At 34.9% G+C, this 208,484-nt stretch carries 146 protein-coding genes (1 of these 146 cut by a window edge); 44 read left to right on the top strand and 102 right to left on the bottom strand.

Going from position 1 to position 208,484, the window contains the following annotated elements:
- Positions 1 to 181: 181 nt before the first annotated feature.
- Positions 182 to 877 carry a DUF4294 domain-containing protein gene (locus AC6CH4_RS12475; protein WP_498103401.1) on the bottom strand — a complete coding sequence of 232 codons (696 nt, stop codon included), beginning with the start codon at positions 875 to 877 and terminating at the stop codon, positions 182 to 184.
- Positions 878 to 958: 81 nt separating this feature from the next.
- On the opposite strand from AC6CH4_RS12475, the gene AC6CH4_RS12470 reads away from it, so the two are divergent.
- The 7 genes from AC6CH4_RS12470 to AC6CH4_RS12440 all read left to right on the top strand — a co-directional run bounded on the left by AC6CH4_RS12470 (position 959) and on the right by AC6CH4_RS12440 (position 10,437).
- On the top strand, positions 959 to 2,047 hold the full coding sequence (locus AC6CH4_RS12470) for a M42 family metallopeptidase (RefSeq protein WP_498103400.1): 1,089 nt from the start codon (positions 959 to 961) through the stop codon (positions 2,045 to 2,047).
- A 62-nt stretch (positions 2,048 to 2,109) separates the two neighbouring features.
- Entirely contained in the window at positions 2,110 to 2,790 is a 681-nt protein-coding gene (locus AC6CH4_RS12465; RefSeq protein WP_498103399.1) for a response regulator transcription factor, read from the top strand.
- Complete coding sequence (locus AC6CH4_RS12460) at positions 2,787 to 4,145, top strand: sensor histidine kinase (protein ID WP_498103398.1); 1,359 nt, start codon at positions 2,787 to 2,789, stop codon at positions 4,143 to 4,145. Before AC6CH4_RS12465 ends, AC6CH4_RS12460 begins: the two co-directional genes overlap by 4 nt.
- A gap of 108 nt (positions 4,146 to 4,253) precedes the next feature.
- A complete protein-coding gene (locus tag AC6CH4_RS12455; protein ID WP_498103397.1) occupies positions 4,254 to 5,501 on the top strand; it encodes a TolC family protein in 1,248 nt (415 codons plus the stop codon).
- A gap of 12 nt (positions 5,502 to 5,513) precedes the next feature.
- Positions 5,514 to 6,599 (top strand): efflux RND transporter periplasmic adaptor subunit, encoded by a 1,086-nt coding sequence (locus AC6CH4_RS12450; protein WP_498103396.1) that lies wholly within the window; start codon positions 5,514 to 5,516, stop codon positions 6,597 to 6,599.
- A gap of 3 nt (positions 6,600 to 6,602) precedes the next feature.
- Positions 6,603 to 9,701 (top strand): efflux RND transporter permease subunit, encoded by a 3,099-nt coding sequence (locus AC6CH4_RS12445; RefSeq protein WP_498103395.1) that lies wholly within the window; start codon positions 6,603 to 6,605, stop codon positions 9,699 to 9,701.
- Between the two features lie 133 nt (positions 9,702 to 9,834).
- Entirely contained in the window at positions 9,835 to 10,437 is a 603-nt protein-coding gene (locus AC6CH4_RS12440) for a DUF2238 domain-containing protein (RefSeq protein ID WP_498103394.1), read from the top strand.
- 83 nt (positions 10,438 to 10,520) lie between these two features.
- Here AC6CH4_RS12440 and AC6CH4_RS12435 read toward each other — a convergent pair whose 3' ends face one another.
- Complete coding sequence (locus AC6CH4_RS12435) at positions 10,521 to 10,904, bottom strand: ankyrin repeat domain-containing protein (RefSeq protein WP_498103393.1); 384 nt, start codon at positions 10,902 to 10,904, stop codon at positions 10,521 to 10,523.
- Between the two features lie 328 nt (positions 10,905 to 11,232).
- On the opposite strand from AC6CH4_RS12435, the gene AC6CH4_RS12430 reads away from it, so the two are divergent.
- On the top strand, positions 11,233 to 11,772 hold the full coding sequence (locus AC6CH4_RS12430; RefSeq protein ID WP_498103392.1) for an SRPBCC family protein: 540 nt from the start codon (positions 11,233 to 11,235) through the stop codon (positions 11,770 to 11,772).
- Positions 11,773 to 11,836: 64 nt separating this feature from the next.
- On the opposite strand, the gene AC6CH4_RS12425 is transcribed toward AC6CH4_RS12430, so the two are convergent.
- The 6 genes from AC6CH4_RS12425 to AC6CH4_RS12400 all read right to left on the bottom strand — a co-directional run bounded on the left by AC6CH4_RS12425 (position 11,837) and on the right by AC6CH4_RS12400 (position 18,806).
- Positions 11,837 to 12,793, bottom strand: a complete 957-nt coding sequence (locus tag AC6CH4_RS12425) for a phosphoribosylaminoimidazolesuccinocarboxamide synthase (protein WP_498103391.1) — start codon at positions 12,791 to 12,793, stop codon at positions 11,837 to 11,839.
- Between the two features lie 129 nt (positions 12,794 to 12,922).
- A complete protein-coding gene (locus AC6CH4_RS12420; protein WP_498103390.1) occupies positions 12,923 to 15,271 on the bottom strand; it encodes a S9 family peptidase in 2,349 nt (782 codons plus the stop codon).
- Between the two features lie 171 nt (positions 15,272 to 15,442).
- On the bottom strand, positions 15,443 to 16,273 hold the full coding sequence (locus AC6CH4_RS12415) for a Cof-type HAD-IIB family hydrolase (protein ID WP_498103389.1): 831 nt from the start codon (positions 16,271 to 16,273) through the stop codon (positions 15,443 to 15,445).
- 139 nt (positions 16,274 to 16,412) lie between these two features.
- The gene (locus tag AC6CH4_RS12410; RefSeq protein ID WP_498103388.1) at positions 16,413 to 16,775 is read right to left on the bottom strand and encodes a DUF1801 domain-containing protein; all 363 of its coding nucleotides are present in this window, start codon (positions 16,773 to 16,775) and stop codon (positions 16,413 to 16,415) included.
- 33 nt (positions 16,776 to 16,808) lie between these two features.
- Positions 16,809 to 17,729: a DUF4393 domain-containing protein gene (locus AC6CH4_RS12405; protein WP_498103387.1), complete on the bottom strand. Its 921-nt coding sequence runs from the start codon at positions 17,727 to 17,729 to the stop codon at positions 16,809 to 16,811.
- Positions 17,730 to 17,855: 126 nt separating this feature from the next.
- On the bottom strand, positions 17,856 to 18,806 hold the full coding sequence (locus AC6CH4_RS12400) for a PhoH family protein (protein ID WP_026984005.1): 951 nt from the start codon (positions 18,804 to 18,806) through the stop codon (positions 17,856 to 17,858).
- A 239-nt stretch (positions 18,807 to 19,045) separates the two neighbouring features.
- Between AC6CH4_RS12400 and AC6CH4_RS12395 the strand changes: the two genes are divergently transcribed.
- The 5 genes from AC6CH4_RS12395 to dnaN all read left to right on the top strand — a co-directional run bounded on the left by AC6CH4_RS12395 (position 19,046) and on the right by dnaN (position 24,270).
- Positions 19,046 to 19,873: an SAM hydrolase/SAM-dependent halogenase family protein gene (locus AC6CH4_RS12395; protein ID WP_498103386.1), complete on the top strand. Its 828-nt coding sequence runs from the start codon at positions 19,046 to 19,048 to the stop codon at positions 19,871 to 19,873.
- A gap of 326 nt (positions 19,874 to 20,199) precedes the next feature.
- The gene (locus tag AC6CH4_RS12390) at positions 20,200 to 20,496 is read left to right on the top strand and encodes a putative quinol monooxygenase (RefSeq protein WP_498103385.1); all 297 of its coding nucleotides are present in this window, start codon (positions 20,200 to 20,202) and stop codon (positions 20,494 to 20,496) included.
- Positions 20,497 to 20,634: 138 nt separating this feature from the next.
- Positions 20,635 to 21,360: a gliding motility-associated ABC transporter permease subunit GldF gene (gldF, locus tag AC6CH4_RS12385; RefSeq protein WP_498103384.1), complete on the top strand. Its 726-nt coding sequence runs from the start codon at positions 20,635 to 20,637 to the stop codon at positions 21,358 to 21,360.
- Positions 21,360 to 23,045, top strand: a complete 1,686-nt coding sequence (gene gldG / locus AC6CH4_RS12380; RefSeq protein ID WP_498103383.1) for a gliding motility-associated ABC transporter substrate-binding protein GldG — start codon at positions 21,360 to 21,362, stop codon at positions 23,043 to 23,045. The genes gldF and gldG overlap by 1 nt, the downstream gene beginning before the upstream one ends.
- Before the next feature lie 106 nt (positions 23,046 to 23,151).
- Positions 23,152 to 24,270: a DNA polymerase III subunit beta gene (gene dnaN, locus AC6CH4_RS12375; RefSeq protein ID WP_026984000.1), complete on the top strand. Its 1,119-nt coding sequence runs from the start codon at positions 23,152 to 23,154 to the stop codon at positions 24,268 to 24,270.
- Between the two features lie 166 nt (positions 24,271 to 24,436).
- On the opposite strand, the gene AC6CH4_RS12370 is transcribed toward dnaN, so the two are convergent.
- Positions 24,437 to 25,093: a hypothetical protein gene (locus AC6CH4_RS12370; protein WP_498103382.1), complete on the bottom strand. Its 657-nt coding sequence runs from the start codon at positions 25,091 to 25,093 to the stop codon at positions 24,437 to 24,439.
- Between the two features lie 291 nt (positions 25,094 to 25,384).
- Here AC6CH4_RS12370 and AC6CH4_RS12365 point away from each other — a divergent pair, with 291 nt between their 5' ends.
- Positions 25,385 to 26,014, top strand: coding sequence for a DsbA family oxidoreductase (locus tag AC6CH4_RS12365; RefSeq protein ID WP_498103381.1), 630 nt, complete (start codon positions 25,385 to 25,387; stop codon positions 26,012 to 26,014).
- Between the two features lie 177 nt (positions 26,015 to 26,191).
- Here the strand turns inward: AC6CH4_RS12365 and AC6CH4_RS12360 are convergent, their stop codons facing one another.
- Together AC6CH4_RS12360 and AC6CH4_RS12355 are read right to left on the bottom strand one after the other, a co-directional pair.
- Positions 26,192 to 27,964 carry a MutS-related protein gene (locus AC6CH4_RS12360; RefSeq protein ID WP_498103380.1) on the bottom strand — a complete coding sequence of 591 codons (1,773 nt, stop codon included), beginning with the start codon at positions 27,962 to 27,964 and terminating at the stop codon, positions 26,192 to 26,194.
- Positions 27,965 to 28,034: 70 nt separating this feature from the next.
- Positions 28,035 to 28,871 (bottom strand): universal stress protein, encoded by an 837-nt coding sequence (locus tag AC6CH4_RS12355; protein ID WP_498103379.1) that lies wholly within the window; start codon positions 28,869 to 28,871, stop codon positions 28,035 to 28,037.
- Positions 28,872 to 29,054: 183 nt separating this feature from the next.
- On the opposite strand from AC6CH4_RS12355, the gene mnmE reads away from it, so the two are divergent.
- Both mnmE and AC6CH4_RS12345 read left to right on the top strand, forming a co-directional pair.
- The gene (mnmE, locus tag AC6CH4_RS12350) at positions 29,055 to 30,443 is read left to right on the top strand and encodes a tRNA uridine-5-carboxymethylaminomethyl(34) synthesis GTPase MnmE (RefSeq protein WP_375032332.1); all 1,389 of its coding nucleotides are present in this window, start codon (positions 29,055 to 29,057) and stop codon (positions 30,441 to 30,443) included.
- Positions 30,444 to 30,803, top strand: coding sequence for a hypothetical protein (locus tag AC6CH4_RS12345; protein WP_498103378.1), 360 nt, complete (start codon positions 30,444 to 30,446; stop codon positions 30,801 to 30,803). It abuts the gene before it with no gap.
- 66 nt (positions 30,804 to 30,869) lie between these two features.
- Here AC6CH4_RS12345 and AC6CH4_RS12340 read toward each other — a convergent pair whose 3' ends face one another.
- The 10 genes from AC6CH4_RS12340 to AC6CH4_RS12295 form a co-directional block, all read right to left on the bottom strand.
- Entirely contained in the window at positions 30,870 to 31,328 is a 459-nt protein-coding gene (locus AC6CH4_RS12340) for an RNA methyltransferase (RefSeq protein WP_498103404.1), read from the bottom strand.
- 265 nt (positions 31,329 to 31,593) lie between these two features.
- Positions 31,594 to 33,777 (bottom strand): TonB-dependent receptor family protein, encoded by a 2,184-nt coding sequence (locus AC6CH4_RS12335; protein WP_498103377.1) that lies wholly within the window; start codon positions 33,775 to 33,777, stop codon positions 31,594 to 31,596.
- Positions 33,778 to 33,840: 63 nt separating this feature from the next.
- Positions 33,841 to 35,007 carry an alpha/beta hydrolase-fold protein gene (locus tag AC6CH4_RS12330; protein WP_498103376.1) on the bottom strand — a complete coding sequence of 389 codons (1,167 nt, stop codon included), beginning with the start codon at positions 35,005 to 35,007 and terminating at the stop codon, positions 33,841 to 33,843.
- A 190-nt stretch (positions 35,008 to 35,197) separates the two neighbouring features.
- Positions 35,198 to 37,771 carry a glycoside hydrolase family 9 protein gene (locus tag AC6CH4_RS12325; RefSeq protein WP_498103375.1) on the bottom strand — a complete coding sequence of 858 codons (2,574 nt, stop codon included), beginning with the start codon at positions 37,769 to 37,771 and terminating at the stop codon, positions 35,198 to 35,200.
- A 132-nt stretch (positions 37,772 to 37,903) separates the two neighbouring features.
- Positions 37,904 to 39,025, bottom strand: coding sequence for an alpha/beta hydrolase-fold protein (locus AC6CH4_RS12320; RefSeq protein WP_498103374.1), 1,122 nt, complete (start codon positions 39,023 to 39,025; stop codon positions 37,904 to 37,906).
- 24 nt (positions 39,026 to 39,049) lie between these two features.
- Positions 39,050 to 40,348 (bottom strand): family 8 glycosyl hydrolase, encoded by a 1,299-nt coding sequence (locus tag AC6CH4_RS12315; protein ID WP_498103373.1) that lies wholly within the window; start codon positions 40,346 to 40,348, stop codon positions 39,050 to 39,052.
- A gap of 48 nt (positions 40,349 to 40,396) precedes the next feature.
- On the bottom strand, positions 40,397 to 41,359 hold the full coding sequence (locus AC6CH4_RS12310; RefSeq protein ID WP_498103372.1) for a glycoside hydrolase family 43 protein: 963 nt from the start codon (positions 41,357 to 41,359) through the stop codon (positions 40,397 to 40,399).
- A gap of 60 nt (positions 41,360 to 41,419) precedes the next feature.
- Positions 41,420 to 44,029, bottom strand: a complete 2,610-nt coding sequence (locus AC6CH4_RS12305; RefSeq protein WP_498103371.1) for a glycoside hydrolase family 31 protein — start codon at positions 44,027 to 44,029, stop codon at positions 41,420 to 41,422.
- 7 nt (positions 44,030 to 44,036) lie between these two features.
- A complete protein-coding gene (locus AC6CH4_RS12300; protein ID WP_498103370.1) occupies positions 44,037 to 45,974 on the bottom strand; it encodes a glycoside hydrolase family 97 protein in 1,938 nt (645 codons plus the stop codon).
- Positions 45,975 to 46,654: 680 nt separating this feature from the next.
- Entirely contained in the window at positions 46,655 to 48,769 is a 2,115-nt protein-coding gene (locus tag AC6CH4_RS12295; RefSeq protein WP_498103369.1) for a thioredoxin domain-containing protein, read from the bottom strand.
- A gap of 294 nt (positions 48,770 to 49,063) precedes the next feature.
- On the opposite strand from AC6CH4_RS12295, the gene AC6CH4_RS12290 reads away from it, so the two are divergent.
- Positions 49,064 to 50,530, top strand: a complete 1,467-nt coding sequence (locus tag AC6CH4_RS12290) for an MFS transporter (RefSeq protein ID WP_498103368.1) — start codon at positions 49,064 to 49,066, stop codon at positions 50,528 to 50,530.
- A gap of 248 nt (positions 50,531 to 50,778) precedes the next feature.
- On the opposite strand, the gene AC6CH4_RS12285 is transcribed toward AC6CH4_RS12290, so the two are convergent.
- The 23 genes from AC6CH4_RS12285 to AC6CH4_RS12175 all read right to left on the bottom strand — a co-directional run bounded on the left by AC6CH4_RS12285 (position 50,779) and on the right by AC6CH4_RS12175 (position 99,822).
- On the bottom strand, positions 50,779 to 52,944 hold the full coding sequence (locus AC6CH4_RS12285; protein WP_498103367.1) for a beta-glucosidase family protein: 2,166 nt from the start codon (positions 52,942 to 52,944) through the stop codon (positions 50,779 to 50,781).
- A 322-nt stretch (positions 52,945 to 53,266) separates the two neighbouring features.
- Entirely contained in the window at positions 53,267 to 54,826 is a 1,560-nt protein-coding gene (locus AC6CH4_RS12280) for a vanadium-dependent haloperoxidase (RefSeq protein WP_498103366.1), read from the bottom strand.
- 1 nt (position 54,827) lies between these two features.
- The gene (locus AC6CH4_RS12275) at positions 54,828 to 55,739 is read right to left on the bottom strand and encodes a hypothetical protein (protein WP_498103365.1); all 912 of its coding nucleotides are present in this window, start codon (positions 55,737 to 55,739) and stop codon (positions 54,828 to 54,830) included.
- A gap of 213 nt (positions 55,740 to 55,952) precedes the next feature.
- Positions 55,953 to 59,246: a VCBS repeat-containing protein gene (locus AC6CH4_RS12270; protein ID WP_498103364.1), complete on the bottom strand. Its 3,294-nt coding sequence runs from the start codon at positions 59,244 to 59,246 to the stop codon at positions 55,953 to 55,955.
- A 20-nt stretch (positions 59,247 to 59,266) separates the two neighbouring features.
- Positions 59,267 to 61,474, bottom strand: a complete 2,208-nt coding sequence (locus tag AC6CH4_RS12265) for a CRTAC1 family protein (protein WP_498103363.1) — start codon at positions 61,472 to 61,474, stop codon at positions 59,267 to 59,269.
- A gap of 34 nt (positions 61,475 to 61,508) precedes the next feature.
- Positions 61,509 to 62,993: a vanadium-dependent haloperoxidase gene (locus AC6CH4_RS12260; protein WP_498103362.1), complete on the bottom strand. Its 1,485-nt coding sequence runs from the start codon at positions 62,991 to 62,993 to the stop codon at positions 61,509 to 61,511.
- A 162-nt stretch (positions 62,994 to 63,155) separates the two neighbouring features.
- Complete coding sequence (locus tag AC6CH4_RS12255) at positions 63,156 to 63,698, bottom strand: hypothetical protein (RefSeq protein ID WP_498103361.1); 543 nt, start codon at positions 63,696 to 63,698, stop codon at positions 63,156 to 63,158.
- A 175-nt stretch (positions 63,699 to 63,873) separates the two neighbouring features.
- Complete coding sequence (locus tag AC6CH4_RS12250) at positions 63,874 to 65,361, bottom strand: RagB/SusD family nutrient uptake outer membrane protein (protein WP_498103360.1); 1,488 nt, start codon at positions 65,359 to 65,361, stop codon at positions 63,874 to 63,876.
- 9 nt (positions 65,362 to 65,370) lie between these two features.
- A complete protein-coding gene (locus tag AC6CH4_RS12245; protein ID WP_498103359.1) occupies positions 65,371 to 68,379 on the bottom strand; it encodes a SusC/RagA family TonB-linked outer membrane protein in 3,009 nt (1,002 codons plus the stop codon).
- A 659-nt stretch (positions 68,380 to 69,038) separates the two neighbouring features.
- Positions 69,039 to 73,160 carry a hybrid sensor histidine kinase/response regulator gene (locus AC6CH4_RS12240; RefSeq protein WP_498103358.1) on the bottom strand — a complete coding sequence of 1,374 codons (4,122 nt, stop codon included), beginning with the start codon at positions 73,158 to 73,160 and terminating at the stop codon, positions 69,039 to 69,041.
- Between the two features lie 244 nt (positions 73,161 to 73,404).
- Positions 73,405 to 75,348 (bottom strand): glycoside hydrolase family 97 protein, encoded by a 1,944-nt coding sequence (locus AC6CH4_RS12235; RefSeq protein ID WP_498103357.1) that lies wholly within the window; start codon positions 75,346 to 75,348, stop codon positions 73,405 to 73,407.
- Between the two features lie 48 nt (positions 75,349 to 75,396).
- On the bottom strand, positions 75,397 to 77,991 hold the full coding sequence (xyl3A, locus tag AC6CH4_RS12230; RefSeq protein ID WP_498103356.1) for a xylan 1,4-beta-xylosidase: 2,595 nt from the start codon (positions 77,989 to 77,991) through the stop codon (positions 75,397 to 75,399).
- 46 nt (positions 77,992 to 78,037) lie between these two features.
- The gene (locus tag AC6CH4_RS12225) at positions 78,038 to 79,621 is read right to left on the bottom strand and encodes a glycoside hydrolase family 43 protein (protein ID WP_498103355.1); all 1,584 of its coding nucleotides are present in this window, start codon (positions 79,619 to 79,621) and stop codon (positions 78,038 to 78,040) included.
- A gap of 3 nt (positions 79,622 to 79,624) precedes the next feature.
- Complete coding sequence (locus tag AC6CH4_RS12220; RefSeq protein ID WP_498103354.1) at positions 79,625 to 81,922, bottom strand: glycoside hydrolase family 127 protein; 2,298 nt, start codon at positions 81,920 to 81,922, stop codon at positions 79,625 to 79,627.
- Positions 81,923 to 81,926: 4 nt separating this feature from the next.
- On the bottom strand, positions 81,927 to 84,389 hold the full coding sequence (locus AC6CH4_RS12215; RefSeq protein WP_498103353.1) for a glycoside hydrolase family 95 protein: 2,463 nt from the start codon (positions 84,387 to 84,389) through the stop codon (positions 81,927 to 81,929).
- A gap of 39 nt (positions 84,390 to 84,428) precedes the next feature.
- Complete coding sequence (locus tag AC6CH4_RS12210; protein WP_498103352.1) at positions 84,429 to 87,146, bottom strand: alpha/beta hydrolase-fold protein; 2,718 nt, start codon at positions 87,144 to 87,146, stop codon at positions 84,429 to 84,431.
- A gap of 23 nt (positions 87,147 to 87,169) precedes the next feature.
- On the bottom strand, positions 87,170 to 88,909 hold the full coding sequence (locus AC6CH4_RS12205; RefSeq protein WP_498103351.1) for a glycoside hydrolase family 43 protein: 1,740 nt from the start codon (positions 88,907 to 88,909) through the stop codon (positions 87,170 to 87,172).
- 446 nt (positions 88,910 to 89,355) lie between these two features.
- Entirely contained in the window at positions 89,356 to 89,604 is a 249-nt protein-coding gene (locus tag AC6CH4_RS12200) for a hypothetical protein (RefSeq protein WP_498103350.1), read from the bottom strand.
- Between the two features lie 266 nt (positions 89,605 to 89,870).
- Positions 89,871 to 92,018, bottom strand: coding sequence for an alpha-N-acetylglucosaminidase (locus AC6CH4_RS12195; protein WP_498103349.1), 2,148 nt, complete (start codon positions 92,016 to 92,018; stop codon positions 89,871 to 89,873).
- A 132-nt stretch (positions 92,019 to 92,150) separates the two neighbouring features.
- The gene (locus AC6CH4_RS12190) at positions 92,151 to 93,638 is read right to left on the bottom strand and encodes a RagB/SusD family nutrient uptake outer membrane protein (RefSeq protein ID WP_498103348.1); all 1,488 of its coding nucleotides are present in this window, start codon (positions 93,636 to 93,638) and stop codon (positions 92,151 to 92,153) included.
- Between the two features lie 20 nt (positions 93,639 to 93,658).
- Positions 93,659 to 97,033: a TonB-dependent receptor gene (locus AC6CH4_RS12185; RefSeq protein ID WP_498103347.1), complete on the bottom strand. Its 3,375-nt coding sequence runs from the start codon at positions 97,031 to 97,033 to the stop codon at positions 93,659 to 93,661.
- A gap of 782 nt (positions 97,034 to 97,815) precedes the next feature.
- Positions 97,816 to 98,982 carry a FecR family protein gene (locus tag AC6CH4_RS12180; RefSeq protein WP_498103346.1) on the bottom strand — a complete coding sequence of 389 codons (1,167 nt, stop codon included), beginning with the start codon at positions 98,980 to 98,982 and terminating at the stop codon, positions 97,816 to 97,818.
- Between the two features lie 228 nt (positions 98,983 to 99,210).
- Positions 99,211 to 99,822 (bottom strand): RNA polymerase sigma factor, encoded by a 612-nt coding sequence (locus tag AC6CH4_RS12175; protein WP_498103345.1) that lies wholly within the window; start codon positions 99,820 to 99,822, stop codon positions 99,211 to 99,213.
- A 410-nt stretch (positions 99,823 to 100,232) separates the two neighbouring features.
- On the opposite strand from AC6CH4_RS12175, the gene AC6CH4_RS12170 reads away from it, so the two are divergent.
- Genes AC6CH4_RS12170 through AC6CH4_RS12155 form a run of 4 tightly spaced genes read left to right on the top strand, consistent with a single transcriptional unit; the run spans position 100,233 to position 110,055 of the window.
- Positions 100,233 to 100,811: a phage tail protein gene (locus tag AC6CH4_RS12170; RefSeq protein ID WP_498103344.1), complete on the top strand. Its 579-nt coding sequence runs from the start codon at positions 100,233 to 100,235 to the stop codon at positions 100,809 to 100,811.
- A gap of 55 nt (positions 100,812 to 100,866) precedes the next feature.
- On the top strand, positions 100,867 to 102,003 hold the full coding sequence (locus tag AC6CH4_RS12165) for an ABC transporter substrate-binding protein (RefSeq protein WP_498103343.1): 1,137 nt from the start codon (positions 100,867 to 100,869) through the stop codon (positions 102,001 to 102,003).
- Between the two features lie 15 nt (positions 102,004 to 102,018).
- A complete protein-coding gene (locus AC6CH4_RS12160) occupies positions 102,019 to 109,155 on the top strand; it encodes a T9SS type A sorting domain-containing protein (protein WP_498103342.1) in 7,137 nt (2,378 codons plus the stop codon).
- Between the two features lie 51 nt (positions 109,156 to 109,206).
- Positions 109,207 to 110,055 (top strand): outer membrane beta-barrel protein, encoded by an 849-nt coding sequence (locus tag AC6CH4_RS12155; RefSeq protein ID WP_498103341.1) that lies wholly within the window; start codon positions 109,207 to 109,209, stop codon positions 110,053 to 110,055.
- A 111-nt stretch (positions 110,056 to 110,166) separates the two neighbouring features.
- On the opposite strand, the gene AC6CH4_RS12150 is transcribed toward AC6CH4_RS12155, so the two are convergent.
- From AC6CH4_RS12150 to AC6CH4_RS12120, 7 genes are all read right to left on the bottom strand, one after another.
- Positions 110,167 to 111,798, bottom strand: a complete 1,632-nt coding sequence (locus tag AC6CH4_RS12150; RefSeq protein WP_498103340.1) for a beta-N-acetylhexosaminidase — start codon at positions 111,796 to 111,798, stop codon at positions 110,167 to 110,169.
- Between the two features lie 252 nt (positions 111,799 to 112,050).
- Complete coding sequence (locus AC6CH4_RS12145; RefSeq protein ID WP_498103338.1) at positions 112,051 to 112,905, bottom strand: fumarylacetoacetate hydrolase family protein; 855 nt, start codon at positions 112,903 to 112,905, stop codon at positions 112,051 to 112,053.
- A gap of 156 nt (positions 112,906 to 113,061) precedes the next feature.
- Positions 113,062 to 113,826 (bottom strand): SDR family NAD(P)-dependent oxidoreductase, encoded by a 765-nt coding sequence (locus AC6CH4_RS12140; RefSeq protein ID WP_498103336.1) that lies wholly within the window; start codon positions 113,824 to 113,826, stop codon positions 113,062 to 113,064.
- A gap of 24 nt (positions 113,827 to 113,850) precedes the next feature.
- The gene (locus tag AC6CH4_RS12135; protein ID WP_498103334.1) at positions 113,851 to 115,470 is read right to left on the bottom strand and encodes a UxaA family hydrolase; all 1,620 of its coding nucleotides are present in this window, start codon (positions 115,468 to 115,470) and stop codon (positions 113,851 to 113,853) included.
- A 53-nt stretch (positions 115,471 to 115,523) separates the two neighbouring features.
- Positions 115,524 to 116,813 (bottom strand): L-fucose:H+ symporter permease, encoded by a 1,290-nt coding sequence (fucP, locus tag AC6CH4_RS12130; RefSeq protein WP_498103332.1) that lies wholly within the window; start codon positions 116,811 to 116,813, stop codon positions 115,524 to 115,526.
- 209 nt (positions 116,814 to 117,022) lie between these two features.
- Positions 117,023 to 119,281, bottom strand: a complete 2,259-nt coding sequence (locus AC6CH4_RS12125) for a GH92 family glycosyl hydrolase (RefSeq protein ID WP_498103330.1) — start codon at positions 119,279 to 119,281, stop codon at positions 117,023 to 117,025.
- An 83-nt stretch (positions 119,282 to 119,364) separates the two neighbouring features.
- Complete coding sequence (locus AC6CH4_RS12120; RefSeq protein WP_498103328.1) at positions 119,365 to 121,548, bottom strand: glycoside hydrolase family 3 N-terminal domain-containing protein; 2,184 nt, start codon at positions 121,546 to 121,548, stop codon at positions 119,365 to 119,367.
- A gap of 428 nt (positions 121,549 to 121,976) precedes the next feature.
- Here AC6CH4_RS12120 and AC6CH4_RS12115 point away from each other — a divergent pair, with 428 nt between their 5' ends.
- The 3 genes from AC6CH4_RS12115 (at position 121,977) to AC6CH4_RS12105 (ending at position 126,168) form a co-directional block, all read left to right on the top strand.
- On the top strand, positions 121,977 to 123,650 hold the full coding sequence (locus AC6CH4_RS12115) for a GLPGLI family protein (protein WP_498103326.1): 1,674 nt from the start codon (positions 121,977 to 121,979) through the stop codon (positions 123,648 to 123,650).
- 197 nt (positions 123,651 to 123,847) lie between these two features.
- A complete protein-coding gene (locus tag AC6CH4_RS12110) occupies positions 123,848 to 125,179 on the top strand; it encodes an alpha-L-fucosidase (RefSeq protein ID WP_498103324.1) in 1,332 nt (443 codons plus the stop codon).
- Positions 125,180 to 125,199: 20 nt separating this feature from the next.
- A complete protein-coding gene (locus AC6CH4_RS12105; RefSeq protein ID WP_498103323.1) occupies positions 125,200 to 126,168 on the top strand; it encodes a M20/M25/M40 family metallo-hydrolase in 969 nt (322 codons plus the stop codon).
- A gap of 166 nt (positions 126,169 to 126,334) precedes the next feature.
- On the opposite strand, the gene AC6CH4_RS12100 is transcribed toward AC6CH4_RS12105, so the two are convergent.
- The 9 genes from AC6CH4_RS12100 to AC6CH4_RS12060 all read right to left on the bottom strand — a co-directional run bounded on the left by AC6CH4_RS12100 (position 126,335) and on the right by AC6CH4_RS12060 (position 140,491).
- The gene (locus AC6CH4_RS12100) at positions 126,335 to 126,499 is read right to left on the bottom strand and encodes a hypothetical protein (protein WP_498103321.1); all 165 of its coding nucleotides are present in this window, start codon (positions 126,497 to 126,499) and stop codon (positions 126,335 to 126,337) included.
- A 21-nt stretch (positions 126,500 to 126,520) separates the two neighbouring features.
- Positions 126,521 to 128,086, bottom strand: coding sequence for a SusD/RagB family nutrient-binding outer membrane lipoprotein (locus AC6CH4_RS12095; protein ID WP_498103319.1), 1,566 nt, complete (start codon positions 128,084 to 128,086; stop codon positions 126,521 to 126,523).
- Positions 128,087 to 128,117: 31 nt separating this feature from the next.
- Complete coding sequence (locus AC6CH4_RS12090; protein ID WP_498103317.1) at positions 128,118 to 131,444, bottom strand: SusC/RagA family TonB-linked outer membrane protein; 3,327 nt, start codon at positions 131,442 to 131,444, stop codon at positions 128,118 to 128,120.
- 277 nt (positions 131,445 to 131,721) lie between these two features.
- Complete coding sequence (locus AC6CH4_RS12085; protein WP_498103315.1) at positions 131,722 to 132,738, bottom strand: LacI family DNA-binding transcriptional regulator; 1,017 nt, start codon at positions 132,736 to 132,738, stop codon at positions 131,722 to 131,724.
- A 542-nt stretch (positions 132,739 to 133,280) separates the two neighbouring features.
- A complete protein-coding gene (locus tag AC6CH4_RS12080) occupies positions 133,281 to 135,950 on the bottom strand; it encodes a glycoside hydrolase family 3 C-terminal domain-containing protein (RefSeq protein WP_498103313.1) in 2,670 nt (889 codons plus the stop codon).
- A 45-nt stretch (positions 135,951 to 135,995) separates the two neighbouring features.
- Entirely contained in the window at positions 135,996 to 137,333 is a 1,338-nt protein-coding gene (locus AC6CH4_RS12075) for an alpha-L-fucosidase (RefSeq protein WP_498103311.1), read from the bottom strand.
- 675 nt (positions 137,334 to 138,008) lie between these two features.
- Positions 138,009 to 138,788, bottom strand: a complete 780-nt coding sequence (locus AC6CH4_RS12070) for an L-fucose dehydrogenase (RefSeq protein WP_498103309.1) — start codon at positions 138,786 to 138,788, stop codon at positions 138,009 to 138,011.
- A 67-nt stretch (positions 138,789 to 138,855) separates the two neighbouring features.
- Positions 138,856 to 139,203 (bottom strand): L-rhamnose mutarotase, encoded by a 348-nt coding sequence (locus AC6CH4_RS12065; RefSeq protein ID WP_498103307.1) that lies wholly within the window; start codon positions 139,201 to 139,203, stop codon positions 138,856 to 138,858.
- A 421-nt stretch (positions 139,204 to 139,624) separates the two neighbouring features.
- On the bottom strand, positions 139,625 to 140,491 hold the full coding sequence (locus AC6CH4_RS12060; RefSeq protein WP_498103305.1) for an AraC family transcriptional regulator: 867 nt from the start codon (positions 140,489 to 140,491) through the stop codon (positions 139,625 to 139,627).
- Between the two features lie 267 nt (positions 140,492 to 140,758).
- Here AC6CH4_RS12060 and AC6CH4_RS12055 point away from each other — a divergent pair, with 267 nt between their 5' ends.
- The 4 genes from AC6CH4_RS12055 to AC6CH4_RS12040 all read left to right on the top strand — a co-directional run bounded on the left by AC6CH4_RS12055 (position 140,759) and on the right by AC6CH4_RS12040 (position 148,007).
- A complete protein-coding gene (locus AC6CH4_RS12055) occupies positions 140,759 to 143,212 on the top strand; it encodes a carboxylesterase family protein (protein WP_498103303.1) in 2,454 nt (817 codons plus the stop codon).
- 170 nt (positions 143,213 to 143,382) lie between these two features.
- Entirely contained in the window at positions 143,383 to 144,387 is a 1,005-nt protein-coding gene (locus tag AC6CH4_RS12050; protein WP_498103301.1) for an isoaspartyl peptidase/L-asparaginase family protein, read from the top strand.
- A 32-nt stretch (positions 144,388 to 144,419) separates the two neighbouring features.
- A complete protein-coding gene (locus AC6CH4_RS12045; RefSeq protein WP_498103299.1) occupies positions 144,420 to 145,868 on the top strand; it encodes an alpha-L-fucosidase in 1,449 nt (482 codons plus the stop codon).
- Positions 145,869 to 145,883: 15 nt separating this feature from the next.
- On the top strand, positions 145,884 to 148,007 hold the full coding sequence (locus AC6CH4_RS12040; RefSeq protein WP_498103297.1) for an alpha-L-fucosidase: 2,124 nt from the start codon (positions 145,884 to 145,886) through the stop codon (positions 148,005 to 148,007).
- Positions 148,008 to 148,313: 306 nt separating this feature from the next.
- Here the strand turns inward: AC6CH4_RS12040 and AC6CH4_RS12035 are convergent, their stop codons facing one another.
- The 8 genes from AC6CH4_RS12035 to AC6CH4_RS12000 form a co-directional block, all read right to left on the bottom strand.
- Positions 148,314 to 149,255: a hypothetical protein gene (locus AC6CH4_RS12035; protein ID WP_498103295.1), complete on the bottom strand. Its 942-nt coding sequence runs from the start codon at positions 149,253 to 149,255 to the stop codon at positions 148,314 to 148,316.
- Between the two features lie 39 nt (positions 149,256 to 149,294).
- Positions 149,295 to 151,529, bottom strand: a complete 2,235-nt coding sequence (locus AC6CH4_RS12030) for a GH92 family glycosyl hydrolase (RefSeq protein WP_498103293.1) — start codon at positions 151,527 to 151,529, stop codon at positions 149,295 to 149,297.
- A 31-nt stretch (positions 151,530 to 151,560) separates the two neighbouring features.
- Entirely contained in the window at positions 151,561 to 153,882 is a 2,322-nt protein-coding gene (locus tag AC6CH4_RS12025; protein WP_498103291.1) for a beta-N-acetylhexosaminidase, read from the bottom strand.
- Positions 153,883 to 153,886: 4 nt separating this feature from the next.
- Positions 153,887 to 157,027: a beta-galactosidase, LacZ type gene (gene lacZ / locus AC6CH4_RS12020; protein ID WP_498103289.1), complete on the bottom strand. Its 3,141-nt coding sequence runs from the start codon at positions 157,025 to 157,027 to the stop codon at positions 153,887 to 153,889.
- A gap of 223 nt (positions 157,028 to 157,250) precedes the next feature.
- Positions 157,251 to 158,333: a putative glycoside hydrolase gene (locus AC6CH4_RS12015; RefSeq protein ID WP_498103287.1), complete on the bottom strand. Its 1,083-nt coding sequence runs from the start codon at positions 158,331 to 158,333 to the stop codon at positions 157,251 to 157,253.
- Positions 158,334 to 158,339: 6 nt separating this feature from the next.
- The gene (locus AC6CH4_RS12010; protein WP_498103285.1) at positions 158,340 to 159,407 is read right to left on the bottom strand and encodes a carbohydrate-binding family 9-like protein; all 1,068 of its coding nucleotides are present in this window, start codon (positions 159,405 to 159,407) and stop codon (positions 158,340 to 158,342) included.
- A gap of 7 nt (positions 159,408 to 159,414) precedes the next feature.
- Positions 159,415 to 160,380, bottom strand: a complete 966-nt coding sequence (locus tag AC6CH4_RS12005) for a glycoside hydrolase family 130 protein (protein ID WP_498103283.1) — start codon at positions 160,378 to 160,380, stop codon at positions 159,415 to 159,417.
- Positions 160,381 to 160,634: 254 nt separating this feature from the next.
- Complete coding sequence (locus AC6CH4_RS12000; RefSeq protein ID WP_498103281.1) at positions 160,635 to 162,512, bottom strand: sodium:solute symporter family protein; 1,878 nt, start codon at positions 162,510 to 162,512, stop codon at positions 160,635 to 160,637.
- 427 nt (positions 162,513 to 162,939) lie between these two features.
- On the opposite strand from AC6CH4_RS12000, the gene AC6CH4_RS11995 reads away from it, so the two are divergent.
- A complete protein-coding gene (locus AC6CH4_RS11995) occupies positions 162,940 to 163,998 on the top strand; it encodes a sensor histidine kinase (protein WP_498103279.1) in 1,059 nt (352 codons plus the stop codon).
- A 61-nt stretch (positions 163,999 to 164,059) separates the two neighbouring features.
- Positions 164,060 to 164,773 (top strand): LytR/AlgR family response regulator transcription factor, encoded by a 714-nt coding sequence (locus AC6CH4_RS11990; protein ID WP_498103277.1) that lies wholly within the window; start codon positions 164,060 to 164,062, stop codon positions 164,771 to 164,773.
- Between the two features lie 267 nt (positions 164,774 to 165,040).
- Here the strand turns inward: AC6CH4_RS11990 and nagB are convergent, their stop codons facing one another.
- The 12 genes from nagB to AC6CH4_RS11930 form a co-directional block, all read right to left on the bottom strand.
- A complete protein-coding gene (nagB, locus tag AC6CH4_RS11985; protein WP_498103275.1) occupies positions 165,041 to 166,954 on the bottom strand; it encodes a glucosamine-6-phosphate deaminase in 1,914 nt (637 codons plus the stop codon).
- A 218-nt stretch (positions 166,955 to 167,172) separates the two neighbouring features.
- Positions 167,173 to 169,587, bottom strand: coding sequence for a TonB-dependent siderophore receptor (locus AC6CH4_RS11980; RefSeq protein WP_498103273.1), 2,415 nt, complete (start codon positions 169,585 to 169,587; stop codon positions 167,173 to 167,175).
- A 192-nt stretch (positions 169,588 to 169,779) separates the two neighbouring features.
- Positions 169,780 to 170,994, bottom strand: coding sequence for an MFS transporter (locus AC6CH4_RS11975; RefSeq protein ID WP_498103271.1), 1,215 nt, complete (start codon positions 170,992 to 170,994; stop codon positions 169,780 to 169,782).
- A 63-nt stretch (positions 170,995 to 171,057) separates the two neighbouring features.
- Entirely contained in the window at positions 171,058 to 171,639 is a 582-nt protein-coding gene (locus tag AC6CH4_RS11970; protein ID WP_498103269.1) for a TetR/AcrR family transcriptional regulator, read from the bottom strand.
- Between the two features lie 84 nt (positions 171,640 to 171,723).
- A complete protein-coding gene (locus AC6CH4_RS11965) occupies positions 171,724 to 172,809 on the bottom strand; it encodes an NAD(P)H-dependent flavin oxidoreductase (RefSeq protein ID WP_498103267.1) in 1,086 nt (361 codons plus the stop codon).
- A 16-nt stretch (positions 172,810 to 172,825) separates the two neighbouring features.
- Entirely contained in the window at positions 172,826 to 173,308 is a 483-nt protein-coding gene (locus AC6CH4_RS11960) for a nuclear transport factor 2 family protein (protein ID WP_498103265.1), read from the bottom strand.
- Positions 173,309 to 173,388: 80 nt separating this feature from the next.
- Positions 173,389 to 173,874, bottom strand: coding sequence for a cupin domain-containing protein (locus AC6CH4_RS11955; RefSeq protein ID WP_498103263.1), 486 nt, complete (start codon positions 173,872 to 173,874; stop codon positions 173,389 to 173,391).
- Positions 173,875 to 173,942: 68 nt separating this feature from the next.
- Complete coding sequence (locus AC6CH4_RS11950; RefSeq protein ID WP_498103261.1) at positions 173,943 to 174,701, bottom strand: type 1 glutamine amidotransferase domain-containing protein; 759 nt, start codon at positions 174,699 to 174,701, stop codon at positions 173,943 to 173,945.
- Positions 174,702 to 174,773: 72 nt separating this feature from the next.
- Positions 174,774 to 175,508 carry an SDR family NAD(P)-dependent oxidoreductase gene (locus AC6CH4_RS11945; RefSeq protein ID WP_498103259.1) on the bottom strand — a complete coding sequence of 245 codons (735 nt, stop codon included), beginning with the start codon at positions 175,506 to 175,508 and terminating at the stop codon, positions 174,774 to 174,776.
- Positions 175,509 to 175,513: 5 nt separating this feature from the next.
- Complete coding sequence (locus AC6CH4_RS11940; RefSeq protein WP_140506601.1) at positions 175,514 to 175,732, bottom strand: tautomerase family protein; 219 nt, start codon at positions 175,730 to 175,732, stop codon at positions 175,514 to 175,516.
- Positions 175,733 to 175,736: 4 nt separating this feature from the next.
- Positions 175,737 to 176,291, bottom strand: a complete 555-nt coding sequence (locus AC6CH4_RS11935; RefSeq protein WP_498103257.1) for a YceI family protein — start codon at positions 176,289 to 176,291, stop codon at positions 175,737 to 175,739.
- A 339-nt stretch (positions 176,292 to 176,630) separates the two neighbouring features.
- Positions 176,631 to 177,203, bottom strand: coding sequence for a Crp/Fnr family transcriptional regulator (locus AC6CH4_RS11930; RefSeq protein WP_498103255.1), 573 nt, complete (start codon positions 177,201 to 177,203; stop codon positions 176,631 to 176,633).
- 160 nt (positions 177,204 to 177,363) lie between these two features.
- Here AC6CH4_RS11930 and AC6CH4_RS11925 point away from each other — a divergent pair, with 160 nt between their 5' ends.
- The 4 genes from AC6CH4_RS11925 (at position 177,364) to AC6CH4_RS11910 (ending at position 180,751) form a co-directional block, all read left to right on the top strand.
- Positions 177,364 to 177,759: a DoxX family protein gene (locus AC6CH4_RS11925; protein WP_498103253.1), complete on the top strand. Its 396-nt coding sequence runs from the start codon at positions 177,364 to 177,366 to the stop codon at positions 177,757 to 177,759.
- A gap of 155 nt (positions 177,760 to 177,914) precedes the next feature.
- Entirely contained in the window at positions 177,915 to 178,802 is an 888-nt protein-coding gene (locus tag AC6CH4_RS11920; protein ID WP_498103251.1) for an oxidoreductase, read from the top strand.
- Between the two features lie 65 nt (positions 178,803 to 178,867).
- On the top strand, positions 178,868 to 179,680 hold the full coding sequence (locus AC6CH4_RS11915; protein WP_498103249.1) for a helix-turn-helix domain-containing protein: 813 nt from the start codon (positions 178,868 to 178,870) through the stop codon (positions 179,678 to 179,680).
- A gap of 276 nt (positions 179,681 to 179,956) precedes the next feature.
- Positions 179,957 to 180,751, top strand: coding sequence for a DUF1223 domain-containing protein (locus tag AC6CH4_RS11910; protein WP_498103247.1), 795 nt, complete (start codon positions 179,957 to 179,959; stop codon positions 180,749 to 180,751).
- A gap of 128 nt (positions 180,752 to 180,879) precedes the next feature.
- On the opposite strand, the gene AC6CH4_RS11905 is transcribed toward AC6CH4_RS11910, so the two are convergent.
- From AC6CH4_RS11905 to AC6CH4_RS11850, 12 genes are all read right to left on the bottom strand, one after another.
- Positions 180,880 to 181,647 carry a LytR/AlgR family response regulator transcription factor gene (locus tag AC6CH4_RS11905; protein ID WP_498103245.1) on the bottom strand — a complete coding sequence of 256 codons (768 nt, stop codon included), beginning with the start codon at positions 181,645 to 181,647 and terminating at the stop codon, positions 180,880 to 180,882.
- Positions 181,628 to 182,644, bottom strand: coding sequence for a sensor histidine kinase (locus AC6CH4_RS11900; RefSeq protein ID WP_498103243.1), 1,017 nt, complete (start codon positions 182,642 to 182,644; stop codon positions 181,628 to 181,630). The genes AC6CH4_RS11905 and AC6CH4_RS11900 overlap by 20 nt, the downstream gene beginning before the upstream one ends.
- A gap of 122 nt (positions 182,645 to 182,766) precedes the next feature.
- Positions 182,767 to 182,913 carry a hypothetical protein gene (locus AC6CH4_RS11895; RefSeq protein WP_498103241.1) on the bottom strand — a complete coding sequence of 49 codons (147 nt, stop codon included), beginning with the start codon at positions 182,911 to 182,913 and terminating at the stop codon, positions 182,767 to 182,769.
- Complete coding sequence (locus AC6CH4_RS11890; protein WP_498103239.1) at positions 182,910 to 183,683, bottom strand: DUF1223 domain-containing protein; 774 nt, start codon at positions 183,681 to 183,683, stop codon at positions 182,910 to 182,912. The genes AC6CH4_RS11895 and AC6CH4_RS11890 overlap by 4 nt, the downstream gene beginning before the upstream one ends.
- Positions 183,684 to 183,818: 135 nt before the next feature.
- Positions 183,819 to 184,229, bottom strand: coding sequence for an organic hydroperoxide resistance protein (locus AC6CH4_RS11885; protein WP_498103237.1), 411 nt, complete (start codon positions 184,227 to 184,229; stop codon positions 183,819 to 183,821).
- Positions 184,230 to 184,323: 94 nt separating this feature from the next.
- Complete coding sequence (locus tag AC6CH4_RS11880) at positions 184,324 to 185,364, bottom strand: alpha/beta fold hydrolase (protein ID WP_498103235.1); 1,041 nt, start codon at positions 185,362 to 185,364, stop codon at positions 184,324 to 184,326.
- A gap of 261 nt (positions 185,365 to 185,625) precedes the next feature.
- Positions 185,626 to 186,045, bottom strand: a complete 420-nt coding sequence (locus AC6CH4_RS11875; RefSeq protein ID WP_498103233.1) for an organic hydroperoxide resistance protein — start codon at positions 186,043 to 186,045, stop codon at positions 185,626 to 185,628.
- 187 nt (positions 186,046 to 186,232) lie between these two features.
- On the bottom strand, positions 186,233 to 187,528 hold the full coding sequence (locus AC6CH4_RS11870) for an epoxide hydrolase family protein (RefSeq protein ID WP_498103231.1): 1,296 nt from the start codon (positions 187,526 to 187,528) through the stop codon (positions 186,233 to 186,235).
- 48 nt (positions 187,529 to 187,576) lie between these two features.
- Positions 187,577 to 188,554, bottom strand: a complete 978-nt coding sequence (locus AC6CH4_RS11865; RefSeq protein WP_498103229.1) for a nitrilase-related carbon-nitrogen hydrolase — start codon at positions 188,552 to 188,554, stop codon at positions 187,577 to 187,579.
- Between the two features lie 165 nt (positions 188,555 to 188,719).
- Positions 188,720 to 189,133, bottom strand: coding sequence for a cupin domain-containing protein (locus tag AC6CH4_RS11860; RefSeq protein WP_498103227.1), 414 nt, complete (start codon positions 189,131 to 189,133; stop codon positions 188,720 to 188,722).
- Positions 189,134 to 189,203: 70 nt separating this feature from the next.
- A complete protein-coding gene (locus AC6CH4_RS11855) occupies positions 189,204 to 190,505 on the bottom strand; it encodes an epoxide hydrolase family protein (protein ID WP_498103225.1) in 1,302 nt (433 codons plus the stop codon).
- A 277-nt stretch (positions 190,506 to 190,782) separates the two neighbouring features.
- The gene (locus AC6CH4_RS11850) at positions 190,783 to 191,526 is read right to left on the bottom strand and encodes an SDR family oxidoreductase (RefSeq protein ID WP_498103223.1); all 744 of its coding nucleotides are present in this window, start codon (positions 191,524 to 191,526) and stop codon (positions 190,783 to 190,785) included.
- 398 nt (positions 191,527 to 191,924) lie between these two features.
- On the opposite strand from AC6CH4_RS11850, the gene AC6CH4_RS11845 reads away from it, so the two are divergent.
- On the top strand, positions 191,925 to 192,281 hold the full coding sequence (locus AC6CH4_RS11845) for a winged helix-turn-helix transcriptional regulator (protein ID WP_498103221.1): 357 nt from the start codon (positions 191,925 to 191,927) through the stop codon (positions 192,279 to 192,281).
- Between the two features lie 26 nt (positions 192,282 to 192,307).
- On the opposite strand, the gene AC6CH4_RS11840 is transcribed toward AC6CH4_RS11845, so the two are convergent.
- From AC6CH4_RS11840 to AC6CH4_RS11825, 4 genes are all read right to left on the bottom strand, one after another.
- Complete coding sequence (locus AC6CH4_RS11840; protein ID WP_498103218.1) at positions 192,308 to 192,859, bottom strand: hypothetical protein; 552 nt, start codon at positions 192,857 to 192,859, stop codon at positions 192,308 to 192,310.
- 390 nt (positions 192,860 to 193,249) lie between these two features.
- Complete coding sequence (locus tag AC6CH4_RS11835; RefSeq protein ID WP_498103216.1) at positions 193,250 to 195,412, bottom strand: xanthine dehydrogenase family protein molybdopterin-binding subunit; 2,163 nt, start codon at positions 195,410 to 195,412, stop codon at positions 193,250 to 193,252.
- Positions 195,413 to 195,439: 27 nt separating this feature from the next.
- Positions 195,440 to 196,054, bottom strand: a complete 615-nt coding sequence (locus AC6CH4_RS11830; RefSeq protein WP_498103214.1) for a hypothetical protein — start codon at positions 196,052 to 196,054, stop codon at positions 195,440 to 195,442.
- Positions 196,055 to 196,077: 23 nt separating this feature from the next.
- Entirely contained in the window at positions 196,078 to 196,545 is a 468-nt protein-coding gene (locus AC6CH4_RS11825) for a (2Fe-2S)-binding protein (protein ID WP_498103212.1), read from the bottom strand.
- A gap of 85 nt (positions 196,546 to 196,630) precedes the next feature.
- On the opposite strand from AC6CH4_RS11825, the gene AC6CH4_RS11820 reads away from it, so the two are divergent.
- Positions 196,631 to 196,801 carry a helix-turn-helix domain-containing protein gene (locus AC6CH4_RS11820; RefSeq protein ID WP_498103210.1) on the top strand — a complete coding sequence of 57 codons (171 nt, stop codon included), beginning with the start codon at positions 196,631 to 196,633 and terminating at the stop codon, positions 196,799 to 196,801.
- A gap of 177 nt (positions 196,802 to 196,978) precedes the next feature.
- Here the strand turns inward: AC6CH4_RS11820 and AC6CH4_RS11815 are convergent, their stop codons facing one another.
- Complete coding sequence (locus AC6CH4_RS11815; protein ID WP_498103208.1) at positions 196,979 to 198,148, bottom strand: zinc-dependent alcohol dehydrogenase; 1,170 nt, start codon at positions 198,146 to 198,148, stop codon at positions 196,979 to 196,981.
- Positions 198,149 to 198,371: 223 nt separating this feature from the next.
- On the opposite strand from AC6CH4_RS11815, the gene AC6CH4_RS11810 reads away from it, so the two are divergent.
- The 4 genes from AC6CH4_RS11810 (at position 198,372) to AC6CH4_RS11795 (ending at position 202,273) form a co-directional block, all read left to right on the top strand.
- On the top strand, positions 198,372 to 200,015 hold the full coding sequence (locus tag AC6CH4_RS11810; protein WP_498103206.1) for an FAD-dependent oxidoreductase: 1,644 nt from the start codon (positions 198,372 to 198,374) through the stop codon (positions 200,013 to 200,015).
- Complete coding sequence (locus tag AC6CH4_RS11805) at positions 199,966 to 200,544, top strand: flavodoxin family protein (RefSeq protein WP_498103204.1); 579 nt, start codon at positions 199,966 to 199,968, stop codon at positions 200,542 to 200,544. Before AC6CH4_RS11810 ends, AC6CH4_RS11805 begins: the two co-directional genes overlap by 50 nt.
- 282 nt (positions 200,545 to 200,826) lie before the next feature.
- A complete protein-coding gene (locus tag AC6CH4_RS11800) occupies positions 200,827 to 201,273 on the top strand; it encodes a hypothetical protein (RefSeq protein WP_498103202.1) in 447 nt (148 codons plus the stop codon).
- Positions 201,274 to 201,592: 319 nt separating this feature from the next.
- Complete coding sequence (locus AC6CH4_RS11795) at positions 201,593 to 202,273, top strand: SRPBCC family protein (RefSeq protein WP_498103200.1); 681 nt, start codon at positions 201,593 to 201,595, stop codon at positions 202,271 to 202,273.
- A gap of 85 nt (positions 202,274 to 202,358) precedes the next feature.
- Here AC6CH4_RS11795 and AC6CH4_RS11790 read toward each other — a convergent pair whose 3' ends face one another.
- Positions 202,359 to 202,655: a hypothetical protein gene (locus tag AC6CH4_RS11790; protein WP_498103198.1), complete on the bottom strand. Its 297-nt coding sequence runs from the start codon at positions 202,653 to 202,655 to the stop codon at positions 202,359 to 202,361.
- A 200-nt stretch (positions 202,656 to 202,855) separates the two neighbouring features.
- On the opposite strand from AC6CH4_RS11790, the gene AC6CH4_RS11785 reads away from it, so the two are divergent.
- Positions 202,856 to 203,296 carry an adenylyltransferase/cytidyltransferase family protein gene (locus tag AC6CH4_RS11785; RefSeq protein ID WP_498103196.1) on the top strand — a complete coding sequence of 147 codons (441 nt, stop codon included), beginning with the start codon at positions 202,856 to 202,858 and terminating at the stop codon, positions 203,294 to 203,296.
- 177 nt (positions 203,297 to 203,473) lie between these two features.
- Here AC6CH4_RS11785 and AC6CH4_RS11780 read toward each other — a convergent pair whose 3' ends face one another.
- Entirely contained in the window at positions 203,474 to 204,079 is a 606-nt protein-coding gene (locus AC6CH4_RS11780) for a YciE/YciF ferroxidase family protein (protein WP_498103194.1), read from the bottom strand.
- Positions 204,080 to 204,303: 224 nt separating this feature from the next.
- Between AC6CH4_RS11780 and AC6CH4_RS11775 the strand changes: the two genes are divergently transcribed.
- Together AC6CH4_RS11775 and AC6CH4_RS11770 are read left to right on the top strand one after the other, a co-directional pair.
- Complete coding sequence (locus AC6CH4_RS11775; protein WP_498103192.1) at positions 204,304 to 204,693, top strand: YidH family protein; 390 nt, start codon at positions 204,304 to 204,306, stop codon at positions 204,691 to 204,693.
- 137 nt (positions 204,694 to 204,830) lie between these two features.
- The gene (locus AC6CH4_RS11770; RefSeq protein WP_498103190.1) at positions 204,831 to 205,265 is read left to right on the top strand and encodes a hypothetical protein; all 435 of its coding nucleotides are present in this window, start codon (positions 204,831 to 204,833) and stop codon (positions 205,263 to 205,265) included.
- A gap of 99 nt (positions 205,266 to 205,364) precedes the next feature.
- Here AC6CH4_RS11770 and AC6CH4_RS11765 read toward each other — a convergent pair whose 3' ends face one another.
- The gene (locus tag AC6CH4_RS11765) at positions 205,365 to 205,802 is read right to left on the bottom strand and encodes a hypothetical protein (protein ID WP_498103188.1); all 438 of its coding nucleotides are present in this window, start codon (positions 205,800 to 205,802) and stop codon (positions 205,365 to 205,367) included.
- Positions 205,803 to 206,036: 234 nt separating this feature from the next.
- Here AC6CH4_RS11765 and AC6CH4_RS11760 point away from each other — a divergent pair, with 234 nt between their 5' ends.
- A complete protein-coding gene (locus AC6CH4_RS11760) occupies positions 206,037 to 206,342 on the top strand; it encodes a hypothetical protein (RefSeq protein WP_498103186.1) in 306 nt (101 codons plus the stop codon).
- Between the two features lie 87 nt (positions 206,343 to 206,429).
- Here AC6CH4_RS11760 and AC6CH4_RS11755 read toward each other — a convergent pair whose 3' ends face one another.
- Positions 206,430 to 208,232 (bottom strand): glycoside hydrolase family 2 protein, encoded by a 1,803-nt coding sequence (locus AC6CH4_RS11755; protein WP_498103184.1) that lies wholly within the window; start codon positions 208,230 to 208,232, stop codon positions 206,430 to 206,432.
- A gap of 34 nt (positions 208,233 to 208,266) precedes the next feature.
- Positions 208,267 to 208,484 carry the 3' portion of a hypothetical protein gene (locus AC6CH4_RS11750; RefSeq protein ID WP_498103182.1) on the bottom strand. 1,195 nt of this gene lie beyond the right edge of the window, so only the last 218 of its 1,413 coding nucleotides appear in the window; its start codon lies off the right edge, out of view; its stop codon occupies positions 208,267 to 208,269.

The raw sequence follows: 208,484 nt of genomic DNA, 5'->3' as shown, positions 1-208,484 counted from the left end.
GCTTCGCCTGTTCCCTAGCGCTCGGGTCCAAATTCCAAAATTCATTGGCTCTTCTCTGTTTGATAAAACTCTCTTATATATTAAAGTACATTTTACTTCCTTATATATACATATATATGTATAAAAAACAAACCCGACAGCTTTTGGAAAACTGTCGGGTCGTAATACTATATAAGGAATGCTATTTATCTTTGGCCTCTTCAGTTTTGGCTTGTTTTGCTTTTGCTTCCCATTGATTCATTAGAACACTATAATTTATTGGTTTAGCAGGTTTCTGATTTACCAATCGGCCGGACTCGAATGCTCTTTGGAGAATAGTTTCTATTAAATAGTCTTCATTGACTTCGTATGGATTGTATTCTTTCTTTAAACTGATATCGAATAAATTGGCGGTCGTGTTTGAGACAAAGGCTTTGAAACCACTCTTTAAGGTTCTGATTAATTCATATGTTGTGATTCCAGTTTGTCTGTGAACCAGCTTTACTAGAATTTGGCCCTGTTTACGCGAAAGTTTTTTTAGTCTTGCTTCGAATTCATTATTAAGGTAGTCTTCTACAATTTTAAAATACTTCTTTTTTTCACGATTGGTTTTCAAACGTGCCATTCCCTGATTTAGAGCCGTCAATCGATCTGCAGCTAATTTAGCATACGGATACACTTTATAAACTCTATTCTGTAGAATCATGAATTGCTTTTGCGCTTCGGGATCGAGCTTTTCTTTGGTAATGATAATCTCAGGCAATTCAATAGTATCGCCCAAAATCGAATCCTGTTCGGTTAGAATATAGCCCATTTGCTCGTTTTCTTTTGGCGTAACCTGAGCCTGGCTTGTAAACGAAATCAACATAAAGAATAATAGAATGTAGGTAAATCTCATTGAGTCATAATTTAAATGTAAAATTATATATTTATATACAACTCTAATACCAAATTTATAATTTAGCAAAAAAATATTTTTATGAGTACTGAATCTATCTTAAAAGATACCTCAATTGCTTTCCTGGAAAGCTACCTAAATAACGCCTCACCTACGGGATATGAAAGTGAAGGGCAAAAACTTTGGATGAATTATTTAAAACCATATGTTGACACTTTTATTACGGATACTTATGGAACGGCTGTTGGAATTATAAATCCTGATGCTCCTTTTAAAGTTGTAATCGAAGGTCATGCTGATGAAATTTCGTGGTATGTTAATTATATTACTGATGATGGTCTATTATATGTAATACGTAATGGTGGTTCTGATCACCAGATTGCGCCGTCAAAAAGAGTCAATATTCATACTAAAAAAGGAATTGTAAAAGGTGTTTTTGGATGGCCAGCTATTCATACTCGTTTACGGGACAAGGAAGAGATTCCGAAATTGAGTAACATTTTTATCGATTTAGGATGCGAAACTAAAGAACAAGTTCTTGAAATGGGTGTTCATGTGGGTTGCGTGATTACTTACCCTGATGAATTCATAATTTTGAACGAGAACAAATTTGTTTGTCGTGCTATCGACAACAGAATGGGCGGTTTTATGATTGCCGAAGTTGCTCGTTTATTACATGAAAATAAAAAAATACTTCCGTTTGGATTGTATATTGTAAACTCGGTTCAGGAAGAGATAGGTTTACGTGGTGCTGAAATGATTGCACAAACCATTAAACCAAATGTAGCCATTATTACTGATGTTTGTCACGATACGACTACCCCAATGATTGACAAAAAAGTAGAAGGCGATCTTAAAATGGGCAAAGGTCCCGTAATTGCTTATGCTCCGGCAGTTCAAAATAAATTACGCGATTTAATTGTGGATACGGCTGAGGAAAATGAAATTCCGTTTCAACGTAGCGCAATTTCCAGAGCGACCGGAACAGATACCGATGCTTTTGCTTATAGCAACGGTGGTGTAGCATCTGCATTGATTTCATTACCTTTACGTTATATGCATACCACGGTCGAAATGGTTCATAGAGAAGATGTTGAAAATGTGATTCAATTGATTTATGAGTCATTATTGAAGATTAAAAACAATGAGACTTTCTCTTACTTCAAATAACAATAAAATTTAAAACGTCAATTCGGTTAATCATTTAGCCGAATTGACTAATAAAAAATAGCATGAAAATACTACTACTCGAAGACGATTTTACTTTATCTAAAGAAATCTCCGCATTCTTTACCTCAAAAGAATTCGAGTGTGTACCTTATTATGATGGATCCTTATTATTGAAAAAGTATTTCCCCAACGAATATGATTTAATCATTCTTGATATTAATGTTCCAGGGACAAACGGAATTGACGTTTGCAAGGGAATTCGTGAAGTTGATAAAAAGACACCTATTATAATGTTAACGGCTTTTAGCGAAATTGAAGATAAACTGGCTTCTTTTGATAATGGTGCTGATGATTATTTGGTAAAACCTTTTCATTTTGAGGAATTGTATGCACGAAGTTCTTCCTTATTAAGACGAAAAGAGGTTCCGCAACAATCAGAGAAAAAAATTATAATTCAGGATTTAGAAATTCTGGAAGATGATATGAAAGTATTCCGCTTAGGCGAAGAAATAAAATTGACTCCAAAAGAATTTAAATTGATTTTGATTCTGGCTCATGCCAAAGGAAAAGTATTATCTAAACAATTTATTGCCGAGAAACTTTGGGATTATCATATTGAAACCAATCAGAATACGATTGAAGTTTATATCAATTTTTTAAGAAAGAAAATTGATAAAGACCACGAAACAAAACTGATTCGGACCAAAATTGGTTACGGATATTATTTAAGCGCTCAGGAATGACATTAAAAAACCGGATATCACTTTTAGTCAGTTTGCTTTTTACAATCCTATTTGGATTGGCATCTACCGTGATATTTGTTTTATATTCTAATTTCAGAAAAGAAGAATTTCGTGATCGTCTTGAAATAAAGGCACTTTCGAACATTAAACTTTTGGTTAATGTTAAAGAAGTTGATGATCAGCTTTTAAAAATGATTGATCAAAACTCCATCAATAAACTATATGACGAAAAAACATTAGTATTTGACTCTCATTACAAGCTTATATACAGCAGTATTGACGATGCCAAAATTAATTGGTCTATTGAAGATTTAAAATACCTTAAAAAACATAAAACTTTTTTTAAACAACAAGGCGATTATGAAGTTTATGGTGTTTTCTATGATACAAAAGACAAGGATTTTTATGCTTTGATATCTGCAACTGATGATTATGGTAAACGAAAACTGCTTTTTCTTAGATATACTTTAATTGTATCGTATATATTTTTTACCTGTATTTGCTGGATTCTGACATCCTTTATGGTAAAAAAAGCCATGAGTCCGTTGCGTATTTTCCATCAAAAAATAAAAAACATAAATGAGAACAATCTTGACACCCGTATAGAATCAAAAAGTACTAAAAATGAAATCGATTTGATTGCCAATGAATTTAATTTCATGATGGATCGAATTGAAATTTTTTATCAAAAACAAAAAGAATTTACAGCGCATGCCTCGCACGAGCTCAGAACTCCGTTGTCCAGAATAACGTCGCAGATTGAAAATACAATTACTGATTCTGCAACTTCTGATAAAGGAAAATCTTTTCTAAAAACTATTTTATCTGATGTCAATCAATTAACTGAATTGATTAATTCATTATTGGTTCTTTCTAAAATAGACAATAAGAATCATGAAAATTATGAAGTGCATCGAATGGATGAAATTCTGTTTTCGGCAATTGAAAACTTGAATAAAAGCTTTCCCGATTTCGTTATTCTTTTTGAAATGGAAGAAAACGACAATTTAGATAATGCTTTGGAAATTAAAGGAAACAAAAACTTACTAGAAATTGCTTTAAACAATGTCTTAAAAAATGCTTGCGTTTACTCTGATAACAAACAAGCCAAAGTGAAAATTAGTGCTGAAAAGGAACATCTTATTATTTCGATTTCAAATACTGGAAATACATTAAACGAAAACGAGCAAAAAAATCTTTTTCAACCATTTATGCGTGGTGTCAATTCTAAAGGCACAACTGGTTTTGGACTTGGATTACGAATTGTCAATCGTATTTTAATACTTCATAAAGCCGAAATCAAATACCGTGTTCCTGATAAAAATACTAATCTCTTTCAATTGATTTTTTATTAAAATCTTTTTCACTTCCATCTAAATACATTTTTAAGGTCTTTTTAAGGTTGTTCTTAAGGCGTCTTAAAGTCTAGCGATAGCATCTTTGTATCAAATAAAACCGATATAATGAAAAAGTTAATTGCACTCCTATTTCTGATTTTAGCAAGTCAGGCAGGCTTTGCTCAAAAAACAGTCACGCTGGAAGATTGTGAAAGCCAATTTTTAAAAAACAATCTTTTTTTACTGGCCTCTCAATATAATATTGATGCTTCAAAAGCATTAACTATTCAAGCCCGTATTTGGGATAATCCGATGATTACGGCAGAATTAAATGCATATAATCCCGAAAGAAATAAATATTTTGATATTGGAAAAGATGGTCAGAAAGCATTTGGTATTGAACAGCTTATTTATTTAGGAGGAAAAAAACGCAACGAAGTAAAACTGGCTCAAACCAATGAACAATTGGCCGAATTGCAATTTAATGATTTGCTAAGAACTTTAAAACTGCAATTACGTAAAAGCTTTTACACCGTTTATTACAACACCAAAAGTCTTGAAACTACTGATAAACAACTGGCTCATATTGAAGATTTGATCAACTCCTACTCCATTCAGGCGCAAAAAGGAAATATTCCTTTAAAAGATGTTGTCCGTTTACAATCACTTTATCTGAACTTCAAAAATGAAAGAATGGAAGTTGTCAATAACAATATTGAAGAACAAGCGAATTTGAAATTGTTATTGAACTCTATTGAAACTGTTGTTCCAATTGTTTCGGATACAGAATTCAATAAATATCTTAAAACTATAAACTTTGATTTAAAATCATTTGAAGATCAGGCTATCGCCAATCGTCCTGATTATTTAGCCAAGCAAAAAGAAATTGATGCCAACGAAATCAATGTAAAATGGCAAAAATCACTTTCGGTACCTGATATTACTGTTGGTGCAAACTACGATCAACGAAGTGGTGCTTTTAATAAGGAAGCTAATTTGACCCTTGGAATCCCTCTTCCTCTTTGGAATAAAAACAAAGGAAATATAAAGTATGCTCAAACCATTTTAGATCAATCTAAAGTCGAAAAACAAAATTTTGATTTGCAACTGCAAACTGAAATTACATCAGCCTGGAATAAATGGGATGAATCACGTAAAAACTATGCTGTTATAAAACCAACCGTTAACGCAGACTTTGATGCAGTCTACAACGGAATGTTGACCAATTTTCAAAAACGAAATGTGAGTTTATTAGAATTTACAGATTTTATGGAGAGCTACAATCAGGCAACAGTTCAGGTTAATGAATTGAAGAAAAAACTAGCCCTTTCCGGAGAAGAATTAAACAGTACCATAAACAAAGACTTATTTTAAAACTAATTAAAGATGAAACATAAACTAATAATAGGAATTGCAATTGTGAGTCTGGCATTCGCAAGCTGTAAAAAGGAAGTTGAGAATCCGCAGACCAATACTTCTTTTGCATTAAGTGATTCAATGCTAAAAACAACTACAACAGCTGTAGCACAAACACAACCTGTAAAAAACGAATTAAGTTTTTACGGGAAAATTACAGCTGATAACAATAAAATGATTGATGTTTATCCGCTTGTGGGTGGAAATGTAATTAAAGTAAATGTTGAACTTGGAGATTACGTACACAAAGGACAAGTTTTGGCAACAATAAAAAGTACTGATATTGCCGATTTTGAAAAACAATCTCTCGATGCAAAAAGTGATTTATTAGTGGCTAAAAACAATTTGAAAGTGGCTCAGGAATTATTTGATGGAAAATTAAATTCGGAAAGTGATGTATTACAAGCAAAATCTGAAGTAACTAAAGCACAATCTCAATTAGGCAAAATTCAAGAAACTTACAAGATCTATAATATTAAGGCCGGTTCTATTTATGAAGTTACGGCTCCAATTAGCGGATTTATTATTCAAAAAAGTATTAATCAGGACATGCTTTTGAGAAGTGACCGTTCTGAAAACATCTTTGACATTGCTGAAATCAGTGAGGTTTGGGCAATGGCAAATATCAATGAAACCGATATTGATAAAGTAAAATTAGGAATTGATGCTGATGTAACCACTTTGAGTTATCCTGATAAAGTTTTTAAAGGAAAAGTAGATAAAATTTTCAACGTAATTGATCCGGAAACCAAAGCGATGCAGGCACGTGTAAAACTGCAAAATCCTGGTTATTTATTAAAACCAGATATGAATGCCAACATCAAATTATCTTTTAAAGAAGATAAATCTTTGATTGCTATTCCGAGTGATGCCATTGTTTTTGATAAAAGCAAAAACTTCGTCATGGTTTTTAAAGATCGTCACAATATCGAGACAAGACAAGTTGAAGTTTACAGTGTTGTGGGAGATACTACCTACATTAAAAGTGGCCTGAAAGAAAATGAAAAGGTCATTACTAACAATCAGTTATTTATTTATCGCGCCTTAAACGAATAAATCATGAACAAATTCATTAGAAATATTATTGCTTTTTCACTTAAGAATAAAGCATTCACTTTTTTTTGGGTGGGATTATTGGCGGTTGCCGGATTTATTTCCTTTAAAAATATGCCAATTGACGCCTTTCCGGATGTAACGAATACTCAGATTATTATCATTACACAATGGAATGGAAAAAGTGCTGAAGAAGTGGAACGTTTTGTGACTTCTCCAATTGAAATCTCCATGAACTCGGTACAGAAAAAGACCAGTGTTCGTAGTATTACCATGTTTGGATTATCTGTAATCAAAATTATTTTTGATGATGGAGTCGATGATACTTTTGCACGTCAGCAGGTTAATAATTTATTGAAAAATGTTTCGCTTCCAGAAGATGTTGAGCCAGATGTTCAACCTCCGTACGGGCCAACCGGAGAAATATTCAGATACATAGTAAAAAGTAACAGCAGAGACAGTAGAGAATTATTGACTTATCAAAACTGGGTTATCGACAAACAACTTCGTTCTGTTCCTGGTGTTGCCGATTTAAATGTTTTTGGAGGTCAAACCAAAACTTATGAAGTTGGTGTTGATCCTATCAAATTAGCAAAATACAACATTACGCCATTACAAGTTTATAATGCTGTAAACGCAGGAAACTTAAATGTTGGTGGAGATATTATTGAGAAAAATGGACAAGCTTTTGTAGTTCGTGGTGTTGGACTTTTAAAATCTATTCCGGATATTGAAAATATAATTGTTGATGATGCCGGAGGAAATCCAATTCTGGTAAAAAATGTTGCTTCAGTTTATGAAAGTTCAATGCCGAGAGTGGGCCAAACCGGAATTGGAAAAAACGATGACGCTGTTGAAGGAATTGTTGTGATGCGAAAAGGTGAAAACGCTCAGGAAACGTTAGCTCTGATCAAAGATAAAATCAAATATTTAAATGATAATGTTCTTCCGAAAGACATTAAAATAGAAACGTTTTACGATCGCGATAATTTGATGAATTTCACGACCGAAACCGTAATGCACAATTTATTTGAAGGAATCATTCTGGTTACTTGTGTCGTATTTCTTTTTATGGCCGATTGGCGAACTACTTTCACAGTTTCGATTGTTATTCCGCTGTCCTTATTATTTGCCTTTTTATGTCTAAAAATGATGGGGATGAGCGCTAACTTACTGAGTTTGGGTGCAGTCGATTTCGGAATTATTATTGATGGCGCGGTGGTTATGGTCGAGGGATTGTTTGTGGTGTTAGACCACCGAGCGCATCAATTGGGAATGACGGCTTACAATAAAATTGCCAAAGGAAGTTTGATTAAAAAAACAGGAACTGAAATGGGTAAAGCTATTTTCTTTTCTAAATTAATCATCATTACTGCTTTATTGCCAATTTTCTCATTCCAGAAAGTAGAAGGAAAAATGTTCTCGCCCCTTGCCTATACTTTAGGTTTTGCGTTAATGGGAGCTTTACTTTTTACTTTGACATTAGTTCCGGTTTTATCACATATTCTATTAAATAAAAATGTAAAAGAGAAAAATAATCCGTTCGTGAATTTCTGGGATAGAATTGTAAGCAAAGGATTTGCATGGACTTTTAAACATAAAGTAAAAACGCTGATCGCTTCAATAACTATTTTGGTTGCAGTTTTTTTCTCTGCTACTTTTTTAGGAACTGAATTCCTGCCACAATTAAATGAAGGCGCATTATGGGTAACGGCAGAATTGCCCATGAGTACATCACTTCCTGAAAGCGTACAAACGGCTTCAATGATTCGAAAAGATCTCGAAAGTTTTCCGGAAGTCAAAAATGTATTGTCGCAAACGGGCCGAAGCAACGACGGAACAGATCCAAACGGATTTGGATTTATTCAGCTTCAGGTTGACTTGAAACCAAAATCAGAATGGAAACGAAATATTAATATGGATGAATTGATTAATGAAATGGATAATAAACTGAAAGTTCATCAGGGAATTACCTATAATTATTCTCAACCCGTTATTGATAATGTAGCCGAATCTGTAGCTGGTTTTAAAGCATCAAATGCTGTGAAAATTTATGGTGATGATTTGGATAAACTAGATGAATTATCAAACGAAGTTCTGGCAAAAATTAAAGATATTCCTGGTATAAAAGATGCAGGGATTCTGAGAAATGTTGGTCAACCAGAAATCAGTGTGATTCTGGACAGAGAAAAAATGGCTGCTTACGGCGTTACATTAAGTGATGCTCAAGCCGTTTTAGAATTAGCTTTTGGTGGAAAAACGGCTACTCAAAAATATGAAGATGAGAAAAAATTTGATGTCAGAGTTCGTTTTTCTAAAGAATACCGTAAAGATGAAGAAGATTTGGCCGAGCTTAAAGTTCCAACCATTAGCGGTGTTAAAATTCCGTTGAAAGAGATCTGCGATATCAAAACTGTAACGGGCCCGGCTTTCATCTACAGAGATAATACAAACCGTTTTATTGGTGTAAAATTCTCTGTTCGTGATCGTGATTTAGGAAGCACTATTGCGGAAGCACAGAAAAAAGTAGCTGAATTAAAAATGCCAAATGGTTACACAACAGGCTGGACAGGGGAATTTGAAAATCAGGTTCGTGCCAGTGCGCGTTTAGCTCAGGTTGTACCAATCAGTTTAATTGGAATATTTGTATTGTTATTTATTTTATTCGGCAATATTAAAGACTCATTACTTGTTTTGGCGAATGTTCCGTTTGCAATTATAGGTGGAATTATGGCTTTACACATTACAGGAATGAATTTTGGAATCTCGGCAGGTGTAGGTTTTATTGCCTTACTTGGAATTTGTATTCAAAATGGTGTTATTTTGATATCCGAATTTCATCATAATCTGAAAGCCAAATTCACACTGGAAGAATCCATTTTTATGGGAGTAAAAGCCAGAACAAGAGCTGTAGTTATGACAGCGTTAATGGCATCGATAGGTTTAATGCCTGCTGCAATTTCAACAGGAATTGGTTCTGAATCACAAAAACCATTGGCTATTGTAATTATTGGGGGTTTAATAACAGCAACTATTTTAACGCTATTGGTTTTCCCGATAATCTTTTGGATTTTCAATCGCAAAAAACATGCTCCTATTGAGTAAGAGTTTAAAAATAAATTAATTGGTTAAATTGATTTGGCTTTGTTAGAGAAAAGCATCATTATTTTTTAATGGTGCTTTTTTGTTTCCGTTACATTTTAGTTTAATATCTTGCATCTCATCAATTAAACTATTTATGAAATATATCTACTTTTTAATTACGCTGTTTTCAATTTCATTATTAGCCTCAGTTATAAATCCGAAAGAAGGTTTTACTTGTTTTCTTGAAGTCATTCCGGCTATTATTGGTTTTTTGATTTTAACTTTCACTTTCAAAAAATTTCGTTTTACCAATTTCACTTATACTTTGATATTGATACATTGTATCATTTTATTTATTGGCGGTCATTATACCTATGCCGAAGTTCCGTTTTTTGATTATATCAAAGAAGTATTCCATCAAAGCAGAAATAATTATGATAAGGTGGGACATTTTGCCCAGGGATTTGTTCCTGCAATGATTATCAGGGAATTGTTTATCCGAAAAGAAGTAATCAATAATAAAAGCTTTTTCAACTTTATTATTGTCAGCATTTGTTTGGCGATTAGTGCCGCCTATGAATTTATCGAATGGTTTGTTTCGATTGCAACGGGCGAAGGCGGAGATTCTTTTTTAGGAACGCAGGGTTATATTTGGGACACCCAATCTGATATGTTATATGCAACGATTGGTGCAATTACTGCTTTGATTTTGTTTTCGAAAATTCAGGACAAGCAAATACACAAAATAGATTTTTAATTAACCTGTAGCATATAAATAAAAAACGACCTTCTGCTCAATGAAGGTCGTTTTGTATACTAACTCAAACTCGATTTAAACTGTTATTTTAAATCTTTCAATAGTGCTATAGCATCAGTTGCATTAGACAATTGTGCATATTTCAATGCAGTGAAACCTTGTTCATTTTTATCTCCAGGACGAGCTCCATTTTCTAACAAAACTTTAATTATTTCAACTTTGTTATAACGCGCTGCGATCATTAATGGTGTCATGTCTTCTGATTTCTCATTTACATCAGCACCGTAAGCGATAAATTTTTTAACTACTTCTACATCTCCTTTACTCACTGCTACGTGTAACGGAGCTGAGAAATTGTGCGAAACTTCAATTTTTGGATTCACTACTGATGATGTGTGATTCGCTGCCATTGAAACATTGGCAAAAGCTACTAAAGCTACTCCTAAAATAATTACTGAATTTTTCATGTTGATTGATTGTTAAATTGATTGATTATTGATGATTTTTAAATTCTATGTAAATGTAATTCTATTTTTTGTATTATGTATTACCAAGTACCTTGTTTTAACTAATTCTTAACATTCATTTAATAAAAACCTAATAAATTCTTTTGAATGTTAAATTACCGTTTCATATATAGACGCTCGTTTATTCAATATGTTACAGTTTAAATTAAAAAAATATAAAAAATCTTATGAAAATTTTTAAATACTGTAAAATCAATCTTTAACTTTTTTAAATTTACCTATTGATTATTAGCAAAATAAACCAGTACTAACCTTAAAATCACAGCTTATGCTTATCCTTAAAAGAATTTTACTAATCCTGATATTAATTGTATCAGTTGTATTAATTGCTGCTTATTTTATGCCTAAAGATTATGCAGTACAAAGAGAAATTACCATCAATAAACCTGTTGATAGTGTTTTTAATTATGTGAGACATTTAAAAAATCAAAATGATTTTAGCGTTTGGGCTAATATCGATCCTAAAATGAAATCAACTTATAAAGGAACTGACGGAACTGTTGGTGCCATTGCGGCCTGGGAAAGTGATGTAAAAGATGTTGGCGTTGGAGAACAGGAAATTACCAAAATAACGGAAAGAAAACGTATTGATTTTGCACTACGTTTTAAAGAGCCAATGAATGACACCGCTGTTGGTTTTATGTCTACAGAAGCTGTTGCAGGAAATCAAACAAAAGTAAAATGGGGAATCAACGGTGTTTTTCCTTATCCGATGAATATCATGATGCCCATGATGAAAATGGATGCAATGCTTGGAAAAGATTTACAAAAAGGACTTGAAAATTTAAAGGCCAAAATGGAGCAATAAAAAAATAGCCACAGATTAAATTCCTTTATAATCTGTGGCTACTATAATAAATGTAAATATAAAATTATGCTTTATTAGAAAGATATTCTACTACATTATTATTAATGCGCTGATCAATATTAGCAATATCGGCCTTAACGAATTTTTCTCCTAAAATATTCTCATATAATTCAATATATCTTTCAGAAACAGATTCTATATATTCATCTGACATATCCGGAATTTGTTGTCCTTCCTGACCCTGAAATCCATTTTCAATCAACCAACGACGTACAAACTCTTTTGACAATTGTTTTTGCTCCTCGCCTTTTTCCTGTCTTTCCTGATATCCATCAGAATAAAAATAACGTGAAGAATCTGGTGTATGAATTTCATCAATCAAAACAATAACACCCTCTTTTGTTTTTCCGAATTCGTATTTAGTATCTACTAGAATCAAACCACGACTTGCAGCGATTTCAGTTCCTCTTTGAAATAAATCGCGAGTATATTTTTCTAAAACAATATAATCTTCTTCAGTAACAATTCCTTTTGCCAATATATCCTCACGAGAAATATCTTCATCATGAGAACCATTATCTGCTTTTGTAGTTGGCGTAATGATTGGCTCGGGAAATTTATCATTTTCCTTTAACCCTTCAGCCATTGTAACACCACAAATTTGCCTTTTTCCTGCAGCATATTCACGAGCAGCATGTCCTGAAACATAACCACGAATTACCATTTCTACTTTAAATGGATCACATAAATGCCCAACAGCAACATTTGGATCTGGCGTAGCAATCAACCAATTTGGAACAATATCTTCTGTTAATTCCATAAATCTCGTTGCAATCTGATTCAGAATTTGTCCTTTATACGGAATCCCTTTTGGTAAAACCACATCAAAAGCAGAAAGTCTATCGGTTGCCACCATTACCAAAAGTTCGTCATTGATATTATAAACTTCTCTAACTTTTCCACGGTAAACTGATTTCTGATTCGGAAAATTAAAATTTGTTGTTGTAATTGTATTGCTCATTATCCTAAGTTGTGTTGTTGTTTTTACGATTGCAAATTTAAAACTAATTAAAAGAGCAAACAAGAAAGTATTCAGTTTTCAGTCGCAGTTTTCAGTTTTGATACTGTGACTGAAAACTGTGACTGTAAACTATTTTTTCAGAAGCGTAGAATTAAATAAGTTTAAAATTCTGCTGTATTCGTCAATCCATGAATAAGTTTCTTTAAATCCGTGCGATTCTACAGGGAAAGAAGCCAAACTCCAGTTCTTCTTCTCCAATTCAATAAAACGTTGAGACAAACGTACAATATCCTTATACTCTACATTATCATCAACCATTCCATGAAGCATCACTAAGTTTCCTTTTAAATTATCTGCAAAATAAATTGGAGAACTTTTTTTGTAGGCGTCCGGATCTGTTTCCGGGAAATTCAAAATGTTTCCTGTGTATCCTTGGTTGTAATGTGCCCAATCTGTTACTGAACGTAATCCCGCTCCTGAAGCAAATTCTCCCGGAGTTGTCAACATTCCCATTAAAGTAATAAAACCACCGTATGAACCTCCATAAATACCTACTCTATTAGCATCTATACCATATTTTTCAACTAGTACTTTTTTACCATCAATATGATCAGATAAATCTTTTCCTCCCATAAAACGATAAATTCCGGTCCTAAAATCTCTTCCGTAACCGTCACTTCCTCTATAATCAATATCCAAAACAGTATAACCTAAATCAGTCAATAAATTATGAAACATGTATTCTCTGTAATAATTGCTCCAAAAATTATGAGCATTTTGAAGATATCCTGCTCCGTGTACAAAAATTACAGCAGCTTTATTGGCAATTTCTGCTTTTGGCGTATAAATTCTAGCATTTACAGGTGTTCCATCTTGCGCTTTGAATGTAATTACTTCAGGAGTTCTCCATTGATATTGTTTGAAAGCTTCTGTCGTTGAAGATGAAATTTGTTGTAAAGTTGTATTCTTTTTATTGTCAGCTACATAAAAATCCCAAGGAATGTTTTTATACGAATAACGAACTAATAATGATTTTTCGTCTGGCGAAAGCACCACTTCATGCGCTCCGTCTTTCGTTAAAATGGGTTGTAAAACACCATCAGCAAGAGCTAATTTGTAGAAATTTCTATTTCCCGGATGCGTTGTGTTTGTACTTAAGTAAAACACTTTTTTATCTTTCGATAAAGTAACATCACGAACTTCCCAATTACCTTGTGTTAATTGTGTTTTCTTCTTTGTCTTTACATTATAAGTATACAAATGAGAATATCCTGTCTCTTCAGATTGAAAATAAATGGTTTCATTATCAGCAAGGAAATCCAGAATTCCAGAAGAAAATGAATAACCCGGAATTCCAGGTCCGCCAATCCAGGCTTCGTCGTGTTGGTGTTCTATTTCTTCAAAAGTTCCTTTATCCAAATTTAGACTCACCAACCATCTGTCTTTATTATCCTGACTTCTGATTTCAACAATTGCTAATGAACCGTCTTCATTATAAACTGGCGCCTGAGGAACAATCAATTTGTCTTCTTTAGGCCTACTTTTTAAATTATCGTATTGCTCGAAATACTTCGGCGTATCCTGAATATGACTTAAAGTCGAAAAATTCACATAATAAACAGAATCTTTTGCAACAGAATAGATTCCGAATTTTGCTTTCACGAAATTGTTTACTGAAACTTTTTCCTTTGTATCCGGAGTTTGGTTATAACCATCAGCAGTTATAAAAACTTCCATTTTCTCTTTTTTTGTTTCCGTATCTTCTATCAGTCTAAAAGTGGCAAAATTTCCGTTTGGATTTACTTTTAGGTTATTGAAATTATCTTTTCCATAAAAATATTCTTTAGCAAAATCAGATTTTACTTCTTTGCTTTTGGCAAGGTTCCATTTTTTTCTGGCATCTTTATCTTTTATGAATTGAAATAATTCTTTTTGTTGGGTATTTAAAAAAGTTTCTTTCTCAGGTTTTGTTTCTTTTTTAACTCCTTTGCTAAAATTGGTGATTTGCAAAATCGTTCCTTCTTTAGTATTGTATTTAAAGATGTTATCGTTTTGTGCAAAAAAAAGTATTCCGGCTTGAGATCCTATTTGTAAATTAGAAATTGCTGTAGATTGCTGAATTAATTTTTTTGAAGTTTTAGATTGAATTGAATAGGAATACAAACTTCCTTTATCCAAATAATAAACAACATCAGATCCGGGTTTACTTTTAAAATCCATTTGAGAAAAAACAGCTTCTTTTGGCAAGACAACTTCTGGTTTTGTCATTCCTTTTTGCCAGAAATAAGTACTTGTTCCTAATTCATCTTTCGGATTCCATTCAAAATAAACTTTCTTTCCGTCTAAAGACCAGCGTCCGTTTGTGGGTTGATTTCCAATAAAAGATTCGCCTTTCATTATTTCTTCTAATTTCAAATTCTGGCTTTTGCCAGTAATCGAAAGAAATAAAAAGGCAAGGAGAAAAATGTTTTTTGTCATGGTATTAGTTTTTGAGAAAACAAAAATACACTTTGAAAATTATTAAAAAAATGTTTTTGTCAATTGCCTGCGAAATCCTTTATGAATCGTGTATTTAAAATGAAAAATCCTTGAAGAATTACCTTCAAGGATTATATTTTTATTGAAAACCTAAAAAATTAGAGTTGCTAATTAATTTGTTGCATATTCCTTATTCAAAATTTTAGAAGAAATGTATTTGGCAACTCCGTCTTCAGCATTGGTTTTAATTACTTCTAGATCTGGCAATGTTTCTTTTAATAAAGCTGGTGCATTACCCATAATTAAACCTTTTCCCGAAGCTGATAACATTTGCACATCGTTGAAGCCATCTCCAAAAGAAACTGCTTCTTCTAAAGTAAATCCTTCTTTTTCTAAAACTCTTTCGATTGCAACTGCTTTATCTATAGCTTTATCCATAAATTCTAAACAAGTTGGCAAACTGAAAGCATGGTGTAAATGTTCTGAAGAATTGGCTAAAATCGCATCTTTTAACTTTACTAATTTTTCATGATCATCACACGAAAAGAAAATCTTGATAGCGCCAAAATCTTCCAAAGTTTTATAATCAACCAATTCTGGTTTATATTTTAATTCTGATTGAAAAGCATTTAATTTTTCATTTATTCTATTCGTTTGCCAAACATTTTCTTTAAATAAAACCACTGTTATTTCAGGGTCAATATCAACGTTTAAAGCATTTTTTACAACTTCACTATCTAAATTGAATGAAAAAAGTTCTTCTTTATTTGGTGAATGAATTCTAGCTCCATTTGAACTCACCAGATAAACCGGAACTTCAAGTGTTTCAATAATAGCCATAGCATCAAGATGATGACGGCCTGTAGCAACAACAATAAGATAATTTTGATTGTGAAGTTCCTGAAAAATGGATTTGGTATAATCTGAAATTTTGTGTTGAGGGTTGAGTAAAGTTCCGTCAAGGTCACTTACTACAACTTTTATATTTTTAAGCTTAGTCATATTAAAGATTAAATATTTATGAAGTGCAAATTTACGGCTTTACGCTCAGAAGAGCAAAGATTACAAGCCGTAAAAGCCCGAAATAAGATAAGTTTATTATTTATTTAACTATTTCATTAAATATTGAAGTATAAACAATTTAAACTTTTATAATTCCGGATTTGTATAGATTTAGTGCTTTCTGGATAATGGTTTCAATTTGTTCCAATGGCAAATCTTCATCAGCATTAAACAACATTATTTTCATTCTGGAACGTGCTTGCTGAAATAAAAACGGTTCCTCAAAATGTTTTCCTTCTACGATTCCGATGTAAGGCTGTTTGTATTTTTTATGAATCCATAAATAGCAGAACATTTTTCCTTTGTAACAGAAAAAGGGCATTCCGTATTTTAGGACGTGTGTAATTTCTGGATCTTGTTTTAGGATAATCTCTTTTAATGCAAGAAACACGCCTTTTATAGGTTCTTCTTGTTTTAAATAGAAATCATCTAGTTGTTTCATTAATTTTTAAAATATAAAAAGACAAAATATCGTTTAGTTTTCAATTTCTTTTACACAAGCATCCAAAAATCCTTTTCCTAAATCTGTAAATTCTATATAGCCTTTCCTAATATCTAATTCCAATTCCATTTCATCACCTTTCTCTTTGCTGATTTTTTTTATATTATTCTCACATTCTTCGTATTTACTTTTATAATCTTTTTTAATAAACTCTTCATATCTAATTAAATAATCTTTGCTATGAAGTATACGTTCAAACTTAATTAAACCATTTAATGCTAAATTTTCGATATATAATTGAATATTTTCAGGAAATAATAATTTAACTTCATTTTCAATTCCAGAAAGGTTTTCATATAACTTTATATAAATACTATTCCTATCTTGGGTTGAATACGCAATTATATTTTTTAACTGTTCCGCTGTTTTAGGTTCTTGACTATCAAAATAATCAGTTTTTTTTATTTTCTCAATATATTTATGCACATATATATCGATAAACGGAATATAAGATTGATTTTTATAATGAAATAAAATCTTTGCTTCGTCAACAGAAAGTCTTTCTAAAATTGACAAATAAGCTGGATGAACAAATTTTAATGTTTCTTCAAATGAAGCCTTTGTCAATAAATTAATGAATGTTTCTGAAAGTTCATTTTCATCTAAATAAATTAATTTATCTAAAATTGGCAATCCGACATATGGCGGAACTTGAGATAAAGTATGATCAGAATTTGAATTAATTTTGTCTGAATATTTTTTTAAATTATTATCAAAGTAAATTCTAGACTTTGAATTTACGAGTTTTAAAGGAAGTAAAATTAAATTCGCATCATCAATAACTGTTGAAAGAGCTTCACCTGCTTTTTTCATTCCTGGTCCAAACAAATCTTTATAAAATTCATTCAAAGGAATGTTATTTAGCAATTTTTCAACTATTTTAATTTCTCCCATAATATATATTTTTATTAATTTAAAAAAATATTCGTTTTCCACATTCCTAATTAAAGATGATGTAGAAAACGAATATTAGTAAATGTCAAAACACATTTCACGATTTACATTTGACATTTTATAAAATTAATCGTGATTTTCTATTTGTTTATAGGCATCAATTACCTTTTTCACTAATCTGTGACGTACGATATCTTTATCATCCAGATAAATAATTCCTATTCCGTCAACATCTTTCAGAACCAAAATGGCTTCTTTAAGACCCGAAATAGTTCGGCGTGGTAAATCGACCTGTCCAGGATCTCCCGTAATCATAAATTTAGCGTTTTTTCCCATACGGGTCAAAAACATTTTCATTTGTGAGTGCGTTGTATTCTGAGCTTCATCGAGAATTACAAAGGCGTTATCTAGTGTGCGCCCACGCATAAATGCCAGTGGCGCAATCTGAATAATTCCTTTTAAAATGTAATCTTCGAGTTTTTCGTTCGGGAGCATGTCGCGCAAAGCATCATAAAGAGGTTGCATGTACGGATCTAGTTTTTCTTTCATATCGCCGGGTAAAAAACCAAGATTTTCTCCTGCTTCTACCGCTGGTCTGGTTAAGATGATCCTTTTTACTTCTTTGTCCTTAAGCGCTTTTACTGCCATTGCTACACCGGTATAAGTTTTACCGGTTCCTGCAGGACCAACAGCAAATACCATATCATTTTTTTTGATGGTATCTACCAGTAGTTGCTGGTTAGGCGTCATGGCCTTAATTATTTTACCTCCAACACCATGAACTAATATTTTGTCATGATCGTATGATTTTTTTTCATCCTGACCATCACTCATAATTACGCGTTCAATTACATTGTCATCAATGTTGTTGTATCGGGTAAAATGGAGCATTAACCTTTGAAATCTTTTTTCGAATTCATCTAAAACTTCTTTTTCGCCAAATGCTTTTAAAGTTGTCCCTCTCGCTACTATTTTAAGCTTTGGGTAATACTTTTTAATTATTTCAAGATGAGAGTCTTGAGCGCCCCAAAAGTCTTTTGGAGCGATGTCTATTAGCTCGATAATTCTTTCGTTCAAATGAAGTAGTTTTAAATTAAAAATAAATCAGTTTTATAAATCGGTGGTTGTCGGGTATCTTTTTTTTAGTCTCAGTCTCAGTCTCAGTTTTCAGTTATTACGACTGAGGCTGAAAACTTAGCGCAATATTATAATTTGTCTTTTCTTTCTTTCAATTTGCAATTACTATTATTAGATTTGCATTTCTCAAATTTAATGAAAATTAGATTTAAATACTACCAATAGTTATAAACAAAATTATGTCAATAATTACCCTTACTACTGATTACGGCTTAAAAGACCACTTTGTTGGTTCGCTAAAGGGTAAAATTCTTTCTGAATATTCAGAGGTTCAAATTATTGATATTTCACACGACATAGATCCGTTTAATACAGCCGAAGCAAGTTATGTTATTGGCGCCTCTTATTTGAGTTTTCCTAAAGGAACCGTACATCTTATTGGTGTTGATATTGAACGTAATAAAGAAAATCAGCATATTGCCATGCAATGGAACGATCATTACTTTATTTGTGCCGATAACGGAATTTTAAGTATGCTTACACAGAAAATAGTTCCGCAGAAAATTGTCGAAATCAATATTCACGACCGTTTTCCGATTGAATACAGCGATTTGGATATTTTTATACAAGTAGCCTGCCATATTGCAAAAGGCGGTTTATTGAATGTTATTGGTAAAGAAGTTCAAGGAATTAAACAGATTACCGAATTACAAGCGGTGGTCGCTAATGACGGAAATTCATTAAAAGGATATGTTATTTATATTGACCATTTTGGAAATATTGTGACCAATATCTCAAAACAGCAATTTATAGAAGTTGCCAAAGGTCGTCCATACGAAATTGTAATGAAGCCCAAAAGCATCAAAACCATTCTGCCAAATTATTCCGCGATTGCAACATCCGACAAATATCCAATCAAAACTTACGAAGGAGAAAAATTAGCCATTTTTAATGAAGCAGGTTTTCTTGAAATTGCCATTTTTAGGAGTAATCCATCAAAAGTAGGTTCTGCAAATAGCTTGTTGGGATTGAATTATCGTGATGTGATTACCATTCAGTTCCTTTAATAATTTTAGATTTTAGGCTGTAGATTTTAGATCTTTGATATGCTGAATTCGTCTTTTTGTCATTTCGAGGCACGAAACTTGAGCGATAGCAACTGGCGAAGCAAATCCTCGTAAGTAACTCTACAAAGATTGGCGATTTTCTATACGGAGCTGCTTGCGAGGATTTCTCCTTCGTCGAAATGACAATATTATGGGTAAAGCATTATAAAATAAGCTTTTTAGAATATTTTATTTTTTAATAAAAAGAACAATCAATTTTGGTACTTTTGCCCGCGTATTGCAGATTTTCATTCTAAAATCTACAATCTAAAATCTAAAATTATAATATGTTTGTTCGAATAGTAAAAATGAGTTTTCACGAAGAAAAAATTTCGGATTTTCTGGAGAATTTTGAAAGTGTGAAAGATAAAATACGAAAAGCAGATGGAAATCGTTTTTTAGAATTGTATCAGGATAAAAATAACAAATGCATCTTTTTTACTTATAGCTATTGGGAAACTGAGGCCGATTTAGAAAATTACAGACAGTCTGAACTATTTAATTCTGTTTGGGATTTCACTAAAAAACTATTCAATGCAAAACCAGAAGCCTGGAGCGTAGATAAAATAGTTAGTTTAAATTAGTTTCAAATTCAAAACGGACTTAACCGCAAGGTTCGCAAAGATTTACGCAAAGTTCGCAACCTGAAACCTGAAATCTGAAACTTGACACGAGGCTTTAGCCGAATTGGCGAAGCAAACAATAAAAACAAAAAAACACAAATGAAATCAATCATTTTACGAGAAATAAAATCCTTTTTTGGATCTCCTATTGGCTATTTGGTCATTGCTATTTTCTTAATTAGCAACGGACTCTTTTTATGGGTTTTTGAAGGAGATTACAATATCTTAAATACCGGTTATGCCGATTTGACTCCGTTTTTCACTTTAGCTCCGTGGATTCTGATTTTTCTGATTCCGGCGGTTACAATGAGAAGTTTCTCAGATGAAAAAAAGCAAGGAACATTAGAATTGCTTTTGACTAAACCATTATCGATTTGGGAAATTGTAAACGGTAAATTTTTGGGTTCTTTATTCCTGATTGTTTTAGCAATTATACCGACTTTTATTTATGTGAGAGTAATTTCGAATTTAGGTTTACCCGAAGGAAATATTGATATGGGAAGTACGATTGGTTCTTACTTCGGACTATTATTCTTAATCGCTTCGTATTCCGCAATTGGGATCTTTACTTCTACCCTTTCAGAAAATCAAATCGTCGCTTTTATCATTGCTGTTTTTCTTTGTTTTTTCTTCTATTTTGGTTTTCAGGGGCTGTCTTCGTTAATTCCTGGAGATTCTAATATTGTTTCTGCATTGGGTATGCAGGATCACTTTAAAAGTATGAGTCGGGGCGTGATCGATACGCGTGATGTAATTTATTTTTTAAGCATCACAGTATTATTTCTGTCTTTTACTGTTTATCAATTAAAATCTTTTAAAGCATAATGAAAGCATCTACTCAACAAAATATCAAAATTTTAGGTATTACCGTTTTTGTTTTAATTGTTTTAAATGTGTTGGGAACTTTGTTTTTCCACCGATTCGATTTAACCAAAGACAAACGCTATACTTTATCTAAAACTTCTTTGCAAATTGTAAAACAAGTTAAGAATCCACTTTCGATTAAAATTTATATGCAAGGCGATTTGCCGGCAGATTTCAGACGTTTACAACTTGAAACCAAACAATTATTAGAAGAATTCCAAGCTTACAATAGCAATATTGTTTTCGAATTTGTAAATCCGATGGAAAACGAGGACGAAAGCATAGAAATGGTAAAATCGCTTTATCAAAAAGGATTAACACCAATAAACATTACTGTTGACGATAAAGGAAAACAATCTCAGGCTATGGTTTTTCCGTGGGCAATTGCGGTTTATGACAATAAAGAAGTCAATATTCCATTGTTGAAAAATATCATGGGTGCTTCGACTACAGAGAAAGTAATTGGATCAATTCAGCATTTAGAATATTCGATTGCTGATGCTATTAATAAAATTACCAAAGCCAAGCAAAAGAAAGTTGCTTTTATAAAAGGAAATGGCGAAATGAACGAGGTTCATGTTGCCAAAATGCTGAGACAAATTAAAGAAAGCTATTATATTGGACCCTTCACTTTAGATTCTGTTGCCAAAAATCCAACGGGAACTTTAGAAGCGCTTAACAAATACGATTTAGCTATTATCTCAAAACCAACTCAAACTTTTTCAGACGAAGAAAAACAGGTTTTGGATCAGTTTATCATGAACGGCGGAAAAACGTTGTGGTTGATTGATCAGGTTTCTGCTGATATGGATAGTTTGTATAATCAATCTGGCGCTACCCTAGCCTATCCAAGAGATTTGAATTTGAATGATATGTTCTTCAAATATGGATTCAGAATTAATCCTGATTTAGTAAAAGACGAATACGGAAGCCCAATCAAACTGGCTACCGGAGAGCAAGGAAGTGCTACTCAATATCAGGAATTTAAATGGAAATATGCTCCAATTGTAATTCCTTCGGGCAAACATCCAATCGTTAAAAATTTAGGCCAGATTAAATTTGATTTTGCCAGCCCGATTGACACTTTGAAAAATGGAATCAAGAAAACGGTTTTATTGCAATCGTCTCAATATTCTAAGAAGATTGGAACTCCAACCGAAATCAATTTGAATATTGTAACCGAGCAGACTACTCCGCAAGAATATTTGAATAAAGGAAACTCAGCCTTAGCTGTTTTATTTGAAGGAGATTTTCATTCGGCTTTTGAAAATCGCGTTTTACCTTTCAAAGAAAATGCATTTCAGACAAAAGGAAAACCAAATAAAATGATTGTAATTGCTGATGGAGATTTGGCGAGAAATCAATTGGATAAAAATATGATGCCAGTTGAATTAGGTTATGATCAGCGTACCGGAAATTTATACGACAACAAAGATTTTATGATGAATTGCATCAATTATTTGTTAGACGATACCGGACTTATTAACATTAGAAGCAAAGATGTCGATTTGCCATTATTGGATAAGGATAAAGTTTATGAAAACTATACGATGACACAATTCATAACTATCGGACTTCCAATTCTAATTTTATTGGTTTTTGGACTTGCATTTACTTACATCCGAAAAAGAAAATATAGCAAATAGATGTTAATAAAAAAATTGCGAAAGTAAGATTGTTTACGATATATTTGTAATCCGTATATTTAGCCCCTAATTGCTAAAAAACACATCAAAAAATAAAACAAAACAGATGAAATTTATAGTATCGAGTTCGTACTTATTAAAACAATTACAAGTTTTAGGAAGTGTAATTAACAGTAACAATACGTTGCCAATTTTAGACAACTTTTTATTTGAACTAGACAATGATGCGTTGACAGTTTCGGCTTCAGATCTTGAAACTACAATGTCGGCTACATTATCAATCGATTCTAAGAGTAAAGGAAGTGTAGCTGTACCTGCAAAACTTTTGCTTGAAATTTTAAAAACGTTTCCGGAACAACCTTTAACTTTTACTGTTGAAGATAACAATACAGTTGAAATTAGTTCTAATTCAGGAAAATATGCATTGGCATATGCAGCCGGAGAAGAATTTCCAAAATCTGTAAATCTTGAAGATCCATCTGTAACTTTAGTTCCTGCTGATGTTTTGGCAACTGCAGTAAGCAAAACTATTTTCGCTGCCGGAAATGATGATTTACGTCCGGTAATGTCTGGAGTTTTCTTCCAGTTTTCACCAGAAGGATTGACGTTTGTTGCTACTGATGCTCATAAATTAGTAAAATATGCCCGTACAGATGTAAAAGCATCTCAGGTTGCTGATTTTATTATGCCAAAAAAACCTTTGAATATCTTAAAAAGTATTTTAGGTAGTTCTGACGCTGAAGTAAAAATTGAATACAACGATTCAAATGCGACTTTTTCGTTTGACAATTACATTTTAATGTGTCGTTTGATTGATGGAAAATACCCTAATTATGAAGCGGTAATTCCAAAAGAGAATCCAAACAAATTAATGATTGACCGTTCTTTATTTTTAAGTTCAGTTAAGCGTGTGGCTATTTTTTCAAACAAAACAACACACCAAATTCGTTTAAAAATTGCCGGAGCTGAATTAAATGTTTCTGCAGAAGATATTGATTACTCAAACAAAGCAGAAGAAAGACTGACTTGTGATTACCAGGGAGATGATCTTCAAATTGGTTTCAACTCCCGTTTTTTAACTGAAATGTTGACCAATTTACAATCAGATATGATTATGTTAGAGATGTCATTGCCTAACAGAGCAGGGATTCTTACACCAGTAGATGGTTTAGAAGAAGGAGAAACTGTTACCATGTTGGTAATGCCTGTAATGTTAAATAGTTAACATCAAAACTTCTTTTTGTTACAGGGATTTTTTTTAGTTTCGAATTAAAGACATATCATTGTAAAAAAAAATATCGCTATTAACCAACCATTTTTTATACCTAGGAACCGCAATTCTTTTTAAAAGATTTGCGGTTTTTTATTTTTATTTTTTTTTTTAGAAAGAGCTATACTTTTTTCTTTTTAAAACCAAAATAGTAATTTACTCCAAGACCTAGTGTTGTGCTGTCATAATTGGTATTAGACTTTTTTACATCCGTCAAAGCTTCACCCATATCGACACCAGTATAATATAAGTTAATTGCCAAAGAATCATAATTTTTATCAGATAGTATAATATCCAGACCAAGTCCTATTCCTAATGAATGTTGCCATTCTGTTACAATATCTTTTTGAGTTTTAGATTGAGAAGGATTACTCTGATTGATTAGCGTGTAATTTTGTTGCGCTTCAATTCGTGAGATATTATAGCGTGGAAAGATTTGCAAAATTGCATCTCCAGCGCTAAATTCACCCCACGAAAAACATATTTTAGGCGTAAAACCAAAATTTAGAGCACTTGCATTTGCTTTTGATATACTTATAATATTTCCCGCCTGATCTACTTTATTATAATCTTCTAATCTTCCAAAATAATAACTTAGGGAAGCTTCAGGTTTAAAAAACTTATAGACTTTAACATCAACTCCTGACGTTACTTCTAAATAACCCGATTCCTGAAAATCAGTATGCCGATAATAAGTTCCCCCTGCAAAAGCTCTTACCTGAGCATTCAAACTAACTGAAAATAAAATAACCAGAAAATAAAAAGTAGTTTTCTTCATAAATGAATTTATATTTTATTACATATCAGCGCATTATTGCGTCTCTATTTTTTGTACTAAAATACTTTATTTTATTTACCTAATAAATCATTTTCCTAAATGATTTATCAATTGTATTTGTGAAATACCTTGTCGAGCTACTTGCGAGGATTTCTCCTTCGTCGAAATGACAAACTGGCGCAAAAACGAAACCAAAAATCTAAAAAAAGCCTAAAAACCTGAAACTTGAAAGTTAAAACCTAAAACCTCAAACAAATAAAAACCTGAAACATTTTTTTTAACTTTGCATTTATGAAAATAGAAATTTGGTCGGACATCATGTGTCCGTTTTGTTATATCGGAAAAAGACAATTGGAATCGGCGTTAGATGAATTTCCAAATGATGATTTTGAAATCGAGTGGAAAAGCTTTCAACTTGATCCAACTATTACCCCACAATCCGGAAAAGACGTTTATACGTTTCTTGCTGAACGAAAAGGCATTTCAGTTGAACAATCTATTGAAATGCATAAAGGTGTCGCAGAACGCGCAAAAAGCGTTGGTTTGGATTATCATTTTGACAAAGCTATTATTTCAAACTCATTAACATCTCATCGTATTATTCATTTAGCTAAAGCTAAAAAACTAGGCGATGAAATGGAAGAAATTTTCTTTAAAGCATATTTTACTGAAGGAAAAGATTTAAACGATCCCTCAACCTTAATTAAATTAGGAGTTCAGGCTGGTTTAGATTATGATGAAGTAAAAGAAGTCGTAGAAAATGAAAACCTTTATTTAAACGACGTGAAATCGGATATTAAAGAAGCACAGGAAATTGGAGTGCAAGGAGTTCCTTTTTTTGTTTTTGATCGAAAATATGCTGTTTCCGGGGCACAGCCGGTGGAGGCTTTTGTGAATACGATTAAGGAAGCGCAGAAGTAAACGTATTTTTTGTCATTCCGAGGAACGAGGAATCCCCGCAAGTAACTCCGTCCAGAGAATCGCCAATCTTTGTAGAGCTTCTTGCGGGGATTCCTCGTTCCTCGGAATGACATACTATAGGCGTAGAAAAACCTATAATCTAAAATCTAAAATCTGAACTCTAAAATCTAAAATTCTTTATATTACTCCCATTTTCTGCATCAAAAAAGTTGCGCTTTTATTTTTGCAAATCCCACTGCGGAGTTTATAATCAAAATGGAGTTCGTTGTTTTGAATTTCGACTTCAAAACATTGATTCGTTAGAATATCCGGATATTCATTTGTTGTCAGGCAAACTTCAATATCATGAGTTGCTATTGCTCCAATGGCATTTTTAGCAATAATCTTTTTTACTACTTCTATTGTTCCGTTTCGTTTATCATCAGAGTTTGTTCCTCTTAAAATTTCATCTAATAAAACAAAAGCTGGTTTCTCTTCTAGAGCATCCATAATTTGTTTTAAACGTTTAATTTCAGCAAAAAAATAGGATTCACTATCTGCCAAAGAATCGGATAATCGCATTGAAACCAAAACTGGAAGTGGATGAATGTTAGCTTTTGAAGCACAAACAACTGAACCGATTCCGCATAGAACCATATTCACACCCAAACTTCTTAAAAAAGTACTTTTCCCGGACATGTTAGAGCCAGTCAAAATCACAAATGATTCGGGATAAAAATGCGTATCATTCCCTACTCTGGTTAATGGATTTAAAAGAGGATGACCCAAATCTGAAAACCCAATTTTATATTCCGAATTAATTTCAGGAAAAACAAAATCAGGATTATTATAGGCCAAATTTGCCAGGCTGTTTAAAGTCTCAAATTCACCAATGACAGTAATCCATTTCTCCAATTCTTCAGAATAGTTTTCTTTCCATTTTAAAAGTGCTCTTAAAACATGCAGATTGAATAAAAAGGTTCCGTTAAACACAATTGCTGTAACAAGGTTGCTGATGGTGTCCATTCTAGAAAACAGCTCTGACAATTGTTTTAAATGCGCACTGGCAGTTGCATTTTTAAAAATTAGCTGTTGCTGTAAATCGATTAGCTTTTTTGATTGAAAAGTTTCCTTTTCAATTTTTCCGACCAATAAACTGTATTGTTTAATGATTTTATCAACGTTATCAGCTTTTGCAATTTCTGATTGAATTCGTTTGAATGACTTTCCTAAAACCATCAAATTAGCAATAAAAATATACGTTAAATAAGATAATAAAATAGTTTTTGAAGTAATAAAATAAGCCGTTAAAACTCCAAAAAATAAAATTGGAAGTGCCAATGACAATACAATTAAAGCTTTAGGTAAAACATTATTTTTAAATGAATTCCAATATAATATAGAATCATAAGAAGCTTTTGAATCATTACTGATTGTAGCCAACGCTAAAAAATCGTGTCGCCAGTCAATTTTTGTTTTAAGCTCATTTACCGCTTCCTGATTTTCCAAAATTGCATCATTCGGAAGTTGCATCAACAATTGATTTGCCAATGTTTTTTTTCCAATATAAGTGGCAGTTCTATTCAAATTTTGAAACAGGGAATGTTCACCAAAAATATCTAAATCGTATGCATAGGGATGATGAAAATCGTTGAATTCAATTCCGTTTTCAAAAGGAAGTTTTTCTCTTTTTAGAAAAGCAATTTCATTTTTATTGATTTGTAAAAGTGCTGTGGTTAATTGTTTTTGAAAAGACAATCTGGAATGCACCCGCATCAAAAAAATAAAACCAACAAAAGACAGAAAAGCAAGTCCTACATAAAGAGTTTCACTGGTTTTGATGTAATAAAACAACATAAACAAACAGAGAAAAGCACTTAATAAACGTAGTAAACTTATGCTATTATATCTTTTATTGATTTTATTAAAAAGTTCAGAATAATGCTCAACTTTATTTTGATATGCTTCCATTTTTTAAATTTAATGAAAGACAAATATAAGCTTTACACTTTCAAAATTATAATTTATAATAGTTCGATTTTTATTGATTTTCATGCATGACCAAAACAGGAACCGAAACTTCTTTGGCAATTTTTTTTGTAAATCCGGAATCAAAAATACCTTCAAAGAAAGATCGTTTGTGTGTAATCGTTGTCAGTATGTCAATATCTTTATAAAGAATAAAATCAAGAATAGTTTCTTTTACATCATCACTTGGTAATACTAAAAACTCTACATTATCATTTGCAAACTCTCTTTCCCATTCTTTAAAAGTAACATCAGAAACATCTGAATTTGAAGTTTTAACATACAAGCTTTTAACTTTTGCATTCGTTTTTCTGGCGATCTCCAAAACTTTTTTGAGCTCGACTTTATCTTTTTCACGATAACGTGTAGTGAAACCAATAATTTTTATTTTATTGAATTTTGCTGTTACAGGAATGCACAAAACAGGTACCTTAACTTCTGAAATTACCGAATTTGTATTAGATCCTGTAAAAAACTTGGTCCAGTCTGAAACACCAGTTGTGCCCATTATTACAAAATCAATTTTGTCTTCTTCGACAGCATTTTTTAAGTTATAAATCAGATCACCATCCATTAAACGATGTTTGATTACTATATCTTCTAAATTTCTTTCAATGGCTATTGTTCTCAATTTTGGAATTTCATCTTTAAACATTTCAAACTTAGCCAATTCTATTGAGCTGTAAATAGAAGCGTAATTTTCAGGAAAGAACTGGCTGTCATAAACCGGAATCTCGAAAGTATGCAACAAAATAAGTTCGGCGTCGACAATCTTTGCAAATTCCAAAGCATGAATAAAAGCATTTGTAGCGGCTTCAGAAAAATCGGTTGGAAATAATATCTTTTTCATTTTGTTTCGCTTTTAAGGGTTAGTTACTCAAATTTAATCATTATAAAAACAAATTAGCTTGATAATTATCAGTTATTTAACAGTTAATAATTTCTTAATTGTTTGAATATTTTAAAACTCAAAATAGCATTGGCACACTATTTCAATTTCTAAACTTTATCCCTTTTTTTATACCTTTGCAGCATGATAAATCAAGATTCTATAGTTGCATTAGCCACTCCATCCGGAGCTGGAGCTATTGCTATCATTCGTATTTCAGGTTCCGAAGCCATTACGATCGGAAATTCTGTTTTTAAATCCATCAAAAACAAAGACTTAACGAAGCAAAAAACACATACTTTGCATTTGGGTCATATTATAGATGATTCAAAAACACTTGACGAAGTATTAGTTTCTGTTTTCAAAGGACCAAACTCATATACAGGTGAAGATACGATTGAAATTTCGTGTCACGGATCAACTTATATTCAACAGCAAATTATTCAGTTATTATTGAGAAAAGGTTGCAGAATGGCCGATGCCGGAGAATTTACACTGAGAGCTTTTCTGAACGGAAAATTAGATTTATCACAAGCAGAAGCTGTTGCTGATTTGATTTCGTCAGATAACGAAGCTTCGCATCAAATTGCCATGCAGCAAATGCGTGGTGGCTTTAGTAATGAAATTGCCAAGCTACGTGAAGAACTTTTAAATTTCGCTTCACTAATTGAATTAGAACTTGATTTTGCCGAAGAAGACGTAGAATTTGCAGACAGAACTCAATTTCACGAATTATTAAACCGAATCGAATTTGTCCTTAAACGTTTAATTGATTCATTTGCTGTTGGAAACGTAATTAAAAATGGTATTCCGGTTGCCATTGTGGGAGAACCAAACGTAGGTAAATCAACTTTGCTAAATGCTCTTTTAAACGAAGAACGCGCCATTGTTTCTGACATTGCCGGAACTACACGCGATACCATAGAAGATGAATTAGTGATTGGCGGAATTGGTTTTAGATTTATTGATACAGCCGGAATTCGTGAGACAAAGGATGTAGTAGAAAGCATCGGAATTAAAAAGACTTTTGAAAAAATAGAGCAGGCTCAAGTTGTTATTTTCTTATTTGATAGTTCAGAGTTTAAAGTTTCGGGCTTGAAATTAAAAGTGGAGCTTGAAAAAATTAAAAATCAATTTCCTCTAAAACCTTTAGTTGTTATAGGAAATAAATCTGATAAGCTATCCGAAATTGAAATTGCAAACTTAAAATCTGATATTCCTGAAATCTTAATGCTTTCTGCAAAAGAAAATATTGGAGTTGATGAATTAAAAAATCAGTTACTATCTTTTGTTAATACCGGAGCTTTGCGAAATAACGAAACAATTGTAACAAATACAAGACATTACGATTCTTTATTAAAAGCTTTAGATGAAATACAAAAAGTGAAATTCGGTCTGGAAACGAATCTTTCAAGTGACTTGATTGCTCTTGATATTCGAGAGGCTTTATACCAATTTGGACTTATTACGGGTCAGGTCAGCAACGACGAATTGTTAGGGAATATTTTTGCTAATTTCTGCATCGGGAAATAAATGACTACACAAGATTTAATTGGTAAATATTCAATTTCCGGAAGTAATCAGGACGAGAGCCAGGAAATAACTTATAAAGGTATTTTGAGTTTGTCGTTAGATAAAAACAATCGAATTATCGCGCATTGGGTCATCAACAATACACAAGAACAAAAAGGTTACGGCTTCTTTAAGGATAATATTCTGGCAATAAATTTTAACTACAAGGGAGAAAACAACAAAACCTTTAAAGGAGTTGCTGTTTACCGATGTATAACCAAAGATGTACTTGATGGTTTTTGGTCCGAAAAACATGGAAACCCTCTTTATTTGGGAACCGAATATTGTTTAAGAATGGAAAGTATTGAGCGGTTAAACTAGATTTGTTTTTGAAATTCAGTCCGAAATCATCGGATATCGGAGATCAAATAAAAATAAAGTTTTGTTTTATGAACGTGGTTTAGGCAAGTTTCTGTCGTACATAATAATAGTTCCTGCCACGGCTACATTTAAACTTTTTTCTGATTTAAATTTCACTAAATGATGACATTTAGCCATTACTTTTTTGGATAAACCATGATCTTCTGCCCCTAATAAATAAACACAACGTCTTGGATGTTCAAAGGTCTCTAAATCGGAAGCTTTTTCATCTAATTCAACACCAACCAATCGCGCTCCTTTAGGTAAGTTTTCAAAAAAAGCTTCAAAAGTATCATAATGAAAATAAGGAATTGCTTTTACCGCATCATGAGTATCAGAGGCTTGTTTGGCATATCGATTACCTATGGTAAATATAAAAGTAGCACCTAAGTTTTGAGCGGATCGCCACAAAACACCCAAATTTTCAGGTGTTTTACCATTTTGTATTCCTATCCCAAAATATTCATTTATAAAATTATCATTCATAAGGGCAAAAATACAAACTGTAAGTACATAAGTCAATTTTTTATTGTGATGAAACAGGGATCCTATACAGGATTTGATTGGTAAATATTCCATTTCCTGAAATAACACGGATGCAAGCCAGAAAATAACCTGTAATGGTATTTTGAGTTTGTCGTTAGATAAAAACAACCAAATAATCGCTCACTGGGTTATTAATAATACACAAAAATTCGTAAATACCTATACCTCTTTGGAACAGTTCTACTCCCTTAACTTTATCCTTTTTTTATATTTTTATAGATACCGTTCCTGAAAACGTCCTACCGTCTGATGGCCAAACACCTGGTCCGGGATAAAATTGTGGCCTTTTCGTAAAATAGTGTTCGTTTAAAACATTGCTGACGTTAAATTGCAATTTTATATTTGCTGTCAGTCGAATTGCGAGATTTAAGTCCAGCAACTGATAAGCATCAACTAAACCTACCGCACCACTTGCAGAAGGCGTAACAGTGTTCAGTGCATCAGCGAAACTCTCAGAAGTATAACTATAAAGTGCAGAGAAACTAACTTGCGAATACCGAAATGTAATTCCGTTTCTGCTAATCCATGCAGGAACACTTTCAACTTTATTTCCGCTAACATCAACATTAGTGTTGCCTGATCTTATCACAGCATCCTTATAGCGTGCATCCATATAAGAAGTTGATGTAAACAACGATAAGCTCGTTTTTTTACCCAAAGAAAAATCTCCCTGCAAAAAGAATTCAAGTCCTGCTGTTTGCGAATCTCCAATATTGGTTCTGAAAATTATCAGATTGTTTGCTGTATCGGTTTGGACAAGAGTTCCTAAACGGTTGTTATATTGCAGATAAAATCCTGTTGCATCCCATTTTAAAAATTTCCATTTGCCTCTAAAACCAATTTCGGCATTATAACCGTAAGCATCTTTGAGGTTTTTGTTGCTTACTTCATAAACAGATTGCGGAATAATATCTTTGAAAATAACAGGTCGGTAAGCCTGTGACCAACCTCCATAAATATTGATTTCGTTCGTTACATCATATTGCGTACTTACACCAAACAGAGGAAAATTATGTTTGATTTTGTTTGGCAATTCTGCATCGGAATAATAAGTCGTTGTACCTGTCATGTTGGTTTCCCCAATTTCCATTCTGACTCCGGGATTGATTGAAAACTTCCTTGTTAACAAAAATCGGTTCTCGGCAAATAATGCCATGTTGCTTGTTTTATAATGAAGGTCTCTGCCCCAGCCTGGTGTTACAAGCGATAAATCAAAATCGGTTCCTGTTGTTCCTTTGCCTTGCTGTTGACGGTGCAGGTCATTGTTCATGTACTGAATACCTGTTGTCAGTGCGCTTGTTTGGCGTAAAAGCTTATAAGAATGAAGCATTCGTAACTCTGTAGTATAACTATTAAAGTGATCAATATCTACTTGTCGATTGTTATACTGAAGTGTAGCGGGTACAATAGTATCGGCAATATTAGCCGGTCTGTCAAACATTACACTGTTTCTTGCTCCAATCACAGCTGAAGTTGTCAATCGCAATTTTGTTGAAGAAGTAACATTCCAGTCCGCTGTTAAAGATGGAATATGAATGTTTGGCTGATAATAATTTCGGGAACGTGTTGACATTTGAGGGTGGGCATGAAACATACTATCGGTTAGCGGTCCCGGTATATGCGTAATATAATTGGAATGTGTCCACTCTAATTTGAAAGTTAAATCTTTTGAAGCATCATAATAAAGTGAAACTTGTTCGGCATCAAAACTTGAATCGCTGTTTTCCCTATATCCTGTTATCCATTTTCCATTAATCCAGGCAGAATAGCGAAATTTCCCTATTTTACCTGATATACTGTTGAATGTACTTACCAAGCCGTATGAACCCATAGTATTAATGGTTTCAAAAGTAATTTTCTTAGTCGTATCAGGCTGTTTGCTGATATAGTTGAGCATACCGCCAAACTGTGCTCCGTATTGCAACGAGCCTGTACCGCGTACTAATTCAATTCGTTCAACAGCTTCCATTGGAATATTGTAATGACTTGCAGGATAACCATACATGTCAGAGTTCGTGATAATACCGTCTTTACGCATATTAAATTCCCAACTACGATGCGCGTCAAGTCCACGAGTAGAAATATTTACCTGATTGCCAGTACCATCCATATCGTAAACAAAAAGACCGGGTACTTTTGCGAAAATCTGTCTGGCATATTTCTCTGTCAGGGCAACATTCTTTTGTAACATATCAATTACTTCAGTCTTTTTTCCAGAAAAAATGTAAGTTGCCTGAATAGGTTCCAGTCGCAGAATATCTTGTGGTATTCGGCTTCCTTCAACCGTTACAGGAGAAAGCCTGTGCGTTTTTATACTATCAGTTGTTGTTTGTCCAAAGGCAGTTTTTACATTGATTATAAGTACTGCGATGAATAAAACTCTCTTCATGTTTTTAATTTCTAATTCCCTTATTATTACCTCCAATTTGTTTTGGTTTTGGTTATTCTAATGTTATTTGAATAATTTAGAAGCAAACTGATTTAAACACCTGCGCCACGTAAGCCATTCATGAGCTGTTTCAGGCGATTCATAATAGACATATTTAATTCCCTGTTGGTCTAACATCGTTTTAAATGCCCCAATTGATTTAGGAAAAGGACTAGGTTCTTTTGTGCCTAATCCTAACCAAAAAAGCTTGATTTTTTTATTTAGCACATTGCCATCTTTATATTTTCCTTCTAAAAAACTATTAGCATCAATAGGATCTATACTCGGATAATTGGCTGTACCGCTAAATCCGCCATAATAGGAAAAAGTATCCAGATGGTTCATCATAATACGCATCGTCTGATTGGCTCCCATCGAAAGACCGGCGATCGCTCTGTGTTCGCGACTGGCTATCGTACGAAACTTGGCATCGATCATCGGAATAACTTCGGTAATAAGTACATCTTCAAATATAGATTCCGGGCGCTCTTTTTTATCCTTTGATTCTTTGCTTTGCGGTTTATAAGCATAGCCATTATCCATAACAACAATCATACGGTTTGCCTGTTTTGAAGCAATCAAATTATCTAAAATTAAATTTGCTTTCCCCTGTGCTGACCAGCCTGTTTCGTCTTCAAAACTCCCGTGTTGTAAATACAATACCGGATAACGTGTTTTTGTATTTTCAGTATAACCCGGAGGTGTATAAATAAAACAGCGTCTAAAAGAATTGGTTAGTTTTGAGAAGTAAATATTTTCACTAATCAAACCGTGAGGTACATTTTTCAACGCAAAAAAATCCTGATCTCCCGACGGAATTTCTATTCCACTACCCCATCTTCCGACACCATAGAAATACAAACTTCCCGGATCCGGAACTGAAGCGCCGTCTACATTTAGCTGATAATAATGAAATCCTTCATCCTGCGGATTCGACTCTCCGGTCCAGACGCCATTCGCATCTTTTCGCATATCGTATTTCACTCCGCTAAGATCAAGCTGTACTTTATTTGCACCAGGCGCCAAAATACTGGCACGTACACGTCGCTGTGAATTAACCTGTGGAAATTGTTTATCTGCCTGATTAACGGATGAAGGTTTAAAATCTTCGACAATTTGTGCCTCCTGACTCCAGCTTGTTTCAAAGCACAAGCAGGAAATTAATAGGGTAATATTTAAAAATTGTTTCATATTTATTGTTTTTTTAGTTCAACCTATTTGCTTCCTATGCTTGCAGTTAATTTTACCGCAAAGCACGCAAAGTTTTTTTGGTCGTTGTGTTTACGTTGTCTTTTAAGTTCGCAAAGCTGTATGTGATTGACCCGGCCTAAACCTTTGCGGTCTTTGCGTAATGTCTTTGCGCACCTTGCGGTAAAATTCACTATTTCTCCTTAGCCAAATCATTTACAGCATTCGCCAGAAAAACATACCACGCGCCGCCATCTATAATACATTCATTTTCTCCCCAGAAAAATGGCCAGTCGTCTTTGTTCTCAAGATAATCCGGTTTAAGGAAAATAAGTCCGGGAACCACTCCGCCGGCAATTGTGGTAAAATCCGCGCGATTGCCTCCATAAGCGACTTTTTTGGATCTGTTTCCGACCGCATTTACAAAAGATAAATTAGAATACGGATGACAGCCTAAAACATAATTCAGTCCCTGATAAACACTTTCTTTGTCCATGATATCAGGGTAAATTTTATGAATATAATAATTCGTACTTGCCCAGTTAATAACCTGCGAACTACCTCCCCAGCCTCTCTTTGCAATCGGCACGCCATACGGATTGTCAGCATTTTCCTTGTCCATTTTCTCTTTATACTTGATTACATAACCACGTAATTTTTGCTTGTAACCAGCATCCATAGAAGAAACAGCCAATAGTGCCGGGTTCATATTAAAATCTATATTATCATCCAGCAGCGTCCATATTTTATCTTCAAAACCTTTTTTATACTGTGCATCTTTTGTGCTTAAGTAGAGTTGCAGGATAGCAATCATATCACTCCCTTTACCCCATCTCGACATTGGACTGTTATCCGGTTTTGCCTTTTTATCTATTTCAGTTGCTTCGTTCGTCAGCTTTTTAGCAAGAGTTAAACATTTAGCAGCAAGTTCATCATTATAACCTTTAAGAGCTCTGCTTGCAGATGCCAATGCTCCTGCAGTTCTGAAATCCAAAAATGAACTTCGATTGGTAAAGGCCCATCTGTCATCTTTTGTACCGCTGGAAACACCATTAGATTCAAAAGGTTTAAGAGCGGGATTATAGGGCAGATTATCGGTTTCGGTTGAAGCATCTCCCAAATGATGGTACTGATGCAGATTGGGTACAACGATCCCTCTTACAGGATGTCCAATATTTTCTACTTGTGCCACAAGGTTCAAAACGCCGTGCTCGATTTGCTGCAGCATATCGGGTTGACCATCCGGACGGTGAATGTCTACAAATTGTGTTTTTTGATCGATATAGGTTTCATCCCTGTTTACTTTGAATGCTTCCCACGATTCTACAAAACTATTGATGACGCTTACATGTGAAAAAGTTTGTATGTCAAAATCGCCGGCATCAAACCAACCTCCTACTGACATTCCCGGAATACGTTCTAAAGGTTTGTATTTTGTTTCAGTTGTTGGACCTTGCTTATAACCATCAAAGTGTTCGTGATTGACTGGTGCCTGAAGACAATCATCTAAAAACGGTCTTCCATGCCACACTCTGTACGCCTCATTTACTTCCATATGATCCATCTGAACCGGAAACCAAACGTCCATAGTAGGATGCCAAATGTTTTTATAAATATCATCTTCTATCTGAAAAGTATTTGTTTTTTGATCTCCATACTGGATATAATAAAGCCCTTTTTCTTTGACAGTGCTAAAATCAATCTGAGCATAATTATATCTGAGATAATTTCCCCAAACCTTGACTTCTGCTTTTAATTTCTCTGTAAATTTTCCATCCGCACCAAGTTTAAAAATCGATGCCGTACTCAACGCTTTATCACTTTTATCAAGTTCGACAACCGCTACTTTCTTTTGGCTAGGCATGTACCCCACTTGCGAAAACCCAATAACGGGTTCTCTTTTCCAATTCGGGATTGCATTAGGTTCTACATACCAGGTCATTACTTTTCCTTTTTTGTTTGACGGAAGAATACTTCTGGCTATAAACCAGCCATTTTGCCCCAAATTTCTTCCATCAAAAAGCATTACATCTTGATTTTCTGATTGAATTTTGACGGTGCGCTCCGGGTTTTCGGGCGCAAAGATGAAACTCTTACCCGATTCTAAAGGAAGCGTCGCTATAAATTCATTTCTTCCACGATCGTCAAAGGTAGTATGTCCGGCAAATTGAGGGATTTTTTCAGCCAACGGCTTAATTTCAGTGTTGCTTGCAGGATATCTCGGAAAAGTTCCCGCTTTTCCATCTACAACATAATTACTTTCAAAATAAGAAGTCGGTATAAATTCCATATTAAATCCTGCCCTGCCTTCTAAAACTTTTGGAACCGGGTTTTCTAATACAACATCGATAACAAAACCTTTTCCTTTTGGTGTTACGATGATTTTGGAATCAAAATTAAATTCCTCATACCGCAATGTGACTTCAATGCTATTCTTTGCCTTGTCAACTTTTCGATTGATCATCTTTGGAATTAAATCCCATTGTTCCGGTGTATTCTGCAACCTGATGGCACCACCCGTTACCGTTCTGACACCATGATGAATAAACTCTATTCCGGCCGTTTTTTCGTCGAAAAACATTCCGTTGTATTCATTATTAAAAACCCAGACATTCAATCCGGGAGTCTCAAAATATTCTTTTTCATTTAATACTAAAGTTTGAGAAAATGACTTATTTGCAAGACCGAACAAACAACAAAACAGAAGCACTTCCTTCAATAAAATCTTATTGAAAATAACCATTAACATGCTATTAAGTTTATACATAATTTTATATTTAATTATTAAGCCAACAACAAGTATCTGGACTGGTGAATTGTTTAATGTCATGTTTTGGGGCTAATAAAATTCACCGCCAGATACTGTATATTTAATGGGTGGATTAGTAATCCTGCATCATTAGTCTTTAAACAAAAGCGGTGCTAATTCTTTAAAGCTGCGACGCCACGTTTGAAATTCATGTCCGGTGTTTTCAGAAATATAGGGAACAGCATTAAAACCAGCAGTCTTAAGATTTGACACAGCTTCTTTAATACCATCAGGACGCTCTTTACTACCACAGCTTAAAAAGATCAGTTTGACTTTTGATTTGTCTTTAATGTCTTCCGGTTTATAAGTTCCACCACTCAGCAGTGCATAGTGAGAGAAAACTTCCGGTTTGTTTAAGGTGATCGATTTTGTTTCCATACCTCCCATAGATAAACCGGCCATGGCACGATTCGTCTGATTGGCAAGGGCACGGAAATTTGAATCCACATACGGAATTAACTCCTCTGTAACAACCGTCTGAAAGGGTTCTATTTTAAAACTTGCCAAACCACCATATTTAATTTCATTCGTCATTCCGTAGGTCATTACGATCAGGAATGGCTTTATTTTACCTTCTGCAATCAAATTATCCATAATCAAATTAACACGTCCCTGGTTGCTCCAGGCGGTCTCGTCTTCTCCCCAGCCATGTTGTAAATACAAGACCGGATATTTTTTTGCTTTTTCTTTATCATAACCTGGCGGTGTGTAAACATAAGCTCTGCGTGAGGTATTGGTGCTTTTTGAAGGAAAAAGAATTTGCTGTACATTTCCGTGCGGCACATTTTTCAGGGCATAAAAATCCTGATCGTGGGCCGGAATTTCAATTCCGCTTTCCCAACGGGTAGAACCGTAGAAATTAAGTGCGCCCGGATCGTTAAAAACGCCTCCGTCAACTGTAACATGATAGTAATGAAATCCTTCGTCCATGGCGCCGGCGGTAGTGCCTCTCCACAAACCATCTTCCCCTTTGGTAAGGGTGGTACCTCCTTTTGCACCTCCTAATCCCAAACTTACCACAACAGATTTTGCCTCGGGAGCCATAATTTGAAATCTGGCATAACCCTGAGAATTGACTTGCGGATATTCCTGTCCGGGCTGATTGACAGTTGAAGGTTTAAAATCTTCGGTAATAGTTGTATTGGTTTGTGAAAAACCAGTAAACCCTGATAAAATTAAAGCCCATAAGAGCACAACTGTATACTGTTTCATATTCTTATTTTTTAAGTTTAAAATTTATTTAACTGTCGGATTTATAATTTGATAATTACCACTTAAATGCATTAAACTAAAGAGATACATTAAGCCATCATAATACGGATCAAAATAACCATCTTCATAAGGCTCAAGCTTCACTTTCCAAAGCGCGTGAACAAAATCCATACTTTTTTTATCGGGATTGACTAGTGAAGCTGTAGCCGAAGTTCCTACCAATCCGATGGAATGTCTGAGTTTTTTAACCGGCCCGGCCTGCAGAATAAAATCCGGTTTAGAACCATCCAGATTAAACTGATCGTCAAAAGTGTCTAACCCTTTTGATCTTAGAAAATTCTGGAATTTTCGGGCATACTCTTCCTGCCACTTTTTATCTTTTCCGTACCAGGTATAATCCATGGCGATGTTCATAGGCACACGCCAGGAATCGTAACGAAATCCTCCCGGCATCCAGGGTGTAGGATGTGGTTCTCCGGTAAATTCGGTATAATCTGAATTTAGTCCCGTTACCGGATGGGTAGCTTTATGTAAAAAATTACGGGAAACATCGGCACATTCTCTATAAAACTGCTCGTGACCATCTTTAGCATACAAGGCCCATATTTCGTAAAATGCCGGAACATGATAAGATGGATCTGTCCAGTTATAACCGCCTCCTTCCGGTACGAAGGATATTTGCTTGTGTTCGGTATTGATGATGTTATGAACATTCCCGGTACCGTCTTTTTTCCACATGGCATCCAATATTCTTCTGGCTTCGTTGTAATAATGTATTCCGGTATCATTGCCCCATCTGTTCGAAGCAAAAAGTAAACTAGTTACATAATACAATTCTCCGTCTGAAGCAGAACCAGCCGAATTTTGTTTCTTCGTTTCCGGATTGACACTCCACGCAAAATAACCTTCTCGGGGTCCGTCCTGATGCTGCATGTATTTAATCGACCATCTCCAGATACGGTCAAAAACCTCCTTTTTGTTGAGCTGAACGGCAACCATCATACCATACGACATTCCTTCGGTACGGGCATCTTTATTTTTGACATCCGAAACATAGCCTAAAGAATCGCCTTCTTCGAAATAAACTTTGTTAGGTCCTTCAAAAACATCATAATAAGCTTTAGCTAATTTCTGATCTATTTCAACCTGACTATAACCGGCTTCCTTGAAAAGATTGCGGTATTGAGGACTTTTAGACTCTGATTTTTCTGTTTTCTTTTTATTTTGACTCATTCCCAAAATCGGAACAATCATCAAAATCGCCAGGACCAAAACCTGAATTATGAGAAAACTTTTCTTTGTATATGTCTTATTTCTAATCATATTTATTTTTTTTATTGGATATCAAACTTTAAATTGAGATTGTATTTTTTACTTGATTTTGCTGACACCGTCAGTAGTTTGTATAACTTTTTGAATAGTTCCGTCCTCATTGTAATACATATAGTCTACACAAACCGAACGTCTGTAGCTTCCACCTGTAGGCAGGCTTCCGTTGTGATAAAAAAAGTATGATTTGCCTTTGTAATCAATTATACCCGGATGTGTCGTAAAACTGTTCGATACGTTTTCCTGAATAATACCCTGATAAGTCCATGGTCCCGTTGGACTTTTGGCAGTACAATATTCAATCATTTCAGGTTTTGTTCCTGCACTGGCATAGACTAAATAATAAATTCCTTTGCGTTTACAAACCCACGGCCCTTCGATATAATTTTTAGGTTTGAAAGTGGTAATCTCGCCATCCAGTTCAATCATGTTCTTTTTCAGTTTTACCCATTTACAGCTTCCATTTCCCCAAAACATATACGCCTGACCATCATCATCCACAAAAACCGTCGGGTCAATATCATCCCAGGCATACTTCATGTCGGTAGTCATTTCGTTAATAATGAGTGCTTTTCCAATGGCATCCTTAAAAGGACCCGTCGGACTGTCAGAAACGGCAACACCTATTGCTGCGCCGCCTCCGCTCACTTCATCTTTTTTATGAAAGGTAGAAACGAACCAATAAAACTTTCCTTTTCGCTCGATACATTGTGCTGCATAAGCATCGCCGGTGGCCCAGGAAAAGGTACTTGGCGAAAGCGGTGAGCCATGGTCTTTCCAGGTAGCCATATCAGTGGTGGAGTACACACGCCAATCGGCCATTTTATAATTGGTATCCTGCTCGGTTGCGACATCATGTCCTGTATACAAATACAAGGTGCCTTTGTGCACAATTGGTGCCGGATCGGCAGTGAAAATATTTTTGATAATAGGATTTTGTGCTGTGCTTTTAAACATTGACACACAGCAGAGTAGTGCAAATAAAAGTTTAGTTTGGTTTTTCATTGTAATCTTTTTTGGTTTGTATAGTTAATGGGTAATGCTGAGGTAATTATAGTATCAAAATCATTTTTTATTAATTTGTCTTTTTACTATTACTTTCTGGCCAACATACTTTATTGTTTCAGAAATGGTATCGTTTTGATTCCCGGAGATCCACACAATTTTCATGGCGTATAATGCCGTTTGATTCTTATAACCTCCTTTTTGTTTTTCCAACGTCAGGGTTTGATTTTCCTCGTTCCAGACAATCGGAATCTCAATGTGTTTTCCTTTTTCATAATTGTAATTATCGCCTTCGTCGTTATAAAGCGTAAAGACCGCATCCTTACCGGTATAAATTCGAAGTTCAAGTTCATCTTGTTTCGAATTTGTATGCTGAATTACATTTCCCATTGGTACAATTGAACCTTCTTTTACAAAAACCGGTATTTTATCCAATGGTGCCGGAGTAAATATGTTTTGTCCACCTTCAAAGCGTTTTCCGGTCCAGAAATCAAACCAGGCGTTTTGTTTTGGCAGGTAAACATTCCAATTAGTAACACTGGGAGCAGTAACAGGGGCTATTAAAAATGCTTTACCAAACATATATTCATAGGCCGTACTGACAGCAGTCGTGTCCTCCCTGAAATCCATAACCAGCGGTCGCATCAAGGTTGAATTATTCCTGGTGATCTGCCAGGCTTCTGAATAGATGTACGGAAGCAGTCGGTACCTTAAATTGAGCATGGATCGCATGTTATTTTCCACTTTTTCCCCGTATTTCCAGGGTTCGGTTTCCGTTTGATAACCGTGGATCCGAAATATCGGATTAAATACACCCCACTGAAACCAGCGCGTCAGGATTTCATGATACTTTTCATCAGTGTATTGAGTCGGACCCGGACGAAAGAAACCGCCTATATCAGTAGTCCAATACGGCATTCCGGTCAGATTGTAATTTAATCCGGCAACGATTTGACGTTTGTACGCGTCCCAGTCCCAGCCTATATCGCCCGACCAATTGATGGTAGCATAACGCTGCTGTCCTAAAAAAGCAGATCGTGTAAGAATGGCTACTCTCTTTTCGGGGTTCGTATTTTTTTGACCTTCATAAACCGCTTTGCTGACAAATAAGGGATAGGTTAATCGGTAAAAGTCACCCAATCCAAAATAAGTCTGCTTGCCTTTTAAAGCATCATTTTCAGGTTCTGTTGCGTCCATCCACCAGGAATCTACTCCAAGGTTGAATAAATTTTTATCCAGTGCATTCCAATGCGTTTTCTGGGTCTCGGGATTATAAATATCGATCCACGGACTGTTCGGAATAAATAATTTTTTGGACACATATTCCTTTCCGATTTCGGATTCCTTATTTAAATTTTCCCAGACAGAAATAGAAAAATGAGTGTTTAAATCGTGAATTTCCTTTATGAATTTTTCAGGTTCCGGATAATGGGTTTCATCAAACTTTGGTACGCCCCATCCATATTTACCCCAATACTGCCAATCCTGCACGATTACATCCACAGGTAAATTACGTTTTCTGAATTCTTTTATAGTTGAAACCAAATGCTCTCCCGAAGTATAACGCTCACGGCATTGCCAAAATCCAAACGCCCATTTTGGGAGCATTGGCACATTACCCGTAAGATTGCGGTAACCGGCGATGATTTCGTCTGTATTATCTCCCGAAAAAAGAACATAATCCAATGATTTTGCATTGGGAGATTTAAAAACCGTTTCGTTATTAGAAAGTTTTAAGCTAAGAGAGGGTGTATTAGTCGATTTACAAATTATTTTAACTGTATGTTCCCCTGCCTTTAAGTGAACTAATTTACCCACTGCCGGAGGAAGCCATAAATTAGATTGATTGATTACATCAATGCCATCAATCAATACTAAATGACGGCTATCCATGTCTCCCAGATCAAGGAATATGGAGTATTCTCCGTCTTTGGAAACAGAAAAATTTCCGGAATAGAGGGATTGCTGTTGTGAAACTTTCTGTGTACCCGAAGTGGTGGTCACTTCAACTTCTTTTTTCTCACCTTCATTTTTACTATTCTTAACCAAAGGAATCTCCTGATTGGTCGGATTAAAATACGTCAGTCCATATTGATTCCACAGTAAGCCATATCCCTTACTCGATACCAAAAACGGAATGGCGATTTGTGTATTGACCTGGATTAATTTTCGGGTCGTATTTTTTAGATTATAAAATCCGTCCTGAAATTGCCCTAACCCAAATAAATATTCATCTTGCGGAGATTCAAAACCCTGTTCAGCTATAAAACAAGGTTCCCCAAGAATAGTATCAGGTTTTAATAATCTTGTATTTGCTTTTTCACTCAGAAAAACTTTACCCGATTTATCGCTATAAGTCAGTACGCCTGTTTTTTTATTATAGGCAACTACAATACTTTTTGTACTGATTTCTAAACTACTGGCTGTTTCTTTTAATGTAAAATGAGGTACGGCAGGTTTATTTATCAAAACAAAGTCCTGCTCTTCTTTTTTATTTCCGATTTGATATTGAACGCGTATTGATTTTTCGGTAAGCGGAATTATATTTAAGATTCCTTCAGTTAAATCTATAGATAGTTTATCCTTGTTTACGGCATGTTTTTTATACTGCTGCGCCTTCACAGAAGTAAACAAAAAGCTTAAAAATAATATGCAAATAATCTTATTCATAGGTACCCTATTTATCTCTTGGCGTTAATGAAATGGCAAAACCTCCTCTTCGAAGGACTTTAATATCGATAGTTGAATTTTTATCCACTGTAATTACCTGTGATGCAAAAGCCTTGTCGTGATTGCCATCAGCTATTACAACCGCACGATAAGTAACCCCCTCTTTTAAAAATACAAAGCTGAGTTTCTTCGTTGTCTCTTTCTTTTCAGAAGCACTAATTCCTCCAACATACCAGGCATTTCCTTTTCTGCGCGCCATGGTTACGTCCTGCCCTGGATATCCATCAATTAATTTTGTATCATCCCACGCTGTTGGTACTTCTTTCAGAAAAGTTTTAACCTCTTCAGGTAATTCATAGTAACCTTCAGGTCTGTCTGCTAAATGCTGCAATGGCGATTCAAAAAGGACTGAAAGCGCCAACTCATGCCCGTAAGAAGTATGGTGTGGAAATTGCGAATTCGTAAAAGTAACAGGCGTATAATCCATTGCTCCTACTACGTTTCTTGTAAAAGGCAAAATCGTATTGTGTTCGGGTGCTGTAGTCGAAAATTCAGGGCCGTTATTATACCACTCTGCTCCACGAACAGCTTCGTAAGTCATTAAATTCGGATAAGTACGTGACCAGCCACGAGGTACAATGCAGCCGTGAAAATAAACCATCATTTCAAACTGGGCAGCATCTTCTAAAATATCCAAGTAATATTGGATCATATCCTGTTTTTCACTTTCGAAAAAATCAACTTTAACGCCAGCAACACCAAGCTTTTTAAGCTTTGTAAATTCTTCAACCCTGTTTTTGTGTGTAAGCATTCTGTCTTTTGGCGTTGAGGGAACCCATGTATGATCACCTCCCGAATTATACCACATCAATGGTTTTATTCCTTTAGAATGAATGTACTTTAAGGCATCTTCCAAATTGCCGCCATTCGTCATACTATCCCATTCCCAGTCCAACAGCGTGTACGGCCAATTCATTTTTTCAGCTAAATCAGCAAACTCACATACTATTTTATAGTCTTTAGTTCCGTGATTACCCGACCAGTAATTCCACGATACTTTTCCCGGTTTTATCCATTGTGTCGTTTTAAGACGAGTTGGAGTTGAAATATCTTCAATCAAAGTGCTTTCTACAATATCAGATAAACTTCCTATAGTAATAACTCTCCACGGCGATCTCCACGGAAGTGAAATAACTGGTTTAGATTCTCCTTTGCCTCTGCCATCTTTTGGATCGGGGAACGTAAGTTTATAGTTATTGCTGTCTTTTGTGTTACTTAATTTTGTTCCGCAATAGGTACGATCCAGATCCGCTTCGTGCAGCAAATACCAGCAGGATTGATCTGCCGAATTAAATAGTGCAGGATAACACCATTCTTGTTGCGCTATCGTATTATTATCGGAAACGGTATACAAACCTTCATTTGCCGCATTCCATTTCTCCAGCCATCGTTTATGTTCTTTTGGAATCTGATAGGTTGTAAATTCATCATTAATAGTAAAAGAACCCTTTTTCTCCGGAAACTCATAACGAAAAGTAATTCCGTCATTATAGGCTCGTATGATCAGGTTTAGTTTTGCTTTTTTTGGATTTTCAAATGAAACAATTATTTCATTTGCTGTATTTTCCCTTACCGCCTTTTTTCCATAAGGCATTTCATACTGTTCATTTATTAATCGCGGTTTAGTGGCTTTTAAAAAGCGAAGTTCTTTTGAAAAATCCTGATCACTTCTTGAAAGCCCCAGGCTTATTTTTGAAATTATTTCAGATAAATTAGTAATTGTTTGATAGTTTACTTTTAAATACCATTCTCCCTGATTTTGAGAATCAGTAGCATGTAAAGTCACTATAATTTTTTTATTTGGTGATTCCACTTGTATTCGCTGCGACCAGGAATGACAGGAGCTGAAAAGAACAAAAAACACTAAAATAATTTTAAACTTCATGATTTTAAAAATTCATTGTTATTATTTTTCTTTTATCCTAATCGAATTACAGATCTTATAATTCGAGCGTAATGAAAAAGCCGAAAGTGATGAAGCTTCCGGCTTTTAATTTAAAAACTAATACTTACACTTAGTTACAAACCAATTTGTAGAATAACACTTATAACCAACATTAATTTTTAAATCTAAACTCAAAGTCTTTATGGTGTAATTGCCTAGACAATTATATAAATCTCAATAAGTGTATTTACTACAAATATAAACAAAAAAGACAAATACACAACCGGTTGCTTAATTATTTTATTTGCAAATAACCAAAAATAAACAACAAAAAAACATTCTTTATATTTTTAACAGGAAAATAATAAATTTAATGCATTATGAAGAATATATTAAAAGGAAAACTTGATAAATTAGGTGACTTATTTCATTTTTTTTAAATAACTCGTAAAAGTTAAAATTCAACTATAAATAGCATCAAATACTTGAAAATCAATATAAATTGTGTTAAATTACGCTAAGCATAAAATGCACAAAAAAACAACTGGTTGCGTACTTAAAATAGAAAAACAAAAGTTCATTAAAATCGCTAAACAAATCAAATAAGTTTAAATAATCATCTTTTATCAAAAAAATCATAATAAATCAGTATAAAAAAGTCACTTGATTATACTTTTTAGCTATAAACTATTTTTTATTTTGTTAACTGCTACAGCCACCTCTTTTTCAGGCATTTTACAGGCTTTGTCCACGCAGACATAAATATAAGTTTGATTGTCAACAAACCGATTTTCTAAGATAGCAAGTTGACTCTCTTTAGCAGCTCCTGCAATAAGGATATTAGGCAAATAATAACTTTGAAGCTGACTTGTTTTAGCCATAGCATCTTTTCCGGAAATGGCAACCTCAAAATAATTACCGGTGTAATTCAGCATTAAATTCAGCCAATTGTAATATTCCGTTGGTGACTGCAAAGCTTCTGCTTTTACATTATTCAACATCTGTTGCGCAGTTTTGGCATAAGTATCATTCGAATAGTAATGTCCTAATAAAAATAAATTTTGAGCAAGAATAGAATTGGAACCCGGAATTACATTGTCGGCGATTTCCATTTTTCTGGTAATTAAACCTTTTGCAGTATTAGAGGTAAAATAAAACAGATTCGATTTTTTATCCCAAAAATGAGTCATGGCATAATCTGTTAACTGTTTCGCCTTATTGAGCCATTTTTCATCAAGTGTAATTTGATACACTGCAATAAACGCATCGATAACAGTTGCGTAATCTTCTGAAAAACCAACAATACTACTTTTGCCATCTTTATAACTGTGATATAAACTTCCATCTTTTTGAAGCTGATTCTTAACAATAAAATCGGCATTTTTTAAAGCGATTTCTTTATAATGTGGATTCTTAAATACACGATATGCACCAACATAGCCCTTTATCATTAAAGCGTTCCATGAAGTAAGGGTTTTATCATCTAAATGAGGTCTTGACCTTTTGTTTCTCGCCGTTAAAAGTATTTGCTTCCAGTTTTTTATTTTGGAATCCAGTTCTGTTAAAGTCAATTTGTTTTGAAGCGCAAACTCTTTGTCTGATTGATTTTTAAATAAAACATAATTTCCGTTTTCCCACAAACCACTTTCATTACTATTGAAATATTTCTGAAAAAGAGGAAAATCAGATTTCAAAAGCGCTTGCAACTCTTCTTTCTTCCAAACGTAATAGGCACCTTCTTCCAGTTTATTTGACCTATTTTTACTGTCAGCATCTATAGAAGAATAAAAAGCTCCGTTGGGAGCCATAAGTTCTTTTTCAACAAAATTCAGGGTTTCAACTACTGTTTTTTTATACAATTCATCTTTTGTGAACAAATAAGCATCAGAGTATAGACTAACTAGTTGCGCATTATCATAAAGCATTTTTTCAAAATGAGGAATATGCCATTTAGAATCTGTTGAATATCTTGAAAAACCTCCACCAATGGGATCGTAAATTCCACCATTAGCCATTTTTGTGAGTGTGGTCTCCACATACTTCTGAATCCCCTTGTCACTATTCTGAACACTGTAACGAAGCAGGAAATCCAGTGCGTCTGGCATCGGGAATTTAGTATCGCCACTTAAACCTCCTTCTTTAAAATCTAATTGCTCCTGCCATACTTTTACGGCTTGAGAAAGTTCTGATTTTTTAAAATTAACCTGATTATTATTAATTGCAATTAACTGTGATTTCTGAATTCCTGCTACTAATCTGTCTGCATATTCACTCGCTTTTTCGGGATTGTTTTTATACAAATTAGAAATCTCCGTTAAGGCTTTTGTCCATTCTTCCCGCGTAAAATAAGTGCCACCAAAAATAGGACGTCCATCAGGAAGTGCAATACAGTTTAAGGGCCAGCCACCTTTACCGGTCATTAATTGTACGGCATTCATATAAACCTGGTCAATATCAGGACGCTCTTCCCTATCTACTTTTATGCTGATAAAGTTATCGTTCATTAACCTGGCTACAGCCTCGTTTTCAAAACTTTCTTCTTCCATAACATGGCACCAATGACAGGCGGAATAGCCTACAGAAATAATAATAAGTTTATTTTCTGTTTTTGCTTTGTCCAGCGTTTCCTGATTCCACCCTTTCCAGTTAACAGGATTGTGCGCATGCTGTAAAAGATAAGGGCTTGTCTCATTAATTAAATCGTTGGTATATTTGTGATACTCCTCAGTATGTTGTTTTTTATTACAACCAATAAAAAAACAGGAAACAATTAATAAAAGATAGAGAATACGCATACAAATAAAATGAAAGAAGTGTGAATAATAGTGTGATTTTCAGTTGTTTTTTTTAATCAGAAGCTAAAATAGCAATTTAAATTTAATAGATTTGCCATAACTAAAGAATGCTTCAAATGTGCTATTAAAGGCTTCAAAATTGACAATCTTATTTCAACTTTCAAGCTATTTTTACGTTTAACATTTTATTAAAATGAAATGAAAACGAAACGTTATTTTTATAATTAAACATCGCTCTAAAAAATTTCAATCAACAGGATGGGGATAAGCAGAAAAAAAGCAACCAGTATATTGATGAGCAATACTTCACAAAAGCTTTCTATACTGGAAAAAATTGGTTACGGTTTAGGAGATTTCGCGGCGAATTTGATTTTTCAGACCCTGCTGACCTTTTTGGCTTTCTTTTATACAGATGTCTATAAAATTCCTGCTGGAACAGCAAGTATTATCATTTTTATTGGTGGTTTTATCGGTGCTTTTTTTAATATCATTATGGGCGTTATTGCTGACCGTACCCAAACCCGCTGGGGAAAATTCAGGCCTTGGATATTATGGACGGCTTTACCTTTTGGAATTGGTGCTGTTCTTTCTTTTTTAACTCCCAATTTTGGAGAAAATGGCAAGATTATTTACACCTTATTGACTTACTTTTTTCTGGTTATCATCTATTCAGCTAATAATTTACCCTATGTTGCTTTAAGTGGTGTTTTAACTGGTGACATGAAAGAAAGAAATAGTCTTTCTTCCTATCGTTTTGTAGCTGTAATGATCGCTCAATTTATAATTCAGTCGCTTTTATTGCCTTTGGTTTTAATTTTAGGACATGGCGATAAAGCAGTTGGCTTTAAAAATACAATGATTGTATTTGCAGTCATAGGAGTAATTTGTTTACTGATTACTTTTTTTACTACCAAAGAAAGAATTATACCTGCTGAGAATCAGAAGTCTTCGATTAAGCAGGATTTTATCGATTTGTCTAAAAATGGCCCCTGGCTGGTTATGCTGCTGGTTACTATTCTTGTTTTTATCACCTTGTCTTTAAAGGGCGGAATGTATGTTTTCTATTTTAAATATTATTTAGATCCCATAGCGCAAACTTTATTTTTGAAGGATATTGGTTTTACGGCATTTATTCATGATCTGAATAATTCCTTAATTTCAATGGGATTAGTTGATTTTCAGTGGCCAAAAGACGCTCCCACTTCTGCCTTTAGTCTTTTTAATGCCGGAGGAATTCTTTTTATGATTTTCGGCATTTTGTTTTCAAAATCACTCGCAGATGCCTTTGGCAAAAGAAATATTTATATCAGTTTTATTTTTTTATCAGCCATAAGCTTATTGCTTTTCAATTTCTACAGCAGAACCGCTATTGCAATGGTTTTTCTGACTCAGTTAGTTCATGGTTTTATTTATGGAGTAACGATTCCGTTATTGTGGGCGATGATTGCTGACGTAGCTGACTACAGTGAATGGAAAAACAACCGAAGAGCGACTGCAACTGTTTTTTCGGCCATGCTTGTTGGATTGAAAATAGGAATCAGTATTGGCGGAGCTTTGGGTGCCGCATTTTTATCTAAATATGGTTATGTCGCTGAAGAAGTCAATCAGGTTCCGGCAGCAGTAGAAGGAATTAAATTGTGCGTAAGTATCTATCCTGGCTTTATATTCATTATAAGCGCCGTTCTTTTGTGCTTTTATGTAATTGACAGGAATATGGAAATTGGAATTGAAAAAGATTTAAAGGAAAGAAGAGGAAATTAGTTAGGTAATCCCTTTGCGTGCCTTGCGGTTAATTTAACGCAAAGTGCGCCAAGTTTTTTTCTGTGTGTTTACAATTACTTTATAAGTTCGCAAAGCTTTGGGAATAAAACTTTGCGAACTTTGCGTAATCCCTTTGCGTGCCTTGCGGTTAAATTTAACGCGAAGTACATGCAAAAAAAACAGTAATATAGTTTTCCCCACAAAACTATACTACTGCAAAAAATAGAAACCTTTTTTTTTTAATAAATTTATTGTACCATAATAGTTAGACTATTCACAATATTCTCTGCTGATGTAGCGGTATAAAATACAAATTCACCAGGCTCAATTTTCCAGTCAGAAGTCTTTTCATCATAAAAAGCCAAATCTTTTACTTTTACTTTTAAATCAACTGTTTTTTGCTCTCCCGGTTTCAGGAATATTTTATCAAATGCTTTTAATTCTTTTTTCGGTCTTAAAACTGATGAAACTGTTTGACCAGCGTACAATTGAACTACCTCTGCCCCATCCGTTTTACCAGTATTTTTGATATTGAACTTTACTGTAATTTCATCATTTACATCGTATACTTTTTTGTCAGCACTACTATTAGAGATTTCAAAAGAAGTATAAGACAAACCGTAACCAAATGGATATTGAGGAGCAATTCCTTTGATGTCAAACCAGCGATAGCCTACTAAAATATCTTCTTCGTAATTTACCTTCAAATCATGCCCCGGATAGGCTCCTAAAGCATGTGCAGGAGATTGGCTTAAAGTAACAGGCAAAGTAAAAGGCAATTTCCCGGAAGGAAATTCTTTTCCGCTTAATACGTCAACCACAGCATTACCCGCTTCCATTCCGCCATACCAACCCCAAACTACAGCAGGCACACGTGATTCAATACCTGCCAGTTCAAGCGGAGAACCAGCAATAATTACGACAATGGTTTTCGGATTTGCTTTGGCCACTTCCTGAATTAAAGTTTCCTGTCCATACGGTAAACGCATGTGCAGTCTGTCAAATGATTCCGAATCGAAATCATGGTTTAAACCTGCAAAAACAATTGCCACATCCGATTTTTGGGCCTGAGCCACTGCTTCGTCGATTAATTTCCAATCTACCTTATCCGTATTTAATTGACCATCACTGCTTCTTTCCACAACATGAGATTGTTTCTCATAACCTTGTGCAAAATTGATTTGCATCGATTTTCCGTATTTAGTGGTCATAGCCTGAAGTGGCGTCACCTCATACAAAGCTTTAATTTCTGAACTAAATCCGCCGCCGCAATGGGTACGCGTTGCATTGTCACCAATAATGGCTACTGATTTTATAGCACTCATATTTAACGGCAAAATTTGTTTATCGTTTTTCAGTAAAACTACCGCTTCGACAGCAGACCGATAGGCTGCCTGTTGGTGTTCTTTGGTGTTTATAGAACCTTTGATACGTGTTTTAGGGTCTAAAACTTTCGTTTTAATCATAACTCTTAATATGTTAGCCACTTTTTCATCTACTAAGCTTTCTTTGATGCGTCCTTCCTGAACTGCCTTAATCAAAGGATCTGCGAAATACCAGTCGTTATAATTTTCTTTTTCGGTTCCCATTTCTAAGTCCAAACCAGCCAAAGCTGCTTTTTCGGTACTATGAACGGCATCCCAATCGGACATATAAACCCCTTTAAATTTAAATTCATCACGCAAAAGTGTTCGTCCCAAATAATCATTTTCGGTACAGTAGGAACCCCTGAATTTATTATAAGCCCCCATAACGCCCAGCACTCCGGCATCTACAATTGAAGCTTTAAAACCCGGTAAATAAATTTCTCGTAAGGCACGTTCGCTCATCGTTACATCTACAACAAAACGATTTTCTTCCTGATTATTAGCAACAAAATGTTTCACACAAGCAGCAACATCCTGGGTTTGCAAAGCCTTAATATAATTGATGGAAAGCTGCGAAATAAGAAACGGATCTTCACTCAAATACTCAAAATTTCTTCCGCAAAGTGGAGAACGGATAATGTTGATTCCGGGCCCAAGCAAAACATCTTTTTTACGAAAACGTGCTTCTTCGCCCAAAACGATACCGCGTTGTTTCGCTAATTCAAGATTCCAACTAGCAGCCATAGCCGTTCCCGGAGGAAAACAGGTAGAAGAATCATCCGTTTGTCCTGTATATTTCCAGTTATGACGATTCATTTCTGCCCTGACTCCATGCGGACCATCAGACAAAGCCCATTCCGGAATTCCAAGATGCTTTATTTCTTCCGTATAAAATTTAGAGTTTCCATGCAGCATGCCGACTTTTTCCTTCAAAGTCATTTTTTTAATTAGCTGTTGAATTCTTTTTTCAGTAGCATTATTTGTTTGCGAAAAAGAACTTTGAAAAAATACTGAAAACAAAGCCGCAGCTATAAATCGTAATCTCATTTTATATGTTTTAGAAAACCTTTTTTTGGTTCAATTAAATAATTAGATTTTGAATGCTAAATGGAAAAGTATCACCATTAACAAGCCTTCAAAAATAGCCGAATACAAAACATAGGAGTCCTAAAAATCGAGCATTTTATATAAGAAATGAAGCAGACTTGAATGAAAAATTACATCCGGATCTTTTCTTTATAAAAATTACATTAAACATATAATTATGCCTGAAAATTTCATGCAATTTGAAATGATTAATGAATATAAAAAACCTGACAGATTTTGAGATATGTCAGGTTTAAAACTTAAATTAGAAACTATTTACCAGCTATTGCTCAGCACCATCAGTTGTTGCCCTGGTAACTGCAAAAGCAGCTACTTTTTTACCTAAATCTAATCCTTTTTCACAATCACTTCTGTAATGGATAGCTCCATACATCCTTGAGTTTGATGCTTCTAACGCCATTGCCTCATATTCCGTTTTTTTAGATGGAATAAAATGTGATAAAACAGTACAGGCAGCAGCACTAAAAGTAGAATGTCCGGAAACATATGCCGGAAAATTAGGAACTCCCGTAGTTGTTTTAATCGAAGGATCCATTTGACACGGGCGTGGATTGAAGTAAGTGTACTTAGCATCCCAGCAACTAATCGCAGCATCCATCATCGCGACGTTTAATAAGGCTAAATTTCTTGCCCAACGAATTTCGCTGTACGATTGTTCCACAAAAGCTTCGCATGCAATGGCGTTCCAATGCCCGGGAGGTGTATACGTATCGACTCCGTCAGCCCAAAAACTAACAATCTCCAAGTGTTCACGAGAATTATCCTGGCTGTATTTTTTAATCTCGGCTAATTCTTTTGCAAAAGCATCAGATTTTGTTGAAGGAGGTGCAGGAGGACGATTTGCTACCACATCTGCTTCTGTCATTAAAAATGATTTTACTTTTCCGAATAATGGTAACATTGGCGGTCTGGCTGGTATTTCTAATGATTTCCATGGAACTTCGCCTGTTGCTGCAGTTTGAGATTCTAATGCTGCCCAGATTGCCGGTGTGCCTCCAGCAACTCCCGCCCCATCAGTCGAAGCCCGGGTTATAAATTTTGCAGCCACTTTTCTGCCTAAACTTATTCCGGCATCAACATCTGAGCGAACATTAGCACCGCTGATAATACGGTATAATTTTTCTTCTTCAGCTTTTGCGTTTATGTAAGCGATTTCAGTTGGAAATAATAATTTTAAAAGCTCAACAGTAACTCCCGCCACTACAGCATCTTCTGAAGGATATGATGGCAAAGCACTTTTAGGAATTAATACTTGCAAACTTGGATCAACAATGTATGGTGCTGACCTGTTGTACAGTTTTTTATAATGCCAGGCAGCAATCAAAGCATCGTATTGAGCAGCACTTACGTATGCATAAGCTCTTGCAGCATAAGGAGGATTGGAAAATGGAAATTGAGGATACGCAAATGGGTTTCCTGCCGAGGGAGCCGGGTAAGTTCCATCCTCATTTTGGTACGGTGGACGATTATGCCTTGCTACCAACGTTCGCATAATTTCATTCCAGCGCAGTACACTGCCTGCACTCCAATATTCTATTATGTCTTTTTGCTCATCGGTAATACCAACCTGAAAACTTTTTATTTCGTTAATTTCTCTTGTATAAGCAGGTGTAGTTGTTGCAACTGGTACATCAATTGAAAATTCATCAGGTGCAGTTAAAAGATAAGGTTTCCAGGTATAAGCCTCAGCATCTGTATTTTTAGGGTCCAATTGTGGAAACTGCTCATTACGCTGTGAAATATCATCATCACAGGAATACATTAGTCCAACTAATAGAAGTAAAAGACTTTTAAAGACAATTTTATGAATATTATTTTTCATCTTACTTGTTTTTATTTTTAAAATTAATCAGGTAAAACACGCCTCCATAAAACGAGGTTGCTTCTCCTACATTTCTACCTTCCGTTACTACATTATAACCACCCACAATGGCTAATTCAGGAAGTTTTTTTAACGTATATTTTCCATTAAAGCCCAATTTAAAAGCATTCATGGTATTACTTGGAAAAGGCATGTTGTTTTTTGTGATATCAAAACCTCCGGATTGTGTAACCGAATTATCAATAACAGCCTCGGCAATTAACCAATTAGAACGATATCCCAATCTCAAATTAAAGTTGATAACATCTGGCATATTAACTTCATTGGTGTAATGAATTTCATCTGCCAAATAGGAATTTCGATCAATTGTAATATTCGCTCTTTTAATATACGCAGCAGATAAAGTAGTAAAAAAACGATGATACTGCACATCCCCCATTAGTCGTAAAGTTCCTGTTTTGCTGCCAAGGCCAATGCTTAATGGCAAATAATCGGCTACATAGTCTGAGATTGGCATTGAATAGCTTCCTAAAGCAAATAAGGAATAACTAAGTGCACCAACTTTTTTCTTAATTGGCATGTATTTCAAAGTCAATGTTAAATCCTGCATTCCTTTTTGCCCCTGCATAGTTCCTGCTGTAGACTTAGTTTCAAGATATGGAACATTAAATAAAAAATTTAGCTTATCTAATATGCCATAATTACACATAAGCGCTGGACCTTGAGCAGATACCGTTCCCAGATTAAGATTCTCTCTTTTAAAAGTGCCTTCCCAGTACTCATTCCAACTGCTATACTGGTATACCGCTCCGAAGCAAAAATTATTTTTGTTCATCATAAGGGCATCGATTTCGGTTTGTGCGCTCGTCAGAAGAGGAATTAAGAAGAGACAACACAGATATAATTTCCTCATTATTTATTTTTTTTTGTTAATTAGTTGTTTGTTTAAGAATTCTCGCTCTTTATACCATACATAATAGATAAGTTACTATTTCCTAAAATCGCAGAACTGCTTTTAGGTCGATAAAGTAGCTCAAACCAGAACAATACGATGTCCTGATTTAAGCAGCTGAATTCAACATGTTTTGTTTTTGAAGAGGTATAATAAATTCAAAAACAAGAAAGTTTAATTGATTCTCACGGTTTGTAAAAACGAATTATTTTTCGTGACCAAGAGATAGTTTTTCCCTTTTACCTGAATTTTTTCCATGTTTTTTACATCGCCGGGAGTAAAAAATCCGCTTTCAGTAGCTGAAACTGATTTGAATTTTCCTTTGCCATCGCCTTTTAAAAACAATCCGTGACCAGCATCGTTTCGAGGGGTTTCTACTTCGGAGTTGTACATGTTGCCCGTTATTAGAACATCAAGTTTACCATCTTTATCATAATCATCAACCATAATCTGATTGATGCAGGTAAGCTGTGCTTCAACCGGAAGTTCGTGAATGATAAACTTGCCATTTTTATTTTCTAAATAAATACTGGCAAATGATTTTACTTTATAATGCAAGGCTTCTTTAAGTGATTTTTCTGTATAAACATCAACCAGAGTAGCTTCTGAAAAACTTTCATAATCTTTGAATTTCTTCTTGATATTTGGAATTTGCTGAGACGAACAGCCACGGCCTCGTACCGGATATTGTTTTCCATCATTGTAGTAACTCAAGACAATATCTTTGTGTTTATTATTATCAAAATCTTTTACATAAATATCAAAGGTTTCACTAGGAGTTGCTTTGTACTTGTAATTTAAACCATTGTTTCCAACGATATAATCCATGTCGCCATCATGGTCAAAATCACCTTGCTGAATGCTCCACCACCAACCGGTAGTATCATCATTAAGTCCCATATTTTTAGTCACTTCTTTGAAACCTGATGTCGTATTTTGAAAAATACGGATCGGCATCCATTCGCCCACCACAATGATATCGGCTAATTTGTCATTATTAAAGTCGGTAATTACAGCACTTGTCGCCATTCCTAAATTGGTAAACTCTTTCGGAGATTTTTTAGAAACTTCAAATTTTGGCTGTGTTGGCGAACTTATATTATGCAGTAAATAAGTCGTTGCCGGCGACGGATATTGTCCCGGAACCTGTCTTCCTAATACTAAAAGATCTTTTTTTCCATCTTTATCATAATCAATAGGATAGACTTTAGAACCACTTGTCAGCATGGTTGGCAAAACTCCTTTTGAAGCTTTTGTAAAATCACCTTTTCCGTTGTTGAGGTATAATCTGTCTTGTAATTTTGGGTCGTTAACTAAAAATTCGTAACCGCCGCTCACTACATATAAGTCATTATCACCGTCATTGTCAGCGTCAAAAATTAATGCTCCTGTGTCTTCACTGGCTTTATCGTCTTCAAGTGCCTGACTATTTTTCTGGGCAAAACCATTTTTTGTCTGCATAAATATTTTTCCTGAGTAGGTTGCAGAACCTCCAATAAAATAATCATCCAAACCATCTTTATTTAGATCGCCAACCGCAATAGCAGGACCAAAAGTCGACATTTTATGAGGCAATAAAACCTGATCTTTAAAATCATCGTATTTGTTTTCTTCATGTTTGAAAACCGGAAAAACTGTTGTTTCAGTTGCAAACAAATGCTCTTTAGGAGTTGTTTTTACAGCTATTTCTTCTTTAGCGTCCTGTTCCTTAAAGCTTAGTGTTTGGTTTACCTTGACATTAGATAACTTTTGCACTTTGCCATTTGTCCAAACCACTTTTATTTCATCAATGGTTTTGTCTTTTCCTACACCAAAATGTAATTCAGGTGCTACCGAAGACTGAAAACCTCTGGTTAAAGTAAGTTCCTGCATTTGGGTTCCTTTTTTCGTTTTTATGTAAACACGATTTCCTAAACCAAAAGTATTTTTTGTATTTCCTTTAAAATTTACTTTTATGTAATTGTTGATTTTGGAACTTGAATTTTCAAACACAGACGCATAATCATCAATATTATTGACCACCAAATCCAAATCGCCATCGTTATCCAAATCGGCATAGGCCACACCATTTGAGAAACCTTTGAATTCAATTCCCCATTTTTTATTGGCTTGTTCAAAATTTAAATTTCCTTTATTTTGAAACATAAAATTGTCAATTTTTTCAGAAGGAATTTCCTGTGATTTTTTTAGTAAATCTTTTGGCTGCAGGTTAAGTGCTTCTAAACTATGAAAAAAGTCATTGTTATTAATTTCTCTTCGGGTTCCATTCGTTACAAACAAATCCTTGTTTCCGTCATTATCAAAATCAGCAAATAAAGGTCCCCAGCTCCAGTCTGTAGAAGATGTTCCGGTAATACGTGATACATTACCAAAATGCGGAATACCATTTTCATTAACTCCTGTATTTAACTGCATACAATTGTGCATGTATTGATAATTGAAACCCGCATCGACAACATCCCAAAAAAGTTTCGGATTCATGCTCGACATGTTTGCTTTTTTACGACGATTGTCTTTCGCATCCATGTCTACCTGAAAAACATCTAAATTTCCATCGTTGTTGAAATCAGAAATATCTACACCCATTCCGTAGAAAGAGTTATGTGCCATAGCCTCTTTTACTACTTCCTTAAAAGTACCATCCTGATTGTTGATATACATAAAATCAGGTGAATTGAAATCGTTAGAAACATAAATATCTGGCCAACTATCATTGTTTAAGTCGCCAACTGTAGCACTTAATGATAATCCATAATTTTTTACGCCGGCTTGTTCGGTCACATTCGCAAAATGATTGCCATCGTTTCGGTATAAGTGTCCTGATTCATTGTCTTTTACATTACGCATCATTTGAACGTAGTCACCTGTTGCAGAATTGAATCTTGTTGGCGGATAATTGGCAACAAATAAATCTAAATCACCATCTTTATCGTAATCAAAAAAGGTTCCCTGAACGCTGTTTCCAATATCATCAATACCGTATTCTTTGGCTTTTTCAGTAAAAGTTCCGTTGCCATTATTGATATACAACTCATTGTTTTTAGGGCCGAATTTACCTCCTACGCTACAATAAATATCCAAAAAACCATCACCGTTTACATCGGCCATCGCAACGCCGCTATACCAGCGGGAATCACCGCCTACACCCGCTTTTTTGGTAATATCTTCAAATTTTAATTTCCCTTTGTTCAGATATAGTTTATTGGATACCTGATTTCCTGTAAAGAAAATATCTACCAGTCCATCGTTATTGATGTCTCCGGTAGCCACTCCTCCACCTAAATAAATATAATTGTAGGTAAAATAATTCAGTGAATCATTTTCTTTCAGATTATTGCTAAAATCAATTCCTGTGTCAGAACGATCTAAGATAGTAAAGATCTTCTCGTCTGATTCTTTAGAACAACTAACAAGCAGTAGTAAACCCAAAAGGCTAAAAAAAGCAGCTTTTATTTTTATATTTTTCATATTTATGATTGTAATGTTTTTTAAATACAAACAGGAGAATGTGCTCCGGCCGTTGAAAAAATAGTTCGTTTAATATCTATTTTCGAAAAGTTATTTTCCCCTTCAATAATTTTAATGTATTGATTGGGTTTTATGTTTTTAAACACTTCTTTCTTTTGGTTTTTGGGCCAGGTAATTTCGATCTGATCAATGACCTTCGCTTGTCCAATTCCAATTTCCATTCTTAAAGCCGACGCTCCAAAACTACCACCTGAATTTAATACCCTGTGCACCGATCTGGAAATACCATTTTCTTTGAAAGTAACTTTTACTTTGGCCCCAATGGCAGAACGATTGCTCGCTGTGCCTTCTAATTGCAGTTTTATCCAATTGTTGTTGTTTTGTCCAGGGTTCAGGTATAAAGAATTGCTGAAAGAATCGCCTAAATAAGCGCCACCGACTTCTATAAAAATGTCGTTGTCACCATCGTTATCCAAATCATTAATAGCCACACCATGACCTTTTTGCAGATTTCCTACCCGGCCGGAAACAGTAACATCAGCAAATCTGCCATTCCCCATATTTCTAAATAATCTATTGGGTGATAGTGATTTATAATCCGGATTTCCTGTTCCGAGGTACATGTCCAGAAAACCATCATTGTCGATATCTCCAAAATTGGAACCCATTGCAAATACGGTTTTACTTAGTCCTCCTGCTTTAGAAACATCTGAGAAAGTCCCATCATGATTGTTGTGGTACAAATACATTTTACTGCTTTCATTTGGAATTTTCAGGGCTTCCATTGCAATTTCGCCGGCAATTGAACCGTTAAATTGATACCCGCAAACAAAAATATCCTGCCAGCCATCATTATCATAATCCCAAAACCAGGTTGGAAAAGTCATGACATTGATGCCGGCTAAACCTGCCTGATCTGTAACATCTGTAAATTGCGGAATCCCATTTTTAAGTCCTGTATTTTTTAATAATGTTTTTCTTTTGTTCATACCGGAGAGAAACAAATCAATATCACCATCATTATCATAATCAGCTGATGTCGCTCCTTTTATATAGGCAACAACATCACATTTTGCAGCTTGTGCTACATTAGTAAATGTTCCGTCCTGATTATTCATATACAATTCTGAAGGATACGATTCATTATCTGAGGACTCGTTTCCAATAAATAAGTCCAGATAACCGTCATTATTGAAATCATTCCACGTACCAGCCTGAGTTGGAAATTCAGAATATAAACCGCTTTTAATCGTTACATCAGTAAAAGTACCATCGCCATTGTTGCGTAACAATGAGTTGGGTTGACGCCCGTATTTACGCATCCAGGCTCCTCTCAAAACAAAAATATCAGTATCGCCGTCATTATCATAATCGGCTTGTATCATATTTAATCCTCCTTTGAAACGGCCTAGTTCTGAAACTTTGGAATAATCCAGGAATTTCCCTTTTTTATCATTTTGATAATAATGCATAACACCATCCAGACTCCAGTCAGAAGTTACAATATCCAGATAGTTATCGTTATTGAAATCATCCACTATAACTCCGCCTGACATATTCCTGCCCTTAATACCTGCATTTACGGCAACATCCAAAAAAGGTTTTATACTGTATCCTGAATCTTTATTCAGATTAGGTATCAACCATTGTTTGGGAACTTCCAAAGGATAACCGCCTAGTGTCATATAAGCTACATTGAGCAGCCATCTTGATTCATAATCATTAGGATTTATTGCTAATAATTTCTTATAAATTTCAATTGCTTTTTGAGAACCTTGTCGTATCGTATGAATGCCGTTTTTTTGGATAGGCATAATACATGATTCCGGATTGTGGTAATTCACACAATTCTGTTTTTCACCGAGTCTCATGTATGCAAGTGCCAAATATTGCAGCGATTGAGGATCGTCTTTCCCGTCTATTTTTTTCTTTCTTTGGATGGCACTTTCCAAAATTGCTACAGATTCCGCTTCTTTTCCAAGTTTTAATAATGCATTTCCTTTATTTATTTCATTAAATAATCTAAAAAAACCTTCATCGGAGCTTTTAATTATAGAATCATAATAAGCTACTTCTGTTTTTGACGCAAATGCATTGTCTTTTACATCGTACATTTTTTTTCTGGCCTCCAAAATCTTAATCATCTTATCGTTTGGGTTAGAAAAATAATTGCAGGACTGAGTTAAAATAGATACTATGAGCAGCGATACTAACTGTTTAATTTTCATAATTAAAACATTTTAGATTAGGTTAATCCTGCTATTATTTATCGAATTTTTTGTTTCCTATATGAAAATTATAAAACTTCCAAACTTCATGGGCTACATTTCTGCCCAGCTTTAGTCCTTCAACATTATCTGCCTGGATATGATAGCCTCCCATTACTCTTGAAATTCCTGCCATATTTGCTGTTTCTGTAAAGGTTGGGAATTTAAGCACAACAGGTTTTCCGATGTTGTTTGGTTCTGTCATTGATCCTGGAGTACTACAGATTGCAGATTCTCCAAAAGTATCGCTTCCGGTCCATAGTTTTAATGCTTCACCACAACCGCCACTAATTGTACTGTGTCCGGAAACATAACCTGGAAAAGCGGGACATAAAAAAATATCCGGTGAGTAAGGTCTCCAATCCTGACCTTTCATTTCTATATTTCCAAAACCTGGTCCGCCCCAGGCTTTTATAGTCTGATCTTTATAATAGTAATGTACTAATGCATAAGGACGCGCAAAGTCATAAAACATTTTTGTATCCCAGCATGCTATAAAGCAATCCATAGCCGTTACCTGATTGTAAAAAAACATTTTTACATCCTGATCTAAAGTATGATTATCACGTCTGGAAACATCCTGGGCAAATTTTAGCCAATGTCCTGCCTGTTGTACTGATTTTGGACCATCACGCATAAATTCTACCAATGCTTTTTGTTCATTGGTAAGATTATATTGTAAATCAAGTAGTTCTTTAACTTCATTTTTAAGTTGTTCGGAATCTAATGCAGGTGGCGGTATAGGGCGAAATTGATCTCCTGATTTTAATCCTACAGGCTTTACTTTGTTCCAAAATGGAGTAGCGCAGCCTGGTGCAAACTTACCTCCTTTTCCATCTGAAAAATATTTTGGCTGCCAATGAGCTACATCAATCATTTCGTCAGGGGAATTGACCGGATTATAATTTACATAGTTAAAATAGGGAGTTCCATTTGAACCATTTTCTTCTCCATATTGATTTGATCCATCATGTTTTCTTGCTTCAATTACTGCTTTTGCTGCTAAATTACCTATTCCTGCAGGCGTTTTAGGGTCGAGTGATTTATCATTAGGATCCAGACCTAATTTAACCATAAAAGCTACAAACAAATCTTTGTCTGAAAAATAATATTCACATAATGCATTATAGGCAGCATAACTGATAGCAATCTCCTTATTTTTGAGTGTCTGTTCTTTAGTAGGTCTTCTTTCTATATTTTTTAAATAAACAGGAATTGCTTTTTGATCATAACGGCTCCAGGCATCAAAAACAGCAACAAATGTTAATCCTAAAAAACGAGAAGTCACTGTTGGTCTTGGTTTAAATCTATCAGTATCATTACCAGTGGCAACAACTGCGATTTGTGACCATTTATAGGCCATATTATTTTCTCCAGTTGGTTCTTTAATTTGATTTTTGTTGTCTTTTACTTGTGCAAAAGTATTTACGCTTAAAATGCTAAAAAATAACACTTTAAACAAAAATTTATAAGTTTTCATTTTTGGTTGGTTTATATGGTTGTTAGATAGCTTTCTTTTCAATTAAGATTAATTGACCTTGTATGTTAAATTGTAAATAAGCAGATTGCCCTTAGCTAAAACTCAATTTTAGTCTAAGAATGGTTCTCAAATGCTATTTACATTTTGACATCAAAGGAAATACTAAACCATATCTGGAGGAGGATAATTGGCAGTAAAATATCCTGAAAGAATATTTTGTTTTGGAAGGGATGAATTTAAAGTAACAGTTGAAACTAATTTTATAGAAGTACTTATAAAATTTATTTGGTTACCCTGAATGTAATCCTGAATAAAGGATTTCATTAATTTTTTGCCAGGATTTTCTTTATTTGAATTATCATCAAATAACTGACTATCGACAATTTTTTTTAAATCTTTATTTAAAGCTTCATTATGGGAACTTTTTAAGCAATATAATTTTAAAACATTATTTTGGATCCTTTTCTTAAAGACATGATACGTTTTATTATGGATCACGAAATCTTCATTGGCATCTTCAATACCCGAATCAACTACATAAGCATACGGGGTAATTTTAACTTCAATTATTTCAAAATCTGAATTGTCAGTTTTCTCCATAGCATTCACCCACACTTGCTCTTGTTGTTCAGCAAACATGATATAAAATCCCAAAACATTGTAAAACAATGTTATGATTAAAAAAAGTGAAGCAATTCTTTTCATTTGAATAAAATTGAGCCTGCCTTAAAACTCATTTAAATATTGAAAATCTTAAGTCTTTTAGAAAATAATAGGTGTTTAACAAAACACAACGTATTGATAAACAGCGCATATTAAAATGCGCTGTTTGTCAAATACTAACTTAACTAACTCAAACTAACAAACTTCAGTCACCTGCCTAGTAGCCAGGATTGTTATCACTAGGTTTTATATTTGGATTTGAAGATGTTTCTCTATTTGGTATTGGCCATAATTCACTTCTACCAGTTTTGAAACCAGTTCCCGTCAATTCAGTACTAGCAATACCCCATCTAATTATATCATCAAAACGAACTTGCTCGCCGGCTAATTCTACTTTACGTTCATGAATAAGCGCTGTAAAAACCTGATCTTTTGTAAGCGTTGTTGCTAATAGTGGCACATTTGCTCTAAAGCGAACCTGATTAATGTAACCAATAGCAGTTGCCTGCACACCTCCGGCTCTCATGCTTTCACACTCTGCCATCATAAGCAATACATCTGAATAACGCATCACTTTGAAGTTGATACTTGAATCCAGATTTTCATCAGTACGTTTATAGTAGTTTTGATATTTTTTCCATCCAGCTCTTCTAAGACCTTCTGATGAAGAGAAATTAGCAGCTGTCATTGTATTGGCTCCGTTATTATATTTAGATCCCGGTACGTAAAAAGTTTCTCCAAAACGTTTGTCACCCGGCTCATATTCATCTAATATATCATCTGACGGATACACATTATACCAGCCTAAATTACCATATTCCTGACCTCTAAGCGTAGATTCAGCAACACCATCTCCGGCAGTATCGCTACCCCATTTATCAGCTACTCCTAATTTTTCATCATATTCAATCTCAAAAATAGATTCCGGGCCATGCTCCGTTTCATCCATGAAGTTGTTATAAAAATTAGACTCTAAGCTAAATCCTGTAACTTTACTAAAAGCAACTAAAGCTTCATCATATTTCTTTTGATACAATAATGCTTTCCCTAAATAAGCAAAAGCAGCTTCTTTAGTAGCTCTTCCTTTATCTTCAACGGTTTTGCTTAATAGATTTTTAGACGCAAAGTCAAAATCAGTTTCAATTAATTTGTAGATTTCCGCTTTTGGGCTTCTTGGAGCACCTACAATCGTTTGTTTCGTATAAAGAGGTAAATCACCAAAACGAGGCACTAACAAAAAGTAATAATAAGCTCTTAAAAAATGGGCTTCTGCTAAAAATTTATTCTTTTTCTCCTGCGTTAAAACTGAAGTTGATAAAGCCTGAATTTTATCTTCATTATCTAAGACAAAATTTGCTTTTGATATTCCTAGAAAGCAAGTTTCCCAATAAAACTGGATAATATCACTACTTGCATCAAAAGAGAAATCAAGAAAAGGTTTTTTGTTACCTTCTAATTGAGGATTTCCTTTGTTTTCCTGTGCCATATTATCTAAGGCAAAGAAAATATGTCGGGCATAAAGTCCTCTTGTCTGCAGGTTTGCATAGGCTGCGTTTACTGCAGATTGTACTTGTGCTTCCGATTTAAAGAAAGTTTCAGGGGATAACTGATTTGGATTTGTTAATTCTAAATCACTATCGTTACATGAATTTATTGTTAAAATCCCTAACAATACTACAACTATATATTTTATTTTTCTCATCATCTTTATAAATTAAAATGTAACATCAAGTCCAAAAATTACTGATTTCGGCTGCGGATATCTTCCTATATCAATTCCGGCAGAATTTGCGTTAGCATCTACACGTGCAATTTCAGGATCTAAACCAGAATAATCTGTAATTGTAACAAGATTTTGCGCACTTACATAGAATCTTATGTGTGAAAAATAGTTACTGAACGTATCTCCTGAAAAGGTATATCCTACAGTGACATTTTTTAATCTTGTGTAAGAACCATCTTCAACATATCGTTGACTAGCAGACGACCAGTTTTGACCTGCACCAAGTGCTCTTGGTAGTGTAGCTGATGGATTAGTAACTACTCCATTTACAACAATTGATCTGTCCTGAACTTCAGTACCTGAGTTAAACAAACGCTGCATAGCTTGTAAATCGAACTTGTTTGCGTTAAAAACATCATTTCCCTGAACTCCTGTTATAAAGCAGTTAAAGTCGAATTTTTTATATGCTGCTGTAAGGTTTAAACCATAGGTAAAATCAGGATACGGATTTCCGATATTTGTTTTATCATCTGAGTTGATTACTTTATCTCCATTACGATCAACGAATCTAATATCACCCGGCTGTACAGAAGTCTGACCCGCTCCTAAAACAGCATCTACTTCTGCCTGGTTTTGATAAATTCCATTGGTCTGATAACCGTAAAAATAGAATAATGGCTGACCAACTTCCAGTCTTGAGAAACTCTCTAAACCGGCTCTTCCTGATGGACCACCTAATACACTTGTTACACCCGGAGCTAAAGCTGTTACTTCGTTTTTGCTTGTACCTAAATTAGCTACAGCAGACCATGTAAAATCTCCTTTTCTGTCATTGTATCCAAGTGATACTTCAAATCCGTGTACTTTCACATCGGCGATGTTTTGAATTTGGGTTCCTCCACCGGCTGAACCTACAGAAGCAGGAAGCGGCACTGCGAAAAGAATATCGCTACTTTTATTATTAAAATATTCGAAAGATCCTGTGAACTGTTCATCAAATAAACCAAAATCCAAACCAATGTTTCTGTCATTTTTAGACTCCCACTTCAAATCCGGATTTGCAGCTCTACCTGCTGTAACACCAGCGCCTGCAGCTCCATTAAACGGATAGGTATAATTTGCAGCTAAAGATGAACTGTATTGATAATCGTCTATTCTGTCATTACCTGTTGTTCCTGTACTCGCTCTAAGCTTCAATGTGCTAAAAACAGAATCTGCCATAAAACTTTCTTTGGCAATATTCCAACCTAAGGCAACAGAGTAGAAATTACCGTAACGGTTATTAGACCCAAAACGAGAAGAAGCATCTCTACGTCCTGAAACAGCCAATAGGTATTTCTCATCATAGTCATAGTTAATACGACCTATATAACCTAAGTTATTGGCTTCAATGTTACTAGAACTTAAATTCGCATCCTGTAATCTCAACTGATCTATATCATTTGAAATATAGTAACGGCTGCTTGCAATTAAATTCTTGCTCTTATTCTCAATTTTAGTTATAACTCCTAATACTTCTAAATTATGTTTATCAGCAATAGTAGTTTTGTATGTTAAACTATTATCAAAAACAATGGTTTGTCCTTTAGAATCTGTTTCAGCTGTTGAAGAATAGGCTTGTTTATGAGCTGAACCATCTTCGTAACCAGGAATAAAGGTATGATCATCACTTGTATAATAATCCAGCGAAACTTGTGATCTGAATTTTAATCCTTTGTAAATTTGCAATTCACCATAAATGTTTCCTATTATAGATAATCCATTAATTTTTTGATATCCTAAATTGGCAACACGAACCGGGTTTTCTGCATCTTGCCCATCAGCTGTTGAAGGACCTTGGTAACCCCCTACGTTATTTGCATTATAAACCGGTAAATAAGGTGCCATTTTAATAGCGTGCTCCAATAATGTTCTTCCTCCAGAGGCGCGCTCCGGATTAATTTCACTAAAAGATATTCCAATATTACTTCCAATGGTTAGTTTACCTATGTTTTGTGTATTATTTGCTCTAAAAGAGTAACGTTCAAAACCTGTACTAATAACAGCTCCTTCTTGCTTTAAATATTCAGCAGAATAGCGGCTTGTAGAATTATCTGTACCGCTTGAAAAACTTAGATTGTAATCCTGCATTACACCATCCTGAAAGATTTGGTCCTGCCAATTGGTATTTGTATTACCAAATTGAGCTGCTCTTGCTGTTAAATCACTTCCTAAAGCTTTAGCATATTGCAGATATTGTTGTGTATCTAAAACATCATATCTTTTAGTAATGGTTTGAAAACCTGCGTAAGTACTAAAGTTTATTTGACCTGGGCCTTTTTTTCCTTTTTTAGTAGTTACCATAATTACCCCGTTAAAGGCTTTTGAACCATATAAGGCTGTTGTTGACGCATCTTTTAAAACTGACATCGATTCAATATCATTAGGACTTAATCCAGATAAGTTACCTGTCAAAACTCCGTCGATAACATATAAAGGTGCACTATTTCCCATTGTAGCTAAACCACGAATACTAACACTGGGACTTGAACCAGGTGCGCCATTTACAACAGTAACACCAGCTGCTCTACCCTGTAAGGCCGATTCAGCATTAGTAATAGGAACTGCTGTAATATCTTTTGAACTTACTGTTGAAATTGCTCCTGTTACCTTAGATCTCTTTTGAGCACCATAGGCTACAACAACTTCCTGTAAGTTTTGTGCAGATTCTACTAATGTTACATCAATTGTAGAACGTGTACCCACGGTAATAGTTTGGGTAACTAATCCAACATAAGAAAATACTATTTTGTCAGTCGGATTAACTCCTTTTAAAGAGTATTTACCATCAAAATCTGTTGATGCACTATTTTTTGAACCTTCTACATTAACACTGGCACCAGGTAAAGGAAATCCTGATGGATCAATTACCACACCCTGTATGGTCTTTGATTGTGCCATCACATTCTGATAACTTATCATTAGCAATGCGATTATTGCAAATTTTAATTTTAACATCATATTAATTGGTTTTTTGTTTAGTTTAAATAATTGTTTGGTTGTAAAGTTTTTTATTATTTATTATATCGATATCATTGTAGTTTATTAAACTATTTTCTGCCTCTTTCAAATTTTAAAAAACTCATGATGTGGCGTCTTGTAAAATTGTTATTTTTCATAATCATCATTTTATGTTTCAATTTTGATTTTAAAAAAAGAGGTTTCGATACATAAATGTGGTTTTAATTCATATTCTAAAGTGGTTTTAAGATTGTTAATATTTGTTTCCTGATTATTGCTATTAGTTAAACCAAAAATAGAACGTTAACATAAATTTCACATACTACATATGATGCAAAAACTATCAAATTTGTAGCACGAGAGTTAAAAAAACGAGCAAAATCAGTATTTTACGATTATTTAATATTAAAAATGGAAATAAGAAATTAATAATAATGACGCATAATTTTTCTTGTATTAAGAAATTATAAGTCAATAAATATGTATTTAATAATTACTAAAAAGTATCATATTCCAGCATGTGATTATTGCTTTAATAATTCAAAACCAATATCATTGATTCATATATATTATAAAACCAAAACAACTATCGATTCTCTATTTATTAAAGCAAAAAAAAGACGACATAAGCCGTCTTCTTATAATTCCCTAAAAAAGTACTATCTTTTATTATTATGAGTAGGCAGATAACCATATTTATCCTTATAACATTTCGTAAAATACGAAGGAGAGCTAAAACCGACTTTATAACTAATTTCGGTTATATTATCATTCCCTAATTCTATTAATTCCTTAGCTTTTTCTAAACGAACATTACGAATAAACTCATTTACTGAAACACCTGTAAGTGTTTTAATTTTTCGGTACAATTGGCTTCTGCTTAAAAACACCTTCGAGGCCAGCTCTTCCACACTTAACTCGGTCTCACTAATGTTTTCATTGATATAATGCAGTACATTTTTGATAAAATCATTATCCAGCGTAGTGGTCTTTTCTTTGGCTTTTGGTGTAATTCCGTTGTAGAATTTATTAAACATAATCTGCCTGCTGTTAATCAATTGCACCAGACTGGATCTTAATATATCCATATCAAACGGTTTGCTTAAGTACATATCTGCACCCGAATCAATTCCTTCTAATCTATCTTTAACTAATGCCTTAGCAGATAACATCATTAACGGAATATGGCTGGTTTTTAAATCGGATTTAATGCTTTTACACAATTCTAAACCGTTCATAATAGGCATAATTACATCTGTTAAAATCAAATCCGGCAATTTCTGCAATGCTAATTCTAAACCAACCTGACCATTCTCAGCAACCAGAACCTTGTACTCTTTTTTGAGTTCATTTTTTAAATAATTTCGCAGTTCTACATTGTCTTCCACAATCAGGATCGTATAAATTCGATCTTGTTTTTCCTCATCATCCTGTGAATGAATTTCCTCTTTTTCTATAATTGGCGTGAAACTCATTTTTTTCTCTTTTTTGAATTCCTCAAGCAAAATTTCGCTCTCATTAAAGAAGTCTTTTCCAACAGGAAATAATAATTTAAAAGTCGTACCAACTCCCAATTCACTTTCTACTTCAATTATTCCTTTATGCAATTCAACAAATCCGCGAACCACTTCCAATCCAATTCCTGTACTTCCGTAATAGGCCTTGTTTAAATTGTTCACCTGGTAGAAACGGTCAAAAATTCTTTTTATATCTTTTTTGTCTAATCCTGAACCGGTGTCTTCAACAATAACCTCAAATGAAGGATAAGCAGTAGTTGAATCTATCAAAGGAAAGTGAATCAATTCGTTGTCAACTACTATCTTTACTGCTATTTTGCCATTATCCGGTGTAACTTTGAATGCGTTTGAGATTACATTAAAAATAATCTTTTCGAACATTTTTGGGTCTATCCAATCTTTTAATACTACTTTATTAGTTTCAAACTGCAGCTGAATTCCACGACTAAAGGCTTCTTCATCAAAATAACTGACAATTTCTCTTGTAAAACTGACCACCTCAATTAGTTGTAATTGCAATGTCATTTTATTAAACTGCAATTGGTTAAAATCCATTAGCTCATTGATTAATCTTGAAAGTCTATCGGAACTTTTTTGAATTGTCTGTAATTTATTCAATACACCCTCTGGTAAATTCGCGCTATAATTCTTGATTATATCTCCTAACGGATTTAAAATTAAAGTCAACGGTGTTCTAAACTCGTGCGAAATATTGGTAAAGAATTGTAATTTTTTATTATTTAATTTTTCAATCTGAATCGCTTTTGTCTTTTCAAATTCTATCATTTGTTTTTGTTTAAAGCGATTTTGATAATATTGATTAGCAAAATAAATGGCTGCTAATAACAATAGCGTATAGAATAAATATGCGAAAGATGTTTTCCACCAGGGCGGCAAAATTTCAATTTTTAATTCTAATGGTCTTTGGCTCCAAACTCCATTCTTTTCTGCTGCTTTAACCTTAAAAACATAATTACCCGGCGCTAAATTAGTATAAGTTGCCGAGCGTTTATTACCAACATAATTCCATGAATCCTCAAAGCCTTCCAAATAATAGGCAAATTCATTTCTGGCAGGAAAAGAATAATTAACGGCAATAAAATCAATGGTAAAAACAGACTGATCATGTCTTAGTATTATTTTTTTTGTTTGAGATATTACTTTTATTAAGGGTGAGTTTTTTTCCAAAGGTCCCACTGATTTATTAAAAAGTTTTAGATCTGTAAAATAAATAGGAAGCTGTTTTTTACTTTTAACCAAATTCGTAGGATTAAAATAATTCAGGCCTTCGTAACTTCCAAAATACAATACTCCGTTTTCATCTTTCAGAACCGAATTATTATTAAAGTCATTCCCCAGTAAACCGTCATAGATAGAGTAATTAAAAGTAGTTTTATTTTTTAAATCCAGCCTGGTAATTCCTTTTTTCCCACTTAACCAAATACCACCGTCGTTAGATTCTACAATAGATGAAAGTGACTTTTCATGAAGCCCTTTAAAATTTATGTACCATTTTAGGTTATCTGTTTTTTTATTATAGCTGAATAAACCTGCTCCATCGGTACCAATCCAAATTTCTTTGTTTTTAGCCTCATACAAAGTATTGATAGTATGCGTGCTTTTATGATTCTTGAGTTTTTCAGACATTTTATCACGAAAAGAAACTACTGAAAAAGTAACAAAATCTTTTGTAGTTACCTTGTACAAACCCGTTGTTGAACCTACCCAAACGGCATCATCTGAATCTACCATCACATTTCTGATGTCTAAATTCATTACATTATAAAATGGTTTGGAATTACAATGATGAAATTGCCCATCTGAGGGAGTATAATAATGTAATCCTTTTGCAAAAGTTCCTATCCAAATTACACCTTTGGAATCTTCAGTAATACTCATAATATTATCCGAGGCCAGATCAGTATTTTTTGTATTGTAATTAATAAAGTTTCTGCTTCCTTTCTTCAAAAGAAAAATTCCTTCATTCCAGCTGGATAACCAAACATTCTGCTTTTTATCAATAAATACTTTTGTGATATTGTCGTTTGTTAATCCCGAATAAAAACTATTATCTGATCTGGTAATATGTTTAAACTTTTTAGTTTTAAGATTGTATACATCGACTCCTCCGCCTTCCATCGAAATCCATAGCTGGCCTTCATCATCTTTAGCAATGCCCGTAACGCAATTGGTTTGTAAGGACTGTGAATTCCCCGGCAAACTTTCGATAATATTGACCTTGCTGTTTATTTTATCAAAAACACCTAATCCTTTGTTATAATAGCCCAGCCAAATTCTGCGTTCCTTATCCAGAAATAAGGACCAAACCGAATTTGAACTTAAACTGCGCATGTTGAATTTGCTGTTTAAATATTTTTTTTGAACAACACCCTGATCATTTACAATGATAAGTCCGTCATTTTCTGTTGCACAAAGAATTGTTTTGGGATCTGTTGCCAATATCGACATAATCCTTTTTGTAGTAATAGGATAAGAAAAAGCCTCTTTAGAACTTAGATTTACATTAACCAGGCCTTTATATCCATTGCCAATCCAGAGGTTTTGCCTGCTGTCCATAAACATAGAGACTATATTTCCGGATAAAATTTGATTATCATTTTTAGCAGTTACTTTTTTAACCTCATTTTTTAACTGATCCAGTATTTTTAAACCAAAATTGGTACCCAAATAAATTGTTCCGTCTTTATCCTTTACCAGACTATTAATAAGATAATTGGCCGGATTAGCAACATCCAGTTTTACAGAAGTTATTTCCCTTGTCTTACTATTTAATTTGAGCAACCCTGCGTTAAACGTTCCTAAAAAAAGATTTCCATTATTGTCTTCAATAATACTCTTGACAGAAATTACAGTTTCTTTTTTTGCTTTTTTCTGAATATCAATACTTTCAAAACTATTTAAATCGCGATTATAAAGACATAATCCTTCATCAGTTCCTATCCACAACCGGTTGCGAACATCGACATAAGTTGCATAAATCAGGTTGCTATTGATAGAATTAGTTACGTTGGAATTTTGCTCATAAGAAACATAATTTACTCCATCGAATTTATATAAGCCTGCACCATTTGTTCCTATCCACATAATCCCAAATTGATCCTGTGCGATGGTATAAATGCCACTTTTTGAAGACTCTTTATTTACTAAACGAAATTGATAGTTTTCAAATGTATTTTGAGAAAACAAGTTATTTACCAGAAAAAATAAAATGACAATGAATCTTAAACAATTTTCTTTGGACATTATAAAATGATTAGTAATTTAAATTAAATATATACTATTTAATCGAAAACCAATTGTTTGTTTTTCAATTAAATACAACATTGACTATTTTTTAAGCTTAAAATCTTATTCTAAACTTTCAGAATTAAGAAGCAGAAATTTTAAAATTCCTGCTTCAGGTTTCTATTTTCATAGACTCTTCTAAGTTCCGGTCAAACCGAAAATTAGAAGTTCTGTATATTTTCACTTCGTATAAAAAAATTAATTAATTCAGTAAAAGCACTCCCCCGTTACCAGGGATTTTTATTTCTACTCCATTATTATTTTTAAGCGTGTATGTTTTTAGTTTTCCGTTTAAATTTTCATCATCCAAATAATACTTCAATGTTGTACCAGAAGCTAACATTGGTAGTTTTAGTTTAATTTTTAAGGTTTCTTTTTGAGCATTAATCCCTGCTATATACCATTTGGTTCCTTTTCGGCGAGCAAACACGACATATTTACCCGGATATCCTTCTAAAAAACGAACTTCATCCCAGGTTGTCGGAACTTCTTTCATGAAATCTATAGCCCAGTCCGGAGCATCATTTAAATTGTTGGGTGCCAATGCAAAATGTTGAACCCCACTCTGAAAAAGAACCGCCGTAGCCAAAGCAAATACATCTGAAGTTCTTCGTTTTGAACCTTTATTGGGAATATTGTCACTATTATAAAATTCATTTAAGGCGCTTCCACCAAAATCCATACTACCAACCGTATTTCTGATAAAAGTATGCGTTGCGGCATTTGTAGCTTCATTGTCACAGCTGGCCTGTCCAAAATGCAGATTCTCGCTCGCTAAAACAGCCTCGCTGGCCGCATAATTTGGATACATTCGCTCCCAGCCTCTTGGTAAAGTACAACCGTGAAAAATCACCATTAAACCAAAATCGTTCGCATCTGTCAGTATATCTTCGTATAATTTCATTGTGACTTGTTTATCTCCACCAAAAAAATCTACCTTAATACCTTTTACACCAATACTTTTCATCCACGCCATTTCCTTACGACGGATTATCGAATTATCCATCTTTCCTCTAGGACTCTGGGGTGCATCATTCCAATAGCCATTCGAATTATACCATAAGTACAAACCAACGCCTTTTCCTGCACCATATTTCGCCAGTTCAGCGATTTTATCTTTTCCAATCTGAGTATCCCAAAGTGCATCAATTAAAATCGTTTCATATCCCATTACAGCACTAAAATCTATGTATTGTTTTTGAACCGGAAATGTAGTATTACCATCCATTTTCATGATCCAGCTCCAGGAACCTTTGGTATATTGGTAGGTTTGCGAAGATTCGTACTTTGGTTTAACCAAATCAAACGGAATAGTAGTTTCTACAATTGGAGCAAGGGTTTCGCCAATGGTAATAGTTCGCCATGGCGTTTCACTATTAAGTGCCATTCCCGGTGCTGTCGTTCCGTTTCCGTTATTCTCACCTGCCATTGGAAATCCGATAGTATATAATCCTTTATCATGTCCAATTAATCTGCTGCCGCAATAACCACTGTCAACACCTGTCTCAGAAATTAAAACCCAGCCATTATTTTTCACTTTAAAAAGAGATGGAAACGTATAACCTTCACCCATTCCATTTTGGCCCATTGCAGCGTCTAATGTATACGAAGTTTCATAACTAGGAGCACTTCTGGCATACCCTGTCATTGGCTTGCTTTGCGGACAAAGAAATGTTGTGGTTCCTTCAGGCAGTACAAAACCAGAAACTTCTTCCTCTACCACACATGAGAGCACCTCATTTTGAGGATAGATTTTATATTTAAAAGCTACATTGTTATTACTCACCCTAAATATCACATCAATAGCAGGTTTGTTCTCTTTACTAAAAGAAAATACGACTTCATTAGCCTCATAATGAACATTACTTTGCTTGATATTAGGCTGTTCATATGTTTCATCAATTTTATTTTGAGTTGCATCTGCTTTTAAAACTAATCCTGTTGTAAAATCACCAACACTCGTTTTCAAACCCAGCGGAGAATTTTCAAGAAAGATTTTTTCATTGTAGGTAATGCTATAAGAAGGCATTCCGTTAGAAACCACAAGAGAAACTTTGAGTTTTCCGTCAGGACTCTTTACGACAGATTGTGCACTTACTTTAAAAAAACCTAACAGACATAAACATAAAACATACTTAAAACTCATAATGTACTTTATATTAATTACTTTTTTGTTTGTAACAGAATAGCTAATTTATTGAATTAAAACTTTAATCACTTTTAAATCTTTAATATCTGAACTCGTACCATAATAAACTTCATATTCACCTGAAGTTACATTCATTCCTCTCTTCTTTGAATCATAAAATTCAAATGAAGAGGCAGGTAAATCGATTGTCACTTTTTGACTCTCACCAGCTTTTAAATCGATTCGTTTAAAAGCTTTCAATGTTTTTAAAGGACCGCCTGTATCATTTACTTTTCGAACATACACCTGAACAATCTCTGTTCCGTCTCGTTTGCTTGTGTTTTTTATGGAAAAATTTAGCTGCGTACTTTCAGTTGTTTTTAAGCTAGTTTTAGCCAAATTTGCTTTACCAATTTCGAATTTTGAATAACTTAAACCAAAACCAAAGGGAAACAAAACATCTGTCGTATAGCGGTACGTGCGACCTTTCATGGAATAATCTTCAAAGTCAGCTAGTTTATCTGAGTTTTTGTAGAAGGAAACCGGCAGTTTTCCAGCTGGATTATAATCTCCAAAAAGAACATCGGCTACCGCCTGACCTCCGGATTCTCCCGGATACCAGGCTTGTAAAATCGCATCGCAGCTTGCTGTTTCCGGCGTTAAGGCAATGGCAGAACCGGAGCAGTTTACAAAAACTACTTTTTTGCCTGCTGCTTTCAGTTCTTGCAGGCATTTTCTTTGTACCGCAGGAAGTTCAATATTGGTTCTGTCGCCGCCTTTAAAACCGGGGTAAGAAACCGGCATTTCTTCGCCTTCCAGCAAAGTCGAAAGTCCACCAACAAAAATTACCGTATCAATGCCTTTTAATTTTTGAAGTAAAGCAGCGAAATTGATATCATGCTCTTTTCCAAAATCGAATTCAAGATTCGCCTGCCAGTTGTTTGACTGAGCATACAAAATTTCTATTTTATATTTTTTCCCTGCTTCGACTGCAAATTTAATCTTGCCCGGAAGCGTGCGCCAGTTGGTATATTTTGCTAACGATTTGCCATTTACCAATAATTCAAAAGCTCCGGTAGCACCCGTTTTAAAAACAAGACTGTCATTTTCTTTAGCCACAAATTCCGTTTCATATTTCGCTGAAAACCCTTCTAATTTAACGCCCGATGCAAATTCATGCTGACCCGCAGTTGTCATTTTAATCGGATTTACAATTTGCTGTGTTGTAACACTATTTCCTTCTCTGTTTGGATTGTTCCAGTAAGTAGCTTTGATTCCTTTTTTTCCTTCAAAAGAAAGCTGGTCAAAATAGGTTTGATTTACCTTGTCTTCGACTAAATCACAGGCTTTGTCATACACTATTTTATCTGATGCAACTTTTGATTCTATACCGCTTTTAATGGTAATTGTTTTAACTGGCGTTCCATTATAATTTCCCCATAACATTGGTTCATTATCCGCGTTCGGACCTATAACAGCTACTTTGTTTATGGTTTTATTTAATGGCAAAATGTTGTTTTTATTTTGCAAAAGCGTCATTGACTTTTGTGCCATTTCAAGCGCTAACTGCTGATGTTCTTTGCTGTTAAGTACAGAAGCCGGAATTTGGGCCCAAGGCACAATCGCGTCATCATCCATTTCTCCTAAATCAAAACGGCCGGTTAAAACACGAAGCAGGCTTTTATCAATATCAGCTTCCTTTATTAAGTCTTTCTCAACGGCTTCAGGCAGGTTTTTAAAAGGATATTTCTCCCAGACACATTCCACATCAGTTCCTGCCAGAACAGCTTTTGAAGCTGCATGTGTTGCATCAGACGAAACTTTATGCGTGGTATAAAAATCGGTAACGGCTCCACAATCTGAAACGACCATATATTTATAACCCCACTCATCTCTCAGAATACGCTGCAATAAACGGGTATTACTACAGCAAGGTTCATCATCCAAACGCTGATAGGCACACATCACCTGACGCACATCGGCATCCTGTACCAATGCTTTAAAAGCAGGCAAATAGGTTTCGTATAATTCACGGGGATCTATATTATTCAGGTTCAGTTCGTGTCGGCTCCATTCCGGACCGGAGTGAACCGCAAAATGTTTGGCACAGGCTAAAAGTTTACGGTATTTAGCATCTGCAGGACCTTGTAATCCTTTAACGACTGAAATTCCCATTTTCGAAGTTAGATAAGGATCTTCACCATAGGTTTCCTGACCACGGCCCCATCTTGGGTCTCTGAAAATATTAACATTCGGTGTCCAGACTGAAAGACTCAAAAATCGTTTGTTTTCATTACCGCCCTGAATCCATTGATTGTATTTAGCTCGTGCTTCATCAGAAACAGCGTTAAAAACATGGTATACAAACTGATCGTCAAATGAAGCTGCCATACCAATTGGTTCCGGAAAAACAGTGACATTGTCATTATTCGCATAACCGTGCAGGGCTTCACTCCACCAATTGAATTTTTTAATTCCGAGTCTTGGTATCGGATCACTCTGGTCGCACATTAAAGCCGCTTTTTCTTCAAGGGTTAATCTTGAAATTAAATCTTTGGCACGTTCTGTTGAGCTCAAAGAAGCATCCTTAAAACGGTATTGCTGCGCATTTGCGCTAAAAACAGCAACTAAACTTATGAGAAACAGATAACTAATTTTCATGATTTTCTAAATTATGTTATGAATATTTTTGCGACCTTAAATCGACTTAATTATTCTTTGAAATTTGATCCTCAATATAGAAATAGTCAAAGTCGACAAAGCCTCCCACATTTTTTGTGGCATAATTGAACAACCCGAATCGATAGCCGATAAAATGCGGAAGTGTATAGGGCAGTTTTATTTTTTTTCCAATACTGATCCATTTTTTACCGTCTAAGCTGTAAAAAAATCTTCCTTCATCTGCTCTGTCCTTAAAGTTGCATTCTGCCCTGAAATAAATTTTATCCTGAGTTAAAGGAACGCTCTCTATTGTTGTTGGAATATCTTTCAACGCTTCAACCATCACAATTTTTTTCGAACCTTTTTCAACCTTTACTCCGATCAGTCCGAAGTCTTTTTGTAATAAAGAAAGTCCTGCGAAGTCGCCATCTTTCATTTTAGAAACTTCCATCCCGATTGTTCCTGTACTTTCAGGCCCAAAAGTTCTTTGGGTTAATGTATTTTTTGCCTGAACAAAACTACTGTCGATTCTTCCGGTTTTTAATCTTAAGTAACCCTTTCTTTCTTTTACCGACCAGAGTGAATTATCCGGATTGTGGTTCCACTGCCATACTAAAGGCAAATCGGGATCATTTTTTTTTCGGTTAAAATCATCTGAGTTTACAATTCCGGGAATTAAACCTTTGCCTGCCGGTAAATTGAGATATTCCGGTACTTTATTATTTTCTCCTAAAATTGGCCAGCCGTCTTGCCACGTAACCGGAACAAAATAAGGAATACGGCCCACTCCTCCAAAATCCCTGAACAGATAAGAGAACCATTTTCCGTCTGGTGTGTCGATAAGTCCGCCCTGCGCCACGCCTAAATCCTGTAAACCTACTTTTCCTTCCCACGGACCTGAAATTTTATCGGCTCTGTGTATAATCACCGTTCGCATTCCATCTTTTGGCCAGACGATATTAAACAGATAATATTTGCCCTTAACTTTAAATAGCTGTGAACCTTCAGATTGCAGCATAATATTGGTACCGGCGGGAGCACTAGCGTTTTCAATTAGGACTTTTTTTGTTTCTTCTTTTATAGCCGATAAATCTGAATTTAATTCTACTATATTCAGTTTTCCAGCGCCCCAAACCATATAAACCTTTCCATCTTCATCAAAAAAAATAGAATGATCGTGATAAGATGTAGTGAAAACGGTTCTTTTCCATGGTCCTTTTTCTATATCTTTTGTAGAAAAAATATAGGTTTTACCCGTCGTTCCGGAAAAGGTGCTTACGTAATAAATACCATTGTGAAAATTCAGGCTGCTTGCCCAGGACCCTCTTCCGTAATCATTTTTTCCGTCATCCAGATTTAATTTATCATTATCATCTTCTAAGGTTTCATAGGCATAATTGACCAGTTTCCAATTTACTAAGTCGTCCGATTTCATGATGGGAACGCCGGGATTCATGTGCATGGTCGTGCTGCTCATGTAATACATATTATTTACACGAATGATCGACATATCAGGAACATCGGCAAAAATAATCGGATTCTTTGCCTTGTTTTGTGCATAATTACATAAAGTAAAAAGTAGCATAAGACTAAAAAAAGTATTTGTAATTTTCATTTTATTTGGTGCCATTTTCTACTCTTTTATAATTCTGAATTGATGAAATTTTGGACTATTGCTTCCGTCATTTGATTTTATGATGATGATGACAATTTCAATATTTTCAACATTTAATCGAATAGTTTTATTTGCTGAAGAAATAATTTGCGCCGGTTTATCATTGATGAGAATCGTAATTTTATCAGTTTTAAAATCGGCAGTGCAGCTTATATCCAAATATTTTCCCGCCTTATTTTTATTTAATAATTGATAGGAAATATAAGAGCGTGTGCTTCTCCAGGCTTTGGTGTCGTCGTAACCGGAATCACTTTTTTCGCCTTTATAACCATGATCTACTTCTGACTGTTGTTCACCACAATTAATTTTATCGATGGTTTTAGCTTCCAAAGCCAATGCCTCAATTTCCTGTTGCTTCAATAAGGCATGTTTTTCCTGATACTGTTCTTTCGTATAATTTTGAAAATACATTTGATAGCGCGCGTCATGAATTTCAAAAAAAGGCTGTAATTCCAGAGAATCTAAACGAAAATGCAGATTTCCTTCTTCCTTCAATTTTGCAATATACCCTGCCTTATCTCCAATCATTTCGTACGCCTGATCCAACGGGTAATATTTACCGGAAGCGACATGTCCCATTCGGCTGTCATCGGCAAATAATCCATCTAAATCTTTGTTTGAAGTTTTGGCGGCCAATACAATAGGGCCATTTACAAAAGCACTCCAGTTGGATCCATCAGGCAAGCTTTCTAAATGTGTAGAAGTTTTGAACGTAACGGTAATCTTGTCTCCTGATTTCCATTTTCTGTTAAGCGTTACATAACTGGACGGCTTTGCTTCTGTTTTCTGAATCTTTCCATTGATTGAAACTTCAAAATCCTGAGCCCATTCCGGACGGCGAATATTCATACAAAATGTTTTGCTTTTCTTTAGTTTCAAAACAAGCGCTGTACTGTTTTGGTAAGGAAATTTGGTATTTTGTTCAATATAAATATCCTTTTCTTTCCAGTCTAAAGTCGACGGAATAAAGAGATTTACAAAAACATCATTAGAAGTGTGGCTGTAAATTAATTCACCATATTTTGAATGATTTTCAAGCCCTGAACCCACACAGCACCACATGCTTGTTTCGGGCTGGGAATACACGCGATAGTGATTTGGCCTGATGGGAGTAAAATACACAAAACCACCTTTTTCAGGATGCTGGCTCGAAAGAATGTGATTGTAAAGCGTACGCTCATAAAAACCAAGATAACTTACCTGATTTTTATCCAGAAACAAGGCTTTGCACAAGCGCTCCATATTGTAGGAGTTACAAGTTTCCGGTCCCTGATTTGATTTCAGCATTCCGCTAAAATCTTCGGTTGGATTAAAATGCTCTGCAAAACTATTTCCTCCAAAAGCTACGCTGCGTTTTTGGGTAACATTTTCCCAGAAAAACTGCGCGGCATCTGTCCAGTCTTTATTTCCGGACAGTACACCGATTTTTTCAAAACCAATCACTTTTGGTATTTGGGTATTGGCGTGCAAACCTGTTAACTTATCTTCTCTTTTCTCCAGCGGATTTAATATTGCTAAGTGTGAAACTTTTTCTGCTGTTTCCAGGTATTTTTTGTCTTTGGTAATGATATATAAATCGGCAAAAGATTCGTTTATGCCGCCATGTTCTGTTTTTAATATGTTTTGAATCTGATCCTCAGAAAGCGGACGAATTAATTCGATAAACCAATCGCCCAGTTTTATTAAAACTTCCTTTGCCTTTTCATTGCCGGTATAGCGATAGGCATCGGTTAAACCGGCAAAAAGCTTGTGAATATTATAAAGCGGAACCCAGGTATTGTTTAATCCGAAATTGCTTCCGTCGATGTCTCCGTTATGAATGCGGTCCCAAAAAACTTTTCCCTGCGGAATTCCACCCACATAACCATTGCCGTTTTTTTGCTGACATTTCTCCAATTCTGAAATCATATAATCCAGTCGGTTTTTGACTTCGATATTTCCTGTTGAAGCATACATCATCGCCAGAGCCGAAAGATAATGCCCGGCAATATGACCGTCAAGTCCTATACTTTCCCAATTGCCGTAACGTTCTGCCTTTACCGGTATTCCGGAGGCTATAAGATAAGGCGCTAAAAGCCGATCCGGATTCATCTCTAAAATGTATTTGAGATCGACATCCTGGGCATTTTTAAACGGACCTTGTGTTAATCGTACCTCCTTTAAATCAAACAACTGCATTTGAGCTGTTACGGACGATGTTACAATTAAGCCCAACAGGCAATACAAGATTCTATATTTTATAAAAAGATTATTCATGCTATTATTTAATTATGAAACTGTAGATTTTACCTTTTTCAGTTTCTATGTCGTATAAGTTAGTTGCGGTAATATCTAAAGGTTTTATAGTAGCTGCAGCGGCGATAACCGGTTTTTTCACTTCTTCTGTCTGATAAAAAACATTTGGATTATTTCCGGCAGCTATTTTTAATTCTTTATTGTTTTTGAGCTTAATTTCATTTGGCGTTCTCAATCGAAGATTTCCGCCAAGATTGGACTGAATAGTTACGGTAGTCAATTTTCCGTCTTTCCATTTCAGATCCTTAATTTCAAAACCGCCACGTGCTTTTAAACCTGAAATCGCGCCATAATTTTTTAAGGCATCCGGCAAGGCAGGCAACAAATGAAGGGCATCATCTGAACTTTGCATCAACATTTCGGTGATTCCGGAGGTGCATCCAAAATTGCCATCAATCTGAAAGGGAGGATGAGCATCAAACAAATTATTATAAGTTCCGCCTCCCTCTTTGTTCACACCAAGCGGAGTTAATTGATTCTGAATTAAGCTGTATGCGTGGTTGCCATCCTGCATTTTTGCCCACCAGTTTACTTTCCAGCCCATGCTCCAGCCCGTAGAGATATCGCCTCTTTGCAATAATGTATTTTTTGCGGCTGCAAAAAGCTCAGGAGATCTATACGCCGAAATTTGATTGGAAGGATACAAGCCATATAAATGCGAAATATGACGGTGATTGTCTTTTGGATCATCGACATCGTCCAGCCATTCCTGAAGCTGATTGTGTTTTCCAATCTGCATTGGAGGCAGCATACTTCTTAAAGTTTTTAAGCTGTCTGTATATTGTTTGTTTTTCCCTAATACTTCTGATGCTTTTATAACCGAAGTAAAAACATCAAATACGATTTGGTTGTCCATCGTTGAGCCGGCCGTAACGGCAGAACCCTGATGTGCTGCTGGCGAATTTTCAGGCGAGTTTCCAGGCGCTACTACCAGCCAGCCATTGGCAGGACCTTTTACTAAAAAATCAGCATAAAAATCGGCTGCACCTTTAAGCGTTTCATATACAGATTCAAGATATTTTTTGTCACCTGTGTACAGATAATGTTCCCACAAATGCTGACTTAACCAGCCGCCCCCTGCATTCCATACTCCCCAGGTGGCACCGTCAACAGCGCCGTTAATTCTCCAGATATCCGTATTATGATGCGCCATCCAACCGCGGGCACCATACATTACTTTTGCCGTTTCTTTTCCGGTTTCTCCTAATTCCTGAATCATTTTTAAGAGCGGCTCATGCATTTCTGATAAGTTCGTTTTCTCAGCCGGCCAGTAATTCATCTCCGTATTAATATTGATGGTATACTTGCTATCCCACGCAGGTTTCATACCGGCATTCCAGATTCCCTGAAGATTTGCAGGCTGACCTCCGGGTTGTGATGAGGAGATCAATAAATACCGTCCGTATTGATAATACAAGGTAACAAAAGATGGATCTGAAACCTTTCTGAAATTGGCCAGCCTTTCATCTGTTGGTACTTTTGAAGCTGTTGATGTTCCTAAATTAAGTGTAACTCTTTTAAAATATTTTTGATACTGGGCAATGTGACCCTGTTTCATTTTATCATAATCCTTATCAAATGCTTTATTTAAAAAAGATTTTGAAAGCTCCTTTTCGTTTCCGCTGATATCCTTATAATTTATAAAGTTTGTTGCAATAGAAACATAAATTAAAACGGAATCCGCTCCTTCAATTTGGATTGAATTGTCTGTAGTATTTATACGTCCTCCTTTTACTTTAAATTTGGCGAGTGCATTAAATTTGACCTTTCCCTCTACTCCTTCATGATCACTTGTTATACCCGAAAGTGACAGTTCATTACTACCGTTAATTTTTATTTCCTGTTTTTTATGCTGCGAAGTAAAATCGGCTCTAAAAGATAATTTTCCGGGTTTATCGGCCGAAAGTTTTATCACTAAAACCCGATCCGGAAAAGATGTAAAGGCTTCTCTTGTATACGTAATGCCATTAACTTTATAACTAGTCTTCGCAACGGCTTTTTCAATATCAAGTTCGCGGTAATAATCAGTAAAGTTGTGCTGATCAGAAAAATGTAATTCTAAATTCCCTACAGGCTGAAACATTTGCCCATGGGATTTTTTAGTAATTATATTTTCATTAATCAGCTTTTCTGCTTTTTTATATTCTCCCTGAAAAATAAGATTTCTTATTTCGCCCAGAGCCTGTTTTGCATTTGGATTGTCGTTTCTGTTCGGACTGCCACTCCAGACGGTTGCTTCGTTCAATTGAAAAATTTCTTTTTCTACATTGCCGTATACCATAGCACCCTGAAAACCATTTCCCAGTGGCAATGCATTTTCCCAAACAGAACCAGCAGGATTATTATACCAAAGCTTTAAATCATTGGTCTGCTGTGCAGACAATGAAACTCCAAAAAACAGCACTATGCCAATGCAATATCTTTTCATACTTTTTTTTCGTTTTTGGATCTATTCGTTTCGAAATAATTAATTGAATAACAACGGAGTAAACATCATTAAATCGTGTCTCCATACCGGCCAGCTATGACCTCCTGGATATTCGCTGTATTTATATTTAATCCCCATTTCGTCAAATTTGCGCATCATTATTTTGCAATTTTCATAAGCAATGTCTTCCTTGCCACCCATTGAAATCCAAAAGTTTTTAATATTTGAATTAATAGCTGCGGCATTATTTTTCATAAACTCATATTGAGGTGCTGATAAAGTAGCGTTATTAGCCCACCAGCCCGAACTAAAAACACCAATACTTGAAAATAGATCTGAATTTTTAACTCCGGCATACAAGGTTTGCAATCCACCCATTGATAAACCGGCTAAAGCTCTGTTTTTAGCATCGGTTGCAACTTTAAAATTGCTTTCTACAAAAGGAATTGCACCTACTTTTAATTCATTTTCAAAAGCTTTCAATGCATTTTCATTAAAGCCAGGAACGCCTCCGGTATTTCCCATATTGCCATCAAGCATGGCAATCACCATTGGTTTTGCTTTCTTATCGGCTATTAAATTGTCTAAAATTAAATTAGCCTTTCCTTGTGTTGCCCAACCGGTTTGGTCTTCACCGCCTCCATGTAATAAGTATAAAACCGGGTACTTCTCAGTAGAATTTTCATACCCCGGTGGCGTATACACATACATTTCACGCCAGGAATTAGTGGCTTTTGAAAAGTATTTTTTAATTCTGATATCTCCGTGAGGAACCGTTTTTAAGGCGTAAAAATCGCCTTCTTTATTCGGAATTTCAATACCGCTGGCCATTCTTCCCATCCCATAAAAGGTATCACTTGACGGATCGGCTACAGCCACACCATCAATAACTAAGGAGTAATAATTAAATCCTTTATTGATTGCATCAGTGGTTACGGTCCATAATCCATCTGAATCTCTTGTCATATCGTACTTTTTGCCTAAATCAATCTGCACTTTTGAAGCTGCAGGAGCATTTACTTTAAAAACAACACGATTGTCCGGCAATATTTGCGGATACTTTGCATTGCGAATGTTAGTCGGTGCCGTTTCTCCTAAAATAGTATAGGAAGAGAAAAGAGATTGATCTACAGGTTTAAACAAAAACTGCGAAAACATATATAAACCGTTTTTCCAAACTTTAAAATCATGTACTCCCGGCTCGATATAATAGATATGAGGCACATCATTTTTATACAAATAATCATGGGTTCTCCTGCTGTTTTCAATCAGCCAGTCATTATCACCACAGGAAATCCAAAGGAGTTTTAATTTCTTTTTTGCTTCTTCCGGATTTGGAAGCAACTCCTGAGGCATTTTAGTATTGGGAGCCGCCGAAAACGCACCAACCCAGGCAAATTTATCCAGATTCCCTAAACCGAAGTTCAGCGATTGTCCACCACCCATTGACAAACCAGCAATGGCGCGGTGTTCTCTGTCTTTGTAAGTCGGGTATTTTTTTTCGATAAACGGAATTAAATCGTTTAGTAAATCTTTTTCAAAAACAGCAAATGCCTGAACTTTATCCGGAGCCATAATGTTTCCGGCAGCGCTGTCGTCTTTCATTGCACGACCGTTTGGCATGACCACAATCATCGGCTCAATTTTTCCTTCAGCATACAGATTATCTAATATAACCTGCGGATTTGCTCCATTAAGCCATTCTTTTTCATCGCCTCCAATTCCGTGCAAAAGATACAATACAGGATATTTTTTCTTTTTATTAAATCCAGGAGGAGTATAAACAGTAGCTTTTCTGACGGATCCCACTGTTTTAGATTCGTAACTGATGCTTTCTATTTTTCCTGATGGCACAGTCGAATTTAACTGGTCAAAACCAACTGGTGCCTGCACTCTTAAAGGCGATTTACCTTCTGAGAATTTATAACCCAATAAATAAAGCATTTTATCTGCATATCGTCTTCCTAATTCTCTGTAACCTGCGGCATTAAAATGTAAAAAATCGGCCTCAGCGGTACATCCCTGAGATGAAATTACATAGGCATTCTGGATTGTTTTTGGCAGTGTTGCAATGATTTTATTCATGCTTCCACATTTACCATTTTGGTCTTCGTTTACGGTTTCTCCTGAAAGCAGGGCCACTTTTTTTGGATCCAGATTCAAATCTTTCATCAGATTATCGTACACAATTTTTACCTTTTTAGGCCAAAGTGTATCACCCGTATTTGATTCTCCCTGATGCAGTAAAATGCCTTTAATGACACCTTTTTTCTGTGCAATTTTGGCCATTTCTACAAGGCGCGCATAGGGATTGTTATCATATTCTTTCAATATTCCTTTCATCCAGTCTGGCGCTGTCGCCACATAGTCTGCTGTTTTGTCCTTATCAAAAAGTTCAATTTTACAGCCTCCAACGGCCACATTTATAACGCCTACTTTTATATTTTTTGGCAAATTGGCTATCAGGTTTCTTCCAAAATAATCGACTGGTGTCAATCCGGTGTTGCAACGACACAAAGGCGGTATAGCGGTATACCAATTTCCTTTTTCTCGTTTAAGGTCAGGACAATTAACCGTCTGTAAAACCTGAAATCGATCATCGACTCCTTCTTTATCCTGTGGTTCTATTTTGGCATATCCTTCCATGTTGGATTGTCCAAAGCTCAGATAAACATGAAAATTAGGATCTTGTGAATATCCTTTTTGTGCGATTAAAAAAACAACAGCAAATGCGAAAAACCTAATTATTGATTTCATTGTATTGATATTTTAGTGTCAATTTATTTTACCTGAGCATCATTTGAAGCCGTAGCATATAATCCTACTAATGCTCCTGTAAAACCTCCGGCCACATTTGTTGAAAGGATATCTCCTGAAACGCTTCCTCCTAAATTTTCAAAATCGGTACCATTCAGCGCATAACTAAATTCGTAACTGTCTCCGTTTGCTTTTACCTGCAAGCGGGTATTTTTCTTTATTTCGATTTTGGCACTTGCGATAATTTTTGATTGTCCTTTTTCAGTTCTTTCCAATAAAACATAAGTGTCTTTTCCTTTTTTTGTTATACCAAAAACATAATTAAATCGCTCGTTCTGAAGGCAAACAATTCCGGCAAGATTTTTTTCAGATGCAGGTATATAATCGATTGTGGCTGCAAAAGAAAAAGTATTGTGCTGTTGTCTGTAAAATAGTGTAGACGTTGGTTTAAGCTCTTTAATATTTACTTCAAAAGGTTTAATATGAAGTCCTTTTTTAGTTATTGAAATAAAATTTTCACGAGGTCCTCTCAACCCTATCCATCTGTAATCTAATTTTTCAGAGGTGAAATTTTCAGTGAACGTGAAATTTCCATTAGGAACAAATCCGTCTCTTCCTGCTTTGTTTTCAGTAATACCTTTCGGCATTTTAATTTTTGGTTCTAACGGCACTAATCCATTTTCAAAAACAGGAAAAACGCCTGACCAGTCTACTGACAGCATAAAAGTTTCGCGTCCCGTATTTACCCTGTCTTTATCATTTGGGCGAACACCCAGAAATACACCATAATATTTGTTATCAGGTCCTAAAACTAAATCGGCATGACCTGCCCAATCTACTTTATCAGCCCTGTCTTTCGGAAAATATCTTTGTGTAAGGATTGGGTTATTTGATGCTGGTTTAAAAGGCCCTTTTGGGCTGTCGCTAATAAAAACCACTTCAGTATGATTTCCTCCGGTTCCGCCTTCTGCACACATTAAATAATAATGTCCGTCTTTTTTATACAAATGCGGTGCTTCAATCCATATTGGTTTTTTAGAGAGATCTACCCCTCCATCTACGATAATTTTATCGGTACCCGGAATTACCTTATCGTTTGCGACATCGTATTCCCACACTTTAATGACACGATGGCCTTCATACAATTCTTTTCCTTTGTCCGGAGCATCATTATGAACGATATACCCTTTTCCGTTATCATCAAAGAATATACAAGGGTCGATTCCGTTAAAATCGAGTTTTATCGGACTTCCCCAGCCTTTCAACGGATCTTTTGTTTTAACTATAATGTTTCCCATATTTCCCGTAAAGGCTGTTACAATCATATAGAAAGTATCATTGTGAGGATTATACGTGATTCCTGGAGCATATACGCCTTGACTAATACCAGTATCATGCGGATTAAATTCGGAAACATTATTTAATACACCTCCCAGATCGGTCCAATTCACTAAATCTTTAGAATGGAAAATCGGCACTCCGGGAAACATCGCAAATGAAGAACAAACCATATAATAATCATCTCCTTTTCTGGTAATGGCGGGATCCGGATAACATCCTTGCAAAACCGGCGAATAAAACTCATCTTGTTTCAGTGGATTATTTTTATAGATATTATCATCTCCCTGATAAATTACATTAGAGAAAATTGGTCCTTTATTAATTTGTCTATTTGTTAGGGTATCTTTTACAGTCACTCCATTGAAAGAGAAAAGAAATAATACTAAAAATGATAATAAGGAAAAGATGTGTAGCTGTTTCATTTGAATTGTTCGATTATTATTTAACATCTTAGAATGTCAGTTTATATTAAAAATATTCAATTTAAAATCTACTTACTTAATAAGTGTATTTATTACAAATATAAAAAAACAATTGAACACACAACCGGTTGTTTTAATATATTTTCAGAAATTGATAATAAAAACAACTATAAAAAACATTGTACGAAATAAAAATGATAAAAATTAAGCATTTTATCAGTTCTCTTTAACAAAAAATTCAATGATTTGAAGGCATCCTTAATTTTCCATTAAAAATTATAAAAGAAAAATACATTTATAAGAAATCCTTAAAGTATAATTAAAGATTGCAAACACAACCTGCCAAAAAAAAAGTGTCCGACTAATCGAACACTTTTTTTTTGGATTCACGTTAATTTATTAATGAAACATATTTTATTTCTGATTGAAAAATTATAATCTACTAATCATTTATATATTGTTATAGTATCGGCCAGATTTTCTCTATTAATAAATGCTGTAATATATTCCTGTACTTCATTTTTAGTTTCAACTGGTGTTTCAAATGAATTAATATGAAACTCGTCATCCTGATCCAGAATATGTATTATCTCTGTATAGCCTTTAGAAATTAAACTTCCTTTTAATTTAATTATATTCAACTGCTGTTGACCATTCAATTCCTTACGCACTTTCAATTGTATAGCTTTTTCCATAATAAATATTTTAAATTAATAAGCCGTTAACTCATTTCAAATATAAAAATTAATTTTTTGAAACTAATCACAAGAACAAACTTTAAATCATTATTTATCAACATGTTAATAACATACTTTAATTAAAGCTGAATTCTTATTTTTTCTGTATTAAAATATTTTATTAAAAAAAAATTCACTTAACTTTTTGCTAAAGCTAAGTGAATTCAAAGTGCATATTCAGGTTATAACCTTACATTAAAAATGTAATTGACTATAGATACCTCCTATCGCAAAATCAGATTAATCAAAGAATCTTCCTGCTCTTTTGTCAATATATGTGGTACAAACAAATTGTTTTCTGTCGCCCATTTTCTTTCTATATCGAAGTAATTAGAGGGACTTACTTGTTGATTTCTAAGACGCTCCATCTGTTCTTTTTCAAACAGTTTCCATCGGTCCAAATATAAAGAACCTAAAAGTCCACCCCACTCTTTAAAAGCATAATCATGCAAATTGGTTTTAGGATCATAAGGTCCCCATATTGTAATTTGTTCTTTTGCATTACACAATGCTAATTCTTTATCCGTGGGCGTGGTTCCAAAATCAGTTGCCTGCTTTAGCCAGGTATGTAGCGAGAAATGTGGATTACAATTTAATAATTCATTCTGCTGTAGAATCATATTTTGAAACTGTTTAGAAGCTGTTTCAAAAGCAACTACATCCTTTTTATTAATGGCATCAATCATACTCTGATATACGACATCACCTTTATTTGCATTAACTTGTCTGACTAAATCAATTTTATCAACCTGATAGGTTTCACTTTGCTCAAATTCTTTTGAAGCAGATACGAAAAGTTTAACGGCATCAGCAAACTTTACTACATCGTAATTTCTTTTTCTGGTTCCCCATGACGATATACTTTGCACATTTGCTGAAGGTCTGGCACAAAAAATTGATTCTGCTCCACCTTCCTGATAAACGTTTGGACTACTGTAAATGGTTTCAAGAAACCCTTGCCATGCTTTAAGAATAGTATCATTACTTTTTCCATAGCGATATTTTACGTAATTTTTTATCCATTCTTTAGTATCGACTTTATCTTTATGCCAACCGAGCTCTAACATAAAATCAATAGGAGCCGAATTATTATGAAGCCCTTCAGGGATAATTCCGATTCCGCTTAAAAAAGCATTATATGGCCCCGTTTTAGCACGATATACTTCATCCGCAAATCTTTGCATTTTACTGTATAAGCTAACTTTATCTCCAAAATTGCTTACGTTACTCCATACAAATGGAGTTCCTTCATATCCTTTACGAGTTTCCCAGTTTGCTGTATTTTCACCAAACAACTCAATAATCAGGGTCTTTGATTTATCCAAACCGGCAAGTAGTTTACTCGATGGGTTTTTCTGCCATCCCTGAAGTACCCAAGTACTGGCAGGAAAAGAGTTCTGCATTTGTTTTTGAATTTCTTTAGCGCAAACTGTAAGATCGACACCTTTTGAATTTCCGCCTTCATGAAAAGGGTCACCCCCAAAAAAGTGCAGATCGTTACCGTACAGTCTTTTCATTTCTTCGTAATAAATACTGGAAATTTTCTCAAAAGAAGGATCTGTTGGTACTAAAAAATCGGGTCTGGTAAAGCCTCCGCCAACCCATTTTCCCTGGTCAATTATAGTTACTTTTTCTTTATTTTTTAAAGTCGTGGGAACCATTCCATAAAAGCCTTGCATAACAGGTTCAATGCCGAGCCCTTTCATGCGTTTTAAAATCTTTTGCTGCAATAATGCCTGCTGGTCTATCATGTTTTGTGATACAGGACCTCCCCAGCCTTCCAGATTCCCCATAAGCCACCAGGCACTAAATGCGGGGCCTGGTATGAAATCAATAATCTCCTTTTCCGTAAATCCCAAACGTTGCATTGTATTCTGCCAGACCACTTCTACACCAACAGGAGCCAACATTAGGTTTACGCCATTTAATGCCATCCAGTCTAATTCACGTTCCCAGTCTTTCCATGTATAAAAACTCATCGTATAACTGATCGTACAGTAATTTAATGCATAACGGAAACGATAAGGAGAAACAATCCTGACTTTTTTATCAATTACCGGTATCTTTTCAAGAGGTTTCATATTATCTCCCATGTGCGACATATTGCGATAACAATAGTATTTTAAATACCAGTTTAAAGCAGAGGAAGCCGAATTGGCATCAGTAGCTCCAATATATATCTTGTCTTTTTTTGAAGATAGTTCAAAAACATCTTTGCCATTTTCTTTTGATATCGGTGAAAAAACCAATTTACCTGCAAGCCAGGGAACACGCCGGTTTGCTAATTCTTTTACCCCCTCGAATGATTGGGCAGTTGAAGAAAATACACATCCTACAACAATAAGTAGTACTGCTAAATTTTTAACTTTCATATACTCTTGCATTTTAATTATAATATAATTTAAAGTACCATGCTATCTAAATAAAATAACATGGTACTTTACTATTATTGAAACTATAGTAGAAAAAAATTATCTAATAGTTCTGGCTTTTAAGCCTTAAATTTAATAACCAGGATTCTGTACAATTTTGCCATTACTTTCATCTATTGGTTTTCTTGGTAATGGGTAAAGAATTTTGTTCTCAGTTGCAAAGGCAGATCCATCATCAATTGCTCTTTGAATGTATTTGCCCCAACGAATTAAATCATCTCTGCGTGAGCCCTCGCACCATAATTCAAATAATCGTTCATCCATAATTTTATTTCTAAAAAGATCTTTTGATAAATTTGGATCCAAACCTGGCAAACCGGCTCTTGTTCGGACTCTATTTATTAAATCGTATGCTTCCTGCGTTGGTCCGCTTACTTCATTTATGGCTTCTGACAATGATAGTAAAACATCTGCGTAACGCCACACTACAATATCAGTTCCATGATCTTCACCGGTAGCATCCGGATCTATACCGTATTTTTTAGGAATCGCTCCCTCCATTCCCTTTGCACGCGCATCAATTATGGCACCTCCATCAGTAGGATATTTTGCCAGCAATTGTTTCAGACGTTTGTCAGCAGGATTAAATTTGTCGTACGTTTTCCATGGCATTTTATATCCTCCCCAAGCCTGAATGGACTGACCAGAAGGATCAACATAATCTCCTGGTATAACGTGTGCTAACCACATATTATAATTATTAGTATTTCGGGCACAGGAAATAGCCAGAATCATTTCTTTATTCTGCTCGTTTTGAATCGTGAAAATATCTTCATATTCCGGGACCAGAGTATAGATGCCTTGTGCTTCTAAAGCTTGTAACTCTCTTCCGGCAGTAATAGCTTCTGTCCATTTTTTTTCTTTCATATACAATTTTAGCAATCCCATCATGGCTGCTCCTTTTGTAAAGCGACCATAATCTGAGGCAGGATAAAGGACCGGTAAATCAATTATTGCATCTTTATAATCCTTTTCAATTTGCTTTATCATCCATTCACTTGTCGGTCGGGGTTCCGGCAAAGAATTAGGGTCAAGTGCATATGTCGGATCTACAACAATTGATACCGGACCATATAAAGTATATAACATATAACTCATATGTGCTCGTAAAGCCTTTACTTCAGCCAAATATCTTTTTTTCAACCCTGCGTCCATTGGAATAGCGTCAATGTTCTGCAAAAGTACTGTCGCATTCGTAACGCGCGGTACCAGCTGTGTATAGTGATGTGTAATAGAATTGAACTGATCATCAAAATTGAGCATATTTAATTTCGCCCATCTTCCCGCATCGCCCCAGGAACAGATTAATTCATCTGTAGTTTGGGAACTTTGTACTACCCATGATGCTTGCATTGAACCATATCCATTTCCAGCAGATCCCTCTAACATACCTGTATACAAATTAGTAAGGGCCGCTTTGGCATCGACTTCATCTTTAAAAAATGTTGAAGGGGCTAATTTATCAAACACCTGAGGTTCAAGATCTTTTTCGCAAGAAGCAAATAACATTGTTAGAATCAACAGACTAAAAACTGCTATTTTACGTATAGAATTTTTCATATCGTTCTTTGTATTTTTAATTAAAAAGTTACATTAAGTCCCAGTATAATAGAAGTCTGGGCCGGATAAGCGATGAAGCTCGATAGCTCCGGATCAATTCCTGAATAAGGTGTAACCACAAATAAATTTTGGGCATCTATAGATAATCGTAATGATTCAAATATTTTTTGATTTGGAAACATGTCTTTTGTCATCGTGTAGCCTAACGTAATGTTGCGACACTTTAAAAAATCTGCTTTTTCTCTAAAAAAATTACCGGTATAACTGCCATACGGATTTATAAGTCCACTCGGATTCTTTCCTGAAGTATTATCAGATGCCCAGCGATCTTTTACCATATCTAAGGCATTCCATCCAAAAGCCCCCATTTTGCTTGACAAATCATAAGCTACTGCCATGTCATCATTATATTTAACCCTGTCAAACATACCGTACATAAATATATTCAAATCGAATCTTTTGTATTTAAATGTATTTCCAAATCCGTAACTGTAGCCCGGATCAGCGTTTCCTAAATAAACAGCATCTGCCGAATTTAATTGACCATCGGGTTGACCTGTAAGATTCCCATTAGCATCATATCCATTTGAATCTTTTACTTTTACCATTCCGGGTTGCAAACCTGGCATTGCAGCAGGCACCGTCTCCCCTATTTGTAAAATACCATCTGTTTGATATCCGTAAATTGCTCTTATCGGATCATTTAATCCCACATACCTTGGCAATGTTTTTACCACTTCCGGATCTCTTTCTTTCCATGTATCCTTATAATGCGCAATATTAAAATCGGTTATCCAGCTAAAATCATTAGACTGTATGTTGATTGTTTTTAAAGTAAATTCAAAACCACGACTTTGTGTTTTACCAACATTAGATGCAACACTGTTCACTATTGAAAAAGAAGGTAAAGGTTTATAACTTAATAAATCAGAGATCGTTTTATTATATACTTCAAAAGTTCCGGTAATGCGGTCATTAAATAAACCGAAATCTAATCCAAGATTAATTTCAGCAGCAGTTTCCCAGCTTAATTCGGGATTTGCAATCTGGCTTTGATAAACTCCCGTAGTTTGTGTATTTCCGAAGGTATAATTTGCACCGCCACCGGCTGTATAAAATGCAAAAGCATTTGCACCAATATTACTATTACCTGTCGTTCCGTAGCTTGCTCTTAACTTCAAAAAAGAAATTACCGGCACTTTTTGCATAAATTCTTCATTTGATATTTTCCATCCCGCTGATACCGATGGAAACCATCCATATTTTTTATTTTCGGCAAAATTTGACGAACCATCACGTCTGATAGATCCCTGAAAAATATATTTTCCTCGATAATCGTATCCTAATCTTCCAAAATAGGAAGCCCAAACCTGCTCATCTTTTAATGAAGAAACAGATGGTCGTGGTGCTTCACCAACTTGTATGCTATTGAATAAAAAACTATCTGTTAAAAACTGACTGTTTCCTGCTGAAAAAGCATCTCTTGAGCGCACCTGATAAGAATATCCAACGATACCATTTAAATGATGATTTTCGTTCAGCGTTTTTTTATAGGCTAACGTATATTCTGCCAAACTTGTATTGGAATTAAACTCGCTAATATTCGCAACTCCACCATTTCTTGCTCCGTACAGAAATAATTTTGATAAATAAACGTTACGTTTTGAGTTGGATTGATCATAACTGAAGTTTCCTCTTGCTTTTAAATCTTTTATAATTTCCCACTCTACATAACCACTGGTTAATAATCTGTTTAAAATAGTTTCATCTGTATTTTCTAAAAATGAAAGTGGATTTGGTGCGTTTTTATAATCCGGATTTAATGGATAAGAGCCATCAGGCGCTATTAAATCTACAGTTGGAGGGTGATAAAATGCAGATAAAATAATTCCTGCGGTTTCATTTTCTCCTGTACCAGTAGAAGCATTATTGCTAAAAGACTTTGTTTCTACTACATTAACACTAACTTTTAGTTTATCGGTAATCATTTGATCTAAATTAATACGTCCTGTATACCTTTTGTATGAAGAAGTTTTGATAACACCTTCCTGATCAAGAAAATTTCCGGAAACAAAATATTTAGTTTTATCAGTTCCTCCTGAAATTGACAAATCATGTTGTCTAATATATCCGGATTGAGTAACTGCATCTATCGCGTTTGTACCTGCTCCGGCATTGTCAATTTCAGATTGAGAAAATATTGGAACAAAAGCTGGTACAGTTGAAGGATCTATAGTACCGTAAGGCGCAATTTTTTGAGTTAATAAATAACGCTCTCTGGTTATGCGGTTTCTCTCTACCATATAGTCCTCTTTATTTAAAATATTATAGAAATTTGCTGGTTGCTGGTAGGCACCTGTAAAACCGTAATTTACTTTTGGATCTCCTTTTTTACCTCTCTTAGTTGTAATCAAAATTACTCCGGCTCCTGCTCTCGCACCGTAAATAGCTGCCGCACTCGCATCTTTTAGTACTTCTACAGATTCAACATCGTTCGGATTAATAAAATTTAATGGAGATCGGTTTACTCCTGCTCCAAAAGGACTACCGCTTCCTGGTTCACTTGCTCCACCATCAATAGGAACGCCATCAACTACATACAATACGCCATAAGATGCAAAAGAAGCGTTTCCTCTAATTTGTACAGTAGGAGCTGCTCCTGGCTGTCCTGAAGTTTGGGTAACAATCAAACCAGCGGCCCTGCCGCCTAAAGCCTGATCAATAGAGGTGTTGGCTCCTTTAGGGATTTCAGTCGTTTTTATGGTAGAAATAGCACCTGTAACATCTTTTCTTTTAGTGGTACCATATCCAATAACAACGACATCCTCAAGTTTTTGCCCTTCACTCTTCAGAATAATTGTCATCGGACCATTTGTGACAGGAACTTCCAGCGTTTCCATACCAATAAAAGAGATTACTAAACTGTTTATATTGTCTGGCAATTCAATACTAAAACTACCATCTATATCAGTTTTTGCAACAATAGATGTTCCTTTTCCCTTAACATTTGCGCCTGAAAGTGGTTGTCCCTGGTCATCATAAACTTTACCACTTATCTGTTTTTTTATGAGACGAAGTTCAGCAATTATTTTTGGTATTTCCGGCCTGGAAATAAGCGAGATTGTTTTGCCCTGAATGACCCAGGTTATGGATGTATTCTTAAAGATTTCGGCTAAAACTTTTTCAACTGATGCATCAACTAAATTAATTGTAACTGGTGGAGTATCTTTTAAAAGATTTACATCATAAAAAAAGACATAATCTGTTTGTTTTTTAACGTCGGATAAAACTTTTTTTAGCGGGACTTTCTTACCGCTAACAGCAATTGTTTGCGATGACACACCAGCAGATACCTGGAATGTTAGAACTACAAAAAGTATGGTTGAGAGTTTCATAACTTTCCATGTTTGTGAATTAAGCCTATTTTTTTTTGGCTTGCATTTTGGTAATAATTTCATAGTTTAAATGGTTTCGGTTGATAATTAATTCTCCTTGCCTGGTTATTTTTTTACTTGTTTAAAATTTGATACAGCTTCCAACAAATGCCAAATTTTCTGAGAACAACAAATAAAAACTGCGAACGATTAATTTTAATATCGCTTCACTTGTTTTTTACTTCATTCTTTTTTCATGATTTTCTTATGTTAATTTAATTATACAATACTTATTTATTTTGATTACGCTATAGTTAACAGTCATAATTCACAGAAAAATCAATTTGATTAATAAAATGAAAAGTACCACCAAAAAGTGATGGCACTTTTCAAGTTCAACAAACCAAACACAAACCAATTTACTCTTAACCAATTTTAAAAAGAGCAAACTATTTATTTTTTCCCTGCTCAATTACGTCTGAGTGATTTCTAACTTTCTGGAACTATCATACATATATTTTTTTGATAAATACAGGTAAAACTATATTTATACACGAATTAATTACGCTGGCAATTATGGGGTTATTGCTATTTTGCGAATTATTCTCTACTTTTGCTTGTAATGGTTTTTATCTGACGATATATTCTCCTTGCCTGGTTAATTTATTTGTCTATTTCAATCATAGTTTCCTTAATAAGAAACATTTACCAGCAATGCTTCCAACATCTGCTGGTTTTTTTATTTCCAACAAATTAGTGTTGCTTAATTTAGACATTTTCTAACTCCGGATTATATATTGTAATTATGGCATTACCCGTAAAACCTTTCCTTCAAGTTTAAAATGGACCTTATTTTTTTCCAATATTTTTAGAACTTGCGAAAGATTTAAACTTCTTTCTATTTCTCCTTCAAATTGTCTGTTATCAACTCCTTTTTCAAATACAACATCAACATCATACCATCGGCTTAATTGATCCAGTACTACTTTTAGACTTGCATTTTCAAAGTAAAAAACTCCCTTTTTCCAACCCATAACTTCATCAGGATTCACATTATTTTTAACAATAATGGCTCCCGATTTTTTGCTTTGGGCCTGTTGTCCGGGTTTCAGCAAAACAGCATCATTTTTTTGATTAATTAAAATACTACCTTCAAGAAGGCTAGTTTTTATGTTGTCTTCATCTCCGTAGGCGTTCACATTAAAATGCGTACCTAATACTTTGATTTTAATATCGTTGACAAATACCCTAAAAGGTTTTTTCTTGTCTTTTGCAACTTCAAAATAAGCTTCTCCTGTTACTTTCACATCTCTGGTATTTGATAAAAAAACAGTTGGAAAAGTAATGGAAGAAAAAGCATTTAACCACACTTTTGTTCCATCGGCTAATTGCAGGCTATATTGTCTGCTTTTTGGAGTTGTCATGGTATTATAAACGGCTACTGCATTTTTTCCTGCATTATATACAAGACCTCCGTTTGTTTTTGAAACCAGCGTGTTATTTTGGTTGGTCAGTTGTCCATTTTTAGAATTATCCAGAACTATTTTTTTTCCGTCTGAAAGTGTTAAAATTGCACCTGTTCTCCCTGGTTCGGCATCTTCAATTACCTGAGGGCTTTCAACTACCTGAACAGAGGGACTTTTTTTCAAAACTATTAAACTACCGATACCAATGCATAACAATAAACTTGCTGCAACAGCAATTCTTCTCCATGATAATTTTATTATTTTGATTTTATCTTTTGTGCCCAAAGCCTGATGAATACTATTCCATCCCGCTTCCTTGTCAAATTTATAAATCTTGCCAAGTTCAGTAGTAACCCATTCTTTATTTTGAAAATTCTCAACTATCTTTTTATTTGTTTCAGAAATGTTTATCCATTTTTCCAGAACAATCTTTTCCTCTTCTTCTATAGTCCCATTCAGCGATGTTATAATGAGCTCATCTATTTCTGCATCTGAATATGACATACATTTCTAGTTTTGTATTTATATACAGCTAACACGTAGTAATTATATTTTTAACCATAAAAAAAGAACATTTTTCTGAATTTTAACATTTAAGACCTAAAATATCAGAAAAAACTCAAACATTCTTTAGGTTAGGATGTCATTGAATTGAATAAAATTATGTCTGAAAAAAATAGACTTAGGATTTAAATTATTATTCAAAGACGATTAATAAGAAGAAGGAAAATATTATAAACCGGATTCGTTTTTAAAAAAAGCTGATAACATTAATTCAACAAATAAAAGTGAGACAAATACATCTTCCTGACTTACGGCGGATCGAATTATTTGTAAAGCTTTTGCTTTTTGATTTAAAACAGTTTGTGGGCTAAGTCCCATTTCTTCAGCAATTGCAGCGGTACTTTTTCCTTCAATAAAAATAGCCTTAAAAACTTGCTTACATTGCTTTGGCAAACTTTCTATTTCTGCATAAATGGCCTGCAAAACTTTAGCTGTAAGTAGTTCTTGTTCTATTAAATTTTCGTCAATATCTGCTATAAAAGAAATTTGATCATTGGATTTTTGTTGTTGCTTCTCTTTTCTTAAAAAGTCGATACAAGCATTTTTAGAAGCGGTAAAAAGAAAAGATTTTATTTCCTGCAGACTATCAAAGTCATTTTTTTTATGGAGCAATTTTAAGAATATTTCAGTAGAAATATCTTCAGCTTCCTGCATTTGATGAACTATTTTTTGATTAAAATAACAAAGGGGGCGGTAATGAATCTCATACAATTTACGAACAGCGATTTCATCACCGTTTCTAAATCTTTCGACAAGATTTATATCCTCTTCTACTTTCAAAATTTGATTTTTAGATAGTTAACTTAAAGTCAAAATCAAAAATAAACAAATTTTGATAAGTAGCAAGTTTGTTGGCTAAAAATCAATTGTTTTCTTTTCCTAAGTCATTATTTTTTGATTTAAAAAAACAATTGTTTTTCATTCTATAAAGTTTAGAAATACAAACTACTTCATGCAGAATCTATTTTTTTATCCCAATAAATTTCAAAAAAGTTAAGTAAATAAGGCATTAAAAAGAGAAAAAAACTAATTGACAAACAAAATCAGGTATAAATACCTATTATTAAGACACTTATATAAATTAATTTAGCATTGTATTAAAAAACTGTCATAATGTATTTTGTAATAAAAATATAACAGATAGTAAAATAAACAATAAGTAATTAACTAACCAATTAAACAAAAAAATTATGGAACCACTTTTAGGAACAATTTTGGCATTTGGATTTAATTTTGCACCACGAGGCTGGCTACTGTGCTATGGACAACTTTTGTCAATAGCACAAAATAGTGCGCTTTTTTCATTACTTGGAACAACATATGGGGGTGATGGCGTAACTACATTTGCTTTACCTGATTTAAGAGGAAGAGCTCTTGTCGGTCAGGGGCAAGGACCAGGATTAAGTAATATCTATATGGGTCAAATATCCGGTACTGAAAACACTTCACTATTAATAACCAACATGCCTTCGCATGCACATCCTCTTGTTGCTGGTCAGGCTAATGTTTCTACAGTTGCTAATGCATTAAGCGGAGGTACAATAACCAATGAGACTGACGGTGGAAATAATTCTTTTGCAGCAGGTAACGCTGTTCCTAATATTTATAGTGAACCAGGAGGTACAAATAACCTAATTGGTGGTATAGCTTCGACTATCAGTGGTATTACTGGTGTAGCTGGAGGCAATCAGCCCTTTAGTATCCGAAATCCGTATCTGGGTATAAACTACAGCATCGCTACAGAAGGAGTTTTCCCTTCCAGAAATTAATACTATAAAAAATGAAACAGAGGCAATTATGCCTCTGTTTTTTTAATCTCATTTTATGGACACTACTATTAAAATAGGAATTCTAATTCCAAAATCACAGCAATACCCAACGTTAGACAGAGATTTTATGAGAGGTTTAAAACTTAATAATCTCAATGTCAAATTTTATGTGGAAAGTATTGGTATTGGTGCAGATGAGAAAATGATAATTGATAAAATACAAAAATTAAATTTCCAGGAGGATATATCTATTATGATCGGTCTTTTTGGGCATAATAATATATCCGAAGTTTACAACTATACTTCAAAAAATGACATTCTGTTACTTGTAGCAGATACCGGGGCAACAATGCCATACGAAACGTCTGCGTACAAAGGTGTTTATATTAATTCTTTTGGACTAACGGAATCGTGTTATCATTTGGGCACTTATCTGACAGCTAAGAACTATCAAAAAATTGTAACCTCAACTTCGTTTTATGATTCAGGTTACGGCATGTTAGCAGCAGTTGAATATGCTTTTAAAGAAAAATCAATGTTTTCAGGTCATTATATTACTCCTTTTGTACCAAGAGAGAATGAATCAGCACACATGGATCAATTTATTAATTCGCATGAGCCTGATGCTGTTTTTGCTTTCTATAGTGGTTTATATGCAGAAGAAAATGCAGATTTTATATTCCAAAATAAAATTACTAAAAAGTACCCGTTTTATGTTACTCCGTTTTTTATCACTGATAAAATTTTAGAAGAATATAAAAATGAGCCTCATGAACTTTATGTCATAAGCTCATGGATGCAAAATGATACAGATGATATAGATTTTACTAATGAGTATAATAACAAATACTCAGAGAACCCGTCAGTCTTTTCTATTTTGGGTTATGAAAATGGGCTGATATTAAATAATATTATTCTTAATGCAAAGAATAATATCAGTATAAGTTCTTTAATTGAAGAAATGGAAAAATTAAATATATCCGGTCCCAGAGGAAATATTGAATTTCATAAGGATACAAATAGAACAATGTTTAATCATTATATGTATAAATTAAACTTTGATTCTAATAACAATATAAGCTTTAAGAGAATAAAAACATTCGTAAATGACGGACATTTTATTAAGGCTTTTACTTCGTCCACAAAACCTGAAAAGGCAAGTGGCTGGCAGAATGCTTATTTATGTCATTAAACAAAATTATATGTTATGAAAAGAAAATTACACTTATTTATCATGCTTTTGTGTGCCTTTTTTGTGCAGCAAAATGTAAAATCACAAACTACCCTGGCAGCAGGTGATATAGCTTTTATTGGCTATCAGACGGCAGGTTCAGATGGTTTTTCTTTTATTACTCTTAAAGCTATGAATACAGGAACGCTCCTGTATTTAACTGAAAGAGGATGGGGTAACGGAACCTGGATTTCAGGTAGTACTGAACCACATTTATTATGGACGGTACCGGCATTTACACCCGCAGGGACTATAGTATCAATTGTTGAAACCGCAACAGCAGATACTTTCACAGTAACAGGAACAACTCAGGCTTCGGTCACAATAGCGTTAGGAACAAGCTTTAATTTATCTGGTGGTGACCAGATGTTGGCCTATCAATCTTCTACGGGTCCTCAACCTGCATCGCCTACATTTATTGCAGGTGTACATGCAGATTATAATCTTGGTGACTATGATACAACTACCAAATGGAATACAACTGCAGCAACTGGAGGAAATTCAAGCTCTTTGCCTCCGGGTTTAACTAATGGAGTAAATTGTGTTTCGTTATTTCCGGGAGTTGCAGAAGTTGCTAATAGCAAATATTCAGGCACATTAACAGGCACTGTCGCCGCTTTATTAGCCAGCATAAATAATTATGCAAACTGGTCACATAATGCAACTACTGATTTAGGGATAACTCCTTCAGGTTATGCTACACCAGCAGTATCTACTACAGTAGTCGCAACTGTTATTACTGCTACAGCTACAAGTGTTAAAGCTGTTTCGGCAGTAATGGGTGGTAACGTAAGTGCAGATGGTGGTGACGCAACTGTACAAAGAGGGATTGTTTGGGCTACAACAGCAACTCCAACCATTGCTAACAATAAAGTTCAAAATGGAACAGGAACAGGAACATTTAGCGCCACAATTACTGGTCTTCCTTCTTCAACAACGATTTATTACAGGGCCTATACCACTAATAGCGCCGGTACAAGTTATGGTACCGAATTAACATTCAATACAGGGGCAGGTTTAGGTACTTCGTCAACCCCACAAACCAATGTAAGCTGCAATGGTGGAAATAATGGTACAGCTGCCGTTGTTGTAACAGGCGGAACAACACCGTATAGCTATTCGTGGGCACCATCAGGAGGAACTGCAGCAACGGCATCTTCTCTTACTGCCGGATCCTATACAGTAACTATTACTGATGGGGAGTCAACTCAAATTACGAGAAACTTTACAATAACAGAACCTCCGGTACTTACCGGAACTCCTTCTACGACTGCAGTCTCCTGTTTTGGAGGCGCTAATGGTACCGCTTCTATTGTAGCATCTGGTGGAAATCCCGGATATACTTATTCATGGGCACCATCTGGCGGAACAGCAGCAACAGCAACAGGACTTACTGCAGGAACTTATAGTGTAACTATTACGGATGCCAATTCCTGCACAAAAACAATAACTGGTATTGTAGTCGGAGGACCAACAGCTACCCTTGACGGAACTCCAAGTGTAACAAATGTTTCCTGCTTGGGAGGCTCAAATGGAGTAGCAACAATTGCTCCAACAGGCGGAACTCCCGGATATACTTATTTATGGAATACCGGAGAAACAACAGCAACTATTTCAGGACTTGTAGCAGGAACTTATACCGTATTAATTACTGATGCTAATTTATGTCAAAAAACAGTAACAGGTATTATAGTTGGAGAGCCTCCAACGGCTGTAACAGCAACGTCTTCTACAACTGCAGTCTCCTGTTTTGGGGGAACTAACGGAACAGCTACTGTTTCTGCAACCGGAGGAACTCCCGGATATACCTATTCGTGGGCACCATCTGGTGGTACAGGAGCTGCAGCAACAGGACTTGCGGCAGGAACTTATAGTGTAACAGTTACAGATGGTAATTTGTGTACATTTACTATAAATAGCATTATTGTAGGACAACCTGCGAGTGCTCTTACCGGAACTCCAAGTACTACCTCCGTTTCTTGTAATGGAGGATCTAACGGGACTGCGAGCGTAATTGCATCTGGAGGAACATCAGGATATACTTATTTATGGTCTAACGGAGCTACAACAGCTACTGCTTCGGGACTTTCAGCTGGTACTTATAGTGTAACTATCACAGACGCTAATTCATGTACAGCAACTATAAATAATATTATAGTAGGGCAATCTACAGTTATCATTGCCAATCCATCACAAATAAATGTAACCTGCAATGGAGGTAGTAACGGTTCTGCAACAGTTACTCCTTCTGGAGGAAGCGGATCCTATACTTATCTTTGGTCTAATGGCACAACGACAGCAACTGCATCTGGTTTAGTACAAGGAAATTATACGGTAACAATAAGTGATACTAATCTTTGTTCTATCACGCAAAACTTCATCATTACAGAACCTACTCTATTAGTGGCATCACAAGGAACTATAAACAATGTAAGTTGTAACGGAGGCGCAAATGGTACGGCTACTGTTGTGACTGCCGGAGGAACTGGGCCATATACTTATTCATGGGCACCAACTGGTGGTACCGGAGCAACGGCTTCAGGACTTTCTGCAGGAACTTATACTGTAACTGTTACAGATAATAAATTATGTCAAACTACTCAAAGCTTTACGATTACCGAGCCTGCAGCACTTTCTGTTACAAGTTCGCAAACTGATATATTGTGTAATGGAGCGACAACAGGATCTGCAACTGTAAACGTAACAGGCGGAACCGGTGCTTATACTTATTCCTGGTCGCCATCTGGAGGAACAGCTGCTACAGCAACCGGACTTACCGCAGGAACGTATAACGTTACTATTAAAGACGCTAATTTATGTCAGACAACCAAAACTTTTACTATAAGCCAACCTGGTACATTAATAGCGACACCAGCAGCACAAACTAATATATTATGTCGCGGAAATGCTACAGGATCTGCAACGGTAAATGTAACAGGCGGAACGGGTGCTTACACCTACTCATGGGCACCATCGGGGGGTACTGCAGCTACAGCTACAGGATTAACAGCTGGAACTTATGTTGTCACTGTTAAAGATGTTAACTTATGCCAAACAACACAAAGTTTTACTATTACACAACCAGCAGCAATTCTTTCTGCAACTACAGCATCAGCCGGTGTTAGCTGTTTTGGAGGAGCAAATGGTACAGCTTCTGTAACAGCATCCGGGGGAACGTCCGGATATACTTATTTATGGGCGCCTTCAGGGGGTAGTACAGCTACTGCTTCAGGATTGTCAGCAGGAAATTACACCTGCACTATTACAGATGCTAACGGATGTACATTGATTAAAAATATTACTGTAAATACACCGGCAGTACTTTCAACTACAACTTCTAAAACTAATGTATCTTGTAATGGAGGTACTAATGGTTCAGCTACTGTAAATGTATCAGGAGGAACATTTGGTTATACTTACATATGGTCGCCATCTGGGGGAACAGCTGCTACTGCAACGGGACTTGCAGCGGGAACTTATACGGTTACTGTTTCAGATGCTAACTTTTGCCAAACTACAGCAACTGTTACTATAAACCAACCAGCTGCATTATCAGCAATGACATTTAAAACCGATGTGCTTTGTAATGGAGGAGCTAGCGGAACAGCTTCTGTTATTGTTTCAGGAGGAACACCAGGATATACCTATGTATGGTCACCTTCTGGAGGAGCAGCTTCTACTGCAACAGGATTAGCAGCTGGAAGCTACACTTGTACAATTACTGATGCAAATGGCTGCACACTTACTAAAAATTTCACCATTAATCAACCTGCAGTATTATCAGCTACAACATCTCAGGCAAATGCAACTTGTGTGGCTGGAGGTCAGGCAAATGTTACACCATCAGGAGGAACAGCACCTTATAATTATTCATGGTCACCTTCCGGAGGAACAGCTGCTACAGCAACAGGTTTACTGGCAGGAAATTATAATTGCTTAATTACTGATTATAATGGTTGTACAATATCTAAAAATTTCACAATTACTACAACTAATACATTAACTGCTACTACTTCCCAAACTAATGTTTTATGTAATGGATCAAATACAGGAACAGCAACGGTAGTACCTGCCGGTGCTCCAGGGCCTTTTACTTATGTATGGGCACCTAGTGGCGGAACAGCGGCAACAGCAACCGGACTTACTTCCGGCAATTATAGTGTAACCATAACTTCTTCCAACGGCTGTTCAATCGTAAAAAACTTTACAATTACACAACCTAATGCAATAGTAGTTATACCTTCACAAACTAATATAACTTGTAATGGAGGAACTAATGGATCTGCAGCTGTTTCTGTAACAGGCGGAACCGGAGCCTATACTTACTCGTGGGCTCCATCAGGTGGTACTGCTGCAACCGCTACCGGATTGAGTGCAGGTACATACACTGTAACCATTACAGATGCCAACTTATGTCAAAAAATACAAAGTTTTACCATCACAGAACCGGCCGTCCTTACTGCTTCAACTACTGCAACAAATGTTACTTGTAACGGGGCAAATAATGGAACAGCAAGTGTAAACGTAACCGGTGGAACTGGCACTTATACGTATGTATGGTCACCTTCAGGTGGAAATACTGCTACAGCAAGTGGATTAGCTCCGGGTAACTATAGTGTTTTAATTACAGATGCAAATAGTTGTAGTATTACCAAAAACTTTACGATTACTGAACCTGCTTTATTAATCGCTTCTGTAGGAGGTCAGACTAACATTTCCTGCAACGGAGCAAATAATGGATCAGCAACGGTAAATGTTACAGGTGGAACCGGAGTATATACTTATGCATGGTTACCTTCAGGAGGAACTGCGGCCACAGCTTCCGGACTTTCAGCAGGAACTTACACAGTAACCATAACAGATGCCAACAGTTGTACTGCAACACAAAGTTTCGTTATAACACAACCAATTCAATTAACTGCTTCTGTTGGAACGCAAACCAACATTTTTTGTAACGGAGGAAGTAACGGATCAGCAACGGTAAATGTTACAGGCGGAACCAGTGCATATACTTACGCATGGTCTCCATCAGGCGGAAGTGCAGCTACAGCTTCTGGTCTTTCAGCAGGAACTTACACTGTAACGGTAACGGATGCTAACAGTTGTACTGCAACTCAAAGTTTTGTAATAACAGAACCAAGCGTATTAAATGTCTCTAGTGGAGCGCAAACGAATGTTTCATGTAACGGAGGAAGCAATGGAGCTGCAACGGTAAATGTTACAGGTGGTACCGGAACCTATTCATATGTATGGTCACCTTCTGGAGGAACCGCCGCTACAGCTTCCGGACTTTCAGCAGGAACTTACACAGTAACGGTAACAGATGCTAACAACTGTACTGCTACACAAAGCTTCAATATAACTGAGCCTAATGCATTGGCTGCTAGTATAGCAACTCAAACTAATATTTCTTGTAATCGATTAAGTGATGGAGCTACAACTATCAATGTAACAGGCGGTGTTACTCCTTACACCTATTTATGGTCTAATGGTAGTACAACAAAAGACATCAGTGGTTTGGCAGCAGGTAATTACACATTAACAATTACTGACGCTAATAATTGTTCTGTTACACAATCTGTAACCCTAATTACAATTCCGGATGTGACTGCACCAGTTCCTAATTTAGCAAGTCTTCCGGAGATCACTAATTATTGTTCTGTTCTATCATCTCAAATTCCTATTCCAACTGCAACAGATAATTGTGCAGGAATCATAAATGGTATAACCTCAAATCCTTTAAATTATACAACTGAAGGTAGTTATACTATTATATGGAGTTTTAACGATGGAAATGGTAATGTTTCAACGCAGAATCAAACGATTAAAGTTTTAGCTTCTCCTGTAAATCAGGTTACGTTCAGTAGTGCTGAATATACTTTTGATGGCAATCTTCATACGTTACAAGTGACTAATCTTCCTGTGGGATCAAGCGTAGCCTATACGACTAATCCATCAACAGGAACGTTAAACGGAGCTATTAACGCCGGCGTTTATGTGGTTACAGCGACAGTCACTCCGTCAGCGGCTACACCAAATTGCTCACCGGTAATTTTAACTGCAAATCTTACTATTAAAAAAGCAGCACAACAAATTACATTTGGAACTTTAGCCCCAAGAATTCTTGGAACTAACAACAACTTTAATTTGCAGGCAACTACTAATTCAGGTTTACCAGTACGTTTTACTTTTACATACACCTCTGCCCTTCCGCCGGCTAATGTTTCCAGCACTGGTTTAGTTAGTATGTTAAGATCCGGAGAATTATTAATTACGGCTCATCAGGATGGTAATAATAATTATCTTCCGGCAGCAAATGTTTCGCAACTTTTGGTAATTAAAAACAATGATATAACGGTTCAAAATATTACTATTGGTAACAAAGTTTATACTAATCCTGCTAAAGATATTACCTATGTAATGTCATGCGGTGAAAACAGTCCTAATGTCGCTATTGTAAATCAGACAAATGCTACTATTACACCGTCTGCCAGTTTTACAATTGCTACTCCTAAAGCAGGGATTTATACCCAAAACGTAACTATCACTTCGCAAGATGGAACTGCAACGGCCAATTATACTATTAAAGTAGAAAAGCCATTTTCATTCTATGATATTGTGAAGCAGAAGTTTAATAATGTCCTACTTGTAAACAACAATCCTCAGACAAATGGTGGCTATGAATTTGTTTCGTACCAATGGTTTAAAAATGGACAATTAGTAGGAACTGATCAATATTATTCTGCCGGAAATGAATCAAATTCTGTATTAGATACTTCAGCACTATATAGTGTAAAAATGACTACTAAAGACGGAAAAGTACTTCAAACATGCGACACTACTATTGTATTGCAAAATTCTTTACAAGCGAAACTGTATCCTAACCCAATTGAAGCGGGAAAGGTCATAACAATAGAAGCTGACTTTCCTGAAGAAGAATTACAAAACATGCAGGTAACACTTTTCTCTGTTTCTGGTAAATTGATTAAAACAGTTCAGTCATCTACTGCCAAAACTGAAATACAATTACCTGAAATAACAGAGAGCAATATGTATCTTGTTGTTCTTGAATCCGGTAACATAAAAAAATCATTCAAAGTAATTGTAAAATAAATAATCTGCCAGTCCTAGATGAAAATAGTACTGGTATAATTTAACTTTAAGATGAAAAAAAATATAAACAACTCTATAAAATCATTGACTATAGTGGCACTTTTAATTATGTACCTGAATAGTTATGGTCAGGATAAAAAACAGGAACTATCCCTATCCTTAGGTGGTCCGTTTTCCTATTTGGATTATTTGTCTGCAGGAGAAGTAGTTCACGGGAATGGGTTTAGTGCCGGCCTTCGTTATTCTTATTATCTAAATGAAACGATTAGCATTGGTATTGGTGTAGAATATCAAACCTATAGCGCTGATTCTAAGTCACAATATATTTATGGGCAATATATGACCACAGATGCTGAAAGCGAATCTTTTCAGTTTCGATACAGAGCTACTAATTTGAGAGAAGAGCAAAACTTAGGATATATTAATATCCCGATTGGCATTCAGTATGAAACGCCCGGAACCTCACAATTATATCTTGCCGCGGGAGCTAAAATTGGATTTGCAGTAAACGGAACATATGAAACAAAAATCCAAAATCTGACTACAAGTGGCTATTATCCGCAGTATAATGTTGAATTATTTGCTCCTGCATTTGCCGGGTTTGCAAGTACCGACAATATCAAAACAAATAAACAAGATCTTGATACTGATGTATCCTATTCTGCTACTTTTGAAACCGGTTTAAAACAAAAGATCGGAGCAAGAAGTTCCATTTATATTGGCCTGTATTTAGATTATGGATTAAATAATATTTATGATAAACCTGAAAATAAAAATCTGATTCAATACAATCCAGAGCTACCAGTACAGTTAGGTTACAATTCTATCTTTGATTCTTCACTTGCTTCTGATTTGACATTGGTATCTTATGGAATCAAGTTAAGATATGCTTTGCGTTAATTAAAAAATAAAAATTGCATTAACTTAAATTACTTTTAGATGTAAACAAAAAAACGAGGAACTATAAATTCCTCGTTTTTTTTATATATTTTTCTATTTTCTGATGACCTATTACTCTTTGAAATAATTTGCTCCCCAAATAGTATATCGTTTTTTCATGGTTTCAATTTTTGTTTGAAACTCTGGCCAGTTTTTGTTTTCTTTTGAAGACCATAATACTTCACTCAGAGCACTCAAACGAGGAAAAATCATGTACTCTACTTTAGCCGGATTGGCCATATATTCTGTCCATACATTTCCCTGAGCTCCTAAAACATATTTTGCCTGTTGTTCGTTTAATTCTTTCGGAATTGGCTCATAACCGTAAACTGTTTCTATTGGCAAATAACCGCCAATAGTCACTTCCTTTTCATTTTTAGTTTGAGAATGATCCAAATAAACATGGCTTCCTGGTGTCATAATAACCTGGTGATTTTCTTTTGCAGCTGCAATTCCGCCTTCTTCGCCTCTCCAGCTCATTACCACGGCGTTTGGAGCAAGACCTCCTTCTAATATTTCATCCCAGCCAATTAGCGTTCTTCCTTTTCCATTAATATATTTTTCCATACGCTGAATAAAATAACTCTGAAGACCGTGCTCATCCTTCAACCCTTTTTCTTTTATTAATTGCTGACAAAATTCACTTCTTTTCCAGGCATCTTTAGGCGCTTCATCACCTCCAACATGAATGTATTTTGAAGGAAATAAGACAATAACTTCATCGATAACATCCTGCAAAAATTTAAATGTATATTCACTTGGAACATAAACATCCGAATGAACTCCCCACGTTTCCTGAACAATTTTATTTCTTCCATTTGCCATTTCCTGCTTGCTTTTAGCTGAAATCATATTATCAGGAAGTTGTGTTTTCTCGTTAGGAAAACAGCTTAACTCCGGATAAGCAGCAATTGCAGCACTGCCATGTCCTGGCATTTCAATTTCCGGAATTACCGTAATAAACCGGTCTGATGCATATTTTACAATATCTTTTACTTCTTCCTGAGTATAAAAACCTCCCTCTGGTGTGTTATCGCTCCCTTTACCGGGATAACTACCAATAATACTTCCGTTTCTCTTAGAGCCGATTTCGGTAAGTTTAGGATATTTTTTTATTTCAATTCTCCATCCCTGATCTTCCGTAAGATGCCAATGAAAATAATTCATTTTATGTAAAGCCAGATAATCAATGTATTTCTTTACAAAGGCAACTGGAAAATAATGACGACCAACGTCCAACATTGCTCCTCTGTATTCAAAACGAGGTTCGTCTTTCACCTCTACAGCTGCAATTGCAAGACTTTTACTTTTTTCAACAGGCAGTAATTGAATTAAGGTCTGCATTCCGTAGAAAGTTCCTATGGCAGCATTTCCGTTTATTTCAACACCATTTTTATCTGATTTAAAAGTATAACCTTCGCTTTTAAGTCCTTCAATATTTTTTTGACTCGTTAACCTGATATAATTTTTAGTTGCCTTTTTAGCAATAGGCAATACAAAACCATAATAATTAGATAAATAGCCATTTAGAAAAGCAGCCGTAGCATTATCTTCTTTATTAGTAACAACCAAACTTGTTTGTGAAGTAATCACAAAACTCCCTGTATTTCTCACAACTTTTACAGGCTGTGGAATTATATTTACTTCCTGCGCAAACGACAATGTCGTGCATAAAAGAAGTGAAAAGAAAAATGACTTAACCATGTTTATTATTTAATTAAATTATCATTAAAACTAAAAAAACCCTGGTGTGTACGATAACACCTTAAATACAATTTACAATAAATTTACCCAATAAATAAAAACATAGATTTTTGACAAAAAAATAAAAAGAAATCCATTTCTTGAAAAAAATTAGCTTTGCGTATTTTAAACAAGTGAAATGCCTTTTTTGAAAGTTTAAAAACCTATGTTTCTATTTGACACAATTAATTTCACCCAACGGGTTATATTAATCTATTTTGTATAGGCTATCGCAGTTTGTTTACTAGAACCCAAACCTTCAATTCCTAATTCTACAACATCTCCGGCCTTAAGGTAAATTGGTTCTGGCTTAATTCCCAGACCAACTCCAGGAGGCGTTCCTGTACTGATGATATCACCAGGAAGCAACGTCATGAACTGACTTAAATAATGCACCAAAAATGGAATCTTGAAAACTAAATTTAGCGTATTGCTATCCTGATATTTTTTTCCATTTACAGTCAGCCACATTGATAAATTGTCAACATCTTTTACTTCATCTTTTGTAGCCAAAAAGGGTCCAAGAGGTGCGAATGTATCGCTTCCTTTTCCTTTTGCCCATTGTCCGCCACGCTCAATTTGAAACGCTCTTTCACTGTAATCATTCAATAAGGCGTAACCCGCAACATAATCCAAAGCTTCTGCTTCTTCTACATAACTTGCTTTTTTACCAACCACAAAAGCCAACTCTACTTCCCAGTCTGTTTTTTCACTGTTTTTTGGGATGATCAGATTGTCATTTGGTCCGCATAAAGACGTTGTTGATTTAAAAAAGATGATTGGTTCTGTTGGAATTGGCGCTCCAGTTTCTTTGCAATGATCTACATAATTCAATCCGATACAAATTATTTTTGAAGGTCTCGCCACCGGAGATCCTAAACGTACATTTGCATTCACTTCCGGTAAAGTTGGATTACTGTCTAATGCTTTTTGCAATTTCTCCAAACCATTTTCTTCAAAAAAACTTTCGTTAAAGTCTGTTACAATTGACGAAACATCATATCTTTTTTCACCAATTAAAACTCCTGGTTTTTCTTTTCCTATTTCTCCAAAACGTATTAATTTCATTTCTTTTAAGTTTCTAAGTTACTAAGATTCTGAGATACTAAGTTTTTTCCTTAGTAACTTGAAACTTTAGCAACTTTATTAATTAATTATTTGACACTAAGTTTCTAAGTTTTTTTTTGCTTAGAGTCTCAGAATCTTAGGGTCTTAGCAACTTTGCTAGTTATTTAATTTGATAAATCCTCCGTCGATTGGGTAATCGCAACCGGTAATAAATCCGGCTTCGTCGCTGCATAGGTATAAGGCTAATGCTGCGATTTCATCTGGTTTTCCCATTCTTCCTATTGGTTGAGATTGGGATAATTTTTCGAACATTTCTTCTTCTTTTCCTGCATAATTTTTCGAAATAAAACCATCCACAAATGGCGTATGAACCCTTGCAGGAGAAATAGAATTACAACGGATGTTTTCTTTTATATAATCTTTTGCAACTGATAAAGTCATGGCCATCACCGCACCTTTTGCAGTTGAATAAGCAAATCGGTCCGGAATTCCAACCCATGCCGCAATTGACGCCATGTTGATAATGACACCGCCATTTGAAAGTCGGAATTGTGGAATTGCAGCAAACAAACAGTTATACACTCCTTTTACATTTACATCCATAACACGATCAAAATCTGCTACTGGTGTAGTATCTACTTTTCCAACATGTGCGATTCCGGCGTTATTGATCAAAATATTGATGTTCCCTATTTTTTCGAATGTTGCTGAAACCTCTTCCTGGTTGGCTACATTACAGGCATGCGAAAATACTTTTCCGCCATTTGCCTGTATTTCCTCAACAGCTGTCCTTGCACTTTCTTCTGTTAATTCAATAATATGAACTTCAGCTCCTTGTTTTGCAAATAAAACCGAAATAGCTTTACCGATTCCGCTACCGCCACCGGTAACAACCGCTTTTTTATTTTGTAATGAAAACATGTGTTTTTATTTTAAAATTTAAAATTATAGAGAAACTCCTCGTTTCCACGGAATAAAATCATCCTGGTTTAATAAAACTGCCTTTGGAATAATTTCACCACTTGCTGCTTTAATACAATACTCCAAAATATCTTCACCCATTTCCTCAATAGACTTTTCACCGCTTATAATCGGACCACAATCGATATCGATAATATCACTCATTTTTTGAGCCAAAATAGAATTTGTAGCCACCTTAATAACAGGACAAACCGGATTACCTGTTGGAGTTCCTAATCCTGTTGTAAACAATATTAAGGTTGCTCCAGCTGCCGCTTTACCAGTGGTTGCCTCCACGTCATTTCCTGGTGTACAAACCAAACTTAAACCTGCTTTTGTTGCCGGTTCCGTATAATCTAATACATCAACTACTGGCGCTGTTCCGCCTTTTTTAGCTGCTCCGGCACTTTTAATTGCATCTGTTATTAATCCGTCTTTGATATTTCCCGGCGATGGATTCATATGAAATCCCGAACCTACTTTATGTGCTAAAGCATCATAAGATTGCATTAAATCAATGAATTTTTTAGCAACTGGTTCTGATATACAACGATCAATTAAGTTTTGTTCGACTCCACATAATTCAGGGAATTCGGCCAATAATACTTTACCACCCAAAGCCACCACCAAATCTGAAGTATAACCCACAGCCGGATTAGCAGAAACTCCGCTAAAACCATCACTTCCTCCACATTTAACACCTAAACATAATTCGCTTAATGGTGCCGGAACTCTTTCTTGATTGTTTACTTCAATTAATCCTTCAAATGTTTTTTTAATGGCATCAGCAATTAATTGTTCTTCACTTTTGGATTGTTGTTGCTCAAAAATAAAGATCGGTTTATCAAAAGAAGGATTCTGCTTTTTTACATCATTTGTAAAATCCTGTACTTGCAAATGTTGGCATCCTAAACTCAGTACTGTAATTCCTGCCACATTTGGATGATTCGCATATGAAGCCAATAAGGCACTCAAGGTCGCTGAATCCTGACGCGTGCCTCCGCAACCACCCTGATGATTTAGAAATTTAATTCCGTCTACGTTTTTAAAAACCTTATTCGCATTATGATCCGGCGTCAATTGTACATCAATTGCCTCCAGACTTTCTCCTTTTTTATAGGCTTCAAGTAAATGATGCGTATATTGAGTGTATTTATCACTTACTGAATATCCTAATTCATTATGTAAGGCTTCACGTATGACATCGAGATTTCGGTTCTCGCAAAATACAGTTGGAACAAATAACCAATAATTGGCAGTTCCATAACGGCCGTCATTTCTTTTATATCCTTTAAAAGTCCTGTCTTTATACTTTGAAACATCTGGTGCCTGCCATTTAAAATCAACATCACGATACTGATAAGGTTCTGCAGCATGTTTAAGATTTTCTGTTGTCATCAGACTGCCTTTTGCAACCTCATTTTGTACTTTCCCAACCAAAACACCATACATAATTATTTCAGCTCCTTCTTTGAAATCACTGGTATAAAATTTATGTTTTGCCTTAATTGCATCCTTCAGCATATAAGTCTCTTTTTCAAAAACCACACTTTCTCCTTTTGCCAAATCCGTTAAGGCTACGAGTACATTATCTTCCGGGTGCATTTTTATCACCAGCCTTTTAACTCCGTTTTCTAACATATTATATAAAATAGATTTTATGCTTTATTTGTTTTATGTCCGTTAAATGCGAACAATAGTATTACTGAGAAACAAATCAGGGGAACTACATAACCATTCTGAATACTTCCTGTAGCATCTGATATGAATCCTAAAACCGGAGGCAGTAAGGCTCCCCCAACTATTGACATTACTATTAATGAAGATCCAATTTTTGTGTTATGCCCGAGTCCGTCAATTCCCATTGAAAAAATCGTAGGAAACATAATGCTCATAAAAAATGCAATCGCTATTAAAGTATAGACCACTAACATTCCCGTTCCGATTATAGCTACTACTGATAATAGTATAGTGATGATCGAATAAATGATCAATAATTTTCTTGGTTGAATGTATTGCATGAAAAATGTCCCTGCGAAACGACCTAACATAAATGCCAGACCATAAAAACCTAAAAATTTAGCTGCGATATCTTCATCTAAACCTGCCGAAGTTGTCGCCATTTTGATAAAAAAACTTCCCACACAAACCTGTGCTCCAACATAAAAGAATTGTGCTAAAATTCCCCAACGCAAACGCATTGATTTCAAGGCTCCGGCAAAACTCGCTCCGTCTGCTCCTTCTTTATCTTCATCTTTCACATCGGGCATATTGGTAAAATAAAATACCACCGCTACTGCCAGAATAATCAATCCTAAAATCAAATAAGGCATTTTTACACTTGCCGCTTCTTCTAAAATATGAGCGTGTAGTGCTACGGGGGCCATAGCATCTAATTCAGCCTGAGTTACGTTTTTTCCGGATAGGATCATTGGCCCAATGTATGCTGGAGCAATAAAAGCCGCCAATCCGTTAAACGATTGTGAAAAATTCAATCTTTTGGTTGCTGTTTCAGATGGTCCTAAAATAGTTACATAAGGATTCGCTGCTGTTTCCAAAAACGTAAGTCCACAGGCGATAACAAACAAAGCACCCAGGAAATAAATATATTGTAGAGAATTGGCAGCAGGAACAAACAATATTGAACCAATACCAAACAGCACTAATCCGATCATTATACCCGATTTATACCCGTATTTTCTCATGATATAACCAGCAGGCAAAGCCATCACAAAATAGGCAATGAAAACAGAAGAATCGATTAAAGAAGATTCTAAGTCTGTTAGATTAAATGCTTTTCTCAGATGCGGAATAAGTATTGGATCTAAATTGTGTACAAATCCCCAGAAAAAAAATAAACTGGTTACCAATATAAAAGGAAACAGCCACTTTTTATTTTCTTTGGAACCTAAATCTTTTTCAACATCTATCTGAGTTATTAATGCCATATGTTTTTTATTAAATTCATACATTTTTAGGAATATAAAAATATAATACCTGAACTATAATAATTAATTCAATATTACCCTTGTTTAATTAGTAATTATCTTTTTCCCCTAAAATTAGAACAAAAAAAATGTGCTTACAAAAAGTCCGGAGAAACATTTCTATTCTTAATAAATAAAAACATCTTTCCGGACCCACTCTTTAAAAAAAATTATTCTGCAGAATAAGGTCGGTCTTTAGCAGCAACTCCCCAGGTTTTTGAAGGCTTTTCTCCCATAGTAAAAATCAATTCCCCACCCTTCATAATGTCCGAATGAAGTAAATAACTTTTGGTATAGGCTTTTCCGTTTAAAGTTGCTTTTTGAATGTAGATGTTTTTTGGACTGTTGTTGAAAGCTTTCACAGTAAAACTTTTTCCATCAGACAAATTCAATACCGACTCATCCATAGTTGGACTTCCGATAACGTAAATTCCGTTGAATGGATTTACAGAATACATTCCCAAAGTGCTCCAAACATACCAGGCCGACATTTGTCCCACATCTTCGTTTCCGCACAAACCATCTGGTTTATCACTATATAGATTATCAACGATATAGCGTACTTTCTCAGCTGTTTTCCAGGGCTGTCCTACGAAATTATACAGATAGGTAATATGATGACTTGGTTCGTTTCCGTGCGCATATTGCCCAATCAAGCCTGTAATATCACTTGAAGCTTCATCTCCCATGTCGCCTTTAGCGGTAAACAAGTTATCCAGTTTTTTCGTAAAAGATTTTTCTCCTCCCAACATCGCAATCAGTCCTTCAACATCATGAGGCACTAACCAGGTGTATTGCCAGGCATTTCCTTCGGCAAAATCATCTTTCATATGTGCCGATTTAAAGGGATCGAAAGGAGTTCTCCATTGTGTATCGCTTACTTTTCCACGTACAAAAGTGGTTGAAGCATCATAATATTTTTTATAGGCTTTTGAGCGATTGAAGAAATAATTATAATCTTCCGTTTTGCTCATTTTTTTAGCCATCATGGCAATTGCACCATCAGAGATTGCATATTCCATTCCGATCGCTACTGATTCTTTCAGACCATCTGCCGGAATGTATCCTATTTTTTTGACAAAATTCAATCCGCGATCGTCCTGCATAGCGGTTGCTTTTACTGCTTCGAAGGCCAATTCCCCATCAATTCCTTTGATTCCTTTTAAATACGCATCAGCAACAATCTGAATGGCGCTGTTTCCAGGCATACAATAGGTTTCATTCCCCATCAAATGCCAAACCGGAAGATGCCCCGATTCCTGGTAAATCGCCAACATCGTATTGACCATATCCGAAACTTTCTCTGTTTGTGTCAAGGTGAACAAAGGGTTTGCACCTCGATAAGTATCCCACAGCGAAAAGGTAGTCAAATTGGTAAATCCAGCGGCTTTATGAACCTGTTTATCGGATCCATAATAATCGCCATTACTGTCATTGTAAATTGAAGGCGCGATCATAGTATGATATAAAGCAGTGTAGAACGTTTTCAGTTTGGTAACATCATTTGATTTTACCGAAATTTTATTCAGCTCTTTATTCCACTTTTCATCAGCCTGACTTGCTACTTTTTCAAAGTCCCATCCTGCGATTTCTTTTTTAATGTTCATCAAAGCATTATCCATGCTTACTGCCGAAATTCCTACTTTAATTTTAATAACTTCATCTTTTGAAGTTGAAAATTGAATCACTGCTTTAGCGCTGTCTCCCAAAACAACCTTATTGATCATTTCTTTTGTACTGTTGTACAATTGGATTTTCTTTGCCGGTTTTGACAAAATTGCCGCAAAATAAATTCGTTGGTCATTTGCCCAGCCCTTAGAAAAACGATAACCTTCAATCAAAGTATCATTTTTTACACGGATGTAAGTATCTACAGCTTTATCCCACCCAATTCCTTCAACCAAATCTAAAATAATATGTGATTTGTCTGAAGCCGGAAAAGTATATTTTTGAAAACCCACTCTTTCAGAAGCGGTCATTTCAGCTTTGATTCCGTTTTTCTTCAAAATAACCGAATAATATCCTGGTTTTGCTATTTCATCTTTATGATCAAAACGGGAGATATAGCCGTTTTCCATGTCTTTGGCGGTTCCTTTTTTCAAGTTGATTTTACCAACCGCTGGCATAAAAAGAAAATCTCCAAGATCACCAATTCCGGTTCCGCTTAAATGTGTATGTGAAAATCCGATAATAGTTGGATCGGAATAATGATAACCCGAGCACCAATCCCAACCTTGTGAAATATTAACAGGTCCCAACTGAACTGCTCCAAAAGGCACATTTGCTCCCATAAAAACATGTCCGTGAAATCCCGTCCCAATAAAAGGATCGACATATTGGGTTAAATTTTGCTTAGAAGTCTGACTGTACATTTGTAACGTACAAACCCCTAAAATTGCAAAAAATACTGATTTAAAATTTTTATTCATTTTTCTTCTGTTATTTTATAAAAAAAGCAAAGCGATAAAATCTTGCCTCTTGCCTCTTTATTCTATTCTCTATTTTCTATTCTCTATTTCCCAATTTCAAAACTCGTTTCCAACATCACATCTCTCGAGTTCGAACCAATTTTCACTTTATATTGCCCTTCGTAAATTTTAAACTGTTTTTTAGTATCATCCCATTTTTGAAGTTCTGACAATGGAATTTCCAAAGTAATTGTTTTAGAATCTCCCTTAGAAATTGATACTCTTTTAAAAACCTTCAATTCTTTTAATGGCATTCGGTCTATATTTGGATATTCAATATAAACCTGAGCTACTTCATCAGCATCATAATTTCCGGTGTTTTCAATTTTGATTTGCATTGAAATTTTATCTGAAGATGTTTTAATATTTCCCGGTTTTTGAATCCAGTTGTATCCAAAAGTCGTGTAGCTTAATCCAAAACCAAAAGGATATTGTACTTCCTTATCGAAATAACGATAAGTTCGGCCTGCCATCGCATAGCTGTTGTAATCTGGTAAATCACTAAAAGATTTGTAAAAACTAACTGGTAAATGTCCTGACGGAGATACTTTACCAAAAAGAAGATTCGCCAAAGCGGTTCCGCCCTGTTCTCCAGAATACCAGGCAAAAACGATAGCATCAACATAAGGTTCAATTGCCGAAATATCAACAGCACTACCACCGGTAATTACAGCTACAAGAGGTGTTTTGGTTCCTTTTCGAAGTGCTTTAATGTAGGCAATATGAGAAGCCGGTAAGTCCATGTTTTTTCTGTCACCTTTTCCGTCAGCCAAAAAAGCATCGCCTTCTTCACCTTCATAAACCGGTGTAAAACCAATTACGGCAATCGTCAAATCGGCCATAGAAGCAGCCCAAACTCCTCCAAAATTGGTTGTATCTGTAAAGTCGCAACCCATATCGTATTCTATACGAGTATCAGGATCGACAGCTCCGGCAATTCCTTCCACAAAATTTACCGCTTTATCTGTAATTCCGTGATAGTTCCCTAATAGAGCATCCAAAGAAGCAGCATTTGGCCCTACTACCATGAGCGATTTATAATCCTCTTTTTTCAGAGGCAGTAACTTTGTTTTCCTCTCGCCTACTTCTCCGTTTTTCAACAAAACCATACTTTGCTCTGCCATTTTTCGGCTGAGGTTTCGGTGATAAGAATTCGCTATACTATCTATACCATATTTTCGATACGGATTATCTTCCGGTTTGTCATAGAAACCTAATTTGAACTGCGTGCGCAAAGTTGGAGCCAATGCATTATCAATATCTTTTGTAGTAATCAATTTCTGACTTAAGGCATTGATAGCATCTTTTTGTAACAATCCGCTGCAATCCATATTCACGCCTCTTTTTATTGCTTCTGCAGCAACAGCTACACTATTTGGCAATGTTTTATGGCCTTCGTAGATATCCTGTAATGCCCAACAATCAGTTACTACATGTCCGCCGAATTTCCATTCTTTTCGAAGAATATCCTGAAGTAATGTTTTTCCTGTACAGCAAGGTTCAGAATTCACACGATTGTAGGCGCACATTACTGTTTCAACCTTAGCATCAACCAGCTTTTTAAAAGCATATAAATAGGTTTCTCTCAGATCTTTTTCATCTACAATAACATTAATAGAATGTCTTGTTTTTTCAGGCCCGCTATGTACGGCAAAATGTTTGGCACAAGCTGCTGTTTTCATGTATTTTGGATCTGTTCCCTGCAATCCTTTAATATAAGCTGTTCCCATTTTTCCGGTCAGAAAAGGATCTTCTCCATAGGTTTCCTGTCCTCTTCCCCAACGCGGATCTCTAAAAATATTGATGTTTGGCGACCAAAAGTTCAGTCCCATATATTGCAAACGACGGTCCTTGGCAACCGCCATATTGTTCTTTGCTCTGGCTTCTGTAGAAATTGAGTTTGCTACTTCATTTAATAAATCATCATTAAAAGAAGCTGCCATTCCGATAGCCTGCGGAAAAACAGTCGCTTTACCCGCTCTCGCTACTCCGTGTAAAGATTCATTCCACCAGTTGTATTGCGGAATATCCAATCGCTTAATTGCTTTGCTTTCAAATCCTAACAAGGAAATTTTCTCTTCAGTAGTCAATTGTTTCAATAAATCTTCTACTCTTTTATCAATTGATAAATTCTGATTTTTATAAGGAAATGCTTTTTGCTGGCCTTGCAACATACTTACGCCGAAACAAAAAATCATTATTAAACTGTAGCCTTTTAAATAATTCATTATTGTATTTTAATTATGTTAATACTAAAACAACGATAACGCTTGAAAATAAACGTTTTATATAATATACAAAAAAAGCATTCTACTGTATTTTCTGCTAAATTTATATTCTTTTAGAAATTGAAAGATATAGGGACTTCCATTTATATATTAATTCAATATTATCTTTGTTTAATCAATTTTTGCCTTTTGATAAAACAAAACAGTGTTATTTCCTGTTACAATTCAAAAATTTTTATCTTAGCTTTTAGGAAAAAATCAACTCGGATCATAATCTCTATTTTTTAAACCTATAATACTAGAACACAATAGAATCAGAATTTTATTCGTTTTTTGTTAAATCGATTTAGTAAAATAACGAAACCTCTTTTAATTTACCAAAATAACCGTCAGTTTTTATTCAGGGAGCTGATCAACAAAACCATAACATGAAGAAAACTTTATTCACATTCTTTGCTCTTTCCCTAATCCATTTATCTTTTGCTCAAAAAACAAACAGCGCCATTAAAGTTACTTACCAAAGAAGTTATAACGGAAAAGTAATTCCCAATCAGGATCCTTTGTTTTTATACACTTCTAAAGATTTGAGTTTGACTACAACAGATAAAATAATGCAACAAAAAGCAGACCTTCCGTTTGAGCAGACTTTTGTTGATTTCAAGACCAAAACCATTTTGCAATTGGCACAGCTCAAAACCAACAAATTGATTCTCAATCGGGATAGTGAAGCTTTGGGAAAACAAAAATTTGAATTCACAGCTGAAACCAAAAAGATTCTCAATTTCAATTGCAAAAAAGCGATAGCCATTGTGAATTCAAACAAAATTGAAATTTGGTACACGAATGAATTGGGACTAAAAGGCGGACCAGCTGTTTTGGGACAAGATTTAGGTTTGGTTTTGGAAACTAACCGTAACGGAAATAGTATTGTTACAGCTACCAAAATTGAGAATTTAAAAGCAGTTCCGGCAATTCTTTCAATTCCAACGGTTCTCGAAGTTGACCAATTGACCTATAAAGATTTATTGTGGAAAAGTCGTTTTGTGAATATTTCTGTTTTTAACAAAGAGCAAATTCATTTTGTAAATGATGCAAAATCGAATGACAGTATCTTTAGATATGCTAGCGGAACGGTAATTGTTAGAAAGGTAAAATTCCCGGAAATAAAAAAAGGAAGTTCTATTTATGTGGATGTGACCCAACAATCGAATGGTGATGCTTATGACAGAACTGGCTCAGTTTTTATGATTCCAATGGATAAAAAAAGTTCGTTTTTGGACGGACTAAAAAACGGAGTTAAAACATTACCGGTTTATGAAAATGGAAATGGTAAACAATATCAGGGTGTTGTGGCAACAGACGACTATACTCCTTTGTTGGAACTGATGCGCTTTTTTACTCCTTTTGGCGTGAAACATTTTAACTATTTACAATTAAAAAATAAGGTTTGGCAGGATAGCGTTTTCTATCGTCAGGACATTTCATTATTACAGCCAAAACTGAATAATCAGGAAGTATATATCGGAATGTTTATTGGAAATTATGATGCGGGTGGACATAAAGCAAGTTTAAACATTACGATTCACCAAGGCGAAGATAATAATCCAAAAGGCGATTTTATTTTACCCCTTTTCAATACATTAAACGTAATGGAAATGGCCGGACAGGAATATGCCACCATGTTTGATAACGAAAAAGGACTGGAAATGACTTTTGATATTCCCCAGGGATATAAAAATTTCAAATTGAGTTATACCACCACGGGCCATGGAGGCTGGGAAAATGGAGATGAATTTTTACAAAAAAAGAACACAATTTTTATTGATGGCAAAGAAGTTTTTGGATTCACACCGTGGCGGACTGATTGTGGTTCTTACCGATTGAGCAATCCGGCTTCGGGAAATTTTGGCAACGGATTATCATCTTCTGATGAAAGTCGTTCTAACTGGTGTCCGGGAACCACTACCAATCCAAATTTAATTGATTTAGGAAATCTTTTACCTGGAAAGCATACTATTCGTGTATCCATTCCACTTGGAAAACCTGAAGGAACTAGCAGCAGCGCGTGGAATGTTTCCGGATTTTTGATTGGAGAAAGGTAATTGATAATTAAATTTAGATAATATCGACTTACTGACTATGCTAAAGTCTTTATACATTTAAATTTCGGAAAACGTAAATTAATTAAGCGCAATGAATTATGACTTTTGTTAAATCTATCGTCATCATTCTAAATCCTTATTTAGTTTTTGATTTTTCATTATTAAACTTTACTATCAAACCACCTAAACTTAAAAAAATGAAAAAAATCACACTTTGCCTGCTATTTTTCCTGATGAACTGGACAATAATAACAGCACAAACGTACACCCCTACTGAAGGAAATCTAAAAGCCAGAAAAGAATTTCAGGATGATAAATTCGGTATGTTCATTCACTTTGGTCCATACAGCGTTCTTGGGAATGGTGAATGGATTATGACCAACCAAAATATAAAAGTTACCGAATACGGAAGATTGCTTAACGTTTTTAATCCACAGGATTTTGATGCCAAAAAATGGGTTGGCATTGCAAAAGCGGCCGGAATGAAATACATCACTTTTACGACCCGCCACCACGACGGTTTTAGCAATTTTGACACTAAACTATCAGATTGGAAGATTACGAATACTCATTTCAAAAGAGATCTATTAAAAGAATTGGCTGACGAATGTCATAAAGAAGGTATTAAACTGTTTTGTTACTATTCACTTCTGGATTGGACCAGAACAGATTATCAGTATGAGACAGGAAAAACAGGACAAGGAACAGGCAGAACTAAAAAGAGCGACTGGAACAGCTATATTGCTTTTATGAAAGGTCAGTTGACAGAATTACTGACCAATTATGGGGAAATCAGCGGAATCTGGTTTGACGGACATTGGGATCAATTGGATAACGATACCGATAAAACATTGACATCAAAAGTAAATTGGCATTATGACGAGATTTACAAATTGATTCATTCCATCCAGCCGAATTGTTTAATCTCTAACAATCATCATCTTACTCCAATTCAGGGCGAAGATTTTCAAGCCTTTGAAAAAGATTTACCAGGTGGAAATACTTCTGGATTTGGAGGACAATCTATTTCTCAATTGCCTTTGGAAACCTGTGAAACCATGAACAATTCATGGGGTTTTAACATTAATGACAGAAAATACAAATCGACTAAAGATTTATTACATTACTTAATAAATGCTGCCAGTCTGAATGCCAATTTTCTTTTGAATGTCGGGCCAATGGCTGACGGAACAATTCAGCCTGAATTTGTTGCAACTTTGAAAGAAATAGGAATCTGGATGGATAAAAACGGAAACAGTATATATGGAACAAGAGGCAACGTGATGAAGCCACAAGATTGGGGCGTATTTACTGCTAAAGATAAAATTTGGTTTGCACACATCATTACTACACCAAAACAGGCTACTTATATTTTTATTCCTGAAATGAAACAAAAAATTAAAAAATGTTATTTGATGGACAGTAAAAAAGAACTTAAATTCAAACAACAACCAGAAGGAACTTTTGTGTATTTGGATGGCGTAAAAATGGATGCAATCGATACAATAGTTGAAATGCAAATACAATAAAGATCGTAAATTACCATAACATGTTTAAAAGAATTCTTTTCCTTTCTATTGTTTCTTTAATAGCAACTGAAAAAGGAACTGCACAATCTACGTTTTCAGCCGAAAAGTTTCTGAAACACGATACCTATTTAGCTTCGGATAAATTAGAAGGGCGTCTTGCCGGAACAAAAGGCAACAACGAAACGGCGGCTTACATTAAAAAATATTTTAGAAAATTTGGCTTGAAAAAATTCAATAACGATTATTATCAGCCGTTTAAAATATTCATAAAACCCGACATCAACAAGATGAAATCGGACAGTGTATCGACTCAAAATGTTGTGGGCTATATCGAAGGTTCAGATGAAAACCTGAAAAAAGAATTCATTGTAATCGGAGCACATTATGACCATTGGGGTTGGGGCGGAAAAGGTTCTGGCAGCAAGAAAAAAGATACGCTTGCAATTCATAACGGAGCCGATGATAATGCTTCAGGGGTTTCTGCTCTTTTATCTATTTTAGAAGAATTTCATCATAACAAAATGGCGCCAAAAAGAAGTATTATTTTTATTTCTTTTAGTGCTGAAGAGGAAGGTTTATTGGGTTCGAAGTATTTTGTCAATCATCTGCCAGTAGATAAAAAAGCAGTAAAAGTGATGATTAACATGGATATGGTGGGTCGGCTAAATGATAAAAAAGAGTTATATATGGGCGGTGCCGGAACTTTTCCGGGCGGTGTAGAACTGATGAAAAAACTAGGTGAAGGCAGCGGTCTTAACCCGATTGTTTTTGCAGGAGACGTTGGCGGCTCAGATCACGTAACTTTTTATAAAAATGATATTTCAGCAATAGGATTACACACGGGAGGCCATCCTCAATATCATACACCAGAAGATGATACTGCATTAATAAACAGCGAAGGAGCTATTTTGGTTTCCAAATATATTTACAATGCTTTGACTGCAATTGCTAACTACGGGCAACCGCTAACTTTTATCAAACAAAACTAAAATACAGACAGTTTTTCTCTACCATCTTTTTAGAGTAAAGATCAAAAATAAAAATCGGCGAACTACAGTAAACAAACTGCAGATTCGCCGATTTTTTTGTGCAATATATACCACTATTTAGAAAATCCTTTTTATTTCCTGTAAAAACAAAGTTTTAATTTATCTATTATCGATTACCTTTTAAATTGATATTGACATTGTTATTGATATTCACATTGATATTCACATTGATATTGATATTGACATTGTCATTGTCATTGTTATTGATATTTAAAAAGAAACCCCATCGTCCGTGATGATCCGGATTTTGGGGTTTCTTACTAATAAACAAAATAATTAATTTAAAGGAGGATTACTTTACGTCCCAGAAAATTTTAGTACTTAAGTTATCTTTGTCCTTAACTGTGTTATAATTAGTTGTATTATAAACACTTTCAGAATTTGGATATGTCCAACGTGTTGGTGGAGTTTTTCTGATACTGCTTGTTTCATCTTCCTGGAATGTTAAAACCGGAAGTTTCAATCTTCTTTGTTCAGACCAAGATTCATCAGCTTGCATGATATTATAGTGAATATACTTTTGGAATGCTATTAACTTTAATTGATCAGCAGCTGTTACAGCTCCGGTAAAGTTAATTGTAGCAATATAAACATCAACTTGAGCAGTTGTTGGTTCTGTAGTTGGTTTCCAATCCAAAACATCAGCTTTATCACCTAATCTTACATAATATTCAACCGATTGTCTGATCGCTTTTTCAAAATATGTTTTTGCTGTAGTAGCATTACCATTTCTTGAATAGTATTCTGCAAGAATAAGATTAACTTCAGCAGCATTAATCAATGTTCCTGGCAACCATTTATTTCTACTAATTACTGATCTATTATAGATAGCAATTTTCCCATCAACAATTAATTGATCCTGAACTCCTGATGTTAATGTTGGATCGAGTCCTACATAAGTTGTCGCATTTTGTCCTTTTTCAAACAACCATGCTTTACGAGGATCATTATTCGCATTCATATGATCGATCATTGGTTTTGGCGCAATATTATTGTTAAATGACTCTAAAGCATCAATAAAACCAGAAGTATCTAAATCAGTATCCTGAGTGTAAACTTTGAATGCAATATTCTCTGTATTTTCATCAACAATTTTTGCTTCGGCAATAATTTCAGCAATTTCAGTATTTGCTCTTGTTGCCATAGCAGGAACAGCAGAAACTCTGTTCAGTAATTTCAAACGCAAAGAATTACAATAATTTTTCCAAGATACCAAGTTCCCTTTATTTATAAGGTCCTGATTTTTGAATTCTAAATCTACTTTTGTAGAAAGTGTGATTGAATTCAGTTCAGCAGAAAAAGCTTTCAAATCATCCAACATCTTAACATACAGTTCCGTTTGATTATCATACTTAGCTGATGCGGCAGTATAATTACCACCAGTCGAACCAATTTTACCTGCCTCAGAGAAAGGAATATCTCCAAAGTTATCTACCATTTTTGCAGTATGATCATATAAATAAATCGTTGAAGTAATTGTGTAGATTCTATTCTCAGTCTGCTCTGCTGCAGGCAAAGAAGCCATCACTTTTTCTAACTCTCTATATTGGGTAATAAATTTGTAATATCTTCCCCATCTGTCATTTACCGCAGGTCCCGGAACATAACGGCCAGTTAAGTTTGTAAATCCATGGGCCTGAGTATAGGTCAAAGAAGTCGATCTTATAACTGTAAAATAATTCCAATACGATGGAATTACATCCTCAAAGTTAATTTTCATAAACCCGGCGAACTGTTTAGGTACAGTTGTCGTTTCAATATTTGACGGATTTCTATAAGCATCCGCAAAATCATCTTCCGAACAAGAGCTAAAGAAAACTGCCATTGTCGCTAATGATATATATAATAATTTTCTCATGTTGTGTTTTTTTAAATTATAATTTATCAAATTAGAAAGATGCTCGTAACATTACTCCAATACTTCTTGTAGAAGGAGTCAATCCTGCATTATTTACGTTTTGAGTCCATCTAGAACCTGAAGTTGTTGCTTCAGCATCCATATCTTTAATTGTTCTATAGATATAGAATAAATTACGTCCAAAAGCAGAAAAACTTATTTTCGAGGCTCCAATTTTATTTGCCCAGGCTGTTGGCATATTATAACCAAATGATATTTCTCTCACTTTAACATAATTATTCTTTTGAATATACAAGTCATAACGTGAACTACTGTACTGAGGACCACCCCAGTTGTAAGTCATATTATAATAACCTGCCTGAGAGATCACATTTGTATTTGCTGTACCATCTGGTGCTACACCGTCCATTAACATACCATCACGGTATAATACTTGTCCTCCTGGTCCCGCAGTGGCACTATTAGGAACCTGAACTCCTTGACCATTAGCATCTTTATAATAAGTTAAACCACCACGCTCATTAGTACTATAATTCAAAGTCTCTTCGGTCAAACCTCTTGATTTCATCCAATTAATTCCTGTAGGCATCAAATAACCTCCATAAGAATAATCGATATTTACATCTAATGTGAAATTTTTATAAGTAAATGAGTTTATCAACCCTCCCACACCTTGAGGTGTAGCAGTTCCGTATTTTTCCCATTTGTCTCCATCAATCATATAGAAACCATCAGAGTCAACCATTTTATTACCATTAGCATCTGTTTTAACAGGGTGTGCATAAATACCTCCCATAGCCTCGCCTACTACTGATTTCAATTGAGCAGCAGACCCATCATAGTCCATATGTAATAATTCTGTTGCACCATTAGCTAATTTTTCAACTTTGTTAATATTTTTAGCCCAGTTCAAGGTAATGTCCCAAGAAAAACTCTCGCTTCTAAAAGGAGAAGCTGTCAAAGCTATTTCAAATCCTCTATTATGCAATTGACCTATGTTAGTCAAGATGGAAGTTGCTCCTGTTGTTGGAGCTAGAGTTAAAGCCAAAATTTGATCATAAACTTTTGCATCATAGTAAGAAAAATCTAAACCAAGTCTTCTGTCGAAGAATTTAGTTTCGAAACCAACTTCTAACTCTTTTTTCATTTCAGGTTTAATCGTCTCATTTCCATATGTTGACATTGAATTAGTAATCAATACCGGAGAAGTAGTTCCCTGAGTTCCCAATGACGTTTGTGTAAATGCAACATTCGCAGCATACATATCCGGATAGCTACCTACGATACCCCAAGAACCACGCATTTTTGCATAACTAATAAACTCTGGTAATTGAACAGCATCGGACAATACAAAACTTGAGTTTACAGAAGGATAAGTAAACGCATTATTATTTGGGTTCATTGTAGAAGTACGGTCTCTTCTCACAGTCCCTTCTACGAATAAGTAGTTTTTATAGCTACCACTTAAAGTTCCAAAGACAGCGTCCTTTACTAATTCATATTTTGAAGAACTACTATTAGCTGTATTTACTGATGAATTCATATCGTACCATCCTTCAACACTTAAGCCACCATTAGTAGAGCGGCCTAAAAGTTTACCTGTTTCATCTGAACCTGAATAACCAAGAAGGGCGCTTACACCGAAATCTTCGTTAATTTTCTTGTTGTATGTCAACAATAAATCACCATAAACAATATTATAGTCCTGAGTATCCAGCTGATAAGAGCCAGTCCCAAATCCATAAATTAACGGTTTTTCCACCGGGTTTTTAGTTTCTATATTTACTGAAGTTAAATCAGTACCAACACGTCCACGTAGTGATAACTCTTTGGTAATAGTAAACGTTTCAGTAACACTTGCAATCAAACGATTTGTAATCTCGTCTTGTTGATTGGCGTTCACATTCCAAAAGTAATCAGCGATATCAGATCTAAAACCATTACGGATAATGTTTTCGCTTGGAGTTAAGCTTTGATTTGTACCGGTAACATATTTATATCCTAAACTAGTTTTATATTTAGCTTTATACCAATCACCATTATCAAATGGACTAAGCATACCTGTAAAATTATTAATCAAACGATCCATACCAAAAGTACGGTTGTTAACATTTTGATTCATATAACTTACGATTATATCCGTTTTCAAACTGCTTCCAGTTTTGAATGAAGTATTCAGGTTTAGCGTATTTTTTTTGCTCATGTTACCCATACTCAATCCTTGAGACTCATTATGAGTATAAGAAAAACGAATACTACTATTATCAGTATTATTAGAGATAGCAAAATTTGTCACTCCATCCCAAGAATTTTGGAACAAATTTTTGTATCCATCCCTTTGAGGTGAATATGGGCGAATTACTCCATCCCATGACATAATAGGCTTACCATCGAACCAATTTCCAAAATTAGAAGTTCCGTTAGAAGTTCCTCTTGTTTCAGCAACTCCATCACCATCTGTATCATAATGGGCAAAACCATCTGGACCTAAATAGGCAGAAGGGGCATAAGCCGGATTAGCATAACCTGGACCTCTTTCGTACTGAAATCTTGGCAAGTAAGCAATTTCATTATTTGAATAACTAGTACTGAAGTCAATACCCAAACCTTTTTTTCCTTTACCAGATTTAGATGTAATCAATACAACTCCATTAATAGCCTCAGAACCGTATAAAGCAGCAGCAGAAGCTCCTTTAAGAATTGAGATACTTTCAATATCTTCAGGATTAATATCCGCTAAACCATTACTTTTTATACGTTGTTGGTTCCAATAATCACTATTGTTAACCTCTCCATTACGAATTGGCACACCATCCAAAACGATAAGTGGCTGAGATTTACCAGTAATAGAGTTAATTCCGCGAATCTGGATATTGATAGCTCCCGTTCCCCCCGGAGTGGAAGTAATACGAACCCCTGGTGCCTTACCATACATTCCACTAGCAATGTTAGGTGAAGCTGTCTTTACCAATGCATCTGATTTAATTACACTTGTAGCATAACCAATCGCTTTATTCTTTTTAGATTGCCCCAATGCCGTAACAGTAACACCATCAAGTTCGTTGGTACCACTTGCTAATCTGATTTTTATTCCATCAGCAGCTTTTAATTCTGTTGTTTTGTAACCTATTGAGCTTACTATAATAGTAGCACCTTCTTTTACAGAGATTGTAAATGCTCCGTTCTCGTCAGTAATCGTTTCTACTTTTGTCCCTTTTTCTCTAACAATCGCTGATGGAACGGGTGAATTAGTATTATCTGTAATTACCCCAGAGATTGTTGTGTTTTGAGCTTTCGCATTTTGAAAGCACAATACCATTAGAAAAACTAACAGCGATTCATATAACAGTTTTCTCATAATTAATATTAGTTTGGTTTGGTTTTTAAATTTTGTTTGAATTGAAGATTTCGATTTCTAAAAAATATGGAATACTAAAATCTTTAATTTTAAATTACCAGGTTCTCCTTATCAGAATTAGGTAATAATTTTCTCGATTAATACTCTGTTTCTTTTATATCATAAGCTTTTTGTTTGTTTAATAATTTGTTTAAGTTTTCTGAATTATTTTCTGAAATTGTGGTTTACCGGTACTATAACGTTTTAGTATTTAGATTTTAAAAAAAGGCTTTTTTAATTATGAAACAGATTCCCTTATAATTAGATTGCCTTTTTTCTTCTCTTTTTCAACTTTATAATTACTTCCGTCATTCATTTGCATCATTAATAACCTTACTGCTTTTTTTCCCATTTCTTCAATTGGTTGGGATAAAACGGTTATAGAGGGCGAATGCAATCTAAAACTGTCGTGATCATCAAAACTAATTACTGCTTTATCAATTGGGATTTTTAATTTCAATTTACTTAAGGACTGTAAGCCCGCCAGCAACAAATAATTTGCCCCAAACAATACAGCATCTATTTCGGGACTACTACTCAAAAAAACAGCAATCTTTTCTATTCTTTCCTCTTCAGGAATATGGTATTGCAAATCAAGTATTTTAGCTTCATCATACAAGCCCGCTTTTTTCATCGCATTACTGTAACCTTCTTTTCTTAACCGCATCTGAATTAACTGTGAGTAATTACTAATAAATGCAATTTTTTTAAATCCTTTTTCCAAAAGATAACTGGTTGCTGTTTTTCCTCCCTCAAAATTATCCAGCACGACATGGCTTACTTCTTGTTCTTCAAAATAACGGTCAACCAAAACAACCGGACATTGAAGTTCTGATAAGCGATCTATAGTTGCTTTCATGTTTTCTGTAGGGGTGATAATAAACCCATCTACATTAGCCTGTAATAAGCTATTCACTAACTCAACTGCACGGGCATCATCTCCGCCTGTACTACAATAAAATACTCTATAATTTAAGTTTATTGCCTCTCTCTCAATTACTCTTGCCAAATCAGAAAAAAACTGATTTGAAATATCTTCGACAATAAGCCCAATAGATCTTGTTTTACCAGTTCTTAAACTACTGGCGATCATATTGAGTTTGAATTTCATTTCTCCGCTAATTTTAAGAACTTTTTCAATCACTTCCTTGCTGATCCCCATCTTCTCTCCCTTATCGTTCAGTACAAATGAAACCGTAGTTACCGATACATTTGCTGCTTTCGCGATATCTTTGATAGTGATCTTTTTTTTCATGAAACGTTAACTTTATCTTAAACCTTAGTTAATTATTAGTAGCAAATATATATTTAATAAAACGATTTACAAAAACGTTTTAGTAATTTTTTTATTTGTTATTATTACTTTTTAACATTTTATAGGAATAATTCCAATTTAAAGCTTCAATAGTCTACAAACTAAACAAATACAGATTATTCAATGAATGACTTTTTTGATAAATACAGCAAAAAAGCCTCTTATTTTGATAAAAATTAAAGCCTTAAAAAAAGCCATTCTAAAATCAAAAAAATTATGATATTGTTAACATAAATAGCTAATACTTAAAATTCATTTAACTTTTTGATTTACCAGTTTTTCCCGAACTTTTTTGCAAGTGCCATTTCTATTTTTTTTACCTTTCTTAAAAACTGATTCGGTAAATTATTTTTTATATTTTATTCCTCTGCTTGTACTTCAATTGTAGTTTTTTAAAGCTTTAAGTATTTTTTTACATTTTTTTTAAATCTCTGATCAAAATCGATCTCAAAAATTTATTTTGCAATTTTTTGATTTAAAATCTACTCTGTAACCATAAGAATCTCTCTCAATCGAATATCTCTGGAAGATGCGCCAATCATAATTCTGAAATCACCCGGTTCAACAACCCATTTCATATCATTATTCAACATTTGCAAAGTTTCTTTGTTGATATCAAACGAAATTTCTTTTGATTCTCCCGCTTTAAGTGAAATTCTTTGAAAACCTTTAAGCTGTTTAATTGGCTGCGCAATGGATGCCAAAACATCTCTTACATACAACTGGACTACTTCATCACCATCAATAATACTGGTGTTTTTTATGGTACAATATACTTTCGTAGTTTCCGATTTTCCTATTTGTTTTTTGTCAAATCGCAAATTACTATATTCAAAAGTGGAATAACTCAATCCATATCCAAAAGGAAATAAAGGTGCGCCGTTTAAGTTGGTATAATCATCCGAACGTCCTGTTGGTTTATGGTTGTACACCAATGGCAATTGTCCCTCAAAAACAGGAAAAGTAATTGGCAGACGTCCGGCAGGATTTTTATCTCCAAACAAAATATTCGCTACAGCATGTCCACCATCTTCACCCGGATACCAAACATCTAAAATTGAAGGTACATTATTGATCCATTTGTCCATGGTAATAGCGCTTCCTCCAACCAAAATAACTACAACCGGTTTTCCTGTTGCAGCTACAGCATTTATTAATTCTTCCTGATGCCCTAACAAACCTAAATAAGCTCTGTCATTGAACTCGCCTTCTTCAATTCCGGCAGCAATTACCGCTACATCTGATTTTTTTGCGGCAGCTACTGCTTTATCAATTTTATTTTGCCAATCGTTGTTTACACCTACATTCCAAACCAATTTGAATTTAGCATAACCCTGCGATTCAAAAAACTCAATTTTGATATCATATTCTTTGTCTTTTTCAAAATTGAAATCAACCAATTTTGTTGAATATGTCTGACTCTTCCAGTTGTCTATGATTAATTTTCCGTTCAGATACAAACGGTAACCGTCATTGCCTTCAAAACCTATTTTATACGTTCCTGTTACAGGAGATTTGATTTTCCCTGTCCATTTAACAGAATAAAAATCATAATTGATTTTTGCCTGATCCGGAGAATACAATGTCCAGTCAAAATTGATAGTATTATCTAATCTTGTTACAACCGGACTTCCGCTTAATTGTACATTATTAAAATATTGCCCCGTTAATCCGTTTACAGATTTTCCCTTATCATCACTAAATAAATTCGTATTTGGTACAACCATATATTCTGTACTTTTTCTTGCACAACCTTCTGAAAGGTTAATCGCAACCGATTTTCCTAGCTTCGCTTTTATACCATCCAGCATACTTACTTTTCCGTTACCCGGACCGCTATAGCCACCTAAACGTGCTTCGGTAATATCATTTCCTATTAAAGCAATTGATTGAATTGATTTTTTAAGAGGCAAAACATTGTTTTCATTTTTCAACAAAACAATTCCTTTTTCAGCCGCTTCTCTTGACAATAATTTGTGAAGTGGATTTCCGTTCCATTTGTTTGTCTCTTTTTCGTCGGCGTAAGGATTTTCAAATAATCCCAATTCAAATTTCAATCTCAAAACTCTCGCTACAGATTCGTCGATGTTTTTCATATCAATTCTTCCGTCCAAAAATGGCGGTTGAAATAATTTATAATGATCAAAAGCGGTTTGAAAAATCACATCTAAACCATTATTTATGGCGTTTGCACTTGATTCCGGATAATCTTTTGCTGTATAATGCAATACATTTCCGCCACCAACAGCATTTGCATCTGAGATAATGAATCCTTTAAAATTCATTTCACCTTTCAGTTTTTTATTCAATAACCAATCGTTGGCAGTACACGGACTTCCGTTTAAAGAATTGTACGAAGTCATAACACTTCTACTTCCTCCTTCGGTAAAACAAGCACGAAAAGGCGGAAGCTGATATTCCTCCAAATAACGTTCATTATAATCAATTGGGTAGCTATCACGACCGCCGTCTCCACTATTGGCAAGGAAATGTTTAGGCGTTGTAATCACACCTCTTTCCTCAAAAGAAGAAACATACGCCACTCCCATTTTTGAAGAAAGAAACGGATCTTCGCCATAGGTTTCCTCTACTCTTCCCCAACGAACATCTGAAGCAAGATTTACCACGGGCGATAAAATCTGACGAATTCCACGGCTTTTCGATTCCATTGCAATAGCGGTTGAAACTCTTTTCACTAACGCCGGATCAAATGTTGCAGCCAATGAAATAGACTGAGGAAAAGCAGTTGCGCCATCTCGCACCAATCCGTGCAAAGCTTCATCAAAAGCTATAATCGGAATACCGAGGCGTGTTTTTTCAACAAAATACTTCTGAATTTTATTAATCAGTTTTACGGTTTCCTTCGCATTACTTGCAGCACTGTAATCTAAAATTTGATTGCTCGCATCGGTACTTCCTTTAGCACTCACCTGAAAACCAAAAATGCCATTTTTATAATTCTCTGCTCCATCAGACAAATCACCTGGAATCATGAACATTTGCCAAAATTTTTCTTCAACCGTCATTCGGGACAATAAATCCTGAACACGTTCCTCAACAGGTAATTTCGGGTTTTTATACTTTGGAGTATTTTGGGAAAACAGCATTTGGGCTCCAAGAAATAAAGCTATTAAAAGTGCTTTTTTGTTCATAATTGTACTATTTCAATACCATTTTAGGTATGAATTATAATATTGTTAGTTTGTCAGGAAACCACCCTGACCTCTGTATAATTTAACCGGCGCATTTAAAGTAACTTTAATACAAGTCACATATTTATCTACTGCGTTCTCTGGCAAATCAATGTAAACCAATCCGGGAACGGCGCTCCAGGAGATTTTACCAACTACCTTATGCGTCAGTTTTACATTTGAGCCCAAAACCGTAATGTCTTCAATTTTATTATCAAGACCTTTCAGCATCAATTGTCCAGAAGTTTTTCCGTGCACAAATAAATAAAGTGTTTTTGAATCTTTAGAAAGTGTCGTCGGACCGTAAAAATGCCCTAATGGAATTCCGGGAATGGTTCCAAAAATACCTTCCCCATTTCTTCTGTTCCAGTCACCCAATTCTTTCAATGTAGAAACAACAGTTTCAGGATAAGTCCCGTCAGGTTTTGGTCCAATGTCTAATAATAAATTTCCTCCGTTTGAAACGGCATCTACAAAAATCGTAATGATTTCATACGGTGTTTTCCAGTTGGTATCGCTCACACGGTAACCCCAGTTTTCATTCATCGTCATACACAATTCCCACCATTTGAACGCTGGTCGAACTACCGGGAAATTTTGTTCCGGAGTATCGTAATCACCGTAACCTTGTAAACGTCCGTTGATAATGGTATTCGGATTTCTGTCTAACATCATTTTACGCGTTTTCTCTGCTTGCCACTCTTCAGCACTGTGTTCCCAGTCACCATCAAACCACCACAAATCAGGATTGTACCAATCTGAAATTTCTTTGATTTGTCCCTGGAAGAATTTTTGAAAACGTTCCCAACGAGCCGGTTCTTTTTTGATATCATAACGCGCCTTATCCTTCAAAAAGCCCGGATAATCATTGTGTGTCCAGTCGATTAAGGAGAAATAAGCTCCACATTTTATATCTCTTTTACGCAATTCTTCAAAAAAAGGCTTCACCATATCTTTTTTAGCAGGACAGGTTTTTACCGAGCTCAATTTCCCTAATTTGGTATCGTACATTGCTACACCATCATGATGTTTGGTAGTAATCACTGCATATTTTGCACCTGAATCTTTAATCATATCTGCCCAGGCCGCAGGATCATAATGACTTAAGGTGTAGCTTTTTTGTTGTTTCATATAATCTTCAACAGAAATATTTCCGTTGTGAAAACTCCAGGATTCAGAGACATCGGCAACCGAATAAATTCCGGCATGAATGAAGATTCCTAGTTTGGCATCTTCAAACCATTTCATTTTTCCAGCAATATCCTTTGCCGCGATTTTGTTCTGAGCATTTCCTGCGATAGCTGTTCCAACGACCAAAGCCGCTAAGATTATTTTTTTAATCATTTTCTATTTATTTAATTCTGATTATTGTTTCAGCAGATTACAGTCCTGCACTTTCTGCTTTCATAGTAAATTGTCCTTTTGATCTTTTTTAGCTTTTCCAATTACTATTTTTTTTTCATTATAAGCAGGTCTTTCCGTACTTTGAAATGGTACAGGATTCGTTACATCTCTATTGTTTTTTATTTCTCAATTTGCAATTAGAATGGGCCGTAAAAAAAAGACAGATTTTTTCAAATAAAAACAATCTTAATTTAACTCGAAATCTAAACAAATTTGATATTTGATAAAACTATTTTAGACGAACGACATATAAACGAAGATAAACATCAAAAAAAATCATAAAAAACAATCGTATTGTAAATTTCAGTTCTAATAAACTTTATCGTATACTATTACGTTATCATTTCTTTTTTGGCTTACTTACTTTTTATTTAACACTTTTTGATGAGAAAGCTATTAGATGATTTTAGGTATTTTTAAAAACAAATTTGCTGGGTTTTCCAATTCACATGACTTTGTGTCCTATGTGTACTTACCATTTTGGAACAGCACAAAAAACACATAATCCCACCGACAAAAAAGAATATCAATACAAAGCTCTTGTTCAGTGAAAACATCTTTTATTTATAATTGGACAGGTTTGATTTTTTGGGAAATTTATTTTTTAATTATAAATTATAACGAACGATCTAAATGTGTATAGCCTCCATCTACATAAATCAACTGACCCGTAGTGTGGCTTGATTTATCAGATAATAAAAACACGACCATATTGGCAATTTCTTCTGCAGTTGTCATTCTGTTTTCCAGCGGAATATTAGCCGTAATTTCTTTTAGTTTTTGCTCCGGATTTTCAAGTGTTTTAATCCACGTATCATATAATGGCGTATAACATTCAGCGACTATAACCGAATTTACACGAATTCCGTATTTCAATAATTCAACAGCCCATTCGCGGGTTAAAGCATTACGCCCCCCATTTGAAGCAGCATAAGCTGAAGTATTTCCCTGTCCGGTATCAGCAGTTTTTGAACCGATGTTTACAATTGCTCCTTTTGTTTTTTTCAACTCTGGTAAAGCATGTTGTGCCATCAGGTAATAATGTATCAGGTTCTTATGAATTGATGCCACAAATTTTTCGTAATCACCGCTTTCTAAACCAACACCATCATTTACACCAGCATTATTGATTAACCCGTCAATGCGACCGCACATTTTGATTACTTGATCAACGGCATTTTTACAAGCTTCCGGATTCGTTAATTCAGCAACTACAGATAAAGCTTTGCCGCCTTCTATTTCTATTTCTTTAACTGCAATTTGATTGTCGGCATCTGCTCTGCCAATTATTACCGGAATCGCACCTTCTGCAGCTAAGACTTTACAGATTCCAAGGCCAATTCCTTTTGCGCCACCTGTTACAATAATTATTTTGTCACTAAGATTAAGATTCATTTGTTCTGTTAATTTTGGTTGGATAGTTAGTTGTTATACGATTAAGATGAACTTACGATCAAATCGATTATGTATTCTTATGCAGGTCAAATATCTTTTCCATCAACATCCATTTTTCACCTTCTTTCGCTCCTGGCAATGCTTTTTGATATTTCCACATCAGTTCTTCCCATTTCTGAACCACCGGATTATTAGTATCCATCTCCCCTTTTCTTTCAAAAGTAAAAGTTTCATTCACCTCGATGATCATAAACATTCTGTTGCCTGCACAATAAATATCAAGATTTTCAATCCCGGAATTGACGATACTTTCTGTAATTTCCGGCCAGATCTTTTCATGGTATTTTTTGTATTCAGCGATTAAAGCCGGATCGTCAATCAAATCCAGTGCGAAACAATATTTTTGGGTTACCATATTATTCTATTTAAAAATTTTAAGCTTAAAACCTAAAATGAGTGATTAAACAATTGACAAATTTGCTAAACGTGAGTTCCTTTTTACTTTCTCCATTTATAATAAAAAAAAGCTGAACTAAAACATTTTATATGTTCAGGTGCAACATTTTGACACAATCTCAAAAAAAATAAAATTATTGCATTATTAAGATATATGTTAGCTCGAAATTATCAATAATTAAGCAATTATTATCTTTATAATTAATTTCACAATAAAACGAGAAATAGCCACATATTTTAGAAATAATTTACGAACTAAAAAAATAAAGATCATTTACAGAATAAAGATTCAAAAAAGCATATTAAAAAAAAACAGATCTAACAAAAAGATATTGTATCACTACGTAATATTATTTTAATTAAAAAAGAAGAATTCAATCTTAAACTAAAGCATTTTTTCGGTATTCCTTTGGAGTTGTTCCAATTAATTTTTTGAACAGCTTATTGAAGTTGGAAGCTGTTTTGTAACCACATTCGTAAGCAATTTCAGAAATTCCCAAATCAGTTTCAATTAAATACTTACAAGCATTTGAAACCCTGATTTCGTTAAGGTATTCTACAAATGGTTTTTTGGTTTTGGCCTTAAACATTCTGCAAAATGACGTAGGTGTCAGATTGGCGATTTTAGAAATTTCATCAAGTGATATTTCTTCTTTATAATTTGATTTTACATATTGAAAAACAGCAGCAAGCCGATCATTTTTATTTTCATCGCTGACAGAAACATACGAATCATCATTGATATATCTAAGATCTTTGCTTTTTGATAAAAGAAATAAAATTTCAATCAGCCCCATAACAACTTCAAAACCTTTCTTTTTGAGCAATTTTTCCATCTTTTTAGAAATGATTGCATTAGTTTGTCCGGTAATAGACACACCTTTTATGGCCTGAGAGAAAAATTTTTTGACTTCGAGGGCTTCTGGTAATTCATAAAAAGAATCTCCAAAAAGATCTCTGCTAAAATAAATCACTATAGCTTTAGCTTTTAAACTATTTATTCCTTTATAAAAAATCTCATCATTAAGCCAAACATGTGGAATATCATCTCCCAGAAAAACCATATCTCCGGATTCAAAACATTCTACAGAATTCCCAATGATACGTTTTCCGTGACTTTCCAGGATATAAACCAACTCAAATTCCGGGTGCGAATGAAAAGGCGATTGGAAAAAAGATTCCTCACGAGAAAACACAGATAGCGACGTATTTGTATAAGAAGCAATATTTGTTTTAACAATTTTCATTTTTTAGAATAACAATGATAATTAATAACTAAATAAGGATAAAATTGGAGTATTTATTAAATTAATTTAGATTTAATTTTATATTTCATAAAAAACAAAAATAGCAAAAAATCTTTAAGGCATTACTAAATCGATTTAATAAATTTAAAAAAACGTAAAATTATCGGAAATAAATTGTTAAATCCTCAATTTTACCGTTTTTCAGGTAAAACGATTTAGTAAAAGTCTGAAAAGTTGGAATAAAATAAAAAAAATATACCCCGAAAAATGAAAAAAGAACTCTTAATTTTCTTGATTATGTCGTGCATAAATTCGATTGCACAGACAAAAACGACCGGAAATGTTGTAGAATATTTTGGAAAAGAAAAAATTGTTAGCACAGCAGAAGGAAATGTTTTATACCAATTTATAAATGGATTTACACTGCAAACCGAAAATAAAACAGGAACACTTTTTAATGGACAAGATCCTATGGCCTGGCAATATGCGGTTGGTAAATTCGTAAATCCGAATAAACAAAAAGGGGACTGGCAGGAAATCAATGTAGATTCTGCCAAGGTTTTCAGCGGAAAGACTATGAGGTCTGCTTTTCTTTACACCCAATATAATGCTTCAAAAGAACAAATCGTACTCTTAGAAACTACAGGTGGCACCCGAACTTATATTAATGGTCTCCCTCACGAAGGTGATCATTATGATTTTGGATACTCTTTAATTCCTTTTAAACTTCAAAAAGGTGTCAACGAATTTATTTATACCAAAGGCCGTTTTGGTCGTGTGAAATCAAAAATTATTGTTCCTTCAAAAAGCATTCAGTTTACCAAACGCGATTTAACGTTGCCAGATGTTATTAATGGTGAAAAAGACGAAAAATGGGCTTCAATCCGAGTTATAAATGCAACAGAAAAAGAACTAAAGAACCTTGTTATTACAGCAAAATTATCTAGTGGCGAAACTACAACATATGCAACCGATGCAATTATGCCATTATTTGTCAGAAAAGTAAAATTTAAAGTTCCGGCTGCAAAAGCCGATTTTACAGGTGAATTAAAAATGGAACTAACACTTTCGGACAAAAGCGGAAAAGTAATTGACAAAACAGAAATTACAATCCAACAACGTTCTGCAACTGTTCATCATGAACGAACTTTTGTAAGTAAAGTTGATAACAGCGTTCAATACTACAGTATTGCTCCTGCATTGGGAAGCGGACCAAAAGCATTAGTTCTTTCTGTTCACGGCGCTTCTGTTGAGGCCCGAAATCAGGCAAGAGCTTACAAACAGAAAGACTGGGTTCATATTGTTGCTGCTACAAATCGTCGCCCTTTTGGATTTAACTGGGAAGATTGGGGAAGAATCGATGCTCTCGAAGTTTTAGCTGAAGCTAAAAAAGTATTCAATACTATTCCCGCCCAAACTTACTTAACAGGTCATTCAATGGGCGGCCACGGTACCTGGTTTCTGGGAACAACCTATCCTGGCAAATTTGCAGCCATTGCTCCTTGTGCCTCTTACCCTGACATTTCAATGTACGGATTTGATAAAGGCGATGAAATGCATGATATGTTCAAAGCATTTGAACCAATCAAACGTTCGGCTAATTCTGGTCGCGTTAAAAGTATTGTTCAAAACCTGAAACAAACAGGAGTTTATATATTGCATGGCGATGCCGATTCGACTGTTCCTATTTCGCAGGTGCGAGAAATGCGCCAGATTTTAGGCAGTTTTCATCCTAACTTCTGTTATTACGAATATCCTGGTGGTGAACATTGGTATGGTGACCATTCAGTTGATTGGTTGCCGATTTTTGAATTCTTCAAGCGTCAAACTATTCCAACAAACAAAGAAGTAAAGGAAATTGATTTTCACACCGCTACTCCAGCCGTTTCTTCAACTGATTACTGGATTAAATTACAACAGCAAATTCGTCCGTTTGATTTCTCAAATATTAATGCCAAAATTGATAAACAGCAAATTAATATCAAAACGGTAAATGTTTCGATAATGGAACTTGATTTGGCTTCCTTAGAATTAAAAGGAGAAATTACAATCAATATTGACGATCAATTATTAAAAACAACTTCAGACAAAAAAGCTATTCTGAATTTGAAAGAGGGTAAATGGGCTTTTATAAACGAAATCAACATAGCTGAAAAATATGCTGAACGTCAGGGCGGATTCAAGTTTGCCTTTGATAATAATGTCGTTTTTGTTTATGCGACAGGTGGTTCTGAATCAGATCGTGAATGGTATTTAAACAGAGCCCGTTTTGACGCAGAGACTTTTTATTACAGGGGAAATGGAAGTATCGATGTGATTGCAGACAAAGAATTTTCATTAGAAAAATACAAAGACAGAAACGTTGTAATTTATGGAAATGCATCAAACAATAGCGCCTGGAAATTACTTTTGAAAAATGCTCCAATTCAGATTGATAATCAACAAATAAAAGTTGGCGACAAAATACTAAAAGGAGATGATTTGGCTGCCTATTTTGTAGTTCCAAGAAAAGACAGCAAAACAGCTATGGTAGGCGTTGTTGCCGGAACTTCAGAAAAAGGAATGAAAGCAACCTGGGCAAACAATTATATTTCCGGAATTACAGGTTTTCCCGATGTTATGATTTTCAAAGCTAATTTGCTTTTGAATGGATTGCCAGATATGAAAGTAAGCGGTTTCTTTGATAATGACTGGTCAACCAAAACGTTAGAGTTTTTTTAATTTAAAAAAAAACAAAAGGCAAATTCAAAGAGAAATACTTTTTTATTGAAAATTTAAAGAAAACAAAAAGTAAAGAATAGTGCAACAAATTAATTTACTAATACGATTTAGTAATTAAATAAAAACACTTATTTTTAACATCAAAAGCAAAAAATAAAAAGATACAACATATGAACAATCGTAGAAATTTTCTAAAAACCGCTGCAATGGCTTCGGCTGCTGTAGCGCTAAGTTCTTTTACGGGAAAACCAGAAGAAGACGAAAGTCATGACAATCTTTCTGATGGAAAAATAAGAAAACCAATTGTCCTTTCTACATGGAATTTTGGTTTGAAAGCAAATGAAGCTGCCTGGGAAGTATTGAAAAAAGGTGGACGCGCCCTGGATGCAGTAGAAGCAGGAGTTAAAATTCCGGAAGGTGATCCAACAGAAAGAAGTGTTGGTTATGGCGGAAGGCCTGACAGAGACGGACGTGTAACCTTAGATGCCTGCATTATGGACGAAATGTCTAATATTGGTTCTGTGGGTTGTCTGGAATTTATTAAACACCCTATTTCTGTTGCGCGTGCTGTAATGGAAAAAACGCCACACGTAATGTTGGTGGGTGACGGAGCGCTTCAATTTGCTCTAGCACAAGGTTTTCCAAAAGAAAATCTATTAGTTCCCGATTCTGAAAGAGAATGGAAAGAATGGCTAAAAACTTCAGAATACAAACCAATTGCTAATATTGAAAATCACGATACGATTGGAATGATTGCTTTAGATGTTGATGGAAACCTTTCAGGAGCTTGTACTACTAGCGGAATGGCTTTCAAAATGCACGGTCGTTTGGGAGACTCTCCTATTATTGGTGCTGGTTTATATGTAGATAACGAAATTGGCGCCGCAACTGCAACAGGCCACGGTGAAGAAGTAATCAGGATTTCAGGCAGTCATTTGGTTGTTGAATTGATGCGTCAGGGAAAATCTCCTCAAAAAGCCTGTGAAGAAGCTGTTTTGAGAGTCGTGAAACTGATGAAAAACAGAAAAAAAGATTTAAAAGATATTCAGGTTGGATTTATTGCCCTGAACAAAAAAGGTGATTACGGTTCTTATTGCGTTCAGAGTGGTTTTAACTATGCTGTTTATGATGAAACCGGGAACAAATTAATCAATCCTGAATTTTACGTAAAATAATCAACAACAACTACTTATTAAAAAAATATAAAATGAAAAATAGATTCAAATTATTATATACAGCATTTGTCTGCGCCAGTGCACTTTCCCTTCATGCACAGGGTGATTTCAGTATGAAGGCTGACAAATCAGAAGAAGCAGGTTATGTGTGGACAAAAGATCCGTTAGTAAAAGCTAATCTGGACAAATGGCAAGGCTACAAATTTGGGGTTTTAATCCATATGGGACTTTATTCTCAGTTGGGAATTGTTGAATCCTGGGGGCTGGCTCCGGAAGATTGGGTAACCAGAGATGGTTATGACGATTATTACAAATATGCTACGGATTACAGAAATACCAAATTCAAATTAAATCCGACGAATTTAAATTCTGAAAAATGGGCCAAAATGTTCAAAAATGCCGGAGCAAAATATATGATTTTCACATCGAAACATCACGACGGTTTCTGTATGTATGATTCAAAATACACCGATTTTAAAATCACCAATCCTGAATTGCCTTATGCTAAAAATCCAAAGGCAGACGTATTAAAAGACGTTTTGGATGCTTCAAGAAAAGAAGGATTGGCAGTGGGTGTTTATTTCTCAAAACCGGACTGGACTACAGAGAACTTTTGGTGGTCGTATTATCCTCCAAAAGACAGAAACCCAACTTACGATATCAAAAAATTCCCGGAGAGATGGAACAGTTATATACAATACACTCAAAATCAGTTGAACGAATTGACTACAAACTATGGAAAAGTAGATATTCTTTGGCTTGACGGATGCTGGGTTCGCCCGTTGTCAACCATCAACAAAAAAGTGGAAGAATTTTGTAAATATCCCTACGACATGGATATCAACATGAAATTGATATCAGAAACAGCCCGTAAAAAACAACCCGGAATGTTGGTTGTAGATCGTTGGGTTCCTAGCGAATACGAGAATTATTTAACACCTGAACAAAAAACACCGGACAAACCATTAAGTGTGCCTTGGGAAAGTTGTATTACTCTTGGAGGAGCCTGGGGATGGGTGCCAAACGACCATTACAAATCTTCAAAAGAAGTAATTCAATTGATGACTAGTATTGTGGTAAAAGGAGGAAATCTATTATTAGGTGTTGGACCAGATGCCAAAGGAGAATTTGATCCAAAAATTGAAACCACTTTAGCCAACGTAGGGAAATGGTTATCAATAAATGGTGAAGCTATTTATGACACTAAACCTGTTGCCCCTTACTTAGATGGAAAAGTTGGTTATACTCAAAAAGGAAAGTCAATTTACGGAATTTATATGCCTGCAAAAGACGAAAAAGAATTACCTGCGGAAATTAGCATCAAAACCGATATTAAAGGAAATTTAAAAGCTTCTTTACTGAACAACAAACAAAAACTGACTATTAAAAAAGTGAATGACGGAATCGTTGTCACCATCCCAAAAGAATTGAGAACTTCATTAGCCAATCAGGAAGCGGTGGTCATTAAAGTAACGCAATAATTGATATAAGATCAAATGAAAAAACTAGTATTAACTTTCTTAGTATGTTTTGTCTTTTTGTCAATGACGGCACAGAGAGTTGGCCCTCCGGCTCCTTATGGGGCTTTACCAACTGAACCGCAATTGCGTTGGCAGGAATTGGAACAATATGTTTTGGTACATTTTACGCCAACCACTTTTCAGAATAAAGAATGGGGATATGGCGATGCAGATCCTAAAATCTTCAATCCTGCAAAATTTGATGCAAGTCAGATTGTGAATGCTGCCAAAGACGGTGGTTTTAAAGGTGTAATTTTTGTGGCCAAACACCATGATGGTTTTTGTTTATGGCCAACAAAAACAACGGCTTATAACATTAGTGCAAGTCCTTTTCGTAATGGAAAAGGTGACATGGTAAAAGAATTTGAAGTTGCGGCACGTAAGGCCGGAATGAAATTCGGACTCTATTGCTCTCCTTGGGATCGAAATAATGAAGATTATGGAAAACCTGAATATGTTGAAAAATATCGAAATCAGTTGAGAGAATTGTACTCCAATTATGGCAATCTATTCATTACCTGGTTCGATGGTGCAAATGGAGGGGATGGTTATTATGGCGGTAAAAACGAGAAAAGAAGCATTGACCGATCTACGTATTACGGCTGGGATAAGACCTGGGGAATATCTCGCGAATTACAGCCGGGAGCTGTTATTTTTGCTGATAATGGCGATGTACGCTGGGTTGGAAATGAAAGGGGTTTTGCAAATGAAACTTCCTGGGCAACTTTTACTCCAGAACCAATAGCAGGAAAAACAATAGCCGTTCCAGGAGAAACGGATTCGGAGAAAGCTCAGAGCGGAACACGAAATGGTAAGTACTGGAAACCGGCTGAATGTGATGTTCCGCTTAGAAATGGCTGGTTTTATCATGCAAATGAAGACAATAACGTAAAATCTGTTTCGGAGTTATTCGAAATTTACTTAAAATCGGTTGGAAGAGGTGCTGGCATGGATATCGGAATTGCACCAAATACGGACGGTGTATTGCATCAAAATGATGTTAAAGCCTTGAAAGATTTTGGCGATTTTTTGAAGAAATTATTTGCAGATAATCTTGCACAATCGGCTGTGATTACGGCCTCTGAAATTCGGGGTGAAAATCAAATATTTTTCGGAACCAAAAATCTTACTGATAACGATCGTTACTCGTATTGGGCAACCAGCGATGAAGTAAAAAAAGCAACCCTGACTTTAGAATGGAAAACAGCGCAAACGTTTAATATCATTCGTTTAAGAGAAAACATCAAATTGGGTCAACGCATTGAAAAAATCGAAATTGATGCTTTTATCAACGGAATTTGGAAAAAAGTAGGCGAAGCTACCAGTATTGGTGCCAACCGATTGATACGTTTACCAAATTATATCACAACTTCAAAATTGAGAATTGGTATTAAAGAATCTCCAGTTTGTATTGCTTTGAGCGATGTTGGTGTGTTTAGAGAGCCAGAACATTTAGCGCTTCCAAAAATTAAAAGAGATAAAGAGGGAAATGTTTCTATCACTACTGAAACACCGGTACACCAAATCCGTTATACAATTGACGGAACAGAACCTACAATACAATCGCCAGTTTATGGAAACCCATTTCCATTTTTAACCTCAGGTGATGTTAAAGCAAGATCATTTGGAACAGAGATGAAATCAAGCGAAACTACTATTCAATCCTTCAATATTTACAAAAAAGACTGGAAAATAGTTACCTCTAGTTTTGAAAATGAGGAAAAGGAAAATGCATTAAATGCTATTGATGAAAATGCCGAAACCGTTTGGAATACAGCTGATAACACATCTTTAACGCCTTTACCTCAATTCATCGTTATTGATCTGGGACAAGAAATGGAAATTACAACTTTATCGTATTTGCCTCGTCAAAACGGAACTGGTGGGATTGTAAAAAATTACCAATGGGAAGTAAGTACAGATAATATGACCTGGAAAACTGTTGCAGAAGGTGAATTTGCCAATATCAAAAGTAATCCCGTGGAGCAAAACATCACTTTGAAAGCATCCGCGAAAGCCAGATATATAAAGTTTATTGGAAAAACCAGTGTAGATGGTAGATATATTTCTGTTGCTGAAATTGGTGTAAAAACGAAATAATCCTGTTTTCCTTACACAGATTAATAATACAAAAAATGCCATTCGCGGCGGCGAATGGCATTTTTTTATTAGTTGCTAAGTTACTAAGATTCTAAGTAGCTAAGCTTAAAATGTTTATTGTTATTCTTAAGTCTTTAATCTAATTCATAATACTTAATACTTAATACGTTCTGGTACTACAGCGGGTTTGGGACTAAATTAAGACCATTCTTCGGATTTGCCAAATCATCCCAAATACAAAACCAACTTTCCATTAAGCCTACTGCACAAATCAATTGGAGTAGCTGTTATGCCCAGTTATTCTATTTAAGTTTTTTGTTTCATATGATAAAACTTTAGTTCATCCAATCCTTTATATAACTCATAAATTTTATGGTAGTTAACGCTACAAAGTAAAAAATCTACAGTTTTAATTGAATCATTGAATTGGTGTCTCCATATTGAAAGCAAAACTTTTTCGCTACTGCTAATATTATTTTCAATATCAGGATATTTAATTCCAATTATTAAATCACGTTTATTATCAACTTCCCAATAATCTTCGAATTGTAATATTGGACTTGAAAAAGTTTCCTTCCATAAAATTTGTGTTTTATCAATTACAGATAGTGATTCGAAAGAACTGAAAGTGTTTTTTATTTCAATGTTTAAATTATCAAAGAATTTTTTATATTCACCTGTAAATAATTTAATCGTATTAGAATCAAAATTTAAATTTGTCTCATTCTTTGGTTTGAAATATTTTACTTTTTCATTAATCTCAATACTAACTTTTCCTCCATTATGAATTAAAGCATTTCTGTAAAGAGATATTTCCCACAACTTAATAATTGATTTTTTTTCGTCTTCGCTAATTGAATTTTTGGTACCATTCTTTTTATCATTTTTATATTCTTTGTTAAAAAGAATTTTTAACAATTTTTCAAGTTGTGTTCGTACTCCGTCTTTAAAAAATAAATATAATTCATTTTCAATAATGATATCATGCCCTTTGTCAGCTACTGTACATATTTGTTCTCTTGAAATTGTATAGGAGTCTTTAGTCAATTTTTCAGGAAAACTGACTAAAACAATTTTCATGATTTCTCTAATTGATTCCTCAAAATATGCAGTAATCATTAAAAATAAACCTTGATTAATTACAAAATCATCACCAAGCTTCTCCTCAATTTTTATTAATTTATCTAGGAATGATTTTGTGTTATCTAATAGATCTTCGGAATAAACTTTTCCTCTTTTACTTATCATTTTGTCGGTTTTCTATAATTGGGCATAACTTAATACTTATTATTCCTGAATCACTTTCAAAGTTGTTCCGTTTACAAAATCATCATGCGAAATAAAGAAACTATTTAAGGCTTTTCCGTTCAACTGAATTTCTTTGATTTTCCCATCACTATTGATTTGTCGTTCAATTATAATTTTCTCTTTTTTATAATATTTTGGATCTAACTGAATTGTTATCTTATCAAACATTGGCGTTGTTATAGTGTAAATTGGATCTCCTGGCGATATCGGATAGAATCCCATCATAGAATACACCAGCCAGGCCGACATAGTCCCGGTATCGTCATTTCCGGGTAATCCTTTTGGCTCATTTTTGAAATGCTCCAGCACTAATTTTTTTACCATTTCCTGACTCTTCCACTCCTCGCCTTTTATGTAATTGAACAAATAAGGATAAGCAATATCCGGCTCATTAGCCATATCAAATTGTTTGATATCAAAAACTTTTTGCAATTGATCAGAAAAAGGTTTATCACCTCCCATTAATTTTATCAATCCTCTGATATCATGTGGTACCATAAAAGCATATTGCCAGGCATTCCCTTCAATAAAACCAACATTGGCCTGAAAATTAGCTCCTGCTTCAGGATCAAAAGGTTCGTACCATTTGTCGTTCGCCGTTCTTGGTCGAAGTAATTTTAAATCTTTGTCATATAATTTTCGGTACGATAACGAACGTTTACTAAAACGCTTAAAATCTTCTTTTTCTCCTAAAGCTTTCGCTAAAAGTGAAATTGCATAATCTGAAGTATTATATTCTAACGTTGTAGAAACAGGTCCAGGATAATTGGTTGACAAATAACCTTTGTCGAGATATTCTTTAAGCCCGGGGCGCAACGGATTATCTTCAATTTGGTCTGCACCTTTCAACATGGCATGGTAGGCTTTGTAGATATCAAAATCCTGAATTCCTTTTAAACAGGCATCTACAATAACGATACTTGCGGGATCTCCAACCATTGTAAAGGTTTCTGTCGAATTTAATTCCCATTTTGGCAACCAGCCGTTTTCATCATACATTTCCAACATGCTTTTTATCATATCAGATTGTTGCTTCGGATAAACTAAAGACGTTAACGGATGCATGTTTCGATACGTATCCCATAAAGAAAATACAGTATAACGTGTGTCTGCAGTTTTTCCAATCTTGGTTCTTTTTATTCGGGGATATTCTCCATTAATATCATTTAAAGTATTAGGATGAATCAAAGTGTGATACAATGCTGTATAAAAAATAACTTTATCCTGATAGGAGCCGCCTTCAACTAAAATTTTAGAAAGCTCTTTGTTCCATTCATCGTACGTTTCTTTATAAACAGTGTCGAATGTTTTACCTCCGGTTTCTTTTTCCAAATTCTCGCGGGCATTTTCAATACTTACATAAGAAACTCCAATTTTAACTTCAACCGTTTCTTTTTTATCAAATTCATACGTAAAATACGTTCCGATACTGTCTCCAACGACCGTTTTAATGGTGTTTTTCATCATTCGGGTTTTGCCATTATAGCCCATCCATTGCGCTTCTACCCCTTCATATTTTGGCGTTTTTTTCCAAACTCCGTAATGGTTCGCTGGTTTTGAAAATTTAGCTACAAAATAAACTGGATAAGCTTCTTCAGGACTATTATAACAAAACGAACCGACAGTACACATTCCTTCTATTTCTGTCGAAGAAACCACTTTAACCATCGCTCCTTCTTCATTTGTCAGTCCTAAACCAAGATTCAGTAAAATATTAGATTGTCCTTTTGGAAAAGTGAATTTGCTCACTCCTACTCTTTTCGAAGCCGTAAATTCTCCTTTAACTTTATATTTATCAATATTTACGCTATAATAAGCCGTTTTAGCTACTTCATTAGAATAAGTAGAACCATATTTCATATGATTGGTTTCAACCGCTCCAGTTGTTGGCATTAGTAAAATCACACCCAAATCAGGACAACCCACACCGCTTAAATTTACCTGGCTAAATCCGGTCAAAAAGGTATTTTCATTTACATAGGGATTAGACAACCATTGGCTGTCTTTTTCTAAAGATCTGTTTTTAGACCCCGCTACGTTAAACGGACTAATACTTGCCATTCCTCTTGGGGCAATTGGTCCCGGAAATGTAGCGCCATAATTTGACGTTCCTATTAACGGGTTCACAAAATCTGCAGGCTGTTGCCCAAAAATACTTATGCTAAAAAACAGCATGCAAAAAAAACATGCTGTCTGGATTGTTGTATTTCTCATTTCTTTTTTAGCTATTATTACTTCAGCTATTTTAATTCACTACTATTTCATCTACAAATAACCATGAACTATCGCCTTTTGGACTCTTCCTCAAGTTAATTGCAATTATTTTTACAAATCTCGCATTTTGTTTTTGAAAATCAATTTTAAAATCTTTTAATTCTGAAATTGGATTTGCTTCATAAGCACGGCTCACTTTTCCAACTTCTTTATAATTGATACTATCGTTTGAAACCAAAACCTTTATTTGTGTCGGAAAATTAATTCCCGCTCCCTGACTTTCCAGTGTTCCAACTGATACCTGCTGTATGCTTTCTTGTTTTTCAAGATCAATTACAATTTCCATGTCATTAACTAACCAGGCTTGCCATTGTCCATCGTGAAAGTTTTTAGAACCACGAATTGTATTTACCATTCCGAAAGGCCCATCTCCTTTGTAATTGCTGTTGTATGGCGTAAGGTAATTTACTTTATGCGCCACCGCTTTATGAAAAACGATCGTATCCGTAAATGTTTTTCCAACTGGTTTGTCATTCTGAAACAATGAAGCTTTTAGAATCGTTGTTTCGTTAAACGGAATTGGATTGATATATTTTAAAGCCTGCTGATCTAATGGTTTATTGCCTAAAACATAGCGAATATCCGGATTTGGAAATTCATTTTTCAGTGTAACATTAATTTGTTTATGAACCAAATCTGCAGTTGAAGAAGCTGTTACTAAATAAGCACTTTTTGCATAATTAATCCCTAAATAATTGTAACGCTGAAATAATGAAGTTAATCTTGAGGTAAAATCATTCCAGTTGCGGCTTTCTTTTGGACTCCATAAAGTCTCCGATAAAGCAGCCAATCTCGGGAAAATCATATATTCTGAAGCACTTGGAGTCGAAAGAAATTCTGCCCATAAATTCGCCTGTCCACCTAGAACATGCTTTGCCTGATCTGGTGTCATAGTCGAAACAACAGGATCAAATTCGTACACTTTATTTAATGGATTATAAGCATCAAAAGCTAAAGGTTCTTCATTTTGAGGTCCCTGATAAAAATTAAAATAACAAGGTGATTCCGGTGTCATAATAACATCATGGCCCTGTTCTGCTGCTTCAATACCGCCTTTGGTTCCTCTCCAACTCATTACAGTTGCATCCGGAGCCAGACCGCCTTCTAATATTTCATCCCAGCCAATTAGCTTTTTGCCTTTAGAATTGATGTATTTCTCCATTCTTTTCACAAAATAGCTTTGCAGTTCATGGGTATTTTTCAAACCATTTTCCTGCATTCTTTTTTGGCAATGAGGACATTTTTCCCAATTGGTTTTCGTCGCTTCGTCACCTCCAATATGAATGTATTTTGAAGGAAAAATGGTGATTACTTCGTCTATTACATTCTGCAAAAACTCAAATGTTGTTTCTTTTCCGGCACAATAAATATCTGTAATTGGCCATAATCCTCCTGACGGAACTCCAATACGCTGATCAAAACAAGCCAGTTCCGGATACGCAGCAATAGCACTGCTTACGTGTGCCGGCATTTCGATTTCAGGAATAATTTCTACATTTTTTGATGCTGCATATTTTACGATTTCTTTTAATTCTTCCTGAGTTAAAAATCCTCCATAAGTTCCTTTTTCATCCGGATTTACAGCAAGTCTTGCATTCCATGATAAATTCTCCTGATCGACTCTCCAGGCTCCAACTTCGGTTAATTTTGGATATTTTTTAATTTCAATTCTCCATCCCTGATCGTCCACTAAATGCAAATGCAAAACATTCATTTTATGCATTGCCAAACGATCGATTGTAGCCAAAATATAATTTTTATCAAAGAAATGACGCGATAAATCCAACATTAAACCTCTCCATTGAAAACGCGGTTTATCATTTATTATCAAATTTGGAATTTGCCATTTTTGCTTCGCTATCACATTTTTACTTTCAATAACAACCGGAAGCAATTGTCGAATACTTTCTAATCCGTAGATAAAACCGGCTTGTCCTTTGGCAGTAATGGTGATGAATTTCGAATTTACGTCTAATACATAAGCCTCTTTCTCTAAAGTTTCGTCCACTTTAAATTGCACATAATTGCTATTCGGAATCGCCGTTGATAATTCAGGACGAAATCCTGCTGCTTTTTCAAACTTGCTTATAAGGGCATTTGAAATTTCCTTTTGAAAATCAGTAACAGCTATAAATTTTGTGCTTTTAGAAAATTCAAAAACACCTTTGTTAATTACTAACTGCGTTGGTTTCGGAATAATTTTAATATCTTTTTCCGTGTAGACTTTTTGACTGTAACCCGTAGTTAAAACGGTTAAGAAGATTAAGACAAATAATGGTTTTAATGTTCTCATACTATTATTTTAAAGATGGTGTAATTTTAAATTGATAATGATAATTTTTGTCTTTCAAAAGGTATTTTTCCATTGGCCACGCCTGCCAGCTGTCGATACCTCCTACTCCCATTTGTTTGTAATCGATCTTTAAACTGGTTAAATCTCTTTCTTTTAATTCAGCTGCGTGTCTTTGATCTTTTTTCAATCCGTCATCTAAATCTTCATTCAAATAATGTAAAGCTGTTATAGCTAATAAACTATCTGATTTTACAGTTAGTTTCAATTTATCATTTGATAATTCAACCCAACGAACATCTGTTTTATTTCCAGTTTCCTGCGGGCGAATATAAGGATAATATTGCTCTGAAACCGTTTGATTATAAAGACCAACTTGCGAACTGTAATTTCTGTCGATGTAATTTTCGTGTGGTCCTCTTCCGTAATAACTCATATTGCTAAAATCTTTCTGAACGATTATTTCCATACCAAATCTTGGTAACACGGGTTGTTCTTTTGCTTTATCAATATTGATCTGCTCTTTCACGTTTAATTCTCCGTTGCCGCTAAGTTCGTAATTCAAAACTAATTTTGAAACAACCTGAGGTAAATCATATGTTGCTGTAACAATAATTTTATTGTCTTTGGTAGCAGTATAAGCCCAATTTACAAGTGTCGGATTTTCTGTTGCGTCTTTCCATGGTTTCAATTTTTCCTGAAGGTAAGCCCCAAAATCATTATCGTTTGGCGCTCTCCATAAATTAGGACGCAATTGATAACCTTCTTTTATAATTGGCTGATTTTGGAAGGAATAACCATTTATGAATCCCGTTTTTTTATCAAAAGCAATTTCCATTTTATCACTTTTAAATACGGTACTATTTTCTTTTTTCTCTACCGTTATTTTTGAAGCGCCTTCGATTTTAATATCGTTTTTCCAGTTTCCTTTAAACGCCAATTGATCTGTTGCAATCTGGAAACCTTTTGGCAAAAACGGCTCGTCTTGTTTAATATGATACGTCACATTTATAAAAGCTTCCTGAAACTGTTTTCCATCTAAATTAACTGGTAATTTATACGATTTTGATTCATTAGATTTTATTTCTAAATTATCAATAACGCCACTTTCAGCCTCTTTTCCATCCAAAATTAATTTCCAATGCAAACTTACATTACTTAAATCTTTAAATGAAAATTCATTGTAAACTTTTATAGTTGCAGTCTCTTTATTTTCCCACGAAGTAAGAATATTTTGATACACATTTCGCACTTCAAAAGCATGTGGATTTGGCTCTCTTTCTACCGTAAAAACTCCGTTGTTTACAAAGTTGTTGTCATTTTTCATGTCTTTTGGTCCGAAATCTCCGCCATAAGCCAGAATTCGGGTTCCGTCAGCAGTTGTTTTGTAAACCGACTGATCAATCATATCCCAAATAAAACCTCCTTGTAAGTTTGGATATTTTCGAATGATATCCCAATAATCTTTAAAATTCCCCATCGAATTCCCCATTGCATGTGCATATTCACACAAGATATAAGGTCTTGACGGATTTGGATTCGCTAGTATATATTCTTCCATTTTATCCGGAGAACTGTACATTGGATCAATAATATCAGAGTTCCATTCGTATTTCAAATCTTTTCCATCCCATGCTCCGGCCGTAGCTCTTTCGTACTGAATTGGTCTTGATTTATCGCGATTTTTGATCCACAAATAACCTCGGTAAAAATTATAGCCGTTACCCGCTTCATTCCCCATACTCCAGATAATTATCGAAGTATGGTTTTTATCCCTTTCCACCATACGCTGCATACGCTGTAAGTGCGCCAACTCCCAATCTGGTTTGTTTCCTAACGTTTTAGTAATATCATATCCCATTCCGTGTGATTCTATGTTGGCTTCATCAACCACATAAATTCCATATTTATCACATAATTCATAAATATATTCATCGTTTGGATAATGCGACATTCTCACCGCATTGATATTAAATTCTTTCATGATTTTAATATCCTGTTCCATACGTTCTCTTGAAATTGTTTGCCCAGTTACCGGATCAACTTCATGACGATTTACTCCTTTTATATAAATGGCTTTTCCGTTAACTAAAAGCTGTCCGCCTTTAATCTCTACTTTTCTAAAACCTACATTTTGATGAATAACTTCAATAATATTTCCTTTTTTATCTTTTAAAAGAAAAACAACCTGATACAAATTCGGAATTTCAGCACTCCATTTCTTTGGATTATTTACAGCAAAATCGAACGTTTGTTTTTCGCTTAAAGCGGAAATATTTTTTGAGGTAATGACTTTATCTCCGTCTTTCAACTGAACCTCTAAAGTATAATTGTCTTTTTGATTTAAATTTGAAAATTCAGTTGAAATTTTCAAACTTCCGTTTACATAAGAAGCGTCTAAATCAGGAATGATTTCATAATCTTTTAAATGCGTTTTATTTCTCGCAACTAAATAAGAATCACGTGTAATTCCGCTCATTCTCCACATATCCTGACATTCTAAATACGAACCGTCATTCCATTTCATAACCTGCAAAACAATCGTGTTTTTTCCTGTTTTCACGTATTTGTTTAGGTTAAATTCAGACGGTAGTTTTCCATCTTCGCCATAACCCACATAAACACCATTAACCCACACGGTAAGATTTGATTTTGCTGTACCAACATGCAGAAAAATGTCTTTTCCTTCCCAGGATTTATCAATGGTAACTTCCCTTCTGTAAACTCCGGTTGGATTGAATTTTGTTGGAACAAAAGGCGGATTTGGTGCCATTAAATAATCAAAATCGTAAGTTGTATTTACATAAACAGGATATCCGTAACCGTTTACATCCCAGCTTGCCGGAATTTTAAAATTATCCCAGGAAGTATCGTTAAAGTTACTTTTTTCAAATTCCTTCGGAAGATCTGCCGGGCTGTCAACATATTTAAATTTCCAGGCTCCGTTGATATCCAAATAGTTTTTTGATGATTTCCAGTCGTTATTGGCTGCTGATTTTTCATTCTCAAAAACATAATAGGCCGCGTGCATCGGTTCTCTATTATCTTCATTGATTTTTTCATTTTGCCAAAAAGGAGTACTTTCCTGTGCCTGAACAGAAAATACAGAAACTATTGTGAGTGCGGCAATGAATACAGTTTTTTTCATTATTTGATTTTTATTCTTGTATGCTGAATCTTAAATTTTATTTCTTCAAAAAAATAGTAAAACATCCTCTTTACTCACAAAGAATGGATCCTATCTCAATAAAAACAAACAGAACCACAATTACTATCATGGTTCCTGCAAATATATAAAGTTACTTTTGATCAAAATCCGAATATCTACACTAACCAAAAATTGCAGACATCCGGATTTGATAAAAAAAACACTAATTATTTAAACTTGCTTTTGTTTCCTTAATTGTTTTCAGATTGCTTTCAGATAAAGCACCGCCATCAAAAAAAGAAACTCCTACGGCACCATTTTCTTTTGCTAATAAAATGGCTTCTTTTAATTCTTTATCCGATTTTAATCCCGGAATATAAATTCCCGTATTAACTTTCGTTTGTTTGCCTTGTAAATCGGCTACGCCCTGTTTTGTTGCATAACCCACCCAGTCAATTTCTTCATCATAGAAACTATGATAAATCATAGGATACACTTCATCAATATCCCATTTATCCCAACGCTGGCGCACCATATGGTCTGCCATTTCAGGATAAGGAAATACTGCTGCTGTTAATTTTTTATTGTGTTTGTGTACAATTTTGTAAGCGTCATTGACTACAGCTTGTATTGCATTAAGCCTGAAGTTTTTCCACTCCATATCGATAGAAGTATTGTGGCTCGTTTTTGGATTTTTATGATGGATTTTTTCAAACGCTTTGACACATTCATCACAATAACAAAAGTCAAACTGAGGCAATTCTACGTCCTGAACTAAGTTGTATTTCGGCAATAAACTGATTGGTAAAAAGATGTCCGGGAAACGAATGTAATCTAAATGAACACTTTCAATGCCTTCTACTTTTGCCAGTTCTTCAACTAAATGTAAAACGTGTTCTCTTGATTCTTTTCTGGTTGGACATAACCATTGGTAATAATCCACATACGGACGGTTATCAAAACACGATTTCCCTTCTTTACTTACCTGATACCAGTCAGGGTGCTGTAATGCAATTGAATCTCCTGGTCTGTTCATAGCCATAATCCAGGCGTGTACTTTCAAACCTTCTTTTGCTGCTAAAGGCGCTATTCTTGTTAAAAGTTTTGGATCAGTTCCTGTATTTATCAATACTTCATCAATTCCGCCATCTTTGTATTTTTTAAATTCTTTTGTATAATCTGCATCAGACTTTTTAGCATCTGCGGTCGTCCAGACTCCAAATTTAAAAGTGGTTTGTTCTTCTTTTTTTGCACATGAAAAAATAGTTAGTGCTAATAAAAAAAATAATAGTTTTGGTAGTTTCATAGTGGTTTATTTTGATATTATTTTTCCGTCTTCTTCTATAATTAATGTTTTATTTGAGAATGGACTTTTTACAGCTATATTAAATCCGGATGCATGATTTTCAAGTACTGGTTTTAATACTTTTCCATCAACAGTAATCGGTTTTTTAGTTAGGTCTGTTATCGATTTTGCCCAGGATTTATTTTTGTTATGATATTCTTTCTGTGCCCGGTAAAGGGTGTACAATTCCCATTTGACTTTTTCATCCTGTGGAATATCAAAACTGTCTTTTCCTTCTTTTGAAGAGAAATAAACATATCCCCATTTTTCAGGTTCATGCATATTGATTACTCCCATTGGCGACCAAACCCAATTGTACTCCGGAAGAAATTTTCCTTCAGCATCTTTCTTGCGTTCGTAACTTCCATTTTTAATGTCATGCTGCCAGTTTACTCTTGAGAAATTTACTCTCCAGAATTTATCTATAGGAACATTTTGATCGAAATAAGATGTTTTATAAGATACCCACGGAATCGCCATTTCCAATACCCAGCCTTCATCAGTATCATTTGGATTATTTAAAGTTCCGTTGATTTTTACAGCTGATTTTAAACCCGGAATATTCCAGTCGTTTAAAACCACTTTATCATCTTCTCTGTATGGTTTTGTTAAAAATAGATCCCAAGCCGTATTTAAAGCGTTAATTTCTAATTCGTAATAGTTAAAAGTATCGCTGTCGGGATCTATGAAAACTTCAAAATCGTTGTTATAAAAAATAATGGTATCACGTTGTTTTAAATTGGCCCAAACGTGGGGTTCCTCCATTTTTGCGAGTATGTAAAAATTGGTTTCATCCCAAAGCATTTTTACCTTGGTTGCATATTTTGGTTTTATATCATTTGATATATCTTCAAAAAGAGCCGTCCATTCTACTTTATTCCACGAAGGATCAGCTTCTTCTCCATCAATTACAATTGGAGTTGAAGTTTTAGCAGCTACATACGTTTTTGGTACAACAGCCTTTTTCGTTTGTGAATAGCCACTTATCGAAAGAATCCCTAAAGCAACCGTGAAACATTTAAATTTTAAAAGCATATTTTTTCTATAAACTGTTATCTTTTGTAAACTGTACCACTTCGCTTAATTTGCCAAATGCCATCGCCACAACTGTATCAGCAGCACCATAATAAACTGCCAATTTATCCTCATCTGTATCGTGCAAAGCTGCACAAGGAAATACCACATTTGGTACATCTCCAACCATTTCATAAAGCTCTGCCGGTCCTAATAAATAAGGCTGAGTTCTATATTTTATTTTATCCGGAGCATTGACATCTAAAAGCGCCGATCCCATTGCATAACGGAAACCATTGCAGGTATTAATAACGCCGTGATAAATCATTAACCAGCCTTCCTCTGTAAGAATTGGGATTGGTCCTGCTCCTACTTTTGTACATTGCCAGGCACTGTCTTCAAACGGACTTGGTTTCATTACCAAACGATGCTCTCCCCAATATTTCATATCCGGGCTGTAACTGATCCAAATATCACCAAAAGGTGTATGACCGTTATCACTCGGACGGCTTAACATCGCGTACTTTCCGTTAATTTTCTGCGGAAACAAAACACCATTTCTATTGAAAGGCAAAAAGGCATTTTCGCATTGGAAAAATTCTTTAAAATCAAAAGTATATCCAATTCCAATTGTTGGTCCGTTATATCCATTACACCACGTAATCCAGTAACGGTCTTCGATAAAAACAACACGAGGATCATATTTGTATGCCGATTCGATCATTTCAGTATTTCCGGACTGCATTACAATTGGTTCGTGATTAATGTCCCAATCGATTCCGTTTTTACTGAAACCAGCAAAAATATTCATTTGAACTGCTTTATTATCACATCTGAAAACACCTGCAAAGCCATCTCCAAAAGGAACAACCGCACTGTTAAAAATACTGTTTGATGATGGTATAGCGTATCGCTCTATAATGGGGTTTTCAGAATATCTCCACATTACATCATTACTGTTTTCGGGTCTGTCTTGCCAGGGAATAGTACTCATCTTTTTTATTGTTTGTTGTTTTTTGTTTGTTCTTTTCTTTAAAAACACATAGAAACATAGATGCTAAAAAAAACATAGCTATGTGTGGGAAACTAGTTTCTTTTTCACAATTGAAGTTCTATGCCCTATGCGTTTAATATTATTATGTTTGTTTTTAAACACATAAAATCATAGCATAAGTCTATGTTTCTATGTGTTTAATACTTCTTTATTGTCTATTGTCTATTTTCTATTTTCTATTCTCTATTCTCTAATTAATCAGCTATTTTCCGAACTTTATCCAACCATGTAAATTTCAAAATGGTGGTCGTCACTAAAAACACAATTAATGCTATAATTGCCTTCGGATAATCTCTGATAACGAAGAAAATCGGAAGCAAAATCATACTGGATTGCCACACAATTCCTATTACACAATTGAGCATATCTTTCCAGAAATCATTATTTTTTTCGAAAGTTTGATCTTCTAATTTTAAAGTTCTATAAACCGGACTCCACCATCCCCAAGGCCTAACATTGGTGTAGAAAGATCTTAGGACATCCATATCTGTTGGTTTGCTTAAAAAAGTTCCTAAAAGACAACCCAAAATAGAGAAACCAAATATTACCGGAAATAAGTAAATCGCCTGTACAGCTGCCAAATCAAACAAAAATGATCCTTCTGTAAAGGTTCCTTTATATTGTCCTAAAACAAACTGTAAAGAAGCTACAATTAATCCGGCAAACATTCCCCAGAAATACCCCCAGCCATTAAAACGCCACCAGATCCATTTCAGAAAATTGGCTGCGACATAACCTCCGTACAAGGCGCTGGTAATCCATAAGGTTAGGGAATTAATAGAATCTGCAAAAAATCCCATGAAAACTCCCAAGCCCACAACTATGAAAGAAGAAATCTGACTTACTTTTATATAATGAGCGTTTGTTGCAACCGGTTTGAAATACTTTTTATAAATATCATTTACAATATAAGCTGGTCCTGCATTTACAAAAGCAGAGAACCCGGACATAAATGCCGCTAATAAACCGGCAAGTAAAAGGCCTTTTATTCCGACAGGCAAGTATAAATTAACCACTTTTGGCATTAATAATTCTAAGTCTGCTCCGGTTAATCCAGTGTTTGCATTTAGCTCCGGTGCCAGGTTGATCAAAGCAATTACCACAATTCCGGTAATTAATAAATATCTTGGAATGAATAAAATCAAATTCGTAAAACCACTCATATAAGCTGCTTCTTTTACCGATTTTGTAGACAAAATTCTTTGTAAATCATAACTTGGCGTTGGCCCGGCAACACTGGCAAAGAAGCCTTTGAACAATGTCATTCCAATAAAAGCGCCAAACATTTTATAGCCTTCAGAATCAATTAAATTATTGAAAGTCTGAAACTTTTCGCTCCATTGGGTTTCAAACTGCCATCCGAAGAAAACATTTTTCCATTCTTCGCTAATTACGGAGTTAATCTGAATATCAGTATAATTTACAAAGGCATAACCCGCGATCAAAACACTGGCAATAATCATAATTAAATATTGCACCACTTCTGTAGCTACTACGGAAAACATTCCCCCTTTAACGGTATAAATTGTTGTTAAAAAGATAATTATCAAGGCATAAGATCGCTCTGATGTCAATAGAATTAAATCTCCATACTGAAGCGTTAAATCCCAAGGAAGAATAATGGTGATGAATTTACCAATTCCTTCAAAGAAATAAGCAATAAAACCAATGGTAGAAATGATGGCAAAAATAGCCACAATAATATGAGATGCTTTTCCGGCTTTGTCATTTCCAAAACGGGTTAAAATCCATTCAGAACCTGTCATTACTTTTGATCTTCTGATCCAGACAGCAAGGAACATCATCACAAAAATCTGATTCCAAATTGGCCAGAGCCACATAAACATGAAACTTTTTACTCCATATAAAAACAGAACGCCAATCATCCAGGAAGTTCCTGAAACGTCGAACATTCCTGATCCGTTACTTAAACCTAAAAAATACCATTTGATTGTTTTTCCTCCCAGGAAATAATCATCTAATCCTTTTGATGCTTTTCTTGAAATCCAAATTCCTATTCCTACTGAAAGCAGAATATAGGCTACGATGATCGATACGTCAATGATATCCATTAATTTTAGTATTTATTTGTTGGTTAGTTAATTGTAATTCTTGTTTTGGTTCTTTTTGTGATTGTTATTTTGTTTGAAGTTCTCCGCAATAAACTAATTCTAAATTGATTTTAGAATCCTAAGGAAAAACTTGTTGATGACGCGATATTGTTTCTTTGTTAACATGACTATATTGTTTTTTATGCAAATTGATTTAGTGAAGAAAACAGGATTAAAAAAAATCATGTCGACTTTTATTTTTGTACACTTTTATTTTACAACTTGCAAGCAGAATTAGTACTAAAATAAAAGACCGATTTCTTCAAATAAAAACAATCTTAATTTAACTCTAAATCTAAACAAATTTGATTTTCAGTAAAACTATTTTAGACGGACGACATATAAACGAAGATAAACATCAAAAAAAGTCACAAAAAACACTCCTATTATGAATTTCAATTCTGGCAAACTTTATCGTATACCGTTGCGTTATCATGTCCTTTTTTGGCTTACCTACTTTTTATTTAATACTTTTCGCTGGGGAAGCTATTTCAATGATTACTGGTATTCCTTAAAAACAAATTTACTGGGTTTTCCTATTCACATGACTTTATGTTATCTGAATATTTTGATTTTTATGCCTTATCTGGTTTATAGAAAAAAGTATTTTCTGTATGTAGTTGCAATTCTATCCTCTATTTTTTTAATGGTGATTATAAAATACAACCTTACCTACTTATTAATAGCGCATAACGTTTGGCCAGAAGGACCGGAGGCCATAAGCAAACTAACACTCAATTACAGTATTGAGATGATGATGGGAGAATTGTATGTAATCACTTTTGTGGCAGCAATTAAAATCACCTACGATCTTTTGAAAGAACAAAAAAGAGTTACGGATCTTGAAAAATCACAACTGGAAACAGAATTGCTTTTTTTGAAGTCGCAAATTTCTCCACATTTCTTCTTTAATACACTGAACAACATTTATTCTCTATCTGTTGAGAAATCTAACAAAACGCCAAAAGTTGTTATAAAGCTTTCTGAATTAATGCGTTATATGCTGTATGACACCAAAAGTAAAAGACAAACTTTAGAAAATGAAATATTGTGTATTCAGAATTATCTGGATCTCGAAAGGATTAGAAATGATGATCGATTAGAAATAAACATGTCAATTTCCGGTGATATTCATGATAAGGAAATTGCCCCAATAATATTATTGACCTTTATTGAAAATGCCTTTAAACATGGTGTAAACAGAAATACCGGTAAAGTAATAATCAATATTAACTTTAAAGTAAAAGGCGATTATTTACATTTTACGATTTCGAACCCAATGCCAGAAATTACGCATCATTCAGATAATTTTAACCAGTCGAGTGGTATAGGAATTGAAAATGTCAAAAAAAGACTGGAATTAGGTTATAATAAAAATGAGTACAAACTTTCTTTTACAAATAAAAAGAATATTTTTGTCGTAAAGCTGAAGATTAAAGTCACTTAATACAGCTTAGTGTAAAGAAAAACCACCAAAATTATTTCGCTCAAAAATAATATTTATAAAGATGAAAATAAATTGTTTAATAATAGATGATGAGCCATTGGCAATTAATGTCATTAAAAATTATTTAGAGCCAATTGAAAATTTTGAGGTAATCAACACTTTTAGCAATCCAATAGAAGGTTTAAATTTTTTGAAAAACAATAATGTTGATGTTATCTTTCTGGACATTAACATGCCCGTTCTTGACGGCATCAATTTTATAAAAAGTCTTGAAAATCCACCGCTACTTATTATTACAAGTGCTTACAGCCAATTTGCTATTGAAACTTACGAACTTGATGTTTTAGATTATCTGGTAAAACCTATTGAATTCCCAAGATTAATGAAAGCTTTAAATAAAGTAAGTAAAAGGCTTGGAAATAAAAACAATAGCCCACAGGAAAATAGCCCAGAAAGTCCTTTTATTTTTGTAAAAATTGATAAGAAGAGAATGAAGAAGATTTTCTTTAATGAAATTTTAGTCATAGAAAGTTTAAAAGATTATTTAAAAATAAGCACCCTAACAGGCAAATATATTATTCACAGCACTTTATCCGATTTCACCGATTTACTTCCGGAAAGAAACTTTTTAAGAATACACAGATCGTATACCATCGCTATTGATAAAATCGACGCTGTTGAAGGAAACAGCATTGAAATTGAAGGTCTTAGATATGTAATTGGCAGATCGTATATGGATCATGTGAAACAAAGAATTTTGAATTCTTCGATTTAGAAATACAGTTTTTCGTGCTGTTTGTCATCCTGAGGAACGAAGGATCACACTAGTAGCTCGACAAAGATTGGCGACTATAGGAGCGGAATTTCTTGTGCGATCCTTCGTTCCTCAGGATGACAAGATTGCGAAAAACTTCTAACATTTAACATCTCACAAATAACTTTCATATAAAAAAATGCAGCCTAACCAGGGCTGCATTTTCAAAAATTGGTAACTAACCACCAAATAAACCACATGAAAATAGTTTATTATATTTTAATCAATCTAAAAATAATAACGTTTAAAAGCTTCGATAGCCGAATAATCTGCTAATCCTAAAGCGTGATATTTTTCTGCTGTTAATCTGTTTCTGTCTTCTACTCTTACCCAAAATTCTCTGCTGTCATCTCCCTGAAACATCACTCCGTCTTTTTGAGATTGGTGATAAAATATCGCATGACGTTTCTTAAGAACCTGATCAGGGCTCATTGGGACTGCCATTTCAATTTGGTACGATTCCCATTCATGCCAGGCTCCACGGTATAACCAAACCCAGCAATCATCCATATAGCTTTTGTGTTTCAATCGTTTTAAAGCTTCAAACAAACTGTCCAGGCACACTTTATGCGTTCCGTGTGGATCTGCTAAATCTCCGGCTGCGTAAATTTGGTGTGGTTTGATTCTTTCGATAATATCACACATAATTTCGATATCCGCTTCGCCAAGATTATTCTTCTTCACTGTTCCGGTTTCGTAAAACGGAAGATCAAGGAAATTTACATTTGAATCCGGTAATCCTAAATAACGTGTTGCGGCTAAAGATTCACTTCTTCTGATCAAACCTTTTAATTTTCTAACTTCTAATGAATCAATATCATTGCTTTTTTTGCTTTTCAGGAAGTTGATAATATTTTCTGACTCCGTTGAATTGCTATTTAATGCTTTCGAAATCTCAGCAAATTTTAAAGCCTCTTCATTAGAAACTGCAATATTTCCCGAAGTCTGATAAGCAATATGAACATCATGACCCTGCTCTACAAGTCGGTCAAAAGTTCCTCCCATCGAAATAACATCATCATCCGGATGTGGACTGAAAATTATAATTCTTTTTCTTTCCGGAGTGGCACGTTCTGGTCTGTAAGTATCATCTGCATTTGGTTTTCCACCCGGCCAGCCTGTGATCGTTTGCTGCATTTTATTAAACATCTTAATGTTTAAATGATATGCAGTTCCTTCCTCAGTTAAAACACTCGACATTCCGTTATCGTTATAATCTTTGTCTGTCAGTTTCAGGAAAGGTTTTTTAGTCAATTCGCTCAACCAGGCAACGGCTTTCAATTTTAATTCTTCTGTCCAGATTACCGATTTTACTAACCAAGGCGTTTTTACTCTGGTTAATTCTGATGAAGCTTCTGTATCTAAAACAAATGTAGTGTTGTTGTGTTGTTGCAAATAAGTTGCAGGTACTCTTGAAGAAATTTCGCCTTCGATCGTCTTTTTAATGATTTCTGCTTTGCTGATTCCCCAACCAAGCAATACAATTCTTTTGGCATTTTTTACGGTGCCAATTCCCATTGTAATGGCTTTTCTTGGTACATTATCGATACCTAAAAACGAAGAAGCTGCATCTACTCTGGTCAAATGATCAAGCGTAATACTTCTCGTTCCTGAATTAACGTGAGAACCCGGTTCATTGAATCCGATATGGCCTGTTCTTCCAATTCCCAAAAGCTGAAAATCCAATCCGCCGTAATCTTTAATCTTCATTTCGTAATCAATGCAATATTGCTGAAGATCTTCACTGCTGACATTTCCGTCGGGAATATTAATATTTTGAGGTAATATATTCACATGATCAAAAAGATGTTCGTGCATAAAGTGCCAGTAACTCTGAATATTGTTTTTATCCATTGGATAATATTCATCTAAATTGAAAGTGACCACATTAGCAAAACTCAATCCTTCTTCTTTATGAAGTCTTACTAATTCTTCGTATACTTTTACAGGAGAAGATCCTGTTGCCAAACCTAAAACACAAGGTTCGTTTAGTTCTTCTTTTCTTTGAATTATATTGGCAATTTCCTGAGCTACTAATATCGAAGCTTCCTGAGACGATTCAAAAATTACATTATGAATCTTCTCAAAACGGGTTTCTTCAAACTTTCCGGCTTCTTTAAAATTGATGGTTTCTTTAATCATTTGTGTTTTGTCATTTAATTAGTCAGGATAAAATTAAATATTACATATTCTAAACAATAAAAAATTCGACAGATGACTTCTAACCTTCGGCAAAAAGCATAAATCGAAACTTAAAGAAAATTTTCAACTGTAGATAAATAATAAAAGGGATTAATTTATTGGTAATGAATTAATCCCTTTTATGTATTCTGAAATAGCCTTAACAGCTATAAAGAAGCCTAAAACTTAAATGTCACATTTGCAGTAACACGGGTTGGATTTTGGGCTGCAAGCCTGTATGACCAGTATTTTTCATTAGTTAAGTTGTCAATTTTAAGACCAATTCTATATTTTGGCTGATCGTAAAAAAGAGATGCATCTAAAACTGTGTAAGATGGAATTGAGAATTTGAAAGTTGTTGTGTTCGTCTGATAATATTCACTTCCGTAGATACCTCCAAAACCAATTCCTAAACCTTGTGCGCGACCTGTAACCAATCTGTAACTTGCCCATAAATTAGCCGTTCTCGGCGATCCCGCGGTAGTCGGCCTTAGCCCCTGAACACTCGCATTACTCTTTTCATACTTACTGTCATTATAAGTATAACCTGCCACAATATTTAATCCTGAAATTGGATTGGCAATCAATTCGGCCTCAAAACCTTTACTCACCTGCGTTCCATCCTGAATTGAAAAATTAGCATGATCCGGATCATCACGTGTTATGTTTGTCACAGCAATATCATAATAACTTAAAGTTGCTGATATTTTATTAAGATCGAATTTAAAACCACCTTCCCATTGATTGGCCTGATTTGGTTTGAAAGTATTCCCATCAAAATCAGAACCTGAAACGTTACTAAAACCATTCATGTAATTACCAAAAGCAGCAACTTTATCTTTCACAATTTGGTAAACTACACCAAATTTTGGAGATACTGCTGTCTGATTGTAGTTTCCTGCAATCGAATCTTTGCTAGGATAATAAGTACCGTGATTCTCATATTTATCAATACGAACCCCCCCCATGACTAATAATTTATCGGTTACATTTAAAACATCAGAAACATAAGCGCTGTAAGTATCTTCATCGTTAGACACATAATTTGTAAAAGTGGCATTCGCAAACATTGGTTCCACCTTTTGGACATTAAAGTTATCATAAGCTGCACCTGGCTTCTTATAATCCATTGCAGGCATATTAACTATTGCATCGTTTCTGGTAGCGCGCAGACTGTAAAAATCGAAACCGGCTACTACTCTGTTTTTTAGCTTGCCAATATTAAATTTTCCGATAAAATTTTGCTGAATATCCGTTCCGTAAAATGGTGATTCCTGATAGGTTACCTGTTGTCTCAATGTTGTAGGCGATCTCATTTGCAAAGCCACAACATAACCATCAGAGGATGATCTTGTTCTCGACAAAATAGTTTGAGACGTCCATTCATCAGATATTTTATACAGTAACTGTGCAAAAATATTGTATTGCTGACTCGTGTAATTGATGGTGTTATTAGCAAAGGATAATTTATAAGGAATATCAAGTTCCTCAATACTGCTTTGTGTATTTGCAACTACAAACGGTGCCAGTCTGGTTGGCGAAGTTGCTTTGTACATACTAAATTCGGCATCAATTAAAAGAGTTAATCTATCATTGATTTCGTAGGAGAAACTTGGTGCAATTGAAAAGTTTTTATTGAATCCTGCATCCTGAAAACTTCTTTCGCTATGCAAAGCCGTGTTGATTCTAAACAAAGCTGTTTTGTCCTCATTTAGTGGTGTATTAATATCAAATGTCAGTCGGTTCAAATCCCAACTTGCAGCAGAATAGGAAACTTCACCTTTAAAGGTATCAAAAGGTTTTTTGGTAACACGATTAAATAATCCGCCAAATGATGATAATGTACTTCCGAAAAGGGTTGCAGATGGCCCTTTGATAACCTCGATACGCTCTAAGTTTGAAGGGTCAATTGTAGTGTAGGTAAAACTTCCAACACCGTTTCTAACCACCTGTGGAGTTGGAAAACCTCTAGAAATTGAAGTAGTACGTCCCTGGTTTCTTACTTCGGCAATACCGGCTCCGGGAACATTTTTAAAAGCACTATTATAGTCTGTTACGACCTGCTCTTTCATTAATTCCTTACTTACAACGATATAAACTTGTGAGTTTTCGATGTTTTTTAAAGGCATTTTAGCCACATCAATACTCTCTTTTTTAGCAAAACGATTTCCTCCTGTGCGGATTACAACATCTTCCAGATTTTGAACAGATGAATTTACTTTGATATCAATTGAAACTGATGGATTTTGCTCAGTAATCTCAATAGTTTCGGTTGAAGATTCGTAACCGGACATCGTAACTTCTAAAGTATATTTTCCAAAAGGAACTTTTTTAAACTCAAAATTACCGGCCGAATTGGTCACTGCATTTTTATTTGTTTCTATTAATTTCACAATTACACCCTGACTGGCATTTCCGTCATTTGTAATTACGCTACCTGAAATTGATCCCGCAGATGCTGTCTGAGCCTGAACAAATCCAGCATTAAATAATAAAAACATCAGCAATACTGGTGCTGATGTTCCTTGTAAACCTGCTATTTTTTTATTGGAAGATTTTATAAAATCGAAAATTAAGAGTAATACTGCTTTCATGCTTTATATTTATTTAAACTGATTCTAAATTAAAGCGCAAAAGAACAATATATTTCTAAATATATCAACAGTAACTTGTTATTTTTTTAAATAAATTTTGATCAAAAATTTCGTGAGAACACTATTTAAATTGTGTATTAAACATATTTTATTGAATAAAAAAGAGCCTGTTTAAGCAAGCTCTTTCACTATTTATGCTCTAACTGTCGCTGCTACAGCACTTCTCGATCTATATCTATTAAAGACTATAAAAATAAAACCCATAATAAATAGTAACGAAATGTTTGCTGTCCCAAGCAATACTTGACTTTTAACGGCATATAAATTAACAAATCCATAGCTGAAGACTGAGCTGACCATATAAGTAGCACCACCTGTAAGTCCACTTGCTATACCTGCATTTTTTGAAAAACGACTTAAACAGTATCCGTAAATAACATTAAAGATAAAACCCCCACAGACATTCAACCCCATTGTAAAACCAATTACTGTATAGATATTGCTTTCAAACTGTGCCGTAAATATCATTAGTAAAACTAACGTAAGTTGTACAGAAACCGCAATTGATACTTTTTTTGCCAAAGGTTTATGAATAAGAGATTTCGCAATGATACCGCCTGTCATCACAGACAAACCGGACAATAAAGAACTATAACCCGTTGTAATAGCAGAATACCCAAATACGCGTTCTATAATAAAAGGGCTAACCAAATTATAGATTACCACTAAACCAAAACAAATACCGAGGATTACGATTCCTAATGTAAAATCGGCTGTTTTTAGCATACCTGAATAAGTTTGCGCAATAGATTTTAATTTAAACGGATGAAAATATTTTAACGATTCTCCACTATAAAAAAGTTCCAAAACCAGAAAAAGTAATGATAATCCACCAAGGAAATAAAAATTAGATCTCCAGCCAAAAAGATTTTGCAGATAACCTCCTAAAAACGGAGCCATAATTGGCGCGCAGGCCCAAATGATCGAAAATAAACTGATATAGCTTTTTAATTTGTCACCTGAATACAGATCGACAAAGTAAGCACGTTTCGAGACTACAATAAAGGCAATTGCAATTCCCTGAATGATACGCATGGCGTATATAACATAAATATTAGGCACAAAAGCAATAACAAAACTTGTCAATGAAAAGACAGCCAATGAGGCAATGCTGATTTTAAAACGCCCAAAACTATCTAAAATACTACCTATAAAAATCTGGCTTACACCTAAACTGAACATGAAAAAGACTAACGAAAGCTGAATGGCGCCAGCTGTTACATTTAAGTCTTTTGCCATGGCAGGAAGCGACGGTAAATAAATATCTGTTGCAAATCCGGATAGCGGTATAAGTGCCAGGGCTAAAAGGGTGCTGAAACCTTTATGGTTTTCTTGTAAATTTCTCATTTTGTAAAAATTATCTATTATTAAAATAGACCAATCGGTCTAAAATTATTTAAAAAAAATATGTTATAAAACATATCTTTCAAATTCATTTTTGATGCTGTCCAAAACGATATTCATTTGATTATTGTTTCCAAATATTTTTCGGCACAAAACAGCGCCTTCTATCATGGCGAAAGTCCTGATACTAAAATGTTCCGGATTTATTTCTGACGACAATTCCTTATTCTGAATACCGTCTTCAACTATGTTGAAAAATCTTTTCTGAGCAGAAAGAATTGCTTTTTTTACCTGTTCTCTCATAATTGGATTTGTGTCATCGGCTTCTGTTCCAAAATTCAAAATCGGACAACCTTCTACCATATTTTTGTCATTGCCATAAACATCCAGCAAATTAAAAAGCTTCTCTTTAGCAGATTTACCTTTAGAAACAGCTATATCTAATTTGGAAGCTAATTGTGTCCTTAGATATAAAAAAGACTCCATACAGATTTCCTCTTTATTTTCAAAATTACCATAGATACCACCTTTAGCCAACTTTGTAGCTTCCATTATATCACTCAAAGAAGTACCCGCCATGCCTTTCTTATTAATAAGAGGTGCCGACGTTTCAATTATAAATTGTCTGGTTCGTTCTGCTTTACTCATGATTTCCAAATTCTAAGTTGCAAATATAGACCGAGCGGTCTTTATTTCAAAACTTTTTAACTATAATTTAAAAATGAATTTCGGTTACGCCTTTAAATTATCAAAATAAGCCGTTGTTTCTTCAATTAAGGAATGCATCAATTCAGTGGCTTTAGTATGTTTTAAAATGGGTGCAATTTGTCCTCCCCAAAATAAAATCATATCCCATTTTTCCTGATCCAGGGCTGCTTTACGCAAAGGAGACATGAAAGTAGTTTGTAATGGAAATGGCAAAATATCACTTTCTTTTCCCATAATTTCTTTAGCAATTCTGCTCGTTAATCCACGTCCCAATCTTCCTGTATAGGCGCGTGATAAAGTAGAATATTTCGCTGCATCTGAGAACAACATTTGTTTATGGATTGGTAATGCATTCGATTCGTCAACAGCCAGAAAAGCAGTCCCGATTTGCGCTGCACTTGCTCCCAAAGCTAATGCCGCTGCGACTCCTTTTCCATTTGCAATTCCGCCAGCTGCAATAACCGGAATTTTTACTTTCTCCCGAATTAACTGCAACAAAACAAAAGTTCCGTTTAAAGAGCTTTCTGCCGAAGCTAAAAAGGAAGGTCGGTGTCCGCCAGCTTCAAAACCGGATGCGATAATCATATCAACACCTGAATTTTCTAAAAAAATGGCTTCGTCAACAGTTGTTGCTGCTCCAACTGTTACAATACCGAATTTTCGGCATTGTTCTAAAACATCAGCCGGTAATGCACCAAACATAAAACTGAATACTTTTGGGCGAACATCTAAAATAACGTCCAACTGATTTTCGAATCTGGATTGAAAGGAAGCTGGTTTTTCCGGTAACGGAATTCCTGCTTCATCAAAATAAGGTTTAAATAATTCCTTTGCTTTATTGAATTGTTCATCTGTTAAACCACCTTCAGGAATATCATGATCAGAAACCCAAAGATTAATGTTATACGGTTTATCAGTTGCGGCTTTTATTTGTTTATCAACCTCAAAAATTTCCTGAGGTGTCATTGTATAGGCACCATAACCGCCAAGTCCGCCAGCATTTGAAACGGCTGCGGTTAAGGCTACAGAGGATAGATTACCTCCAAATGGTCCTTGTAATATTGGGTATTGAATTCCAAGTAATTCTGTTGCTTTTGTATTGTACCACATGACTTTACTTTTAAAGTTATTCACTTACATTGGTCAGCATTTTATTGACAATATACCATTTGCCATTAATCTTATGGAAAGATAAAAAATCCCGATAATTAAACTCGTACATTTTTAAATTAATCTCCGCCATCGCAATTGAATTTACGACTTTTATATTCAGAATTTCGCCTTTAAAAGGTTTGCCTGAATCTTTCGGACTTTGTCTGTTTTTCACACCATTCAAATAAAGATCGGCTGTTTTAAAGTACGGCTGCCCGTTTACATCTCCATAAACTAATGTTCCTGGATAAAAAATACTTTCCAACAGTATGGCATCTCCTTCATAAATGCCTTTAAAATAATAATTTTCTATCGCATCTGTGATTGCCTCTGTGTCTGAATTATGATTTTTCATTGTGTTATTGTTTTGTGCTTTTATACCCTGTACATTATAGAGCATTAAAGCGATTACTAAAATTACTTTTGATATTAACAATTTTGATTTTTGCAGTTTCATGATTTTTAAGTTTATAATTACACTACAAATTTCAAGAGAAACAGCGAGAAGAGTACGTGATCTACATCACTTAAATAGTATTATTTAGATTTTATTCTCGGATCAAATTGCTTATCCAGATAGTCTAAACCAAGAGGACCTATGGCATATACCTGAGTAATATATTCGCCCGATTTAGCAAGATGAAAATGAGGAGTATTTCCCGGTAATACCACTACTGAACCAGGCGGATAGGCTTTTAAATTATTTTCATCATACTTGTCGCCTATTCCGATATAAAAGATACCTGAAACTACCGTATAAATCCTGTCTTCAGGATGTAGATGTGGCATTATCTTTTCGCCGTTGGGTACTTTTACCCGAACAATAAAGGGTTCTGTTTTAGTTGGATTACCCACTAAAATGGCCAGTTTTACTTTTTCAGGAAAAGCTGGAAATGAATTCCAGACTATATTTTCCGGATTTATAAAATTAAATTGTTTAGTACTTAGTCCTTGTGCAGCACTTAGGTTAGCAAAAATAAAAGATAGTGCTAAGATACTATTAAAGAATACTTTATATCTCATAACGAATCTATTTAAATATTAAAAAAAGATTTGGTACAGCTGTTTTTCAAACCATACCAAATCATTACTTATTTTATTTTTGATAATAATTTAGTAGCTACTTCTTCAGAAGATTGTGGATTTTGACCTGTCAATAATAAGCCATCTTCTACTACATAAGAACCCCAATCAGAACCCTGAGAATATTTACCTCCACGTTCTTTTAATTTATCTTCCAGTAAAAAAGGAACCACTTTGGTTAATCCGACAGCTGCCTCTTCAGTGTTAGTAAAACCTGTTACTTTTTTTCCGGCTATCAGATATTTTCCGCTTTTGTCTTTAACATTTACCAAAGCTGCAGGTGCATGACATACAAAAGCGATTGGTTTGCTATTATTGTAAAAATCCTGAATAAGTTTTATCGAATTTTTATCAGTAGCCAAATCCCACATTGGACCGTGACCTCCCGGGTAGAAGACTGCTTTGAAATCCTTTTGTTTTACACTGGTAATTTTCACTGTACTTGCCAATGCATTTTGTGCCTTTTGATCTGCATAAAAGCGTTTAGTTGCCGGAGTTTGAAATGACGGATCATTACTTTTGGGATCAATCGGAGCCTGTCCACCATTTGGAGTAGCAATTACGACTTCAATTCCTTTATCTAAAAAGTAAAAATAAGGTGTTGCAAATTCTTCAATCCATGAACCGGTTAATTCCCCAGTGTCACCTAATTTATTGTGTGAAGTTAAAACAAACAATACTTTTGTTTTTTTGTTCTCCTGCGCAATAACCGCAAGATTACTTATTGCAAAAAGAGCAATAAATACTGATTTCATTATATTTTTCATTTTTCTTATTATTTATGCTTCAACACTTTATATTGCTACAAAGCATTGAAGCAGTTATTATTCTTTTTTAAATTAATTTAAGTTGTGACCAGCTGCTTTCCCACCATCAACATTGATAATTGATCCGGTAATGAAAGTGCTTTTTGCTACGGTATAAACCATTTCGGCAACATCATCAATCTCTCCTACTCTGTTTAATAAATGCAGACCTGCATTCTGATCGGCTTTATCACCATGCATTGGAGTTCTGATAACGCCCGGAGCAACAGTATTAAAACGAATGTTTTGTTTCCCAAATTCTGCAGCCAATTGAATGGTTAAAGCATGAATTGCACCTTTACTTGCAACCGGAGCCGAAGCTGGCCACCCACCTAATCCGTGGTTCACCAAAGGCGTTCCGATATTAATTACAACACCATCTTTTTGTTTCAACATTTGAGGAACAACGGCTTGGGTAGTAAAATAAGTTCCTTTAAGATTTGTTGTTAAAAATTTATCCAGATAGGCTTCATCAACTTCTAAAAAGGGTTTGCTGTCAAATATTCCGGCATTGTTCACTAATACATCAACAGAACCAAATTTCTCAAGTGCAATTTTCACCAGTTGCTCTCCAGTGTTTTTATCGCTGATATCTCCGGCATACATTGCCAGATTATCTCCTGCCCCAAATTCGTTGTAAGCAATTTCTAATGATGCTGGAGTTACTGAATTGATTACTACATTATCGCCTCTGTCTAAAAAGTATTTAGCGATTCCTTTTCCTATACCAGATGCTGCACCTGTTACGATTATTGTTTGTTTTTTCATGATACTTATTTTTTATCGGCAGTTATGCCTTTTTCTCTTAATACTGATACTTGTTCTCCTGCGTAACCCCAATCGTCTAATTCAATTTCCTGAATTACTACGTGAGTTAAGTGCGGATCTTTGTTTAATACTTCTGTAATCAGATTGGTTATACCGCTGATTAATTCCTGTTTTTGCTCGCGAGTTACGCCTTCGCGGGTCAATTCGATTTTTACGTAAGGCATGGCTTTAGTTTTTAGATTGTTCTGAAAATATGGCCTCGGCAGTGATATTAAAATCTAGTTCGAAGTCATTGTAAATTAAGGTGTCTCCTAAATCTTTGAAGAAATTCCCTGAACGGAATCTGATGTCGTATTTAGTACGATCAATTACCAGTTTACCTGAAAGTGTAATTGCATTTCTGTTGTTTTCAACCGTTGCTTCAAAACCAACAACGTGTGTAATATCTTTTATGGTAAGATTACCTTCAAGATAATAAGTGCTGTCTGATACTTCTCTAACAGTAAGAATATCAAAAGAGGCAGTAGGAAATTTTTCGATTGAGAAAAAATCATCTGAGGCAAGATGACCCGCGAATTGCGCGTTTGTAGCCGGATCTGTTACATCCAGAATTTTAATTGAAGAAGTGTTGATGACAACATTACCTTCTTTTATTATTCCATCATTAAAGACGAAATTACCTTCTTTGATACCAATTGTACCATTATGAGCACCGGTAACTTTTCTACCAGTCCATTCTACGTTGCTATTTGAGCTTACGATTTTAAAATTTGTTGTTTCCATTTTTATTGTATTTAAAAGTACAATACAAAGGAACGGCGACTATCAAAATTGGTTACGTGATGTAGATCACATTCTGATTTGGGGGTTAAATCATGATTATAATAGGCTTATTTCACGCGGATTTTTAGTTTTTATATACGTTGTCTTTTTAATCTCGCAATCCCGATAGCGATCGGGCGCTGAGTCGCAAAGTGTTTTTTATTTCACGCAGATTTAAAAAGATTTAAGCAGATTAGCGCAGATTATTTATGTGCTAATGTTAAAAAAAAATCTTTTTAAATCTGCTTAAATCTGCCAAATCTGTGTGAAATTTTTATCTACATAAAATCACAATTTATTTTAAGAGCTATGCAATCGGCTTAAGGTTTCTCTGGAAACTCCAAGATATGCGGCAATCAAATGTTTTGGGACAAGATTGTATAATTGAGGATATAATGCCAATAACTCTCCATATCTTTTTTTGACATTGTTATTCATAAAAGATAAAAGCCTTTTTTGAGAAGCGATATAACCTCTATTGGTTCGCCAGCGGAAAAAATGCTCTAATTGATGGAATTCGCTACAAAGTTTTTCGCGATCCTCACTAGAAAGGCAAAGCACCTCTGCATCTGTGATGCAATCGACACTTATTGTGGCCGGGGTTTGGTTGTATAAAGCAGCATAATCAGAAGCCCACCAGGTTGGCATGGCAAACTGCAAAATGTACATTTTGATTTCGTCATTAATAAAGAACGCTTTCAGACAGCCCGAAATCACAAAATATTCGCAATCAACTTTATCTCCTTCACCGATAATAACCTGTCCTTTTTTAAAAGATTGTGGTTTAAAATGAGAAAAAATATAAGTGAAGTCTTCATCTGTCAATGAAGATATTTTGGCAATATGTTGTTGTAAGAGTTCTTTGGCTTCCATTTTAAAATCTGAATAAATCTTTTGTAAAGTTATAAAATCTGTTGAACTTATTGTTTGTCTATTTGGAAGCTAAAATTGTCCGGTTCGGCAAAAAAGCACTATTTTTTTTGATGCTTCTGATAGAAATTTGTCCTGTTTAACAACTTAAAAATTTAAAATCATGAATGCAAAAACAACAAAAATTATTTATTGGACAGGTGTTATTTTAACTTCTTTATGGTTTGGCGCCAGCGGTTTTTTTGAACTTACAACCAATCCAATTGTTTGGGGAATTACACAACAATTAGGTTATCCGGAACATTTTATTTATTTACTTGGTGTATTCAAAGTAGCCGGAGTCATAGTACTATTAATTCCGAATAAATTATTACGATTGAAAGAATGGGTATTTGCTGGTGTTTTCTTTGACATTACCTTCGCTTTCTTTTCAAAACTGGCAGTAATAGGTTTTTCTGCAACGGCCGATGCTATCATTGCTTTTGTAATGGTAAGTGTGACTTATTTCATGTTCAGAAAATTATATAGTGTTCAATATATTGCAACTACTGTAGAATAAACTTATTGCAATAAGAATTTAAAAGCCTGAGATTTATTCTTAGGCTTTTTTGTTTTTATTATTGAGCTTTTAAACACATAAAATTGAGCTTTTCAACAAAATAACAAATATTACTTCTGATGTAATTTTGTCACGAACAATTAAATACAATTACAATGAACAAAATATGGTTTATTACAGGAAGCTCAAGAGGATTAGGACGTGATCTTACAGAAGCAGTTTTAGAGAGCGGTGATAAAGTAGCAGCAACAGCCCGCGATATTAGTCAGTTAAATGATTTGAAAGAACGTTTTAAAGAGCAGATCTTTCCCTTAGCTTTAGATGTTACTAACTACGAACAAGTGTATAGTGCCGTTCAAACAGCTGCAGCACATTTTGGAAGAATAGATGTATTGGTAAACAATGCCGGATTCGGAATCATTGGTGCTGCTGAAGCATATACCGATGAACAAGTTAGAAGTCAGTTGGAAACCAATTTATATGCACCAATTGAAATTACCCGTGCAGTATTGCCTTATATGCGTAAACAGGGTTCAGGAAGAATTTTACAAATCAGTTCTATTGGCGGACGTGTTGGTAATCCGGGTCTAACAATGTATCAGGCAGCAAAATTTGGTTTAAGCGGATTCACTGAAGCTTTGGCTAAAGAAGTTGCTCCGCTTGGTATTTTGGTAACCAGCGTTGAGCCAGGCGGTTTCCGTACGGATTGGGCTGGCGCTTCTATGTCGTATGCAGCTGAAATTGAAGGCTACGAAACGGTAAAACAACGTACTGATTTTTTCAAAGGAGGAAAATTTGTTGCTGTGGGAGATCCTGAAAAAGCAGCGAAAGTAATGGTAAATTTAGCTTCTCATCCAAATCCACCAGTGCATTTGGTATTAGGAAGCGAAGCCATTGGTATTTTAAAAAATGCTGATCAAAGCCGAACAGAAGAAATGGAAAAATGGATCGACGTTAGTTTATCTACCGACCATGATGATGCCGGAAGTTTTTTTGATACAGCACAAGGAAAATGGTATACCAATAATGGTAAAAAACAATAATTTAAATACGTGTTACAATGGGCAGTTATCCATGATTACTGTCCATTTTTTTATAAATTTGTGATATGAACGATTCCAAAATAAATCAAAAAACATCACCAATTGCTTATTCCTGCTATTATACGCAAAATCGGGAAGGCGAGCAATTTGCGGCAGAACATGTTTTAAGTTTTCAGATTTCGGGGATACTTACTTTAAACAATGGGAATCAGGAATATGTGTTCAAGCCTGGCGATTTTCGTTTTATCAAAAGGAATCAGCTTATAAAATTCAATAAACAACCCGATCCTAATACCGCATTTCAGTCCATTTCAATTTATCTGAATCAGGAGGCGTTACGCGATTTTTCTATAAAACACAATCAGAAAACAAGTTTAATTAAAAGTCCTGAAACAGAAACTGTTTTTCAATTAAAAGAAGTTCCATTGCTTAAAAGTTTAATGGATTCACTGATTCCTTATATCAACGAAGATCAATTAATTACCGAAGAACTTCAGGCTTTAAAAGTAAATGAAGCCATAAATATTTTATTGCAATGCAAACCGGAACTCAAAGACATTTTATTTGATTTTAATGAACCTGGTAAAATTGATTTGGAAGCTTTTATGAAAAAGAATTTTCATTTTAATGTACAATTAGATCGTTTTGCTTATTTAACTGGTCGAAGTCTGGCTACTTTTAAACGTGACTTCCAACATATTTTTGAAATTTCGCCAAGTCGATGGTTACTACAAAAAAGATTACAACAAGCTTATTATCTTATAAAAGAAAAAGGAAAAACCCCATCGGAAGTTTATTTGGAAGTGGGTTTTGAAGATCTTTCTCATTTCTCCTTCGCCTTTAAAAAACAATATGGATTATCTCCATCGAAAGTGTGAAAAATTTAACCGCAAAGTACGCAAGGTTTTTTTTGAAGTAGAGGACGTAATAAAAACGCAAAGTTCGCAAAGCTTTATCAACTTTGCGAACTTTGCGTAAACCCTTTGCGATCCTTGCGGTTAAATTCAACATACAGCTTATTCTTTTTTCTACACCAAAGATTGGACTATTCAACTACCAATATGGACACTTGACATTTTTTCGTTTTAAAAAAAGCAACTGTGATTTTACCTTTGAGTAAATAAACAGAATGTCAAATTTTAAAAATAGAAATTATGAAAAATAGTATTCTAATCTTCTTCGCTATAACCCTTTCCTCCCTCTTTTTTTTAGACTGTTTTATGTTTCCTGAAAGCGAAATAGCCGGGAATTTTAAAACGGAAAAAGCAAAATTAGAAACCGCAAATAACAATGGTTTTGCTATAGTAGAACTTTTTACTTCTGAAGGCTGTTCGAGCTGCCCTCCGGCTGATGAATTATTAGCAAAATTGCAACGTGAGGCCGGAGACAAAAACATTTACCTCTTAGCTTATCACGTTGATTATTGGGATCGTTTAGGCTGGAAGGATCAATTTAGTTCGAATGAATTTACAAAACGTCAACAAAAATACCAGAATTGGCTTAATTTGTATGTGATGTATACGCCACAATTCATTATTAACGGAACTTCAGAATTTGCAGGTTATAATGAAACTGCTTTATACGAAAAAGTTTCAAATGCCCTGGAAACCAAAACAACGGCAGATTTAAACCTTACAGCAAAAACAAATAACGATTCTTTAGAAATTAATTACACAACTAATCTGCTTCAAAAAGATATTAATTTGGTTGTCGCTACTATTCAGAAGCAAGCCATTTCAAAAGTATTTCGCGGAGAAAACCAAGGTGCTACACTGCAGCATGTTCAGATTGTAAAACAGCTTAATTCTTTTCAACTAACTAAAAAAGAAGGAAACATAAAGATCGTACAACCCGACAATTTCAATTCAAAAGATTTCGAAATAATTGGTTTTATTCAAAATACAAATACGGGACAAATCTCCATAACCACAAAAGCTGAAAAAATTTAACCGCAAAGTACGCAAGGAATTACGCAAAGGTCGCAAAGTAACATTTAGCTTTGCGACCTTTGCGTTTTTATAACGCTCTCTACCTCAAAAAAAACTTTGCGTGCTTTGCGGTTAAATTCCAAGTACTGTTATCTGTTTTCTAACCAACTCAAAAAAGCAGTAGCTTTCTCTTTTCCAACCAATAATTTTTCTTCTGTCGGAATGGTCAATTTGATGATTAATTTACGGGAGAAATAATGTTCTGCTTCTCTTATTGCTGCAAAATTCACCAAATATTGCCTGTTCATTCTAAAGAATTGTATTGGCGATAACAGTTTATGGACCTCATCCAGGGATTGTGTAATTTGATATTCGGTTTTATCAAAACACATAATCGTTGGGGTTTCATTTTTAATATAAAACAAGGCAATGTTCTCTGTTAAAACCGTTTGGTATTTATTGTTTTTGAAAACCAAAAAACTGCTCTTTCCTTTATTCTCTCCCGTTCGGGTTAATAAATACTCGAAATCCGGCATCATTTTTTTATTTCTTTGGAAGAAATTCTTCAATTCACCTGCTTTTTTGATGGCCTGTGCAATGCTTTCTCTTGAAAAAGGTTTTAGTACATAATCGATTCCATTTGACTTAAATGCTTCAATCGCATAATCATCAAAGGCTGTACAAAATATTACAGGAGACAGAACCTCAACATTTTTAAAAATCTCAAAACACAAACCATCTGCCAGCTGAATATCCATAAAAATCAAATCGGGCTGATCATTTTCCAATAGATAACTCACGGCTCCGTCTATGCTTTGTATATACGACAAAATTTGAGCATCGGGCCTGATACTCAAAATTAGCTGACCAAGTGCTTTGGCCGTTTTTATTTCATCTTCAATTACTACGATAGTCATAAATCAGTGGTATTTTTACTTTAAAAGTAGTTTCATTTTTATCAATTTCAATTTCTTTGTGAACCAAATGCATAAAGCGCTGATTGATATTGTCTAAACCAACTCCGGTAGATAACACGCCTCTTTTAAGCTGAATCTGGTTTTCAATTACTAAGAAATCATTTTCAGTATATAATTTTATTTCCAACGGTTTATCCAGAGAAACAACATTGTGTTTGATACTGTTTTCAATCAATAATTGTAAAGTAAAAGGCGGAATAGCCGAATCGTATTGTTTTTGATCAACATTATTATTCAAAACAAATCCGTCTTCAAAACGCGCTTTTAGCAAATAAACATACGAATCTAAAATCTGGAGTTCTTCGCGAAGCGGAATCAAATCCATTTTTCTGCTTTCTAAGGTAAAACGATAAAAATCAGATAATTTCAGAATAAAATCAGCACTTTGCGGATCCTGGATTTCTACCATTGATTTTAATGTATTCAGGCTATTAAACAAAAAATGCGGATTGACCTGTTGTTTCAATAATTCGTATTGTGCTCCCAGATTTACGGCATGCGTACGTTCTAATTCGATTCCCATTTGCTGTGTCTGATAGTTTTGAAAAAGCAAATGCAGAAACATATAAACGATCAGATTGATTAAAACTCCCCTTAATTCAAACATAATTGGGGCATCCATTTTCGAGATCTGAAAAAGTTCCTGATGTCCAATTACCAGTATAATCATAATTAGAATTCCTAATATAACACTTAGTAAAAGTTTCCAGTTAAATAAACTTTTATTGGTACGCTGGGAAGAAAATTTAGGCAGGCTGTAAATATTATAATACCATATAAATATAGAAAACATCAGGGTAATCGAAGAATTGATTACAAGATCTGAAGCTGTTGAATCGGCATCAAATAATTTTGGTACTGAAGCAAGAATTGCAAGTGCTATAGAACTTCCCCAAATCACTTTTTGTGAAACCTGAAAGCTTTTTACTTTTTCCATAATTTTTTTCTGTTTTTTATCTTGCTTGTCAAAGATAGAATATTTAAAAAGGATTTTTTACTGACAGAAAAAATCGGAACAAAATATTTTTATCCCGATTTCAATACCTTTTAAAATTTGATTTAGAGCCAAAGTGCTTTATTATCCTGCATTAACTGCATGATGTTTTCTTTTATAAGAAGATCGTTTTTATGACGCTTTATAGTGTTGTTGCGTTTTGCATTTTCCGTTTTGCTGCAACGGGTTAAGCTTAAGAATAGTGTTTTCATAAGATAGAAGATTGTTGAAAAGCAGCTCTTGTTGCTCCTGAAATATTTCCATTATTTTTGTCCTGCACAAAACCGATCACTTCATACTCTTTTTCATTAAAACTTTTTGGTAAATGAATCGATACAGTTCCTTTTTTGCCTTTTAAATCAACTGAATGCAAATGATGTACAATTTGATAATGTGACAAAATGCGGTTGGCATTCTCCCCTCTTTTTACATTAGTTTTAGCTGCTTTCTGAACAATGGCAATTAATAAGCTACTGTTTTTAAAAGTTCCTTCGATGTTATAATTTACGGTAAGATTATTATTGGCCTGACTGGCTTCTAAAGATAAATCAGTTGTAACAGGTTTTGAAAGCGCCGATTTGATTCCGTTTCGAACCAACGTTTCCTGCGAAGCGATATAATCTGCTTTTCCGTTTATGATTAACTGCGGTGTATAAATAGGTTCTTTTCCAAGGAATTTGGCATAATCATACTGTCTTTTGGTATAATCTGCATTACTAAAAACATCTTTCCACCCCTGTCTGTCCCAGTAATCGACGTGATATGCCAAAACATACACATTGTCATCTTTGTATTCATTTTGAATCCTTCCCATCAAATCATCTGCGGGAGGACAGCTCGAACAGCCTTCAGAAGTATATAATTCTAATAAGGTAAAACCTTTCACTGCTTTTTTCTCAGGGTTGTTTTGTCCAAAAGCAGTTATTCCGATTAGAAGAATCACTGCAATAAAGAATGCTGGTATTAATTTTATTTTTTTCATTTTTTCTAAAGTTAGAAGTTAGATGTTAGACGTTAACTAAGAAGTTAAGAGTTAAGGGGTTAAGAGTTTGACGTTAAACTGGGTCATAACTTCTAACATCTAACTTTTAACCCTTAACTTTTAACCTGTATAAATTTAAAGAATATTAATTTCAACCTTAATATTCCCTCTTGTAGCTTTAGAGTAAGGACAAGTCTGATGTGCTTCATCTGCTAATTTTCTTGCAGTTTCACTATCTAAACCTGGCAGACTTATATTTAAACGAGCCTGTAAGGAGTAAGCTCCGTCTGTTACAGCCAAATCTACTTCAGCATCTACTGCGGTATCTGCAGGCAGTTTAATATTTAGTTTTGAAGCGGCGATTCCCATTGCGCCAATAAAACAGGCTGACCATCCCGCTGCAAAAAGCTGTTCCGGATTTGTACCAGGACGTGAAGACCCCGGAGAACTTAATTTAATATTCAATTGATCATCTGAACTTTGTGATGCTCCTTCGCGACCGCCAGTTGTGTGTGTTTTTCCTGTGTATAAGATTTTTGTTTCCATGATTTTTTAATTTTTAGATTTTAGATTATTTGAATTTTGTAATTGTAATTGTAATTAACATTGAGATTGAAATTGCTTTTTGATATTGCAATTTTTAATTCTTAGCAAAGCCATCTACGTCAATAATCGCTTGTGCAAATGCTTTTGGATCTTCTTGTGGTACGTTGTGCCCTATTCCTTTTAAAACTCTATGCTCGTATTTACCTGTGAATTTGTCTGCATACGCTTTTCCATCCGCGAAAGCGCCATCAAAATCACTTGCAATTGTAATTGTCGGAACTTTAATTGCAGGTCTTGCTGCCAAACGTTTTTCTAAACTATCATATTTAGATTCTCCAGCTTCAAGAGATTGTCTCCATCTGTAATTGTGAATTACAATTACTACATGATCAGGGTTATCAAAAGACTGCGCTGTCTGATCGTAAGTTGCTTTATCGAATTTCCATAAAGGAGAAGCTATTTGCCAGATTTGTTTATTGAACTCATAAGTGTTTTGAGCATATCCTAATTTTCCTCTTTCTGTAGCGAAGTAATATTGGTACCACCATCCTAATTCTGCTTTTGGAGGTAATGGTTTTAAATTGGCTTCAAGATTTACCACCAAATAACCGCTTACCGAAACCAATCCTTGTAAACGTTCTGGCCAAAGTGCCGCCATAACCACAGCTGTTCTTGCTCCCCAGTCGAAACCGCCAATCACTGCTTTGTCAATTTTAAGTGCATCCATCAAAGCGATAATATCACTTGCTAATGCTGCTTGTTGGCCATTTCTAAAAGTATCTTTTGAAAGAAAGGTTGTAGTTCCGGATCCTCTTAAATACGGTGTGATTACTCTGTAGCCTTTTGCCACTAAAATGGGAACCACTTCATTATAACTGTGAATGTCATAAGGCCAGCCGTGAAGTAAAATTACAGGTTTTCCATTTGAAGGCCCTGCTTCAGTATAACCTACGTTTAATAAACCGGCGTTGATTTGTTTTAAAGTTCCAAGAGAAGAACTTACTGCAATTGCATTTGTTTTTTGATTTTCTGATTGTGCATTGATTGATGTCATGGCAAAGAAAAGAACGGTGATTAAAAATACTTTAGAAGTTAAAGTTGTAATACTGTTTGAGATTTTTGATATTGTTTTCATAATTTCTGATGTTTTAATTATTTGATTATTAGTTAATTTCTTCGTCAAAAGTATGCCGACAACAGTCCTTATACAATCAGAAAATAGCTCAACCGGACAAAGTAAAAGTTGAAACGGACAGGCATAAAGTTGAAGTTTTATGTTTAATTGGATATAAGATTACTTTGCAATTAGATACTCCACTATGAAGGAATCATTTCTTTACTAAAGCAAAAAGGTTCTGATTTTTAAATTGATCAGAACCTTTTAAATGAGTTTTTCTTAGATAAGATTGTACTCTGTTTTAATGTTGCCTTTTATAGCTTTTGAATAAGGACAAGTTTCTGATGCACCTTGTATAATGCTTTTAGCAATTTCAGGATCCAAACCTGGTAAGCTAATGTTTAAACGTGCCTGCAATGAATAACCATCATCACCTGAAACTAAGTCAACTTCTGTACTAACGTAATGTCCTACAGGAAGTGTAACTTGTAAATTTGCTGCTGCTTTTCCCATTGCTCCAATAAAACAAGCAGACCAGCCTGCCGCAAATAATTGTTCCGGATTTGTACCCGGACCTGTAGATCCCGGAGTTGAAAGTTTGATATCTAATTTACCATCTGAACTGCGAGATTCGCCTGTTCTTCCACCTGTTGTATGCGTTACAGCTGTGTAAAGCACTTTTGAATTGTTTGTTTCCATTTTTTTGTTTTTTTTAAGGTTCTGAGGTACTAAGGTGCTAAGGTTCTGAGATATTAGCATCTTAGCATTTTTTATTGTTGTGTTTAAGGTTCGAAAAAGATAAGGCCAGAGATTCTGAGTTTCTAAATTTCTGAGATAAAAAAACCTTAGTCTCTTAGCTCCTTAGCAACTTAGCCCCTCTTTTAAATTATCTAAGCGTTTTAAATGCAAGACGCAATTCTGCTGTAAACAATTGTGGTTGTTCCCATGCTGCGAAATGTCCTCCTTTATCTACTTCGTGAAAATAAATTAAGTTTTTGAATGCTTTGCGTGCCCATGTTTCTGGCGATGTAAAAACATCTTCCGGAAAAACGGTAATAGCAACTGGTAATTTAATCTGATCGGTTTTCATTGAAGCCGAACTTACAATTTCGATGTTTCTGTTTTCCCAATATATTCTTGATGCAGAAGTTGCACTATTAGTAAGCCAATACAATGAAATATCATCCAGAACTTCATCTTTTGTTGGTGATTGTTTAGGATCTGTCCCATATGACCAATTAGCAAAACCGGGATGTAAAAGAAGCCATGCTGCAAGACCGGCAGGAGAATCATTCAAAGCGTAGCCTACTGCCTGAGGTCTTGTCGTCATTGTCATCTTATAAGTAAAATCACCTTCCTTAATTGATTTGCTAAGATGATTGAAAGAAGCGCGTTCTTTTGCAGAAAAACTTTCCGGAGCTATTCCACTTCCCAGAGCCTTTCCACCTTCTGTTGGTAAGGTTGCAGGTAAGTTGCTATGAATACCAAGCAATCCTTTTGGTGCTTGTAATGCCATTGAATTAACAATTCCAGCTCCCCAGTCTCCACCTTGGGCAACATATTGTTTATATTCCAAACGATTCATCAATACTGCCCATGCTTTTGCAATTCGGTCAATATCCCATCCTACTTCTGTTGGTTTTCCTGAAAATCCAAATCCTGGTAATGATGGTATAATTACATCAAAAGCATCTTCGGCTTTTCCGCCATAAGCAACAGGATTAGTTAAGGGCCCGATAACACTCATAAATTCAAATACTGATCCTGGCCATCCGTGACTTAGGATAAGCGGCATTGCATTCTTTTCTTGAGAGCGAACATGAATAAAGTGAATATCGACACCATCAATTTTTGTTATAAACTGTGGATAAGCATTTAGTTTAGCTTCTGCTTTTCTCCAGTCATAAGTAGTTCCCCAATAATGTACTAAGTCTTTCATTTTAGAAAGATTTGCTCCCTGAGACTGATCGGCAACGGTTTCTTTTGTTGGCCATTTTGTATCCTGAATACGTTCTTTAAGATCTTTTAAATCGGCATTCGAAATATTAACTTTATAAGGCCGAATTGCCTCACCATTTTTTACATCTTTTATATTTTTTTCTTGTGCTGTAACTTCACTCAACGCAAGTGCGAATAGTATTACCCATAGTGTATGAGCAATGATTTTTGCTTTATTCTTCATTTTGTATTTTCTTTATTTTTTTGTTTTTATTTTTTTATTTCGTAGAAATTATTCTTGTAAAATAGCTTGCTCAGCAAGTTCGTGAACATGAGGTTTTGGAGTTCTGTCGATCAGTAAACTTAAAAGTTCCGGACGGCTGTAATGACCGCTTGCATCCATAAGTCTTTTGCGGGCATCAATTTGTGCAAAATCTATTTCAGCTATGACTTCTCCTTCTCCAGATTTAAGAGCTTCCCCTATAATTTGTCCATCAGGGCCAATTATAGCAGTAAAACAACCTCCACTAATAGGACCTGTTGGCCCATTGGTATCTTTAGCAATTTGAGCTTGTTGATCTGCATCTAACCATCCGGTTGCAACAACAACAAAACAAGCTGATTCAAGTGCGTGTTGTCGAACATTCACTTCTGTCTGTTCACTGAATAATGGACCAAAAATAGACCCCGGATACATAGCCGAGTGGATTTGTTCTCCGTCCGCAATCAGGGCATATCTAAAAAGTGGATTATAATGTTCCCAACAAGCAAGCTGCCCAATGCGACCAACTGCACTATCAACTGCACGCAGACCAGAACCATCACCTTGACCCCAAATCATTTTTTCATGATAGGTTGGTGTTAGTTTTCTACGGCGTTGAATAAGTGTTCCATCAGCATCAAAAAGAAGCTGTGTATTATAAATGGTTCCTCCATCTCTTTCATTTACTCCAATCGATACTACCATGTTTGCTTCTTTTGCTGCATTTCCTATTGCATCGGTTGCTGCAGATGGAATCGTAACTGATTCTTCCAATAGGCGCTGATGCTCTTTTGCCATTGCAAACGGAGCCTGAAGAAAAGAGAAATAAGGATAATAAGGCACTATTGTTTCCGGAAATGTGGCAAATTGAACACCTTGTTTTCCAAGATCTAATATTTTGTTGACTACCTTTTCAACAGTTGCATCACGACTGTATAAAACGGGACTAATTTGTACAGCAGCGACCTTTAAAATTCGATTTATCTCTGTTTGTTTATTATTTTTCATTGTGTTTATTTTTTAAACTAATTCAGTATCAGTTAATTTCTTCGTCAAAAGTATCCCTGTTACAATACCTGTACCATCAGAAAATAACTCAAATGGACAAAGTGATGATTGAAACGGACAGCCTTATAGATGAAGTTTTATACTTTCTGCCAGTTTGTAAACTTTTTATTTTTTTAGTACCAAAATTGGTTTCCCTTTTTCTACAATATAAGTTGCCAGTTCTGAAGCTTTTGCGTTGCTGTGATTTCTAGCTGAGTGAATTACGCCTGCAGGAATAAAAAGTACTTCTCCTGCTTTTAATGTTACTGGTTTATCATCATTGATTTGATATTCTAATGAACCTTCAAGGACATAAATAACTTCTTCACCAGGATGAGAATGTTTTCCAAAAGCGGTGTGTGGTTCAAAATCGATTCTCGCCTGTACTGTTTCGCGTCCGGGAATACTCAGATCATGCTTTTGTAAATCGGTTCGTTTTATACCGGTTTGTGCGGCAATCTGATTGGGAATTAAAAAAGCGATTATTCCTAAAATGATAATAGCGACTACTACCCATGTTTTGTTTTTCTTTGTTTCCATAATTTTATTGTTTAGCGTAGTGAATTAATTGCCTGGTAGATTTTAAAACCTATCAGGCAATAGGATTTTATTATTTTCTTAATGATTTAAAAGCGGCGCGAAGTTCTTCTGTAAAAAGTTGCGGTTCTTCCCAGGAAGCAAAGTGACCACCTTTGTTTACTTCATTGAAATAAATCAGGTTTTTATATGCTTTCTCCGTCCAGCTTTTTGGTGCCTGATAAATCTCTCCCGGAAAAACAGTCACCGCCACCGGAATTTTGATTTCATTTGTTTTTTGCTCTACAACATTAAAGTTGTTATTGTTGTTCTCCCAATATAAACTGGCTGAAGAATTAGCTGTATTAGTAAACCAGTACAGTGATATATCGTCAAGGATTTCATCTCTGGTCAATGATTTTTCAACATTGCCACCGCTGTAAGTCCAATCGTTGAATTTATCCAGGAAAAATGAAGCCAAACCAACTGGCGAATCTGTAAGTCCGTAACCTAAAGTTTGAGGACGGGTTACCATCATTCCGGCATATCCTGCGCCTCTGGTATATAATTTATTCAACGAATTAAAAGCCGTTTTTTCTTTAACCGATAATCCTGCAGGTGCCGGACTACCGTCTTGTAATGCTTTAGCAATATTTGCCGGTACTGTTGCAGGCATATTCAAATGAATTCCCAACAGTCCCTGTGGAGCCTGTACGGCCATTGCATCTGCAATTACAGAACCCCAGTCACCACCTTGTGATACATAATGTGTATACCCTAAACGTTTCATTAAAACATCCCATGCTTTTCCAATTCTTTCAGGTCCCCAACCGGTTTCTGTTGGTTTTTCAGAAAAACCATAACCGGGCATTGAAGGAATTACAACATCAAAAGCATCTTCTGCTTTTCCACCATAAGCAGTAGGATCTGTTAACGGACCAATAACTTTTAAAAGTTCAAAGAATGATCCCGGCCAGCCATGTGTAATAATAATTGGCAGAGCATTTTTATGTTTGGATTTTACATGGATGAATTGAATATCTAAGCCATCAATTTTAGTAATAAATTGAGGTAAGGCATTTAGCTTCGTTTCTGTTTTATGCCAGTCGTAACCAGTTCCCCAATATTTTACGATACCTTGAATTTGAGTTAATTTCACTCCTTGCGACTGATCTGTTACAGTTTCTTTTTGCGGCCATCTTGTAGCATTTACACGATCACGAAGTTCTGTGATTGCTTTTTCTGAAATACTAATATGATAAGGGCGAATCGTTTCTGATTCTTTTGCTGTTTCAACTTGTTTTTTCTGTCCAAAGCTTGTTGTAGCTATCAACATAAAAGCTCCTGTTGCGATCGCATTTAAGAAGCTGCGTTTGTTTTTTTGAATTGTTTTCATTTTTTTTGATTTTTAAATTACTTGATTATCAGTTAATTTCTTCGTCAAAAGTACTTTGACAATCCTTCTTTTAAAATCAGAAAATAGCTCAAACGGACAAAGTAGGAAGTGAAACGGCCAGGGTGAAATTTGAGATTTGAAATACTTTGCGATTTAACCGCAAAGTGCGCAAAGATTTTTTTAGCAGGGTTTTATGAAACGCAAAGATCGCAAAGCTATGAGATGAATAACTTTGCGACCTTTGCGTAAATCTTAGCGCACTTTGCGGTTAAGCCTTTTAAGCCAAAACCATTCCCCCATCCATAATAAAATCAGCACCGGTGATGAATTTTGAGGCTTCACTACTTAAATGCGAAACCATTTTCGCTACATCTTCTGAAGCTCCCATTTGTTTTAACGGAACCTTTTCCACAACAACATTCATAATCGATTTTACAGTTGTTTCATCTAAACCTACTTTTTTCATTACTTCTGTTTCTGTTGGGCCAGGACTAACCGAATTTACTCTGATTTTTCTTGGGGCTAATTCAACTGCTGCAATTTTCATTACTGCATTCAGCGCCGTTTTGCTTGAAGAGTAAACAGATGATCCTGCTCCGCTCATGCTAGCAGTATTAGAAGAAAGAAATACTACGGATGCACTATCTTTCAGGATTGGAATAAATCGACTTAAAGTAAAATACGCTCCTTTCAAATTGATATTCATAATATCATCATACAAGGTTTCTGTTGCCTGTTCAATAGTTCCCAAACCAGCAATTCCTGCATTAATAAAAAGAATATCAACTTTACCAAAGTCTTCTTTTACTTTTGAAGCCAGATTTTCAATATCTGAAACACGGGATTGATCCGCAACAATGGCATGCACTCCTAATTCTGAGGCTGCTTTTTCAATTGCTTCTTTTCTTCTTCCGGTAATGATCACTTTTGCACCTTGTTCTTTAAATTGTTTGGCTGTTGCGTAACCAATGCCGCTATTTCCTCCGGTAATTACTGCAATTTTATTTTTTAAATTGTCCATTTTTTAAGTTTTTAAATTAATGGTACAAAGTTAAATCTGAAAAGACATTGCTTTCTCAGCGATATCATAGAGTATACTACGTTTTTTCACCATATAAGTGATATAAGTTCATATAATAGCAAGTGTTTACTTGCTTCATATAAAAGTCAAGGTCATATAAGAAAATAGTAATGAGTATTTTAGCACTTAAACTTAATGCGATAAAAATTACTCTACTGTAAGTCCCGCTTAAATGAGCTTACCGCAAGGATTATTCAAACTAACCACAAAGTTTAAATGAACTTATATCACTTATATGGTAAAGAAATTACGCTCCAACAAACACAAAGTTTTAAATGAACTTATATCACTTATATGGTGAAAAAAAATATTTATATCTTAGTATTAAAATTCTAACTATGGCAAGGAATCAGAAAGAAGAGTTTCAGGCACTTCAGGACACTTTATATGTTTTGGGAGGGAAATGGAAATTGCCTATTATAAACTCCATTTGTAATGGAAATACACGATTCAAGGAAATTCAGCAAAGTATTCCCGGAATTACTTCGCGTATGCTTTCGAAAGAATTAAAAGATATGGAACTCAATAATCTGGTTAAAAGGACGGAAGACCGTGATGCTAAAGTTCCCATACTTTACGAATCAACAGAATATTGCAAATCTTTTGGACCCATCATTAGTGAAATGATCAATTGGGGAATATCGCATCGGGAACATATTCGGAATAAAGAAAAGAATGCTACAGTAAAAAAATAAAGCCCTGAAATTTCAGGGCTTTATTTTTATTTCTTCTTTTTCGATTTTGATTTCGATCTTTTTGCTTTCTTTTTGGCGATTTTTTTTGCCTTAGCTTTGTCTTTTGCTTTTTTTGCTTTGGCTTGCTTTTTAGCTTTTGCTTTTTGCTTTGCTTTTTTAGCTTTCTCTTTCTTTTTATCTTCTTTAGCTTTTTCTTTTTTCTTAGCTAGTTGTTTTTTCTTTTTTGCTTTTTCTTTGTCCTTGTCTTTTGCGTCTTTTTCTTTCATCTTGGTCTTCTTCTTTTTAGATTTAATATTATTTTTATCTTCTGAAACAATTTCTTCCGTTTTTTCCAAAGCCTCAGCCGAAACAGTTTCTTCTTTTTGTTCTGTAGTTTCTGGTACTAAAACTTCAGGCTTTTTAACAGATTTCTTTTTTGTTATGGTAGTTTTTGGCTTTACTGCTGCCGCTGGTTTTGAATCCGTTGTTTCCGTTTTTATGTCATTGTCAGAAGCAATTTCATTTTCAAGAGTTTGCTCACTGGCTTTTAAACTATCATTTTCAGAGTTTTCATTTAATTCGGTTTCTTTTTCTTTCATGTGCAGATATATTTATTAGAGTGAAATTTTAAATAATTTTCAATGTTATTTCTATTTTAACTGAATGTTAATTAATTATTAACAAATATACCTTTAAAAATAACGCTCCAATGTTAAGCTTTGCTTTTCAACAAAAACTTAACATTGGAGATTTTTGTTACTTTGAGTAAAATTTGATTTTGAATCTTACTACACTTTTGACTTAGTTATTTTCTTTTATAATAAATTAATTTTTCAGAGTCAGGTAGTTTAATCTTTTGATAGAGAAGTTTTTGTTTGTTTGTATTGCTTATTAAATTATTCAAAAAAAAACTCCAATCTCATTTTGAGCTTGGAGTTTAGAAATTTCAACTTATGATAAATTATTACTGATAATTAAAAATCACTTTTTTAAACATTTGAAAGACTAAATGGCAAAGTCCTGATTCGTTTTCCAGTTAAATCAAAAATAGCATTTGTTAAAGCCGGAGCAAAAGGTGGAAGTCCTGGTTCTCCAACACCGCCTGCATCTGCTTCATTATCTATGATGTATACTTCTATAGATGGAATTTCATTAATTCGCGACATTTGATAATCATAAAAATTATGTTGCTCCACTACATTATCTTTAAATGTAATCTGATGCATTGTTGCAGCACCCAAACCCATCACAATGGAGCCTTCGACCTGAGCGTGAATAATATCCGGATTTACATACCAGCCACAATCCATGACAGCCCAGACTTTATCAATTTTGACACCGCCCTTAGTGTTTTTAGAAACTTTTACAATATGCCCTACTGTTGAGTTGAAACATTCCGTAATCGCTACACCGTAACCTTCATTTTTTGCGCGATTTTTCCAACCCGAAACTTCTTCCATTTTATCTATTAACTTTTGGCAGCGCTCTTCCTGCAAGTGTTCGCGACGAAAATCCAATGCATCTTTTCCTGCTTCGTGTGCCATTTCATCAATAAAACTTTCATAAGCAAATCCGTTTGTAGAGGCATATACAGATCGCCAAAAACTCGTTGGAATCGTAGTTTCAAAAAGAACATCTGAAATACTCAGGTTTTTAATACTCTCATAATATGGTTTTAAAAATCCTTCACTGGTACTTCTGTTGGGTTTGTCTTTTGGTCCACCACGCCAGTGATCATTGTTCTGACCAGCCATTCTGAATTTCAATGCTTCAATTTTTCCATTAGCTATAGTTCCTTCACATCGATAAGAAATCCCCGGACGAAAAGGCCCTAAAGTAGCATCATCCTCACGTGTCCAAATCACCTGAACTGGCCCGCCTAATATTTTCGAAACTCCAACTGCTTCACTTGGATAATCGATCATGGCTTTTCTTCCAAAACCTCCCCCAAGAAAAGTCATATTCACAATTACTTTCTCTTTGTCAATTTTAAACTGTTTACTTATGTCGTCCTGAATCCATCCCGGTGCTTGTATTGGTCCCCAAATTTCAATCGAATCGCCTTTATGATGAGCAATACAGTTAATAGGCTCCATCGCAACATGTGATTGATAGGGCGTTTGGTAAACAACATCTATTTTTTTAGTTGATTGCGCTAGTATTTCAGTAGGATTGCCTTGCGTTTTGAGTATCATACCTTCCTGACTTTGCAATAAATCATCCTGAGTTTTATAGATTTCCGGAGTACTCCAGTGTTTAAAACCGCTGCTATCCCATTCTACCTTTAATGCTTTTCTGCCTTCAAGAGCTGCCCAGGTCGAATCTGCCACTACAGCAACACCTTCACGCTTATAGTCATAATAGCCCATTTCAACTTTAAAGACCTTCTTAACTCCGGGAACTTTTAAGGCGCCTGTAGCATCAAAACTTTTTACTTTTCCAAAATAACGAGGATCACGTTCTACTGAAGCAAACAGCATTCCGGGAATTCTTTTATCAAGCCCAAAAATTAATGTACCGTTTGTTTTAAACGGTGTATCAATTCTTCGTAATGGTTTTCTAATTAATTTGTATTCTGATATTTTTTTGAGCTTTGGTTCTTTCGGTGTTGGCAGTTTGGAGGCTGCTACGGCAAGTTCTCCATAATGTGCTTTTTTGCCGGAAGGTTTATGAATTACATGTCCCAATTCTGCATAACAATCAGCAACTGGAACATTCCATTTTGCAGCGGCAGCAGCAATTAGCATTTCGCGCGAAGCCGCACTTAATTTTAGGAGATTTTTATAAGAGGATCGAATCGTTGAACTTCCTCCTGTTACTTGTCCACCATATTTTTTTTCGTTTCCAATTGCAAAAATGACATTGATATCATTCATATCCACTTCCAATTCTTCGGCTACAATTTGTGGTACCGAATGATAAGAACCCTGCCCCATTTCTGCCCTGTGATTCACAATAGTTACTTTTCCTGATGGATTGATGATAATCCAGGGACATAATTCGATTTCAGAATCAGTTAAATCAGAAGGTGTCACAAGTGTTGGAACTCCATCTGCGGGAAAATAAAAGCCAAGACAAAGTGCTGCACCACCCAAACCGGTTAGCTTAAGAAAATTTCGTCTTGTCGTATCAACGTTGTTATTTTTAGTCATCGGATCGTCATTAAAATTAAAGCAATTCTATTTAGCAGGAGCATAAGCGCCAGTTTGCAGCCAGGTGATCCAGGCTTTTTTAAATTGTGCATGCGTTAAAGGCGGAACTGTTCTTCCTTTACCAGGATTCCAGCCTGCTTTTACTAAACCGTCATCAGCATGAGCAATAAGTTTTTGCAAATCCTTATGTCCATTCAGTTCCGGATTAACCAATTGTTTGGCCAATTCATGAGGAGTTTTCCCTTCAAATACCATTTTCATATCAGCAGGTGGTAAATGCCATTCGGAATTTCCCGGAGGTGTATGTAATCCGGGACTATTGGATTGCTGATGACAATTGGCACACTTCATTGCGTAAACTCCTTTTCCATCTTTTCCTCGTTTGGGTTGCATGCTGTGTACAACGCTATTATCACCCTGAAGCGGAATATCTCCTATGGGATGACAGTTAACACAACGTGGACTCATAAGTACCTTATATACTTGCTTAAAAGCCGCCACTGATGCTACACTGTCTTTTTTTATGGGAGCAATACTAATATATTTTTTTTCCGTTATCCGATGCATCGAAACAGTAAATGCCAGTCCAATTGTAGAAATTAGAATTACAGCTATCAATATAAATTTAGTTTTTGTTGACATGAGTTTTGTTTTCTGTTTATAAATCATGTTCTGCTTTTTCCCTGCATTTGTGAAGCAAGATGTATCGCTTTGCGAATTCGTGGATACGTACCACATCTGCAAATATTCCCAGCCATTGCGTCATCTATATCCTGATCTGTCGGATTTGGATTTTCCCGAAGCAATACTGCGGCCGACATGATTTGGCCGGAATGACAATAACCGCATTGGGGAACGTCAATTTCCTGCCATGCTTTTTGCGCCGGATGATCATTATTTTGAGAGAGTCCTTCTATGGTAACTATATTTTTACCTTCTGCACGACTCATTTTTGTAACGCACGAACGGACAGCTTCACCATCAAGATGCACAACGCAGGCACCGCATTGAGCCACTCCACAACCAAATTTGGTTCCGGTAAGTCCTAATGTGTCACGTAATGCCCATAGTAGCGGCATTTCCGGGCTTACGTCAAGTTTTTCATTTTTGCCATTTACGGTTAATTGTATCATAATAAGTCTGATTTTAGGATTGACAATTATTTTGGGAGTATGGTTGTTTATTCTATTTTCTAAATTACAAAAAAATCACAAACAATTGGTTTTTAATTATTTAAATTCAAATATCAAATATTTCTTAAATCACGGAAAAGAAACCGGAAAATCTGCTCAGGAATACATTCAAAACAAGATAATCGATACGGCCAAAAACAAAATATTTGATTCTGCGAAAACTATTAACGAAGTCGCTTATAAATTAGGATTTTAAATATCCGCAGCACTTTACCCATTTTTTTAAACAGCATGTTGGCAATACCCCTAATGAGTACAGGAATTTGAATTAATAATCTATAAAAAAATCATTTTGCATCTCAAATTACAATAATACAATAAGATGAAATCCTAAAGGAGATAATTCCCTAATTTAGAATTTCATCTTAAACAACTATTGCCAGGGATCGAGTACAACCTTAACACAGCCGTCTTCTTTCTTATTAAAAATATCGTAAGCATGTGAAATTTTCGACAGCGGTAATCGATGGGTAATAATATCATTCAGTTTGACTTTTCCCTGAACGACAAACTCTAACAATTTGTCTATATGTTTGTGCGCGGGTGCTTGTCCTCCTTTTAAAACTATTCCTTTATCGAAGAATTGTCCTATTGGAAAATTATCATAATTTACAGGATAAACTCCCAAGACGGAAACGATCCCACTTCTTCTCACGGCACTCATACAAGCTTCTAAAACTTTGGTTGAGCCTTTTTCAAAATTTATAGTTGCTTTTATACGTTCTGCAAAATTTCTGTCGGGTTCAAAACCTACGGCGTCGATACATACATCTGCTCCACGTCCGTAAGTTAAGGCACGTATTTGTTCTACTACCTCTTTTGCGCCGTCATTCCAGAGTATCGTTGTACAATCTGCTGCGACTTTTGCCTTATCCAATCGGTATTGTACAGTATCTACAATAATTACTTGTGCAGCACCACAAAGCCAGGCACTTTTAGCAGCCATAATTCCAACCGGACCCGCTCCAAATATCGCAATGGTTTCACCACCTTTAACTTCTCCCCAATCTACGCCGGTATAGCCAGTCGGAAAAATATCAGTCAAAAAAAGAACTTCTTCATCCGTTAAATTATCAGGAACAACTCTCGGCCCGAAGTTCGCATACGGAACTCTCACATATTGTGCCTGCCCCCCGTCATAGCCACCATAAAGGTCGGTGTATCCGAATAAAGCGCCTCCTTTTTCTGTCAGTATACCTCCTTCTGGTCCGTAATGTTCCGGGTTACTATGTTCGCAGTTTCCCACCAAATTATGATCACAGAAAAAACAATTTCCACAAGCAATAGGAAACGGAACTACAACGCGATCGCCTCTTTTAAGATGGGTAACTGTTGAGCCTGTTTCTTCAACTATACCCATAAATTCATGTCCGAGTACCATTGGTCTTGGTTGCGGAAATCCACCCGAATAAATATGAAGATCAGAACCGCATATAGCAGTCGATGTCACTTTTAAAATAATATCGTCTTTTTCTTTAAGTTTCGGGTCATCGACTGTATCATATTGTACAGAACCCGGCCCATGTATTACAGCTGCTTTCATATATCTGTTTTTTTGAATTAATAAAAAATCTAATTAACTACTATTAAGCCTTTTACACTTATATTATTCGTCAAAATTCTTACATAAAAAACACCATGGTAATCCTATAAAATTTAGCATTAAACTTATAAGATTTCCGTCTAAACCATTACTAGCTTTGATAGCATTTACTTTAAATATCAGTCTCTTACATAATTAGACAAATCTCAAAAACAAAACAATCATGGAAAATAAATCGGATCATAGTTTAAAAAGCTCCAGTATAACTTCAGGCGACAATGTTTCGTTTTGGATTGATTCTACACAAATAATCTCCTGTAATATCCCTGACCAGGATATAGAAACTGAAGTATTAATTATCGGAGGCGGAATAGCTGGTTTAACTACCGCTTATAAATTGCTAAAGGCCGGAAAAAAAATAGTTCTGGTAGAAGACGGTTTTATTGGCAGCGGCGAAACTGGGCGAACTACAGCACATTTAACGTGCGCTTTGGACGACCGTTATTATTTTCTGGAAAAAATCTTCGGAGAAAACGCTGCTAAACTTGCAGCTGAAAGTCATACTGAAGCCATAGATGAAATTGAACAAATTGTTACCGAATTAAATATCGATTGCTCTTTTAAAAGAGTAAATGGTTATTTGTTTCTTCATCCAACGGATAAGGAAGAAAATTTAGACAAGGAATTTCATGTCACACAAAAAGCGGGATTAAAAACCTCGATTTTAAAAGGAATTCCGGCATTGGCGAATGCCGAAAACCAAAGATGCCTTGCGTTTGCTAATCAGGCACAGTTTCATATTTTACATTATTTAAAAGGGCTTGCTGAAGCTATAACTTCTTTGGGGGGAATAATTTATACAGAAGCACATGCAGAAGATATTACTAAAAATGGCGCAAAGGTGAACGGATATAATTTTTCTGCACAACATATTGTGGTAGCAACAAACAGTCCCGTTAATGATGTTTTGACCATGCACACCAAACAACATGCGTATAGAACTTATGTTATAGCCGGAAAAATTCCGAAAGGAGAACTTCCATACGCACTTTGGTGGGATACTGGGGATCTGAAATCAAAATGGGTTTCCCAGCCGTATCATTATGTACGTCTGGAAAGTTATGATGAAAACTACGATTTATTAATTTCCGGAGGAGAAGACCACAAAACAGGTCAGGCAGATGAAGAAGGAATTTCACCAGGGGAACGTTATGACAGACTGGAAGCCTGGACCCGAAACTATTTTCCTATGCTGGAAGATGATTTGACTTACAGATGGTCGGGCCAAGTCATGGAACCGGTAGATTCTTTGGGCTTTATGGGCAAAAACCCCGGCGATGACAACATTTATATTATTACCGGTGATTCCGGAAACGGTATGACACATACCACAATTGGCGCTATGATCATTTGTGATAGTATAATGGGTATTAAAAATAAATATGAAGATTTATACAATCCATCACGTATTACTCTTAAAATTGCGGTTGATTTTGCAAAAGAACTAAGTAATATGGCTTCACAATATGTAGATTGGATTACGTCATCTGACTTAAAAAATACAGCAGATTTACCGGCCGGAGAAGGTGGTGTTATTTCATCCGGATTAAAACGAATTGCCGTTTATCGGGATTTTGATAATTCCTTAAAAGCGTTTTCTGCTGTGTGTCCTCATTTGGGTTGCATTGTAAATTGGAATTCTGATGAAAAATCTTTTGACTGTCCTTGTCATGGTTCCCGATTTTCTACAGACGGATCAGTAATAAATGGTCCGGCGCAAACAGATTTACATAAAATTCATATCAAATCAAAAACAAATGAAAGCAATTATACTTCTGGCCACACTCAAAAAGAAAGGCCGCTCTAATACTGAAACACTTGTTGATTTTTTTGTTGACTATTTGAAGGAACAAGACATTGATTATGAAATCATTAAACTCACGGATCATCACATCGTTCCTGGATGTTACACGCATATGGATGTTAAAGATGACTGGCCAGCAATTTACCAGAAAATCTTAGACGCTAAAATTTTACTTTTTGCAACACCAATTTGGTGGAACAACCATTCGTCTGAATTACAACGCTGTATTGAAAGACTCGACGAAGTTTATGACATTATTCTTGCTGGAGAAGATTCCCCACTCGATCGAAAAATTGGTGGTGTAATCGTAACAGGAGATTCAGACGGCGTTGAACACATTACAGGAAATATTGCAAATTTCTTTTGCAGTATTGGCGTAACTGTTCCACCGTACACATCGTTGGGTGTAATTTGGGATGGTCATGCAAAAGATGCAAAAAAAACCAAGCCACAATTACTGCAGTATTACAAACGAATGTATGGTAAAGACGCTCAGGCAATGGCAGAATCCTTAAAAAAGGCATCAAAATAATAATGAAGTTTGTTTTTTTCAGGAGCTAATCCCGCTATCCGTTGCAAACGAAGTTCACTGAACTCCAATTAAAATAAAAATTAAGTGAAGTAATCTTTTGCTTCTTAAAGAAAAAAGCAAAAGGATTTCCACTTCGGGCTAGGGCACTCATTTTCAAAACACATTTTATTGAACTCAAAAAATTAAAGTTTTCACGCAGATTTAAAAAGATTTAAGCAGATTTATGTTAAACGATGAAACTTGAAAGTATATTTTTTTAGTAACCACCAAAACATTCTAATTATGACTTTTCATATACTATCTCAAATACTAATTACTACAATAGCGGCAACATCTGCAATGACCTTATTTAGTTATGTCGTCTCAGCAAGTGCCAGAGAATTATACAAAGAGCCCGTATTGCTTACGTACATACTTTCTTCATTAAAACTTGAAGTCTCTCCGCAAATAAAAATGTTGTTAGCATGGCTTTTGCATTATTTAATTGGGCTTTTCTTTGTCATGGTTTATCATTATTTATGGGTGTATGACGTAGTCGAAATGTCCTGGCCAGCAGCATTTGTTTTAGGAGCAGCCAGTGGTATCATAGGAATTTTGGGTTGGGTTTTTATGTTTAAAATTGTACCTCAAAAACCTAATATCGATATTAAAGGCTATTATGTACAATTGTTTTTTGCACACGTAATTTTTGGAATCGTTGCCTTTTTTGTTTACCAACTTTTTATCTAAATAATTGTTTTTTTCTTGCCACAGATTAAGGGATTAAAATGATTAATTCTCTGTCAAATGGGTGGCCGACGGATTTTATGGATTAGCGGACGCTGATTTATTTCTACTCCCAATAGCCATCGGAGTAAAGGATTTTAATCCGTGTGAATCTGTAAAATCTGTGGCAAAAATATATTTTCGAAATTCGCTCATTTATGGGCATTAAAGCTTAATTCTGTAAGGATCAACATTAATAGTGTAATGCAAAAAATACATAAAGCGCTTATTTTTAACACAATAAAATTCACACTAAAATTTAATATTAATAAAATATAGAATCATGGAAACAGCAGCAACATCTTCAAAACAAGTTTCTAGTTCAGGGACTTCGAAACTTAAAACAAACGTTTCAGCATTGGAAAGAATTTTAATGGTTACCAGTGGTGGCTATCTTTTATATAAAGGATTATCGAAAGAGGATAAAAGTATCGCTCAAATTGGTTCAGGGAGCGCCATGCTTTTACGTGGACTTTCAGGATATTGTCCTGTTTATGATGCCGTAGATCATTTAAAAAATGATAAGGCTTCAAATGTAAACATCAGAGTTAATAGCATAATCGACAAACCTATAAGTGAGGTTTATAATTTTTGGCGTGATTTCGAAAATCTTCCAAAATTTATGAATCACCTTGAATCTGTAAAACCTTTAAGTTATACAACATCAAAATGGACAGCTAAAGGGCCTGCCGGTATAGGGAAATTAACATGGAAAGCTGAAATCGTAAAAGACGAGAAAGAAAGAATCATCAGTTGGAATTCACTTCCGGATTCCTCTATTAAAAATGCCGGTAAAGTGGTTTTCAGACCAAGCGGAAATGGCACCGAAATTATTGTAACTATCTCGTATCATACTCCATTGGGAGTTGCTGGCGAAAGCGCTGCAAAATTGCTTAATCCGTATTTTGAAAAAGTGGTAAAAGATGATATTATGAATTTCAAAACGTATTTAGAATCGGTTTAGGATTTAGTATGTTTATTCTAATCGATTTTAAGAAGAGCCTGTAATTCAAATATTACAGGCTCTTTTATTTCTCCTCAACTTTTAATTATCGTTTTGGAGTAGTAGTTGTGGTAGAATCGTTCAAATTCGTATTCCCTTTTTGTGTGGTGCCTGCTGCTCCTGATCCTGTCGAACCTTCACCAGTTGCACCAGTAGTTCCGTTAGTTCCTGAATTAACAGTTGTGGTGTCTATAGTTGTATTTACACTGTCAATTGTTGTTTGTGTGGTATCAACATCATTAGTATAATCATTAGCAGGAACAGTTTCATTTTTTTTACACGAAAATGCAAGTCCGGTCAAAAGAACCAACAATGCCAATTTGGATTTGAATAGTGTTTTCATAATAAATGATTTTAAAGTTCATAATTTTTAAAAGTAAAATAATCATCAATCATCACTTTATATATTTCTTACAAAAAATTACAGACTAAACACCTTAAAATTATATAAGAACTGAATTTTTATTTGTAAGAAATAATCTATTCGACTGAATATATTTGTGCATTATCTGAAGTATGACAAACTATTAAATAAATAAGCAAATGAAATTAACTAAAACGATAACCGGAATTACATTTAGTGCCTTTGACTTACTGCATGCAGGACATGTGAGAATGCTTGAAGAAGCCAAACAGCACTGCGATTATTTAATTGTAGGATTACAAACGGATCCAACTATTGACAGACCTGAAAAAAACAAACCTACACAATCTGTGGTAGAGCGTTATATACAGCTTAAGGGATGCAAATTTGTCGACGAAATTATCCCGTATACAACAGAACAGGATCTCCAGGACATACTTCAGGCCTTTCCTATTGATGTACGAATTATTGGGGAAGAATATAAAGACAAAAGTTTTACAGGTCGCGAGTATTGTGAAAAAATGGATATTAAACTCGTTTATAACAAACGTAATCATCGTTTTTCGAGCAGCGGACTCAGAAAAGAAGTGTACGAACGTGAATGTCTAAAATTGGTATAATATGATTCATCCATATATAGAAGTAAAGAAAAAAGGATATGGCATCCTGAACAGATGAAATCGATACTTGAATGTCAACGTAAAATTCAATTAAACGGTTCTAACTTTAGAGTGATAAAAAACCTGTAATCTTTTTAGAAAAATTACAGGTTTTTTAATTTAAATGCAGTACTAAATTTATTCTTCATCTTCTTCATCAGAAGCTTCAAAATTAATGTTGTTATAAGCTACTTCGGTTAAAAGTATATCTGCTTCTTTTTCTTCGTCCAAAGTTTGCTGTAATAAGTCCAGCGCTTCATCTTCACCTAAAGTATGGGCAAAAGCAGCAAGAGTACCATAAGTAGCAATTTCGTAATGTTCGATTTTTTGGGATGCAGCAATAATTCCGGCATCACGCACTGGTCCTTGTTCAGTTTCTTCCATAATGCTTTCGCCTTCTTTAATTAGACCTTCCATGGCTTCGCATTTTTTTGCAGATGCTTTTTCTCCTATCAAATCAAAAACTTGCTCTAATCTCGTTACTTGTTCCTCTGTTACGGTAAGATGATCATTAATTGTAGCAATAAGATTTTCTGAAGTCGCATTTTTAGCCATTTTTGGAAGTGCTTTTGTCAAAGCTTTTTCTGCCCAATAAATGTCTTTCAGCGAGTCTACAAATAATTCTCTCAACCCTTCTGCGGCTGACGATTTTGCTTTTACAGCTCCATTTGCTTTTGATCTTGATGTTCTGGCACTTTTAGTTTTTGTGTCAGTTGAACTGGTTTTAGTGTTTGTCGTTTTCATAATATTTTTTTTAATTAATTTATACTTATCAAAAGTATATATAGCACACTATCAGATTTTTACAAGATTGTAATTCGGTTTTATAAAATTAGCACACGCCTTTTCCAGTTAAGTATTTTTGATATAGATATTGTATAAATGTGAAATACAATTCTATAAAAAAAATAAAATATGCCGTTATAACTTTGATATCAAACCTTTTGATAATCACTAACAACAGCAAAATGGAGAACAATAAAAAAATGATCAATGAGCAGATGTCAAATGAAAGAACATTTTTGTCATGGGTTCGAACTGGTATCGGAATCATGGTATTTGGATTCGTAATTGTCAAATTTTCATTGTTTGTCAATCAATTGCCTGCCAGTTTTTTTCATGAAGCCAATATTCCGAAAAATGGTTTTACTATAATTATTGGTATCGCTCTGGTTTTTACAGGCGCGTTAACTATTTTATTATCCTATTGGAAATACAGACAAACGCATAAATTGCTCCAAAAAGGCGAATATTTGTATTCTACTTTATTATTGACCGTTCTCACTGTTGTTATTTTTCTGATGAGCATCATCATAATTGCTTATTTAATTATGGCTGCCTATCCTTTTTCTTCTTAAAAATTAAAAGCAAACTATAAAGGTTTTTTATTCATAAAAACCTTTAAATTATGTAATTAACACCGTTGTGTTTTGTAATATTTTGATTCTGAGTACCTGTACTTTAGTACTGTTATAAATCTTAAAAAAAAGGAATTATGAATATAGACGAAAGAGAAAAATTCGGACGAGATGAACCGAATTTTCAAGATGAATATTTAGATGATGATAGAAACGCTGCCTTAGATGATGGGGTAATTGATGATGAAGATCAGAATCTAAATCGACAATTTAACGATATTGATAATAATCGTAATGACGATGACGACCTGGATGATATTGACGAAGAATCTCGTAACGATGAAGAGGACTATGATGATGTTGATGATGACGATTTAGAAGAAGATGGTGATCTGGACGATGATGATTTAGAAGATGACTTCGAAGAAGAGGAAGGTTTTGATGATGATGATGATTTGGAAGAAACGGATCGACCAGGTGATCTTTATAAAGATGTTGATTTATCCCTGCAGGATAAAGTAAATCAGGATCGTGAAGAAGTTGATCCGGTAAATCATCCAGAAAATTATTAAACAAAAGCCGATAAAATGCTCTGAACAAGCATTTATCGGCTTTTATTTACCGTTTAACTTTTTACTTTTCACTTCTAACTCCTAACTTTTCACTATTAGTTAATCGGCTTTGTATTTATTATTCCATAATAGCATTAATAACAAAGTCACAATTACACAAGATGCAGATCCTTCAAAAAGAAGACAAAGTACATAGGTTGGTACTGAGGGATCTCCACCAAACATAAAAGCTTCAGACAGTGATTTGACATATGCATCGCCACCTCTGGCATAACTATAAATAAGTAATGCGATGATACTAAGTACAACCCCGGTAAAGGAAGTTACCATAGCCGATATTGCATTTGGGAGAAAACTGTTTTTGCCTTCAACAAGATTCATTTTTAAAGTTCTGTTTACACCATAAAAAATGAAAAGCACATTTAGTAATCGTAAATAAAATAAATGAGAAAGATTTAAAACTTCCATCAACAGGAAAAAAAGTGCAATTCCCAAAAATATATAAAACCCGTTAATTATTTCTTTAGGTATCTTCATAATAAATTAGTTTAAGTAAGGAATATTTATCCAGTAATTTGCTCCAAATTAATAAGAAACTATGATAAAAATGTTCTATCATTCATATTAAAAATTATAAAATATCCATAAACTACAATTTCAGAAACACAAACATAAACAGCTGATAATAATGCAATTATAACATAAAAATCTATAACCCTTTTTTTTATTTAGTTGGTAGATTTGTAATTATTAACTATAAAAACAATTATTATGAATACTTCAAACCACAGAAACAGCAGATCAGATAATGAAGCAATTACTTCTGAAACAATGGAAAATAAAGATCCGGCAATTAATCAGCATCAAAATAACTATCAAAATAGAGAGTCGTACAACAACGACGATTCTGACGGACAAAATTTAGACGATAATGATGATATTAATCTTCAAAAAAACAGCAATCGTACAATAGATGCTGAAAGAGATTTAAGCGACAAAAATGATCCGGACAGAAGAACTTTAGACGAATACAGCGCAAATAAAGCGGAGCCGGAAGACGAAGAGGATGAGGAATAATTGAATTGGTAATTTTAAACTCACATAAAAAGCAAAAAGCCGTCTAAGACGGCTTTTTGTATTAATAGTACTTTCAAAGAAAAAAGTTTATTTATATTCTTCCTCTTTTTGTGTATACCAATCCTTCATTACATAAAATGCTTTCTTTTTAATTCCTCCACTTGAAATTAATCCTTTGCGGTTAAAGAAATCCTGAATATTTGGAAGTTGGCGTCGTGGTGATCTAAAATCAACCAAAATCCATGGAGATACTCCTGCTAAACCCTCAATGTGATTGAACATTTGAGTGTTTTGCTTGTATAATTCTTCCTGATATTCTTCTGTCCATCGTTCTGTTTTATCTCCATGTCTGCCTTGCAAAGCCTCTCCTCCAAATTCGCTGATTATAACCGGTTTGTTATACGGAATTACCCATTTCATGTCTTTACAAGATTCATTTGTTCCTCTGTACCATCCCAAATATTGATTAAAACTAACGATATCGACATATTCATTCATGTTATCGTGAAGCGTATTCGTATTGTTTGGACTTTTGGTAACTTCCATAGCCATACTAATCAAACGGGAATTATCTTGTGTGCGGGCATATTTGGCTAATTTACTCAGGAAAATATCTCTGTCATCGCCATGTGGCGTTTCGTTTGCTATGGACCAGATTACGATTCCGCAACGGTTTTTATCTCTGTAAACCATGTCATGCAATTGGCGTTCAGCATTCGCGTAAGTATCCGGATTTGTCCATGAGATTGTCCAGTAAACCGGAACTTCAGACCAAATCATTAAGCCCATTTTCTCGGCTTGTCTTACCATATTTTCGTTATGCGGATAATGTGCCAAGCGTACATAATTGCAACCTAATTCTTTAGCCCAGGTCAATAAAGTAACAGCATCTTCTTCTGACCAGGCTCTTCCTGATCTGAACGGTGCTTCTTCATGAATACTTATTCCTCTTAAAAAGACTTTTTTTCCATTTAACAAAATTTCTTTCCCTTTGGTTTCTATTGTTCTAAAACCAATTTTATCGGCAATATTTTCATCGGCTTTCGTTATCGAAACATCATATAATTTTGGTTTTTCAGGTGTCCATAAAACGGGCTTGGTTTTAATTTCAAAATAAGCCATTCCTTTAGCATCAGTACTAATGTTTTGCTTGATTTTTAATTCCGGAATATTGATGGAAACTAATTGATTTGCTGTTTCGTTATTCAGTTTAATCCATCCTGAAATTTTCGTTTTATCCTTTTTATCCAACTGAACCAAATAATCTTCTATATAAGTATTCGAAACCTTAGCCAATACAACATCTCTGGTAATTCCGCCATAATTCCACCAATCCATATTCACCGTTGGAACATTGTCTTTATGTCGTTTGTTGTCTACTTTAACGACCACAAAATTATTGCCATCCACTAAAAGATTGGTTACATCAAAATTAAAAGGGGTGTATCCGCCAACGTGACTTCCTGCAAATTTGCCGTTAACGTACACTTTTGCATCATAATTAACAGCGCCAAAATAAAGGATTCCTTTTGTTTCTGAAGATTTTTTATAAGTGAAGTCTTTTTCAAACCAAACCGTTCCTTCATAAAAAAATAGTTTTTCATCTTTACTATTCCAGTCAGACGGAATATCCATCGTTGCTGAAGTCGCGAAATTATATTCTACCAAATCAGAGGTTGAAAATGCTTTATTTTGGAAAAAACCATTGTCTTTAAAAGGCATAAGACGATAATCATAATATCCGTTTTCTAACGGATCTACTATATAACTCCATTTTCCATTTAAATTAATATTGTTTCTGGATGCAATATTCGAGACTAACGGAACTTCTTGTGCTATTGTTTTTCCTATAAATAAAAAAGTAAAACATAGCATTATTATTTTTTTCATATTCTAAATCATTTTATTAATTATAATTCTGGTCTTATTTTTTATCAAAATATTGTGTCAATTGATAGGCGTTATCATTGATTATTTTCATTTCTTTCAATAAAGGCAAATAAGGCTCAAACTTGCTGTTCACAATTCCCTTATTAGAATCCCTGTTCGAATAATCCGTACTCAAATCTTCAGGATCATTGTCCATGTATTTAAACCAATGCCAACCCACGGAGTTTTTATTTTTCAATAATTCCAAAGTGA

This window comes from Flavobacterium sp. GQ95, from assembly GCF_059758655.1.
This window is presented reverse-complemented; position numbering and strand designations above follow the sequence as displayed.

Coding starts and splice junctions, on each gene's coding strand:
- AC6CH4_RS12475 (WP_498103401.1), bottom strand. CDS start 877: ATGAGATTTACCTACATTCTATTATTCTTTATGTTGATTTCGTTTACA.
- AC6CH4_RS12470 (WP_498103400.1), top strand. CDS start 959: ATGAGTACTGAATCTATCTTAAAAGATACCTCAATTGCTTTCCTGGAA.
- AC6CH4_RS12465 (WP_498103399.1), top strand. CDS start 2,110: ATGAAAATACTACTACTCGAAGACGATTTTACTTTATCTAAAGAAATC.
- AC6CH4_RS12460 (WP_498103398.1), top strand. CDS start 2,787: ATGACATTAAAAAACCGGATATCACTTTTAGTCAGTTTGCTTTTTACA.
- AC6CH4_RS12455 (WP_498103397.1), top strand. CDS start 4,254: ATGAAAAAGTTAATTGCACTCCTATTTCTGATTTTAGCAAGTCAGGCA.
- AC6CH4_RS12450 (WP_498103396.1), top strand. CDS start 5,514: ATGAAACATAAACTAATAATAGGAATTGCAATTGTGAGTCTGGCATTC.
- AC6CH4_RS12445 (WP_498103395.1), top strand. CDS start 6,603: ATGAACAAATTCATTAGAAATATTATTGCTTTTTCACTTAAGAATAAA.
- AC6CH4_RS12440 (WP_498103394.1), top strand. CDS start 9,835: ATGAAATATATCTACTTTTTAATTACGCTGTTTTCAATTTCATTATTA.
- AC6CH4_RS12435 (WP_498103393.1), bottom strand. CDS start 10,904: ATGAAAAATTCAGTAATTATTTTAGGAGTAGCTTTAGTAGCTTTTGCC.
- AC6CH4_RS12430 (WP_498103392.1), top strand. CDS start 11,233: ATGCTTATCCTTAAAAGAATTTTACTAATCCTGATATTAATTGTATCA.
- AC6CH4_RS12425 (WP_498103391.1), bottom strand. CDS start 12,793: ATGAGCAATACAATTACAACAACAAATTTTAATTTTCCGAATCAGAAA.
- AC6CH4_RS12420 (WP_498103390.1), bottom strand. CDS start 15,271: ATGACAAAAAACATTTTTCTCCTTGCCTTTTTATTTCTTTCGATTACT.
- AC6CH4_RS12415 (WP_498103389.1), bottom strand. CDS start 16,273: ATGACTAAGCTTAAAAATATAAAAGTTGTAGTAAGTGACCTTGACGGA.
- AC6CH4_RS12410 (WP_498103388.1), bottom strand. CDS start 16,775: ATGAAACAACTAGATGATTTCTATTTAAAACAAGAAGAACCTATAAAA.
- AC6CH4_RS12405 (WP_498103387.1), bottom strand. CDS start 17,729: ATGGGAGAAATTAAAATAGTTGAAAAATTGCTAAATAACATTCCTTTG.
- AC6CH4_RS12395 (WP_498103386.1), top strand. CDS start 19,046: ATGTCAATAATTACCCTTACTACTGATTACGGCTTAAAAGACCACTTT.
- AC6CH4_RS12390 (WP_498103385.1), top strand. CDS start 20,200: ATGTTTGTTCGAATAGTAAAAATGAGTTTTCACGAAGAAAAAATTTCG.
- gldF (WP_498103384.1), top strand. CDS start 20,635: ATGAAATCAATCATTTTACGAGAAATAAAATCCTTTTTTGGATCTCCT.
- gldG (WP_498103383.1), top strand. CDS start 21,360: ATGAAAGCATCTACTCAACAAAATATCAAAATTTTAGGTATTACCGTT.
- dnaN (WP_026984000.1), top strand. CDS start 23,152: ATGAAATTTATAGTATCGAGTTCGTACTTATTAAAACAATTACAAGTT.
- AC6CH4_RS12370 (WP_498103382.1), bottom strand. CDS start 25,093: ATGAAGAAAACTACTTTTTATTTTCTGGTTATTTTATTTTCAGTTAGT.
- AC6CH4_RS12365 (WP_498103381.1), top strand. CDS start 25,385: ATGAAAATAGAAATTTGGTCGGACATCATGTGTCCGTTTTGTTATATC.
- AC6CH4_RS12360 (WP_498103380.1), bottom strand. CDS start 27,964: ATGGAAGCATATCAAAATAAAGTTGAGCATTATTCTGAACTTTTTAAT.
- AC6CH4_RS12355 (WP_498103379.1), bottom strand. CDS start 28,871: ATGAAAAAGATATTATTTCCAACCGATTTTTCTGAAGCCGCTACAAAT.
- mnmE (WP_375032332.1), top strand. CDS start 29,055: ATGATAAATCAAGATTCTATAGTTGCATTAGCCACTCCATCCGGAGCT.
- AC6CH4_RS12345 (WP_498103378.1), top strand. CDS start 30,444: ATGACTACACAAGATTTAATTGGTAAATATTCAATTTCCGGAAGTAAT.
- AC6CH4_RS12340 (WP_498103404.1), bottom strand. CDS start 31,328: ATGAATGATAATTTTATAAATGAATATTTTGGGATAGGAATACAAAAT.
- AC6CH4_RS12335 (WP_498103377.1), bottom strand. CDS start 33,777: ATGAAGAGAGTTTTATTCATCGCAGTACTTATAATCAATGTAAAAACT.
- AC6CH4_RS12330 (WP_498103376.1), bottom strand. CDS start 35,007: ATGAAACAATTTTTAAATATTACCCTATTAATTTCCTGCTTGTGCTTT.
- AC6CH4_RS12325 (WP_498103375.1), bottom strand. CDS start 37,771: ATGTATAAACTTAATAGCATGTTAATGGTTATTTTCAATAAGATTTTA.
- AC6CH4_RS12320 (WP_498103374.1), bottom strand. CDS start 39,025: ATGAAACAGTATACAGTTGTGCTCTTATGGGCTTTAATTTTATCAGGG.
- AC6CH4_RS12315 (WP_498103373.1), bottom strand. CDS start 40,348: ATGATTAGAAATAAGACATATACAAAGAAAAGTTTTCTCATAATTCAG.
- AC6CH4_RS12310 (WP_498103372.1), bottom strand. CDS start 41,359: ATGAAAAACCAAACTAAACTTTTATTTGCACTACTCTGCTGTGTGTCA.
- AC6CH4_RS12305 (WP_498103371.1), bottom strand. CDS start 44,029: ATGAATAAGATTATTTGCATATTATTTTTAAGCTTTTTGTTTACTTCT.
- AC6CH4_RS12300 (WP_498103370.1), bottom strand. CDS start 45,974: ATGAAGTTTAAAATTATTTTAGTGTTTTTTGTTCTTTTCAGCTCCTGT.
- AC6CH4_RS12295 (WP_498103369.1), bottom strand. CDS start 48,769: ATGCGTATTCTCTATCTTTTATTAATTGTTTCCTGTTTTTTTATTGGT.
- AC6CH4_RS12290 (WP_498103368.1), top strand. CDS start 49,064: ATGAGCAATACTTCACAAAAGCTTTCTATACTGGAAAAAATTGGTTAC.
- AC6CH4_RS12285 (WP_498103367.1), bottom strand. CDS start 52,944: ATGAGATTACGATTTATAGCTGCGGCTTTGTTTTCAGTATTTTTTCAA.
- AC6CH4_RS12280 (WP_498103366.1), bottom strand. CDS start 54,826: ATGAAAAATAATATTCATAAAATTGTCTTTAAAAGTCTTTTACTTCTA.
- AC6CH4_RS12275 (WP_498103365.1), bottom strand. CDS start 55,739: ATGAGGAAATTATATCTGTGTTGTCTCTTCTTAATTCCTCTTCTGACG.
- AC6CH4_RS12270 (WP_498103364.1), bottom strand. CDS start 59,246: ATGAAAAATATAAAAATAAAAGCTGCTTTTTTTAGCCTTTTGGGTTTA.
- AC6CH4_RS12265 (WP_498103363.1), bottom strand. CDS start 61,474: ATGAAAATTAAACAGTTAGTATCGCTGCTCATAGTATCTATTTTAACT.
- AC6CH4_RS12260 (WP_498103362.1), bottom strand. CDS start 62,993: ATGAAAACTTATAAATTTTTGTTTAAAGTGTTATTTTTTAGCATTTTA.
- AC6CH4_RS12255 (WP_498103361.1), bottom strand. CDS start 63,698: ATGAAAAGAATTGCTTCACTTTTTTTAATCATAACATTGTTTTACAAT.
- AC6CH4_RS12250 (WP_498103360.1), bottom strand. CDS start 65,361: ATGATGAGAAAAATAAAATATATAGTTGTAGTATTGTTAGGGATTTTA.
- AC6CH4_RS12245 (WP_498103359.1), bottom strand. CDS start 68,379: ATGATGTTAAAATTAAAATTTGCAATAATCGCATTGCTAATGATAAGT.
- AC6CH4_RS12240 (WP_498103358.1), bottom strand. CDS start 73,160: ATGTCCAAAGAAAATTGTTTAAGATTCATTGTCATTTTATTTTTTCTG.
- AC6CH4_RS12235 (WP_498103357.1), bottom strand. CDS start 75,348: ATGAGTTTTAAGTATGTTTTATGTTTATGTCTGTTAGGTTTTTTTAAA.
- xyl3A (WP_498103356.1), bottom strand. CDS start 77,991: ATGAAAATTAGTTATCTGTTTCTCATAAGTTTAGTTGCTGTTTTTAGC.
- AC6CH4_RS12225 (WP_498103355.1), bottom strand. CDS start 79,621: ATGGCACCAAATAAAATGAAAATTACAAATACTTTTTTTAGTCTTATG.
- AC6CH4_RS12220 (WP_498103354.1), bottom strand. CDS start 81,922: ATGAATAATCTTTTTATAAAATATAGAATCTTGTATTGCCTGTTGGGC.
- AC6CH4_RS12215 (WP_498103353.1), bottom strand. CDS start 84,389: ATGAAAAGATATTGCATTGGCATAGTGCTGTTTTTTGGAGTTTCATTG.
- AC6CH4_RS12210 (WP_498103352.1), bottom strand. CDS start 87,146: ATGAAATCAATAATTAGGTTTTTCGCATTTGCTGTTGTTTTTTTAATC.
- AC6CH4_RS12205 (WP_498103351.1), bottom strand. CDS start 88,909: ATGAAACAGCTACACATCTTTTCCTTATTATCATTTTTAGTATTATTT.
- AC6CH4_RS12200 (WP_498103350.1), bottom strand. CDS start 89,604: ATGGAAAAAGCTATACAATTGAAAGTGCGTAAGGAATTGAATGGTCAA.
- AC6CH4_RS12195 (WP_498103349.1), bottom strand. CDS start 92,018: ATGAAAGTTAAAAATTTAGCAGTACTACTTATTGTTGTAGGATGTGTA.
- AC6CH4_RS12190 (WP_498103348.1), bottom strand. CDS start 93,638: ATGAAAAATTCTATACGTAAAATAGCAGTTTTTAGTCTGTTGATTCTA.
- AC6CH4_RS12185 (WP_498103347.1), bottom strand. CDS start 97,033: ATGAAACTCTCAACCATACTTTTTGTAGTTCTAACATTCCAGGTATCT.
- AC6CH4_RS12180 (WP_498103346.1), bottom strand. CDS start 98,982: ATGTCATATTCAGATGCAGAAATAGATGAGCTCATTATAACATCGCTG.
- AC6CH4_RS12170 (WP_498103344.1), top strand. CDS start 100,233: ATGGAACCACTTTTAGGAACAATTTTGGCATTTGGATTTAATTTTGCA.
- AC6CH4_RS12165 (WP_498103343.1), top strand. CDS start 100,867: ATGGACACTACTATTAAAATAGGAATTCTAATTCCAAAATCACAGCAA.
- AC6CH4_RS12160 (WP_498103342.1), top strand. CDS start 102,019: ATGAAAAGAAAATTACACTTATTTATCATGCTTTTGTGTGCCTTTTTT.
- AC6CH4_RS12155 (WP_498103341.1), top strand. CDS start 109,207: ATGAAAAAAAATATAAACAACTCTATAAAATCATTGACTATAGTGGCA.
- AC6CH4_RS12150 (WP_498103340.1), bottom strand. CDS start 111,798: ATGGTTAAGTCATTTTTCTTTTCACTTCTTTTATGCACGACATTGTCG.
- AC6CH4_RS12145 (WP_498103338.1), bottom strand. CDS start 112,905: ATGAAATTAATACGTTTTGGAGAAATAGGAAAAGAAAAACCAGGAGTT.
- AC6CH4_RS12140 (WP_498103336.1), bottom strand. CDS start 113,826: ATGTTTTCATTACAAAATAAAAAAGCGGTTGTTACCGGTGGCGGTAGC.
- AC6CH4_RS12135 (WP_498103334.1), bottom strand. CDS start 115,470: ATGCACCCGGAAGATAATGTACTCGTAGCCTTAACGGATTTGGCAAAA.
- fucP (WP_498103332.1), bottom strand. CDS start 116,813: ATGGCATTAATAACTCAGATAGATGTTGAAAAAGATTTAGGTTCCAAA.
- AC6CH4_RS12125 (WP_498103330.1), bottom strand. CDS start 119,281: ATGAATAAAAATTTTAAATCAGTATTTTTTGCAATTTTAGGGGTTTGT.
- AC6CH4_RS12120 (WP_498103328.1), bottom strand. CDS start 121,548: ATGAATTATTTAAAAGGCTACAGTTTAATAATGATTTTTTGTTTCGGC.
- AC6CH4_RS12115 (WP_498103326.1), top strand. CDS start 121,977: ATGAAGAAAACTTTATTCACATTCTTTGCTCTTTCCCTAATCCATTTA.
- AC6CH4_RS12110 (WP_498103324.1), top strand. CDS start 123,848: ATGAAAAAAATCACACTTTGCCTGCTATTTTTCCTGATGAACTGGACA.
- AC6CH4_RS12105 (WP_498103323.1), top strand. CDS start 125,200: ATGTTTAAAAGAATTCTTTTCCTTTCTATTGTTTCTTTAATAGCAACT.
- AC6CH4_RS12095 (WP_498103319.1), bottom strand. CDS start 128,086: ATGAGAAAATTATTATATATATCATTAGCGACAATGGCAGTTTTCTTT.
- AC6CH4_RS12090 (WP_498103317.1), bottom strand. CDS start 131,444: ATGAGAAAACTGTTATATGAATCGCTGTTAGTTTTTCTAATGGTATTG.
- AC6CH4_RS12085 (WP_498103315.1), bottom strand. CDS start 132,738: ATGAAAAAAAAGATCACTATCAAAGATATCGCGAAAGCAGCAAATGTA.
- AC6CH4_RS12080 (WP_498103313.1), bottom strand. CDS start 135,950: ATGAACAAAAAAGCACTTTTAATAGCTTTATTTCTTGGAGCCCAAATG.
- AC6CH4_RS12075 (WP_498103311.1), bottom strand. CDS start 137,333: ATGATTAAAAAAATAATCTTAGCGGCTTTGGTCGTTGGAACAGCTATC.
- AC6CH4_RS12070 (WP_498103309.1), bottom strand. CDS start 138,788: ATGAATCTTAATCTTAGTGACAAAATAATTATTGTAACAGGTGGCGCA.
- AC6CH4_RS12065 (WP_498103307.1), bottom strand. CDS start 139,203: ATGGTAACCCAAAAATATTGTTTCGCACTGGATTTGATTGACGATCCG.
- AC6CH4_RS12060 (WP_498103305.1), bottom strand. CDS start 140,491: ATGAAAATTGTTAAAACAAATATTGCTTCTTATACAAATACGTCGCTA.
- AC6CH4_RS12055 (WP_498103303.1), top strand. CDS start 140,759: ATGAAAAAAGAACTCTTAATTTTCTTGATTATGTCGTGCATAAATTCG.
- AC6CH4_RS12050 (WP_498103301.1), top strand. CDS start 143,383: ATGAACAATCGTAGAAATTTTCTAAAAACCGCTGCAATGGCTTCGGCT.
- AC6CH4_RS12045 (WP_498103299.1), top strand. CDS start 144,420: ATGAAAAATAGATTCAAATTATTATATACAGCATTTGTCTGCGCCAGT.
- AC6CH4_RS12040 (WP_498103297.1), top strand. CDS start 145,884: ATGAAAAAACTAGTATTAACTTTCTTAGTATGTTTTGTCTTTTTGTCA.
- AC6CH4_RS12035 (WP_498103295.1), bottom strand. CDS start 149,255: ATGATAAGTAAAAGAGGAAAAGTTTATTCCGAAGATCTATTAGATAAC.
- AC6CH4_RS12030 (WP_498103293.1), bottom strand. CDS start 151,529: ATGAGAAATACAACAATCCAGACAGCATGTTTTTTTTGCATGCTGTTT.
- AC6CH4_RS12025 (WP_498103291.1), bottom strand. CDS start 153,882: ATGAGAACATTAAAACCATTATTTGTCTTAATCTTCTTAACCGTTTTA.
- lacZ (WP_498103289.1), bottom strand. CDS start 157,027: ATGAAAAAAACTGTATTCATTGCCGCACTCACAATAGTTTCTGTATTT.
- AC6CH4_RS12015 (WP_498103287.1), bottom strand. CDS start 158,333: ATGAAACTACCAAAACTATTATTTTTTTTATTAGCACTAACTATTTTT.
- AC6CH4_RS12010 (WP_498103285.1), bottom strand. CDS start 159,407: ATGCTTTTAAAATTTAAATGTTTCACGGTTGCTTTAGGGATTCTTTCG.
- AC6CH4_RS12005 (WP_498103283.1), bottom strand. CDS start 160,380: ATGAGTACTATTCCCTGGCAAGACAGACCCGAAAACAGTAATGATGTA.
- AC6CH4_RS12000 (WP_498103281.1), bottom strand. CDS start 162,512: ATGGATATCATTGACGTATCGATCATCGTAGCCTATATTCTGCTTTCA.
- AC6CH4_RS11995 (WP_498103279.1), top strand. CDS start 162,940: ATGAATTTCAATTCTGGCAAACTTTATCGTATACCGTTGCGTTATCAT.
- AC6CH4_RS11990 (WP_498103277.1), top strand. CDS start 164,060: ATGAAAATAAATTGTTTAATAATAGATGATGAGCCATTGGCAATTAAT.
- nagB (WP_498103275.1), bottom strand. CDS start 166,954: ATGATTAAAGAAACCATCAATTTTAAAGAAGCCGGAAAGTTTGAAGAA.
- AC6CH4_RS11980 (WP_498103273.1), bottom strand. CDS start 169,587: ATGAAAGCAGTATTACTCTTAATTTTCGATTTTATAAAATCTTCCAAT.
- AC6CH4_RS11975 (WP_498103271.1), bottom strand. CDS start 170,994: ATGAGAAATTTACAAGAAAACCATAAAGGTTTCAGCACCCTTTTAGCC.
- AC6CH4_RS11970 (WP_498103269.1), bottom strand. CDS start 171,639: ATGAGTAAAGCAGAACGAACCAGACAATTTATAATTGAAACGTCGGCA.
- AC6CH4_RS11965 (WP_498103267.1), bottom strand. CDS start 172,809: ATGTGGTACAATACAAAAGCAACAGAATTACTTGGAATTCAATACCCA.
- AC6CH4_RS11960 (WP_498103265.1), bottom strand. CDS start 173,308: ATGAAACTGCAAAAATCAAAATTGTTAATATCAAAAGTAATTTTAGTA.
- AC6CH4_RS11955 (WP_498103263.1), bottom strand. CDS start 173,874: ATGAGATATAAAGTATTCTTTAATAGTATCTTAGCACTATCTTTTATT.
- AC6CH4_RS11950 (WP_498103261.1), bottom strand. CDS start 174,701: ATGAAAAATATAATGAAATCAGTATTTATTGCTCTTTTTGCAATAAGT.
- AC6CH4_RS11945 (WP_498103259.1), bottom strand. CDS start 175,508: ATGAAAAAACAAACAATAATCGTAACAGGTGCAGCATCTGGTATAGGA.
- AC6CH4_RS11940 (WP_140506601.1), bottom strand. CDS start 175,732: ATGCCTTACGTAAAAATCGAATTGACCCGCGAAGGCGTAACTCGCGAG.
- AC6CH4_RS11935 (WP_498103257.1), bottom strand. CDS start 176,291: ATGGAAACAACAAATTTTAAAATCGTAAGCTCAAATAGCAACGTAGAA.
- AC6CH4_RS11930 (WP_498103255.1), bottom strand. CDS start 177,203: ATGGAAGCCAAAGAACTCTTACAACAACATATTGCCAAAATATCTTCA.
- AC6CH4_RS11925 (WP_498103253.1), top strand. CDS start 177,364: ATGAATGCAAAAACAACAAAAATTATTTATTGGACAGGTGTTATTTTA.
- AC6CH4_RS11920 (WP_498103251.1), top strand. CDS start 177,915: ATGAACAAAATATGGTTTATTACAGGAAGCTCAAGAGGATTAGGACGT.
- AC6CH4_RS11915 (WP_498103249.1), top strand. CDS start 178,868: ATGAACGATTCCAAAATAAATCAAAAAACATCACCAATTGCTTATTCC.
- AC6CH4_RS11910 (WP_498103247.1), top strand. CDS start 179,957: ATGAAAAATAGTATTCTAATCTTCTTCGCTATAACCCTTTCCTCCCTC.
- AC6CH4_RS11905 (WP_498103245.1), bottom strand. CDS start 181,647: ATGACTATCGTAGTAATTGAAGATGAAATAAAAACGGCCAAAGCACTT.
- AC6CH4_RS11900 (WP_498103243.1), bottom strand. CDS start 182,644: ATGGAAAAAGTAAAAAGCTTTCAGGTTTCACAAAAAGTGATTTGGGGA.
- AC6CH4_RS11895 (WP_498103241.1), bottom strand. CDS start 182,913: ATGAAAACACTATTCTTAAGCTTAACCCGTTGCAGCAAAACGGAAAAT.
- AC6CH4_RS11890 (WP_498103239.1), bottom strand. CDS start 183,683: ATGAAAAAAATAAAATTAATACCAGCATTCTTTATTGCAGTGATTCTT.
- AC6CH4_RS11885 (WP_498103237.1), bottom strand. CDS start 184,229: ATGGAAACAAAAATCTTATACACAGGAAAAACACACACAACTGGCGGT.
- AC6CH4_RS11880 (WP_498103235.1), bottom strand. CDS start 185,364: ATGAAAACAATATCAAAAATCTCAAACAGTATTACAACTTTAACTTCT.
- AC6CH4_RS11875 (WP_498103233.1), bottom strand. CDS start 186,045: ATGGAAACAAACAATTCAAAAGTGCTTTACACAGCTGTAACGCATACA.
- AC6CH4_RS11870 (WP_498103231.1), bottom strand. CDS start 187,528: ATGAAGAATAAAGCAAAAATCATTGCTCATACACTATGGGTAATACTA.
- AC6CH4_RS11865 (WP_498103229.1), bottom strand. CDS start 188,554: ATGAAAAATAATAAACAAACAGAGATAAATCGAATTTTAAAGGTCGCT.
- AC6CH4_RS11860 (WP_498103227.1), bottom strand. CDS start 189,133: ATGGAAACAAAGAAAAACAAAACATGGGTAGTAGTCGCTATTATCATT.
- AC6CH4_RS11855 (WP_498103225.1), bottom strand. CDS start 190,505: ATGAAAACAATTCAAAAAAACAAACGCAGCTTCTTAAATGCGATCGCA.
- AC6CH4_RS11850 (WP_498103223.1), bottom strand. CDS start 191,526: ATGGACAATTTAAAAAATAAAATTGCAGTAATTACCGGAGGAAATAGC.
- AC6CH4_RS11845 (WP_498103221.1), top strand. CDS start 191,925: ATGGCAAGGAATCAGAAAGAAGAGTTTCAGGCACTTCAGGACACTTTA.
- AC6CH4_RS11840 (WP_498103218.1), bottom strand. CDS start 192,859: ATGAAAGAAAAAGAAACCGAATTAAATGAAAACTCTGAAAATGATAGT.
- AC6CH4_RS11835 (WP_498103216.1), bottom strand. CDS start 195,412: ATGACTAAAAATAACAACGTTGATACGACAAGACGAAATTTTCTTAAG.
- AC6CH4_RS11830 (WP_498103214.1), bottom strand. CDS start 196,054: ATGTCAACAAAAACTAAATTTATATTGATAGCTGTAATTCTAATTTCT.
- AC6CH4_RS11825 (WP_498103212.1), bottom strand. CDS start 196,545: ATGATACAATTAACCGTAAATGGCAAAAATGAAAAACTTGACGTAAGC.
- AC6CH4_RS11815 (WP_498103208.1), bottom strand. CDS start 198,148: ATGAAAGCAGCTGTAATACATGGGCCGGGTTCTGTACAATATGATACA.
- AC6CH4_RS11810 (WP_498103206.1), top strand. CDS start 198,372: ATGGAAAATAAATCGGATCATAGTTTAAAAAGCTCCAGTATAACTTCA.
- AC6CH4_RS11805 (WP_498103204.1), top strand. CDS start 199,966: ATGAAAGCAATTATACTTCTGGCCACACTCAAAAAGAAAGGCCGCTCT.
- AC6CH4_RS11800 (WP_498103202.1), top strand. CDS start 200,827: ATGACTTTTCATATACTATCTCAAATACTAATTACTACAATAGCGGCA.
- AC6CH4_RS11795 (WP_498103200.1), top strand. CDS start 201,593: ATGGAAACAGCAGCAACATCTTCAAAACAAGTTTCTAGTTCAGGGACT.
- AC6CH4_RS11790 (WP_498103198.1), bottom strand. CDS start 202,655: ATGAAAACACTATTCAAATCCAAATTGGCATTGTTGGTTCTTTTGACC.
- AC6CH4_RS11785 (WP_498103196.1), top strand. CDS start 202,856: ATGAAATTAACTAAAACGATAACCGGAATTACATTTAGTGCCTTTGAC.
- AC6CH4_RS11780 (WP_498103194.1), bottom strand. CDS start 204,079: ATGAAAACGACAAACACTAAAACCAGTTCAACTGACACAAAAACTAAA.
- AC6CH4_RS11775 (WP_498103192.1), top strand. CDS start 204,304: ATGGAGAACAATAAAAAAATGATCAATGAGCAGATGTCAAATGAAAGA.
- AC6CH4_RS11770 (WP_498103190.1), top strand. CDS start 204,831: ATGAATATAGACGAAAGAGAAAAATTCGGACGAGATGAACCGAATTTT.
- AC6CH4_RS11765 (WP_498103188.1), bottom strand. CDS start 205,802: ATGAAGATACCTAAAGAAATAATTAACGGGTTTTATATATTTTTGGGA.
- AC6CH4_RS11760 (WP_498103186.1), top strand. CDS start 206,037: ATGAATACTTCAAACCACAGAAACAGCAGATCAGATAATGAAGCAATT.
- AC6CH4_RS11755 (WP_498103184.1), bottom strand. CDS start 208,232: ATGAAAAAAATAATAATGCTATGTTTTACTTTTTTATTTATAGGAAAA.